A 228580-nucleotide genomic window follows, 5' to 3' on the forward strand; every position below is an offset into this window, starting at 1 on the left:
TGCTGGAGCCCGGCGAGGTCTCGCTGACGGCCAGTGAAAATGCGGAATTTCTGCTGTTCGACCTGGCAGCCTAGACCATGTTGGGGCGGGATCTTTCCCGCCCTTCCCGCTCCTGACAGTTCCGAGCCCTGCAATGACGGGGACCAATGAAGAGCCCGTCCGCTTGATGTCGTGCCAGACGGGACGATATGAGCCCGGCTGGCAATGAAATGCCTAGGCCTTTGCTTCTTCGGAGGTGTCTGATCCGGTGTCATCGTTCAGTTTGCGGCGTGCGCGCAGGAACTGGCCTACAAGGCCATAGACCAACGACGCGGCACTGAAGAGCAGCAACGTTCCGGCAATGGGGCGGGTCACAAAGGCGGTGACATCGTAATCGCTCAGCATCAGTCCCTGCCGCAGGCTGAGTTCGGCGATCGGGCCAAGCACAAGACCGATGATGAAACTGGCAACGGGAAAGCCGAACCGGCGCATGGCGAAACCGACGACCCCGAACACCAGCATGACCGCGAGATCGACCACGTTATTCTGGAGCGCATAGACGCCTGTCATGCACAGGACCACGATGGCGGGGCCAACAAGGGCATAAGGCGCCTTCAGGACGAGGGCGAAATAACGTGCCATGCGCACGCCGACAAGCAGCATCAGAAGGTTCGCCAGCATCATGCCGATGAACACCGAATAGACCAGATCGGAATTGGTCTGCATAAGCTGCGGTCCGGGAATGATGCCGTGGATCGTCAGACCGCCGATCATCACTGCCGTGGTGGCGCTACCGGGGATACCGAGAGCCAGCAGCGGGATCATCGATCCGCCGACGGCCGCATTGTTGGCGGACTCCGGCGCCGCGATGCCTTCCGGAACGCCGGTGCCGAATTTTTCCGGATGCCTGGACCAACGCGAGGCTTCCGAATAGGCGATGAAGGCTGCCGTTGTTGCCCCCACACCAGGCAACGCGCCAATGACCGTGCCGATGACGGAAGACCGGAGCAAGGTGATCCGGGTCTGGATGAATTCGCCAATGGTCGGCAGTTCCGTCGAAACATCATCGATCACATAGCCTTTCTGCGGGCCTTCACCGAAACGCTGCAGAACCTCGGCGAGTGCGAAGATGCCAATGATTGCCGGCACGAAGCCGACGCCGGTCAGAAGCATCATGCTGCCAAAGGTGAACCGGGGCATCCCCGTCAGGGGATCGAGACCGATGGTGGCAACCCCCAGCCCGAGCAGTCCGGCCATGAGCGCTTTCAGCACCGAACCGTTGCCTATGGATGCGATGGCCGTGATGCCGAGGACAGCGAGCGCGAAATATTCCGGCGGGCCGAATTCGAGGGCCAGTCTGGCCAGTGGCGGCGCTGCGACCATCAGCACCACAGTGCCGAAGATCCCGCCGATGGCCGATGCTGCCAGCGCGATGCCCAGCGCCTTGCCCGCCTGCCCCTTGCGGGCCATCGGATACCCATCCAGCGCGGTACAGGCCGCTTCGGGTGACCCTGGCGTATTGAACAAGATGGCGGAAATGGATCCACCGAACGTCGAGCCGACATAGACCCCGCCCAGCAACAGCAGACCTTCGATCGGATCGAAGGCGAACGTGAAGGGGATGAGCAGCGCGACGCCGACGATCCCCGTCAGGCCGGGGATGGAACCGAATGCGATGCCCCACACAACACTGAAGATGATGAGCAGGAACGTGAAAGGGTTGCTGGCCATGTAGCCGAGCGCGGACAGGTAAGAGTCCAGCATTTTCGGAAAGCTCCGTTTATGGGTCTGCTCGGAGCAGGCTGCATTCGGCTGAATACAGAAACGATGCTCCAACACGCTGAAATCGGGAGACTTTTCAGTCTGCGGCCGATTTCTTCCGGGGACTGCGTCCTAGTAAAGCAGCAGGCTGAGATCGTAGAAGATGCCCTGCCCGCGCGGCAGCGGCAGTGACAGCCCACGCGTGAAGAACAGGCACAGACCAAACGTAAACAAGGGCGAAAAAAGCAGTTTCGCAGTCAGGTTGCTGTAGGGAGTGGCAAAGGATGCCGCCCACAGAAAAAGCAAGGTCGCGATGACGAAACCGAGCCACTGCAAGGCGAAGAAGTAGGCCAGGATCAGGCCACCGATCAGAACAAGACGCGCCACATATGCCGGGTCCACGGATGATCGGGTACCTGCGGAGGCCGACTGCAGGCTTGCGCGCAGACCGACCGCCTGTTGCAGCAACTGCAGAAACGACACCACCGCAAGCGCACCGCACACCAGCTTCGGCCAGAAGTCTGAATCGATCCTGGCGTATTTCATCGAGTTCGGAAATTTGTCGGCAACGAACCACATCGCTACCGCCGCGACCAGAATGGCGAATACAACGACCATTTCCGTTATTTTGGAACGCATGTCAGACCCCTCCCAAGGCCAGTTGCAAACAACCGGTCCCGAACATCTCCGGAACCGGTCATCGCGTTTGGTCTAGTCGACGTAACCGAGCTGTTTGAGGATGTCGGTGTAGATCTCGACCTCGTGCTGCATGAACTCCTTGAACTGCTTCGGCCCGAGTATCTTGGAGCGGAACTGGAGACCGCTTTCCTTTTCGATGGTCTTGTAGCTTTGCGAGGTCGCCGCCTGGTCGAGAATGCTGAACATGGCGTTGGCATTGGCTTCGTCGTCGGACGCATGCATGGCAAAACCACGCCACCGGCCAAGGGTGACATCAAAGCCGAGCTCAGCTGCGGTTGGAACGTCACCGAGCACCGGCAGGCGGAATTCGGAGAAAAGCACGAGCGGCCGAAGGTCTCCGGATTCGATCAGACCGCGTGCCGGACCGTATTCCTCGTACATGAGGTCGACGTGGCCACCGAGCGTGTTGGACACCATTTCGGACGCGGAGAACGGCACCGTGGTCAGTTCCGCGCCGCTCTTGAGGTTCCAGAGACCGACCAGCGCATCATCGAAGCCCGCGGTGCCGGTGACGGCAACCTTGAGCGAACCCGGCTTTTCGCGCGCTGTCTTGATCAGGTCCTCAACGGACTTGATCGGGCTGTCCTTGGAGACAAGGAAAAGGCCCTGGTCATACTGGATCCGGGCAATTGGCTGAAGTTCATCGATGTTCATCCGGCCAAGGACATGATTGATCACCTGTTCCGGACCAACCGCCATCAGATTGTAGCCGTCGCTCGGGCGCTGCATGAAGGTGACGGCCGCCGGCACGCCGCCGCCGCCCTGTACCGAAATCGGCACCAGCGTCTGGCCGGTGATAGTCTGGAATGGGTCGCCGATGGCACGGATGAAGCGGTCTGTCCCGCCCCCCGGACCAAACTGGTGGATGGCCTCGACCGTGCGCGATGGATAGTCATCGGCCCGGGCGGGCATTGCCGCAAGCACGGATCCGACTGCGGCCACCATCAAGGCCGCACGCATGGACTGAATTGGAAACATTTCAAACCTCCCTAAGTTTCGGCCGGAAACCCCGGCCTGGCTCCTCCTGTCCGGGCAGCGTTTCCCGCCCGGACGTCATGGCTGCCCTGAAGACAGCGTCACGTCATGCGACCTGCGAGGCCTCCTGTTCCTGCCCGGCAGCGTCCAGAAACTGCATGGCCACCTCCACGCCTCCCGAGCGGTGGGGCACGCCTGCCTTGCGCAGGCCAAGTTCGACGCCGGACAAGGTGCCGATCAGCATCAGGTCGTTGAAATCGCCCAGGTGCCCGATGCGGAACACCCGATCCGCGACTTTCGACAGTCCGTTTCCGAGCGAGATATCAAAGTTGGCGAGAGCGGTGGCGCGGAAGGCATCCGCGCTATGCCCGTCCGGCATCATCACTGCCGTCAACACGCCGCTTTCCTGGCCTTGCTGCTTGCAAAGCACTTCCAGCCCCCAGGCGCGCACCGCGGCGCGGGTCGCCGCCCCATGCCGCTGATGGCGGGCAAAGACGTTGTCGAGACCTTCCTCATGCAACATGCGGATGGCTTCGTTCAGGCCGTAAAGCAGGTTGGTTGCGGGCGTGTAGGGAAAGTATCCGGTCGCGTTCAAGGCCTTCATGTCGTGCCAGTCCCAGTAGGATCTGCGCATGCCTCCGGTCTTGGCGACGTCCATCGCTTTCTCACTGGCAGCATTGAACGAAAGCCCCGGTGGCAGCATCAGTCCCTTCTGCGAGCCGGACACGGCAACATCGACACCCCAGTCATCAAAACGGAAGTCTATGGAGGCCAGGCCCGAAATGGTGTCGACCATCAGCAGTGCCGGATGTCCGGCTGCATCGATGGCATGGCGGACAGCCGCCACCGGCGAGACGGAACCGGTCGACGTTTCGTTATGAACGACGCAGACCGCCTTGATCTCGTGGGCGGTATCTGCTCGGAGCCGCTGCTCGATCCTGTCCGGATCAGCCCCGCCGCGCCAGTCGCCTTCGATGAATTCCGGCTTGAGGCCGAGACGGGTCGCCATCTTCATCCAGAGCGTTGCGAAGTGGCCGGTCTCATACATCAGAACCCGGTCGCCCTCCGACAGTGTGTTGACCAGCGCCGCCTCCCAGGCACCGGTCCCGGACGCGGGAAAAATGAAAACGTCCTGGGTTGTCTTGAAGATCGATTTCATGCCGCTGAGCGCATCCAGTCCGACCTGAGCGAAATCAGGACCCCGGTGGTCGATGGTCTGTGCGGAGATGGCCCGAAGGATCCTGTCCGGCACGGCACTTGGCCCCGGAATCTGCAGAAAATGTCGGCCGGCTTTTCGAGACATTCAGTTCTCTCCCTTGCTGATGCGCCACCAAATTTCGGTGTAAATTGAATTATGCATTTCTCATTTTTAATTTTGCATTATGAATTACATTCGAGTATCGAGGTGTCAACAGGAATTCTTTCGGGAGGAAAAAGTGCTAGAAAAAGCCCTGAAAAACGGCTTCTCGGGCGAGGTCTACTTCGACCGCTTCACCCGCGGGCGTTATGCAACGGACGCGTCGTTCTACCAGATCATGCCCACGGCGGTGGCCATCCCGCGCGGCAAGGAGGACATCGAGCTTGCGCTTGATGCAGCCAAAGAATCAGGCATCGCGATCACCGGACGCGGCGGCGGCACCTCCCAGTGCGGACAGACCGTCAACACGGGGCTGATCCTGGACAATTCCCGACACTTCAACCGTATTCTGGAACTGGATGTCGAGAATCGGCGCTGCGTCGTCGAGCCCGGCATCGTGCTGGATGAATTGAACCGCGCGCTGAAACCGCACGGTCTCTGGTTTCCAGTGGATGTGTCCACCGCCTCGCGCGCGACGATCGGGGGAATGACGGCGAACAATTCCTGCGGTGGGCGGTCTCTGCGCTATGGCACCATGCGTGACAACGTCCAGTCGATAGAAGCAGTCCTTCATGACGGATCGACGGCGCGCTTCGGGCCGGTTGCTGGTGACTTCCCCGGCAACGACACCTTTTCCCGGATCGCAAGGGACGTGATCACGCTCGGCCAGAGGCATGCCGAGCTGATAGATGAGCGCATCCCCAAGCTCACACGGCGGGTTGGCGGCTACAACATCGATGCCCTGGTGCCGAACGGCAAGCCGGCGAACCTTTCCCACCTCCTCGTCGGGTCAGAAGGCACCCTTGCCTATTTCACCAAGATAGAATTGAAGCTCTGGCCGCTTGTCGGCAAGCGGGTGCTCGGGGTCTGCCACTTCCCCACCTTCTATCAGGCAATGGATGCGACCCAGCATCTGGTGGAACTTGGACCGCTGTCGGTTGAACTGGTGGATTCGACCATGGTCGCGCTGTCGCGCGAGATTCCCATGTTCCGCAGCACCATCGAGCAATTTGTGCGAGGTGAGCCCGAAGCCCTGCTTCTTGTCGAGTTTGACGAAGGCTCGCAGGACGCCAATCTTGAAAAACTGCGCCTGCTGGAAGAACGGGTGGGCGATCTCGGTTTTGCCTGGAGCAATCAAGGCAAGGCCTGGGGTGGCGTGCTGACCGTGACCGATCAGCAGCTTCAGGGCCAGATCGCCGAGGTGCGCAAGTCCGGTCTCAACATCATGATGTCGATGAAACAGGAGGGCAAACCCGTCTCCTTCGTCGAGGATTGCGCCGTTGAACTGAAAGACCTTGCCGAATACACCCGCGAATTGACGGAAGTGTTTGAAAAGCATGGCACCCGTGGCACCTGGTATGCTCACGCCTCTGTCGGCTGCCTGCACGTGCGGCCGGTCCTGAACCTGAAACTCGACAACGATGTCCGCCGCATGCGGGCCATTGCCGAGGACGCCTTCGAGCTGGTTGCCAAATACAAGGGCTCGCACTCGGGTGAACATGGCGACGGCATTGTCCGCTCCGAGTTCCATGAACGCATGTTCGGTTCCGAGATCATGAGCGCGTTCAGGGAGGTCAAGCAGAGCTTCGACCCGGACCAGCGCTTCAACCCCGGCAAGATCGTCGACGCGCCAAAGATGGACGATCGCAGCCTGTTCCGGTTCAAGCCGGACTACAAGGTCAAGGAGCTGAAAACCCATTTCGACTGGTCGGCCTATCCGGGCGCAGGTGGCGGTTTCCAGGGCGCTGTCGAGATGTGCAACAACAATGGCGCGTGCCGCAAGCTTGCCGGCGGCACCATGTGCCCCTCGTACCGTGCAACCCGTAACGAACGCGACCTGACACGCGGCCGAGCCAACTCGCTGAGGCTTGCCCTTTCCGGCCAGCTTGGCCCGGATGCCCTGACGTCCGACGAAATGATGGAAACCCTGAAGCTTTGTGTTTCGTGCAAGGGCTGCAAGCGGGAATGCCCGACAGGCGTCGACATGGCCAAGATGAAGATAGAGGTTCTCGCGGCCAGAGCCGAGGAGAAAGGGATTTCGCTGCATGACCGTCTGGTGGGCTATCTGCCGCATTATGCCGGTCTGGCCTCTCGCCTTCCCTGGCTTGCCAACATGCGAAATTCCGTTCCCGGCCTGGCAAAGCTTCTGGAAAAGCCGACCGGTTTTTCCGCCAACCGCAAGCTGCCGCAGTGGTCGTCCCGGCCTTTCCGCGACGCGGAAGTAAAACCGGCAACGGGCGATGCCGATGTCGTGCTGTTTGCCGATACGTTCAACCGTTATTTCGAACCGGAAAATCTGCGCGCTGCCCTGAAAGTGCTGCAAGCGGGTGACCGGTCTGTCACCCTGGCGCAGCCTCATTCCGGGCGGCCACTTTGCTGCGGCCGCACGTTTTTGTCCGCCGGCCTTGTCGACCGCGCCAGAACCGAGGCACAGCGGCTGGTTTCCGCACTGCTGCCACATGTGGAGGCTGGACGCCGGATCGTCGGACTGGAGCCGAGTTGCCTTCTGACCCTGCGTGATGAGATCCCCTCTCTGCTTCCCGGCGATGACGCCGCACGCGTCGCAAAAGCGGCCCGCATGTTCGAAGAATACATCGCGGAGGAAATCGACACCGGTACCTTCACCCTGCCCCTTCGCTCGCCCGCGCCCAAGGTGCTCCTCCACGGCCATTGTCACCAGAAAGCTTTCAACGTCGTGCCCGCAATCCGGAAAACCTTGGATCTTCTGCCGGAAACGAGTATTGAAATGGTTGAAACAAGTTGCTGTGGCATGGCCGGATCATTCGGCTATGGAGTTGAGACGGAAGAGGTATCACGGCGTATGGGCGAGATCAGTCTGTTCCCGGCTGTCCGGGCGGAAAGCGCTGAGGCAATCGTCGTCGCCGACGGAACTTCCTGCCGACACCAGATTCATGACGGCACCTCGCGGGACGCCATTCATGTGGCACGCCTGCTCGAGATTGCGCTGGACGGGAGCACCCCGGCATGAACCGGCCCATTGCGACCGTGACCTCCCTGCGCAGGAAATCCCTTCACGAGGAACTGGCCGAGTCGCTGCGCGAGTTGATCGTCAGCGGCGAGCTGAAACCCGGTGAGAAGGTTCCCGAAAAGGACCTGTGTGAAATGTACAGTGTTTCCCGCACCCCCTTGCGGGAAGCGCTGAAGGTCATGGCTGCCGACGGGCTGGTTTATCTGGAGCCCAACCGGGGCGCCTGGGTGACGCCGATCACCGTGGAAGATATCGAAGAAGTGTTCCCGGTCATGGGCGCGCTGGAGGCCCTGTCCGGCGAACTTGCCTGCCAGAACATCACCGATGCGGAAATCGCCCATGTCCGCAGCCTGCACGAGAAAATGGTTCGCGAATACGAGGCCGGTCACCTGGCCGACTATTTCCACATCAACCAGGAAATTCACGAAGCCATTCTGGCAGCGGCCCGCAACAAGACGCTGAGCACGCAATACATGTCGCTGGCAACAAGGGTGCGCAGGGCGCGCTACGTCGCGAACATGACTGCCGAACGCTGGAAACAGGCAACGAAAGAGCACGAGGTCATCCTGCAGTGCCTGGAAGCCCGCGATGGCGCCCGGCTTGCTGAGATCCTCAAGGACCACCTCAAGCACAAACTGGAAACGGTCAAGGACTGGCTGATTTCACAAGAAGAAGGCCAGGTCTGAGGCGGAAACACGCCCGCCTGAGCGACCCCTCAGGCCGGATCGGTCCGTTGCTGCACTTTCATCAGCTTCACCGCGCCTCCTAAGCTCAGCTTGACGGCTCGCTGCTCTGCTCGGCCATCTCACAGCCCCTGAGCGTATAGAGCGCATCGGTCAGCATATCGCCGGCCTGTTCAAAGGCAGTTTCGGTAATTTGCGGGCCGGCGGCGCTCAGACCGGCGGCCGCCAGCTTGATGTCGGCAAGGTTCCGGTTGAGATCCTTCAATTGCTGCGCGACTTCCCAGTGATCCTTCAGATCCGGATCGGCAAGCTCTGCCCTGAGCGCGGAAACCTTGCCATCGAGGGCTTCGATCCGGGCCTTGAAGTCAGCGGGAGAGACCTGCAACCGGGCGAGCGCGGCTTCGGTCACATTGCCGGCGATGCGTTCGCCGGCGCTGTCGACCCTGTTCAGCACGACAAGCGACAGCACACAGGCCGCAATGACCAGCAGCGCGGTCGCATTCACAAGAGCCAGCAGAAGCTGACCTGGCAAACGGACCAGACGGCGGCCGAGACCGGGGGCATCGTGATAGGACATTCCACGCTCCTTTGAGATCAACAGATCTCATTCAGACAGAGTCCCGCAGAACGCACAACTTCCGCGCGTCCGGAAACCGGAGGGAAGGCCTAATAACTTGGGAGAAGTGGTGTACTGGAATCATCTTCCCACGGAAGACCTTCGAGGACATTTGTTGGGAAATCGCATTGCAACGACACGCTGCTCCGGTAGTGACCCAATTTTTACTGATTGTAACCGGATCCACTTGAAGCTTCCCCAAATGACGAACCCGTTCCGCAACAGACCTTGATCACATAGGTGTTTCCCATAGTTACAAAACTGTCGCTCGGGATCGCTCCTTCCTTTTTCAACCCCTTGGTGAAATAGAGAGCTTGTTCCTTGAGGAATGGCCTAGCAATCGTAACCGCGTACCATCCATTGGTCGCGAGATAGACCGACAAAGGAAGGTCTCTGGCCGCTACGTAGCCAACCGCTTCTTCGATGTTGTCGAAACTCTTGACCTGGATGAGCCTAAGTTCGCCAGGTGTGGCATCGAATTGATCAACTCGTATCCATGTATGGTGCATATACCCAGTGACGCCCGCAACATTCACACGATACCAGCGGTCTTCCTCACCAGTAATTTGCACAGGTACACCATTCTTGAAGCGACGCAGGCTATGAGCTTTCCCGTCAGGAGATGCCTTCATTAGCACTGAACCTTTAGGATGTCGGACACGTCCAGAACGAGCAACGGGAATGGTAGCTCTGCTCGGCTCAATTTGCTTTGGACTTGTCGTTACGGAAGGTCGTGATGCGACATACGGCTTCGTTTCGCTTGACGGCTTGGAGATTGCAGCCGAGCCCGTGGCCCCCTCAGACAAGGTAACTCCAAATTCAGCCATCTCCTGTCCGGAAAGATATCTGATGTCATTCGCTTCGGTCTTGAATGCGAGCTGCAAGAGTGCGGGGTTCACTCCCATCTCCACCATGTACCCAATGATGTCCGCAGTGACGTCCTGAACAGCAGAAACAGCCTCCTCCTTGTTTAAAGGAGTTGTTGGCGAGAACGAAGACTTGTGCACGCCGATAGAGCCGGGTTCGGCATAGCGTGATCGGCCCCCCATAAATGCCAGGGCGCAAGCGGAAGCGCATTCAAGTTGGCGGAGTTGGATCGTGGCTAAACCGTGTGATCTGATAATCCGACCAAGTTCCATCGCCTTGAAAATGTTCCCGCCGTCACTGTCAAAGCCGATCACGTTGGGATTGAAGGAACGAATGACTTTCTCGAATTCGGATATGTCATCACTGGGTGTGAATGTACCCTCGACAACAACAAACCTCAGACCATCATCGCCCTCGCCCGAACTGTATTTAAGCTCAGCTTTTGCAACCGAAGGAAAGATGGTGACCAACAACATCATGAGGAGTCGGATGATCATAGGCAATCACACTCAGGTACAATTCATTTCTACCGCAAGTCAGTGTATTCGAGCGACTTGATGTATTGCAACCAGACTTCGCACCGTATGGTTGCGCAGCTCCGCTCAAAATTCAGCGTTTGGAAGTTGCCTGTTTCCAGCTAAAGAAAACAGACGATGGTGCTGGTAGGCAGGATGGGGAGGACAATAATAGACCGCAACACTCAGACGGATCCGGCCAGATGCGTTCCGATGCCCCTTGATCTCAGGGTTCAGCTATCGCGAGGGCCGCAAGAGTGTCTTGCGTTCCAAAATTTTATTCAATCTACGAGGGGAATAGTGAGAAGTGGTACAGACGAGTGGATTCGAACCACCGACCTTCGGAGCCACAATCCGACGCTCTAACCAACTGAGCTACGTCTGCTTAAAGGCGTGAGGTGACGCGGACCATACTGGGCCGTGCCGCCATTTGCAAGGGCGTCTTCTAAACTCGTTTATTCCAACCCGCAAGCGGGAATTTTCGGAAAATTCCGACCTGTTGAAAAGCAAATGCCCGGAGCGATGCTCCGGGCATATAAACTGCTTGCCGATAATCTCGGCATGGCTTGGGCGAGCCGCAATCGCGTGACTGCGGCATGCCCGATAGCCGATTAGTTGACCTTCAGGTCCTTGAAGGACTTCTCGAACGCTTCCTTGACCGGAGCGGAAACATCGGTGCCGAGCTTGGTAGCCAGCTCCTGCATTTCCTTGGACTGGGCGCTCAGAGCGTCAAACTGGCTGCGAGCAAACGAGGACTGCAGCTCGATAGCTTCAGCCAGGCTCTTCGCAGACATGATGTCCTTGACGAAAGTGAAAGTAGCGTCGGCGTTGGCTTTGGCAGCATCAACAGCCTTGTGGTTGAATTCGACAACGCCCTGACGGGACGTTTCGAACGTGTCTTCCATCAGGTCAGTCGCGTCTTCAGCAGCGTTTTTCACTTTTGCGTATGCATCACGAGCGTTCTCGATGCCTTTTTCCGTTGCTTCACGGAACATGGAAGGAACTTCCATTTTCGGCATGGAAAATGCTTCGAAATCCGGGAAAGCTACACCAGGAGTAGCGGTTTTCGCTTTAGTGGTGCGAGCTTTGGAAGCGGTTTTTGCAGTACCATTAGTTGTTGTGTCAGTCATGATCTCATCTCCTTGAGTCCGGATGCGATCATTGGTTTAATTCTTTCCGCCGATACGTTTGCCGGCGGACCCTGTCGTCATCCGCAACCCATACATAGTACACGTCGTGCTGCATTGCAACATTTTTTTGCACTGCACAATGAAATTACCGTCGGGGATCTCTCGTGTTTTGACTGTTCCGTCGCGCAAAACGCCTGTCGGAACGCACGCTTGTTGCGCCAAGTCGTTGGCCTGACAAGAGAAGATGAAATCAGGTGAAATGACCTGATCAAAAATACAACCAAAACAGGAAAAGTTCAATAAAACACTTGTAATACCTTGCGCGGGGCATTGCTGCCCCGCGCAAGGTATAAAACCGGCAAGATTATTTTTTCTGGCTGGCCTTGGCGGCGTCCTGAACGGCCTTCGTTGCCGAGTTGGAAAACTCGCGCGCCTGTTCGCCGAAGGATTCCATCTGCTTACGAAGGTAGTCCTGCTGCAGCTTCATCATGTCTTCGACATTCTCTGCCTTGACCAGTTCCTGTGCGAACTTGAAAGCCGCATCGACATGCTCTTCGGCATAGGTCAGTGCCTTCTTGTTTACATCCGCGGCTCCCGCCTGAACTACGTTTGCGCTATCTTCCACATTGCTCACAGCCTTGTGGGTCGCGCCCATAAAGTCGTCGAAGGCCTTGCGGGCCTGGTCGACACTCTTTTCCGCGAAATCGCGCATCTGGTCGGGAATTTCAAAACCGGGTTTGTCTGTACTCATGTCGGCGCTCCTCAAGTCGACGAAAAATCTCAGGCGAGTCTCCTGAAATCCTTCGATGCCAAAAATTCGTAACACGGCGATGGCATTCCGGCAAACTTGTCCGGTTGGATTAACCACGCCTTCATGTAACCCCTTTAGCAACCTTGCTTTACGTGGACTGTGTTGGAGATTGCTTGTATTAACGGAGTGTTTACCACTTTAGGCAAACCCGGCCGCCACGCACCCGTCAACCGGTATTGCGGACCAGTTTGGAGCAGAGCCATGGACGAACAAACCCTGTCATTCCTGGAACTGACCACCATGGATGATCTGGTTCAGCTTGTCGCCGACAAAAGGGCAGCATGGCTCTGGTCGGCGGACGGCGCACGCATTCTATGGGCGAATGCTGCCGGTGCGTCTTTCTTCTCCGCACAGTCCGTGTCCGATCTGGCCAGCCTGACGTCGCTCGAGCGCTCACCGGCTCGTCCGCATATCGCGCGCATTGCCGAATCCGGCCCTACCGACAAATTCAGCATCGACAGGCTTCGCTTTTATCGGGGCCTCCGGGTCATGCTACTGACCTGCCAGTGCATGCGAATCGAGCTGGAAAATGGTGACGCTGCCGCGCTGATCGTGTGCGGCGACAAGGGACTTTCAATGACGAAAGACCCGGTACCGGCCTTTGCGCACCTCCTCCACGGCAGCGATGCCACCGTGTTTGTGACGAGTGCCGGTTCGGTGGAGAGCCGTGTCGGAGAGCTTGGTGGAACGCCGGAAGACCTCGACATACCGGACGGCCAGACGGCCCTGTTCGGACCGCTGGAGCTTGAGGGCGCCTTTCACGAGGGTGTCGTCCTGAAGGTTACAGACCAGCAGAAGCTGGTGGTTCTGGAAAACCAGCCCGTGGCCGAAGACGACACAGAGGCCGGGGACACCCCTTCCGAAAGTACGCACGCGCCGGAGACATCCATGACCGGCGCCAGCGTTCTCGCTACAGGTGCGACTGCCGCTGCTGCAACAGCGGCCACGTCAGCCGAGGACGAGAGTGAAGACGAGCATGCGGACGTGGCAACCGAAACCGCCATCGACGATGCCGGCTGGGTGCGCGCCGATGAAGACGAGCCCTTTGAGGAAGACATCGACAGCCAGACCGCTGACGAGCAATCGATTGCCGCAAGCCTTGTCACGTCTGACGATATCTCTCCAATGGCCCCGGGCGAGGTCGACCTCGACCCGTCTGTTCTGGAGACGGGTGACGAGACTGAAGAGGCCGGCGAAGAGACAGCAGACGACAGCGCCGCAGATGCCGAAGGCGAGAACGCCGGCGCTGAAGGGATCGAAACCGAAGAGCCTGCCGTTGAAGCAGCAACCGCCGAAGACACGACCGGTGATACAGAGATGGACCAAGGCGACGGTTTTGTCTTCCAGCCGCGACGCAGGCCTGTGCGGTTTGCCTGGAAAATGGATATCAACCAGCGCTTCACCTTTCTCTCCGACGAATTTGCTGAAGTTCTCGGCCCGTCGTCGACAGACATTGTCGGCCAGACCTGGCAAGAGGTGGCTGACGCATTCGACCTCGACCCCCGCGGACACATTGCCCGCGCGCTTGACCGGCGCGATACCTGGAGCGGCAAGACCATAGACTGGCCTGTCTCTGGCGCGGCCCTGCGCGTGCCCGTCGATATGGCGGCCCTGCCAGCTTTCGACCGGAACAGGAAGTTCGAAGGCTATCGAGGCTTCGGCGTTTGCCGGACGGCAGACGCGGTTCCGGAGCGCGGCGACCAGCCCGCCGGACCGATGCTCGCCGTTATCGGCACCACTGAAGCTGCCTCCCGGGAGGCGGAGGCCGACACCGACCCGCTTCCGGAAGACGACATCGCGCATAGCGCTGAAACGCATCCGGATGACGTGGCCGCTCTCGAAGCCGGCGCGCCCGCCAAAGGGACGGACACGGGCGAGGACCTTGCCGCCGACACCGATGGCAACGAGGCCGAAGTCACCCGGGACGATGAAGAAGCCGTCCCTGAAGCATCCGACGAAGCAAAAGAAATGCCCACCGGCGATGCTGAAGCGCGGGACGCGGCTGAACAGCAGGCAACGACCGAAGCCGCAGCGAAACTTGCAGAGTTGAAACCGGCAAAACCGGACTCCTTTGCGGGCAAGACATTTTTGGGTGCGAGCGCGGCTGCTCTGGTCGGGTCGCTGGCGAAGTTCACCAGCAAGACCCCGCAGACCCCTGCCGAACCAGTGGCAAAAGCTGACCAGCCCGCCAAAGCAGACACCGCCCCTGTCGAGACCGACACCCCGGCGGGTGATGCCGACAAGGATCTGGACGACCTGCCGGGCGCGGCTCTCGACAGCAAGTTCAAGGCTCTGGAATCCGGCCTGCAGACTGATCCGGAAAGCACGTCGTCTCCTGAAGAAAGCGATGGTGCCGAGACCGCCGAAGACGCTTCGCTCTCCAGTGATGATGAACAGGTCGATGAGATCGGCGAGGCATCCGACGTCGAGGCGCTCCCTGAAGACGTGGGAACCGAGAACGACGTTTCGGAAGACACGCTGGACACAGCTGCCGAAGACGAAGGGTCTGACGCAGAAGACCTTGAAGACGAGACCATCGAGGACACGACAGAGGCCTTCGCCTCTGACGAGGACGATGCAGATCTGGCAGACGAAAGCGAAGCGGATGCCGACGAGGACGGCGTAGAGGCGGATGACGAGAGCGATGCGGCAAGCGATGAACTGACCGTCGCGGAGAGCGCTGACGCCGGCACAGCCGTTTCGCCCCCCAAACCGTCAGCCGACGAGCCGACCGGCATTTCCGGACCTGCAGCGCTGAAGCCGGCCGAAATCGAAAGCGCGGTCAAGTCGCTTGCGAAGACCTACAAGCAGGCCCAAAAGAGGCCGCGCGACCTCTTCGAGGAAGATAACTTCGGCACGGCGCCGGACGACGAGGACATGCCGTCCGTTGCGGACGGCGACGCGGGTACTGACGACGGACTTGCCGGCACGGACGAGGACCTTCAAGCGGGGAAAGACGATACCTCGCCCCGGAACGAGGACCAGTTCGAGCCAGAGCCCGCCTTTGAAGACGCGCATTTCGATCTCGTTGAGACAGAAGACCGTGACATCGAAGCCGTGGCCGCATCGCTTGATACAGATGATGCCGCCGAGGAGCGCGAGTTCTTCGAAGAAACCGCAGCCTTCGAGAGCGAGGACAAGGCCGCCGAAGTGGCGGATCAACCCAAGAAGACCGGACAGGTCATCCCGCTTGCAACGGTCAAGCCGCGTGTCGTGCCGGTGGATACCTCTGGTCTTTCCAGGCCCGAGCGCCAGGCTTTCCGCAAGATCGCCGAAGCCCTCGGCGCACGGCTTGAGGGCGATCTGGAAGAATTCGATGCCCCCGATCCGGAAGAGCCCGTAGATGAACTGCCGCCGGAAGTTCCGGAAGCCGGGCCCATCGACCCGAGCCTGCTGGACCGCTTGCCCATCGGCATTGCCATCGCTCATGACCGTGAGGTTCTCTACGCCAACAAGGCGCTGTTGCGGATGCTTGGCTACAGGTCCATCGCCGCGCTGTGCGAAGCAGGCGGTCTCGAGGCCCTGTTCATCGATGACGCGGAAGAATTGCCGGATGCCGACGGCATGGACGGCGAGGTCGATGAGACCATGAAGATGCGCTTGTCCGACGGCGGTGTCCTGAATGTCGATGCGCACATGCATTCGGTTCCGTGGAACGGCAACCGGGGTCTGATGATCTCCATCACCGAACGCAAGGTCAAACCGGCCCCTGCGGCGGCCGCCCCGTCGTCGCCGAACTTCTTTGCGGAAGTGCGCGCGGAACTCGACAGCGCGCGCAACCAGATCGCCGAGATGGACACCATCCTGGAAACGGCCACCGACGGCGTTCTGGTGCTCGATCAGAACGGCTCCATCCTGAAGGTGAACGGATCGGCGGAAGCCCTGTTCAGCGCAAGCCGGTCTGACATGATTGGCGCCCCGCTGACCGAATTCCTTGCACCGGAAAGCCACCGTGCCGCCGCCGATTATCTGGATGGGCTGTCGCGCAACGGCGTTGCCTCCATCCTCAACGATGGCCGCGAAGTGCTGGGCAAGGTTCCGACCGGCGGGCTCATTCCGCTGTTCATGACCATTGGCCGGATCAGCGGCAACAAGGACGATGTCAAATACTGTGCGGTGCTGCGGGACATCACCCAGTGGAAGACGGCAGAAGAGGAACTGACCCAGGCCAAGCGCCAGGCCGAGAACGCCAGTTCGCAGAAGTCCGATTTCCTGGCCAAGATCAGCCATGAGATTCGCACGCCATTGAACGCCATCATCGGCTTTTCGGAAGTCATGATGGAAGAGCGCTTTGGCCCGATCGGCAACGACCGCTACAAGGACTACCTCAAGGACATCCGCACATCCGGCTCGCACATCATGAGCCTGATCAACGATCTTCTGGACCTGTCCAAGATCGAGGCAGGCAAGCTGGATCTGAAATTCTCCGCTGTTTCGACCAACGACGTCATCAACGAATGCGTTGCCTTGATGCAGCCGCAGGCCAACCGGGAGCGGGTGATCATCCGCGCCAGCCTGCCGGAATCCGTGCCTGACGTGGTGGCCGATCCAAGATCCCTGCGCCAGATTGTGCTGAACCTTCTGTCCAACGCCATCAAATACAACAAGTCCGGTGGCCAGGTGATCCTGTCGACCGCGCTGGAGAGCAATGGCGAGGTGGCGCTACGTGTCCGCGATACGGGCACCGGCATGACTGCAAAACAACTGGCCGCCGCCCTTGAACCGTTCCGGCAGCTACATACCTCCAGCCGTGGTGGCGGTACCGGACTTGGCCTGCCGCTGACAAAAGCGCTGGTCGAGGCCAACCGGGCCAGCTTCCATATCGATTCCACACCTGACCAGGGCACGCTTGTGGAAATCATTTTCCCGACCCAGCGGGTGCTTTCGGAATAATGCCGTGCCCATCAGGAGCGGTTCTTGATTGAAGTCGACAGCAATATCTGGATCCTGGAAGGAGACAATGTCTCCTTCTACGGATTTCCCTACCCCACACGCTGCGTGATCGTGCGCTTGCCCTCCGGCAAGCTGTGGGTCTGGTCTCCGATTGCCCTGTCACCGGACATCCGGCGCGAGGTCGAGGCTCTGGGAACCCCGGCGCACCTCGTCAGTCCCAACAAGATCCATCACCTGTTTCTGCAGGACTGGAAGGCGGCCTGGCCGGAGGCAAAAATCTGGGGCCCTCAGAGCACCATTTCCAAACGCTCCGATATTGCCTTCGAACCGGCGCTGGACGAAGCCGTGCCGGATGCCTTTGAAGGTGTCATCGACATGGTGCGCTTTTCCGGATCGCCCGTGATGGACGAAGTGGTGTTCCTACACACGCCATCCAGAACGGCGATCCTGGCCGATCTCAGCGAGCATTTCTCGCAAGGGTTCCTGAAGCGGTTCTGGAAACCCTGGCAGCGCTGGATTGCCGGCCTCTGGGGCATTGTCGAAGGCAAGGGTTATGCGCCCCTGGAATGGCGGTTGAGCTTCTTCGACCGCCGCAAGACCCGCGCCTGCCGGGACAGGGTCCTGGCCTGGTCGCCGGAAAAGGTGATCATGGCGCATGGCGTCTGGCAGCAAAGCAATGGTACAGCGTTTTTACGGAAGGCACTTGCCTGGGTGTGACCGTTTTTCACCAGGCTGGTAACGCGTTCGTGATCAGCCAGAAAGGCAGACTCCGCGGGCTCCGCAAAGCTAAAGTAGAGTCTTAAACTCCTGTATTCTCACCAGTTTTCGGCAAAATAGTGGAATGCAATCCTCCAGTTAGTTTTGAATAATTCTAAATTCTTGATTTTGCTTGATTTATTGACTTCAAGCTTCTCTAACGACATATTCCCGGCAAGCGCTGGATGAAACATCCAGCCGACAAGAACCTTCTCACCGGGAGAGTTACATGAATTCCACTTTCCGTACCCTGGCAGGCGCCGTCCTTTTGTCTTCGGCAACTCTTTCTGCCGTGCCCGCATTCGCCGACGGGGAAGTGAACATCTACTCCTACCGCCAGCCGTATCTGATCGAGCCGCTGCTGGACGCCTTCACCAAGGAAACTGGCATCAAGACCAATGTGGTCTTTGCTTCCGAAGGTCTGGGCGAGCGCATTGCGGCGGAAGGTGCCAACTCTCCGGCCGACGTTCTTCTGACGGTCGACATCGGCCGCCTGGATGGCGCCAAGCAACTCGGCATATCGCAGCCGGTCGTTTCCGACGTCGTCAACGCAAACGTACCGGCCGAATTTCGCGATCCGGAAGGCCAGTGGATCGGCCTGACCAACCGCGCCCGTGTGATCTATGCCTCCAAGGAGCGCGTTGATCAGGACAGCATCACCTACGAGGAACTTGCCGATCCGAAGTGGAAGGGCCGCTTGTGCACCCGTTCCGGACAGCACGTCTACACCGTCGGGCTGGTCGCCTCGATGGTGGCGCATCATGGTGCGGAAGAAACCGAAAAGTGGCTTGAAGGCGTTCGCGACAACCTTGCCCGCAAGCCGGCCGGCAACGACCGTGCGCAGGTCAAGGCCATCTACGCCGGTGAGTGCGACATCGCGCTTGGCAACACCTATTACATGGGTCTGATGCAGACCAACGAGAAGGAGCCGGAACAGCAGGTCTGGGCCGACAGCGTGCGCATCCTGTTCCCGAACACCAACGACCGCGGCAGCCACGTGAACATTGCAGGCGTCATCCTGGCGAAAAATGCGCCGCACAAGGACAATGCCATCAAGCTGATCGAGTTCCTGTCTTCCGGCGAAGCCCAGAAAATCTACGCGGAAACCAACCATGAATATCCGGTCAAACCGGGTGTGGCGGTTTCCGAACGCGTTGCCAGCTGGGGCGAGTTCAAGAAGGACACCCTGCCGCTTGCTGACATTGCCAAGAACCGCAAGACGGCAAGTGAGCTGATCGACAAGGTCGGCTTCGACGACGGCCCGGCGTCCTGAGCCTGAACAGACAAACGAGACAAGCGCCGCATTTCGCGGCGCTTTTCCGTTGGGGATGGGAACGCAGGCTTTGAGCCGGGTGTGCACGTTCCTGGGGCCGATCCGAAGCTCAACGCGAAGGCCTCACCGTTGCCCCCCAAACCACGGCAGCTTGCGTTACCCGGTATTGTGCGGCCTCACCCGTCTGCTACAGCCAGTCCCCCTCCCCTTGCCCGGGAATATTGGGCGAAGGCCTCGAAACATTACGAGGCCTCTCGTTTCATCGGCCAGAACTTCTCAAAAAGTGCCGACAGGACCAAAGGCTGGCTTTTGCATTTTCCTCCAATTGCCTATAGAGCTTCCTGCGAACCATTCTCAAAGAAATGACAGGCCTTGCTGCGCACGCCCTCCCTCACTGTTGCTGACCGTTTCTGGCAAATCGCATCGCTGACGATCGCCGCGCTGGTGCTTATGCCAATGGCAGCAATCGTGTGGATCGCGTTGACGCCCACTGGCGAGGTCTGGGGCCATCTTCTGACAACGGTTCTGCCGGGCTCTCTGCAGACAACGTTTCTGCTGATGCTGGGCGTCGGCCTCACCACGGGCATTACCGGCGTTGCCACGGCCTGGCTGGTAACGATGTGCAATTTTCCGGGCAGAAAGGTGCTCGACTGGGCCCTCCTCGTGCCTCTTGCCGTGCCGACCTACATCGTCGCCTTCGCCTATGTCGAAGTGCTCGATTATACGGGACCGGTGCAGAGCCTGATCCGTGCGATTTTCGGCTTCAAGACCTCCAGAGACTATTGGTTTCCCGAGATCCGCTCGCTCGGCGGCGCCATCTTCGTCATGGGCGCAGTGCTCTACCCTTATGTCTATCTCACGACCCGGGCGAGCTTCCTGATCCAGTCCGCCTCGACGCTGGATGTTTCCCGCACCCTGGGGGCTTCGCCCTACGGGCTCTTCTTCCGCGTCGCCCTGCCGCTGGCACGGCCTGCCATTGTCATCGGCATATCGCTCGCCTTGATGGAATGCCTCAACGATATCGGCGCGGTGACGTTCTTCGGCGTGAAGACGCTGACCTTTTCCGTCTATGACACCTGGCTGCACCGCTCGAGCCTCGGTGGAGCCGCCCAGCTTGCGCTGGCAATGCTCGTGATGGTGTTCTTCCTGCTGTGGCTGGAACGGTTCGGGCGGCGCAAGCAGCGCTTCGACAGCGGCGGCGGTTCCAAGCACCGGCCTCCGACACGCTTCGAGCTTGGCCGCTGGCAGGCTGCGCTTGCGTTGCTGTTGTGCCTGACGCCCGTCTTTGTCGGTTTCGTTGTGCCTGGCCTGTTGCTTGCGGACCTCGCCAGTCGGCGGCTGGAGAACTTCTGGGACAGCGGCTTTCTGGATGCCGTCTGGAACAGCCTGAGCCTTGCGGCCATTGCTGCGTTTATCACCGTGCTGATTTCCGTTGCCCTTGCCTATGCGCTGCGCCTCAACCCCAAAGGCCCGCTGAAAGTCGCCGTCCGGCTCGCCTCCATCGGCTACGCCATTCCGGGCACCGTTCTGGCCATCGGCATTCTTGTGCCGCTGGCGGGTTTCGACAATTTCCTCGACGCCCGCATGGAAGCCTGGTTCGGCATCAATACCGGGCTTTTGCTGCTGGGCAGCGGCACCGGCCTGGTGTTCGCCTATGTGGTTCGGTTCCTCGCCGTCTCCTATGGCCAGGTGGAAGGCGGGTTTGGCCGGATCACGCCGCATCTCGACATGGCCGCACGCACGCTTGGCCGCAACAGCGGCCAGACCCTGACGCAAATCCACCTGCCGATCCTGAAGCCGGTGCTTTTGTCTGCGGCCCTCCTCAGTTTCGTGGATTGCATGAAGGAGCTGCCGGCCACCGTACTGCTGCGCCCATTCAACTTCGAAACCCTGGCAACGACCGTGTTCGAGGCGGCTTCGCGCGAAGCGTTCGGTGAGGCGGCCTTGCCGTCTCTTGCGATCGTCCTGGTCGGTCTGATCCCGGTGATCTACCTTGCCCGCTCCAGCGCATCTTCGTTCCGGACGCAAACTTCCAGACGGCAGGTTGAGCCGGCCGTCTGAACCGGCCAGTCAGAACCGGCAGTCCTGCCGTCCCGCGCCCTTGACAGCATCCGGGTGAACCGCGTCAATGGCGACACAATTCACATAGACAGCAGGACGATCCCTCAATGGAAAAGAAACACCAGATAAACCTTTGGTACGCCTTCATCGCCATGATGCTGGTGCTGATGTTCCAAAGCTGGTGGACCACCTACAGGACCGTTGAGCAAATCCCCTACAGCCAGTTCGAACAGTATCTCAAGGATGGAAAGATCGAGGAGATCGCCATCAAAGAGAACTATATCGAAGGCAAGTTCAAAGCCGCGCTCAAGGACGGAAAGCAGTATTTCGTCGCCACCCGCGTCGAGGTGCCTCTCGCCGACGAACTCAGCAAATATGACGTGAAATACACCGGCGTCGTCCAGAACACCTTCATTCGCGACATCCTCTCCTGGGTGCTGCCGGTGCTGCTGCTGTTCGGTCTCTGGATGTTCTTCATCCGCCGTTTTGCCGAGAAACAGGGCATGGGCGGCATGATGACGGTGGGCAAGTCCAAGGCAAAGGTATTTGTCGAAAAGGACGTGAAGGTCCGGTTTCAGAATGTCGCCGGCGTGGATGAAGCCAAACGGGAACTGAAGGAAATTGTCGACTTTCTGAAGGAGCCGACATCCTACGGCCGTCTGGGCGCACATGTGCCCAAGGGCATCCTTCTGGTCGGCCCTCCTGGCACAGGCAAGACGCTGCTTGCCCGGGCCGTGGCAGGCGAGGCCGGGGTGCCGTTCTTCTCGATCTCCGGTTCGGAATTCGTGGAAATGTTCGTCGGTGTCGGTGCGGCACGTGTGCGTGACCTGTTCGAGCAGGCCCGCAAGGCCGCGCCCGCCATCATCTTCATCGACGAGCTGGACGCGCTCGGCCGGACGCGTGCGGCCGGTCCCATGGGCAGCAACGACGAGAAGGAACAAACTCTCAACCAGCTCCTGACCGAACTCGACGGCTTCGACCCCTCCAGCGGCATCATCCTTCTGGCGGCGACGAACCGGCCCGAAATCCTGGACGCTGCCCTCCTGCGCGCCGGGCGCTTCGACCGGCAGGTACTGGTCGACCGGCCGGACAAAATCGGCCGGCGGGCGATCCTCGACGTTCATGTGAAGAAGATCAAACTGGCCGCCGATATCGATCTCGACCAGGTGGCCCAGCTTACGGCCGGTTTCTCCGGCGCTGATCTTGCGACGCTGGTGAACGAGGCCGCCCTGCTGGCAACACGGCGGCAGGCCGACGCCGTCACCCTTCTGGACTTCAACGAAGCGGTGGAGCGTGTCGTTGCCGGGCTGGAGAAGCGCAGCCGGATCCTGTCCGACAAGGAACGCAGGACCGTCGCCTTCCACGAAATGGGCCATGCCCTGGTGGCCGCAAATCTGGACGGTTGCGACCCTGTGCACAAGATCTCGATCATCCCGCGCGGCATAGGCGCCCTCGGCTACACGATGCAGCGGCCGACCGAAGACCGTTTCCTCTTGTCTTCACAGGACCTGGAAAACCGCATGGCGGTTCTGATGGGTGGCCGGGCGGCGGAGGAGATCGTGTTCAACGAGATCTCCACCGGTGCCTCCGACGACCTGCAGAAAGTGACCGAAGTTGCCCGCGACATGGTCATGCGCTACGGCATGGATACCGATCTGGGCAATCGTGCCTATTCCACCCAGCGTCAGAACTTTCTTGGGCAGCCCTCCGGAGACGTTGCCGAGGTTTCCGAGGAGACGCAGCGGGAAATCGATATTGCCATCAAGCAACGGGTGGAAGTTGCCTTTCAGCGGGCCAAGGACCTCTTGAACAGCCATCGCAACGAGCTTGACGAAGGCGCCACGATGCTGCTCGCGAAGGAAACGCTGACCGACCAGGACTTCCCCGCAATCCGTCCCATTGGCGAACGCCGTAAGAACGAAGCGGCGGAATAAGACACTTGCAGTTTGCCGCTTGAGACTTCAGGCGGCAGACGGGCTGCCGTCTTCCGGTCCCGTCTCCGCGGCCGGATGGTCTGGACGATTGGGCGACTTTGATCGTGTTGAACGACAGACGCTGAAGATGCGCCGGGATGCCCCTCTGCGGGCATAAAAAAAACGTGCCTGCACGGTTGCAGGCACGTTTTCTTGAAACGACACTGACGACCGTAACGGTCTTAGCTCACGATTGTCGCCTGCGTCTTTTCCTTGACTTCGTCCAGCGTGACGTCCTCGGCGAGTTCAACCACCTTCAGGCCGCCGTCGACAACATCAAAGACACCGAGATTGGTGATGACGCGGTCAACACATTTCACGCCGGTGAGCGGCAGCGAGCATTCATTCAGAAGCTTGGGGTCGCCGGCTTTCGAGGTGTGATCCATGATCACGACCACGCGTTTGACACCGGCGACGAGGTCCATGGCACCACCCATGCCCTTGACCATCTTGCCCGGGATCATCCAGTTGGCGAGATCGCCGGCTTCGGACACTTCCATAGCGCCCAGGATCGACAGGTCGATATGACCGCCGCGGATCATGCCGAAGCTGTCGGCAGACGAGAAATAGCTGGTCTGCGGCAGTTCGGTGATGGTCTGCTTGCCGGCGTTGATGAGATCCGCGTCGACCTCGTCATCGGTCGGGAACGGGCCCATGCCAAGCATGCCGTTTTCCGACTGAAGGGTCACGTGAACGCCGTCCGGAATATAGTTGGATACCAGGGTCGGAATGCCGATGCCCAGGTTCACATAGAAGCCGTCTTCCAGTTCCTGCGCGGCACGCTTTGCCATGTCATCACGAGTCCAGGCCATGATGTTATCTCCCTCAGGCTGCGCGCGTGGTGCGCTTTTCGATACGTTTTTCGTGTTTGCCGACGATGATGCGGTCGACGAAGATGCCGGCGGTGTGGATGTTATCGGGATCAAGCTCACCGATCTCAACCAGCTCCTCCACTTCCACCACACAGGTCTTTCCGGCCGTCGCCATCATCGGATTGAAGTTGCGCGCGGTCTTGCGGTAGATCAGGTTGCCTTCCTTGTCGGCCTTCCAGGCCTTGACCAGCGATACATCGGCCACCAGGCCGGTTTCCATGATGTAGGTCTCGCCGTTGAAGTCCTTGTGTTCCTTGCCGTCGGCAATCAGGGTCCCGACGCCGGTCTTGGTGTAGAAGCCCGGAATGCCTGCGCCACCGGCGCGGATGCGCTCGGCCAGCGTGCCCTGCGGGTTGAACTCAAGCTCAAGCTCACCGTTGAGGTACTGCTTTTCGAAAGTCGCGTTTTCACCGACGTAGGACGAAACCATCTTCTTGATCTGGCGTGTCTGCAGCAGAAGACCGAGGCCAAAGTCATCAACACCGGCATTGTTGGAAATGGCGGTGATGTCCTTGGCTCCGGAATCCCGGAGCGCCACAATCAGATTTTCCGGAATGCCGCAGAGGCCGAACCCGCCGGCCATCACCGTCATGCCGTCAAAGGTCAGCCCCTCAAGGGCGGCCTTTGCGTCCGGATAAATTTTGTCCATGTTTCACTCCCGTTTAAGACCGCTATGTGCGTGAAGCGCACATTCGCCGCTAGGTTCGACCGGGTCAAGAGCTCTTTCCCGCGTTGCAGCGAAAAACATGACTGGCTCGTCACTTAATCGGTTTGCGCCGCGTTGCCCGCCTCCAGACCGCCGTTGCCGCACGGCTTGAGGCAGTTTTCGGCAAGTTGTTTATGGTTTGTAAATTCTTAATGGCAAGAATTGGACATCGTCCGTGGGGTGTTATCGCCACCCTGTCTACCACCGGATACCTAGAACCTACTGAAAGACTTCACGCGCCGTGTTCCCGTTTCTGTCGACATTCTTCAAGATCGCGGTCATCTCGCTACTCGTCGGCGCGGGTCTTTCCTTCGTGAACATCACCGCGCAGGACATTCTGGGCTCCGTCGGCATGAGCCCTCTGGAACTCTGGATCTATATGCTGGAGTTTCGGGACTGGGCCATTCCCAACATGATCCTGGGCGCATTCATCGTCGTGCCGATCTGGCTGGTCATCTATCTGATCCGGCCACCCCGGGCGGGATGACGGTTGCCGATCAGGCTGTCTTGCTGTTTTTCTGATGCTTCAAACGATCAAGGGTTGCCCTGAGACTTCGTTTGGCCTTCAGCGCCGTGGTCGCTGCCAAGCCTTTAACGGTGAGCGGCAAAAGCAAGCGCCGCGTTGATTGTTCCTTGGCGCCAAACCTGCTTTTGTACGCCTGCAGCCCGGTGCCGAAACCGTAGAGCCGAATGTTGTTGTCCCGCGCCCAGTAGATGGATTGAACGAGTGCCACCATGCCAGGCGAAAACCGCTGCCATTGTTCCGGGCCGATTGAAATCAAGATACCGGTTGCGCATCCATCTTCCACCAGCAGGGCCGTCACGGCGACAATGTCACCGCCCGACATCAGCGCCAGAACCTTGAGAGGATTTTCACGTCCCGCCCGGGCCGCCAGGGCGAGATAAAAATTCTCCCGATTGTCCTGCTTCAAGGAGTTCGCACGACCGAGCGCTTTGAACCGCTCCGCCCTGTAGACCATCAGGGTTTCGAGTATTTTCACTCGCTCTTCAGGGGTCGTCGCCTCGACCAGTTGCACGCCTTCACTTTGAAGCTTGCGAAAGTTGACCCTGGTCTTCTTGTAAATTCCTTTCCCGGAGCCGGCTCCGGCCGCGAGCAACGCCTCGGCATCAAGGTAAAGACTGGAACTTTCCACTGTCGCTTTTGGATGCAGGAAGAAGGGATTGCGAGCGCTGCCTATCGACGCGTGCAGTTTCTTGATGTCCACCACATCCGCGTCCGGAATGGCCTCGATCATTGCGGACATGACTGCCTGCACCGTTTCATCGCCTTCGCTTGCGATCGCAGCGCTCAAAACCGGGCCGTTGTGGTCCGCCACGCCAAGGTCGGGCGTCGAGGCGACACGGACCGGACCTTTCCGGAAGCGGATGATCGGCAGCAATGCAAGCGGGTCCGGCAAGCCCGGGCGATAGGCGGCAAGGATCCCGTATGTGTCACAGACCTCGGGTGCCATTTCCTGAAAGAAGCACTCGACGAATTGCGGGGTTTGAAAAGCCGAGCATCGCGCTCCGCCGGGAAGAGACGCCCAGAGCGAATGCAAAAGGTCCGCGTCGGGCTTCTCGTGCCAGACAACACGGATTTCGTGCCCGGCCGTCTGGCCGCGGACCGTCTCGTTTCCCGGCGAGACCGACCTATCGTTCACGTCTCCATCCCATTCCTGCGCAACGCGATCTGGAGCACGTTCTGGGCGGCACGATGCGCATCCCGGGCACCGACAAACAGGCGTCCGCGTGTGCTCAAAGGCATGAGCAGGCGGTGAGAGGGGTGTTCCTCACCACCGAACCGTTGCTTGTATTCCTGCTGACCTGTGCCAAAGCTGAACCAGCGCGCACCTGTCTCGTAAGCTCGTTGTATCGCCTTGGCAAACAGCACCATGCCCGGCGAATAGGCGTGCCATTTCTGATCGCCGATGGACACCAGGACAGCAGTCGCCTGCGCCCCCGTCATCATCAGCACCATGGCAGCCACGGTCTCTTCTCCCTGCTTCAGCGCCAGGGTCTTGAAGGGCGTCGACGATGCCTCCATCGCCGCAAGGCGGAGATAGAAGCCAGAGCGGTCTTCCCGCTCCAGGCTATCGTCCCGTCCGAGCTGGCGGAACCGTTCCCTTCGCTGAGCGGCCAGGGTCCTGAACAGGTCAACACGTTCTTCGGGTGTTACCGCCTCGACCAGCGTAACGCCTTCGCTCACAAGCCGGCGGAACTTGGAACGGGTCTTCTTGTAGATGGACTTGCCGGACCAGTTGCCAGAGGCATTCGCGCTGTGAAGATCGAGAACAAGCGAGCTGTTCTGCGAGATCGTTTCCGGCAGGCAACTTAACGGATTTTCCAGGGTATCGACCCGGTGGTGCAGCTTGTGGATGTCGACGATGTCGGCATCGTCGATACGCTCCAGAAAGGCCCGGATCATTTCCGCCCGGCACTGTGCGGAGAGACCGCAGCCAGCGCCAAAGACCGGCGCATTCTGATCAGCCAGACCAAAGTCCGGCATGCCGACGACCCGGATGGGGCCCCGCTGAAAACGCGCAAGCGGCAACAACATCAAGGGAGGTTCGCTTTCGCCCGGTTCCGCAAAAACGCCGACAGAAAATCCACTGGCTCCTGTCGTCAGCTTGCTTTCCTGAAAGGCTGCGAGAAATTCCGGCGTCTGAAACGGCGTCGATACCACGCCGCCTTTCAGGGAAGCCCAGAGACTTTTCATTTCCGAAAGCGTCGGGGCCTTGATTTCACGAACCTTGATCCGGGATACAGCGCTGCTTTCCAGAGCCAGCAGCTGCTCTGTTTCACGCAAAGCCATCACTCGCAATACCCCAATACACAACCACCAGCCCAGGCACACCAAATAGGTGCACCAACTGCCTGTTATATAGGCATGGTTTTGTTAAAAATCAGTATTGTAGGCAGCCTCTTCGAGGCGTTCGCGGGTCGCTCCGACGCGCATCTTTCAAGCCTTCAGTCTTCAACCTTCCGCGCCGAAAGCGGCTCGTTCATCCCTCTCCTTTTGGGTCTGCTGGCGTTTGGTTGCGATCGAGGCAGCGATCACGCCCATGGTGACAAGAGCAACAAGGATGGTGCAGACCGCGTTGATTTCCGGTGTCACGCCCAGCCGCACCTGGGAATAGATCTTCATCGGCAAGGTGGTGGCGCCCGGCCCCGTGGTGAAGCTGGCGATCACCAGATCGTCCAGCGACAGAGTGAAGGCCAGCATCCAGCCGGCGATGACACCGGGCAGTATGATCGGCAAGGTGATCAGGAAGAAGGTTTTGACCGGCGGGCAACCGAGATCTTCCGCAGCCTCCTCTATGGATTTGTCGAAACCGACCAGGCGTGACTGCACCACGACAGCCACATAGCAGCTTGCAAAGGTCGTATGCGCCAGCATCACGGTCCAGAACCCGCGGGAATAATCCATGGCCACGAAAAGCAGAAGCAGTGACAGGCCAAGGATCACTTCGGGCATCACCAGCGGTGCGAAGATCATGCCGGAAAACAGCGACCGGCCGACGAACCGCCCGGACCGCACCAGAACAAGCGCGGCGATTGTGCCGATGATCGTCGCGAGGGTCGCCGATACAAAGGCGACGCGCAGGGTCACCCAGGCCGCATCGAGCAGTTGATCGTTCTGCAGCAGCGAAGCGTACCATTTGGTGGAGAAACCGCCCCACACGGTCACCAGCCGGCTTTCGTTGAAGGAATAGATCACCAGCAGCACGATGGGCAGATACAGGAACGAAAAGCCCGCCACGAGCGAGGTGATGTTGAACCAGGTCGGACCGCGCGTCATCCTTCTCTCTCCGCCATTTTCTGCTGCTGGTTCTGGAAGAGCACGATGGGAATCACCAGGATCAGCAGAAGGATCACGGCGACCGCCGACGAGACAGGCCAGTCGCGGTTGTTGAAAAATTCCACCCAGAGCGTCTTGCCGATCATCAGCGTGTTGGAACCGCCGAGAAGATCCGGAATGACGAATTCACCGACCGCGGGAATGAACACCAGGAAACATCCGGCGATGACGCCGGGCAGCGACAACGGCAACGTGATCTTCCAGAAGGCCTTCCACGGAGGGCAGCCAAGATCCTCGGCGGCTTCCAGCAGGCTGCCGTCCAGCCGTTCCAGGCTGGCGTAAAGAGGCAGGACAAGGAACGGCAGGTAGGAATAGACGATGCCGATAAAGACCGCGATGTTGGTGTTCATCATCACCAGCGGCTCGTCGATGATGCCGAGCGTCAGCAGGAGCTGGTTGAGAAGGCCTTCGTTTTTCAGGATGCCGATCCAGGCGTAGACGCGGATCAGAAAGCTGGTCCAGAACGGCAGGATCACCAGCATCAGCAGCGTCGGGCGCATCGATTGCGGACTGCGCGCCATGCCGTAGGCGATCGGATAGCCGATGATGAGCGTCAGCAGCGTTGAGATGGCTGCGATGACGACCGACGACAGATAGGATTTCCAGTAGAGGTCGTCTTCGGTCAGCCAGACGTAGTTTTCGAAGGAGAACTCCGAAACACTGTCCCAGATGCCATTCCAGCCCTCCGCCAGATCGAAGGTCGGCACATAGGGCGGAATGGCAACCGCCACCTGGGACAGGGAAATCTTGAAGACGATCAGAAACGGCGCCAGAAAGAAAATCAGCAGCCAGACATAAGGCACCGCGATCAGCAGCCAGCCACCGAGTGTCCGTTTGGGTTGAGCGGGAACGTGCAGCTCTGACATCGCTTCCTCCTACCCTTTCAGAATGACGCCGGCATCCCGGTCGAAGGACATGACGACTTCGTCATCCCAGGTGATCGGGTTTTCGACCATGCGCGAGACATTGGCGAAGGTAGCCCGCAACGTGTCCTTGTCGTTGTCGCCGACCTTCGAATGGATGATGGACATGTCTCCCAGATAAGCGATATCCCAGACGACGCCGTCGATCCTGTTGGGCAAACCCTTTTCACGGCGCCCCTGTGCAATACGCACCTTCTCCGGACGAATGGCATACCAGACCCGGTCGCCCACGGCGGCGTCGGTTACCTGATCGCTATCGATGGTGAAATTATCCGCAACCGAGCGAAGCTTGGTGCCGTCTTCCGATTTCTCGGTGACGTTGGCTTCGATCAGGTTGATGTCGCCAATGAAATCGGCAACGAACTTGGAATTGGGAGCTTCGTAGATTTCGGCCGGGGTGTCGACCTGCACCAGTTCGCCCTTGTCCATGACGGCGATCCGGTCGGCAACGGTCATGGCCTCTTCCTGGTCGTGGGTGACGATCAGGAACGTCATCTTCAGTTCTTCCTGAATATTCATCAGTTCGAACTGGGTTTCCTCGCGAAGCTTGCGGTCGAGGGCGCCGAGCGGTTCATCGAGCAGGAGAACCTTCGGGCGCTTGGCAAGCGAACGGGCGAGCGCGACACGCTGGCGCTGACCGCCCGAGAGCTGGTGCGGACGGCGTTTGGCAAATTGTTCCAGCTTGGTCAGCCGCAGCATTTCAGCAACGCGTGCATCGACCTCGGATGCCGGAAGCTTGTCCTGCCTCAGACCGAAGGCGATGTTCTTTTCAACACTCATATGCGGGAACAGCGCGTAGGACTGGAACATCATGTTGGAGGGACGCTTGAAAGGCGGAATTCCGGCAAGGTCCTGACCATCCAGAAAGATCTGTCCGGTTGTCGGTGTCTCGAAACCCGCCAGCATGCGCATCAAGGTTGTCTTGCCACAACCCGAACCGCCGAGCAGTGCGAAAAACTCGCGCTCGTAAATCTTCAGAGACAGATTGTTGACCGCAGTGAAGTCGCCGAACTTCTTCGTGACATTCCGGAATTCGATAAACGGTGCTTTTTCCGGATCATCCCACGGGCTGTACGCCCGACGAACCGGTCCAATCGATTTTTTCGCCAAAACAATCTCCCACCCCTAAGAGACCCGAGGAAACAAAAACGCCGGACCCTTGGAGGGGCCCGGCGGTTCGCGTTCGCTTACTGACCGCTCTTCACCTTGGTCCAGGTGCGGGTAACAATCCGGTTCACCTTCGGCGGATATGGGGTGACGGTGTAGAGGTTCTTCACCGCTTCCTCGGGCGGGTAGATTGCCGGATCGCCGATCACGTCCTCGTTGAGGAATTCCTGCGAGGCCTTGTTGCCGTTGGCGTAGTAGACCACATTGGAGGCCTTCGCCATGACTTCAGGACGCATGATGTAGTTCAGGAACTCGTGCGCCTCTTCCTTGTGCGGCGCATCCGCCGGGATCGCCATCTGGTCGAACCACATCAGCGCCCCCTCTTTCGGGATCGAATACTCGACGGTCACGCCGTTGTCGGCTTCAGCCGCACGGTCACGGGCCTGCAGAACATCACCGGACCAGCCGACCGCCAGACAGATATCGCCGTTGGCGAGCGCATTGATGTATTCGGACGAGTGGAACTTCTGGATATAGGGGCGCACCGACATCAGCAGCTCACCCGCCTTCTCGATTTCAGCCGGATCCTTGCTGTCCGGGTCAAGGCCCAGATAGTTGAGCGCGGCCGGGATCAGCTCGGTCGGAGCATCCAGAATGAACACGCCGCAATCCTTCAGCTTCTCGATGTTCTCCTTCTTGAACAGGAGATCCCAGCTGTCCACCGGCGGATTGTCGCCGAGGGCGGCTTTCACCTTTTCGACATTATAACCGAGACCGGTCGTGCCCCACATGTAGTTGATGGAGTGCTCGTTGCCCGGATCGTATTTGTCGACACGTGCCTCGATGTCCTTCCACATGTTGGACAGGTTCGGCAGTTTGGACTTGTCGAGTTCGGAGAAGACGCCTGCCTGGATCTGGCGCGCCAGGAAGGTTCCGGTCGGGACCACGATGTCGTAGCCCGTGCCGCCTGCCAGCAGCTTGGTTTCCAGAACCTCGTTGCTGTCGAACACGTCGTAGACGACCTTGATGCCGGTTTCCTTGGTGAAGTCTTCCAGAATGGTTTCGTCGATGTAGTCGGACCAGTTGTAGACATTCACGACCTTGTCCTGGGCGAATGCAGCACCGCTCATCAGGCTGAGAATGGCTACCCCGGTCAACATGGATTTCAATGTCATTTAAGAACTCCCCTCAGAGTTTTGTCAGTGGCCTATTGGCGGCCTAGTGCCTTATTTCAAATGGACATTTGCGCTGTTGGCGTCTTGTCTGTCCTGCAGGTTGGCTATGGCGCCGGTTTTTGTCCAGCGTCGATTTTGAGCAGCCGATCACAAATAGGTCTGTCGCTCAAGCGACGAAATCTCCCGCCCAAATTCGTTCAGTTCCTCCCGTTTGATCTCGGTCAGCACCTTGTGCATTTCCTTGCCGACTGCCTGTTTCATCAGCTTTGAGGCTTCGAAAGCATCAATCGCCTCGTCCATCCAGGGCGTCAGGCGCTTCTTGCGCTTCTCATAGGCGTTACCGGTCACAGGAGCAGGCGGATCCTTTTTCAGCCGGAGGCCTTCCATCATCCCGGCAAGAACGCCGGTGAGCACGAGGTAGGGATTGGCGTCGGCGCCGGCGATCCGGTGTTCGACACGGGCCGCTTCCGGCGTCGAGGCCGGAACCCGCAAGGCCACGGATCGGTTGTCGTATCCCCAGCAGATGGAAGCCGGCGCATAGGAGCCCGGCTGCATCCGGCGGAAGCCATTGAAGGTCGAGATGAACAGCAGCAGGGATTCCGGCATCGTCTTCAACAGACCGTTGATGGCATAGCCAAGTTTGTCGGCGCCAGTATCCGGGTCTGCGAACAAATTGCCGTTTTCGTCTTCCATGGACACATGCACATGCATGCCGTTGCCGGGCCATTCCACAAAAGGCTTGGCCATGAAGGAGGACTTGAGTTCGTGCTTGCGGGCAACCCCGGCGACGAGGCGGCGCAGCATGACGACATCATCGGCAGCCAGCAGCGGGTTGCGGCGATGATGCAGGTTGAGTTCGAACTGGCCGGGTGCGGCTTCGGAAACCGCCGCATCGGCCGGAATGCCCTGAATCTCGCAGGCCCGACGCAAATCGTCGACCACCGGTAGCAGGGCTTCAAGGTCCGACAGGGCATACATGTTCTGCCTTGCGGGGCCCAGATGCGTGGAGAACAGAGGTTTGGGCTGCTCGGTCCAGTCGCCGTCGCTCTCCTCGAAAAGATAGAATTCCAGCTCGAAGGCGCAGGTCGCCGTCACGCCGAATTCGTCCTTCAGGCGGTCGACCATGTTTTCCAGAACGTGACGCGGATCGGCCAGGAAGGGATCGCCGTCCCGGTCATACATGGACAAAAGCACCTGGGCGGTCTTGCGGTCGGCCCAGGGCACCAGTTTCAGCGTTTCCGGGATCGGCCAGCAGACACCGTCCTTGTCACCCGTTTCCAGGTGCATGCCGGTGGCCTCGACCTCACGACCCCACACATCCAGCCCGTAGAGCGAATAGGGAAAGGCAACGCCGCCCTCGAACACTTTTTCCAGCGCCTTGCCCGGCAGCCACTTGCCGCGCAGCACGCCGTTGGTATCCGGCAGAATGACCTCGAGCGTATCGAGATCTGGATGAGCAGCCATGAAGGCCTCGAAATCCGTCTTCCAGCCGGGCAGCGCCGGATGCTCGAGGATCTGGTGGGGAAGCTCGTTCATTTAGAGTTATTACGCCCCTGCGTCTTGCTGGACTGGCCATCCGCACTCATGCGGCAGGCGGCAGCTTTTGTTTGCGTCCTTTTTAAAAATGTGATCACTTTCTGAAAACCCTGTCAAGCAGGATCGTGTAATTCATCGTTTGACTTTTCCGGGAGAATGTCTTTGGCCCTTCGGCGATCCGCCATGCAATCCGGCCCCGTGAAGGCGGCAAGTGCCCCCTCGACGTCTCGCGGCGCGACCCGCCAGCAGGTCGATAACGCCGTGCGGTCCGGGATGCTGACCGGCCGGTTCATACCCGGAAAAGCCGTTACGATCCGGGGCCTTGCAGCAGAACTGGGCGTCAGCCCGATGCCTGTGCGTGAAGTGCTGCAACGGCTGGCAGCGGAAAACGCCCTCGAAGTCAAACCAAACGGCCGGGTGCAGGTGCCCGACATGACCCCTGCGCGCTTCGACGAGGTGTTAAGAGCCAGGACTCTTCTGGAGCCCGAACTGGCGGAATTGGCGCTTCCGCACCTCACATCCCGGGATGCAAAGGACCTTCAATCGATCGATAACGACATCGATGAGCGTCTGACCAGTGGCGATGCCGAGGCCTATATGCGGCTCAATCACGCCTTTCATTTTCGCATTTACAGGGCGTCCGGCTCCAAGGTTCTTCTGCCGCTGACTGACAGTCTGTGGCTGCAGTTTGCGCCGTTCATGCGCACGGTCTACGGCCGGGTCGGCACCGCCAGCCTGGAGGACCGGCACAAGGAAGCCATCCGGGCGATTGAAAGGCAGGATGCCCCTGCCCTGCGGGCTGCCATTGCGGCCGATATCGCCGACGGCATGGGCCTTCTGGGCAAGGAAATCCTGTCGGATGCATCAGGCGGTTGATCCTTTCCTCAAGCCGTGCCATTTTGTGATCACAAAATGATTTCTCCGATCCGGAGCAGCCCTTCGCAGACAGGTACTTGATCACGCCCCTGTTTGCCGTCCAAATGGCGTTCCCTGCCCCGGCCAGAGTGCCAAACCATTGGAGCTTCTTGTGACTGCTGAAACGCCTGCCAGCGAAAGCGAAAACCCGGTCGACAGCCTGCGCGGCGTCCCGGACGTCGACGCCGCCCGTGACTGGCTCAACGCGCGCAACATCCAGGACATCGAGTGTATCGTGCCGGACCTTGCCGGTGTTGCCCGCGGCAAGATGATGCCGACCGGTAAATTCTTCTCCGGCCCCGTCATGACGATGCCCGCGTCGATCTTCGCGCAGACCATTTCTGGTGATTATCCGGACGACGACGACTGGTTCCAGCACAATCCCATTGACGGCGACCTCTATTTCAAACCCGACTACAGCACCCTGACCACGGTGCCCTGGGAAAGCGACCCGACCGCGCAGCTCATCCACGATGCCGTTACCCGCCAGGGCGAGCCGGTTGAAACCGCGCCGCGCAACGTGCTGAAGCGCGTTCTCAAGCTCTACGAGGACAAGGGCTGGGAGCCGGTGGTGGCTCCGGAGATCGAGTTTTACCTCGTCCGCCCGAACACCGATCCCGACTACCCGCTGGAACCGCCCCGGGGCCGATCCGGCCGGCCGGAAGTCGGGCGTCAGTCCTATTCGATTTCCGCGCTGAACGAGTTCGACGACCTGATCGACGACATCTACGACCTGTCAGAACAGCAGGGCCTCGAGATCGACACCATGATCCACGAGGAAGGCGCGGCGCAGATGGAAATCAACCTGCGCCACGGCCAGCCTCTGGCTCTGGCCGACCAGGTGTTCCTGTTCAAGCGCACGATCCGTGAAGCCGCGCTGCGGCACGAAATGTATGCCACTTTCATGTCGAAGCCGATGTCGAACCAGCCGGGTTCGGCGATGCACATCCACCAGTCGGTGATCGACAAGGAAACCGGGCTCAATATCTTTGCCGATGAAAACGGCGAGGAAACACCGGCGTTCCTGTCGTTCATCGCCGGTCACCAGCGGTTCCTGCCGCGGGTCACCTGCATCATGGCGCCCTTCGTCAATTCCTACCGCCGGTTCTCCAAGACCTCGACCGCGCCGGTAAACGTCTATTGGGGCTACGACAACCGCACGGTTGGCCTGCGCGTGCCCTATTCCAACGCCCAAGCCCGGCGACTGGAAAACCGTGTGCCGGGGTCCGACGTCAACCCGTATCTCGCCATCGCCGCAAGTCTTGCCTGCGGGTATCTGGGCATGGTCCGCGGTTTGAAGCCTGATTCTCCGAAGTCCGATGACTGTTCGGAGCGGTCCAAGTCCCTGCCGCGGGGCTTGCCCGAGTCTCTCGCCAAGTTCGAAAAATCCGAAGAAATGATCGAGGTGTTCGGCGAACAATTCGTCGCCACCTACCGAGCGATCAAATACGAGGAATTTGAAACCTTCATGTCCGTGATCAGTCCCTGGGAGCGGGAATACCTGCTGCTCAACGTCTGATCCCGTCTGTCACTATCCGGAGCGTTCGCCAATGACGGCCCATTCCAACATCTATCCGACCAAGGCCCTTCAGGAACTCGATGCCGCCCATCACTGGCATCCGTTTTCCGACATGAAGTCGCTGAACGAGGAAGGCAGCCGGGTGATTACCCATGCCGACGGCATCTGGCTGACGGATTCGGAGGGCAACCGTATCCTGGACGGCATGGCCGGTCTGTGGTGCGTTCAGGTAGGCCATGGCCGCAAGGAAATTGCGGACGCCGTCTACAAGCAGATGAACGAGCTGTCCTATTACAACACGTTCTTCAAGACGACCCATCCGCCTGCGATTGCCCTTTCGGAAAAGCTGGCGAAACTGGCGCCCGATCACATCAACCGGGTGTTCTACTGCTCGTCCGGCTCCGAGGCCAACGACACCGTGTTCCGCATGGTCCGCACCTATTGGGACAAGATGGGCAAACCGGACAAGAAGGTGATCATCGGCCGTTGGAACGGGTATCACGGCTCCACGCTTGCGGGCACCAGCCTGGGCGGCATGAAGGGCATGCATGAGCAGGGCGACCTTCCGGTTGCCGGCGTCCATCACATCGACCAGCCCTACTGGTTCGGTGAAGGCCATGAGATGAGCCCGGAGGAGTTCGGTGTCTTTGCAGCCCGCAAGCTGGAACAAGCCATCGATGAAATCGGCGAAGACAAGGTCGCGGCCTTCATTGCCGAACCGATCCAGGGGGCGGGCGGTGTCATCATTCCGCCGGAGACCTATTGGCCCGAAATCCGCCGCATCCTCGACGAGCGCGACATCCTGTTCGTTTCCGACGAGGTCATCTGCGGGTTCGGCCGTCTCGGCGAATGGTTCGGCTCGACCCACTACGGCATGAAGCCGGACCTGATGCCGATCGCCAAGGGCCTGACCTCCGGTTATCTGCCGATGGGTGGTGTCATGGTGTCCGACCGTGTGGCCGAAGGCCTGATGCTGTCGGGCGAGGAGTTCTACCACGGCTATACCTATTCCGGTCATCCGGCCTGTGCCGCGGCTGCGCTCGCCAATCTGGAGATCATCGAGCGCGAAGGCCTGGTCGAGCGCGTCAAGAGCGATATCGGCCCTTATCTCAAGGAACGCTGGCTGAAGCTGGGCGATCACCCGTTGATCGGCGAAGCGCGCATGACCGGCCTTGTCGGTGCGCTGGAACTGGTACCGGACAAGAAGAACCCGCACCGGCTGTTCAAGGACGTCGGCACCGCCGGCACCATCTGCCGCGACATTTCCTTCGGCAACGGCATGGTCATGCGCGCAGTGCGCGACAGCCTGATCATCTCGCCGCCGCTGGTCCTGACCCATGAAGAAGCGGACATTCTGGTAGAAACCGCCGAGAAGACCCTCGATGAAGGCTATCAGGCGTTGAAGCGCGACGGCTGGCTGGGATAAGCGGCACACCGAACGCCAGCAACCAAGGTCAAAGCCCGGCTGCGATATTACGGCCGGGCTTTTTCATTCAGTTTACGTCTGCAATGGCGTTCAACCGCTTCATGACCTCGCCCTCCAGCTTGACGCTGGCGGCAAGGCTCATCATCTCGACGTCGAGCGCGGCCGCCGCGATCGGGCTGGCACAGGCCGGTCATGGTTTCGTACATACGTTCCGAAACTGGCTGGAGCCGCATTTCGAATCCGGAACCCTGATGCCGGTGCTGACTGACTGGTGGGTGGAGTTCGATGGTCCACGCCTCTATGTCTCAAGCCGTTTCATGCCAAGCCCGTTGCGTGCCTTTGTCGACTTACGTTGGCAAACAGCGTGCTTCCTGCCCTGATTAGCAAGAGCAGCCCCCTGGCGGATACAACCGATGCGGGGTACATGCGTCATCATGGCGCCTGTCGGAACCTGCATTCTTGACTTTCAGGTCTTGCCATTCTCCCTCGCAGGAGCTTGAGTTGGGTTATCTCAAGCACGGCGCATTTAAGGAAAAACCTTTATGCTCAGACGGTTCTTCACGCTGCGAAAACGGGATTTCTCGTCCCTTTCGGAACAGGAAATTCTGGCGCTCGCGATTTCCTCCGAAGAAGACGACGCCCGCATCTACAAGTCTTATGCCGATGGGCTGCGCGATCAGTTTCCGCAATCGGCCAAGGTCTTCGATGACATGGCGGAAGAGGAAAACCAGCATAGGCGACGGCTGATCGAACAGCACCGGGCCCGGTTTGGCGAAACGATACCGCTCATTCGCCGGGAGCATGTGCGTGGCTATTATGATCGAAAGCCCGACTGGCTTGTGCGTCCGCTTGGGCTGGAAAAGGTCCGGGCGATGGCAGAGGACATGGAAGCGCAGGCCTACCGCTTCTACATCGAAGCAGCCAAGCGCACGTCGGACGCAGGAACCCGCAAGCTTCTGGGGGACCTTGCGGTGGCCGAAAAAGGGCATGAAAGCCTTGCCCAGCGCCTTGGCGAAAAATACACGCCCGAAGACGTACAGGAGCAAGAGCGCCAGACGGAACGCCGGCAATTCATCCTGACCTATATCCAGCCGGGCCTTGCCGGCCTGATGGACGGGTCGGTGTCGACACTGGCCCCGATCTTTGCCGCTGCCTTCGCAACGCAGGACACCTGGCAGACGTTCCTCGTCGGGCTGTCGGCCTCCGTCGGGGCGGGTATTTCCATGGGTTTTACGGAAGCAGCCCATGACGATGGCGTCTTGTCCGGACGCGGATCACCGCTCAAACGCGGTCTTGCTTCCGGCATCATGACCGCGCTTGGCGGCCTCGGGCACGCCCTGCCCTATCTCATTCCCCAGTTCTGGACAGCGACCAGCGTCGCGGCCGTCGTCGTTTTCTTCGAATTGTGGGCGATTGCCTGGATCCAGAACCGCTACATGGAAACACCGTTTCTGCGGGCGGCCTTTCAGGTTGTGCTTGGCGGTTCTCTGGTCTTTGCCGCAGGTGTGCTCATCGGCAACGCATAGGCACTGGGAGGGAGCACCCGTTTCCAAAACGAACGGGTCTCCTTCCGGACAGCAAGGGGCGGCTGGCGGACAAGTTTTCTCTTTTTTTGGTCCGGCTGTCGGCTAAGCTCGCACCTGAACGTTCCTTGGGTATCAATCCAGGGAACCGGAGGGACCGACATGCTGTTTTCCGTATTGATTTATGCCAGTGAAGATTTCATCGACGCTCTGCCACCGGAAGAGCTTGCCACCATCTATCAGAAACACGGCGCCTTTCACGAACACACCAAGACAAACAAGTCCTTCGCCGCTGCCACCAGACTGATGTCGACGGGAACATCCGTCACCATCAACAAGAACAACGACGACTTTGTTGTGACCGATGGGCCCTTTGCGGAGACGAAAGAGCAGTTCATGGGCTTTTACCTGATCGACTGCCCGACACTGGAAGAGGCAATCGAGGCGGTGAAGATCCTGCCGCTCGATCATGGCCGCATTGAAATCCGCCCGGTGCAGTTCTTCGAGGGAGCTGATTTCAAGAATGCCGAGCGCCTGGTTATCAACGCATCTTAGGGCGGCCCGCCCGCGTGTGCTGGCGGCTCTCAATCGCGTCTTCGGCGACATCGACCTTGCCGAGGACGCGTTTCAGGAGGCCTCGCTCAGAGCCCTGAAGACCTGGTCACCGGACCAGTTGCCGGGCGATCCCGTCTCCTGGCTGATCGTCGCAGGACGCAATGCCGGCGTCGATGCCCTGCGCAAACGCAAGAGGGAAATGCTCACGGCACCGGACGATCTCGCCCCGCTTTCAAAGGGCCCTCATCCGGAAGATGACCTGACGCAGTCACTGGATCATGCCGTCTACCGGGACGACATTCTGCGCCTTCTGTTTACCTGCTGTCACCCGGTGCTGCGCCGGGACCAGCAGATTGCCCTATCGCTGAAAATCGTCGCCGGTCTCACGGTCGAGGAAATTGCCCGTGCGTTCCTAGTCCAGCCCAAGACCATGGAACAGCGCATCACACGGGCCAAGAAGCGGCTGCAGGCAGCGAACCTCACCTATGAAGAGCCGGACAGGACCGCCCGTTCCGAACGGCTTTCAGCCGTTGCCAATGCCATCTATCTGATCTTCAACGAAGGCTATTGCGCATCGCAGGGAGAAGAGCTGATCCGGGAACCTCTGTGCGAGGAAGCGATCCGTCTTGCCCGCCTGATCGTCCGGCTTTTTCCCGAAGAACCGGAACTGCGCGGGCTGCTTGCCCTGTGCCTGATCCAGCATTCCCGCCGCAGCGCGCGGCTCAGCGAAAGCGGCAGTGCCATTACGCTGGAAGATCAGGACCGTTCGCTCTGGGACCGGACACTGATCGCGGAGGGCAACGTTCTTCTTGAAGCTGCCCTGCGCAAGGCGCGGCCCGGGCCCTTTCAGATCGAGGCGGCCATCGCCGCGACGCACACCCAGGCAGCCACCTATGCACGGACCGACTGGGCGGAGATCGACCGGCTCTACCGGGCACTGCAACATGTCCGGCCTTCGCCTGTTGTCGCGCTCAACCGCGCCGTGGTCCAGGCAAAGCTGCAAGGACCGCAGGAGGCGTTGTGCAGTCTGGAAAAGCTTTCGGGTTCTCTGGAGCGCTATCCGAATTTCCATGTTGTGCGCGCCACGTTTCTGCAAGACCTGGGCCGGTACGAAGAAGCTCTGGCGGGTTTTCGGACCGCGCTGGACTTTGCCGGTACCGATGTCGACCGCGCCCACATCCTCAAGAAGATGAGCGGTCTTGTCCGAAAGTGACCACGTCACCAGCTATCGCTGCCTGAGACCAAATCTGCCCAGAAGATTTTTTTGCAGCTCCTGTCGGATCGCTCCCTTCCCCGCCGTCCTCTGATCACCTGGCTCGACCAGGCGACCTGTTCAACGATGAGGACGAAAGACATGAGCACTCCGTCGCAAACCCATGGCGCATTCAGCTGGATGGAACTTCACTGCGCCGACGGCGCCAAGGCGCAGGCCTTCTATTCCGACCTGCTCGGCTGGGGAACGAAAACCGTGGATGTGGGTGTCGGCCCCTACACGATGATCCTGAACAACGAGGAGATGATAGGTGGCTTTCCTGCGATGGAAACCGACACCCCGCGCTGGCTGCCCTACGTGACAGTCGATAATGTCGATGCGCGTGTCGAAAAGGCGCGCGGACTCGGTGCAACGGTGGCAATGGAACCGATGGACGTTCCAAACGTCGGCCGCATGGCGACGATCATCGATCCGCTCGGCGGTGTTATCGCCATGATCAAATACAGTGAGCCCGCCGACGCATGAATGCGCCTGGCGGTTGACACATGACGCCGCGCCCCTCAGCCGCCCCGGCCTTGCGCCGGGGTTCCCCTGATGGCGAGCAACCCGCGTCCGTCTTTCGACAGGACTTTCCCGAAGGAATTCCCTTATGCAACCGATAACTTTTCTGCCGGTGACGGCTCTCTTTGTTGCTGTGTTTGCCTTGCTGCAGGTGCCTATGACCGTGGCCGTCGGCCTCCGGCGGGCCAAAAGCGGTATCCAGTTTCTGGATGGAGGTGATGAGACCCTGCTGAGGCGCATGCGGGCGCACGGCAATTTTACGGAAACCTCGCCGATGAGCCTGCTGGCCATGAGCGCCGCGGAACTTGCCGGAGCACCGGGGATGTTGCTCTGGTCCGTCGGCGGCGCCTTGCTGGTCGGCCGCATTCTGCATTACGGCACGCTGGTCACGTCCGGTTTCGGCATCGGTCGGGCCATCGGCATGATCCTGACGCTGGCATCGCTGGTGATCTTTCCGGTTTATGTGCTGGCACAGTTTTTCCGTCAGTAAACGGTGAGCCGTGCCCACTGGCAGTCAGAACTTGTACCAGAGGAACAGGCCGCCATGGCCGTTCAGCGCTTCGCCGCGATCTTCGACAATCGGGCTGTCGGCCATACTGCCGAGAAGCACCGAGCCGCCAACGAGACCACCCACGCCCCAGTGTTCGGTAACCGCGAACCTTGAGGACACATCAACGCTTACATCCCGGAAGCCGGCGTCGGCCTTGTATTCCTTAAGGCCACTTGCGGCCGCGCCCTTCGCGGTCACGGAATAATAGGCATCTGCATAGGCCTCGTCGGCAAAGGTCGTCGACACATCGAGGCCAAACGCTAAACGCTGCGTGGCATTGATTTCGTAGCCCAGACTGAAGGTTGCCGTGGTGCCGCTGTCGCCGATCACGTCATGGGCGATGTCGACACTGGCCCCGAGCGAGTCGCGATCCAACAGCAGACCGGCGTAGCCACCGCCAACCGTCCCCCCGACCCACAGTTCCTCGTCGACATCCGGAAGTTTGTCGACGACCTTGTCGGACACATCCTTACGGCCGCTACCGTAACCGATCAGAGGCCCGGCATAAAAGCTCTCGAACGGGAGCACGTTGGCGGTTGCCGTCAACCCGTTGAACTTGACGAAATACGGCCCTTTTTGCACCGACGCGATGATGCCGGGAACGAACCCATAATCCTTTGACCCCAGATACTCCGGGCCAAAGAAGGGGCCGGCGCCGACCAAGACGCTCCAGTCCGTTTGCTCCTCCCCTCTTGCGGGAGCTGTGGCAAGGGCGAGACTTGCAAGGAGGCTAGCGCGCAAATAACAGTTAGACGACATAAGACAACCCTTCTTACTGTGACCCCAGCAATGTTGTCACTGTCTATATATCGAAATTGATGTCGTCAACCGAAAAGTTGACAGTGTCTACTTTGGAGGAAAGAGGCTGAGCGATCCGACCTATCATCACGGAAACCTGAAAGAGGCCCTTATCCAGGCAGGGCTGGACATTCTGCGCGAAGACGGTCTGGAAGCCCTGTCACTTCGGGCCTGTGCCGCCCGTGCTGGCGTGTCCCATGGTGCGCCGAAAAACCACTTCGCCAATCTTGCCGTTCTTCAAGCTGCTATCGCGACGGCAGGCTTCCGACAGTTTGCCGAAACTATGCGTCGTCACATGGCAGATGCGCAAAAAGACGCCCGTTCGCAGATACTTGCCAGCGCACGCGGTTACAGTGCTTTCGCGGAGGAAAACTCGCATTTGTTCCGGCTGATGTTTTCCATGGAACGCCGGATCGACATCTATCCGGACCTTCTGCCGGCCAGCCAGGAAGCCTATGCGGTTCTAAGGGAAGTGTCTGAAGGACTTACTGCGGATAATTGCGAAAATCCGGTGCACCGGACATCCGTGGAGACCATGCTGTGGGCCTTTATTCACGGCTTTGCCAATCTGAAGGCCAATCGGCAGTTCTATACGGCCAATGCAGAAACCGGACGAGACCCGGCGCTGGAAGAGATTTTTCCGCAGTTGCGCTATCTGACTGGAAAGAAAGAAGACTGACGCAGCCGGGTTGGAACCGTCACGTCGCTTCAACCGCTACCACGCGGTTACGGCCGCGTTTCTTTGCCAGATAACAAAGCCGGTCGGCCTCGGCCAGCAGAGTGTCCAGACAGGCTGCGTCTTCGTGTTCAAGAGCGACGACACCAAGGCTCGCGGTGACCTGAACCTCCTTGCCGTTTCCCGCTGGAACCGGCTCGCTGCCGACGCTTTGGCGGATTTTTTCCGCTTCGGCCACGGCATCGATGATGCCGCTGTCCGGGATCAGCACGGCAAATTCCTCGCCGCCCATGCGGCCAAGAAGACTGCCCGGCGGCAATGTGTTTTTCACGCGCTGGACAAACTTGACCAACACAGTGTCTCCCGCAGCATGTCCATGGGTGTCATTGACGGACTTGAAGTGATCGAGATCGACCATCAACAATGCATAGCCGCTTGTCCCGGGAGCAAGTCTGCGGGCGGCTTCTTCCCGAAAGGCGCTTCGGTTGAGAACTCTCGTAAGCTGATCGTGGGTCGCAAGATATTGCAGACGGCGCATCAGGGCATTCCGGCTTTGCGTGACACAGGACAGCATGATCGGGGCCAGCGCGACAAGGGAAATGCCGAGGCGGATCGAGACCAGCGTCATCACGTCGAGCTGCAGTGATCTGTCGTCGAGCCCATTTGACAGGATGACCACACCCCAGACGCCAATGAAGAGTGTCAGGATGGTGGTCGGGAACACAGGATAGACGAGGCCGCACCACAAAAGCGCTGGCACCGGGAAAGCAATGGCGCCGGGACCGCCGACAAGCGCACCGGCAACACAGGACGCCAGAAGCAAAACCAGAGGCGCCCGTTTTTCCTGACTCAACCGCCCGATCTGCTCGGAAATATCCCTCTGAGTCCCCTCCAATTTCGGGGCAGAGAGAACGACAGGCAGGACCGAAATGTAATTGACCAGTTCAGTGGTCGACCAATAGATCCACCCCGGAAGGAGACTTCCGCCGAAGAGGATCGGATTCGCTATGCCGCCGACGATCCCTGCGACGGATGCGGCGACAGCCGAGGCCATCGCCAGATGGAGAAGAGAAGCCGGGTGTTGCAGCCGGCGGGAGGCCGCAGGCAAATGCTTGTAGACCTGATATCCGGCAGCCACCCCGACCATATTTGCGGCATTCAGCAGAAGCGACTTTTCCAGCGTCGACCCGGTCACCAGATCCGCAGCCAGATAGCCGATGCCAGCGGCAAACCAGCCCTGCCATCCGGCCGATTTCGGCAGACGTATCATCAGACCGAGGAGGATCGCGTTGGCTGGCCAGATCGCTGCGAGAAATCCGGCTGGACGCGTCAGAATACCAAAGAGGCATAACAGGAAAACGACAAGGCCCAGCAAGAGCGGCACCCAGGCTTCAGACCTTGAGATGCGGTCAAGGACGCCGCTTTTCCTGTATAAATTTGCCGCCACAGCAGTCTCCATCTCCGACAGCGCGAATAAAAACAGTTCAGGCATTCGCTGCCGGACGTTCCCAGTTTCTGAAAAGTTTTGTTTTGGAAGGCTTTGGTCGTCGACCCAGTTGATCCATTGACCGTGTAATGACGGTATTAATCTAAAGATCTCATAAAAACATACCGGGAATCATCGCCTGATTTTGCGTTCCGGATGTTTTACCGACCCTGACGGTCTGGCCTGGTCGTTTGGCGCGGAACAGCTCAGGGCCGTCAAAGGACCGTGTGGCGTAATCCGCCGTTCACTTGCAGGATCTCACCCGTCATGCCGCCGGACACTTCGCTGAGCAGATAGGCTGTTGCTCCGGCAACTTCCTCTGCGGTGACGCCTCGGCGCAGGAACGACTGGCGCGACAGAACCTCATGTACCTTACGGAAATCGGGCAGCACCCGCGACGAAGTCGTCGGGACCGCGCCAGCGGAAACACCGTTCACACGCACGTTCTCATGCCCCAGTTCCGACGCGAGCGCCCGGACGGAGTGTTCAAGTGCCGCCTTGGCGACACCAAGGACCTCATAGCCCGGAACCACCCGCTCGCCGCCTAGAAAGGTCAATGCGACAACAGACCGGAGATTCGGGTTACGCCGCTGAACCTCACGCACGAGGGCAATGAAGGCATAACAGCTGGTGCTGATCGTCTTCAGAAAATTCTCTTCGCTCGTGCCCAGAAGCCCGCCCTGCCCGGCCTCGGTCACGTCGGTCTTGGCAAGGCAGAAGACCATGCCCGTGAGGTCGGTCAGATCGTCGATTGCATCGATGGAGTTCGGGTAGTCCAGAAAACGGATATCGTGATGCGGCGTTTTCGCAGCCAGCTTTTCAGGCCGGCGCGACGTCAGAACGGTCTCCCAGCCGTTTTGATGCATATGTTCACCGATTGCGAGACCGAGCGAGCGCTTCGAACTGACACCGACCACAAGCACCTTGTTGGTCTTGACGGCGGGTTTCCTGAGGTCGAAGAGCGTTTCGAGCGTGCGCGTGACGGCCATAGAGCGATATTCCTGCTGAGGACCGAAACCGGCCTGCGGTAGTGAATTCCGGGAAACGACAGGCAAGGCCCCGGCATCTCGACGTCTCGTCACCATGCCATATGGAGCGACGACCGGTTCGCCGGCAAATGACTTTGCCGCCAGACCATAGGACGTATAATAAGTCAGTCTCGTGACAACGCGATTCACAGCCTGTAACCGGATGTTTCAATCCACTGACAAACGGCACTCCGGTTTCTGACACGCCCGAGCCAGGACAGTGCGTCCCGAAGGCTTGGTGCTTCGTTTTCCTTCGACAGCAAAAGAGCGTGCAAAAGCGCCCTGCGCCGGCACAGGTTCCCACCCCCTAAAAGAAAAAGGGATCCCGTTTGGCGAGATCCCTTGAGACGTTCCTTCAAGATCAGGCTCTGCCCGCGACACGGTCTGACGGCCAACATGGCAAAGCAGGCTTGTGCCGATTATTCCGCAGCGACCGCCAGATCCCGGTGGGAGCGGCGGGCCCAGGGGCGCGTGCCTTCCGGGATTTCGTCGACGGTGCCGACCGGCTGCAGGTATTTGGTGACTTCGGGCCATTCACCGGCCTTCAGGGCTTTCAGGACTTCCGGCTTGGAAATCTCGAAGGTCGACACGCCGCAGCGGCGCGCCAGCGGCACCTGGTCGAGAATGTATTTTCCGATTGCGCGGATGTCGCCCTTGTACCCCATCTGCTCGCGCAGGATGCGGGCCGCAGAAAACCCTCGGCCATCGGAAAAGCTCGGGAAGTCGACAGCAACCAGAGCAAGCCGGTCCAGATATTTTTCGACCAGCTCGACATCGTCACCGGCTTCAATGATGACAGCGGTCTTGCCGTCACGGGCCAGAAACGCATTGGGATCGACGAGAAACACGGTCATCGGCACAAGCGCATCGCCCTCGACAGCAGTTCCGGTTTCGGTGTCTGTCCGAACCCAGGTTTCCTCGACGAAATCGCCGTCCTTGAAAATCGTTGCCATTCTTTGCGTCCTCAAAATCCTTTACCGGCTGCGGTCAGATGCCACTGCCGTCAACTTCCTTGCCATGGGTCGGCCAGTGAATGCCGCATTCCGTCTTGTCCTGTCCACGCCACCGTCCGGACCGTGGGTCCTCACCGGGGGCAACCTTGCTGGTGCAGGGCAGGCAACCGATGGACGGGTAGCCCTGCGCGACCAGCGGATGTGGCGGCAAATCGTGGGTCTTGGCATAGTCCAGAATTTCCGCGGCCGTCCAGTCCGCGAGCGGATTGACCTTCACTCGGCCTTCATCGATCTCGAAGAACTCCAGGCTGGAGCGACTTGCGCTCTGGAACCGTTTGCGGCCGGAGATCCAGGCTTCGAACCCGTTCAGGGCCTGAGCCAGCGGCACGACCTTGCGAATGTTGCAGCAAGCGTCCGTATCGCTCATCCAGAGCATGCCTGCTGGATCTTCCTTCGACAGTTCGTCCTTGTCCGGCTTCTGGGTCCGGACATCGGTCAGGCCCAGCTTCTCGACAAGCTCGTCGCGGTAGAGCAGCGTTGCCGGAAACAGCTTCACGGTGTCGATGAAGATCACCGGTGTCGATGGATCGACCTGGGCGACCATATGCAGAAGCACAGCGGAATCGGCCCCGAAGCTGGAGACCATGGCAATGTCACCGGCAAATTGGTGACGGATGGCCGCTCTCAGAACGTCGTCCGCAGTTGCGTCTTCGAATTGGGCATTGAGGGCGGCGACTTCCGCCTGCAAGCCCAACTCCGGGTCAACACCCAGGCTGAATGTCTCATGCAGCGCCATACAAAGCCTCCTTGAAGGGATCCTCCCCGACCCGGCGATAAGCTTCCAGGAAGGTCTCTTCTTTGCCGTTCCGCAGGCCGAGATAGGTATCGACCAGCTTCTCAATGGCATCGACCACTTCTTCCGACGAGAAGCCGCGGCCGACGATTTCACCAATGGACGCGTTTTCGTTGGCGGAGCCGCCAAGCGTCACCTGATAGAATTCCTCGCCCTTCTTCTCCAGGCCGAGGATGCCGATGTGGCCGACGTGGTGATGGCCACAGGCGTTGATGCAGCCGGAGATCTTGATCTTCAGCTCACCGATTTCCGCCTGACGTTCCGCAGCACCGAACCGTTCAGAGATCCGCTGTGCCACCGGAATGGAGCGGGCGGTCGCCAGAGCGCAGTAGTCCATGCCCGGGCAAGCAATGATGTCGGTGATCAAGCCGGAATTGCCTTCGGCGATTTCTGCTGCCACCAGCTGGTCGAACAGTGCCGGCAGGTCGTCCAGTTTCACATGCGGCAGGATCACGTTCTGCTCGTGGCTGATACGGATCTCGTCATGACCGTATTTTTCGGCGAGGTCCGCGATAACGTCCATCTGCTTGTCCGACGCATCACCTGGAATGCCGCCGATCGGCTTCATCGACAGGGTGACAGAGGTATAGCCCGGCACCCGGTGCGGGTTGAGGTTATGAGCCGCGAACTGCGCGAAGGCCGCATCCGACGCCTTGCGGGCCTCAACGGCATTTGAAGTGGCGTTGCCCACTTCCAGCGGGGGCGGTGCGAAATAGGCTTCGATACGGCGGACTTCGTCGTCCGGCAGACGCAGCACGCCGAAACGGATCTTTTCGAACTCGGCCTCGATATCTGCTTTCAGTTCTTCCAGACCGGTTTCATGAACCAGGATCTTGATGCGGGCCTTGTACTTGTTGTCGCGGCGGCCATAGCGGTTATAGACGCGCAGGATCGCTTCCGAATAGGCAAGCAAATCTTCCTCGGGCAGGAAGTCGCGCACCTTGCGGCCGATCATCGGCGTGCGGCCGAGACCACCCCCGACGAATACCACGAAACCGATCTCACCTTCTTCGTTCCGTGCGAGCTGCAAGCCGATGTCGTGCACCTGCACGGCGGCCCGGTCGTTCGGCGCGCCGGTTATGGCGATCTTGAACTTGCGCGGCAGGAACGAGAATTCCGGGTGCAGTGACGACCACTGGCGCAGGATTTCCGCATAGGGGCGCGGGTCGGCGATTTCGTCGGCGGCAGCACCGGCGAAATGGTCGGCGGTCACGTTGCGAATGCAGTTGCCGGACGTCTGGATGGCGTGCATCTCGACTTCGGCCAGTTCTTCCAGGATCTTCGGCGTGTCTTCCAGTTTGGGCCAGTTGAACTGGATGTTCTGGCGCGTGGTGAAGTGGCCGTAGCTCTGGTCGTAGGTGCGGGCGATATGCGCAAGCTTGCGCATCTGCCGGCCGTTGAGCGTGCCATAGGGAATGGCAACACGCAGCATGTAGGCATGAAGCTGCAGATAGAGACCGTTCATCAGGCGCAGCGGCTTGAACTCGTCCTCGGAAAGTTCCCCGGCCAGACGGCGGCGGACCTGATCCTTGAACTGCTCGGTACGCTGGTTCACGAAGCTCGCGTCAAATTCGTCGTAACGGTACATGTCTCAATCTCTCCTCAGCGGGCGCTGCCGTGAAAGGCGCTGCCCTGCCCTTGTTTGCTGTCTCAGGCGGAAACGGCCTGGGCCTGTTTGCCCAGTTCCGGATGGGTGGTCGGGCCGGTTGCACGGATTTTTTCGCGCAGGCGCACCGGAACGATGACGCCGTCTTCAACGGCCACGTCCATCTCGTAGACGCCGACGACTTTCTGGTTCTTTTCGGCCTCAAGGCCTTCTGCCAGAGCTTCGGCAACGGCTCCCTTGCCGTCATAAACCTTTGCCAGGGCAATGCGCTCGACCCAGGAACCGTTTTCCGCGAGCCAGACGACATCGCCGTTCAGAAGGCGGTTGGCGGTGATGACTTTCATGTGCGTCCACTCTCTTCAAATTCAGGCGGCAACGACCCGGGCGGCAAGCTGCGGCGCCAGGGGTTCGGCCTTGTCCATTGCGGCATGGCCCACGGCCTCACCGATCACGATCAGAACCGGTCCGTCGATCTCTGCGCGGTTCGACAGCACCGCGAGTTCGGACAGGGTTCCGGCAAATTGGCGTTCATCCGGGTGTGCCGCATTCTCGATCACGGCAACCGGCGTTACAGGTCTCAGGCCTGCGCCGATCATCTTTTCGGCAACGGCTGCAGCCACGGACCGGCCCATGTAAACAGCCACCGTCGCGCCCTTGAGCGCGAGCCCTGCCCAATCCGGCAGGGTTTCCGACTTGGCATTGTGGCCGGTTGCGAAAACCAGGTTGGAGGCGACCCCACGCAATGTGAGCGGGATCTGGGCCGAAGCTGCCGCAGCGAAGGCTGCAGTGACGCCGGGAACAATTTCAAAGCCGACGCCCCCTTCGCGCAGCGCATCCATTTCTTCCGCCGCCCGGCCGAAGATCATCGGATCTCCTGCCTTCAGGCGAACGACCTTCAGTCCCTTGCGGCCAAGCTCGACGAGAAGCTCGCAGATTTCGGACTGCGGCACGGAATGAGCGCCCTTGCGCTTGCCGACCGAAATGCGCTCAGCGTCGCGGCGGCCCATGGCAACGACATTTGCCGGCACCAGCGCATCATGAACGATGACGTCGGCTTCCTGCAGCAGGCGCTGCGCGCGCAGGGTCAACAGGTCTTCCGCGCCCGGACCAGCACCAACCAGCCAGACAAAACCAGGCTCGTCCGCCATCGAATTCAACAACCGCTGCGCTTCGGAGCGGGCGACATCGGTCTTGCCGGCATAAAGATTGGTTGCGACCGAACCGGAGAAAAAGCGTGCCCAGAAGCTGCGGCGCAGCCCGCCGTCACGGATCACCTTGGTGGCAGCGTCGCGAAAACTCTCGGCGAGACGCGCCAGCTCGCCGGTGGAACGCGGCAGCATGGCTTCGATGCGTGCACGGATGTGACGCGACAGAACGGGACCGACGCCTGTAGATGTAATCGCCACCGCAATCGGCGCACGGTTGACCAGCGCACCGGTGTAAAAGTCGCAAAGCTCCGGCTTGTCGACGGCATTGACCGGAACACCCGCTTCACGAGCCGCATCGACAACCGCCTTATCGAGGTCCCAGTCTTCGCGGGCGGAGAACACCAGCGCAGCATCGTTCAGATGAGCTGGCCGGAAATCTTCGGCAAGTTGCTCGGCCTCGAACCGGGTGACAGCATCCTGCAGGTCCGGCTCAATGGTTCTGGAAACAACCACGATCCGGGCATTGGTTTCGCCCAGGAGACGGACTTTCGCGGCAGCTTCGCCGCCGTGGCCCACAACAAGCACACGCCGGCCGGCCACCTTCATGAAGGCCGGGAACACATCGAGCCGGTCTTCCGGCTTTTTCAGTGTTTTCAGAGTGTCGCCGCTGCGGCTTGTCATCGTCAGGGTCTCCAGTCCCAGTTTGATGTGTTTAATGTAATCGGACGCCCGGCCCAGCGCCGGGCACCGGATTTCAAAGCTGGAAACAGAAGCGGAATAGTTTTTTGCAATCGTCTGTTTTGACCAATTTCAATTCCCGGCTGCCTGCCCGGGGCGAGGCGCCGCAATGAAAACGAAAAGGCATGAAGCCTTTTGCGAAGAGCACCCTTCTTGCTGCCGCAGCGGAAATCACTTAGCCTTTCCAAATGGCTGGAACCGGCCGCTATGGCATCTGGGGGGGGTATGATGCGTCTTGTTCACTTATTGGTTGCCGCAGGACTTTTGCTCCTCGGCGGCCTCGGAATTGGTCATGCTGCCGTCGTCGACAGTTTCCGTCTCGGCAGCTGGAACGGCAGTGCCTTTACAGACGATCAGACCGGCGCGTTTACGACCTGTGTCGCATCGGCAAGCTATCGAAGCGGCATTACGCTTTATGTGCAGGTCGACACCACCTACAACTGGGCCATCGGCTTTTCAGCCCCGCACTGGAACATGAAGGTGGGAGCGGATATTCCGCTTCAGTATCGCATCGACCGGGGCGCGTGGCAGAGCGGCGTTGCCAAGGCGACGTCCAAGGACCTGGCCCGCATGCAGATGCCGCAAGGCGGCTACATCATCACCCGGTTCCGACGCGGCCGGACCCTGTACGTACGGGACGGTACCTACGATTACCAATTCCGCCTGACAGGAACCTCCCGCCTGATGGCCCGCCTTGCCAAATGCGTTGAACGCAACATTGCCCGCCACGGCGCCGCACCCGGCACAGGCACAACCGCCGCAGCCAGCCCGCAAGGCGGCCTGGGCAATACGGCACCGACCAATGAAAGCACACCGGCCACCAGCGCGGCTGCCGATCCACAACTTGCCATCGAAGCCACCCAGGCTCTGTTCAACCTGATGGGCAGTGCGGGCATTTCCGGGCTGAAGCTGATCCCGGACGGCCAGCGCGAGGAAGATCTCAACGGCTTGTACGCGGTTGCCGCCGACGATGCCCGAACGCTTGTGGCGCATATCTTCCCGGTGGGCAGCTATCAATCGGAAGAAGAGCTCATGGCGATTGTTGTCGCCGACAGCCAGAAGGCTTGCACAGAAGGCCGGTTTTCCTCCAGTTCGGAACGGATCAACGAGAACGGGAAAGCGATCTACACAAGCTATGCCAATTGCGAAGCAGGCGACTTCCAGTTGATCGAACGCGTCGCCATCGTTCCACGCAAGGCGGGCGGGGTCTTCATCTACGGTGTCGCGGATACCTATGTAGGCGAAGGCGGCGGTGCACCGGTCTCTCCGCCTGAACTGACGGATGAGGACCTTTATTCAGCAGTTGCAAGCGCGGCGCAGTAATCCTCATGGGTTGGCACTGCAAACGCATTTCCACTTTTGTCATCCCTGCGTAAGTGGGTAGCCAGGAGTCACATCAGTCACTGTGCTGCGCAACAACCAATTTGCGGAATCCCGGCCATTTGCTGCGCTGCGAATAGGGGTGGCAGTCCGGAAACACGAAAACCCTCGCCCCGCCTTACCCCTTCATGAAGGCAATCGCGACTAGGGGAAACCCGAAGACGCCCGCGACGGCCAGTGTCCAGATGTCGAACAGCAGCATCGGCCTGCGATCGAACAGCGGGAACAGCAGTGGTGATGCCGTGTAGACCGCGACCCAGGGCAGAGGCCCGTCAGTCGTCCGTTTCAATTTTGAGCGAATGAACCAGACGCCGCAGAGGCAACCGGCGGAGAGGGCCAGAAATACGTTTAAGCCGATAAACCAACTCAGAAAAACCGTGGCTAGAACAACTCCAGAGGCAACCAACACAAATTGCATTCCCTCTAGAAATTCATCTTTATTCGGGGAGTTAAAGACGAAAATCGAATTGGATTCTTTGTAAAAGGGCGGGTATCCCTGCAGCATTGTAAATGCACCGGCGAAATATAATACCGCCACATAAAATAAACTGTTGAATAAGTCTTTTGCCATGAGATTTTTATAGAGACTAAAACAAGAATGGACGGATCGGCTGCGGCCGATCCGTCCATCGCAAGCTAATTGCACTTCCTGTTCGTTACAAGACTACTTCATCGCCTGCATCACGGACACGAAGTTGGCCACCGCGGCCCCTCCCATGTTGAAGATGCCGCCAATTTCGGCGTTCTTGACCTGAATATCACCGGCGGTGCCGGTCAGCTGCATGGCGGTAAGCACGTGCATGGAAACACCGGTGGCGCCAATCGGATGGCCCTTGGCCTTCAGACCACCGGACGGGTTTACCGGCAGTTTGCCGCCCATTTCCGTCCAGCCTTCCAGCACGGCGCGGGCGCCCTCACCTTCCTTGGTCAGGCCCATGGCCTCATACTCGATCAGCTCGGCAACGGTGAAGCAGTCGTGCGTCTCAACGAAGGACAGATCGTCCAGCGCCAGATTGGCATCGCCGAGTGCCTGCCCCCAGGCCTTGGAACATCCTTCAAACTTCAGGATGTCGCGCTTCGACATGGGCAGGAAATCCTGAACGTGAGCAAGCCCGCGGAAGGCAACCGCCTTTTTCATGCCGAGCGCCGTTGCCGGATCGGTGAGAACCAGTGCGGCGGCGCCGTCGGATACCAGAGAACAGTCGGTGCGCTTCAGCGGACCGGCGACAAACGGGTTCTTTTCCGATTCCGCACGACAGAAGTCGAAACCGAGGTCCTTGCGCATCTGGGCATAGGGGTTGCCGACACCGTTCTTGTGGTTTTTCGCCGCGATCTTGGCCAGTGCATCAGACTGGTCGCCATACTTCTGGAAATAGGCATCTGCGATCTTGCCGAAGACACCGGCGAAGCCTGCCGGGATATCGCCTTCTTCCTTCAGGTAAGATGCTTTCAGCAGGTTCTTGCCGATTTCAGGTCCGGGCGTCGTGGTCATCTGCTCGACACCGACAACAAGTACGAAGCGGGCGTCGCCCGACGCAATGGCGCGCACGCCCTGATGGACGGCGGCAGAGCCGGTTGCGCAGGCGTTTTCGACACGGGTTGCCGGTTTGAAACGCAAGGCCGGATCGGCCTGCAGCACCAGAGAGGCGGTGAAGTCCTGCGCCGAAAAACCGGCATTGAAATGTCCGAGCAGGATCTCGTCGACATCTCCCGGCTCGATGCCGGCGTCCTTGATGGCATCGACCGCCACCTTGACGATCATGCTTTCAACTGTCTCTTCCGAATGCTTGCCGAAGGGCATGTGTGCCCAACCCACCATGGCTGCCGTCATGACACTTCCTCCAGGTTTTTTGCCCGCAAGAGGGAACAGGATTTCGGCCGGACCGCTGGCCCTAGCCTCAGCCCCTCCATCTTACGTAATTTCTGATTGCCTGGACAGTTCCAGCTTCCATGTTGCTTTGCAAGAAGAAACTGACCTAAACGTCATAACAAAATTTTTTCCTCTTTTACTTCATCAACTTAATTGCATTAGTCCAAAGAGATAAAGCGATCGCCAGCGGCGCTGCCGGCAGGGCGCTGCCTTACTGCGTTTTGCCAAGAAGGCGAGGCAGACGGTCATATGCCTGTCACTTAAGCGGTATAGGAAGAACGCGTTCCGGACAAAATCCTTTTTCGTTCCTTTTCAGTAGCTCCACCGGTCCTGCCTCGCAGGGCCGGTTTTTGCTTGTGCTTCCTGCTTCCTGACATGCAGATGCGACGCAATTCACACATCGCTTACCGAAAGCGATTGCCGCGCGACTTTTTCATGACTGCTCACTTGACCTAAGAAGGCGCTGGATATAGCCATTCAAAGCGCTTTGAAACTTATACAACCGCTTCAGAAGCGGAACGGAGACACCCGGCAATGTTCGAAGAAGCCGAAACGGGCCTGGAGGCTGATGTGACAGCAAACTTGATCAAAGACCCGGATTGGTGGCGCGGAGCGGTGATCTATCAGATCTATCCGCGCTCCTTCAACGACACCAACGGCGATGGCATCGGCGACCTGAACGGCATCAGTGAGCGGATGGACTATATCGCTTCGCTGGGTGTCGACGCCATCTGGCTGTCACCCTTCTTCACCTCGCCGATGGACGACTTCGGTTACGATGTCTCCAATTACGAAGATGTCGACCCGATGTTCGGCACACTGGCCGATTTCGACCGGATGCTGGCCGCCGCCCATGCCCGCGGCCTCAAGGTGATCATCGATCTGGTGATTTCGCACACGTCCGACCAGCACCCCTGGTTTGTCGAGAGCCGCGCTTCCCGGGACAATGCCAAGGCCGACTGGTTCGTCTGGGCCGACGCCAAGCCGGACGGCACAGTGCCGACCAACTGGCTGTCGATCTTCGGTGGTCCGGCCTGGGAATGGGACGGCCGCCGGCGCCAGTATTACATGCATAATTTCCTGACCAGCCAACCGGATCTGAACTTCCATAACCCGGACGTTCAGGACGCGGTGCTGGGCGCGGCCAGGTTCTGGCTCGACCGGGGCGTTGATGGGTTCCGCCTCGATACGGTGAACTTCTATTTCCACGACGAGCAGCTTCGGGACAATCCACCGCTGGACGCGGCTGAAATGCCGTCCACCGTCGACCCGTCCAACCCCTACGGCTATCAGGTTCACCTGTACGACAAGACCCGGCCGGAAAATCTGGTGTTTCTGGAAAAGCTGCGGGCGCTGCTGGACGAATATCCGGGCACAACATCGGTCGGCGAAATCGGTGCCGATGGACAGGCGGTGGAGCTGACGGCCTCTTACACGGAAGCCGGCAAGCGGATTCACATGGCCTACAGCTTCGATCTTCTGACGCCTCAGCATTCGGCACCCTACATCCGCAAGATCGTGGAAGAGATGAATGCCGGCATCGGCTCGGGCTGGGCCTCCTGGGCGCTGTCGAACCATGATGTGAAGCGGGTTGCCAGCCGCTGGGGGGAAGACCTGGACATCGCCCGGTTCGCGCCGCTTGAAACCGCGCTCTGCGCTTCATTGCGCGGTACGCCCTGCCTCTACCAGGGCGAGGAACTGGGGCTGCCGCAGGCCGATGTCCCGTTTGAGAAGCTGCAGGACCCTTACGGCATCCGTTTCTGGCCGGAATACAAGGGCCGCGACGGCTGCCGGACACCGATGCCCTGGGTCAAGGACAACGGGAACGCAGGTTTCTCCGAAGCCGAACCCTGGCTCCCGGTCGCGCAGGATCACCTGGCCCTTGCCGCCTTCGAACAGGACAAGGATGAAACCTCCATCCTCAATCGCAATCGGGCCTTCTACGCCTGGCGGCAGATGCAGGACGCCTTGAAGAAGGGCGACATGGTGTTTCTGGACAGCCAGGACAACACGCTGGTCTTCACTCGCAGCCATCAGGATGAAACCGTGCTTTGCGCCTTCAACCTGGGCACCGATCCAGCCACCATCACGTTGAGCGGACTTGACCTGGAAGACCTCAAGGCGCCTGGCTTCAGCGGCACGCTGAAAGGGGACACGATTGCGCTTCAGGGGCTCGATGCTCTGTTTGCCCGCGTAAAATCCTGATTTCCTGCCTTCAATTCAGGCTCCGGCACGGCTAAATAGTCGCGCCGGAGCTTTTCCGGCCAAACGCTCACAGCAAAGCCGGACCGTTCATGACCGACCGCCTGCCTCTCTCCGTTTTCATCATTGCCCGTGACGAGGCCGATCGGATCGCCCGGCCGATCGAAAGTGTCATCGGCTGGGTGGACGAGGTCATCGTCATCGACAGCGGCTCAAGCGACGAGACCGTCGCCGTGGCCGAAAAGCTCGGGGCGCGGGTCGTTTATAACGACTGGCCTGGCTACGGCCCGCAGAAGCGTTTCGGCGAAGACCTGTGCCGCAACGACTGGCTGCTCAACCTGGACGCCGACGAAGAGGTGACGCCGGACCTTGCCGCTGAAATCAAGGCCAAATTCGCAGACGGAAGCTACACGGACGCCGACGGCTGGCGCATCATGATCCGCGATCTATATGCCCATGAAACCACCCCAGCCCCCTGGGCTTACGGCTACCACCAGATCCGCCTCTACGACCGGCGTAAAGGCCGGTTCTCCGCCTCGACCGTGCATGACACGGTGCGCCCAGAGGAAGGCGCGCGCATCGCGAACCTTTCCGGCATCATGGCGCATCGGTCCATCCGCTCGCTGGATTTTCAGGTCGGCAAATACAATCGCTATTCGGGCATGCAGGTGGAAGACATGCGCGCCCGCGGCCGCAAGCTGCCCAAAAGCCGTCTTCTTACCGAATTTCCGGTGAGCTTCTTCAAGGCCTATTTCGTGCGCAAGTACCGCAAATACGGCTGGTGGGGCTTTATTCTGGCCATGAACTACGCCCACGCCCGCTTCCTGCGTGTCGCCAAGGCCTATGAGGCGGAGTTGCTGGACAAGTCCAGGACAGATTGACGTAACCACCCGGTTCGCCGGCCACGTCTCCCGTCACTTCCCGGTTTGAACAATGAGGAGAGGGCGGGCAGGAGACAACAGTGTTGCCGTGTCGTCTCCGTTCCGCTCAGGCCGTGTCGCTCAGAACCTCTTCCGGGGCCAAATGACGTTCGACGCGGATGGGCTGGCGAACACCTGCAGCCTGGTTGAAATGCTCCAGCCGCCGAATAGTCGTTGGCGTCAGCATATGCCCGCGCGACAGGACCAGTTCGTGGCCGGTTTCGGTGAGCGCGTCATCGATCAGCACATCACCTGGCCGCAGCGAGCGGATGTAGCATTCAGCAATGAGCTTCTTGCGTTCTTCCGGAACGTTGTCCAAAAACGTGTCCTTGGCCAGCTCCAGCAACATCGGATCATATTTGCGCTTGTTGATGGTCAGGGCTTCGAAGGCAGCGGCGTCCGGGCCGCTTTCCGGGCTGGCATACCAGAGATCTGTCAAAAGCTTCAGGATGCGGGCGATCATCGGAATTTCCTTGCCCGTCGGCCCATCCTTGGGGAAACCCGACCCGTCGAAGCCACGGCCTGACAGGTACAGATATTCCGATACTTTCTCCAATTGCGGTATGTTCTTCAACAGATCCCGGGTCTGAACCGGGGATTTGTCTAGAATGGTGCGTTCCTGCTCGCTGAGACTGCGGGCAGTGCGGTAGCGGGCGATGATCTGTTTCGGCAACAACGCCTCGCCGAGCGGTGACAACATCACCGACATCTCCAGCTCCCAGGTTTTTTTCATCCCCAGGCGCTTGGCCAGCCGCAATGCCTGTTTGCGGACGGTGCTCGTGCGGCGGAAGGCTTCCGGGTGGAACAGCGCCAGCATATCGATGAGCAGCTTGATCGACCCGGCCAATGTGCGTTCCAGCAGCGCCCGGTCCTTGGCGAGTTGAATATGGTGGGCAAGCGCCGTTTCCATGGCGCTGGCCAAGTCCGCCGGCCGGCACGGCTTTTCCAGATACAAGAAGGCATGGCCTTCGTTCAGGGTTTTCTTGATAGCCTCGGCCGAGGTTTCCCGGGTCAGCATAACCCGTGCGGCCTGAGGAGCAACGGTTTCGGCGGCCCGGAGAAAAGCTGTTCCGCCACGACCGGGCAGATTAAAACTGGAGAAAATGACAGCCGCGCCATTGTTTTGCTTCAGAAACTTTAAGGCAGATTCTGTCTCTGAAAAGCAAACAATTCTCATGTGGGTGCCAAACAGGCGTTCAAAGCCCGTCTGAACCTCTTTATCCGGATCGGCAACGACTGCCAGGTCCGTATTTTTTTCCATTCCCGGCTCCCATCTCAAGAAGCAGTCCTGCAAGAAAGACTTCCGCAGGTATGCCCGCCCGAAGATAGTCTCATGAGACTGATAACAAATACTTGCAGTAATCCGAGACTATGGCCCCCATCCTGTCGAAAATCCGGTGTGGTCTTCGCGCCCTGCCTTGAACTATAAGGCCGCATGTTTGACGTCCTGATTGCCGGCGCCGGTCCGGCCGGCCTCTTTGCCGCGGAGCGCCTTTCCGAAAAAGGGTATAGCGTTGTGGTGATCGACCGCATGGCCTCACCCGCGCGCAAATTTCTGATGGCTGGACGCGGCGGCCTGAACCTGACCCATAGCGAAGATCTGACGGCCTTTCTGGCACGCTACCGGCAGGCCGAAGCCTTTCTGACGCCCCTCATCCAGGACTTCCCGCCAGAGGCGTTGAGAAACTGGTGCGAAGGGCTGGGCGAAGAAACCTTTGTCGGCAGCAGTGGGCGGGTGTTCCCCAAATCCATGAAGGCCTCTCCCCTGCTGCGTGCCTGGCTGCGCCGGCTGGACGGGAACGGCGTCCGCCTGCTGGCACGGCGCGCATTGGGCGGCATCGAAGGAAATGGACCGCTTCAGGTCTTCACCTTCAATGGAAATCCCGAGGAAAAGGCCAACGGGACCGGCGACACGCCGCCTCTTTCCGCACGCGCCTGCCTGCTGGCACTGGGTGGCGCGAGCTGGCCGAAACTCGGCTCCGATGCCGCATGGGTGCCGCTGCTGCAAGAGCACGGCATCCGCATCAACCGGTTTCAGCCGGCAAATTGCGGCTTTCAGACCGGCTGGAGCGATTTTCTGAAAGAGCGCTTCGCCGGCACGCCGCTGAAGCGTATTGCCCTTTGCCATGACGGCAAGAGGGTGCCGGGAGAGGCGGTCGTGTCTGCCCAGGGTCTTGAGGGAGGCGCCATCTACGCCCTCTCCGCCGAACTGCGCGAAGCCATCAACCGGACCGGCTCGGCGTCGCTGGAGATCGACCTGCGGCCGCAGTCCAGCGTGGACGAACTGGCGGCAAAACTATCAAGACCTCGCGGCAAGCAGTCCGCAGCCACCTTCCTGAAGAAGACCCTGCGGTTGAGCCCGTTGGAACTGGCGTTGCTGCACGAAACCGGGGACATCCCTTCGGATGCCGAAAGCCTTGCGCAGCGCATCAAGTCTGTTCCCGTTACCCTGAACGCCCCCTACTCCATCGACCGGGCGATATCGTCTGCGGGCGGCATTGCGCTGGACGAACTGGATGACGGGCTGATGCTCAAGAAACTGCCCGGCGTCTTCGCAGCCGGTGAAATGCTGGACTGGGAAGCCCCGACGGGCGGTTATCTGCTGCAGGCCTGTTTTGCGACGGGTGCCCGTGCGGCTGACGGCATTGCAGCCTATCTTCAAAGCTCAAAAAAGGAGCAAACAACATGACCGTGCTCTACATTGATGCAGACGCCTGCCCGGTCAAGGACGAAGCCGTGCGAGTGGGCGAGCGCCACAATGTGCAGATCAAATTCGTCTCGAACAGCTGGATGCGGCTTCCCGAAGGCGATCTGATCGAGCGAGTGGTTGTGCCCGAAGGGCCGGATGAAGCCGACAACTGGATCGCGGAACGGGCCGTGGCAGGCGATGTGGTGGTGACCGCCGATGTGCCGCTCGCGGCGCGCTGCGTGAAAACCGGCGCTCTTGTTATCGGCCCGACGGGCAAGCCGTTCCGCGAGGATGCCATGGGCATCCGCCTTGCCATGCGCGATCTCAACACGCATCTGCGGGAAATCGGCGAGATCCGCGAAAGCGGCCCAGGCTTCACCAAGGCCGACCGCTCGCGCTTTCTCAATCAGCTTGAAACCACGATGCGCGCAGCGAAACGCATATCCGCCTAGGCTGCGGACCTTCGCCTGACGGCCATGAGAGCCCTAATGGCACCCAAACAAAAAACTCCCTGCAAGGTGGGAGGAGAACCTTGCAGGGAGTGGCCGGTGGCCTTTTCGGGCCGGTTGCATCCGGCGAAGCGGGAACTGCCTTACTGGCAGAAGCGGTACTGCCCGGAGTAGGACAGGAAGTAACCGGTGTTCGGGTTGAACGAGCGGTACTTGCGGCTGCAGTAGTTGTACCAGGCCGGGCTCCAGGGAGCCGGACGGTAGACGACCGGGGCCGGGGCCGGAGCCGGATAGTAGGCCGGCGGGGCCGGGTAATAGGCCGGCGGCGGAGCAACATAGCGCGGCTGGGAAAGAGCCGACCCGAGAATTGCACCGGCGGCGAGACCGCTGGCGACGCCGACGCCGACCTGCCAACCCTTGGCGGCATGGGCAGGTGTTGCCTGAGAGGTCAAAGTGATGCCAGCAACGAGAGCCAGCGCGGAGGCGGTAACTGCGAACTTCTTGAACATGACGGTATCCCTTCCTGTCTCTTGAGGCCCTGCTGTCCGCCTCAACTCATGAAACGAAGATAACCCGCCCCCCGGCCGGGCTCTGTGACTGGTGTCACAAGCTGTCACTTTGTCATCTGAACACGATTTACCGGCTTTATGGCCTCGGTTTGGCAACTGCAAAAATCTTTCGCTTGCCGTAGGGCCCGGCTGGACCTACATTATTGTCCATCGGTACGCGTTGTGCCGTACGGGACTGACGAAAGACCCGGTGAGACTGACTTCGGCAGGGCTCCATCAAGCGCTGCTCTGAATTTCCAAGCTTTCCGTTTCTTGTTGACTTCTCGTTTATCCGCGCCTGCCGGAAACGGGATGGCGCATCCAACCTGCGGAAAGGTTTCTCCATGCGCGAGAACGGCACCATTAAATTCTTCAACCATGACCGTGGCTTCGGCTTCATCACTCCGGAAAACGGCTCCAAGGACGTCTTCGTTCACATCACCGCTTTCGAGCAGGCCGGTATCGGAACGCCCGTCGAAGGTGCGAAGATCTCCTTCGTCGCAGAAGACGATCGTCGCGGCCGCGGCAAGCAGGCTGCTCAGCTCGAGCTGCTCTAAGGTATCAGACTGCAGCCACCGTCTGCGGACGGCTGGCGCGGATTGACCAATGAAAAACGGGGCCTTGCGGCCCCGTTTTTTGTTCTGTTTTGCGGCTTGGCAGCCAATTCTCTAATACGCTTGCCCGCAGTCTAATATCCGTCCTCATCCTGAGGAGGACCTTCAGGTCCGTCTCGAAGGATGGGCCGCACGCACCGAACAAGCCGCCCACCCTTCGAGACAGCGCTTACGCGCTTCCTCAGGATGAGGGCCACCGGGTTGAACCGCCTTCGTTTTGCCCCGCATGCCTTACGCCATGCAGTCCAGCAGCTCCTTCTCGCCGATGACGCCGACAATGGAGCCTTTTGCCTTCACGACAACGGGATCCTTGCTGGATCTTTTCAGCTTTGCGACTTCGCGGACCGAGGCTTCGGTTTCGCAGGTCAGGCCGCTGGCGAGCGAGCCCGGCAAGCTGCCGGGGGGCACCATGATGTCGCGTGCGCGCAGCACGTTCAGCGGGTTCATGTGGCTGACGAATTCGGCGACATAGTCTGTTGCCGGTGACTTGACGATCTCCTGCGATGTGCCGAGCTGGATGACGCGCCCGCCTTCCATGATCGCGATGCGCGAACCGATCTTGGCCGCTTCATCGAGGTCGTGGCTGACGAAGATGATCGTCCGGTTGAGTTCCTTCTGCAGATCAAGCAGCTCGTCCTGAAGCTTGTCGCGGATGAGCGGATCGAGAGCCGAGAACGGTTCATCCATCAGCAGAAGCGGTGCATCGGTCGCAAACGCACGGGCCAGGCCGACACGCTGCTGCATGCCGCCGGAAAGTTCGTGGACGTGCTTTTCGCCCCAGCCGTTCAGGCCGACCAGCTTGAGCTGGGCCTCGACCTTGGCCGCCCTCTCCTTGGCCGGCATGCCGGCCAGCTCCAGGCCGAAGCCGACATTCTCCGCCACCGTGCGCCACGGCAGAAGACCGAATTGCTGGAACACCATGCCTATCCGGTGCCGGCGGAGTTCGCGCAGGTCGTTTTCCGGGCAGGTTTCGGGATTGACGTAGCGTGCGCCGTCATGAACCTGCACTTCGCCCCGGATGACCGGGTTAAGGCCGTTCACGGCACGAAGCAGCGTCGACTTGCCCGAGCCCGACAGGCCCATCAGCACGATCACTTCACCTTCGTAGATGTCGAAGGTGGCACCGGCAACACCCAGAATCTGACCGGTCTCTGCCTGGATTTCCTGTCGGGTCTTGCCGGCGTCAATCAAAGGCAAGGCCGAACGGGGCTTTTCGCCGAAGACGATGTCGACTTCCTTGAAGGAGACGACAGGCATCATGGTTGTATCGCTCATTTCTTGTTGCCTCCTGACGGTGTGCGGAAGAAACGGTCGAGAACGATGGCGATCAGGACAATGCAGACGCCCGCCTCAAAGCCGAGCGCGACGTTTGCCGTATTCAGCGCACGCAGCACCGGAACCCCGAGACCGTCGGCAGCAACAAGCGCGGCGATCACGACCATCGACAGGGACAGCATGATTGTCTGCGTCAGCCCCGCCATGATCTGCGGCATGGCGTAGGGCAATTCGATTTTCCAGAGCATCTGGGAATTCGTCGCTCCGAACGCCTTGCCGGCTTCCAGGAGCGAGGTTGGCGTTGACGACACGCCGAGCTGCGTGAGCCGGATTGGCGCGGGAATGGAAAAGATCACCGTTGCGATCAGGCCCGGCACCATGCCGAGCCCAAACAGAATGAGCGCAGGGATCAGGTAAACAAAGGTGGGCAGCGTCTGCATCAGATCGAGTATGGGACGCAGAACCGCGTAAAAGCGCGGATGATGTGCTGCAAGAACGCCGGTCGGCACACCGATAGCCATGCAGACAAGCGTGGAGGCGATGACCAGGGCCAGGGTTTCCGTGGTCTCTTCCCAGTACCCCTGATTGATGATGAGCAACAGGGCGACCGCCACAAGGGCTGCAAACGATATTGTGCGGTGAACGAAATAGGCCAGCGCGACGAAAATGGCGACCATCACCAGAGGATGCGGTGCCTGGAGCACCCACAGGATCCCGTCGATGATCGTCAAGAGGAAGGCGGAAATTCCGTCGAACAACCAGTAAGCGTTGTCGGTAAGCCAATCGACCCCGGCTTTCGCCCAACTGCCGATCGGGATCTTTTCTTCAGTCAGCCACTCCAACGTGAGCCCCCTTGTGAAACCTGTTGCCACCAAAAAGAACGCCGTCGCGAGCGACGGCGTTCACTTCACAAGAGACGTTAAAGTCCAAGAGCGCTCTTGACGGCTGCGAAGCTGTCGCCGCCATCAAAGGTCTTCACGCCGACGAGCCAGTTTTCGAAGGTAGCCGGATGCTCCTTCAGCCAGGCGGCTGCCGCCTTGTTGGGATCCTCGCCATCGGTCAGGATCGCGCCCATGATCTCGTTTTCCATCGGCAACGAGAATTCCAGGTTCTCCAGCAGCTTGCCGACATTCGGGCATTCCTGAACGTAACCGGCACGCACATTGGTGTAGACGGTTGCGCCGCCGTAGTTCGGGCCGAAAATGTCATCGCCGCCTTCAAGATACTTCATGTTGAAGTTGGCGTTCATCGGGTGCGGTTCCCAGCCGAGGAAGACGATGTCCGCGTCGCGGCGGTTCGCGCGGGCGACCTGCGCCAGCATGCCCTGCTCGGAGGATTCCACCACTTCGAAGCCTTCCAGGCCGAAGAGGTTTTCATCGATCATGCCGATGATCAGGCGGTTGCCGTCGTTGCCCGGCTCGATGCCATAGATCTTGCCGTCGAGATCCTCCTTGAACTTGGCGATGTCCTGGAAGCTCTTCAGGCCTTTTTCATAGGTGTAATCCGGAACGGCCAGCGTGTATTTCGCGCCTTCCAGATTGGCACGGACCGTTTCGACGGAGCCGTCCTCACGGTAATTCTTGATGTCGCCTTCCATGGTCGGCATCCAGTTGCCGAGGAAGACGTCGATGTCCTTGTTCTTGAGCGACGCATAGGTCACCGGCACGGACAGGAGCTTGACGTCCGGCGTGTAGCCGAGTGCTTCCAGCACGACTGAGGTTGCGGCAGTGGTTGCCGTGATGTCGGTCCAGCCGACGTCGGAGAAGCGAACCGTCTGGCAGCTTTCCGGATCGTTTGCCAAGGCGGTTCCCGTGAGCATCAGCCCGAGCGCCAGGCCTCCAGCGAGTTTCGCTGCAATTTTCATGTGTATGCCTCCTGTGGAAAGTCTGATTTCTTGTTCTTCTGCGGTGCGAAGGGTGTCTTTCAGGTTCTAACGCCCTCAGTTTCCCCTGCCCACAGCCTGACTAACTTAGATCCAAACATCCACCGGAAAAATTTGCAAGTTTTCATTGATTGATTGATCAATTAAAAATAAAACCTGAGTGTGAGATGAACCAGGCAAGGGTCCGGAAAAGGCTGTGGGGGAGGCTAGTCCTTCGCCTTGACGCAGTTGCACGATGACCGTGACGATCGGAACCCGGATTTGTGCTTGGCCGGATTTGCCATCGTCAGACTATCGGTCGAAAAGCTGATCTGAATTCTTCTCTCACCCTGTAATGGAGGTCGAAATGCCCAAGGTCGGAATGGAAGCAGAGCGGCGGCGCAGCCTGATTGACGCCACGGTCGATGCCATACACGAACGTGGCTACAGCGATGTAACCATGGCGCAGATCGCCAAGCGGGCGGGTGTCTCCGGCGGACTTGTGCATCACTATTTCGGTTCCAAGGACCAGTTACTGGCCGCCACGATGCGCCATCTGCTGACCGAACTCGGCCTCGCCATCCGCGAAAACCTCAGAAAGGCGGAAACTCCGCGTGCACGGATCTCCGCAATCATTTCCGGCAACTTTTCGGTCGATCAGTTTCGCCCGGCGGTGATCGCGGCCTGGCTCGCCTTCTACGTCCAGTCGCGCACCACCGACAGCAACAGCCGTCTTCTGAACATCTATGCCGCGAGGCTCGCCTCGAACCTGACCCACAACCTGCGGGCCTTCATGCCCCAGGACGACGCCCGGCGCATTGCCGAGGGTACCGCATCCATGATCGACGGGGTCTGGATCCGGCAAGCGCTGCGCGACGGCAAGACCGACCGCGCGGCCGCCATCGCCCTGGTCGAAGACTATGTGGAAACCCAGATTGCCGTCCACGAAGGGCGCAACAGCAAGAATTGAGCAACTAGGACCAACATGAGCGACCAGTTCGACTTCATCATTGTCGGGGCAGGATCCGCCGGCTGCGCCCTGGCGTATCGCCTGTCGGAAGACCCGAACAACAGGGTGCTTGTGCTGGAATTCGGCGGAACGGACGCCGGTCCGCTGATTCAGATGCCGGCTGCCCTGTCCTACCCGATGAACATGCCGCTCTACGACTGGGGCTATGTCAGCGAGCCGGAACCGCACCTCGGTGGCCGGCGTCTGGCCACACCGCGCGGCAAGGTTATTGGCGGGTCGTCTTCCATCAACGGCATGGTCTATGTGCGTGGCCACGCCTGCGACTTCGACACCTGGGAAGAGATGGGCGCGAGCGGCTGGGGCTATCGCCACGTATTGCCTTACTACAAGCGCCAGGAACACAGCCATGGTGGCCAGGAGGGCTGGCGCGGGACCGAAGGTCCGCTGCATGTCCAACGCGGCACGAAGTGGAACCCGCTGTTCGACGCCTTCAAGACCGCTGGCGAACAAGCCGGATATGGCGTGACCGCCGACTACAACGGTGAACGTCAGGAAGGCTTCGGCGACATGGAAATGACGGTCCATCGCGGCCGCCGCTGGTCCGCCGCCAACGCCTATCTGAAACCGGCCCTCAAACGTGGCAACCTGACCCTGGTGAAGGGCGCCCTGGTGCGCCGGGTCCTGATCGAGGACAATCGCGCAGTCGGCGTGGAATTCGAAACCGGCAGTGAGGTCCGCGAAGCCAGGGCCGCCCGCGAGGTGATCCTGTCGGCTTCCTCTATCAACTCGCCGAAGATCCTGATGCAGTCGGGCATCGGCCCGGCGGCACATCTGGCTGAAATGGGGATCGATGTCGTGGCCGACCGGCCCGGCGTTGGCGCCAACCTTCAGGACCATCTGGAGCTTTATCTTCAGCAGGCCTGCACCCAGCCGATCACGCTCTACAAACACTGGAACCTCATCTCCAAGGCGGTGATCGGGGCGCAGTGGCTGTTCCTGAAACAGGGTCTCGGCGCCTCGAACCAGTTCGAGAGCTGCGCCTTCATCCGCTCCAAGGCTGGCGTGAAATATCCGGACATCCAGTATCACTTCCTGCCCTTCGCCGTGCGTTACGACGGCCAGGCCGCCGCGGAAGGCCATGGCTTCCAGGCCCACGTCGGGCCGATGCGGTCCAAGTCGCGCGGCCGGATCAAGCTGACCTCCAGCGATCCCAAGGCCAAGCCGTCGATCCTGTTCAACTACATGTCTCACGAAGACGACTGGGAAGACTTCCGGACCAGCATTCGTCTGACCCGCGAGATCTTCGGCCAGGAAGCCTTTGCTCCCTATCGCGGCAAGGAGATCCAGCCGGGAGATAAAGTGCAAAGCGATGAGGAGCTCGACGGCTTCATTCGCGAACACGTGGAAAGCGCCTATCACCCCTGTGGCACCTGCCGGATGGGGGCCAAGGACGATGCCATGGCCGTGGTCGATCCGGAATGCCGGGTCATCGGTGTCGATGGCCTGCGTGTCGCCGACAGTTCCATCTTTCCGCAAATCACCAATGGCAATCTGAATGCGCCCTCGATTATGGTCGGGGAAAAGGCATCGGACCATATTCTGGGCAAAACCCCGCTTCCCGCGTCAAACCAGGAACCGTGGATCCACCCGGAGTGGGAAACAAGCCAACGCTGACCTCTGGCACAGCAGATCACTGACAAACCAGGGCAGACACAAATCAAGGAGCCAACCCATGCGCGCCCAACCGCAAGCGTCCCATTATGTCGGCGGCTCATATGCCGAGAGCCAGAGCGGCACACCTTTCGACTCGCTGTATCCTGCAACCGGTGAAGCGATTGCCCGGCTTTACGCCGCCGACGATGCGGTGATCGAAGCAGCCATCCGTTCCGCCCGCGAGGGTCAGAAGATCTGGGCGGCAACGCCTCCTGTCGAGCGCGGCCGCGTGCTGCGCCGGACGGCAGAGATCCTGCGCGAGAAAAACCGGGACCTTTCCATTCTGGAAACGCTGGACACCGGCAAACCCTTGCAGGAAACCCTCATCGCTGACGCTGCCTCCGGGGCCGACTGCCTGGAGTATTTCGGCGGCCTGGCGGCGACACTCACCGGCGAGCACATCGATCTGGGCGGCTCCTTCGCCTATACCAAGCGCGAACCGCTCGGCATCTGCTTCGGCATCGGCGCCTGGAACTATCCGATCCAGATCGCGTGCTGGAAATCCGCCCCGGCCCTTGTTTGCGGCAACGCCATGATCTTCAAGCCGTCGGAAGTCACCCCGCTGAGCGCCCTGAAGCTGGCGGAAGCCTTTACCGAAGCCGGTCTGCCGGACGGCGTCTTCAACGTGTTGCAGGGCTTTGGCGACGTCGGCGCGAAGCTGGTGGCCCACCCGGCCATCGCCAAGATTTCCCTCACCGGCTCCGTTCCCACGGGTGCAAAGGTGGCAGCGCTTGCGGGCGAACACCTGAAGAAGACAACGCTGGAACTTGGCGGCAAGTCGCCGCTGATCGTCTTTGACGACGCGGATATTGAAAACGCCGTTTCCGCCGCCATCAACGCCAACTTCTACTCAACCGGTCAGATCTGCTCCAACGGCACGCGTGTGTTCGTTCACGAAGCAATCAAGGAAGCCTTCCTGAAGCGGCTGGCGGAACGCACGGCCAAAGCGGTGCTGGGTGATCCCTTGGACGAGGAAACCAACATCGGCCCGCTGGTTTCCAAACAGCATCTCGACAAGGTGCTCCACTACATGCAGATCGGCCAGGAAGAAGGCGCGCGTCTGGTCTGTGGCGGCGGCACGGCCTCGGTCTCCAGCTTCCCGGATGGCTATTTCGTGCAGCCCACCGTCTTTGCCGACGTGAAGGACGACATGCGCATTGCCCGCGAGGAGATTTTCGGCCCGGTGCTGAGCGTTCTCGACTTCACGGATGAGGACGATGTCGTCGCACGCGCCAATGACACGGAATTTGGTCTTGCCGCAGGCGTTTTCACCAAGGACATTCAGCGGGCACACCGGGTGATCGACCAACTGCAGGCCGGCACGTGCTGGATCAACACCTACAACCTGACCCCGATCGAAATGCCTTTCGGCGGCTACAAGAAGTCGGGCATCGGCCGCGAAAACGGCCATGCGGCAATCGAATACTACAGCCAGACCAAGAGCGTTTACGTGGAAATGGGTGGTGTCGAGGCGGCGTTTTAACGCGGCACCTTGCCAACCCTTTGACTCAGCCCTCTCCTCCGGGGAGCCGCAAACGCGGCTCCTCAGGTTAAGAAGAATGTGCTGAAGGTCAGCCAGTGTGTGCCATAATCCAACCTCATCCTGAGGAAGCGCGCAGCTCTGTCTCGAAGGATACATCAATCTTGGCGTTCTCCCGTTCGCCCGTTTCTCCCGAGTCGTGCGAACGCATTTTCTACCAATCGGTATTTTGCCGATTGAATTTTGATCGTCGGCGCCCGAGATATTAGTTTAATCCGTGTCACGGAGCCCCGATGAACAAAGCTTTCCTGGATCCCGCCCCGCGCAGCTATGCGCCCCATGTCTATCTGATTGCCCGCTCCCGGCGGGGGCCTTCCTGTGCGCCGGAAACACTCAGTATCGAGCAACTGAATTCGTGGTTGCTGCACGAGGCAACACGGATCGACAATGTCATGCTGATGTTCGAGGAGTTCATGTGGCGCTGCAAGGCCGCCGGCATTGCCTTTGACCGGGCAACGCTGCACATCGGGACGCTTCATCCCCGCGTCGTCGGCTTTTCCTGGGTGTGGAACAGCCAGGACAAGTTCTGCGACGAGGTGGCCGCAGACGCAAATGCGTCAAAATCTGAAGCCTTCACCCGCAATCCGCTGTCTCACGTCATAAACGAAGGCCAGATCATCAGGGTCGATCTGGAAAGTGACGAGGGCGCGAATTCCGCACCCTTGATGCGTGAACTCGCCGATCAGGGTTACACGGCCTATATCGCCTTGCCGCTCAGTTCCTCGCACGAAAAACACAATGCCATGACCCTGGCGACCCGCAAGCCAGGAGGCTGGTTGCCGGAGGAAAAAGATCCGATCCGCAACCTGATCGATCTGCTGGCACTCCATATCGAGCGCCACATCGTCCAGCGGATTGCCCGCAATGTTGCCGAGACCTACCTCGGACCCATTGCAGGGCAGCGCGTGCTGGACGGTGAGATCAAGCGCGGCGACGGTGAGGCGATCACGGCCGTTGTCTTCATGGCCGACATGCGCGGCTTCACCCAACTGGCCGACAGGCTCAGCGGGCCGGAAGTCACCTCAATTCTCAATGCCTATTTCGACCGGGTGTCGGATGCCGTGCTCAACCACGGTGGGGATATCCTGAAGTTCATGGGCGACGGCATTCTTGCCGTGTTCGATCAGAAAACACTCGGCGAAAAGGCAGCAGCCAATGCGGCGATGAAGGCTGCCAAGGCAGCACTTAAGGCTATCGACGCGTTGAACCGCAATCCGCCCGAAGAGCTTCCGGATCCGGTTTACTGGCATCCGCTGAAGATCGGTATTGGCCTTCATAGGGGAGAAGTCTTTTTCGGCAATGTTGGCGGCGAAGAACGGCTCGACTTCACCGTGATTGGACGCGCGGTCAATGAGACCAGCCGCGTGGAATCCCTTTGCAAGCCCCTCGGTCGCGCTCTGCTTCTGACAGAACCTGTGCGGAACGCTCTGTCCGGCGACCTTCAGACCGACCTGAGCGCCATGGGCGAACACGCCCTGCGCGGTGTCGGCAAACCTGTGGCGATTTTCGGAGCCTGAGTTCGACCAATTTTACCTGGAGTGACTGGTACGCCACGCGCGTCGCCCTCCACTTTTGTGGGAGCGAGGAGCGGTGGAGGTCCTTGCTGAGAGGCATCGCGGTTCAGCCCCTTCCCCAACCCTTCCCCACAAGGGGGAAGGGACCACGGCCGGGAAAATCACTTCGTCAAAATCAGTTTGCCCTGCTTGGTGATGGACAGACGGTAGGTTTCGTTGTTGTGGCGGATCTCGATCTGGCGCTGACCGCTGAACAGGTCGCGGGTATCGAGTTCCGATTTCGTCTCGCGTGGCGGCTTTGCCGCAAAGGCGCGCGAGGCGCGGCTGCTGGAACCCAGGGAGAGGCGGTGCTTCTGGCTGTTGGCGGTCGGTGTCATAGCGCGCATTCGGTCCTTGGCCTTTTTTCGCTCCTGAAACTGGTCAAATTTCAGCTTGTTAAAGGAGCAGTGGGACATCGAAATTAAAAGATGAGTTTCCAACTCAACTTTATACTTGACACTCATACTCAAGTTTTCCTATCAAGGCAATGCCTGATCGAAACGGAACCGGAAATCGCGTCCTCTGGTTTCGGACTAGACAGGCCCTCCGGGAGACCGGAGTGACAAATGCCAGGCCAGCCAACCGCCCTCTCCTCTCCCTCAGCGGCAAGCCAGCCCGGCCTTTTCTTAAGTCCCCGCCCGCGCATGATGCGTGCCGTGACCGACCTTTCCCCGACATGCTGAAACAGATCGACCCGCAGCGAGAGCCTGCGTCAGCTTCTCCTTGCGCCAGAGGCCTCTCTTCCAGCCGGCGACCCGGGCCATCACTCGCTGAACTTCCCCTAGCCCAAACAAAAAAGGCGCCGACCGGTTGGTGGCGCCTTCGAAATCTTGACGTGCCGGGAAACCCTTACGCGTTGGCCGCGATCGGAGTCTTGGTCATATCGATCTTCAGGAGATCGCGCATGCCGAAGCGGTCTTCCGATAGGTCGGCAATCGATTTGCCGTCCAGCACTTCCATGAACGCTTCCAGCGCCTCATGCAGCAGGCCGTTGAAGCCGCAGGACATGATGAGCGGGCAATCCTTGCGGCCGCTGTCGAAACATTCCGCAAGCAGGAAGCTCTCTTCAGCGGCGCGGACGACCTCGCCTACCGAAATATTCTCTGCCGGGCGTGCCAGCATGACCCCGCCGTTCCGGCCACGAATGGTCTTGATCAGATTTGCATCGACCAGGACTTTCATGATCTTGAACAAGTGGGTTTCAGACATGTCAAAGCTGGCCGCGATATCCGCGACCTTGCTCGGTTTGTCGGGGTTCACGGCGCAGTACATCAGCGCGCGAACGGCATAGTTTGTCTGTTGTGTCAAACGCATGCATTAGATATGAGGCGCGCGCCCTGAAAGGTCAATTCAAAATTTGAATGTAGGAGGAGACTTTTTGCCAGAATCGGCCAAAAGCTGCGCTGACAACGCCTTCAGGCAGGCTGCCCGGCGGGTGCGGAAGGCTCCAGATCGCCGGGCAGATTGTCCTTCATAAACACATCAATGCCGATACGTTCTTGCCCTTCGATGATCGCAGCGCCGTCGCAGAGCGCCTTCAACACACGGATAGCGCTGCGGATTTCGTGTCCGGGGTCCTGGGCAATCACGGCATCAAGCACATCGTCCAGCAACGCTTCACGCGTGTAGGGCGTCAACTCGTGACCGACAAAGACAATGTCCTGACTACGGCCGCTTTCCTTCAGGGCCGCAATCGTGCCCCTGTTGCCCGCGCCGATATTGTAAAGCCCGGCAAGATCCGGATGTTCTGCCAGGAGCTTTCGCATCAGGTCGGCGTTGCGGGCGTTATCGTCCCTGCCCTCACGCACCTTCAACAATTCCAGATGAGGAAAGTCTTTTTCGATGACATCCCGGCAGCCCTGATAGCGCTCGGCGTGGTCGCGAAGGCCGAGTGAGCCTGCAATGATCCCTATCTTGGCCGGCACCCTGGGCAGGAAACGGCCGAGCAACCGCCCGGCGGTGCGCCCGGCGGCCACATTGTCGATACCGACGAAATGCCGGCGGGAAGAGGACGGATGATCGGAAACCAGCGTGACCACGGGCACGCCCCGGTCCTGCAGCCGGTCGATGGCGGCCTGAACTTCGGGAAACACAGGCGCGACGACCGCGACACCGTCGCACTGCGACCGATCGAGGATCGCCAGCGTGCCGGCCACCCGGTGGCCGTCGAAGGCGTCGATAGGCTCCACATGCACATGCATGCGGTCGGCGCTCATGGTTTCGGCGTGAGACAGCGCTTCGCGGGTCAGGTCTTCCATGAAGGCGTTCGGGCCATTGGGAATGAGGAAGTGCAGACGATAGACCCGTTTCTTGGCAAGACCCGCGGCAAAGACATCCGGCTTGTAATTCAGCGCATCGACCGCCTGCCGCACCTTTTCGATGGTGACCTTGCGCACCCCCGGCCGGCCGTTCAGCACACGGTCAACAGTCGCCAGGCTGACGCCAGCCGTTTCGGCCACATCGTGAATGGTTACGCGCTTCATTCATCCCCCCGAACGACAACCACAAGCCGCTCTCTTTCACCCAGGCGCAGCCCTTTGCTCGTCTCCGCGCGGACCACCAGGCCGATGCTGAAGAACGGGCCGCGTGTTCCGGCGTTTGCCGCCCATCCTTCGAGACAGCCCTGAAGCACCTTCTCAGGAAAAGGAACAACACGGTCACGGCGAAAGGACGGCCTGGAGCCAAACCTTCTTTCGGGCCACTATACCCGGCTCTGAGGGGCGGTCATCAAAAAATGCTGCGCCGCGCAAATCTCTTCCCCGAAAGGATACGCTGTCAGGCCACCTGACCGGCGGCATGGCCCGACGACCAGGCCCACTGAAAATTGAAGCCGCCCAGATGGCCAGTGACGTCGACCACCTCGCCAATGAAATAGAGCCCGGGCACCTTCGTGCTCTCCATGGTCTTGGAGGAGAGTTCCTTCGTGTCGACCCCGCCCAGGGTAACCTCCGCCGTGCGATACCCCTCGGTGCCGACCGGTGTGAGCTGCCAGTGGTTCAACTGTTCGGCCGCCCGGCGCAGAACTTTGTCCGACTGGTCAGCAAGGCGGCCTTTCAGGGTAAAAGCCTGCGACAGTTCATCGGCCAGCCGGTTGGGCAGCAGTCCGCCGAGCGCCGTCTTCAGGTCCTGTTTCGGGTTGTCCTTGCGGGCGCCTCGCAAGGCTTCGAAAACATCGGCCTCCGGAGACAGGTTCACCGAGATCGGCTTGCCCTCCTGCCAGTAGGACGAGATCTGCAGCACCGACGGACCGGACAGACCCCGGTGGGTGAAGAGCAGGCCTTCGCGAAACGATGTCTTTTGAAAGGAAACGACCGCATCCACCGAAATCCCGGCAAGCCGGCCGCACAGCTCCTTGTTGGCATCGGAAAAGGTCAGAGGCACCAGCGCCGCGCGCGGGGCAATGACATTGTGGCCGAAGCGCCTGGCCAGATCGTACCCGAAGCCGGTCGCGCCCATCTTCGGGATCGACGGCCCGCCGGTCGCCACCACAAGCGATGCTGCTCGCAACGGCCCCTTGGAGGTTGAGACGGAGAACCGGTCGTCCGGTTTTTCAATCGCCTTGATTTCCGTCTCCAGCTGCAAGGTGCCCCCGGCCGCTTCCAACTCGGCGAGCAGCATGCGGATGATGTCCCTGGCGCTGTCGTCGCAAAAGAGCTGGCCGAGTGTTTTTTCGTGCCAGGAAATCCGGTGCTTTTCGACCAGTTTCAGGAAGTCCTGCTGGGTGTAGCGCTTCAGCGCCGAGACACAGAACCTGGGGTTCTGCGACAGAAAATTAGCCGGCGAACAATGGATGTTGGTAAAGTTGCAGCGCCCCCCGCCGGAAATGCGGATCTTCTCCGCCGGTTTCCCGGCATGGTCGACCACGAGCACCTTGCGCCCACGCTTCGCCGCCTCAATCGCACACATCAACCCGGCGGCACCACCACCAAGCACAAGAACATCCAGATCACGCATGGCGAGGTGTATAGCGGGAAAATCGGGACGGGGTAAGGGAGACCTCAGTTTGTTTTCTCTGCTCCTCCGTCATTCCGGACAAGTGCAGCCAAAGCTGCGCACCGATCCGGAACCCAGCACATAAGCGTGAGCGTGAGCGAACACTTCTTGAAAAGAAAGAGAACCAGCCACGCTTACGCGCGAAATATGTCTGGATTCCGGATCTGCTTTCGGCTCTGCTTCACTTGTCCGGAATGACCGCGATGGAGGATTGCATGGCTTCTCAAACCAAAAAACCGGCGGCCCTTTAGAGCCGCCGGTTTCATTCAAACACTTCTTGTGAAGTCGTTTATTTCATTTCGGTCAGGACTTCGAAGCCGTTGGTGCCGACTTCCCACAGGGCGTAGGTGCCCGGAACGTCGCCATTGGCGTCGAAGTTCTGGTCGCCGGCTGCGCCCTTGTAGTCGATGGCCTTGCCGGCTGCGATCAGTTCCTTGGCCTTCTTCCACTCGCCCGGACGGATCGGTTCGCCTTCGCCGTTGGAGACTTCGGCCATGGCCGCTGCAACATCTTCCTTCTTGCCGCCGGCCTTTTCGACCGCCAGTGCCAGCAGGAACGCCGCGTCATAAGACGTGGTGGCAAAGATCGCATCCGGATCGCCGCCGATGTTCTTGAAATCTTCGTTGAAGATATCGAGCGAAGCGGACTGTTCGCCAACCGGAGAAGACGCCACGAAGGTGCCGAGGTTTTCGACGCCCAGTTCGTTGATCACCGCTTCGGACTTCATGCCGTCGCCGCCGACGAACTTGTCAAAGAACCCGTTTTCCAGAGCCTGACGCAGAATGGTGAGGCCGGTGCCATCGCCGTAGTCGAAGATCACCAGCGTGTCAGCGTCGCCCTTGGCAAGTTCGGCCAGGTTGGAACGATAGGAGGCCTTGCCTTCTTCGTGCGCTGCGAACTGGGTGACTTCGCCGCCGAGTTCATCGACGAATTCCGCCTTGAACGCGTTGGCAAGACCGGTGCCATAGTCGTTGTTGAGGTAAGCAACAGCGACCTTCTCGTAGCCTTGATCCTTCAGGGTACGTGCCAGCGCACGGCCCTGATAGTCATCGGACGGCACGGTGCGGAAGACGGTGCCCTTGTCATCGAGCGTGGTGATTTCCGGCGACGTGCCGGACGGCGTGATCATGGTGATACCGGCCGGGATGGTGACCGAACCGGCAGCGGCCAGCACCGCACCCGAGCAGTGCGGGCCGACAACGCCGATGACACCTTCGATGTTGACGGCCTTGGTTGCGGCGTCGGTGCCGTTCTGCGGGTTACAGGCACTGTCGCCGACAACACCGACCAGCTGTTCGCCATCGCCGATACCGCCTTGCTCGTTGACCTGCTGGAAAGCGAGCTGTGCTGCATCGATCATGGCCGGAGCCATGGCTGCGATCGGGCCGGAAATGCCGCCGAGCAAGCCGATCTTGACGTCGGCCTTTGCCGGTACGGACGCCAGCGCGGTTGCGGTCATCAGACCGGCAGCGAGTGCGAGAATCTTGGTTTTCATCAAAGTACCTCCTCAATAGTCCGGTCTTCGCCGGGGCTTTGGTTTTTCGAGGCTCGGCCTCCCGAAACGGAAAGCTAGCCTGAGGAACGGATCTAGGTGTGATCCGCACCGGATCTCTTTGCGCGCCGGTCGCCTCTCAGAGGCTCCGGCAGCAGGCCTTCGGGACGGAAGCGTAGCACAAGCTGCAGCATCAGACCGATCAGGAACAGACGGATGTATTTCGCCTGGATCGCGTATTCCGTGGGCAGCCGGTCGGTGGCAATTTCCGACATGGACCAGATGATCCAGACCACCGCCGCCCCCAGAATGGCCCCACGGTTGTTGCCGCTGCCGCCCAGGATCAGCATGATCCAGACCAGAAAGGTTGCCACCATCGGGTCGATGGCTTCCGGGGTGATGGAGCGGTTGAAATGCGCAAACAGCGCTCCGCCCAGGCCCATCAGCGCCGAGCCGAAGATGAAGGCCTGCAGGCGGCGGAACTCGACATCCTTGCCCATGGCCTTGGCCGCGCCTTCATTGTCGCGAATGGCGCGCATCATACGGCCCCAGGGGGCGTTGAACTGACGTTCCACCAGCACATAGGCAGCCACCAGCACAACGACCACGATGGCAAGATAAGCTGCCTGCGATGCCAGATAGGCGGTTTCCTGCGCCAGGGACGGAAACTCTGTCGCCGGACGCGGAATGCCGGAGATGCCACGCGCGCCATTGGTCAGCACCGCTTCGGACTTGACCACCAGACGAATGATTTCCGCAATGCCGATGGAGGCAATCGCCAGATAGTCGGAGCGGAACCGCAGACAGATCTTGCCGATGGGCCATGCCACCAGCGCAGCGGCAAGCATCGCACCGATCCAGCCGACGAAGAACGGCATCTCGAAGCCGCCGATGCGCCCGTCGGCATATTCCGTCGTCAGCACGGCGGACGTATAGGCGCCAACCGCGAAAAATCCGGCGATGCCTGCATTGAAAAGGCCCGCAAAGCCCCACTGAATGTTCAGCCCAAGCGCCAGCAAGGCATAAATGCCGATGAAGATCGCCATGAAGATGGCGTAGTTGAGAAGACCGAGATATTCCATTTTCTCTACCTCCCCTTACAGCACTTTACCCTTGAGCAGCCCGGTGGGCCGCACAAGCAGCATGAACAACAGGATGGCGAAGGCCATCGCGGCCTTGTACTCGCTCGGGATCACCAGCACCGACAGCTCTTCGGCAATGCCGACGATGAGCCCGCCAAGCACGGCGCCCTCGATCCGGCCGACCCCGCCCAGAATGGCCGCGGCGAACATCGGCAGCAACATCTGCCAGCCCATCATCGACTTCAGCTCCGTATTGAGCCCGAGAAAGACGCCGGAGGCCGCACAAAGACCACCGGCAATTATCCAGGTGAGCATCACGACCTTCTTGTTGTCGATGCCCGAAAGCAAAGCGAGATTTGGGTTGTCCGACATGGCACGCATCGCCTTGCCCCATTTGGAGCGCGTCAGGAACAGCTGCAGCCCGCCGACGAGCACGATCATGGCAATGAACGTCAGGATTTCGCGGTCGCGGATGCGCAGGCCGAAATAGTTTTCCGGACGGACAATACCACGCGAATAGGTTTCGGTATCGACACCCCAGACCACCTGCACCACGGCACGGATCATCAGGGCGATACCCAGAGAGGCCATCACGGTGACGATTTTCGGCCGTTCGCGCAGATGTTCGTAGAACACCTTGTCGATGCCGACAGCAACGGCGGCGGTTGCGATAATGGCAATCGGCAGGGCCAGCAGCGGCGAAACGCCAAGGCCGGTGACAACTGCCAGCGCAATGAAGGCGCCAAGCGTCGCCAGGTCGCCATGCGCCAGATGGGCATAGCGCAAAATGGCGAAGATCAGCGTGATGCCAACGGCGCCGAGCGCATAGATCGAGCCGAGCACGATGCCCGGAATGACGTAGAAATTGATGAGTTCCAGAAATTCCATACCGCTCAGCCCCCCAGGAACATTTCGGCGACTTCACGGTCGGCCAGAAGATCGGCTCCGCTGCCTTCGTGGCGGTTCTTGCCGGCGGCCAGAACGTAGCCCCGGTCCGCAAAGGCAAGTGCCTGCTTGGCATGCTGCTCCACCAGAAGAATGGCGACACCCGTGTCACGCACATCCCGGCAGATCTGGAAGATCTGTTCCATGTATTTGGGCGAAAGCCCGGCGGTCGGCTCATCAAGAAGAAGAAGCTTCGGGTCGAGCATCAAGGCCCGGCCCATGGCCACCATCTGGCGCTGCCCGCCCGACAGGGAGCCGGCAAGCGTCTTGCGGCGCTCCTTCAGGTCCGGAAACAGGGTGTAGACCCGGTCATAGGCTGCGCTGAGGTCACCCTTTTTCAGGAACCCGCCCATTTCCAGATTCTCGTGGATCGACATCTCACGGAAGATGTTGTCGACCTGCGGCACGTAGCAGATCCCGCGCTGGACAATGCGGTTGGGCGCCCACACGGTAATGTCGTCACCGTCGAACAGCATGCGGCCGGCGCGAATGGTCAGCAGGCCGAAAACGGATTTCATGGCCGTGGACTTGCCCGCACCATTCGGGCCGACAATGACGACGATCTCGTCCGGGTCCACATGCAGGGAAACGTCCTCAAGAATGTCGGCGTCACCGTAGCCCCCGGTGATACCCTCCATGGAAAGAAGCGCTGTCATGCGGCATCTCCCGTGGTCTCGCCCAGATAGGCTTCCAGCACCTGCGGATTGGACCGCACGGTCTGGAAGTCGCCCTGGATCAGCACCCGGCCCTCGGCCATGCACACGACGGGATCGCAGAGTTTCTCGATCATTTCCATATCGTGTTCGATCAGGATGAACGTGTAGCCACGCTCCTTGTTCAGGATCTCGATCTTGGTTTCGAGCTTGCGCAAAAGCGTGCGGTTGACGCCGGCCGCCGGTTCATCCAGCAGCACAAGCTTGGCATCCGTCATCATGGTGCGACCCAGTTCCAGAAGCTTCTTCTGGCCGCCGGACAGATTGCCGGCCAGCTCGTGCGCCACGTGGCTCAGTTCCAGAAACGCCAGGGTTTCGTATGCCTTTTTCTCGACCTCGGCTTCGGCCGCTTTCACCCGCCCCCAGGCGAACCAATTGGAAAACAGGCTTTCACCCGGCTGCGCCGGCGGCACCATCATCAGGTTCTCCAGGGTCGTCAGCTTGTGAAATTCATGGGGGATCTGAAAGGTCCGCACCAGTCCCTTATGGAACAGCTCATGGCTGGCCAGGTTGGTGACATCCTCCCCCAGAAACCGGATCCGGCCGCTTGTCGGCTGCAGCGCCCCTGCGATCATGTTGAAAAGCGTTGTCTTGCCGGCCCCGTTCGGGCCAATCAAGCCGGTAATACTGCCTTCATCGACACGGAACGAGCAGCCATTCACCGCCCTGAATCCGCTAAAATCCATCACGAGCTGATCAAGCTCCAGCATTCACGCTCCTTGCCGCTCCCCACGGTCAGCCTTTTTCTTAATTCTCCGCCGCGCACTCCCGTTTCCCGGGATTAGCGGAGCGGGCGCAAAATGGCCCGAACCGGCGAGGCGTCCAGACCTTCTAACTTCATTGGCAGCGCAATCAACTCATAATCACCGGGTTCCACCGCAGAAAGAGCAAGATTTTCCAGAATGAGCATGTCACGGGAACATGCAATCCTGTGACTGGGCAAGTTTTCGGAAGTATCCGGATCGACTGAGGGCACATCTACACCAATCAGCTTCACCCCCTTGTCCGCCAGCAGGGTCATTGTTTCCGGCGCCAGAGCCCTGAACCCCTCAGGCCAAACCGTCACGTCCCGCTCATCGGCGAGCCGCACAAGCACGCGCGGCGGACAGTCCTCCAGTGAAGCCTCCAGGTCTGCGGGCTGGCAGAGCGGACCGGGTCCGCGCGACTCAAGAAGTCGCGCCGGACCGATGAACTCGTGCAGGTCGATCTGGTCGATCGAGCGTCCGTTTGCATCGTAGTGCAGCGGTGCATCGGCATGGGCACCGCAATGGCTTGACATGGAGAACTCGCCAACGTTCACCGGACTGTCTGCCGAGATCCTCGCTGTCCATGATCTGCGGTAGGGCGCATCGCCTGGATAAACCGCAATTCCCGGCCGTACCGGCGGCGTGATGTCAAAGAGATCCGTCACATTACCTATCCTGCTGGAATCATTTGCAACGTTTCGAACGTTGGGAAACAATCATGGCGTTCAAGTGTTTTACTACGGAATGAATACATTTGCGAGAAATCGGCAACCGCCACAACCCTTTCGGGAAATACCTTTTCCCGACATCGAAAACACCAGTAACCGTATGTAAATTCTCGCAAAAAGCAGTTCGTGAACTTGCTATGTCTGTTTTCAACCGGCAGGCAACTACAATCAGGAACAGAAAGCGTCAGCATATCGCGTTAAGTTTGTCAGCGATTTTTTCGATTTTAAATTGAATGATTTATTCGCGTTCCATACACTTAAGCAGAGTCACGAAGTCACGTTGCCGGACACGAACCGATGGCCTGAGCCGTCAAAAGATCTGATGTTGATTGCGTTCACCCTGGAGAACGACCCTGTCACATATGTCCGACCTTTCCCAGACGCAGCGGGTAACCGAGCAAAAGAAAGCGTCCCCTACCTTTATTCCTGCAGACGGCAAGGTGGATCAGGATCTGATCTTTTCTATTTACGACCGTCTCGACACCGGCATCTGGGTTTTCGATTTCGATGAAAAATGTATTCTCTGGGCCAATCGCAAGGCGCTAGAATTTACCGGTGCCGATTCACTGGAAGAATTGCGGTCACGCGACATGGGCTCGGACATGTCGCATTCCGTGGCACAACGTCTGCGCCAGTACCAGCAGGACTTCACCAAACACGATGTGAGCTTTTCGGAGATCTGGACCCTCTACCCAAAGGGCAAGGCGGAGGTTCTGCAAGTCGTCATGAGCGGCATCCGGCTGAATGACGGGCGCATGGCGCTTTTGTGCGAAGGCCGCCCGCATCACGAGCAACAGCCGGAAACGCTGCGCAGCGCCGAAGCGCTGATGCATACCACGGTGATGATTTCGCTTTTCTCCGAAGATGGACACCCGCTGTATCGCAACACGGCTGCCAGGGCCGCCTGCACCGATCTTGAGTGCACCTTGTGGGATCATTTCATCGACAAGGCTCTCGCCCGGAAGGTGATGAGTGTGCTGAGCGACAAGGCCAACACCAAATTCGTGGCGGAAGTGCTCACATGCGACGGTTTGCGCTGGCACGAAATCACTATCCGCCGCTGCCACGACGCCGTGTCAGGCAAGCCCGCCTTTCTGTTGAGCGAGATCGACGTCACCGAGCTTCATCAGACCAAGGAACGCGCACAATATCTTGCCAGCCACGACGCTCTGACAGGTCTGTCGAACAGGACCTACTTGAAAGAGCGTCTGATGCAGGTGAAGCAGAGAGCGCAGGAAAACGATCTGATCGCGACGCTCTATCTTGTGGATCTGGACGACTTCAAGATGGTCAACGATACGCTTGGCCATGCGGCAGGCGACCATCTCTTGCAACTTGTCGCCACCAGGCTGAAGGAGTTGGCGGGTCAAAACGATATCGTTGCGCGCCTTGGCGGCGACGAGTTTCTGATTTGCCATCTGTCTTCGCCCGAAAGCCCGCGCCCGGACTGGTTCGGCCAGGCCCTTCTGCAGGCCTTTGCCACGCCGCAAATGATTGAAGGCAAACCCCGACATGTCGGGCTGAGCATCGGCTACGTCCATTATCCCATGGACGGCAGCGATATCGATGAGCTCATGCGTCATGCGGACCTTGCGCTTTACCAGGCCAAGTCGGATCGCAAGCACAAATGCGTCCGCTACAAGGAATTCATGCGCAAGCTTCGGGACAAGCACCTGTCCCTGAAGAAGGATCTTGAACGCGCGATCCGCGCGAATGAGTTCCTCCTTTATTATCAGCCGATCGCCTGTACCCGTAGCCAGCGGATTGTCGGCGCCGAGGCGCTGCTGCGCTGGCAGCACCCCGAAAAGGGGTTGGTCGGCCCTGACGACTTTATATCGGTTGCCGAGGAAACAGGTCTCATCAACGAGATCGGCACCTGGGTCAGCCGCAACGTCGCGGATATGCAGTCCCGGCTCAAGCTGCTCGATGTTTCCGTTCCACTGTCGATGAATGTTTCCCCCAAGCAGTTGTCTGACCCGAAATTCCTTACCTGCATGGAGAACCTGCCGAAGGAAAAGGCCTGCAACGCGAGCGAAATCTCTCTGGAAATCACCGAAAGCGTTCTGCTTGGCGATATTCCGCATGCCTATGAGACCCTGATGAAGCTCAAGGCGGCCGGCTACCGGATCGTCATTGACGATTTCGGCACCGGCTATTCGAACCTGGCCTATCTGCACAACTATCCGATCGACGGCATCAAGATCGACCGGATGTTCATGAACGACATCGCCACGGGTGGAGCCATCGTCCGGCTGATCCTGTCGCTGGCCTCCGCACTTGATGCCAGCGTCGTTGCCGAAGGGGTGGAAACCATCGAGCAACGAAGCTGGCTGTCGGAAAATGGCTGCAACCTCTTCCAGGGCTTCCTTTATTCCAGGCCGGTCCCGGAAGAGCAATTCATCGACATGCTTCAGGCCCAGGTCCGCGCCGCGGCTATGTAACCTTCGCGCGGGTCTTGAACTCCGGCCGGTTCCAGCTTTCCGTCTCCAGAATGTCTTTCAGAATGCCGACCGCATCGACAATGTCCTGATGCGACAGGTAAAGCGGTGTGAAGCCGAAGCGCATGACGTCCGGTGCCCGGAAGTCGCCGATCACGCCCCGGCTGATCAGCGCCTGCATGACGGCGTAACCTTCCGCGAAACGGAACGACACCTGACTGCCGCGGGCCTCCGGGTCGCGCGGGCTTGCAAGCTTCAATTGCGGACATTTGTCCTCGACTTCGGCGATGAACAATTCGCTGAGCGACACGGACTTGCGGCGGATGTTCGCCATGTCGACATCTTCGAACACATCGAGAGCCGCATGAAGACTTGAAAGCGCGAGGATGGCCGGGGTGCCGACCGTCATCCGGTTGATGCCGGATACGGGACGATAGTCGAGATCAAACGCGAACGGCGCCTCATGCCCCATCCAGCCGGTCATCGGCGACGTCACCTTGTCCTGAAGCTCGGGGGCGACGTAGAGAAACGCCGGCGCTCCCGGGCCGCCGTTGAGGTATTTGTAGCCGCATCCGATGGCGAAATCCGCGCCGGCACCGCTCAGATCAACCGGGATCGCACCTGCCGAGTGGGCAAGATCCCATATGGCAAGGGCACCGGCATCATGCGCCTTGCGGGTGATGTCCTTCATGTCATGAAGCCGGCCGGTGCGATAATCCACCTGGGTGAGCATCACCACCGCGACGTCCTCACCTATGGCCTCCTTGACCGCTTCCGGATCGACGACCTTCAGTTCGTACCCCTTGTCGAGCAACTCGGTCAGCCCGGACGCAACATAAAGATCCGTCGGGAAATTGCCGTTGTCGGACAGGATCACCTTCCGGTCCGGCCGCAAGGACAAGGCCGCGGAGAGCACCTTGAACACATTGATGGAGGTGCTGTCGCAGGCCACGACCGTTCCGGCCGGCGCGCCAATCAACTTGCCGATGCGGTCCCCCGTGCGGGTGGGCAGATCGATCCAGCTATGGGTGTTCCAGGCCCGGATCAGGCTGTTGCCCCATTCTTCCTTGATCACCTGTGCGATGCGATCGGGCACGTGTTTCGGCAGCACACCCAGCGAATTGCCATCCAGATAGATCACCCCGTCCGGGATCTGAAACGCCTGTTTTTTGGAAGCCAGATCATCTGCGATGTCGGCCGGGTGCTGCGAGGTCATGAGAAGCTCTTTTTTCAGATAGTTGCATTTGAAAGGAAGCCGAACGCTATCAAAGCGTCATTTCGCAAACAACTGTTTCCGCGAACCATTTGCTCCGGTTGGAAGCTGCACGGGAAAACGTCTGTTTCGGCGGTATGTCGCAAATAACACAAAATTGCCCGTTTGAATGGCGGCTTGGCGGGCGTTATCTGTTAGCGTGACCTGAAAGCACCGGTAGCCGGTGCATCTAATAACCGCGGTTCAAGAGATGTTCATCAGCGTCTTCGACATTTTCAAAATCGGCATCGGGCCGTCCAGTTCTCACACGGTTGGGCCGATGGTTGCCGTTCAGCGCTACCTTGACCGGGTGCGTGGCCTTTCTGGTGCGGAAAGCCGTGCGACACGCCTGACCGTCACCTTGCATGGGTCGCTGGCCTTCACAGGCAAGGGGCACGCCACGGACAAGGCCGTATGCCTCGGACTGCTCGGGGCGCGGCCGGATTCCATCGACCCGGATGAGGTCGACCCGATGCTGGAAGAGCTGGAGCAGACCAAAAGGCTGAAGATAGACGGTCTGCCCGAGCTGGCTTTCGAACCGTCGCGAGACGTCATTTTCGACTATGGCCCGCCGCTGGACCTTCATGCCAACGGCATGACGTTTCACCTGCTGGATGCAGCGGGCTCGGTCGTCGACACATTCGTCTATTACTCCATTGGCGGCGGTTTCGTGGTGAGCGAATCCGAGCTGCGCAAGACCAGCAATGAACCGGTCAACGAACTGGCCAAACAGGATGTGCCGTTCCCCTTTGCCAGCGCGAAGCAGATGCTGGAGATGGGCCGGGAAGCCGAGCTGTCCATTGCCGAGATGAAGCTGCAGAACGAATGCAGCGACAAACCTCAGGCAGAAGTGGAAGAAGGTATCGACCGGCTGTGGTCTGCCATGGATTCCTGCATCAACCGGGGCATCTCCCAGACCGGTATCCTGCCAGGTGGCCTGAAGGTGAAACGCCGGGCCGCCGACATCTATCAGAAGCTCATCCGCGAAGGCCGCACCAATCCGCGTTTCGAGCACAACGTGGTCGACTGGCTCGGCGTTTACGCGATGGCCGTCAATGAGGAGAACGCAGCAGGGGGACGTGTGGTGACAGCGCCGACCAATGGCGCTGCCGGGGTTATTCCCGCCGTGACCCGCTATTATCTCGATCACTGCTCCGGCGCCGATCAGGCCGGCATCCGTACCTTCCTGCTGACGGCAGCGGCCGTTGGCGGGATTATCAAGGCAAATGCCTCCATCTCAGGTGCCGAAGTCGGATGCCAGGGAGAAGTCGGTTCGGCCTCCGCCATGGCCGCCGCCGGTCTTTGCGCGGCCCTTGGCGGCACGAACGAGCAGATCGAGAATGCAGCGGAAATCGCTCTGGAACACCACCTCGGCATGACCTGCGATCCGATTGCGGGCCTCGTGCAGGTTCCCTGCATCGAGCGCAACGCCCTCGGCGCGGTCAAGGCGGTGACGGCGGCCTCTCTGGCGCTTCGCGGCGATGGGTCTCATTTCGTGCCTCTGGACGGCTGCATCGAGACAATGCGCCAGACCGGCATGGACATGATGGAGCAGTACAAGGAAACGTCAAAAGGCGGACTGGCCGTCAATATCGTCGAATGCTGATCCGCCGTTTTTCACTCGTCGTAAGCTGAACATACCCGGCGGCAACACCCTGCGCCGCCGGCTCTTCTTTCAAGGGAGCGATATGGCGCTTTACATCACTCCGCTTTTTGCGGGTCTTCTAACGCTGCTTTACATCTACCTGAGCATTCGGGTCATCGCTGTGCGCAAGAGCGAACGCGTCGGCCTGGGGGATGGTGGCCATAGCGGGCTGCAAAGACGCATGCGTGCCCACGGCAACTTTGCCGAATATGCCCCGCTCGCTCTGGTATTGATGTTGATACTGGAGCTGACAGGAACTGCCCACTGGCTGCTCTGGGCTCTAGGTCTGGCCCTGCTTGCCGGCAGAGCCCTGCACGCCTACAGCGTCAGTCAGGAGCCGGAGCCGCTGAAATTCCGGGTCGCGGGCATGGGTCTGACCTTCACTGTCCTTGCAGTTGCGGCGCTCACTCTGTTGCTGCAATCGGCAGGGTCGATTGTGAACGCCTGATCAGATCTGCTTCAGCCGTGTCTTGTGCGCATGGGCAATGTGAAGACGGGCGGCAGCTTCCGCGGCCGCACAGTTTCCTTCGGAAATCGCATCAACAATGGCGGCATGTTCTTCAACCGCCGTCTCGCGCCGCTCGGGCGTGTCCAGCGTGGTGCCCGCCATCAGGATGAGCGACAGGCGCAAGTGGTCGATCTGGTCGACCAGATAGCGGTTGTGCGACGCCAGGCACAGACGGCGGTGAAATTCGCGGTTGGAGCGTACGAGGCTGTCCTTGTCCGCAATGCGCTTACGGTCTGCCGTGACAAGGTCCTGCAGTATCTCCACCTCCGGCTTGGAGGCATGTTTGGCAGCAAGCCCGGCTGCGGTTCCTTCCAGAATTTCCCGCATGAAATAGACTTCGTTGATCTGGCCATGATCCAGTGTCGGCACAACCATGCCACGGTTGGGTTCATGCACGGCGAGACCCTGCGCCTCCAGCCGTTTCAACCCTTCGCGGATCGGCGTTCTGGACACACCGAATTCTTCCGCAAGATCGGCCTCGCGCAAGCGGTCGCCGGGTTTCAAGACCCGCTCTTCGATGAGGCCGATCAGCCGCCGGTAGATTTCAGATCCGTTCATGATGTCTGGTTAGCGGCAAGCACGGGCCGGTGCAAGCAAATGCAGGTACCGTTCGTGCGCCCCAACCTCACCCCTTTGCGAGTGTTCATGTGCCAGGCATAAAGAGTTTGCCGCCAACAACAGGCTGGCTGACACCAGTTGTTCCGGGAAAGGTGGTTGGCAGAGAGGCCTTCAGGCGCGCGCCCAAAAACGCCATTGCCTGGGCCTCCAGGGCGTCTCCGTCGATGCGGTATTCGTCCGCTGAAACGACCTGCCCTGCAAGACGTTCCGAGAGTGCCTTCATCAGAACCGGATTGTGCCGGCCGCCACCGCAGACCAGCCAGAGCTTCGGCACCTGCGGCAACAGCTTTTCCGATGCGGCAATCGCTTCGGCAGTGAAGGCAAGCAGCGTTGCGGCGCCGTCCTCAAGGCTGAGACCTTCGGCGAACTCGCCGGAAAAGCTGTAACGGTCGAGAGACTTCGGGCCGGGAGCAGACAGAAACGGATGGGTCAATGCCGTGCGCAGACGGTCTTCATCGACCTTTCCCCTGGCGGAAATCTCACCGCCTGCATCATAGTCACCCGCGCCATGCTTGTGGATCCAGTCATCCAGAAACGCATTGCCCGGGCCAATATCGAAGGCAAGCAGCCGGTCGCCCTCGATATAGGTGAGGTTGGAAACCCCACCGATATTCAGGAAACAAAGCGGCTCAAGGCTTTCACCGACCAGGGTCTTGGCGAGCGCCTGATGATAGACGGGAACCAGGGGTGCCCCCTGCCCTCCAGCAGCCATATCGGCCAGACGCACGTCGCCGATCACCGGCACGTTGAGATCCGTTGCCAGCGCCTGCGGATCTCCCAGTTGCACCGTTTCGCCCCTGGCCGGGTCATGCCACACGGTCTGACCGTGAAACACCACGGCGTCGGGCGACAGGTCGTGCTGTGCCAGAAAGGCCAGGATCGCCTCGGCGTGATCCCGGGTGACGGCTGCGGCAATCTCCGGCCAGGCTTCCCGCCCGGATCCCTTGCGCGCAGCAGCGTCCAGCACCCGGCGCCTGGTCTCAGGCCGGTAGCTTGCGGTTTCCGCCGGGCCGAAACGGGCCACCGTCCGGCCGTCGGTCTCGATCCACGCAAGATCGATCCCGTCGGCGGACGTACCGGAGATAGTGCCGAGTATGGAGTAGTTGCCGCTCACAGACTGCCCTGAACTGCCTCAAGACCGGCTTCAGCAATGTCGAACATTTCGTTCACCTGGGCTTCGGTGATGATCAGCGGCGGACAGAAAGCCATGGCATCCAGCATGTTGCGCGAAATCAGGCCCTTGTCGTGGAACGTTGCATTGGTCTTTGCGCCGAGCGCTCCAGGCGTTGCCGCCAGTGCCTCGTGCTTCAGTTCCGCTGCACCGATCAACCCGACCCCGCGGGTCTCGATGACCAACGGGCTTTCCGCAAGGCCGGCAAGACGCTTCTGGAAGGTTGGCGCGATAGCTTTGACGTGGCCGACCAGATCCCGCTCCTCGATGATCTTCAGGTTTTCCAGTGCAACGGCAGCGGCGACCGGGTGCCCGGCGGCAGTGTAGCCGTGACCGAGCACGCCGATGTTGTGGCTTTGGTCCGCAACCGGCTGATAGACCGTGTCATTGATCAACAGCGCGGAAATCGGCTGGTAGGACGACGACAAGCCCTTGGAGAGCGTCATCATATCCGGCTGCAGATTGTAGGTTTCCGTGCCGAACATGTTGCCGGTCCGGCCAAAGCCGCAGATCACTTCATCGGCCACGAAAAGAATGCCGTATTTCTTCAGGACCGGCTGAACCGCTTCCCAATATCCGTCCGGCGGCACAACGACGCCGCCAGCGCCCATCACCGGCTCGGCAAAGAAGGCTGCGATCGTTTCCGGACCTTCCGCCAGGATCAGGTCTTCCAGATCCTGTGCGCAGCGCTTTGCGAAATCCGCCTCGCTCTCGCCGTCCTTTTTCATGGTGCGATAATGCGGGCAGGTGGTGTGCAGGATCTGCGGCAGCGGCAGGTCGAACGAGCGGTGGTTGTTGGGCAGGCCCGTGAGGCTGGCGGAAGCGATGGTGACGCCATGATACCCGCGCACGCGGGAGATGATCTTCTTGCGTTCCGGCTGGCCAAGGGCGTTTGACCGGTACCAGATCAGCTTGATTGCCGTGTCGTTGGCTTCGGACCCGGAATTCGTGAAATACGCTTTCGACATCGGCACCGGTGCCATCTCAACCAGCTTTTCCGCCAGTTCAATGGATGGGCCGTGGGTCTTGTAGGTGAAGGTGTGGTAGTAGGGCAGCTTCTCCATCTGGCGGGCAGCCGCCTCCACCAGGCGCTTTTCGCCAAAGCCGACGGCCACGCTCCAGAGGCCTGCCATGCCTTCGATGTAACGCTTGCCGTTGATATCCTCGACATAAATGCCGTCGCCCTTTTCAATCACCAGGGAGCCCGTCTCTTCCTGGCGGCGGGCATCGGCGTAGGAATGGAGCTGAAAAGCTGTATCGCGGGCTTCAAGGGAATTCGGCAGCTGTGCCATGGAGGGTCTCGTCTCGAATGAGGTTGAAAAGATCCGGCCGCAGACGACTCAAAGGTTCCTGCGTGGTACCGCACACGGTAGGCCATAGCCTGACAAAATTGAAGAGATTGCTTTGAGGTATTTCCGCGCAGGCGGAACGCGAAATTGCAGCCGCCTGACCGGGTCGTCGAAGGCTTGAAACAGCGGCGGCGTGTCTTTTTTCGTGTGATTGCCGTCACATGTCTGCAGCATCTGGCCGGCCTAGTGTCTTTCAGTCCATTGAACCGGACGCATCACCGGCCGAAGCTCCCCACAGGCGGATGGCCGGTACACAAGTCGGGCGGAAGCAGAAAGCTTCCGTCCGTACTTTTTTGTCCCGGCCAGGGATTGCACATCGCACATTCAGTGCGTTGCGGTGGTCCCGCTCGGCTCCGGCACTGCCTGGTCTGCCGTCCAGAGTGCCACTTCCAACTCCTGCACACGGCCCCTGATGGCAACGGCCTCCAGGCGTGGCGGCCTGGCTAACGCCTCCTGGAATGCCGGGGGCGCCGCGGTCTGATCTGCCATGGCCTGATCTACCATAGTCTGGGCTGCTGTGGTCAGGGTCGTGGAAAGGACCATCGATGCGCCGTGTGACTTGCCAACTTCCATAAGCCTGCTGGCTACGTTGACGCAATCGCCGGTCGCGGCGATCTGTTGCTGGTTGTCATGGCCGAGGCGCGACAGCACCACTGGTCCGTAATGCCCGCCGATGCGGACCTCCCGAATATCGGCATTGAGGCCGGACGCCTTTATCCAGTCTCGCACCGCGCCAACAAGGTCGAAAGCACAGCGGCAAGCATCCTCTGCGTCCCTGGATGTGGCGTCCGGAATGCCGAAGCCGATCATGGCGCCATCGCCCATGAAATCCAGAACCAGCCCCCTGTTACGCACCGCCTCGTTGACCACCAGCGTATGAAAAGCCTTCAAGACATCGCGCGTGCGCGCGGGCCCCAGTTTTTCCGACAGGCCTGTGTATCCCGACAGGTCGATGAACAGGATCGCGACGGATTGCTCCCGCGGGACCTGCAGAAAACCGGGATCGTCGGCAATGCGCCTGGCAAGACCGGGAGCCTGAAAACGGCTGAGGGCTTCGCGGGCAGCCATCAGCCGGCGCACCCGAAACCAGTCGAAGCCCTCGCGCAGCACAGCCAGAGCGACGACCGGTGGCAAGCTTGCAGCAATCGGCAGCGTCGCATTCAGCCAGATGCCCTGGTTGAAACTGATGACCGTGACCGCGAGCCAGCCCAGAAGAAGCAGCAGATAGACGATCGTTGCGCTGGCCAGCGGCAGAAACACGATCACGGCCATGCCAAGCAGCGTAATGGACACGGCCGCAATGGCATCGCCCAGACGAACGCGGCTGTCACGCAACAGCACCGAACCGTCCAGCAGATTGGCGATCCCTGTCGACAGCACCTCCACTCCGGGCAGGATCGGGTCGAACGGCGTGGAAAACCGGTCGCCGACTGCAGAGGCTGTCACGCCGAGCATCACCAGATGACCATCGAGAGCGGCCTTGGCGGCGGCAGACCCCTGAAGAAGCGCTTCTGCACTGACGGTCCTGATCGTGCCGCCCTTGCCGTAATAGTTCAGCGGTTGTTGCCAGTGCATATCCAGCGGCTGTACTCGTCCGGCGAGGCGGATGCCTTCGGCCGTTACCGAGGGTATCTTTCCCAGATACTTGCCGACAGCCTGCATGCCGAAAGACGGGGCAAGGCCCTGATCCGTCCTGAAAATGAGAGGGAAATGGCGTGGTGTGCCACCGGCATCGGTCGCGACGTTGACCAGCCCGACGCTGGCGGCTTCGGCGAAGATCTCATAGGGGCGCAACTCGCTTTCGGGAGCGGGCACCCGAACCACAGTGGCCTCATCAAGCGGAAACTGACCGCCGGCCGCAATGACCGAGGGCAGCGACCCCAGTGCGCTTGCCAGACCGGCGTCGGCGGCCTCATCCGATTTGCCAATCAGCAGAATGTCGACGGCCAGGGCCTTCGCACCGGCTTCCCGGATCCGTTCAACAATCGCCGCCAGAATAACCCTGCCGACCGGGTATTGCCCCGCGGCCGCGACGGTCTTGTCGTCAATGGCCACAATCACCACGTCCCGCGGCGCTTCACGCGGCCCCTTTATCAGAATACGCAGATCCAGCAGCACCGTTTCCAGACGGTCCAGGACGCTTGCCCGTCCGGCGAAATGGCTCTGGGCGAGCGCGCCCGCCCAGACAACACCTGCCAGCATCGCCAGGGCGACGAGACAGGCATAGAGCTTCAGTTTCATTGCCCGAAACGGGACAACAACCCTGCAGCCCTTTCCGCCGACCATGTGGCTGGCGCAAAGGGAAGCCCAGGGGCAACATCCGCCCCCTCACCCGCGGCCAGCAGCACCGTATCGGAGCCATCCGGTCGCGACACCGACACATGGCCGCGCACGACGAAGACAGACGTGCGTTCCGGCCCGACGTCGACCGCATAGATCGTGCCGCGTACGGCGGCGATGGCATGGGGGGTGCGCACCTGGAACGGTCCGCTGCCGGGCTCGACCTCGATCAGCACCGCGTCGGCACTCAGATCGACCTCGTCCGGGCGGCTGGCGCCGGCCGCAGTATCGATACTGAACGCAGAGGCGGCTTCGGCTTCGATCACAAGGCCGTTATCGCACTGAAAAACGACCCTTGGTGGATCCTGAACCTGCGTTCGCTCACACCCGTTTACATTTTGCGCCATGGCCGTGGTCGATGCTGCGAACATCATCCAGAGCAGGGTTATGGCCAGTTTCAGTCGTCCTGTTGACATTGCATATCCGATAGGCTTGTCAGGGTCTTGTAGGGCATCACGGTGAAATACCACCTTGGTATGGCATGGCAACCGTTGTAACAAGCGTTGCAGTGACACTCTTATCACACCCGAAAGAGAGAACATGGCTGCCGACGAGAGTTTGAATAAAGAAAAGCTTCTTGGACAGAGCTTTATTTTCGAAGCCCTGGACGAGCAGAGTCGAAAGGACCTTGCCGCTTTCGCCCATGTAAAACGCTACACTGCCGGCGATGTCATTTTCGACATGGGGACACCGGGGCAGAGCATGATGGCGATTGCGGAAGGTTCCGTGCGCATCACCATGACAACCCCCAGCGCCCGCGATGTCACGTTGTCGGAGCTGCATGCGGGAGATATCTTTGGCGAAATCGCCCTGCTTGATGGCGGCGAGCGGTCTGCAAACGCCCGGGCCCTGACCAACTGCAAGCTGGTCGTCCTCGAACGGCGGTCTCTTCTTGAGGTTCTCATTCGCGATCCGGCTCTGTCCATCCGGGTGATCGAATTGCTTTGCAAACGGGTGCGCCGGTCGGACGAGAGGATGATGGAAATCGGCTTTCTCGGCCTGCCCGAACGCCTTGCCCGCCTGTTGCTGCGCATCACGGTGACGGCTCCCGGCAGCGAAGAAAAACCGCTGACCAAACTGTCGCTTTCCCAGTCGGAAATTGCCGAAATGATCGGCAATACGCGAGAGACCGTGAACCGGTGCCTTCGCAAGTTCCAGAAAGCAGAGCTGATCGAAATCAGGGACGGCTGGCTGATTATCCGCAACCGGGAAGGCCTGGAGGATATCGCCGATTCGGTGTGAGCCTGTCGGCAACGCTTCCGCGGCTGAAGGCATGGCCCTGCCCTGTCATGGCACAGGCCATGCGAGGGCTGTGTGTCTCGTCACAGGTCCCGGCGCATGAAATTTCCTAGGTAAGGGGCACCGGCGAACACCGCTTCGCCAACACCTGGCCAAAGGAAGCCCCAAATGTTCAAGAAAACCATTTTCACCGCCGTTGCAGCTGCAGCTCTCGCAACAACAGTCTTCGCTCCGGCAGCTATCGCCGGCGGCCATAGCAATCATCATGGCCGCGACTATCAGCATCCCTGGGCTATCGGCGTTCGTGATGCAGTCGTGACCCGGCACATCGACTGGTGTTTCCGCCAACACAATTCCTATCGCACTTCCGACAACACTTACTGGACAGGCCAAGGCGCGCGCCTGCAGTGTTCCTCGCCTTTCATGAAACGCTGACGGATAACCGGCATCAGTCCTGCCGGCCCCGGCCAAACGCCGCCTCATGCACCGGATCGGTCGTGAAGCCGGATCAAATCGAACGAATATTGCCGAAATGGATGGTCGGAAAATTCTTTTTACGGAATCAGAAAATACGCCTTGTTTTGAACACGGTTTCAACCTAGAAATGAGCAATCGATATTGTTTGTCGAACTTTGTGACTGCGCGGTTTTCCGTGTTCTGAACGATCTTCCCATCAACGTCGACCTAACCGCGCTGCCCCACATAGCGTGAGGCGCGCAAACTACCATGACCGATTGAAAGGAAATCGTTATGCCAGTAGGAACCGTAAAATTCTTCAACACCACCAAAGGCTTTGGCTTTATTCAGCCGGAAGATGGCGCTTCTGACGTGTTCGTGCACATCTCCGCTGTCGAGCGTGCAGGCATGCGCGGCCTGGTCGAAGGCCAGAAGGTCAGCTTTGAAGTTGTCCAGGACCGCCGTTCCGGCAAGTCCGCTGCTGACAATCTTCAGGAAGTCTAATTCCGCATCCAACTCTGTCCGGTGACCACGGATGTACTGGCACCGGATGGCAGGATGAATAGAAAAGGCCGGGTAACTCCCGGCCTTTTTTGCATTTAAACCACCATTGACCGGTTGGAGGCGCGCAGATGACTTCGTCCAAGGAAACAGAAACTCCGCTTCGCACAAGGCGGGAGACCGCGGAAAGCAAAGCAGAAACGACCCGCCGTATTGCACGCGAAATCAATGAGGCAGAAGCATCGGCACGCGATGCCAAGACGGCTCGGCTGAAAGCCGCGAGACTGGCAAACCAGGCGCATCGGGAAAGCACGGCAACCGAGACAGCCAAAGGCAAAGCGACCAAGGCAAAGCCGCGCAAACGCACTCTCCGCAAGGCCTGACAGGCAACCTTCCTTCTTCGTTCTGGAGAGTTTTTGTCTGCACTGCCGGCAAGGGGAGCGACCGGCAAGGTGAGCGAAATGACCGTTCAGGATGGGCCGATCTCAATCTCTGCCCATTTTACCAGCCGGAGCCCGGATCGATAGCACGCAGTCAATCTGCCGCGAGGTCCGCGACCAACGCGTCCATGACCAGCGCAGGTTGCTTGCAGCTGGGCAGGAGCTCGAATTCAACCTGATCTACAACCTTAAATCCCAGGGCTGTGTAAAACCCTGTTGCGCTCTTGCTGGCACGTAGCACGGTGACCTGAAGACGCTCGGCACCTGAATTCGCGTTGAGGATTTCCCGGATCAATCTGCGTCCGATCCCCGATCTCTGGACTGCCTGGCTGACATAACAGCCCCAGACATAGGCAACAGAACCGCGAGCCGCATAAACGCAGCTTCCAACGATCTGCTTATCCTGAAAGGCAAGGAGCACACGCTCATCCGTTGCAGGCAGGATGCCGCCCAGACGGTCGCGATCAATGCGGACGCTGTATCGGCGCCCAACTGTTTCCCGTAGGTCTCACGCCAGCAACTTGCGAGAAAGGACCGGAGACGGCCCCTGGGCAATCCAGCGGAGTGACGGATGTCGGAATCGAATTCAACCAGTTCGAGCACGTTTCCGGTTCCTGCTTCATCGGGTAGATGACAGACGAGGAATACCTCTTCGCGCACTCGGGCAGAACCGAATTCTCAACCACCTTAGCGGTGGCTGGAACCGAAAGTTTTTTCGAGCAGCGCCGAGTTGGAGGAACCGGGAGCGGTGCTGCTGCTGCTGATCGCTTCCAGCTGATCCTGGGTGGTCATCCGCTCGTACGCTTCACCATCAGACTGAATGCGATATTGCGGCAAGCCATCGCGCGCCGGCAATCTGCCTGTGACGCGATACGTCAAACCTGACGTACTCTTGCCTCCGAATACATTTTTCAGACGCACGGCCTGCCCTATCCGGAAACTGTGGTCCGCGGAGCCACCTGAAGCCTTGTCTGTGCTGGTTTTTGTGACCGTCGTTTTGGTCATGATAATTGGGTATCCTTTGTTTTGAAGAATTCGTGGGCGGAGATCCGCCATGTGAAGGCATCGGTATCGAGAGATACGTCTGACCGGCAGCTCAACCGGCGGCCGCTTCCATGCTTTCGCAAACTGATTTTGGTCCGATGAAGCCTGATGCGCGACGGCAAGCAGCAGATATCAGCGCCATCAAATATGCCATGACCGCCTCTTGCGGACACACTTACTCTGGAACGTCGCAACCCAAAGCGCGCACATCAACTTTGCAAAATACAGTTATGAATTTTGTATTTTCATGAAAAAAACAAGCGAACGAATGAATTTATTTTTTCTTGATAAGCCTGTTCTTCTTTATAAGAGCATACACACTTTGCAACAACAATCAAACAGCAAAATATTTTCAAATTTTATCTCAATGAATTCTTTTTGAAGGAGCCGGATTGGCTCCTCACTTCGGGCCTCACCTATCCGCGCGGCTGAAATTCCCAGCTCAACTAACAAGCCCTCACCTGAGACACAAACGCTATCTCTTCGGAAGTTGGCGGCGATATCCTGGACGAGCGCCGTCGGAGAAGCGGGTCAATCTCCCCCCAAGAAAGAAGCCGACCGGTCTTCGGGCAGGAACATCCTTCAGCATCAGATCAAGGTTGGCGCTCTCGTAAGGAAATTCAACGCGCAACGTCCGCCGAAAGCCTGCGCCATGAAGGCGGCGGTGGTCGTCTACGCAGGCCTCGATCCAGGCAATATCAGGAACTGCCGCCCCTGGACTATCCCTTCCATGACAGCGGCGTTCCAGGCTCCGCCTGAGGTCGGATCTGCATGCATCGAAAGAAGAACAATGTCTGGATGGTTCTGGCTGGTCAGAAGCTTGTGAACAAAGAGGAAGACGATGGATTTGGATGATCGGCTTCACGAGCCATGATCTGCGACACACCGGCCAGAAGCAGAGAACACTACAGACAATCGACGCCCCGTTCGGCACGAGATCGTAGCCCATGTCACCGGTATAAACCGATGGTCATCTCTGCGGGCAGGACACTTTTGGTGTCAAATGCCATGCAGAACCGACTCTGCGCTCTGGTTTTTCTGAACCGCATTGGGAAGCTGTGCCAGGCAATCCCGGTGCAAATGCCAAGCATTTCCGACCCAAACCGGCCTCTATGCGTCGAACGCGCGAGGGTCCGCTGTGCGCGACTTTTCTGCTGTTCGGCCTTTTTTCAGGTCAGCCCCGTCATGACAGCCTTGCGATAGGCCGGGCGTTCAGAGAGGCGACCATACCATGCCTCAAGCGCAGGATGCTCTGGCCGTTCGATTGACATGCTGAACCAGGCATAGGCGATGCAGCCCAAGGGAATGTCGCCGAACCCGAACTCAGCGCCTGAAAGCCATTCGCTTTCTGAAAGGGTATCATCCGCAATGCTCATGAGAGTGGCGCACTGCGCGAGCCCCCGTTCTACGGCCACATCATCACGCTGTTCCGGCGTAGAGCGCACCAGATTCCAGAACACATCGCGGAAAGGCACTGCGAAAGAAAGCGATGCCCAGTCCATCCACTTGTCGGCCACCGCCCAGATGCGCGGGTCCGAAGGTGCAAACGGGGTCGTCCCATATTGTCTTGCAAGATATCTGACGATGGCGTTCGATTCCCAAAGCACCAGATCCCCGTCCTTGAGAGACGGTACCAAGCCGTTTGGGTTGAGCGCGCGAAACTCCTGAGAATTTACGACACCGAACGCACCTCCAGCAGGGATATGTTCGTACTTCAGTCCAAGTTCTTCGGCACACCACAGTACCTTGCGGACATTGGTGGAATTGTCGCGGCCCCAGATTTTCACACTTGGTCTCCTGTCAGATCACGCCTAGAACACCGACTGTCAAATCAGGAGAAAAAGGCTCTTTCCCGCCGTTCACTGCGCCAGGCACGAACGTCGGCTTTCCTTTACCGCATGCGATTTGGGTCAGTGATTTGACACAGAAGTCGGTTTTGCCTGGCATTTTACATTTGGGGAATGGCGCACCGGGGAGGATTCGAACCCCCGACCCCCAGATTCGTAGTCTGGTGCTCTATCCAGCTGAGCTACCGGTGCGTATTTGCGAAGATCTTGTCATCTCGGTTGGAACCTGCAGATGACCGGTCTTGGCGCTGCGAGGCGTCTTGTGTGCCCCGGACAGGGCGCTTACCTACTGCGGTCCGGGGGGGATTGCAAGAACCTTTTTGAACTTTTTTTCAACGAACTGTCACACAGTTCCGAAACCCGCAAAATTCCGCAAGATTGAGCGGTGAATAAGTTCGCCCCCTCACTTACGGCTTACGGTCGGGAACCTCGAAACAGAAACACGTGCCGGTCTGATTGTCCTCCAGACGCACCGTTCCGCCATGAGCCTTGAGCAGTTCGGCAACGATTGCCAGCCCGAGGCCGACACCGCCGTTCTTCGAGCCGCTGTGAAAGGCCCTGAACAAGGCCTTGCGGATGTTGTCCGGAATGCCTGGCCCGGTATCCGATACACGGACGCGGACACAAGCGCCCTCACGCTCGGCCTCGATGGTGATCCGGCGCACCAAGGTTTCGTCCTTTTCCGCCTCCAGCGCCTGGAAGGCATTGCGGACAAGATTGAGCATGACGCGGAAGATCTGTTCCGGATCGGCGTCAATCTCGATGTCCGCCGACACCTTGTTGTCCAAGCGCACTGTGGCGTGGTCTACGAGACCCAGAACATCCGCAACATCGTCTCCAATGCGCCGCAGCGCCAGCAGGCGGCGTTGCGGTGCCCGCTCCTGGGCCTTGCCATAGGACATCACCGCCTGGGTGTAGCCCACTGCCCGGTCGAGCGTGGCCAGGATCTTGGGGGCGAGGCGTTTGACCGTCGGGTCCGGCACATGTTCCAGCCGCTCCAGAAACAGTTGCGCGGAGGCCAGCAGGTTGCGCAGGTCGTGGTTGATCTTGGAAACGGCCAGGCCAAGGTCCGCAAGCCTCTGCTTCTGCTGAAGCGCCCTTGAAAGCGCCTCCTCCATGCCTGCCAGACGGATTTCCGCGTCGCCCAGCTCGTCGCGGCGGCCGGAGACCGGCATGATGCGCGAGGTGTCCTCCGGGCTTTCGGCAAAGCGCTCCATGGAGGACGTCAGGTGGCGCAGCGGCCGAATGAACAGGGCACGCAGGGTGATATAGACGAGACTGGCCGTTATGATCGAAATAACCAGCGACAAGCCAAGGATACGGCCGGAGAATGCGAGCATGTCCTGCTGCAGCAGGCGCACCGGCAGGACAACGTCGACATGCTCGGTGTGCCCCATCTGACCGACCCCGATGATCCGCATGGCGCCGTCACCGCGATAGGTCAGGGTCTCGAAACTGTGCATGATCGCCGACCACGGGGTGACTTCCGCCATGTCGATGACGAATTCCATCTCTGAGGGAACGTCGCTCATGGCGATCAGGCTGCGCCGCGTGCCTTCATCGAGCGAAATTGCAAGGGCGCCGGTCGTGCGCAGCAGCTCTTCCTGCAGCCGTGGCGCGATGGTGTTGGTTTCGGCCAGCACGGAAGCCGCAACACCGGCGGTGGTCAGCCGGTCCATGAGCCAGGTGTTTCTGAAATTGGCAATCGAGGGCACATAGATGAGGACTTCCGCCAGCATGACGAAAAGAACGGTCATCAACAGAAGCTTGCCCGACAGGCCGCCGAACCGATAGTGCCCGAAGCCGTCGCCGCTTGACACGGGCGTGGCGTCGATTTCCTGCGGGACAGCCGAACCTTGCGGCGCGCCCTCATGTTTCATGTCACGTCTTTCCAAATTCCAAGGCCCCGGCCCCGCAAAGGTGATGGCACCACGGCTCCTCCCAAGCCGGCCGCGCCAACGGTCACCCGAACAGACGCAGGAAACCAATCACCCGCCTTAGCCAAGCATTTTTAGGAGCTTCCGCATAGTAAGAAATTGCCGCACGGCGCACCAGCTCTCCCAGCGTCGGATAGGGAGCGATAAATCCGGCGAGGTCCTTCATGGTCATCTTCCTGGACAGGGCGAGCGACAGAAGATTGATAACCTCCCCCGCCTGGGCGCCGACGATATCCGCCCCAAGCAGCTTGCCGCGCGGCCCCGCGATCAGCTTCAGACGGCCTTTGGTAAGGCCTTCGGCCTGCGCCCTGTCATTGCCATCATAGTCTGCCGTCAGAACCTTGACCCCGCTGCCGTAGCGCGCACGGGCCTCGGCTTCGGACAGGCCGACGTGACCGAGTTCGGGTGAGGTGTAGGTCACCCAGGGCACGATGTCGCTGTTCATGGAAACAGGCAGGCGGAACAGTATGGAGCGAATCGCAAGACCCGCCTGATATCCCGCGACATGCGTGAATTGCAGGCCACCGGCAACATCGCCGATGGCATAGACGCGCCGGTTGCTTGTCCGCAATCCCTTGTCGACCGTGATGCCCTTGCGATCGTGGTCGATGCCGGCTTCATCCAGCCCCAGCCCTTCAACGTTCGGCGCACGGCCCGTCGCGACCAGAAGATGGGACGCTTCCACCGTCACCGCTTGTCCGTCCGCGTCCTTCGCGCTGATCGCAAGTCCCTCACCGGATCGGCTCACCGTCTCGACGGCCGTCTGCTCCAGAATGCGGATGCCTTCGGCCCGCAAGGTGTCCAGCACAACGGCCGCCAGCTCAGGATCGTCCTTGCCGAGGGCCTTCTGGGCTTCGAACACGGTGACGCTGGACCCGAGGCGCCTATGGGCCTGTGCCATTTCCAGGCCGATCGGGCCGCCGCCGATGATCGCCAGGTGCTCCGGACGCTTGCGCAGTTCAAACAGCGTTTCGTTGGTCAGATAAGGAACGTCTTCCAAACCGGGTATTGGCGGAACGAAGGCCGAGGAGCCGGTTGCGACGACGAAACGCCGTGCCTTGATCCGCACCGACCCTGCAAGCACCTCGTCAGGCCCTGTGAACCTTGCCCCCTCCCGCAGCACGGTGACGCCAAGCCCCTCGAAACGTTCCTGGGAATCATGTGGCTCAATGGCGGCGATGACCTTGCGGACGTGATCGTTCGCGGCGGCGAAATCGACCTCCTGCCGCCCGCCATGCACACCGAAGCGTCCTGCGGTTTCCTGCGCATGTGCGGCCTTGGCGGCAGCAAGAAACGCCTTGGAAGGCACACAGCCGTAATTGAGGCAGTCGCCACCCATCAGCCCCTTTTCGATCAGCACCACCTCAACGCCGAAGGCAGCCGCCGCAGCGGCAACGGACAAGCCCGCCGATCCGGCGCCAATCACGCAAATGTCCGGTGTCAGTAAATTGGCCATGGCAGGCTCCGAGGTTTGCAGGCTAACGGCGGCGGGTTCAACGATTGCGGAATTTCTTCAAGATCACCGGAATGAGGCTGGCGACCCCTAGCGCAAAGAATGCAGCCAGCAATTGCGGCGTCACCAGCGCGGCCACGTCGATCTGGCAGGTGCCGGCGGCCGCGCAGCCTGGGCTGGCAGCCTCCTGCGCCGCGATGACACTGTCGAGACCGGACCCGATGAAGGTGAAGGCAAAGGTGCCCGGAACGATGCCGAAAAACGTGGCGAGCGTATAAGAGGCAAACGGCATCGCGAATATGGCGGGCGCGATGTTGACCAGCCAGAATGGAAAAACCGGCGTCAGCCGCAGGAACAGAAGATAGTGAAACGCATCTTTTCGAAAGCCTTCGGCCAGACGCGCCAGAAAGGGGCCCGCGCGATTGGTCAGCACATCGCCGAGGGAGGACCGCGCGACGAGAAAGACGGCACAGGCGCCGATGGTTGCGCCCAGAACCGTTGCAAATCCGCCAAGTATCCAGCCGAAAAGAAAGCCGCCCGCAATTGTCAGCAAGGAAGCGCCGGGAAACGACAGGGCGACGGCAACCGTGTAGACGGCCATATAGATCAGAATGGCAAGCGCCAGGTTCTGGTCGACATAGCCGACAAGTTGCTGTCGCTGCATGATGAGATTGGACAAGGTCAGCTGCTTGTGCAGCCCCAGGGCGAAGCCGATCCCCATCAACACCGCGAGAACCACCAGCGGAAGCCACGTCTTGAGCCTTGCGGCACCGGTGCGCGCCGGCGTTTTTGCGCCGGTCTGCCCCGGATCCTTCGACGGCGTCATCCTGTTGGCCTCTTCACCCATCATCCACTTTTCCATCGGTTCGACTTTGTCGCAGGGGCGCCCCGCTTTTCTGACCTCATTGGCAGATGTACCTTAAAGTTCGGAAAAAGAACTGCGCCTCACCGATAAGTGACACTCACGGCTTTGTGCCTCACCTGTGCGTGATCGAAAGGAAAACGCAGAATCTTAGGCCTGCAAAGTTGACTTGAGGCGGCATGGCCCGTATAAGCGCGCTCGACCGGGACATGCATTCGGACCCAAGGCTTGGATAAGCCGCGCTCTTCATGGCGCTTCGAGTGCTTCCTCCAAAGAATTTAAAAAATGAACAAGGGCCGCGTTCTTAGTCGCGCGGGGAAGAACAATGAAGCGTACGTATCAACCGAGCCGTCTTGTCCGCAAGCGTCGCCACGGCTTCCGCGCACGTATGGCCACCAAGAATGGCCGTCAGGTGCTTGCTCGCCGCCGTGCAAAAGGTCGCAAGAGCCTCAGCGCCTAATCGGCGACCAGCCCGCAGTGCGCCGGGTTGGCGGCCACTGCCAACACCAATCCGCCGCTATGGACACTTTGAAAAAGCGCTCCGAATTCCTGGCGGTCGCCAAAGGCGGCCGGCTGGGCCGGCGCGCTTTTGTCGTTCAGGGCTTGAAGCGCGACAGCGACGACGCGTCGCGGGTGGGCTACACGGTTACAAAAAAAACCGGCAATTCGGTCGTGCGCAGCCGCATAAAGCGGCGGCTTAGAGCCGCTGTGGCCGAGCTTGTGCCTGAAGATATCCCGCAAAGAGCGGATTTTGTGCTTGTCGCCCGCGACAGCGCGCTCACTCTTCCCTTTGAAAAAATCGTTGCAGACCTTAAGTCTGGCCTCAGCCAGGTGCTGGATCCGCAAACGCCGCGCGGACGGGGAAAGCCGCGCCGGCAGGGCTCGCAAGCCCAATCGACACAGCGCAGGAAACAGGGGTAAATCCAGTTGATTTCTGAAAACCGCAATACGATTCTCGCAATCGTTCTGTCCCTGATTGTTCTGCTCGGCTGGCAATACTTCGTTGCCGCGCCTCAGCTGGAACGCCAGCAGGCCGAACTTCAGGCGCAGCAGGAAACCGTCCAGAAGACGGCGACCGACAGCGCGAACCCGAACAAGCCGCAACCAGACGCCTCGCAAGGCACTGATACGGCCGCACCGGTGGCCGGGCAGCAAACCGCCTTCGCCAACCGGGAAGCCGCCATTGCCGCTTCCAAGCGCGTGACCATCGATACGCCAAGCCTGGAAGGGTCCGTCAATCTGAAGGGCGGCCGTCTTGATGACATCCGGCTGAAGGACTATCACGAGACCGTGGACAAGAGCAGCCCGACCATCGTGTTGTTCTCGCCGTCCGGCAGCCCCGATCCCTATTACGCCGATTATGGCTGGGTCGGTGACCCGGGCGCGGACCTCGCGCTGCCCGGCGCGGATACGGTCTGGTCGATCGACGGCGAAGCGACCCTGACCCCGTCGACGCCGCTCACGCTGTCCTGGGACAATGGTGCCGGTCTTATCTTCAAGCGCACGTTTTCGGTCGATGACAACTACATGTTCACCGTCGACCAGTCGGTTGAAAACACCGGCAGCGACGCGGTAACGCTTTATCCCTACGGCTTGATCGCCCGCAAGGGCGAGCCCCAGACCAAAGGCATCTACATTCTCCATGAAGGCCTGCTCGGCGTCTTCGGCGCAGAAGGCCTCAAGGAAGTCGATTACGACGATCTGGCGGAAGAAGGCTCCATCCGACCGGCCAAAGTGGACCAGGGCTGGCTCGGCATCACCGACAAGTACTGGGCGGCGACGCTCATCCCGACCCCCGGTCAGGAATTCCAGCCAGGCTTCAGCCATTCCGCAACCACCGACGTTTACCAGGCCGACTATCTCGGCAACGGCGTGACCGTGGCGGGCGGCGCAACCGGCGAAACCAGCTCGTATCTGTTTGCCGGTGCCAAGGAAACCAAGCTTCTCGACGGCTATGAAGAATCACTCGGCATCGAGCGTTTCGAACTGCTGATCGACTGGGGCTGGTTCTACTTCCTCACCAAGCCGATGTTCTTCACCATCGACTATTTCTTCCACCTGTTCGGCAACTTCGGCGTCGCCATCCTGGTCGTCACGGTTATCGTCAAGCTGATCTTCTTCCCGCTGGCCAACAAGTCCTACGTCTCCATGAGCAAGATGAAGCTCGTGCAGCCGCAGATGACGGAAATTCGGGAGAAATATTCCGACGACCGGCAGAAGCAGCAACAGGCGTTGATGGAGCTCTACAAGAAAGAGAAGATCAATCCGCTTGCGGGCTGTCTGCCCATCGTTGTGCAGATCCCGGTGTTCTTCTCGCTCTACAAGGTGCTTTACGTCACCATTGAAATGCGCCATGCGCCCTTCTTTGGCTGGATTCAGGATCTCTCGGCACCGGACCCGACCACAGTGTTCAACCTGTTCGGCCTGATCCCCTGGGATCCGCCGCAGATGCTGATGCTGGGCGTCTGGCCGCTGATCATGGGTATCACCATGTTCGTCCAGATGAAGATGAACCCGGCGCCGCCCGATCCGACCCAGCAGATGATCTTCACCTGGATGCCCGTGATCTTCACCTTCATGCTGGCCTCTTTCCCGGCCGGTCTGGTGATCTACTGGGCATGGAACAACACCCTGTCCGTGACGCAGCAATATGTGATCATGCGCCGTCAGGGAGCCAAGGTGGAGCTCTGGGACAATCTGGGAGCGCTCTTCAAGCGCAAGAAATCAGCTCCCGACGACAAGAGCTAATAGGCTGACCAAGCCAACGCAAATAATGAGAAAGGCCCTCCACCCGGGGGCCTTTTCTATTTCCGGCAAATCACAGCGGCTAGACTCACACGAACTGTATTGGCTGGCCGCCTGTGATGGGTGGCGTGTGGACAGTGTTCTGGTCTGCTGTGAAGCCGATGGCGTGGTTGTCGCCCAAAAGATAGGTGGAGAGGGCCTGCATGATATTCGACCGCGCCCTACTATCGTGCATGCGTAAGGCGCGCAATCCATTTACATAGGCCGCGAAAGTCGGATCCGGGGCATTCGTGTTTGGCTTGAATCCGATCTGCTTGTCGCCCAACTTGACTTCGTAGCCGAACATCGAGAGCCCGAGCAATTCGCGCGTCAGGACACGGGGAATGTTTAGTTTTGTGTCCCAGAACATCTGCATGTTCCAGCTGAAAAAGCGCTGCCAGACCATAAGCCTGTACTCTTCGGTGTTTTTCAGAAAGGACTCCGGCGGATTGCCGCCAAATCTCCCGGCGTATCGGGCATGCATGCGAGCCAGGTGCGGCTTCAGCGAAGCTTCGCATTCACGCCAGATCCCCTGCTCGTATTGGTCAAGCGCAATCACGAAATCGTGCTGAGCGGTCGCCGAACCGATGATCAGTGCGTCGTTGAGAATCGGTGTCCAGCCTCTTTCGCTGAGGATACTGCCGCCCCCCTGCGCCTGGATGATGCGGTTATCCGGATTTACGGCCGCTTGCGCGCGTGGTGCCGTGACGACCCCAGTGCGGAATGCGTCTGCCTGACTCACCCCCTGCACCGTCTCATCATCCTGTATGCCGTTGGCCGCGGTCACTCCAAATTGCAGGATGTATTCGGCGTTCTTGCGTATTTCAGTCCCGCCAAGCAGAACATATTTCAGCCGGTTCTCGGCGGTTGCCCGGTAAAGCCGGAAGGCAGCGCGGATATAATGGTACATGTGGAATTCAAAATTCCAGGAAGCGCCTTTCCACTTTCCCACCCAGGCATTGTCCTGACGGTAGATCGTCACAAGCGCGTCGATCTCTCTTTTGAATTCTCGCCATTGAAGCAAAGGCATCGCCGTTTCCCCATCTTGGTATCGACAGAAGACCTGTCCGGTGCAACTAAGGTAAGGGCGCTTCTGTCGTGAGACCTGTGACGGCGGACACAGCGAAAGTCCGGGCTCAGGCCATTGCGCGCGCTTGACCGAAGCCGGAGGCCGTGGTGTTATCCCGCTCCCTAGCGCGAACCCTTCGCGCCTTTCAACCGATATCTTTTGGAGTGCCTGGTTCGATGATCCTGTAAAGCAAGACCTGTTCCGCAAGGCGAAGCCGCTCACCGGCAGGTCAACCGCGTTCGACACGCGTTTTCCTCTTCCCTTGTTTTCTTGCTTTCAAGGAGGCCCCATGCACGGCCCTTCTCCCGATACGCTCCATCCGTTCAACGGCGAACTGCACACGGTTTTTCTCAAGAATCTCGTCACCCGACCGACGATCGAGATCGGCGACTTCACCTATTACAATGATGAAAGCCACGCAGCGGAGTTCGAGAACCGCAACGTGCGCTACCATTTCGACTTTCTCGGCGACCGGCTGAAGATCGGAAAGTTCTGCGCACTCGCGCAGGGAACAACCTTCATCATGAGCGGCGCCAACCACGCCATGACCGGGTTTTCGACCTACCCGTTCAACATCTTTCAAAATGGCTGGGAACAGGGCTTCGATCCGGCGACCATTTTCGACCATCTGAAGGGAGATACCGTTGTCGGGCATGATGTGTGGTTCGGAACCAATGCAACGGTCATGCCCGGCGTCACCATCTGTTCGGGGGCTATCATAGGTGCGCATGCGGTCGTCGCGTCCGACGTGCCGCCCTATGCGGTGGTGGTCGGCAATCCTGGACGGGTCGTGAAACTCCGGTTCGATGAAGCGACCATCGAACGGCTGCTTGACATCGCCTGGTGGAACTGGCCCATCGAAACGATTTCCCGGAACCTCGATGCAATCCGCGGTGCGGATATCGATGTGCTTGAGTCTGTCGCAACAGAGTTGAGCGTTGAGCGCGATACGGCACGCCAAAACTAGTGACGGTTGCTTTCAGGCAGGGTAGAAGGCGCTTATGAGCGAAGACCAAAAATATTCCGATGAAGACCTTGAAGCCGGCCGGCTGATGTTCTGCCGGCCGTGGGACTTTCTGACCAGCGTCACCGACATGGCCAATCTGCCCGAGGCAACCGGGGCGGAGATCGCCTTTGCAGGCCGGTCGAATGTCGGCAAGTCCAGCCTGATCAATGCGCTGACCGGGCGCAAGGATCTGGCTCGCACTTCGGCAACGCCGGGCCGGACGCAGATGCTGAACTTCTTCATCGCGCCCGAGACGCCGCTGACAATCGTCGACATGCCCGGGTACGGTTATGCCCAGGCGCCCAAGGAACTGGTGGAAGCCTGGACCCAGCTGGTGTTTTCCTACCTGCGCGGACGGCCGAACCTGCGCCGGGTGATCCTTCTGATCGACAGCCGCCACGGCATCAAAAAGAACGATCTCGAAGCGATGGACCTGCTCGACAAGGCCGCCGTCGTCTATCAGGTGGTTCTGACCAAGGCCGACAAGATCAAGCCGCCGCAACTCGTTCGCCTGATCGAGGAAACCCAGGCGATCCTGCGCAAGCGTGTGGCCGCCCATCCGGAAATCCTGGCAACGTCTTCGGAAAAAAAACGCGGTGTCGATGAACTGCGGGCAGAGCTGTTTCTTCTGGCCACTCAATAATCCCTGTCTCCTGCGCCGATTGTGAAGCCACTTCAAACCGGCTATAGCAGGGGGCTTTCGCGAGACTTTTTCCAGCCACGGTGAGTATTTCAGTTCCATGACCACGCCTGACACCGCCACACGCGCCAACATCATTGCCCATGCCCTGCCCTACATGCAGCGCTACGACAACAAGACGGTTGTCGTGAAATACGGCGGCCATGCCATGGGCGATCCGGAACTCGGCCAGGCCTTTGCGCGCGACATCACGCTGCTGCGCCAGTCCGGGGTCAATCCGGTGGTGGTTCATGGTGGTGGGCCGCAGATCGGCAAGATGCTGCAGCGGCTGAACATCGTCAGCGAGTTCAAGGGCGGCCTGCGCGTTACCGACAGGGCCACCGTGGAAGTGGTCGAGATGGTCCTTGCCGGGTCGATCAACAAGGAAATCGTCCAGCTGATCAACGCAGAAGGCGGCCGTGCGGTCGGCCTGTGCGGCAAGGACGGCAACCTTGTGACGGCCCGCAAGCTGACCCGTACCGTGGTCGATCCCGACAGCAATATCGAGAGCGTTCTGGACCTCGGCTTCGTGGGCGAACCGGACAAGATCGACCCGACCGTTCTGAAGCTGGTGCTGAAGGAAGACATCATTCCGGTTGTCGCCCCCGTGGCTCCGGGCGAAGACGGCGAAACCTACAACATCAATGCCGATACTGCCGCCGGTGCAATTGCGGGTTCTCTCGACGCAAAACGGCTCTTGTTCCTGACGGACGTGCCCGGCGTTCTGGACAAGGACGGCAACCTGATCAAGCAGCTGACCGTTGCCAAGGCGCACGAGCTGATTGCCGACGGCACCATTTCCGGCGGCATGATCCCCAAGGTGGAAACCTGTATCGAGGCCCTGGAACGCGGTGTTGAAGGCGTGGTCATCCTGAACGGCAAGGTGCCTCATGCGGTGCTGCTGGAACTGTTCACCGACGGTGGCGCAGGGACGTTGATCCGCCCGTGACCGGAAAGCGCCCCCTGCCCCACGAGGGCCAGCAGGCTCATCGCCGCGATCTGAGGATCTTCAAGGGTGTTGAAGCCTGGGTCTTCGATCTGGACAACACGCTTTATCCGCACGAGAGCAACCTGTTTCCGCAGATCAACGAAAAGATCTCGCGCTATGTGCAGAAGACCCTGAACCTGCCCCCGGACGAGGCAATGGCACATCAGAAGGAACTCTATCACGAGTTCGGCACGACCTTGCGCGGCCTGATGAGCAATCACGATATCGACCCGGACGACTACCTGCATTTCGTCCACGATATCGACTATTCGACCCTAAAACCCGATCCGGAGCTTGCAGCCGCAATCGAGGCCTTGCCGGGACGGAAATTCATCTTCACCAACGGCGACCGCCCGCATGCGGAACGCACGGCGGCCGCGCTCGGTATCGCGGATCACTTCGAGGACATCTTCGACATTGTCTCGGCCGATCTTGTGCCCAAGCCCAACAAGGTCACCTACGAGCGGTTTCTGACGCATACGGGTGTCGCTCCGGCACGTGCCGCGATGTTCGAAGACCTCGCGAAGAACCTGAATGTGCCGCACGCACTCGGCATGTGCACGACCCTGATCCTACCGACAGGCACGCGTGAGGTGTTTCAGGAGACCTGGGACATGGAAGCCGATCCCTATCCGCATGTGGATTTCGTCACCGATGAGCTGACCGGCTTCCTGAAGGCGGTGCTTGGGGCCATCAGCTAGCTTCCAAGAACATTCTAGCACGATGCATGGACGCTTGTTTCCATCGCAAAGTTGAATGTCCGGGCGCTGCTGATGATCATTTCCTTCGCGCTGATGGCGCTGGTGAACGGGCCGGAACGGGAAAGTTCCGCCAAAAGGAACTGACTGATCTCGACAGGGTCTCCGGGCTTCATTATTGAAGTATGTTCAACTTTCCGGAGATCGATCATGGCGTCCCTGCGCGCGCTTCATGCCTTTTCCCTGCTGGCCCGCCATGGACGCGCATCGCTTGCCGCGGAAAAGCTCGGCGTTTCGCCGTCCGCCTTGTCCCACCTGATGCGCAAGCTGGAAAACGAGCTCGGGGCGACCCTGGTCAACCGGGACGGACGCGGTCTCACGCTGACCGAAGAGGGCCAACGGCTGGCACTGAGCATGGGCGATGCCTTCGACCGGATAGAAGAAGCGGTCGATAGCTTCCGACGGCGCGGGCGCACGGAATTGAGGATCAGCACGGTTTCGACCTTCGCGACCCGCTGGCTGATCCCGCGTCTGCCCGATTTCCAGGCGAACCAGCCGGATGTGGAGTTGCTGTTGTCCGCCTCCACACGGATGATCGATCTCGACCGGGAGAACTATGACTGCGCCATAAGACTGGGCACAGGCAACTGGCCAAGTGTCGAAAGCCACCTCTTGTGGAAGGAACATCTGGCGGTTGCTTTGGCGCCGGCTCTGTTACGCGGCAAGGATGCCGCCGACACCTCCGTCCTGAGCGGTCTCAGACTTCTGCACAGCGCCTCGCGCCGCGGCGACTGGTCGCGCTGGCTGGAGGAAAGTGGTCTCAGCCACCCCGACACGAAGTCGGGAACCGTGCTGCAAAGCCGGGATCTCGCCATACAGGCCGCCATTGCCGGCATGGGCGCGATCGTGATCGACAGGCGCTTCGTCTCCCAGGAACTGGACGCGGGCCACCTGATCATGCCGGACTGGAACCAGGTTGAACTGGAGACCGGCTACTGGTTTGTCCGCTCGCCTGCCCGCACCCTGACCCGCCCTGTCGCTGCGTTCCGTGACTGGCTGCAAACCACTGTCTGAAAACCGGAATTTGCAGCCCACGCTTGCCATTCCTTTCAAAAAGTGCCCCATTATTTGCAGAGGCTGCCAGCCATCCCTTCAAGACAAAGGGGGGCGCGGCCTTTCAAGAGCATACTTTGGGGGAAGTATTATGCGTAAGGGGCTATTGAGCGCCGTCTTGTTGGCGTTCTCTTTTGTTTATTTTGCTGCTGCCGCAGCACCGGCATCGGCGGAAACGCTGCTCTGGCGGTTTGAAAGCAAACATCCGAACATTGTCGATGTGGAGCTTTATTCCGACACCCGCCGCGGGCACGTCTGGCCGGGCAAGAAGAAGATCTACGTGCTCGACGATTTTTCGACCAAGACGATCAACATCTCCTGCCAGCGCGGCGAGAGGGTCTGCTACGGCGCCTGGGTGCGCAATCGCAGCAATCTTTACTGGGGTGTCGGCTACAAGAACCGCAACCGCTGCTCCAACTGCTGTTACACCTGCAACGGCGGCCAGACCCGCGTGATCGTGCTCAATCCGTGACGCGCGGAAGCCGAAACGGCCGGGGAAAACCCGGCCGCTTCCGCATTTGATGGCAAGGCGGTGATCAGACGCTTTCCAGAGCGATCGCGATCCCCTGACCAACACCGATGCACATGGTGGCAAGGGCGCGTTTGGCGCCGCGCTGCTGCAGTTCAAGAGCAGCCGTGCCAGCAATACGTGCACCCGACATGCCGAGCGGGTGACCAAGTGCGATGGCACCGCCGTTCGGGTTGACATGGTCCGCATCCAAGGCAATTCCGAGCTGGCGCAGCACTGCGATGCCCTGGCTTGCGAAGGCTTCATTCAGTTCGACAATGTCGAAATCGGTTGGCTTGATGCCGAGCCGCGCGCACAGCTTCTTGGTTGCCGGTGCCGGGCCGATGCCCATGACGCGCGGTTCGACGCCTGCTGTGGCACCGCCGGAAATGCGGGCGATTGGCGTCAGGCCGTATTTGCGGGCTGCGGCTTCAGAGGCAACGATCAGCGCGGCTGCACCATCGTTGACGCCAGACGCGTTGCCTGCGGTCACACTGCCGCCTTCCCGGAAGGGTGCACGCAGTTTTGCCAAGGCTTCCAGCGAGGTTGCCCGCGGATGCTCGTCCTTGTCGACGACAACCGGATCACCCTTGCGCTGGGGAATGGTCACCGGCGTGATTTCCTGCGCCAGACGGCCGTTTTCCTGGGCTGCTGCCGCCTTCTGCTGCGAGCGCAAGGCAAAGGCGTCCTGGTCTTCGCGGGAGACGCTATAATCTTCGGCAACGTTTTCGCCGGTCTCCGGCATGGAATCGATGCCGTATTGCTTTTTCATCAGAGGATTGACGAAGCGCCAGCCGATGGTGGTGTCATAGATCTCGTTCTGACGCGAGAAGGCGGTTTCCGCCTTGGGCATGACGAATGGCGCACGGGACATGGATTCCACGCCACCGGCAATCGCCAACTCCATTTCACCCGCCTTGATGGCCCGGGCCGCGCTGATAACCGCGTCCATGCCCGAACCGCACAGGCGGTTCAAGGTGGTGCCGGGCACGGTTTCCGGCAGTCCTGCCAGCAGCAGGCTCATGCGGGCAACGTTGCGGTTGTCCTCGCCCGCCTGGTTGGCGCAGCCGAAAAAGACTTCCTCAACCGCTGCCCAGTCCATGTTCTGATTCCGCTCCACCAGCGCCTTCAGCGGAATGGCGCCAAGGTCATCGGCACGGACAGAGGACAGCGCCCCGCCAAAGCGGCCGATGGGCGTACGGATATAGTCGCAAATAAAGGCTTCAGCCATTTTACACCTCGGGAACAACAAGATCGGCGACAGCGCCGGGAACAAGAAGCTCTGCGCCGGTGACCGCCTGAAGATCTTCAAGCGACAGTCCGGGCAGTTTTTCACGCAGCACGAAGCGGCTGTTCTCGATGTCGATCACCGCAAGGCTGGTGTAGACACGGGTCACGCAGCCGACACCGGTGAGCGGCAGAGAGCAGCGTTTGACCAGCTTCGGCTGTCCTTTTTTCGTGACGTGGTCGGTGATGACGGCAACCCGCTTGGCACCGTGCACAAGATCCATTGCCCCACCGACCGCCGGAACGCCCTTCGGGCCGGTCGACCAGTTGGCAAGGTCGCCGTTTTCGGCGACTTCATAAGCACCCAGGATGGCCACATCCAGATGACCGCCGCGCACCATGGCGAAACTGTCGGCATGGTGGAAGAAGGCAGCGCCCGGCTTCAACGTGACGGCTTTCTTGCCGGCGTTAATCAGGTCCCAGTCTTCCGAGCCTGCTTCAGGCGCCTGGCCGAAACCGAGAAGCCCGTTCTCGGTGTGAAAGATCGCTTCCCGGCCGTCCGGCTGAAACTGGGCGACCTTCTCGGGAAAACCGATGCCAAGGTTCACATAGGCACCGTCGGCAATATCCTGTGCCGCGCGCCAGGCGATCTGGTTGTTTGAAAGCTTTTCCATCTCAGGCCTCCAGCGGATAGGCGGCATTGGCGCGATTGAGGTCTTCTTCCTGCAGCGGATCGGCAACCTCCACGACCTTTTGAACGAAAATCCCCGGCGTGACGACGACTTCGGGATCAATCCCGCCTGCATCGACAATCCGGCTTGCCTGCACGATGGCTTCCGCCGCGGCCATGCACATCAGCGGATTGAAATTCCGGGCCGCCATGCGGTAGGTCAGATTGCCGAAAGTGTCCGCCGTATCGGCCTTCACCAGAGCCACATCGGCCTTCAGCCAGCGTTCCTGCACATACATGCGACCGTCGAACTCGGCGACCGGCTTGTCCTTTGCCAGATCCGTTCCGTAAGAGGACGGCGTGTAGAAGGCGGGAATGCCCGCACCGCCCGCGCGAATCCGTTCCGCCAGCGTGCCCTGGGGCACCAGTTCCAGCTCGATGCCGCCTGCCAGATACATCTCGGTAAAGACCACCGGGTCGGCAGAGCGCGGGAAGGAGCAGATCAGCTTGCGCACCATGCCCGCCTCGATGAGCGCGGCCAGGCCCACATGACCGTTGCCGGCATTGTTGTTGATCACCACTAGATCCTTGGGATGCCCCGTCTCGCGATAGCGGTCAATCAGCGCATGGATCAGCTCGATGGGAGATCCGGAGCCGCCGAAGCCGCCGATCATCACCGTCATGCCGTCCTCTATCCCCGCCACGGCGGTGGCAAGGTCGGAAACCGTCTTGTCCATCATTGTCTCCTTCTCGGGCATTGCCCAAAGCTGCGGCATTCGCATGAGGACAGGATGTCTCCAAACCTCAGGGCCGGTCCGCTTGCGGGCTGTGCAGTGCCAAGGAGATAGCGATGGCAGGTGTCTTTCGTCCAATTGATTTGTGCGATATGCTGCATTTGTTTACATATCGCACAAATCAACATCGCATGAGATGACACACATGATTGCTGAACGGGACATCATGGGCGGCCTGGCCAAGGGGTTGCAGGTTATCGAGACCTTTACCGCCGACCGGCCCCGTCAATCGATCACCGAGGTCGCGAACGCGTCCGGTCTCGACCGGGCAACCTCCCGCCGCTGCCTGCTGACCTTGGCGCATCTGGGATATGCCAACTGGGACGGCAAGTTCTTCACCCTGACGCCGCAGGTGTTGCGGTTGGGGACGGCCTGCCTTGCCACCATGCCCTTGCCCCGTGTTGTGCAGCCGTTGCTGGACCGCCTGTCGGAACAGATCGGCGAAAGCTCGTCGGTGTCGATCCTTGATGGAGACGAGATCGTCTATGTAGCGCGCGCAGCCCGAACGAAAGTGATGTCGATTGCGCTGATGCCGGGCTCCCGGTTGCCAGCCCATTGCTCCTCCATGGGCCGCATCCTGCTGGCCGCCTTGCCGGAAAGCGAAGCCCGCGCCCGGTTGGAGGCCATGGCCCTGACGGCCATGACACCGAGGACCCTCACAAACGTGGATGCCATTCTGGCCGAACTTGCCAGCATCCGCAGCCAGGGGTTTGCCATGATCGATCAGGAGGTGGAACCCGGACTGTGCTCCATCGCGGTACCGGTTCAAAATTCCCACGGCCACACGATTGCCGCACTCAATGTCGGGTATGCCAGCACGTCCGCCGCTCCGGAAACGGCAAAAACAAAGTTCCTGCCCGCCCTCCTCAAGATCCAGTCAGAATTGCGCCCGCTGCTGACGTGAGGTGCATTTAAGAGTGGGTCAGGTACTCGTGCCTGCGAAACCTCTCTCTCCCGGCCGCACTGCCCCTAAGGTTGGCACATCCCCTTCTCCCTCGCCCTCTCGGCATTATGTATCAAGAGCACCAAGGGTGCTCACCGTTGTGGAGTGCGGTGAAATGACTCCACAATTTAGATTAGTTGGTGCACGTTTTCGGGATGAGAATTTTAAAACGTGCATTCCGCGACACAGTAAGTCATCTCAAAACTCTGCTGACTGCTATCTTTGCTGGCATTGTGTCTCTTGTCGCCCTCTACTATTGGAAGGGTGACCGCATGGCTTATGAAGAAATAGCTTTTGTGGTCGTTGGTGTTATTGGAGCGGCTTCCGGCGTTTTGGTTATTTTCCTTTGGAACTTACTTGCAGCTCCTTATAGAATTGAAAAAGAACGAGCAGATGCGGCAGAGGCAAGGGTCGCTGAGCTTAAATCTGGCACAGAACTACCAAATACCGTGCTACAATCACTTTCTGATAAGCAGGAAGAAAACGAGCAGTTAAAACAAACACTGATCGATTTATCATCAATTTTTGAACAGTATCAGCGCTTGCTTAACGCCACATTCCTTTTTTCGGAGTTCAAGGGGACTTCACTAAGGCAAGAAGACATCGGTATTGTTGCTTCGTTTATTTCTGAAGAAGCAAAAAAGCTACTTCCACAACTGCCATTTAAACCTAATCAATCCCTTATTTTCCAAACTGGTTGGAACCAGTACAGATATATTTTCTCAACACCAAAACGCATTCCTCCGAAAATTAATTTTCTTGAGTTGCCCAACGGAGTTTCTGCCGAAATTTTGAGAGTAAGTAAGATAGATTTTGAGGTGAGTTTTTTTCACGCGCCTTCGCAAAATCGCGAACAAGTCGCCCCTCAGCTATGCACAGCAAGTGCCGAGCTTTGATCTAAATGTAATGTATGAGTGCCAATCGCCTCAAGACACGCCAACAGAAACGCCGCGCTAAACTTCCCCCGGCTTAGCTTGTTTCTGATATTCGCTTCCTTCTCCTCAACGCCGATCACTGCCAGCCGGTCCGCGAGCTGGGCATAGGTCACACCCTGACGCTTCAATTCAGCCTTCAGGAGATTAGCCGCGCGCGCCTCCCAGTCCGTCTTTTCTGCCATGACGTACCTCGTTTGATGCAAAAAGTATCGTTTTTGATACATATGCACTTGTAAGCGATACGTCAACGTACCATATACGATGCATAGGCATCGGAAACAGTACGTTATGGCACAGCATTTCCTTCTTTCAGCAAAAGCACGGACCCTCTCCCTGAAATCCATCTACCAGGGCGGAGAGGAAAAGGCTTACGACACGTTCCGCAAGATCCGTTGGAATGAGACGGAAGGCGAAGCTGTGTGCCCGCGCTGCGGCTGCTGCGACACCTACGACATTCCGACCCGGCGCAAGTTCAAGTGTGCCGCCTGCGGTCATCAGTTCTCAGTCACCAGCGGAACGATTTTTGCCAGCCGCAAAATGTCCTTCACGGACCTGCTGGCCGCGATCTGCATCTTTGTAAACTCTGCAAAGGGCATCAGCGCCTTGCAGCTCTCCCGTGATCTGGACTGCCAGTACAAGACGGCTTTCGTTCTGTCGCATAAGCTGCGTGAAGCCATGGCCGCTGAAATCAAAGGCCATACGCTGGACGATGAAGTCGAAATCGACGGTGCATATTTTGGAGGTCATATCCGCCCTGAAAACCACAAGGAAGACCGCAAGGACCGCCGTCTTGCCAAGCACCAGACCGGCAAACGTCGCGTTGTCATCGCTATGCGTGAGCGCGAAGGACGCACGTTGACCTTTGTTGCACGTCACGAAGGCGAAGGCGTTGACCATGCCAAGATGTTCGTTGACCGCGATGCGATCATGTACGCCGACGAGGCTTCACATTGGGACGCATTGCACGACGGTTGGAAGACCTACCGCATCAATCACTCAGAAGCCTATGCAATCGACCATGTGTCAACGAACCAAGCCGAAAGCTTCTTCTCTCGCCTGCGTCGCATGGTGCGTGGTCAGCATCACCATGTCAGCGCTCGCTATCTGCACCAGTATGCGAACCATGCGGCATGGCTTGAAGACCATCGCCGCGAGAGCAACGGCGAACTAGCAGGCCGTGTGCTTGGGCTGGCGATGACACATCCAGTTAGCCGGGAATGGAAAGGGTATTGGCAGCGTTCGGTTTAATTGCAAAAGTCTCGAAAATACTTCTTCACCCTAGGTTTAGTATGCAGAGACTTTAACACTCCATCTCGGATTAGAAAAAATTTTTCTTCATCAAAAAGTCCTTCATAAGTAATAACTCCTTCCTTTACTGATCGTATGAGAATATCAGTACTAACAGTATCAGCTTGAGCATAATTTATGAAAGATTTATGCCTAATAAATTTGTGACCATCTTCAAGTAAACAAGTTTCGTCACATCTTTCATAGTGAGAATTTAAAACGACGAACAAGTTTAAGTTATTTTCGCAAGGGTCATTGATAATAATATGCAAATGACCGCGTCCTCTATCGTGCGCGGGGCCTGTGTTGGGTATGTGCAGAGTAGTTCTGCTAAGTGGATAAAATAAACCGCTCAAATTGATAGCAAACTGGAGACACGTCTTTTATACGCAATTTCTTCCTCGACGCGTTCTCCATCCCCCCGTCCAGAACTGTCAGCCAAATCAGCATATGATATTGGCAGCCTTCCTTTTTCTACTTCAGTATATTCAGGGCAATTTTCGTGGGTCCATTTGCGAATTTGAGATGCGGAATAGTTTTCAAACTTTCCCCACGTGGCATCTAAAACGCCTAGTTCAGCATCGCTAATTTCGTCTAATGTGTCCCGATCAACATTGGCAGTCGGCAAAATAGTGCGATTATCTTGATTTAATTGCAGGAAACCCGACCAGTATTCCTGATCAAGATCGCCGTTTATTGCATTTAACGTATTCGAGCAAATTGGGCCGTGCTTTAAGGAGTAAAGCTCGTCATAAATCATTGGGTGACCGTGGAGCCTAATAAATTCTCGCTCAGCCAAATAGACCAGCTTAATAAGTTTCAATTTCTCCATACCAGGTTGTTTTGAAACAAAATAGGCAGCAACTTGAGCAGCCTTTTTGCTATCAAATCCTATGAGATATGAAACGTCCATGCATTCCACCCTGCACGCTAATTGAGTCAAGATGATAGCATTCCACAAATTGAAGTTGAACCGGAGATGCTTCGCGGGGCTTGAAAATTCAGTCCATGAATCATTTTGGCAACGGTTGTCCTAACGCTTCAGCCGCCACAACTGCACCCCGTTCCCATTTCCCTCAGAAACAACACGGCCTTGTTTCCGCATTCCCCCCAGAACGCGTGACACGTTGTTCGTGAGCTTCACCATGTACGCATGGTCGTTCGGGTTGTCCCCGCGCTGCTGAGCGATCTGCAACGCGATCTGACGGCTTGTTACAAGTTCTGTAGCGGTTCGAAGGATGTTGGACACCTGCCGCCCTATCTCGCCGCGCTTGTGTTGCTTCTTGCCTACGTTCTGCGGCATGAGGGCATCGTAATCAGCCTCAAAACCCAGCAGCCTTAAAGTCCGGTCGATAGCGGCTATGTCGCTACCGGCGGTAGCGTGAAGCCTGCGAAGCTCTTGAGCCTGGTGGCAGAGTTCAACCCTCTTTGCCAGCAAGCCTCGGATTGTTTGATCGTAGCTTTTGAGTTTGGCCGGTTTCATGCTGCCATTGTAGAAAACCAGCCGGATTTTGCCGCTTATGATTTGGTGCGTTTGCTACCTAATGCCGCGCCCTCTCCGTCGTCATCCCGGACGCAGCGCAGCGAAGATCCGGGATCGGAGAGCCGAGGTCTTTCCAGTAGAGGACAATGCAGCACTGTCTGTGGCTCTCCGATCCCGGCTCGCGCTTCGCTTGGCCGGGATGACGATGGAGACTTTGTCAAATTGGGGAAGCAGTGCTTTCTCAAGCCAATGACCGGGCCTTTTGTTCTGCGCCGTGCGTGCCCCCTTCCTTCGCGCCCGTGATCACCTGCAGCATTGGGGCCAGCTCCGGGTGGCGAAACCTGAAACCTGCGGCGACCAGTTTTGCCGGCACCACACGCTGGCCGGCCAGCATCGTCTCCCGGCCCATGTCGCCGAGTGCCGTCGACAGAAGCCAGGCAGGCAGGCGCACGAATACCGGTCGGTGAAGCGCTTTGGCCAGAGCCTTGGTGAAGTCTGCATTTCGGACCGGCACAGGTGCCGTGGCGTTGACGGCGCCGGTCAGGGTTTCATCGGCCACCGCACGGGCAATGATGCGGACGAGATCGTCCCGCTCGATCCACGACATCCACTGACGACCGGAACCCATCGCGCCGCCGCCGCCAAATTCGAACGGCGTCAGCAGCTTTGCCAGAATGCCGCCCTCGACACCCAGGACAAGGCCGATCCGCAACAGCACGACACGCACACCGTCCTGCTCCAGCGGGCGAGCGGCCTGCTCCCAGCGCGCGCAGACGTCATGAACGAAGGCGGGCTCGAATGAGGCCTCTTCGGTCAGGGTTGCATCATTGTGCAGACCGTACCAGCCGATGGCCGAACCGTTGATCAGGCAGGCCGGCTTGTTGTCGAGACGCCTGACCAGAGCGTTTAGCGCTTCGGTCATCTCAACGCGTGAGTTGATGATCCGGGCACGTTTTCGGCTCGTCCACAATCCGTTCGCGATCGGATCGCCGGCCAGATTGACGATGGCATCGATACGGTCGGCGTTGTGGATCTGGTCGAGACCGGTAATAACGCGGACGGGATGAGCCAGGTCCTCGGCCTTGCCGGGGTCGCGGGTCAAAACCGTGACGAAATGGCCACCCGCGACCAGGGCCTCCACCAGCCGCTGACCGATGAACCCGGTGCCGCCCGTCACGAGAATGTGCCGGCGCGGCGGCAAGGCCGCGACCAGGCCTGCCGGATCAGGCCGGGCGAGCCTGTCGCTGCGTGCGGCTGCAAGCAGATCCCGTGCGCTGAAAAGACCGACCCCGAGCGCAGACACGGTGGCAAGCACACTCCACCAGCCATAGCTGACGGGGATCAGCGCGCTTGGCAGGAACGACCATTGCCACAGCACTGGCGCGGCCAGAGCCAGGATCGCGCCATAGTTCAACGCGAGCAGCGTGTGATTGATCCGCTCGGTCCAGGGCAGCTTGCGGGTCATGTCTTCCTCGACAAAATCCCAAAGCGTGATCAGCACCTCGGCGACAAGGATCGCCGTCAACAGCATGGTGTAGACCCCATGCGGTTCCAGCCAACCGAAACAGAGGAAGATCACTGCGTAGAAGAAATTTCGCACGCCGTGCAGCCGCAACTCGGTTTTCTGCGACGGACGCCAAGCCAGGCGCTCGCTGCCTTCGTGGTGCACAAGCGTATCGAACGCGCCCATGAATATCTGGATGGAGATCAACGTCCAGAGAACGGGATTGTCCATGATCAAGTCTCCATGTCATGAAAGAGCGCGTCCTGGTGAACCAGTTCGCCGAAAACGCCGCTCTTGAGGGAAAGGGTGAACAGAAAACGGTCCTGACCGAGGTCCCGATGGGTGATCGTCAGGGCGCCCGGCCGGAGCCAGGCGGGCAGCCGCAGCCGCCACTGTCCGGCTTGCAGGAAATAGTGATCGCTCTCGAAAATGAGGCCATCGGCAAGGGCGCTCACGCGCAGAGCCATGCCGATCCCGGCACCGATGTATTCCTCGATACCCGTCGGGCCTTCGAACCGCTTGGAGCTGTAGATCACCTGCGGAAAGCCCGAGGCACGCCCGTATTGGCGGATCCAGAACTGGCCATCGCTGGCAATGTCTTCGGTGACGGAAACAACAGCCGGCTGATTGAGCGAGGATCTGTCATAGGGAAGCGGACCGCCGACGAGCCGCGCGAGCTGCGCCAGAATGGCACCGGCAAGGTTCATCCGCATGGACACGACCAGACCCTGATAGACAACACTGGCCCCGCCGCTCAGACGTTTACCGAACCGGCGGCGGACAGCAGCAGGCAGGCGGTGCCAGGCGGCTTCTCCCAGGAGGTCGCGGAAACGTCGGTCGCCAGCTTCGGGCTGCTCTACAGTGGCGCTTGCGTTTCGCATTTCCAATCCCTCCTGTTATGTCGGTTATTTCTGTATAAAGAGAAATTACTTTTCAAAATTTTTTGGACTTATACCGGGCGGCAAGCCGGCAGGCGTCTCACCCTATCCGTATGTCGCTGACCGCGGCTCCCGCCTTATCTGTCCTGACAAGGTGGAGGCTGAACGCACGAATGGCCCGGCCCTCGTTCCTCAGCCCTTCTTGCCGCCGATCTTGAGCAGCGAGAGAACCTTGTCGCCCATCTTCATCAAGCTGGCGAGTTTCGACTTCGGCACACTCAACATCTGCTCGGACCAGCGGTCAGCCGTCGTCAGAAACTGATGCATCTCCTGCATCCGCTCCAGCGCGACGGGGTGAAGTGTCTTCTCCTTTTCCGCCTGGCGCACACAGACATCAATCGCACGGATTGCCGGGTCGATCTCGCGTTCCTTGCGACCTTTCGCAATCAGCAGTGCCATTTCCCAAACGTCTGTCTCGGCCACGAAATGCTCCCGGCGATCCCCTGCGACAGGCACTCGCTGGATCAGCCGCCATCCAACCAGTTCCTTCAGGGAGTTGGAGACATTGGACCGCGCAATGCCCAGTTCCTCGGAAATCTGCTCCGCATTCATCGGCTCCGGGCTCAGGAACAGCAGCGCATGGATCTGCGCCACCGAACGGTTGACGCTCCACTGACTGCCCATGTCGCCCCAATAGAGGATGAACTTCTCTTTTGCCGATGGATCGGATTTGTCGGTAATTTCTGTCATGACAGAAATTTGTGACGAAAATCAGCTGATGTCAATGACGAAGTTCTTCAGTGGGTGAGGCGAGTTTCAAAATGGGCAAGATCGCCGGTCAGCGCCCGCTTGCATAAGGCTCAAGATCGGTATGGTGCCCACCGGACGCGCCAGGACCAAGGCCTGATAGAGAGTTATCCCCCCGAGCTTGTGCGTGGACCTTTTCCTCTGTCCGGACCAGGAAAACGTCCTCCAATACGGCCAGACGGTCGAGAATGGCTTCCCGTTTGGCTTCAAGATCGGCGGTGAGCCGGTCGATGTGCTCGAGCTTTTTCAGGAGCTGCGGAATACCGCCCTCGCAAGGGCCGGCCCCTTCGTCGGAAAGACATGCGGCCATCGCACGAACTTCGCGCGTTGAAAAACCCGTGGCAATGAAATCGCGGATCCGGGCGGCCCGGCGAAGGTCCACGGCGCTGTAGCTGCGATAGCCGTTTTCCGAACGGCGAGCTTCCATCAGGCCCGACTTTTCATAGTGGCGCAGCATCCGTTCCGTAATGCCAAGCCGTTCGGCTGCTTCCTTGATCTGCATGTCTACCCCTTTCATCGCCGGTCTAGCACCTTGACGCTAGTGTCAGGGTCAATCCCTGTTTTTTCAGGAACGCTCGGACCAGATCCTCAGGTGGCGAAGGACACCCTCCGCATCAAGAGGAGGGTGCCACTGATTTGGTGTTTGACCGGAGACCTTCAAATGCCCTGGCCGCGGAGCGACCAGCCACCATCAATCGTGATCACCTGTGCGGTCAGCCACTCGTTATCAGAACTGCCGAGCCGCAGGATCCATGGAACTAGATCGGAGGTCAGTCCGCGCCGCCCCAGAGGAACCTGTGCTGCTTCGGTTTCCTCGATGGTTTGCGCGACTTCCGGCGGCAGACCCATCATGCCCGTGAGCGCGCCGCTCTTCACAGGGCCGGGAGAGACGGCATTCACCCGTACTCCGTCCCCGGCCAGCTCAATGGCCCAGGAGCGTGTCAGATGCTCAAGCGCCGCCTTGGTGGCCGCATAATGCGCCAGGCCCGGCGCCGCATTCTGAGAGACTGCGGTTCCGATGTTGACGACCGCCCCCTTGCTGTCCCGCAAGGCCGATTGGGCTTCCTTCAACAGAAGGGACGGCGCAACGATGTTCACCGCACAGATTTGCGAAAGCGTCTCGGCATCATAGGCCTCGATAGGCAGCGGTCTGCCCGCGCCTGCATTGTTGACGACAAGGTCCAGACGACCCCATCGGCCCATTGCCGCCTCGACGGCACGTCGGCTGCCGGCCGGATCGGCGCTGTCGGCTTGCACGGCCTCGATCGGCGCACTTTTGCCTGCAACACCGGCAAGCTTTGCAGCATCACGCCCCGTGATGACCACATTCGCGCCCTGCCTGGTCAATGCCAACGCGGTGGCCTCTCCGATCCCAGAGCTTCCGCCTGTCACGATGGCGACCTTGCCCTGCCAGTTTGTTCGTTCATTCATCTTGGCTTGCTTTCCTGAAATAATGCCTGCGCAATGCGCGCCAAGCCGGTGTTAGCCGGTTGACGTTAGTGTCAGGGTCAAGCCCGATTTTTTAAAGAAGCCCTGCCTCAGGCCAGGTGCTGCTGGGCGCTGAGGCCACCGTCGACCGTCAGGAATGCGGCGTTCATGAAGAGGCATTCGTCGGAAGCGTATCAAAATGAAGATCACCAAATTCACGACCTATATCGTGCCGCCGCGCTGGCTGTTCCTGAAGATAGAGACCGATGAGGGCGTCACCGGCTGGGGCGAACCCGTCGTCGAAGGCCGCACCCTGACCACGGAAGCGGCCGTGCATGAACTTGCCGACTATCTGATCGGCAAGGATCCCTTCCTGATCGAAGACCATTGGACGGTGCTTTATCGCGGCGGTTTCTACAGGGGCGGCGCCATTCACATGAGCGCCCTTGCCGGGATCGATCAGGCCTTGTGGGACATCAAGGGAAAGGCCCTCGGGCAACCGGTTCACTCTCTCCTCGGCGGGCAGGTGCGCGACAGGATCAAGGTCTATTCCTGGATCGGAGGCGACAGGCCTTCCGAGCTTGCGGACAATGCCAGACAGGTGGTTGCGCGCGGATTCAAGGCGCTGAAAATGAACGGCTGCGCCGAGTTGCAGATCGTCGACAGCAATACGCGGCTGGACAAGGCGGTGGAGGCTATCGCGAGCGTGCGCGAGGCCGTTGGTCCGGACATCGGCATTGCGGTGGACTTCCACGGGCGGGTGCACAAGCCCATGGCCAAGGTGCTGGCCCGGGAACTCGACCCGTACAAGCTGATGTTCATCGAAGAGCCGGTGCTTTCGGAGAACCGGGAAGCTCTTCGGGACATCGTCAATCACACATCGACACCGATTGCCCTCGGCGAGAGGCTCTATTCCCGCTGGGACTTCAAGTCGGTTCTGTCCGACGGCTATGTGGACATCATCCAGCCGGATCTGTCTCACGCGGGCGGGATCACGGAATGCCGCAAGATCGCCGCCATGGCCGAGGCCTATGACGTTGCTCTGGCGCCCCATTGCCCGCTTGGGCCCATTGCCCTTGCAGCCTGTCTTCAGCTCGATGCGGTGTCCTACAATGCCTTCATTCAGGAACAGAGCCTCGGCATCCACTACAACCAGTCCAACGACCTGCTGGACTACATCACCAATGCAGAAGTCTTCGCCTATGCGGATGGTTTTGCCGCTATCCCCCAGGGGCCAGGTCTTGGTGTCGAGGTGAACGAGGCGTATGTCATCGAGCGCGCCAGGGAAGGTCATCGCTGGCGCAGCCCGATCTGGCGTCACGAAGACGGAAGCCTCGCCGAGTGGTGATCTGAGCGGCCTTCAACGAATATGGGCGGAGCGTCTCAGGACGCCTCACGCCACCGCTCTTCGCGGACAAACTCCATCAGCCTGTCGGAAGGCATTGCCGGTGCGAAGGCATAGCCCTGAAGGGTGTCGCAGCCGAGATCGCGCAGGATCCTGGCATGCTGCATGGTTTCCACCCCCTCGGCGACAACCTTGATGCCGAGCGACTGGCCGATATCGATGATCGATGCAACGAGGCGGCGCTGGCTTTCCGAATGGGTGATGGGAATGACGAGCTGGCGATCGATCTTCAGCCGTTTCGGACGCAGGTGAATGAGGCTGACGATAGAGGCATAGCCGGTGCCGAAGTCGTCGATCTCGATATCGACGCCCATCTCCCTCAAGTGGTCGAAATTGGCCTCGATGAGATCATTCTTTTCGTCCAGGAAGATGGATTCCAGAAGTTCGAAGGATAGAGACCCCGGCTCAAAGGCAAGCCCTTCGAGGCTCTGAACGAGCTGGACGTCGTTCAGCCTGCTCGCTGAAACATTGACCGACATTTTCGGAATATCGATCCCGGCCGCTTTCCAGCGTGTGGACTGCCACAGCGTCTGTTCGAGGATGAGCCGGTCGATCAGATGGACCACGTTGAGTTCGTCGGCCGTTTTCAGAAACCTGTCCGGTGTCAGGACGCCCTCGGTCGGGTGGTTCCAGCGCGCCAGCGCCTCGACGCCGGTGATGGCCAGCGTTCTGGCGTCGAACTGTGGCTGGAAGTAAGGCAGGAACTCCTGACGCTCCAGTGCAAAGAGAATGTCATCAGCAACGTTCTTGTTGTGCACGATTTCCGACTTCAGCGTGTCGGAGAAGAATTCGTACCGGTTGCGGCCGTTGCTCTTGGCCCGGTACAGGGCAATGTCCGCATCGACCAGCAAATGCCGGCCGTAGTCGCTCAACGTCGTATCGGCCATGGCGATGCCGATGGACACGCCAAAGCGGCACTGGTGATTTTCGAACGGAACCGGTCGACGCATCTGCGCGATGATCCTGTCCGCCCGGGCAGCCAGGCTTGCTTCATCTGCCGGTTCGGTGATGGCGATGACAAATTCGTCGCCGCCAATGCGAGCGACAAAGTCGCTGGCGCTGACGTTTTCCTTCAATACCGAGGCCGCGTGCGTGAGCATCGCGTCGCCGGCAGCATGACCCAGTGTATCGTTGATTTGCTTGAAACGATCCAGATCGATATGCAGGAGCGCCGTCGGTTTTTGCGGGGCTTCTTCATCCAGAAGCTCCTGGTCCAGAAACCGCCGGTTCGGAAGCCCTGTCAGACTGTCGTGGAGAGAATAGTGCTCCATCAGCGCCCGGGCATCTTCCAGTTCGCGGTTCCGGTCCTCGGCATTCTGCTTGGCTTTCAGCAAGCGGGTCTTGAGCTGAATATCCCGGGAGACGTCCCAATTGACGCCGAGAATGTATCGCTGGCCACGGGTATTCTTATGGATCGCGCCGATGGCACGGATCCAGCGAATGGACCCGTCTCGAAGAACGACCCGGAAGTCCGATTGGTAGGTCCCGCCGGTTTCGACCGCCTCCCGGTACTCCTGTTCGGCGCGTTCCAGATCCTCAGGATGCAGACGGTCGACCCAGACGTCGTATTTCGACGTGTCGTGACCTTCCGGGATATCGTAGAGTTCCCGCATGCGGCTGTCCCACGCCAGCGCACCGGTCTCCATGTTGAGTTCCCAGATACCGATCTTGGAGGTATCAAGCGCCAACTTCAGGCGTTTGGACAGGCCTTCCATCTGGACCTGTCGGCGCTTGAGTTCGCGAATATGCCCGCGTCGCTGGTCGTAGAGCTGCCCCGCAATGAAGATCGGTAGCAGAACAAGAAGCCCACCGGCCACAGTCAGCAGCCGTACCCTCCAGGTGCTGGCGGGCATCGCCGACCAGCCACCGCGCGGGACTGCGGCGATCTGCCAGCGGCCGGTCGGCAGGATGACATCCGACAATACCGGCTCCTGCTCCATGATCGTCTCGTCGCCGAAGAAAACGGTCTTGTCCGTCCTGTTGGCGTCGCGGCCCAGAATGGCGACTTCAACCGGCAGGGCCGGATCAAGCAGCCCGCTGTCCGCGTAGAGACGGTCGGCATCGACCACAGCCGCCACGAGACCCCACAGGCGCCGTGTGCCGTCTTCGGTCGTCGTGAAAACAGGAAAGCGCGCGATAAAGCCCGTACCGCCCTGCAGCAGATTGACCGGACCTGCCAGCACCATCTCACCGGAATTGACAGCCCGCAGGGCCGTATCCCGCTGCGGCACGTTTTTCCGGTAATCGAGGCCAAGTGTCTTTACGTTCCCCTCCATCGGGTGCATCAGCCTGATGACAAGATCAGGTGCGCCCGAAACATTGCGGAGCTGCGAGTGTTTGCCGATGAGGCTGCTGGCGATGCGGCCAAACTGGTTCTGGTCGATGTCCGGCTGGGTTGCGATCAGCGCAACCAGGCCACGGACGAGCTGAAGATTGCCGTTGATGTTGCCTTCCAGGCGGGCACGAACAACACCCAGTTGTTCGGCAACATTCGCACGAGCATGTTGCAAATGAACGGACCGCTTCTGGACTTCCCAGAATATTCCCGCCGAAGCGATAACCGCAATGGCTATGGCCATCGCCGAAATACTGGCCACGCTGGGTCGTGTCAGAAACTGCCTGGCTTCAATTTTGGGAAAAAATGACTTCGGCATCTCATCTCGTAAGGTCGAGAAATCTTAACATGCGACAGATGGGGACATCGCAGTCCTGGCTTTCGAGCGAGAATAACTTCAAAACCAAAACAAATACCTAAAGAGCACCTTACAGTTTGACGGAAGAAATTTGCCGTTCGGCATTGCGTCTCGACGCGCCGTGCTACCGCAGCAGGATTATCCCTAAAACCGCCGCGACGATGAGAACGCAGCCGAATATTTCGGAGCGGGCAATCGCCTCCTTGAACACCAGCCATGAAACCAGAAAGGTGAAGACCAGCTCGACCTGGGCGAGAGCGCGCACATAGGCAACATTTTGCAGTGTCATGGCGGTGAACCAGCCGACAGATCCCGCAACACCGCTAGCCCCGACCCAGACGGCAGCCCGCCAGGCGCGAACGCTTGCCCGCAGTTGGTCGGGCTCGCGCAGCACCATCCAGACCGCCATGACGATAGTCTGGAAGGAGGTGGCATAGACCAGAGCGTAGGCGGCCTGCATCGGAACACCGGTTCCTTCAAGTGACAAAGAGGCCGTGCGGTAAGCGACGGCGGACGCCCCGAAGAAGGCGGCCGACGCAAGGCCGATCAGCGCAGGTCGACCGATCAGCGAGTGACGGACGGCAGAAAGCGTCAATGGAACCCGGGCGAGAGAGATCACAACCACGCCGGCCACTCCGACCAGAATGAACAGCCCGGCCACCAGGGAAATGTGTTCGCCAAGAACCACAAAGCCGAAGAGAGCTGCCTGGATCGGTTCTGTCTTGGAATAGGCCGTCCCGACTGCAAAATTGCGGAAGGAGAACAGATGGATCAGCAGAAACGTTCCCAGGATCTGCGCCAGCCCGCCCAGAGCACCGGCCACCAGGAGCGTCGGCGTGGGCGCAGGCAGCGGAAACTTGAACACGGTGTGCAGCACGACGGCATAAGCAATCGCAAACGGCACACCGTAGCCGAACCGAACGAATGTTGCCCCGGTGGTCCCAAGTTGACCCTTCAGATGTTTTTGAAGGGCCGTGCGCAGGTTTTGGCAGAACGCCGCTGCAATGGTGATCGGGATCCATAATTCCACGGGGAGGACTCTTTCAGGGTTTGTTGAAGTGATTTCACATTAGAGATTTAGGCTCCGCTTTAAACTGCCGTAACCGCAATCAATACTTTATCTTTTCTCAACATTGGAACCGAGGCTGCGTAGATTTCGAGACTCGCGCGGCGCGCATCCCGCCCTTTCGTTTGACGGCAACAGGACATCTGTAGACCCTCCGGTGCTTGACAGCACCTTGCCGGGCGGCTTAGGTCCGCGCCAGATTTGTTAACGCCCGGAGACCATCTGTATGATGACCCACGATCTCGCTTCCCTGTCCAAGACTATCGACGCCGCCTTCGAAGACCGTGCCGCGATCGACACGACAACCACCGGCGAGATCCGGGACGCAGTCGAGGAAACACTGAACCTGCTCGACCGGGGCCAGTTGCGTGTTGCCGAAAAGAAAGACGGCGAGTGGACAGTCAATCAGTGGGCGAAGAAAGCCGTACTGCTGTCATTCCGACTGAACCCGATGGACATCATCAAGGGTGGTCCCGGCGATGCGACGTGGTGGGACAAGGTGCCGTCCAAATTCGACGGCTGGCGCGGCATGGATTTCGAAAATGCCGGCTTCCGCGCCGTTCCGAACTGCATCGTTCGCCGTTCGGCCTTTATCGGCAAGGGCGTTGTCCTGATGCCGTCGTTCGTCAACCTCGGTGCCTATGTTGACGAAGGCACGATGGTCGACACATGGGCAACGGTCGGCTCCTGTGCCCAGATCGGCAAGAACGTGCACCTGTCCGGCGGCGTTGGCATCGGCGGCGTTCTGGAACCGCTCCAGGCCGGCCCGGTGATCATCGAAGACAATTGCTTCATCGGCGCGCGTTCCGAAGTGGTGGAAGGCTGCATCGTGCGCGAGGGGTCCGTGCTCGGCATGGGCGTCTTCATCGGCCAGTCCACCAAGATCGTCAACCGTGCGACCGGCGAGATCACTTACGGCGAAGTGCCGCCTTACTCCGTGGTTGTTGCCGGCTCCATGCCGGGCAACAAGGTAATGGGCAACGGCGAAGCTGCACCGAACCTTTACTGCGCTGTTATCGTGAAAACGGTCGATGAAAAGACCCGTTCGAAGACCGGCATCAACGAACTTCTGCGCGACTGACGCAAACCGCGGATTGCCTCGAGCGCTCCGTTATCCGAAATCCGAAAAGCCCCGCCCTTACCCGGCGGGGTTTTTCATGCGCCCCACAAAAACCCGACGGCCTGAGAGATCACGAGCGTCAGCAACACATCCAGAACGACCACGCCGATGGTCAGGCTGACGGTCGTCTGAAGCACAATGCGGGCAACCTGGTAACGGTACCAGATGACGGCGACGAGGCAGGTCAGCGACAACAGCACGACAATGCCGGGCGAGATAAGGTCCAGAAGAAACAGGATGTAAGTGAAAATATAGGGCACCGAGGCCAGCAGGCTGGTCCAGTTGCGCACCACGATGAACGGCACATAGCGGTGCGAAATGCCGAGCGGTGAGGCCAGCAGTGCCAGCAGCAGCGGCAGCGCCAGCCAGTCAACGCCCATGCCCAGGAACTGGGCGAACCAGTAACTGCCATCGGGAAAGGCATCCGGATGATAGAGGTTCTCGGCGAAAAACAGCCGCTTTTCCGCAAGGCAGCTGACCACATAGACCGGCAACAGCAGGAAGATGACGGAAAACGAGCGCCAGAAGCCCTGCACGGACTGGTCGAAGAACGCCATTCCTTCAGGGCGATTGCGCAAAAGCAGCCAGGAACCGTCCAGTGCCGCGCGAATTTCGACCTTGCTGATCAATTCCCGTCTGCTCCAGAAAAATAGCTGAAGAGGAATTTCTTGTAGATTGCGGCGAGCCGGTCAAGGTCATCGACCGCGACACATTCGTCAACCTTGTGCATTGTCTGGCCGACAAGGCCGAATTCGACAACCGGGCAATAGTTCTTGATGAAGCGGGCGTCGGACGTTCCCCCACCTGTCGAAAGCTCCGGAGCGCGGCCGGTTTCCGCTTCCACCGCCTTGCTCAGGGCTTCGATCAGAACGTCGTCTCGTGTCAGGAAGGATTCGCTGGCATCGCGCTTGAATTCCAGATCGAGCGCGCGTTTCCCCAGATCCACGCCTTCCAGTGTCTCCGTAATACGGGCCTTGAGACTTTCAAGCGTCCATTCGTCGTTGTAGCGAATGTTGAAACGGGCCTCTGCGCGCGCCGGAATGACGTTGGAAGCAGGATTGCCGACATCGACGGAGACGATCTCCAGATTGGACGGCTGAAAGCGCTCGTTGCCCTTGTCCAGTTCCAGCGCGTCAAGCGCAACCAGAAGACGGAGAAGGCCCGGGATCGGATTGTCGGCCAGATGCGGATAGGCGACGTGCCCCTGAACACCGCGAACGGTGATCGTGCCGGACAGCGATCCACGCCGGCCGACCTTGATGGCATCGCCGAGCTTGTCCGGATTGGTCGGCTCACCGACAATGCAGGCATCGAATACATGCCCTTGTTCTTTGGCCCATTGCAGCAGCTTGACGGTGCCGTTGACCGCCGGACCTTCCTCGTCACCGGTAATGAGAAAGGAAATCGTCCCGCCGAAATCCGAGCCTTTTTCCGCGACATAGTCGAGCGCTGCCGCCGCAAAGGCAGCAATGCCGCCTTTCATGTCGACCGCACCGCGGCCGTACAGCACACCATCGTCGATCATCCCCTCGAAGGGGCCATGACGCCAGTCACTCTCGGTGCCGGCCGGAACCACATCCGTGTGGCCTGCAAAGACGAAATGCGGAGCACCGCTGCCGATGGAGGCAAACAGGTTCTCCACGTCAGGCGTGTCCTCATCCTGGAAGGTAACCCGCGAGACATCGAAACCCGCCTTGCCGAGCAACGCTTCCAGCGAGGCCAGGGCGCCACCTTCGGCAGGGGTCACGGACGGGCAACGGATCAGGTCCTGTGCGATGGGGACGGCGGAAGTGGGCATGAAGCAGTCTCTTTAGGTTCGTCTTATGCGGGGCTCACGCGCGCTCAGCGCTTGCGCCAGTAACTGTTGGGCATCGGGCCATGGCGGTTCGGCTGGTTCTGACTGGGCACAACCCCGAGAAAGATCAGCATGATCACGTTCAGGATCGGTACGAAGATCAACAGTCCGAGGAAACCGCTCTGGCCGATATCCTGCAAGCGCTTGATGACCAGCGCCAGTTCAACCCACTGCAGCACGAAAAACAGCACAGGGAACAGCGGGTTTGTGCCGATATAGTCGCCGGACATCAAGGAATCTGCTGTCGGCGTTTCAGCGGAGGAAAGCCACCAGATCCGAAGGGCGATGCCGAACACGACCCAGCTGATCAGGAAACATAACCAATATGGCTCCCGGCCCATACGGCCGATGGGACTCAACAGGGCCCAGATCGGCCCCGGGGCTGTGTTCGCGCTCTGTTGGGGCGTTGTCATTCCGTCCAGCTTTGGTTCGATTGATCTGGCAAGGAGGTAGACGCATACGCGGGCTGGATCAAGCTCTGTTACGCAGTCGCACCAGTCTTTGCCAGCTCGTAATCCTGCAAATGGGGCCAGCTGCAAGGATTGCAGGCCGTGACCCTGGGTAATTTTAATGGATTTTGCACGTTCGGCGTGTCAATCCTAACATCAAGGGTTGATTGCTGACGAGGGGGCTCGCTGATGACCGGTGACTGGAAGACGAAACTAACGGCCTGTACATTCTCGCTTATTCTGAGCTTCTTGACAATTTTGTCGCTGCCGGCCAACGCACAGGATGCGGGCAAGAGTCTTCCCACACAACTTCAACCTGAAGCCATGGAAAAGCTTGTTTCCGATCTCGATCCGGAACAGGTAAAGGCACTCACAGACCTGATGACCCTGCTGCAGCAAGGTGCCGCAGCCAAAGGCCAGCAAACCCCACAGCCGTCCGAAGAAGTCGAATTCATCGACAAGGTGCAGGCAACGGCCGATCAATTCGGCGGGATGATTGCCAACAACTTCAAAACAATTCCGGTGCTTTTCACCAGCCTGTTCAGCAGTATCGAGGCGCTTTTCGAAGGTTCTATCGCCGGGCCGGTGCATATCCTCCTTGGCGCAATTGCGTTGATCCTGGCAGCAGGCTTCATCGCTGAATTCCTGGTCAACCGGCTGTTCGCCTCCCGCCGCGACAAAATCCGGAGCCATGCTCCCGGCAGTCTTTTTGAAACGGTCAAGCTGGTTTCAACGCGCGCCGCGCTCGATCTTGGCGGACTGATCGTTTTCGCCATCGTGGGGTTTGCAGTCGGAAAGATTGCGATCTTCGACCCTGTCGCACGGACATTTGCCTTTCAGGCGGTTTATTGGATCGTCTTCCTGCCGCGCATTGTTGCTGCCCTGCTCCGCTTCGCCCTCGCCCCCCATCGCAGCGAGTTGCGCCTCGTCACCGCGGACGACGCCACTGCCAAATCGCTCTACCGCAGCTTCACCAGCCTCTTTGCCTTTGTCGGCATCACCTTTTTCCTGCGTAACGTGATGATAGAAGCCGGGTATGGCGAAGTTGCCGAAACCTTCCGCTTCTTTATCGGGTTTGGTGTCAATCTGTGGATCGCCATAGCCATCTGGAACACCCGGCATGGCCTGACGAGTATCATTTTGGGTGATGAACTCCAGCCGACCAGCGGGCTTGAACGCATGGCGCGCTTCTGGCCCTATTTCTCGATTGCCTTCATCGTCTTCAACTGGCTGCTGGTTCAGGTGACCACCAGCATGGGCATCGAAGCGCTGACGGCCGGCAGGTCCCTTGCCGTGATTTCCCTCGTGGTGTTCGCGCCGTTCCTGGACACGATGGTGCGCGGCATCGTCTCGCATATCATTCCCCCAATGCATGGGGAGGGCCCGGTTGCCGAGGCCGCGCACATGCAGACACGGCACAGCTATGTCCGCATCGCCCGGGTTGCCCTGCTGGCTTTTCTGGTGCTGATGGTCGGCAGGATTTACGGCCTCAATCTGCTCGCGCTCGGTGCCGAAGACGGATCTGCGGTCGCCCGGCATACGGTCATCTTCCTGCTTATTCTGGCTACCGGTTACCTTGCCTGGGAAATCACCAATCTCTGGGTTGCCCACCAGCTTGCCAAGGATTCCCCGCCACCTTCCAACGAAGATGAAGACGCAGAGATGGGCGGCGCCGGAAAGTCGCGCCTGGCGACGATCCTGCCGCTGATCCGCGCCGTGGTGCAGATCACGATCCTTGTCCTGACCGTGCTGCTCGCGCTCAGTCAGCTTGGCATCAACATCACACCGCTTCTGGCCGGTGCCGGTGTCGTCGGTCTTGCTGTCGGCTTCGGTGCGCAGACACTCGTCCGCGATGTCGTTTCAGGTGTCTTCTTCTTGATGGATGATGCCTTCCGTCTGGGCGAATTCATCGACGCAGGCGGCACCCAGGGCACCATCGAGAAAATCTCGATCAGATCGCTGCAACTGCGCGGCACGCGCGGTGCCGTTCATATCGTCCCCTATGGCGAGATCCCGAAACTCACCAACCTGTCCCGCGACTGGGTGATCATGAAACTGAAGTTCACCGTGCCTTTCGACACCGACGTCGAAAAGGTTCGCAAGCTCTTCAAGCGGATCGGCCAGGACATCATGCAGATGGAGGAGTTCAAGGACGACATTCTGGCCCCGTTCAAGGGACAGGGCGTCGCCGACGTCGACGATGTCGGCATCGTGGTGCGCGGCAAATACACCACGAAGCCCGGCAAGCAATTCGGCATCCGCAAGGAAATCTACAAGCGCGTCCAGCAGGCGTTCGACGAAAACGGCATCCAGTTCGCGCGCAAGGAAGTGCGGGTCAACATTCCAGACAACGCCAAGCTGGACGACAAGCAGAAGGAAGCCGTCACGGCAGCAGCCGCTGCCGCGGCTGCCGACATGGACAAGAAACCGGCTGCGGAGTAAGACCCTGCTTCACAAATCGGCCTGCCGCTTCTTCTGTGTGAGCGGTGGGCCCAGCGTTTGTGGCCCATCCTTCGAGACGCCGCTATTGCGGCTCCTCAGGATGAGGCGATACGGGCAAGAAAGGCTTCGTCAAACCGCAGCCTCATCCTGAGGAGGCCGCCAGGCCGTCTCGAAGGATGGGCCCAAAGCTCCTGCTCCCCATTTTCACGACCGGATAACCCGACACGCAGGACAGCCGTTGCACCAAGTCGGATTTTACCGGCTTATACGCCCTTCTCCCGATTGAGCCGGACGCCAATCCGTGCCTAAGATTGCATGTCCGCGGGAGGCGGGCAGGCAAATGCTTTTGGGAGGAAGCCGCCTGATGAGTGACAACACGTCGACCCCGCATGACGGCGGGGCAGCCGCGACCGATGGGCTGCGGCCCATGCCGAAGGTCAACAGGATTACCGTCAACGATGTGATCGACGCGTTTGCGGCGGGCCTTGCCGATTTTCGCAGGGCGCCGATCTACGGCATTGCCATCGGGTCGGTTTTCGCTGTTGGTGGCCTGTTCGTCGTTTTGAGCGCAGCCGCCCTCAACATGAGCTACCTGTCCTATCCGGCAGCGGCCGGGTTCGTGCTGATCGGGCCGTTTGCCGCGGTCGGCCTCTACGAAGTCAGCCGTCGTCTTCAGAACAGCGAGCCGCTGTCGTGGTCACGACTCTTCGGCACCATGTGGGCCCAGAAGAGCCGGGAACTCTCCTGGATGGCCTTCGTGGTTCTGTTTATCCAGATCATGTGGATGTATCAGGTGCGCCTGCTTCTGGCGCTGTTCCTCGGCTTCCGGTCCTTTGCCTCGTTCGAGGAGTTTCTGACGCAGGTCATCTCGACGCCGGAAGGCCTGATGTTCCTGGCCGTCGGTCATGTGGTCGGCGCGATCCTGTCGCTGATCCTGTTTTCGCTGACCGTGGTGTCGTTTCCGCTGCTGATGGAAGAAGACCGGGACTTCATCACCGCCATGATCACCAGCGTACGCGCCGTCTTCACTTCGCCCGTCCCGATGATCGGCTGGGCCTTTGTCGTGACCGCCGTGCTGATCGTGTCGATGGCACCAGCGTTCCTGGGTCTGATCGTCTCCCTGCCGATCCTCGGTCACACGACCTGGCATCTTTACAAGAAGTGCGTGGAGATCCCGGAAGCCTGATCATGGGAAGGCCTGCCCCCAAAAGGCGCGCAAGCGCCGGCCGGGGAAACGAAACTGGTACGACTGTGCAATGGCGCGTTCGGGCAATCGCAGCGCGAGCGTCAGGCAGATAGGATCTTGCGGAAGCGCAGCAGCACGATGACCAGAGCCGCTGCGGACATCGCGCTCATCGCCAGCATTTCCCCACCGACCAGTCCGAAACCGCTGCCCCTGTAAAGGACAGACTGGGTAAAGCGGACAAAATGCGGCGACGGGCTGACAGTTAGGATGACCGCCTGCAGCCAGCCGGGCATCGACTCCAGCGGCGTCATTCCGCCCGACAGCAGGATCATGACGATGATGACGGGGATCACGAGCAGGCCGAACTGGCCCATCGACCGGGTGAAACTGGCCAGAAGCAGACCGATGCTGGCGATGGCGGCAATATAGATCGCAGACCCCGCCACAAAGAGTCCGAGCGATCCCGCAACAGGCACGCCGATCAGAATTTCGACCACGAAGATAAGGCTCAGCACCGTTGCTGCCAGGATGACGAGGGCTGTTGCCAGGATTTTCGAGACGACGATCTCATGCGGGCGAACCGGCATCACCAGCACATGTTCGATGGTTCCGTGTTCCCGTTCGCGGATCATCGATGCACCCGAGAGGATCAGGGTCAAAATGGTGATGGAGTTCATGAGCTGCATCACCGAGGTGAACCATTCCGGTGTCAGGTTCGGGTTGTATCGGTTGCGGAAGACCACATCGACCAGCCCTGCCCCTCTGCCCGGCAGGTCGAAATACCGTGCGATTTCCTCGGACAACAGACTGGTCATGAAAGTCGCGCCGTTGCCTGCATGCGCAACCGCCGTGGCGTCGATGTCGAGTTCGAGCGTCGCTTTCCTGCCGGCGCGCAGATCGCGCTCGAAGTTAGGCGGGATCGACAGGATCAGGACATGATCGCCCCGCTTCAGGGCTGCCTCTGCTTCTTTTGGATCGAGCGGGACGGGAGCCGCGAAGAGCGGTGGCTGGACCACGTCGGCCAATCGCCTCGACAACATGCTGTGATCTTCGTTGACCACGGCCGTCGACAGGTCCTTGATGTCGGTCGAGACCGCGTAGCTCACCATGTAGGTCGCAATGGTGAAGACATAGACGATCAGAGCCAGCATCAGCTTGTCGCCGCGTATGGCGCGCAGCTCCTTTACCGTCAGCAGGAGAATGTGTCTGAAACTGGCGATCATCGAAAGAGACCCACGCATCGCTCAGCGCTCCTGCTTGCGCAAGGCGAGGACGGACAGCGCGAGATAGATGACCACGAACCCGCAAAGCATCGCCGCGCTCCAGCCGATATCAGCCCAGCCGAAGGCCTTGACGAAAGACCCCACGCTCACCTCCTGATACCAGGCGCCGGGAAACATCTTTCCCAGAAACTGACTGGATGGTGTCAGCGAGGAGACCGGCACGATGAGGCCGGAAAAATTCACTGTCGGAATGATGGTGATCACGGCTGTGGCAAACACGGCGGACACCTGTGTGCGCGTGAAACTTGAAACAAGCTGCCCCAAACCGGTCGTTGCAATCACGTAGATGACGGAGACGGTGAAGAGCGCGAAGAGATTGCCCGTGAACGGAACCCCGAACAGAAGCCGGCCCATCAGGTAGAGCGTCCAGAAATTCAGCACTGCGACGGCAATATAGGGAAGCTGCTTTCCGGTCAGGAACTCCAGCCGGGTGACTGGCGTGGAGCGGAAATTGGCGATCGTTCCGGTTTCCTTCTCCCGGGCCACGCCGATGGCGGCCATGATCGCGGGGGTCAGCATGAGGATAAGCATGACCACGGACGGCACCATGGCATAGGCGCTCTTGAAGGCCTGATTGAACCGGTATCGCGTTTCGATGCCGACCGGGGATCCCGGTGTCCTGCCGCTTTCTTTCGTCAGCAGGTTCGAAAACAGGTTCAGAACGCCAAGCGCATAGCCGTGAGCCGTTTCCGCGCGAAAGGGCATGGATCCGTCCACCCACAGCGAGACTTCCGGCACATGACCGCGATGCAAATCCCGTCCGAAGCCGCTCGGGATCTCCAGCACCACGGTGAGCGTGCCGCGGCCCATGCGAGTGTCAATCTCCGCCGGGCTTGAAATTGGCGGCCCCTCGTCGAACTGGCGGATCGAGGTGAATTGCTCACTCAGGCGCCGGCTCTCCGGGCTCTGGTCCTGATCGTAGACCGCAAAGGTGATGTGGTCGACATCGAAGGATATGCCGTAGCCGATGGTGAACAGCAGGATTGCCGGCCCCATAAAGGCAAAGAACAGGCGTACGGGGTCCCGCATGAGTTCGAGCGTTTCCCGCGCGGCATAGGCCCAGAGGCGGGTGAGCGGGCGGTTCTTGTCCTTGCGGTCCGGGCTGAGAGCCACCTCGCCCGCGGGCTCAGTGGCGCGCTCGCCGGTCTCGTCTTCCAGCCAGCCGATAAAGGCTTCTTCCAGCGTGCCGCTGCCCCTTTTCTCAGTAAGCTCGGCGGGCGTCCCGACGGCCAGAACCTTGCCGGCATGCATCAGCGAGACGCGGTCGCAGCGTTCCGCCTCGTTCATGAAATGGGTGGAGATGAAGATCGTCACACCCTTGTCGCGGGAGAGCGAGATCAGCTTGCGCCAGAAACTGTCGCGGGCCACCGGGTCGACCCCCGAAGTCGGTTCGTCGAGGATGAGAATTCGTGGCTCATGGATGGTGGCGACGGCAAGCTGCAGGCGTTGCCGGATGCCCAGCGGCAGGCTTTCCGGCTGCTGATCCGCGACCTCCGCGAGATCGAATTCCTGCAGCACGTCACCAACGCGTGTTACCGCGACCCCGTAAAGACGGGCATGGAGTGCAAGGTTCTGCCGGACGGTCAGCTCCGAATAGAGCGAGAAGCTCTGCGACATGTAGCCGATGCCGAGCCGGGCCTCCATGTCCGCATTTGCCAGTCGTTTTCCGAAGAGACGCGTCTCACCTTCCGTCGGCTCCAGCAGGCCGGTGAGCATCTTCATCGTTGTGGACTTTCCGCAGCCGTTCGAGCCGAGGAACCCGAAGATCTCGCCCTCCTCGATCTCGAAACTGACATTGTCCACCGCGGTGAAATCGCCGAAACGCTTCGTCAGCCCGGTCGCCGAAATGGCCGGGTCCGCTTCCGGACGCCGCTTGCGGGGTTGCAACTCGACCGGCCTGTGCCGGCCGCGCTCGCTCTCCGGCAGGAGATTGACGAAAGCCTCCTCCAGCGTGGCGGCGCCGGCAACCTTCTTCAACTCCTCCGGAGACCCTGACGAAATGATCCGGCCGCCGTTCATGGCCGCCAGCCAGTCGAAGCGCTCAGCCTCTTCCATATAGGCCGTTGCCACGATCACGCTCATGGAACTCATCCGCATCCGCATGCGGTCGATCAGCTCCCAGAACTGACGGCGCGACAGCGGATCGACGCCGGTCGTCGGCTCGTCCAGAATCAGAAGGGCTGGATCGTGGATGAGTGCGCAACACAGGCTGAGCTTCTGCTTCATGCCGCCCGACAGCTTGCCCGCCGGGCGGTCCGGAAACGGATCAAGGCCCGTCGCCTCAAGCAGCATGGCAATGCGCTCGGCGCGCTCGCGGGCCGGTTGGCCGAACAGACGGCCGAAGAAGTCCAGGTTCTCGCGTACCGACAGCGTGGGGTAGAGATTGCGTCCGAGCCCCTGCGGCATATAGGCGATGCGTGGCATGATCGACGCGCGAGCACGGGCGGAGGCGATATCGGTGCCGAGGGTGACGATCCGGCCGGATTGCAGCCGTCGTACTCCGGCCAGAAGCGCAAGAAGGGTGGACTTGCCGACGCCGTCCGGGCCGATCAACCCGGCCATGACACCTGCCGGGATCTGCAGATGCACGTCGTCAAGCGCTACCGCCGGGCCGTAGCGATGGCCTACCTCTTCGAGTTCGCACGCCCAGCCCATCGCACTCACTGCGGCAGCTTGACTTGCAGATCGTCCGGCCAGGCAGCCGCGGGGTCGGAGCGCACGAAGCCGACGCCGCGGATGCCCACCTTCACCCTGTCCTCGAACTGGCTCACCAGATCACGCGGCACGGTCAGCTTGACCCGGAACACAAGTTGCGAGCGCTCCTCATGTGTTTCAACGCTCTTGGGCGTGAACTGTGCCTGGGATTCGATGAAGGTAACGCGTGCCGGAATGACATATTGCGGTACGGGGTCAAGCACCATCCTGGCTTCATCGTTGATCGACAGCACGCCGACCACATCCGCAGGCAGATAGAGGTTCATATAGACATCTGTCAGATCCAGGAGCGTCACCACCGGCGTTCCGGCATCGATGACCTCTCCCGGCTCGTGGAGGCGGTATTCGACGCGCCCGCGGATCGGCGAGCGGATGGTCAGATCATCGAGCTGAACCTTGATCTCTTCAACGTTTGCCTCGGCCGCGGCAATCAGCGCATCGCCGCTGCTGACCTGGGCGCGCGCCTGAGCCAGCGATGCTTCAGCAGCCTTGAGCGTATTTGTGGCATCATCCAATTCGGCCTGGGAAACATGCCCCTCCGCCTTCAGCCCCTCGATGCGCTTGTAGGTGGAGCGCGCAAGCGACAAGGCGCTTTCGGCCTGGCTGACAGCCGCTTCCGCCTGCTGTTTCGAAGCCTTGCCCTGCAGGACCGAGGCTTTCGCGGCCAGAAGCTTTGCCTGAATATCCCTGTCGTCCAGCGTTGCCAGCACGTCGCCCGCTTCAACTGTCTGGCCTTCGCGTGCAAGCACTTGCGTCAACCGGCCGGGATATTTTCCCGCAACATCCACGTTCTGGGCCTCGATGCGGCCATTGGAACTGGCAATGTCTTTATTACCCAGGTTCCCGCGCAGCTTCTGCACGATCCGATCAAAGGCGTTTTCGGCAAGAGCTGTCGGCGCAGAAAACGCAATCGCGGAAAGGCAGGCAAACAGAATCGCAAGTTTTCTGGAACCGATCGACATTTTTACTCGCTTCAGGACTGGGGAACCTCGACTGCCGCACCCCCGTTCGCAGGGAACCGCAGGGTTGCGGCGGTTACTCACGGAGGAAGGCGTTCACTTGACCGTAACCGGCCATTCTAGAGTGTGGGCTCAGAAATGAAGACCAAGTAGCATGAGACATGACGAAACCACGTGAGAACGGGTCACGGAGCGGGCTTGTTGCCCGATCAGGCAGGCTGACGACATGCGGTGAGACCATTTCATCTTCATTTATGAGTCCACACCCTAGCCTTATCACTCTTAAAGGTTGTTTTTCATGCGCCAAATCGTCTTCGCCTCAAGATCTTCCCATGCCGTAAAGTAATCAACACGAGTGAGGTACAGACCATCGGCCGGCGCTGCCGGGACACAGGCGTTCCGGTCATAAGCCTGGAGGGCGTTCCTGGGTCTGATCGTGTCCCTGCCGATTCTCGGTCATACGACCTGGCATCTTTACAAGAAGTGTGGGGAGATCCCGGAGGAATAAGCGGCATCGTTCCGTCAACCGAGACACCGGAGCTTTTCCCCCCAGGAGAAAAACACGATACAGCTAGCTGATACGCAGCGTTCTGCACAGTGGTACCTTGCGTCCATACATGGCATTCTTGCGCCTTGATGCAATTGAACAAATGGCTGCGGGAAGACCCTGATGAACCAGACGCGTATTGCAAGAAGGCCATGGACAGGTTCCCTCGGCTTGCTTCTGGGGGCAATGGCTCTGGTGATGGCACTCTTCCATTTCTCGGCCGGTCCCCTGGACCCTCAACCGACCATTGGACAGTCAATCGGTGAGATTGCCGCCGATATCCGGAAATCCGCGATCAAGGGCCTGAAAGGTGAGCCGCTCCCCGAGCCGCAATCTGCGCCCTGGAGCCTGGATCGAACGCTCAAGGCGTCGGCCTATGTGCTTGGTGGCCTCGCCATCGTTCTGGGAACCCTCGGCTTCGTGCTCAAGGAAAACAGGCGAGTGGCCGTTTGCGCCGTCAGTCTGGGCGCTGGTGCAATTGGTTTTCAGCTCTTTACCTGGATGATCCTGTTGATCGTGGGAGTGATCCTCCTGGTCGCGATTTTTCAGAATCTGGGAGAAATTCTCGGGGGCTGAGTCCACCCCCAGGGTGTGGACCCGTTTCTCCGTGTATCGGCCGTTTGCTCAAAGCTCCGCGTCTTCTTCCGCTTCCGGAGCCGCCTTGCGGGCCTGCCAGTCCTTCTTGAGTTGGATATCCACTTCTGCCGGGCGGTAGTCGACGCGGGTCAGGTAAAGCCCATCGGCCGGCGCAACGGGGCCGCAGGCGTTCCGGTCGCGCGCTTTCAGGGCTTTTGTGACATCACCCGGGCCCCATTTGCCATCGCCGACCAGCCGCAATGAGCCCACCATGGAGCGCACCTGATTGTGCAGGAAGGAACGGGACGAACATTCGGCAATGACGAACTCACCGTCACGATAGACCCTGAATTCATCCAGCGTCTTTTCCGGGCTCTTGGCCTGGCAGCGCGTATGGCGGAAGGTGGTGAAGTCGTGATGGCCGACAAACTCCTGCGCAGCAGCATGCATGGCATCGGCATCGAGATCCGATTTCACGTGCCAGGCAAGCCCGCGCTGATGGGTCAGCGGCGGCACCCGATTCTGGATGCGATATAGGTAGGACCGACGGATCGCCGAAAAACGGGCGTCGAAGCCCTCGTGCATTTCTTCCGCGTCCAGAACAATCACCGGGTCGGGCTGGCAATGGAAGTTTATTGCGCCCATGACCGTGCGCGCCGGCCATGTCCGGGACAGATCGACGTGACAGACCTGTCCGGTGGCATGAACGCCAGTATCGGTGCGCCCTGCACCGCCGATGGTGACCTCCTCGCCAGAGAATGCCCTGACGGCGCGCTCGATCACCGCCTGCACGGACGGCGCGTTGGCCTGACGCTGCCAGCCGCTGAACGGCCTTCCATCGTATTCCACCGTCAGCTTGTAGCGTGGCATTATTCGAATTCTTGGAAAGGCGTCGCGAAGGCGACCTCGATGGGCAGGTCGCGTGAACCGGCTTCCGTCAAAGCAAGCGCCATGAAGGCGTCGCCCGCAAAAGGCCCCTGTACCTTGCGTGCCAGCACGGGATCGAAGCCGAAGCGCGGGTAATAGGTGGGCGGACCGAGCACAAGAACAAGGTCTTCTCCGAGGTCCTTCAGACTTTCCAGCGAAGCCTTGATCAACGCCGAGCCGATTCCCGTCTTCTGCAAATCCGGCCAGACCGAAACCGGTGCCAGGCAGACGACCTGCATGCCCTGTCCCGCACCAATGGCGGCCGGGGTGACGCGGCTATAGGCTATATGCCCGACGATCCGTCCGTCGATATCGACCGCGACCTGTTCCAGCACAAGGGCGCCGCAATGGCGCAGCGTGTGCACGAGCCGGGCTTCCGTATCGGACGGAAAGGCAGCGGTCACCAGCTCTCTGACGGCGGCTTCATCGGCAGGGATCACATTCCTGATGGCAAGTCCGGCAGCTTTGGCAGCTTGGGTCATGTCGGTCTCCTCAAACGCCAGCTTAGTCCAGAACCATGTCGTCAGAAAGCGATGCGCCGCGCAGAAATTCCGCGCCGCTCATTGGTTTTTTACCGGCCCGCTGAACCTGCTCCAGACGCACCGCGCCTGTTCCGCAGCATACCACCGGCACATCCGCGCCGGTCTGGATGGTCCCCGGCGCACCGGCCCCTTCGGCAAGTGTGCTGCGCAGGACCTTGACCCGCTCCACCTTGCCGCCGAGAGGTATTTCGCACCAGGCGCCCGGGAAAGGCGACAGACCGCGAATATGGTTGTGAACCTCCGCAGCCGGTTTCGACCAGTCGATCCGCGTTTCCTGCTTGGAAAGCTTGGCCGCGTAGCTGACGCCCTCTTCGGCTTGCGCCTGATCGCCAAGCGCCCCGCGCGAGAGGGCTGCCAGGGCCCGGACCATCAGGTCGCCGCCAAGCGAGGACAGTTTGTCGTGCAGATCGCCGGCGGTCATGTTCTCGCCGATGGCCACGGTTTCCGACATGCACACAGGGCCGGTATCAAGCCCTTCTTCCATGCGCATTACCTGAACCGCGGTTTCCGTATCTCCGGCCATGATCGCACGGTTGATCGGCGCTGCACCCCGCCAGCGCGGCAACATGGACGCATGAAGATTGAGACAGCCGTATTGCGGTGCGTCCAGAACGGGCTTCGGCAGAAGTAGGCCGTAGGCGACCACAACCGCGACATCCGCCTCCAGCGCCGCAAAGGCTTCCTGTTCCTCCGCCCCTTTCAGGCTCTGCGGCGTGAACACCGGAATGCCGAAGGATTCTGCGGCCTCATGAACCGGCGATTTCTTCAGATCCATGCCCCGACCCGCAGGACGCGGAGGCTGTGAATAGCAGGCGACAACATCGTGGCCCTGGCCGACGATTTCCATGAGGGTCGGCACCGAGAAATCCGGGGTGCCCATGAAGATGACGCGTAAGGACATGAGGCTCCTGAGGGGTTTTGAAGGTCTGCGCCCTTATTGCGTTTCACGCCGGGTGTTGCAAGGGGCGTGGGCGCTGTTTGCCGCGCGTCCAATTGGCGCCACCTCCTCTGCATGCAGATGTTGCGCGCCAAATACCTACCGCAGGCCAATCAGGACCGTTGGGGCAACACAGCTCCCGAAGGCGAACTTTTTCCTGGCTGTTTGCTATCGGCTTCCTGAAAACAGAAAGAGCGGCACAGCGTTTCAGGACCGAACCTGTTTCCTGTATGCCGCCGCCGGTTTACCCAGGCAGGCAGCGCAGGGTCAGAGTTTTCCGGCCATTTTGGCCTGTTTGGTGAATTTCTTGACCACGCGGTCGCGCTTCAGTTTCGACAAGTAATCGATGAACAGCTTGCCGTTCAGATGGTCCAGCTCGTGTTGAATGCAGGTTGCCAGAAGACCGTCGGCCTTGATCTCCTGTTCGGCGCCTTCCCTGTTGAGAAACTGAACCGTTACTTCGGCAGGCCGCTCGACCTCCTCGTAGTAATCGGGGATCGACAGGCAGCCTTCCTGATAGACGGACAGGTCTTCGCTCGACCAGACGATCTTCGGATTGATGAACACCATCGGCTCCTTCGGAGCTTCATCCTTGGCGACATCAAGCACGAAGATGCGTTGCAAAAGCCCGATCTGGCTGGCGGCAAGACCGATGCCGGGCGCATCGTACATGGTTTCCAGCATATCGTCGGCCAGCTTGCGGACGTCTTCATCGACGGTCGCGACAGGTGCACAGACCTCGCGCAGGACCGGATCGGGAATGGTGATGATCGGGCGTATTGTCATGCGCCTGACATAAGAAATCAAAGCGCGCCGGTCAACGCGGAAATAGCGCGGAGCGCTCCCGTTTTCAACGCTTTCCACCTGACCGGTTGCCTTGCGGAAGACCACAGCCCTGTCGAGCCACGCGGATGGGCCTTCGCCCCGAATCGTTCTATGTTTGTTTCATGAACGAGATCCTGTTTGAGTTGAGTGGCCGTCCGGTCACGGTTCTGGAGGCCGCCATTGCCGGCGGCCTGTTTCTTCTGGCGCTGATTGTCTGGCTGGTCCTGAAGACCATGCGGGAGATCCGCCTGCGCGCCGAATCCGACACGGTGGCGGGCGAACGCATCCACGAGCTGGAAAGCCACCTCTCCCAGCTTCTGAAATCGCAGGGGGAAATGACCGGCCGTATGCAGACGATGGCGGAAGTGTTCGGCTCGCGGCAGTCGGACATGATGCGTGCGGTCAACGAACGGCTGGACGGCATGGGCCACAAGCTGAACACCTCCATGGCCGATACCAGCAAACGTACCCAGGACGGTCTCAGGCATCTGCACGAGCGGCTGGCGGTGATCGACCGGGCTCAGCGCACGATTACCGATCTTTCCGGCCAGGTCGGCCAGTTGCAGGCGATCCTGTCGAACAAGCAGACCCGGGGCGCTTTCGGGCAAGGCCGGATGGAAGCAATCGTCCAGGATCAGATGGCGCCCAGCACCTATTCGTTCCAGGCAACGCTGTCCAACAACAGCCGTCCGGATTGCCTGATCCACATGCCGAACGGCGCCCCTTCCCTTGCCATCGACGCCAAGTTCCCGCTGGAAGCCTTCAACCTGTTGCGCGAAGCGGAAACGGATGATCAGCTCAAATATGCGCAGGCGCAGTTCCGCCGCGACTTCACGAAACACATTCAGGACGTCAGCGAGAAATATCTGCTGCCTGGTGAAACCCAGGACACCGCTTTCCTGTTCGTGCCGTCTGAAAGCGTCTTTGCAGAGCTCAACGAGAGCTTCGAGGATCTCATCCAGAAGTCACACCGGGCACGGGTGGTGATTGTCTCGCCGTCGCTGCTGATGCTGTCGATCCAGGTGATCCAGTCGGTGCTGCGCGATGCCAAGATGCGCGAGCAGGCCCATCTGATCCAGGCCGAGGTCGGGCACCTGATTGCCGATGTCAGCCGGTTGAACGACCGGGTTGGCAAGCTTCAGGCCCACTTCGCGCAGGCGAACAAGGATATCGACCAGATCCTGATCTCCTCCGACAAGATCTCCAAACGCAGCCGGCGGATCGAGGACCTTGAACTGGGCGAACTCGAAAGCGAGGCAAAGGAAGAGTCCAGCGCGGAGCCCAAGCTGGCTCTGACACCGAAAGGGTGATGCAGCAATTCTGTTGCCGCTGTTCCAGCCCAGGTCTATTGTCCCGTCGGCTCGATCCGAGTCGATTTGGAGGCAGGCATGTCGTTCCGGAATTCTCTTTTTTCCAAGACACTTAACATCGCTCTTACCAGCCTGGCGCTTGGGGCACTCACCCTCCCCTTGAGCCAGAAAGCGGCAGCGGAAGAGTGCACTCTATCCGTCGAAACCGTCTGGCTGGATACCTATGCGGTCGAAGCCGACGCGCACGGTGAATGCGGGGCAGCGGAAGTTTCGCTTGCGGTCTTCAACCAGTCCGGCGGCATCGAATTTCAGGCCACCTTCGACCAGAACGACCTGTTCGGTTTTTACGGCATCGATACCGTGAGCGACATGCAGATGGCCTTGCTGGACTGGGTCAGCGGCTATACCGATGTCGCCACCTCCGCCAAGCTTCCGGTCTGGCCGGAAGGCGCTGACGGTCCAGAAGCAGGCGAATTTCCGTTCTATGTCGAAGAAGGTGTGACACGGGAGATCTATGAGCGCGCACGCCAGGAAGAACGCCCCATGGTCTGCTTCATCCAGGGCACCGAAAGCCAGCTTTGCCTGGTGAAAAACCCGAACTCCGGCGCGCTTGAATCGATTGGCGTGCAGACCTTCCCGGGCTGACAGAACAGCTCATGAAGCCAAGGGACATACGTCCCCTACTGGAAATAGCTCCGGCTGGCGTTTGCGGCGTCCGGAGCAACGCCTCGTTCAGTCGTCCGGGATCAGGACCCATTCATTTTCTGCAGGCAATGTCCGGTTCGAGCACCCAAAGCGGACCTCACTAGCCTTTGGCCTTTAGTTCCAACGCTTTTTCGGTTGTCCAAACGCCGTCTGCTCCACCCCAATGCCCGCTTCTTACCTCGTGGACACGTACAGAAGTGTTGTCTTGCATCGTCTTGCCTGCAACTGTTCCGAACGCTTTAGCCGTCTCACAGATGAGTTGTGCTTTTTCGTCTTCTGAGAACACACCTTCCAAGACGTGAATGTCGATCAGCGGCATAGATTTCCCTCCCGGATTGGCAACATGATCATTTTGACATTTAGCCGGCTGCCTGTCTCGACATTCGGCCATTTGCCAATTTCAGAGACTCAAACTCTTCTGACCCTGTTTCAAGTGAGTGGGAGGAAACACTCATGTCCGATCATGACTGATGCTGCGCATCTGGAGTCTCTCCAGACGGCATTCAGCCTGTCAAAAATCGGGCCAAACCCTAAAGTGCAGGCAAACGCCTTGCCCTGGTGATCGCGCCCCATTCCGTCGCCGCAATACGGTCAATGGCCTTGTCCAGCGGCTCGTAGGCGACGGTCATCGTATAACCGTTGGCGTGCAGCAGGCAGTTGTCGCCGGTGATGATGCCGACGTGGCCTTTCCAGAACAGCAGATCACCGCGTTCCAACACCGCCGGATCGTCATGTGGAATGGCCTCGCCGGCTTCCGCTTCCTGCATGTCGCTGTCGCGCGGCAGGTCGTGCCCGCCTGCCTGGGCGGCAAGCTGTACCAGCGCTGAACAGTCAAGACCGAGGCTGGAGCGACCGCCCCAGCGGTAGGGCGTGCCGACCAACTCTTCGGCGACAGTCACCCAGTCGTCTTCGACAGTTTCCAGCGGCACCAGATGTTTTGCAACAACGGCCGAACCGTCGCTGAGAAGCGCATAAGTGAGCCCACGCGTTTCCGTTTCACCGGTAACGGTGACCAGAGAACCGATGGACAGGAGCCCAAGCGGCGGAAACTTGAGATCGGCGGCCGGGTAGCGGTACGTGCGCAGCGCCCGCACGCGATGAGTTGCCGGCTTTACCGGCCCGACATCATCGGACGAGAACCAGCCGACATAACCGTCCGTGGCGAGCTGCCCCCAGGCCCAACCTTCCGGTGTTTGTTCATAGACCGTCACCCACTCGCCGCTGAGGGCTTCGGTGTCGATCGGTCTGTCCGGACGCGGTTCGGGCCGGATCGGCAACTGATCGGCAATAACTTGAAACACCTCGCCTTCAACGAAGCGGGCGGCCGTCACCCTGCCCTCGTAATCGATGGCGGCAAGGTCAGCACGAACCGGGTGGCGGCGGCGGTCGAAAGTCTCGGTCATGGTCGATCCCGAAATGGGTTGGCCTGTCAGCGCGGCAGTTCCCTGGCCTTTTCAACCACCAGATCGCCGAGCTGCTCCAGATAAAGCGCGCCTTCCACCGTGCGGGTGATGATCACATTGCGTTTGTCGGCTTCATCGCGCTTGCGCGACAGAAGCCGCATACCGCCCAGAGTGTCAAGCGCCCGGGTGATAGCAGGTTTTGTGACGTTCAACTTGGCAGCCAAACCGCGCACGGTATGAGGCGGCGGCTCCAGATAAACCGTCATCAGGATGGTCAATTGGCGCGCTGAGAGATCCTGTTCACTATCGCGAACAAGCGCCAGATTGACCTCGTGCATCAGTTTCAGCGCCTGTGAGGCGCGCAATTCGACGGCCATGAGTTACAGGGTCCCATCCTTTTCCCCCATCCATCTCCATGACCATCGAAGCACGAAAACGTTTCGGAGCCGTTATTTTACGCCTTAAAACGCTCGGAGATCACATCGAACAGACCGCGAATGCCCTGGGCTTCGCCGCCCATCGGTTTTCCGGGCTTTTCCATCGGGGTCCAGCCATAGATGTCGAAGTGAACCCAGCTACCGGTGTTCTCGACGAAGCGGGACAGGAACAGGGCTGCCGTGATGGAGCCGGCAAAACCCGCGCCTGACGTGTTGATGTGATTGATGTCCGCAACCTTGCTGTCGAGATATTTCAGATACGGCTGCCAGAGCGGCATGCGCCACAACGGGTCTGCGGTTGCCTCGGCCATCACCGCGATATCCTCGGCAAGGTCTTCGTCATGCGTGTAGTAAGGCGGCAGATCCGGTCCAAGCGCGACACGGGCTGCGCCGGTGAGCGTTGCCATGTCGACCAGCATATCCGGGCTTTCCTCGTCGGCAAGGGCCAGCGCATCTGCCAATATCAAGCGGCCTTCGGCATCGGTGTTGCCGATTTCGACGGTCAGACCCTTGCGGCTCGGCAGGATATCACCAGGACGGAAGGCATTGCCTGCAACGGCGTTTTCGACGCATGGGACGATGACGCGCAGGCGCACCGGAAGCTTTGCGGCCATGATCATGGAGGCAAGGCCAAGCACGTTCGCGGCGCCACCCATGTCCTTCTTCATCAGAGACATGGAGGACCCTGGCTTCAGATTGAGGCCGCCGGTATCGAAGATGACGCCCTTGCCCACCAGAGTGACCTTTGGTGCAGATTCGTCGCCCCAGGTGAAATCCGCCAGACGCGGTGCCCGGCTGCTGGCCCTGCCGACCGCATGAACCATCGGAAAATTCTCTTCCAGCAGATCGTTTCCGATGACCAGCCGTCCGGTGCCGCCATGCTGCTCGAACAGCGCGACAACAGCCTGGGACAATTCCTCCGGCCCGAGATCGTTCGCCGGCGTATTGATGAGATCACGCGCCAGTTTGACGCCGTCGAGAATCGTTCCGAGACGGTCGAGGTCGACACCGTCCTCAACGGCCAGACGGCGGGTTTTGCCTTCGCTTTTGAGGTAGCGGGTAAAGGAATAGGTGGAAAGCGCAAAGCCGAGCGCTGCCTGCTCGGGATCGGGAAACCCCTCGGCAAGATGGTAATCGCCTTCCGGCAATCCGGCGACAAGGCCGCCAAGTGCCAGCGGATGTGGCAGCCCCTCTTCCGTAACGCCGAACAGCACCGCGGCGCCGCCCTCCCCCGGAACGAGCAGGACAGTTGCGGGCTTGCCTGCAAAATCGTTGGCCTTGCACCAGCTGGATGCTGCGGCGCCAAGCCCGTCCAGAACGTGAGGCAGACTTGCCTCGGTGACGGCGTGGATGGGCGTGGAGCTGGAAACATCGCTCTTGCGGACTAGGCTTTCGCGCACGGGGACCTCCGTTGGAGATTGGATTCGATCTTCAAGACCTAGGACGCCCGGCGGCTGGACGCAATATGGCGCAGGCCGATCCGCACCGGTTCTCGCAATTCGCAACGATGCTTAACCAAGCATTAGGGTTAATTATCTATTTCTAACAGGGAAACATGAAAGCCGCTGACAACAAGGATGTTGGAAATGCAATCGCCCAGAACCGGTTCCGTTCGCCGTCGCACCCGTATCGCTACGACGCTGCTGGCCATGTCGGCGCTTGTCGTTGTCACTGGCTGTGCGTCCAATCGAGCCAACACGGGCACGCATTCCCCCGCCTCCGGCTATACGTCGCCGGGTTCGTCGCAGGCACTGGCGCAGGTTTCCAAATGGTCCAAGGCCTATGAGCGCAACCGCAAGGACCGCAATGCCATCCTGGGATATGCAAACGCCCTCAGCCAGAACGGTCAGATGCCCCAGGCTATGGCCGTGTTGCGCTCCGGCGTGATCGCCCATCCCAAGGACCGGGAAATCGCCTCTGCCTATGGCAAGGTGCTGGCAATGAACGGCCGGTTTAACGAAGCGCTCAACGTGATTCACGGTGCGCAACGGCCGGATACACCGGACTGGAAGCTGATGTCCGCAGAGGCGGCAATCTATGACCAGACCGGCAACAACGAGAAAGCGCGCAGCCTTTACAAGCAGGCCTTGATGATTGCTCCGAACGACCCGAGCCTTCTGAACAATCTGGGCCTGTCCTATCTGTTGTCGAACGATCTGCCTGACGCCGAATATACGCTGCGCAAGGCAGCCGCCCTGCCCGGCGCGGACAGCCGTGTTCGCCAGAATCTGGCCCTTGTTCTGGGTATCCAGGGCAAATTCGACGAAGCCATTCAGGTGGCCCAGGCGGAGATTGATCCGCAGCAGGCAAAGGCCAATATCGCTTATCTGCGCACCATGATGCAGAAACGCCAGCAGGGCTGAGGCCCCGCCTTTCCTTCCTCGTCAACCATGCAGCTTCGTTCCTGACAGGTCTGGCCTGCGGCGACCAGGCCGGCCCTGATGCAAAAGTCAGGCAACGCCAAAGAACTGTGTTGCTGGCGCAGCTGTCTCACCGCGATCTCCTTCTCAAGGAAGCCACGTATTGATGCCTGCTCGGGGAAGTGGGGTCTCCGGCAGCCATTGCGCCGGAGAGACAAGACCGCTGCTTACTTGAAGGTGTCGATCACCTGAATGACCGCTGGTCCCATGATGATGAAGAACAGCACCGGCAGGAAGAACATGATCATCGGTACGGTCAGTTTCGGCGGCAGGGACGCGGCCTTCTGTTCGGCCATCTGCATACGCTGTTCGCGGGTGTCGTCCGCCATTGTGCGCAAGGCGGTGCCCACGGGCGTGCCGTAACGTTCGGCCTGGATGAGCGCCATCATGACGTTCTTGACCCCGTCCACACCCGTTCGCTTCGCCAGGTTCTCGTAGGCGATGCGTCGATCGCTGAGGTAGGACAGTTCTGCCGTCGTGAGCGACAATTCTTCTGCCAGCTCAACCGACTGGACGCCGACTTCTTCGGCAACGCGTTTGAAGCCCTCTTCGATCGACATGCCGGATTCCACACAGATCAGCATGAGATCTAGCGCATCCGGCCAGGCCCGCTGGATGATCAGTTTGCGCTTGTCGATCCTGTTCTTCAGGTAAAGGTTCGGCATGAAAGCGCCGAGACCGGCAAGCCCCAGACAGAAGCAGACCTTCGACAACGCTGGCAAGTCACTGGGCAGGACGAGAAACACATAGGCAACCGAGAAGGTGAAGATACCGACGGGGATAGCGATGCGCGCGACCAGGAAATAATAAAGCGGCGCAGCCCCGCGATAACCCGCCATCCGCAGGTTATCGACCGTCGTCTGGTCGGACAGCGCTTCCTTCAGATTAAGCCGGTCGACAAGACTTTTCATCTGCGCCTTCGGCTGATTGCGCAGGGAGGCCTTGGCGTCCGCGTGGATCGCCTGAAGCCGTGCCCGTTCCTTGGCCCGCAGCTTGTTGCGTTCAATCGCGACCGATTTCATCCGAGACTTCAAGGTGTCACGGGACATGAGCGGCATCACGAGTGAAAAAATGGTTCCCGTGACTGCGATCATTGCCAGGACCGCTGCCAGAAACTGACTGGATACGAGGGTGTCGAGGTCCATGCCGTCTCCTAGAAGTCGAAGTTGATCATGGCGCGCATCACCATGACGCCGCAAAACATCCATAACAGGCAGCCAGCGATGATGATGTTACCGGCTGTCGTTTCGAACAGAATCGAAATGTATTTGGGCGCAATGAGATACATGATCCCGCCGACGAAGAACGGCAGCGCGCCGATGATCCCGGCGGAGGATTTTGCCTCAGCGCTGAGTGCCCTGATCTTGCGTTTCATGGCCTTGCGGCCGCGCAGAACCTTCGAGAGGTTGTTCAGCGCCTCTGCAAGGCCGCCACCTGCCTTTTGCTGAATGGCGACCACGATGGCGAAAAAGTTGGCTTCGGCAAGCGGAACACGGTCGGGCAACTTGCCGACCGCATCGGCGAGCGAGACCCCCATGATCTGGGTTTCGGTGATTTTTCGGAACTCCGTTGCGACCGGCTCGCGTGCTTCGCGGGCAACCACCTTGATGCAGTCGCTGAGCGGCAGACCGGCCTTGACGCCGCGCACAATGATGTCGACGCCGTTCGGCAGTTCTTCCAGAAAGGCGTTGAAGCGGCGCTTGCGCTTGCTGGAAACGTACCAGCGGGGAAAACCCAGACTACCAGCGAAACCAAATCCGGCCGCAATGAACAGGTTGCCACTGCCTATGATCAGACCCAGCACCAGGAAGATCAGGCCGGCAACGAGACTGAAGATCACGAAATGACGAGTTTCCCAGGTCAGTCCAGCCTGCTCGATCTTGACCTTCAGCGGCACCTTTTGCTGCTTGTCCTGCTTGGCCTGTTGCCGTTCCTCGAATTCCTTGAGCTGATCCTGGATGGACCGCTTGCGGCGGTCGACATCACGAAGTGCCTTGCGCTGGTTTTCGCTCTGGGGCCGGGCTGCAACCGCGCTTACACGCTGGTCGCGCCGCTTGGAGCCGGACAGGGCGGGCTGAAAGAGGCTATAGATGATACCACCAACCGCGAGCATCACGAGGAACGCGACGGCCAGGCCGGTGACTTCAGGTGTGAGAAACTCTTCAATTCCGGACATGGGTTCCTCAATCAGCTACGTATTCAGGCATCTCGGCAGCATCCAGTGCCTGTGCCAGACGGGCTTCTTCGCCGAAGTATCTGGCGCGTTCCCAGAATTTCGGCCGGCCGATACCCGTCGCACGGTGGCGTCCGATGATCTTGCCGTTGGGGTCTTCGCCGACGATGTCGTAGAGGAAGACGTCCTGGGTCGTGATCACGTCGCCTTCCATGCCCATGACTTCCGTCACATGGGTAATGCGGCGGGAGCCGTCACGAAGGCGCGCAGCCTGAACCACCACATCGATGGAAGAGACGATCATCTCGCGCAGGGTTCTGGAAGGAAGCGAGAAGCCCCCCATGGTGATCATGGATTCCAGACGGGACAGTGCCTCTCGGGGGGAGTTGGCGTGCAACGTTCCCATCGACCCGTCGTGACCGGTGTTCATGGCCTGGAGAAGGTCAAAGGCCTCCGGGCCACGCACTTCGCCCACGATAATCCGTTCAGGACGCATACGCAGACAGTTCTTCACGAGATCGCGCATGGTGATCTCGCCTTCCCCTTCCAGGTTGGGCGGACGCGTTTCCAGGCGCACCACATGCGGCTGCTGCAACTGCAACTCGGCACTGTCTTCGCAGGTGATGATCCGTTCGGTGTTCTCGATAAAGGCGGTCAGGCAGTTCAGCAGGGTCGTCTTGCCCGAGCCGGTACCCCCGGAGATCAAGACGTTACACCGCGAGCGGCCAATGATCTGCAGGATCGTTGAACCTTCCGGCGTTATCGATCCGAACTTCACAAGCTGTTCGAGGGTCAGCTTGTCGCGTTTGAACTTACGAATGGTCAGTGCAGGACCATCGATGGCAAGCGGCGGGGCAATGACGTTGACACGAGAGCCGTCGGGGAGACGGGCGTCACAGATCGGACTGCTGTCATCGACGCGGCGGCCGACCTGGCTCACGATGCGCTGACAGATGTTCATGAGCTGCGCATTGTCGCGGAACGTGACCCCGGTCTGTTCGACCTTGCCCGAGGTTTCAATGTAGACCGTGTGTGCACCATTCACCATGATGTCGGCGATGTCGTCGCGAGCGAGCAGCGGTTCGAGAGGTCCGTACCCCAGAACGTCGTTGCAGATGTCTTCCAGCAGGTCTTCCTGTTCGGAGATCGACATCACCACGTTTTTCAACGCGATGATGTCATTCACGACATCGCGGATCTCGTCGCGGGCATCTTCGGCATCAAGACGGGCGAGCTGTGACAGGTCGATGGCCTCGACCAGTGCGTTGAAGATCTGGGCCTTGGTCTCGTAATACTCGCTGTTCTTCTTGCGAGCCGCCGGTGCGGCCGGTTGAGGCTCGGGCGGCGGCGGAGGGGCCGCAGGTGTCTCCGGCTTGGGAGGTTCGGTCTGGATATTCTGCGGCGCCGGTTGTTCCGGCTGTTTCGCCTGCTCCACCGGCGCAGGCGAATCCTGCAGCCCAGGTACGCCACCTGGCTGAAGGGTCTGGGGTCCAGACGATGAGCTGCCACGTCTACCAAACATAACGAACTATCTGCTCCGCTCTCAGGCCGGTCTAGCCGGCCTTCCGCTTCAATTTCGACAGCAATCCACCGAGGCTCGAGCGCGACGCCCTGACGGGCTGCGCCTTGCCGGAGACGGTATGTGCCAGATCGTCAAACACGCGAGAAATCGCATGTTTTCCATCAACTTCACCGATCATTTGCCCGTTGTTGGCCGCGGTTCCGAAAAGATGCGGCTCGAACGGGATTGTCGCATGCACCGACAGGCCGAGCGCGCTGGCAAATTCTTCCGGCTTGATCTCGGGTCGCTTGGGAACATTGACCTTGTTCATGATGAGATGCGGCGGGCGGTCGTTCGGCCGCAGCTGCTTCAAGATGTCGACAACGTTCTTTGCATTGCGCAGGTTGGCCAGGTCCGGTTCCGCGACAAGGACGATCTCGTCGACCCCGAGCAGCGTGTTCTTGACCCAGGCATTCCATGCGTGCGGCACGTCCAGCACGACACCCGGTACGCCGGCCCGCATTGTCTCCACCAATTGGTCGAAAGACTTCTCGCTGTGGTCGTAGGTGCGCTCGAGCGTGGCTGGTGCGGCCAGCAGGCTCAGGTTCTCGTTGCACTTGGACAGAATTCGGTCGAGATAGGTTTCGTCCAGACGCTCCGGGGAAGACACTGCTTCAAAAACACCCTGCAAAGGGTCCAGATTGTAATCCAGCCCTGCGGTGCCAAATGGCAGATCGAGGTCCGCCACGACGACTTCACTTTGAAAGACACGGGCAAGGGCCCAGGCACCGTTGTGCGCAATCGTCGAGGCTCCGCAGCCGCCCTTGACACCGAAGAATGCAACGGTGCGGCCGAGCGGTTCGGCATCGGGATCGGCATAAAGACTGGCGATGGTGCCGATCAGCTGGAACACGCTGACCGGTGTGATCAGATACTCACTGACACCGCGGGAAATCAGATCGCGATACAGCGTCACGTCATTGACATCGCCAATGACAATTACCTTGGTTCCCGGATCGCAAAATTCGGCCAGATGATCGAGGCTCGACACAAGATCTTCACGCCTGCCGGATGTCTCGACAAGAATCAGGTTCGGTGTCGGAGCTTGCTCGAAGGTTCCGATCGCCGCCGGGATACCGCCCATTTCCAGTTTCAGATGCGCCTTTGCCATGCGCCGATCTTCCATGGCTGCCTCCGCCACCTGCATGGTAGCGTCGGTCAGACAGAAGCCGTGCACAGTGATGCGCGGAACCGAGCCGATATGAAGACCGGCGTCGCTTTCTGCGTAGCTGTGATCCACAGGCTCGGAAACAGGCTGCATATAGCCGGACGTGTCTTTAAAATCTGGGTTGGCACTCATCGCTATCCCCTAGTTATCGGCAATTTCAGCGCCGACACCTTCTTTGAAGTCACCTGCCGTGACCTCGCCCTTCCGGTATTTTTCTATGACCACCGCGCGCCGGCCCTGATCGGACGGAGCGGATGCTCTCGGTGTGATCAGGTCGGACGGATTGTCGACCATCACCGCCAGGTTCGCCTGGGTGGCACAACCGAAGTTCTCGTAATTGATGTTTTCGCCGAAGCCGCCACCGATGTTTCTGGGCCAGGCCCCGCATTCTCCCGCTGTCGCCTGCATACGCGCGTAGGACAGGCGTATCGGCGCATCTGCGCCTGGGTCGCCCACGGCATAGGTCCGTGTGCTGATCCTGTTCCTGGAAACACCACCGCGCTGCAGCGCCTGACGGATCTTGGGTGTTATCGAATGAACCGCCGCTTCATTGGCCCCGCCTGAGGGGACGAGGATCTCGACGGATCCGTCACCCTTCTGCCGGGACTGCTGACCAAAGGCAGCAACGGTGCCTTCGATCGGTCCGTTCAGGTTACGGGTGTTCCGTCCGATGGGAAGATCCAGCGTTTCCGGTTCTTCGGTGATCACGATCGGGTGCATCAGCCTGTAGTCGTGGGACGCCAGCATCTGGCTCGTCGACTGCGACTGGTTCTGGCAGCCGGCTGCGATCAGACACCCAAAGACCACAAGGCCTGTTTGCGAGAGCGTCTTTGCGCGGACTGTTTTCAACATGTTCATCCGTCCGTTCTCACTTGTAGATAAAGCCGACCTGACCGTGATAGTTGCCTTCGGCAGCGGCTCCGGTCGGGTTGTAGATCTTGTTCAGCCGATTGAGGAAAATCGTTTCGGCATCTGACGGCGCCATCAGGTTCTTGTCCGGGCGCTGCAGCTTGCTGACTGCAACCGGCTGAACCACGTAAGGCGTTACGAAAACAGCCAGTTCTGTCTGTTCACGTAGAAAGTCACGGCTCTTGAAGAGCGCGCCGAGAATGGGGATCTGCATCAGGCCAGGAATGCCTTCGATGGCTTGCTGATAGGATTCCTGCAGGAGACCCGCCATCACCAACGTGCCACCGGATGGCAGTTCCATGGTCGATTCCGCGCGGCGTACCTTCAGCGCGGAAATGGTGATCCCACCGGCCGAAACCGCACCATCGTTGCTCAGTTCGCTGACCTCGGTTTTCACGCGCAGACTGATCCGGCCCGCGGACAGAACCACGGGCGTAAAGTCGAGCCCAACACCGAATTTCTTGAACTCGACGCTGAGTTCGCCGTCTTTCTGTGAAATCGGGATTGGAAATTCGCCGCCGGCAAGAAAGCTTGCATTCTCACCGGAAATCGCGGTCAGGGTCGGCTCGGCCAGAGTGCGGATGACGCCCTCACGCTGCAGGGCTTCCACCTGGGCGGTGATGCTACTTGCGCCAGAAGCGAACTGGGTCCCGCCGACGGCCTGGTTCACGATCGTCGGGTTCACGGTGAAGTTCGGCAGGCTTGACATGAAGGGCGTGAAGTTGCCAACGCCAATCGTGCCCTGAAACTGAACCCCGAGCTGCTTGATGATCGAGCGCTCGACTTCCGCAACTGTCACCTTGAGGTGAACCTGGTCCTTGCCAGCGACCGAGATAAGGTTGACAATTTCGCTTGCACTGCCGGCCCCTTGAAACTTGGCGGCAATATCTGCTGCCTGCTGGGCTTCCAGCGTGCTTTTGGCCGTCCCGCTGAGCACCACACTACCGTTGATCGATTCAGCGGAAATATTCGATCCGGGGATCAGCTTCCGGATAATCCGGGTGATATCGGACGTGTCCTTTTCAACCCGGATATCGAAACTCGCCAGCTCTCGACCACTTCGACTGAACAGAACAAGACGCGACTGACCCGCGGTATTGCCAATCACAAAGATACGGCGAGGCGTTCTGAGAACCGCATCCGCGATTTCCGGATTGGACACCAGCACATCCGCCGCGTCTTCGGCGAGGTTGATCACAACCGAGCGGCCGACACCAACGTTGAGGATACGGCCTGTTGCCCGCTCGCCTGCGGCGATATGGACCTGGCTTGGAAAATTGCCCTCGGCCTGTGCTGCCGGAGCGGACAGTCCCGTCAGCCCCCCGAGCAAAACCACGGTGGCAGCCAGCTTGTAAAGATAATGTTTCATCGCGCCCCTCTTGCCGGACGTTCTGTTTTCAACCGGGTTCATTGCGCACCTGCCTGGCTTGTCACGCCGTATTTCACGTAGCTGACACCACGGCGGCGACCGCCGTCATCTTCTGCGTCGTCAGCGGAATCCTGGGCACTTCGCAATGCGAGTGCGATCGTGCCGATCTGCTGCGACTGGGCAATCACCTCCGACTGAGGCAAAGTCAGCTCAAGCGTGGCCGTCCGTTTGGGAGACAGGTTCTTCTGGTCTTGCTCGCCAGCGGTCGTGCTGTCGATAGCCAGGACACGAATGTTTTCCAGAATGGTTTCACTGTGAGCGCTGGTGTCCGACCGGCGGGTCAGGATCACGTCTACCTTGTCGCCAGGCAGGATGAAGCCGCCAGCGGTTGTTTCGGCCTCGACACTGACTGCAATCGCGCGTTTGCCCTTCGGCAAGATTGCGGCCATGAACCCTTTGTCGGTCGTGATGAGACGCTCCGGGCGAATGGGCTCACCAGCAAAAATCGGCGCCCGGGCGATTCGGCCCTTATATTCCTCGTTAGCCAGAGGAGCGGCCTCTTTCGTCACGGCGCCGAAGGGAACCGCATCTTCGGGCCAGTTCGCCCAACTCATGTCGTCCGGCGTAAGCTTCGAACCGAGCGCAATGTCCCTTTCGGCCACCAAAACCTGCGTTTCGGCCTGCTTGACGGCAGGAGCCTGTGCGGTCTGCGGCTCCGCAGGCTTGTTACCCGACATCATGACCATGCGGAAGGCGATGATGCCAGCCGCTACAGCAATTGCCAGGACGAAAATTCGCGCGATTTTCATGACCAAAACCCAATATTTCCATGCGCACATGCGCTGTTCCTGACTAGGATGACGGGTAATTGGTCAAAACATGGTTAATCAGATGTGGATGTTTTCGGTTAATATTCGTTAACTTTACTGAACACCTTCTTAAATCGCTGCAATCTGCAACGTTTACAGTGTCACCTGACACCCCGATCAACTTCGTGGACGCTATTTTTTTTGCTTTAAGCGATTTAGGGAAGTCCCGTGGACAGGTCGAATGCGTCAATAACCGTGTTCGCTCACCATTCATTACCGGCCGCAGGCAATCGGCCCGCCTCGACGCAGAGACCGGTTTGCGCTTTCTAACTGCATGAGTGTGCGGCAATGCCAGGAGAAGTCGGGGCGAGCGGTATCGCTGGAGATACGTCGGTGCAGAAACGCTCGCTCAGGAGGAACTCAGCGGATGAGCTCAAACCAGTAGGTGGAAGAATACACCTGAAGACCGGCAATCGCGATCGCAATGCCGTAGGGAATGCCGCTTTTGTTGTCATGAAGGCGAGCGAACCATTCCTGACGATAGAGAACAGCGGGCACGACGCTTTGCTGACGTATGACCAAAAGACCTAAGGTCAGTAACATGCCATAGACAGAAACCAAAATAACGAACATCAGCAGTTGCTGGGAAAAACCGATCCACAAAGCGATGGCGCTGATGAACTTGACGTCCCCTCCCCCCATCCAGCCAAAGGCAAAAAACAGGAAACAGGGAGCGAAGATGACCGCGAACGCGAGTGCATGCATACCCCAGGCCTGCAACGGCAAGCCGGTCGCAACCGCCAGGATGGCAAACCCCACGATTAAAAGTAGGGATACCCGGTTCTGGATGGTCATTGTCAGCAAATCGGACGCGCCACCAAAAGCGACCAACATTGGAAAAATGACGAGAATTGCAGCCTGAACCATGGAAACTTCGTCTCTTCGGAAACCTTATGCCAAAAGGTTAGGGAGCAGAGGTTAATATTTCGCGGAAACCAACCCTTGAAGTACAAAAAACGGGCGGAAAATCCGCCCGTTCTTGTTCGCACTCATCAACAGCTTGAGCTGCCTAGAGCCGACAATAAGCCAACCTCAGACGCAGCAGGTTTAGTTAACCGCGGTAGCTGCGCCGGACATCTTAGTCTGGATCGTCGTGAAGATCGCGCTCAGCGACGTACCGGTTGCAGTTACTGCACCGACAATCACGATGGACAGCAGGCCAGCGATCAGGCCGTATTCGATTGCAGTTGCGCCAGATTCGTCGTTTGCGAAACGTTTGATAAGAGATTTCATTTGCTTTGCTCCAAGTACCACTGAATTGACAGCTTCAAGTCCGTCGGATCTTTTTTGTCCGATTGGACATGGGCTCACCCTAGGACAGAGAGCTTTCCAACCAGTTAAATTTACTTCCCCCACAAAAAATAATACTGACAATTATCACTATAGTTAACAATATGTATAAATAAAATTTTATTAATACAGTCAGAGAGTCTTAATAAAAATTGCTGAAATTTAAATATACCTCAAAATATCTTACAATTTTCAAAATTTTTCCTATTCACTTTCTAGTTCCTGACCAGATCTTAGCCCCGTTTATACGTGGATTTCTTATCACTATATTCCATCAGCCTCCATGGCTGATCTGTTTGCATAGAAAAAGACCCGACGCGCACTAATAACGGTAAACCATTCGAATAACCGGACGGAAAAGCAAAACAAGATACGCCCATACTTCTTTCGAAAGGCTGTTAGCAGATCATTCACCACGTTCGACGCATGATGTTCTAAGAAAATGCACAATTGGAGTATCCATAGGCATGTTTGCGCAGCTAATCAGATGGACGGGCCTGTTTGCGGTTGTCTTGAGCACGACCGTAGCGGTCGCACAGGATGGCCCCGTGCTCGTCACGGTCGATCGCGCCAAGGTCTTCCGGATCGAAGATGGCGCCGCCGCCGTAATTGTCGGCAATCCCTTTATCGCGGATGTCGCAATGTTCGATGCGAACACCGTTGTCATTACGGGCAAGAGCTACGGAACCACAAATCTTGTGATCCTGGATGGCGACAACAAGCCGATCGTGGATGAAGTCATTACGGTGAAGGCGTCCGATGACGACGTGGTCTCAGTCTACAGGAAAGTCTCACGGGAATCCCTGTCCTGCAATCCATCGTGCGAACCAGTTTTGCGCCTGGGAGACTCGACCGAGACATTCCAGGCAACTGCGGGCCAGGCAAGCGCGCGCAACGACTTGGCGACCAAAGCGGCCGGCGGGAAGCAGTAACGGAGTAGTCACCGAATGCGGTTCTTGAAGAGGCTCCTCACATCGAGACGAAAAAGAAGGCGTACAGCCTTCGGAAAGAATGACAGCGGCGCAACAGCCCTCGAATTCGCGGTTCTCGCGCTTCCCTTTTTTACGCTTGTGCTCGCGATCCTTGAAGCTGGCCTGTACCATTTCGTGAACCGGATGTTCGACAATGCTGTGATCACTGCGTCCCGTGAAATCCGCACCGGCCAGGCCCATGACAGCGGTTTTAACGCCGATACCTTCAAGACACATATTTGCGACAACCTGCCGGATTTTCTGTGTTCCATGGACCGGCTGGTGGTCGATGTCGACAAGGTCGAGAGTTTTGCCTTGGCAAAATCTGCGAGCGAGAGCCTTTACGATAAAGACGGCGATCTGAAGGAGGACTCCAATTACGAAGATGCCGGACCGGGGGAAATCGTTGTTGTGAACGCCATTTACAAGTGGCCTATGATCACATCAGTTCTGGATCTCAATCTCGCCGATCACGGCAACGAGCGCTATCTGACCTCTACCATGGTGTTTCGAAATGAACCCTGGAACTAAGACACGTCCTCGTTTCATATCCCCCCAGCACTGGCTTGCCGGACTGAAAAGCATCGGCACGGACAAGCGGGGCGTGTCCGCGATCGAGTTTGCGATGGTCCTGCCTTTCATGCTGATCCTGCTGATCTTCATGGAGGAAGCTTCCGGCACACTGGATCATAACCGTAAGGTCAGTCGCATCGCCAATTCTGTCGCCGACCTTGTCGCCCAAGGCCAGACCGTTACGCCTGCCGACCTCAAAGCGATGATGAATATCGGCGGCAAGATCCTTGATCCTTATCCTGACACAGACCTGGAAACGATCGTGGCCAGTGTTACTTTCGACAAGAAAGGCAATCCTGCCGTCGATTGGAGCTATTCCTCCAAGGCAGGGTCTTCCTGGCCGAAAGGCTCCAAGCCGCCGATCGAACTTCCGGATGCGGTGGCGAAGCCTTTGACCTCTATTGTGGTGACACAGGCCAACCTCAAGTATGCGCCGCCATTCGCCGGCATTTTCACTGATTATTTTGCCAGGGATTCCTTAATCGATCTGAGCGACACCTTTTACCTCCGGCCGCGCTTGACAGACACTGTCAAATGCCCGGACTGCTGAAGATATAAGACAAGGCTCGCCAGTCGGAAAATACAGTGCTGGCCCCCCTGGCCTGCTCTGACTTTCGCTGTTTCAATCGACAGAACGCCTGCCTACGCTAACTCCCGTATTTTTAACGTCGCACATTCCGGCTACTCTGCCGGCAATGCTGCGTCGCAATATGCGCTTTTGAGTATGGGATTTTTGAACCGATGGCGACTAACAAGACTTACGATCAGATCAAGGTCGGCGATACCGCGGAAATCGTGCGGGAATGCTCTTCCAACGACCTTCTGGTTTTCGCGCACGCATCCGGCAATCACAATCCGATACACCTGCCTGACACGGACTGGACCGGCGACGGTCATGTCGACAAACCCGTTGCGCCGGCCATGTGGGTCGGTGGGCTTGCCTCAGCGGTGCTCGGCAACATTCTTCCCGGGCCCGGGACAATCTACAAGGCTCAGTCGTTCCGTTTTATTGGCGGAGCTGCGGTCGGCGACAAACTGCATGTGAGGGTCACCGCAACCGAAAAAAGACCGAACAATATCGTCCTGTTCGATATGTCGGTGACGCGGGGAGACGGCACCCGCCTTGTTGAAGGCGTTGCCGAAGTCGCCGCGCCGACCGAGCTCATCGAGTTCGATTCCAGCGACATTCCGGCGATCCTGGTGCAGCGGCACCGGCACTTCAACCGGATGATCGAACTGGCCAAGACCCTGCCTGCCCTGCCGACCGCGGTGGCTGCACCGGACGACCCCAACTCGCTGGAAGGTGCCTTGATGGCCGCCCGCGAGGGGCTGATCACCCCCATCCTCATCGGCGCAAGAAACCGGATTGAAGCGGCGGCCAGAGAACTTGACGAAGACCTTGGCCCCTATGAGCTGATCGATATCGAAGATGAGATGGAGGCCGCCGGCCGAGCCGTTGCGCTGGTGCATGAAGGCCGGGTCAAGGCGGTGATGAAGGGCCATCTTCACACCGACCACCTTCTGCACCACGTGGTCAAACGCGATGGCGGGCTCAGAACCAAACGACGCATCAGCCACGTCTTCGTGATGGATATTCCCGGGCGCAAAACCCCGGTCCTGATTTCGGATGCGGCAATCAACATCACGCCCGACCTCAATACCAAGGTCGACATCACGCAGAACGCCATTGACGCCGCCCTGTCTCTCGGCCTGGAAATGCCGCGCGTTGGCGTTCTGTCTGCAATTGAGACTGTAAACCCGGCGATTCCGTCCAGCCTTGATGCGGCGGTCCTTTCCAAGATGGCCGAACGTGGCCAGATCACCGGTGCAATCGTCGACGGCCCCTTGGCGATGGACAATGCAATCGATGTTCAGGCAGCCCGGACCAAAGGAATTACGTCTCTGGTTGCCGGACATGCAGAGGTTCTGATCGTACCGAACCTGGAATCGGGCAACATGCTGGCGAAGGAACTGACCTTCATCGCTCATGCGGAAGCTGCCGGCCTTGTCATTGGCGCCAAGGTTCCCATCATGCTGACCAGCCGGGCCGATGACAGCCGGGCCCGCCTCGCCTCCTGCGCGCTTGCCCTGCTCTATATGCACTGGCAGGCAACCGGCGCTCCGGCGGGCATTCTCGACAGGGAAGGTGACGGATAATGGACCCGGTCATCCTTGTTCTGAACTCGGGTTCATCGTCGATCAAGTTTACGCTCTATTGGGGAGAAGCTGTTCAGTTCAAAGGGCAGATCTCCGGCCTGGGGGCCACGCCGCGTATTTCCCTTGCCTCGCGGGTTTCCGATACGAAAGTGGACCGGGCACTTACCGCGGACGAAGGCCGGAGCCACGGGGCTGCACTCGCTGCCCTTCTGCCGGTCCTTGAACAGGAACTCGGTGAGCGTGATGTCGATGCTGTCGGCCACCGGGTGGTCCATGGCGGCGTAGCTCACACCGAACCTGTTCGGCTGACGGAACAGGTCCTGGCGGATCTCAAGGCGCTCGAACCGCTTGCTCCCCTGCATCAACCGCATAATCTGGCCGGGATCGCTGCCGCCCGGGAGGCCTTTCCCGAGGCCATGCAGGTCGCCTGTTTCGACACAGCGTTCCATCGCAGCCACCCATGGGTCAACGATACGTTCGCCCTGCCCCGGCCGTTCTATGACGAAGGCGTGCGCCGCTATGGCTTTCACGGTCTGTCTTACGAGTACATCTGCTCCTATCTGAAGCGGACGCATCCGGACATCTATGCCGGCCGGCTGGTTGTGGCACATCTGGGCAACGGCGCTTCCATGTGCGCCATTCGCGAAGGCAAGAGTATCGGCTCGACCATGGGCTTTACCGCGCTCGACGGCTTGCCGATGGGCACGCGCTGCGGCCAGCTCGATCCCGGTGTGGTTCTGTATCTGTTGACGACCAAGGGCATGAGCCCCGACGCTGTGTCGGATCTGCTCTACAAGCAGTCAGGCCTCAAGGGGCTTTCCGGCATCAGTCAGGACATGCGCACCCTGACGCAAAGCGCCGATCCGAAAGCCGCTGAAGCCATCGATTATTTCGTCTTCCGCATCCGGCGGGAACTGGGAGGCATGGCCGCCGTTCTGAGCGGCCTCGACACTATTGTCTTTACCGGCGGCATTGGAGAGAACTCGGCTCTGATCCGGGAGAAGGTCTGCGAAGGACAGCAGTGGCTTGGCCTTGAAATCGATCCGGCCCGGAACCAGGCGAACGCAGAGGTTGTCTCGGCAGATACTTCCCACATCAATATTCTGGTTGTCCCGACCGACGAAGAGGCCATGATCCGGCGTCACACCGAAGAACTGCTAGGCAACAGCCGCTGACGACAGGCCATCGTTCTGCCGGTGAACAGCGAGCCGTTCACTGGCCCGGAGGGTCCAGCAGCGCGGCATAGTCGTTTTCATAGGTGCGCAGAACAGGCCGATAATCGGCATGTACCACAGGCTCGAACCCGCCCGGCAAGTCCGGTTCAATGGCCAGATAGGCGTCGGGAGCTTCCCGGCGCATATCCATCAAACCTGCCCTGAGGCGACGTTTCAGCACATCGGGCAAATCCTTGCGCACCGTGTGGGCTGAATAGGGGATCGGCGGCGAGCGCCACACGATTTCCAGATCCTTGAAGCCGCGCTCTCCCGAGACGTAAAAATCGTTGAGGGTACCGGCCGTGTAGCCGTTCTTCGCCTCACCTGCCAGCGTCGACCAGGCCAGAGCTGCATCGACCCGGCCATCCAGAACGGCACGAATGCCTTCGACCGGATCCTTCACTTCGACAAGGGTACTGAAGTGCACACGCGCATCGACACCGTCCGCCGCCAGATTGGCAAGGGGAACCCGATAACCGGTCACGTTGTGTGCGCCGCCGACGGCAAGGCGCTTCCCCTTGAGGTCAGCCAGGGTCACCTGCTCAGCACCTCGCTTGGCGACGAGAACGGCATAGAACCGGGCCGGGAAATCATCCGGAGCCGCAGTCACCAGCGGCTCCACGCAACTGCAAAGCTGATACACGGCAGCATAAGCTGAGGGCGAAAGGCGGGCGTAATCGATCTTTCCGGAAGAGAGGGCTTCGACGGCGTCGGCCATGGTGTCCATCAGAAACAGATCCACCGGCAAATCGGCAATTTCCTCCAGAGCAAGACGAAATGGCTCCACCCGGTCACGCGCGCCCTCGTCAGAGGCAACCACGACGCCGAGCCGCAACCGGTCGGGCATGGATTGCGTCTCTTCTGCGTGGGCGGCAGCGGTGAACAAGACCGCCGCCAAAAGAGGGGCTATCCATCGGAAAAGGCACTTCACAAGTGCCACATTGCCGACATAACCTTCTGATGAAACTTGCAAAATAATATCTCGCCTTTTGAACAACTTCCGCCAGAAAACCGGATCGACCACATGAGCGATGCTATCACGACCGTTGTCTTCGATATAGGGAATGTCCTGATCGAATGGAATCCCGAATATCTTTATCGTGAGCTCATTCCCGATTCTGACGCACGCGAAGAGTTCCTGGCGACGGTCTGCACGATGGAGTGGAACCTGCAGCAGGATCTCGGCCGGCCCTGGGCCGAGGCCGTGGAAGTCTTGTCCCGCCAGCATCCGGACAAGGCAGAGCTTGTTGCCGCCTACGACGAACGCTGGCACGACATGGTGCCAGGCGAAATCCCCGGCACCCCTGACTTGCTCGCACAGCTCAAGGCCCAAGGCACGCCGCTCTACGCGATCACCAATTTCTCGGAAGACAAGTTTGCACAGACGCAGGAACGATTCCCGTTTCTAAAAACCAGCTTCCGCGACATCGTCGTCTCCGGCATTGAAAAGGAAATCAAGCCAGGGCTGCGCATCTACGAAATCCTGCTGGAACGCAACGGGCTGAGGGCAGAGAACTGCCTTTTCATCGATGACAACGAGCATAATGTCGAAGCCGCCCGCAAGGCCGGCATGGCGGCGCATCACTTCAAGGGGGCTGAGGGACTGCGCGCTGATCTCAAACACTTCGGGTTGCTGAACGGATAATCGTTCCAAAGCACAAGCTGTCTATCGGCCTGTGGCAAAGGAGAGGCCTTATCCCTCGAAGCCTTCCAGCACATTGACGCAATTGGTGCCCAGTGCTTCAACGGCGTAGCCGCCTTCCATCACGAAGATGGTGGGAACGTCGACCTTGGCCAGCCTTTGTCCAAGCCGGATATAGTCTTCGCTCTTGAACTTGAAGCCGGAGATTGGATCCTTCTCGTAGCAATCCATGCCAAGCGAGACGATCAACGCGTCTGGTTTATAGACCAGCAGCCACCTGCAGGCTTCCTCAAGGGCCGGCGTATAAGCGTCCCAGTCGGTGCCGAGTGGCAAGGGCCAGTTACGAGTAAAGCCGGTGCCAGCATGTTCGCCGGTCTCATCGGCAAAGCCGAGGAAATAGGGATACTCGTTTTTCGGATCGGCGTGGATCGACAGGAACAGCACGTCCGGCCTGTCATAGAACAACGCCTGGGTACCGTTGCCGTGGTGATAGTCGACATCCAGAATCGCGACCCGGTGCAGACCGTAGTCGCGCAGATACTGGGCTGCAACGGCGGCGTTGTTGAAGAAGCAATACCCGCCGAAGAAATCATAGCCGGCGTGATGTCCCGGTGGCCGGCAAAGGGCAAAGGCCGATTTTTCCCCATCGAGCAACATTCGGGCTGCCGTCAACGCGGTGTCCGCGGACGCTCGTGCAGCTTTGTAGGTGTTTTCGCCAAGCGGCGTACCGGCATCCATCGAATAGCGCCCGAGCAGACCGTCGATATGTTCGACCTGAACATCGTGGCGCAGGCTGCGGATGGGCCAGACGAAGGGAAAGGCTTCTCGTGTCCGTCCCGCAGCCGTCCATTTCTCCCAGAAGCTTTCCAGAAACGAAACGTAGTCGGGTGAATGCACCCGGTGCAAGGGGCGGACGGGGAATTCTTCCGGCGCAACGATCTCGCCGACATTGCGCTGTTGCACAGTCTTGAGCACGATTTCGGCACGGCTCGGGATTTCGACAGCGGGCTTCAATTCGCCATCGGAAATTTCCTGCGCCGGTGCATGCGCAAGCTGGGTGTCTGAAAAAACCGTCTTCACGAGTCGCCCCCAAGTCCCCTGTTGTCTCACACCGCTGAGCTACTGTAACCCATTTCAGGAAAAACGGAATTCCGTAACGTGCGTATAAGTCTCTGAGGGCTGTAACAAAGCGCTTGTGAACCCGTCGTGATTGACACTATCCGGCCAGCGCTGCGCTTCCAGACATAGCCCGGCATGAGCCCCATAGGACCTGCCCCCCAGGCCTGGAACCGGCACTGTCATGTTCTGGGCATCGTAGAGCTGCAGCCCCGGCTCGCTGGTCCAGACTTCCATACGCCGGTCACCGGAACTGTCTTCCAGAGCGGCAGCGAATTCGACGCTCTCACGCGGGGCATCTGCCAGGCAGAAATTGTGATCATAGAGCACGTTTTCCTCACCGGCCTTGCGCCGCAACTTGCGTCCATCCCGGAAATCGTAAGGCGTCCAGGCCACATTGCGGATCTCACCTGTCGGAATCAGTTCATCATCCACGGGCAGATAGGTCTCGGCCGCGATTTCAAGGGTGTGATCGAGTATCGTGCTGCTGCCATCCAGATTGAAATAGGCATGCTGGGTCAGGTTGACCGGTGTGGTCTTGTCGGTGGTTGCCGTGATCTTGAGGCGCAGCGCACCGGCGCCGGTCAATGTGTAACGGGCGAGCACTTCCACTCTCCCCGGATACCCCATCTCGCCGTCTTCGGAGACAAGCTTCAACAGAACACTGGCCTTGTCGTGCTGTTCCACCTGCCAGACGCGGCGGGAGAAGCCGACTGAGCCGCCGTGAAGATGGTTCTTTCCAGCTTCGTTCTGGTCGAGCTGATAGTCGACGCCCTCTATCGTCATCCTGCCTCCGGCGATGCGGTTGGCGCAGCGCCCGGCGATCACGCCGAAATAGGGGGAATGATCGAGGTAGCTCTGCAAATCCTCAAAGCCGAGCACCACCGTCTCACCGTCGACCTTGAGGTCGCGGATGATGGCGCCGAGGGTGAGGATGGAGGCCGCCAGAGGTCCTTTTGCCAGCGTAATTTCCTGGACGGGTGTTCCGTCGGGCAGAACCCCAAATTCCTTGATCATGAAAGTCTCCGGCGAGAGGGCGGCAGGATGCACAAAAGGCGGCGGAACTATCCGCCGCCTTCCGTCAGTCGGTCAAGTGATTCAGAGCGTCTGGTTGTAGTCGCCCACTTCCGAATTTTCGCGCAGGACACCGTCGACCGCCTTGAACATGGCGTGGAGGCGTTCTTCGGAAACCGGGCTTTCCACCACGACCACCAGTTCCGGCTTGTTGGACGAGGCACGCACAAGGCCCCAGGTTCCGTCTTCGCTGACGACACGAACTCCGTTGACGGTGATCAGGTCGGTGATTGCCTGTCCGGCAACCGTTTCGCCCTTGGCTTTCATGTCCTGGAACCTGGCGACGACCCGGTCGACGACGTCGTATTTGATTTCGTCGTCGCATTTGGGGGCCATGGTCGGCGATCCCCAGGTCTTGGGGAGGTCCCGGCGCAGGTCGGCCATGGTCTTGTCCGGGTTGCGGTCGAGCATGTCGAGAATGGCAATGGCTGAAACGAGCCCGTCGTCATAACCGCGGCCGATGGGCTTGTTGAAGAAATAGTGGCCTGATTTTTCAAACCCGACCATGGCATTCAGCTCGGTGACCCGGCGCTTGATGTAGGAGTGGCCGGTCTTGTAATAGTCGGTCTTGGCACCGTTGGCCTTCAGCACGGGGTCTGTGTGGAAGAGCCCGGTGGATTTCACATCGACCACGAACTGGGCGCCGGGATGAAGCGCGGAGATATCTCGTGCGAGCATCACGCCGACCTTGTCGGCGAAGATCTCCTCGCCTTCATTGTCGACGACACCGCAGCGGTCGCCATCGCCATCGAAACCGAGGCCGACTTCCGCGCCGACTTCCAGTACCTTGTCACGAAGCGCATGAAGCATCTTCATGTCTTCCGGGTTCGGATTGTAGCGCGGGAAGGTGTAATCCAGCTCGGCGTCGAGCGGGATGACTTCGGCGCCAAGCGCTTCCAGGATCTTCGGTGCGAAGGCACCCGCAGTGCCGTTGCCGCAAGCCGCGACCACCTTGATCGGCCGCTTCAGCTTGGCCCTGTCGGTGAGATCCTTGAAATAGACATCCGGGAAACCGTCGACAAAGCGATAGCTTCCGCCGCCTTTCAGGTCGTAGGCAGCTTCCAGAACGATCTCCTTCAGCCGTCCCATTTCGTCCGGACCGAAGGTCAGCGGGCGGTCGATGCCCATCTTGACGCCTGTCCAGCCGTTGTCGTTGTGCGACGCCGTGATCATGGCGACCGCTGGAACATCGAGCGCGAACTGCGCGAAATAGGCCATCGGCGACAGCGCAAGACCAATGTCGTGCACGTTGATGCCGGCTGCCAGCAAACCGTTGATCACCGCCATCTTGATGGAAGAGGAATAACCACGGAAGTCATGGCCGACCACGATATCCGGGCGCACGCCGCGTTCGTGGATGAGCGTGCCGATGCCCATACCGAGCGCCTGCATGCCCATCAGGTTGATTTCCTTTTCGAAAAGCCAGCGGGCATCATATTCGCGGAAGCCCGTGGGCTTCACCATTGGAAAAGACTCATATTCAAAAGTGTTGGGTGTCAATTTCGGACGCGGTTTCGGAAACATCAATGCCTCTCGGAGCAAGGGAAATGAACAGTAGAGGGAAATCCCAACGCACGGTATGTCAATTCACTGCACCAGCACAAGCGTACCGCCGGAGATGTCAAACCGCTTGAGTTGGTTGAGAACGGACATGCCAAGCAAAGGCTTCCCAAGGCTTTGATCTTGCAACACGAGTGTGTCGACATTGCGTAACCGGATCTTTCCAATGCGCAAATTGTCAATGGTCCCTCGCGCGCCGTACACCGTACCGTTTGCTGTCTGGATCGCGTATTTGTAGTCGGATGAATCCAGGAAAATACCGATGTCTTCGGCAAGCGACTCCGGCAGAACGGTGAGGGTTGCGCCCGTGTCGACCAGCATATCCACGGCGCGGCCGTTCAAATAGGCGTCGGCCACGAAGTGCCCTTGCCTGTCGGCAGAAATCCGATGGCTCCGTTCGCCTGCCGGGCCGCCGTCTTCGTCGCCAGCCTCATAATCGGCAACATCGCCGCTGCCCAACATCACCAGAAACCTGTTCTCAAGCAGATAGGCCGCAAGCGGCGCGATTGCGATACAGGCAAGGAAGATGATGACAAACCGCGACATACCGGGTCCCGACGTTGCGTGAACCCCTCCAATATCACGGTTTCCTTAGCGGCCTGTAAAACCGGATCAGTCAATTGTGTCCGCCAGCCGGGCGATGTCCTGCAGATGCGGCGCGCTGGACTGGGCGCCTGTCACCGTGCAGGCGAGCGCGCCTGCAGCAGCGCCCTCCTTCAAGGCGCGCTCAAAAGGGGCCTTGCGATCAAGCGCAGCCGCCAGAGCGCCGCAAAAGGCATCTCCGGCGCCGGTGGAATCGACAGCCTTCACGACAGGCGAGCCAAAGCGATGGCGCGCCGTTGGCGTGCGGGCCAGCACACCGTCAGCCCCAAGGGTGACGACGACAGACCGGCCGTCCGTCGCAAGCGTTTCTGCAAAAGTTTCCGGGTCTCCGGCAATGCCGAGACGATCTCCGATCTCAGCCGCTTCGCTGAGGTTGACCACCACCGTTCCGGCAACATCCAGGCACCCCCTCAGATCCCCTTCCGGGACAGGCGCCGGGTTCCAGATGACGGAAGCTCCGGCATCGCAGGCATGGCGGGCCCCTTCGGCAACTTCTGTCAGCGGCACCTCGCCTTGAACGAGAAGCGTACCGCCAGGCTCGAAACGCCCCTCCAGCCAGGAAGCCTCGACGCGGGCGTTGGTGCCGCTGGCGACGATGATCTGGTTTTCCCCTGCCGGGTCGATGCCGATCAGGGCAAGGCCGGTCGAGCCGGCCATGGTGCGAAGCCCGGTCAGGTCGATGCCGGCCTGGCGCAGATTCAACAGCGCCGGTTCCGCGAAACTGTCCTGACCGACCGCCCCGATGAGCCGCACCTCGGCCCCTGCCCGCCTGGCAGCAAGTGCCTGGTTCGCTCCCTTTCCACCCGGAAATGTCTGATGATCGCGGCCACTCACCGTTTCACCGGCGGTTGGCAGGCGGGGAACGGCGACGACCAGATCCAGATTGATGGAACCAAAGACTGTAATCATGCCGCCTCTCCTATTGGCCTGAAAGGTTAGACACAGCAGGCCCGAGCGCAACAAAAAAGCGCGGGGGAAACGGCCCCCGCGCTTTCTTCCGTTTGTTTGTCGACCGGTTACTTTGTTCCGTACATGCGGTCACCCGCATCGCCCAGCCCCGGAACGATATAGCCTTTTTCATTCAGCTTCTCGTCGATGGAGGCGGTGTAGACCGGAACGTCCGGGTGGTTCTCGGTGAAATTCTTGACACCTTCCGGAGCTGCGAGCAGGCAGAGGAAGCGGATGTTGTTGGCACCGCGCTCCTTCAATTTCTGAACCGCGGCAATCGCCGAGTTGGCGGTGGCCAACATGGGATCGACCACGATCACCAGACGTTCGTTCAGGTCTTCCGGAGACTTGAAGTAATATTCAACCGGCTGCAGCGTCTGCGGATCACGGTAAAGGCCGACGTGCGCAACACGCGCGGAAGGAACCAGATCCAGCATGCCTTCCAGAAGACCGTTGCCGGCGCGCAGAACCGATGCAAACACCAGCTTCTTGCCTGCCAGGGTCGGCGCCTGCATTTCGGCAAGAGGCGTCTCGATGGTCTGATAGACAAGCGGCAGGTCGCGGGTGACCTCGTAGCAGAGCAGCGTCGAGATTTCGCGCAGGAGCCGCCGGAACCCCTGGGTGGACGTTCCCTTGTCGCGCATGATGCTCAGTTTGTGCTGAACCAGCGGGTGGCTGATGACAGTGGCTCCGGACATATCTGCCTCTCTTTTCAATGGGGGCCTTAACAGCGGCCCGGTCTCATAATTTTCCATGTTCTGGACCTATGCCCCGAACGGCAACCAAAATACAGACCCCGGGTTCATGAAGTGCCCGAGTTTTTTCGCTTCCTGCGGATGGCTTTGCAAACAAAGACCGCCGGCGCGGCTGGTCCCGCCTTCCAGAATACAGGTGAGCGGCAACTGATCCTGATGGACCTTGAGTTCGTGCCGCAGCAAATCGGCCAGTCTGTCTGTAAGGGCAAGCGCGACCGCCCGGATTTCAATCATCCGGTCGCGGGCCGCTTCAGGTGACAGCGCGGCGTCCGGTTCGAGAACCTTGAGCACCCCTGCATCCAGAAACAGAGCCGCGTGAGCAAGATCGGCGGGTGGCGTCAGGGCCTCCAGTCCGGAGACCTCGAATCCAGCCCAGGCCAAAGGTTCAATCAGGGAATAGACCATTTCCTGCGCAGCCTGGTGAAACGGCACAATGAACGCACCGGGCATTCCCCCTTGCACCGAATGCTCGAAACTGTCGCCATAGACCATGTCGCCGTCGCCAGCACCGCCCTCCCAGAGGGGGCAAAACGATTCCAGCAGCCGGTCGAGCAGATCTCGCGCCGAAACCGTGCCATCGCTCTCCTTCGCCATCTGCACGGCAAGAAGGCCGGGCCGGGTCACGTCGCCGTCACCGAAAAGATCCGGCCGCAGGGCGAGCGCCTCACCGAAGCGCTTCAGGTGACGCTGCATCGCTTCAAGCAGGTCTTCGTCGTCCTTTGCATCCCATTGCAGACCCTCGGCAAGTTCCATCCGGTCCATCTGCACAAGCGTTTGCGCGTCTACCCGGTATGGGTCCGTCATTTCGCCGGAAAAGGAACCGGCGGCGAACATGTGGAAGGCCGCAAGTGCGGAGGCCTCCTGCCCGGTTGCCTCGCTCCCGGTCATCTGGTCTTCGAAGACCCAGCCCTCAGGGTGACTGGTTTTCATATAGGTGGCGAGAATGGCGAGGTCGGCCGCGGCAGCCAGCATCTCCTCGGCCGTTTCAAACCCACGCGCATTTGCCAGCGCGCCCCAGCGGTCGATGCCGCCCGCTTCGAAATTCCGCCAGATGCCAAAAGGTGGGATGTGAAAATCCGGATAGTTTTCCCGTGTCGTTTCGAGCACCCTGGCAAGGGCCGTTTCAAGCTGGTCCGGAACCGCTTCGACATGTTTGAGTCTGCCATCCGAAGCGAGCTTCAGAAGCTCATAGGCTTTTTCCCGCACGTGCTGAGGCCGGAACAGGGACAAGGCTGGTTGAGTGTCATTCATCGAAGATCGCCGGAACTGGAAAGGATTGTGTGAAAAGACGCTGCCCTCGCCTATCTGCACACCATAACCTTGTCAAACCGGTTCGTCATTGGTCATGATCTTCGCGATTTGAACCCAAGCGTTTCAACCGTCCCAAACCGGAAGTTTCATGTCTGCCGTTGTTTCAATTGCCGCCCTCCTCATCGGGTCCGGACTGCTTTTGCTTGCTGGAGGCCTTCACGGCCTCCTGTTGCCGCTGGCAGGTCTCGCCAACGGGTTTTCCGATGCCTCGCTGGGTCTGCTCGGCACCGGCTGGGCCGCCGGTTATGTCAGCGGTTGTCTGGCCGTGCCGGTCATCGTCAAGCGGGTCGGACATGTGAGGACCTTTGGCGCCCTTGCCTCCCTGGCGGGGATCTCCGTTCTTCTGAACCTTCTGTTCATGGATGCGGCTGTCTGGATCGTGCTGCGGGCACTCACCGGTTTCTGCTTTTCCGGCGCGGCGATGATCGTGGAAAGCTGGCTGAACGAGCGCTCGACCAGCGAAACGCGCGGCCGGATCTTCGGCATCTACACCATGATCAACCTGGGGGCGACCACGGCCGGGCAGATGCTGCTGACGCTTGGCGACCCCAGCGGCTTTTTCTTCTTTGTGCTCGGCTCGATCATCTACTCGCTATCTCTGCTGCCCACGGCACTTTCCACTGCCGCGTCCCCGCAACCGCTGACCCAGGCGCGGCTCAACCCCAAAAAGCTCTGGCGCAACTCGCCGATAGCAGTTGTTGCGGTTTTCATGGTCGGTATTTCAAACGGATCGTTCGGTACGCTGGGAGCGGTCTACGGCCTGCGGATCGGCCTGGAAGTTCCGGAAATCGCCATCATGATGAGTTTGGCCCTTCTGGCCGGCGCAGTGTTGCAGATCCCGGTCGGCATGCTGTCCGACAGGCTTGACCGTCGCCTGGTGCTGGTCGGCCTCGCCGTAACTGCAATGACCTTTGGCTCCAGCCTGTCGTTTTTCGGCGGTGTCGATCCAACCATTACGGTGCTCCTGATCGCCGGTTTCGGCGGTGTCGTCTATTCCATGTATCCGGTGATCGTCGCCCACGCGAGCGACCATGCGGAACCAGGAGATTTCCTCAGTATCAGCGGCGGACTGCTGCTCATCTTCGGGGCCGGCACCATGGTCGGACCGCTGCTCGCCTCCGGCTTGATGACGTTCACCTATCCAGGAGCCCTCTTCCAGGTAACTGCAGCGGCGCATCTTTCGATGATGCTGTTTGCTCTCTGGCGCATAAGCCAGCGTGCTTCGCTTCCCCAGGAAGACAAGTCCGACTTCGTCATGGCCGTCTCGACCGCGCAGATCACAACGCCGGAAACCGTCAGCCTCGATCCGCGTACGGAAGTGGACGAGACCGGCGGGGACATCTGAGGGGGCCCGACGCCACCCTCACCTTCAGTATTCGTCTCTCTTCCCCCCTCATCCTGAGGAGCCGCTTCAGCGGCGTCTCGAAGGATGGGCCGCTTGTTCCGGAGGCCTTTTGTTCCGGAGTATGCCGCCCATCCTTCGAGACGCGCGCAAGCGCGCTCCTCAGGATGAGGTTTTGGGGGTGAGAGGGCGGGAGGCGGGAGGCGGGAGGCGGGAGGCGGGAGGCGGGAGGCGGGAGGCGGACTAAAGTTCTCGCTGAATCAAGCCAATGCCAAGCACCCGCGCTTAGTCGACGTCATTCCGGACAAGCACGGCAAAGCTGTGCGCCGATCCGGAAACCAGATATCAGCGTGAGCGAAGCGAACTCTCCTGAAACAAGTCTGGCGCGCGCGTCCGGCAGGGTGCAGGAAACCTGCCTCAGGCCATCGGTACCTGCTTTGCGCTTTCCAGTCGCACCAGGAGCCTGTTGCGCGTGGGTTCGTCGCAGAAGGCAGCTTCGATGGCTGTGCGGGTGACGTCCATCTGATCATCGAAACTCCAGCCGAAGGTTTCAGTGACCGATGAATATTCCTTGCCGAGCGTGGTGCCGAAAAAGGGCGGATCATCGGAGTTGAGCGTGATCTTTACGCCTTCCTTGCGCAGCATGTTGACCGGGTGGAAGCGCAGGTGGGTGTAGACACCAAGGGCGATATTCGAGCCCGGGCAAACTTCCAGAACGATCTCCTCATCGACGAGGCGCTTGAGCAACTCCTTGTCCTCGATGGCCCGCACACCGTGGCCGAGACGTTTTACGCGCAGGAACTCGAGCGCCGCGGTCACACTGTCCGGACCGCCGAACTCGCCCGCATGGGCAGTCGTTCCGAGACCTGCTTCCGCCGCCATACGAAACGCTTTCGCGAAGTTGGCCGGATGGCCGGAGCGTTCGTCGCCTGCAAGGCCGAATCCGGTCACCAGGGGATGGGGATTGCCAATCACTTCCTTGACGATGCGTTCGACGGAGGCCGAACCGAAATGGCGCACGCCGATTGCGATCATGCGGCCTTCGATGGCGGTGTCGGTCTTGGCGCGTTCCATCCCGGCGGCCAGTCCCTCGACATAGGAGCGGTAGGACAGGCCGGCAGCCTGGGCATGGTCTGGCGAGATGAAGATCTCACCATAGATCGCGCCTTCGGCCGCCAGCATGCGGAAATAGGTTTCCGCCAGAAGGGCATAATCCGCCGGTGTCTTGAACACCGAACTGGCCGTGTCATAGGCCTTCAGGAAAGTCGTAAAGTCGGACCAGATGTATTTGCCGCTGCCATTGAGGACGCTGGAAACATCCGTGCCGTGCTTTTCGGCGAGGCGCTTGACCAGGGTCGGCGGCGCAGCGCCTTCGATATGACAGTGCAATTCCGCCTTTGGCACCGTGATGGCGTCGCTCATGTCCCGCGGACCCTCGTTCGAGTGTGTTGCCGGCCGATCCTCCGTTTCCCTCAAAGAAGGTTGGAGGAGTGGCTCGCGCCTATTGTGCCCGATTCACCGGCTTGCCGGAATGCGGATGCGGTTAGAGAAAACTCGTGCCGTTTGGCCCGACCTGAATGCCCAGGTGATCAGCGATACTTTCGCCGATATCGGCATAGGTCTTGCGCCCGCCCACGCTTCTGCCTTCAAGGCCCGGTCCGGTTGCGATCACCGGAACATGTTCACGGGTATGGTCCGTGCCGCGCCAGGTCGGGTCGCAGCCGTGATCGGCAGTCAGGATCAGAAGATCGCCGTCCTTCATCCTGGCAATCATTTCCGGCAGGCGGCGGTCGAAATGCTCCAGCGCAGCGGCATAGCCGGGTACGTCCCGGCGGTGACCGTAGAGGGAGTCGAAATCGATGAAATTGGCAAAGATCATGTCGCCGTCGGCAGCCTTATCCATGGCTTCCAGCGTCTTGTCGAAGAGCTGATCGTTGCCCGCTCCCTTCAGCACCCTGGCAACGCCCTGATGCGCGAAGATGTCGGAAATCTTGCCGACGCCATAGACCGTGCGCCCGGCCTCTGTCAGCCGGTCGAGCAAGGTCGGTTCGGGCGGCAGCACAGAATAGTCGCGCCGATTGGCGGTGCGCTGGAAGGTGTCGGAGCTGTCGCCGGTGAAGGGCCGCGCAATCACCCGGCCGATGTTGTAGGGATCGGCAAATTCACGCGCGATCTCACAAAGCTCGTACAGCTTCTCCAGTCCGTAGTGCTCTTCATGGGCGGCAATCTGGATAACCGAGTCCGCCGATGTATAGAAGATCGGCTTGCCCGTGCGGATGTGCTCTTCGCCGAGTTCGGCAATGATCTCCGTTCCGGAGGCGTGCTTGTTGCCCAGAATGCCGTTGAGGCCCGCCTTTTCGCTGATGTTTGCAATCAGCTCTTCCGGAAAGGTCGGGATCGTCTCCGGGAAATAGCCCCAGTCGAAGCGCACCGGCACACCGGCAATTTCCCAATGGCCGGATGGCGTGTCCTTGCCGTTGGAAACTTCGGCGGCATAGCCCCACAGACCTTCCGGCTCGCCGTCGAACTCAAGGCCCGGCACGTCCTTGCCGGTGGACAGACGTCCTGCCGCGCCCAGGCCGAGCCGGTCCATGTTCGGAACACTCAAGGGGCCAGAGCGCAGACCGTCCTTGTCGCCTTCACCGGCGGCGCACCGTGCCGCAATATGACCTAAAGTATCGGCCCCGGCATCGCCGAAGGCTTCCGCATCCGCGGCGCCGCCGATACCAAAACTGTCCAGAACGCACAAAATTGCACGAGGCATGGACGTCTCCTCAATTTATCATTGCCGGCCGGTTCGACCGGAGAGGTTCCGGGCGACCATTCGCCCGAAACGCGTATTCCCGGTCAGGGCGCGATGCGCTCGACGACGCTCGGCCTGTCCTCGACATCGGCTGCGGAGCCGATGGTGTAGGCCTTGCGCACCGCCACGGCTGCCTCTTCGGCTTCCGCCTCGGTTCGGGCATGGACGATGGCCAGCGGGGCGTCCGCATCCACGGTGTTGCCGACACCGGCAAGGCTGGTCAGCCCGACGGACGGATCGATCACGTCGGCAGCCGCCCGGCGTCCGCCGCCAAGCGCGACCACCGCAACACCGACCGCCCGGGCATCAACCCCCGTGACCACACCATCCTGTTCGGCATAGACCGGCGCTTCCACAGGAGCCTTGGCGAGATAGAGTTCCGCCTTTTCCATGAAGTTGGCCGGGCCGCCGAGCGCGTGAACCATCTGGCCGAATTTCTCTGCCGCCTTGCCGCTCTGGAAAGCGTCGCGCATCATGTCGGAACCGGCCTGTGCATCAGCGGCAATGCCGCCGGAAGCAAGCAGTTCACCGCCCTGCGCCACGGTGACATCCCAAAGACGGTTGTCGATGGCGGTGCCTTTCAGGAAGTCGACGGCATTCTGCATTTCGACAGCGTTGCCCGCGGCAGACGCCAGCGGCTCGTTCATGTCGGTCAGGAGCGCCGTTGTCTTCAGACCCGCACCATTTGCGACCAGCACCAGGCTTTCGGCGAGCGCACGTGCGTCTTCCAGCGTTGCCATGAACGCGCCGGTGCCCCACTTCACGTCCAGCACCAGGCCTTGCAGACCGGCGGCCAGCTTCTTGGACAGGATCGATGCGGTAATCAGATCGATGCTCTCCACCGTGCCGGTCACATCGCGGATGGCGTAAAAGCGCTTGTCGGCCGGGGCCAGATTGCCGGTCTGGCCGATGACGGCGCAACCGATCTCCTTGACCACCTTCTTGAACAGCTGATTGTCCGGCTGTGTCTGATAGCCCGGGATGCTGTCGAACTTGTCCAGCGTACCGCCGGTATGACCCAGGCCGCGACCGGAAATCATGGGAACGGCGGCACCGCAGGCGGCCAGCGCCGGCGCCAGCATCAAGGAGACGTTGTCGCCGACACCGCCGGTGGAATGCTTGTCGAGGATCGGTGCGTCGATGCCCGACCAGTCCATGACATCGCCGCTGTCGCGCATGGCAAGCGTCAGCGCCACACGCTCGTCAACGGTCAGGCCCCTGAAGAAGACGGCCATGGCAAGCGCCGCCACCTGGCCTTCCGTGACAGAGCCGTCTGCCAGACCCTTGACGAAGAACTGGATCTCCGCCGCGTCCAGCGTCCCGCCGTCGCGTTTCTTTCTGATGAGTTCCTGCGGCAGCATTTGTTGTCCTTCTTGAAGCCGTCTCAATAGCCGTGGTGGGAATGATCCACGATTTCCTGACCCTCGATCGTGGAGATCAGGGCATCCAGAAGACCGCTGGCTCCAAAGCGGAACGTGTTTGCCGAGACCCAGTTCTGGCCCATGATCTTGTCGGCAAGCGCCAGATAGGCGGCTGCGTCCTCGGCGGTCTTGATGCCACCGGCCGGCTTGAAGCCAATGACGCGCTCGGCATTGTCCCGCCGGGCTTCCTCAATCGCCGTGAGCATGATTTCGGCCGCTTCCAGCGTTGCGTTGACAGCAACCTTGCCAGTCGAGGTCTTGATGAAATCGGCACCGGCTCCAATGGCGATGTTGGAGGCTGCGTGGATCAGCAACGGGTCCCTGATCTCGCCCGTTTCCAGAATGACCTTGAGCAACGCCGGTTCCGCAATGGCTGCCTTGACGCGGATAATCTGCTCTTCCGCAAAGCCCTTGCGACCGTTACAGAAAGCCTTGTAGGGCATCACCAGATCGATTTCGTCGGCACCATCGGCCAGAGCCTGCTTCGTCTCGGCAACAACGGCTTGCGTATCTTCCCCGCCTTCGGGGAAGTTGACCACGGTCGCCACCTTCACGCCCGTGCCGGTCAGCTCCTTCGCGGCCTGCGCAACAAAACGCGGCCAGACGCAGACAGCGGCGACAGCCCCGTGATCCGTCACGGTTCGCCCGGTCAGCTTCGAGATGTCGGCGGCCGTGCAGTCGTCGTTGAGGTTGGTCAGGTCGACGAGCCCGAGGGCCCGTTTGGCGTTTTCGATCATGTCGCTCATTGGCCGATCTCCTTCACGAATGCCCGCACCAGCTGTTTCATGCGTTCCATGCCCTGCAAGGCGACGGATTTGGTTTCGTCGTGAGACAGCGCATGCGTCTGCATGCCTGCACCGTAATTGGTGATGATCGACATGGCCGCGACCCGCAGCCCCAGGAACCGCGCCATGATGACTTCCGGCACCGTGGACATGCCGACCGCATCCGCGCCGAGTGTCTTGGCCATGCGGATTTCGGCTGGCGTCTCGAAAGACGGGCCGGAGAACCACATGTAAACGCCCTCGGCAAGCGGATCGCCGGTTTCCTCGGCCACCTTCTTCATGGCCGCGCGCAGGTCTGCATCATAGGCGGTGCTCATGTCCAGAAAGCGCTTTTCGCTCTCTTCGCCAATCAACGGGTTCATGCCCGACCAGTTGATGTGGTCGGAGATGAGCATGGGTGAGCCGGGAGCAACTTCCTGGCGCAACGAACCAGCCGCATTGGTCGCCAGAAGGATCTCGCAGCCGAGCTCCTTCAACGTTTCCACCGGCGTGCGCATAACCGTCGGATCGCCGCCCTCGTAATAATGGGCGCGGCCCGACAGGATCACCACCGGCACTCCGGACATCGTCCCGGCAACCAGTTCGCTGGAATGGGACGTGACGGTGGAGACCGGAAATTCGGTCAGGTGCGAATAGGGAATACGGACAGCGTCCTCGACTTCCTCGGCGAGCGCACCAAGTCCGGAGCCAAGGATCATGCCAATCTTGTAGGAGCCCTCACGGGCGGCGCGGACGATCTCCGCGCATTCACGGCCGAAACCACTCATTGTGGGTCAGTCCTTCTTATTTTGACGTGTATTCAAGTTCGAAAGCGGCAGGCAGCAGCTCATCCATCGTGAAGCTGCGCCGGATGCCGCCGAGATCCGCGACATGGACAACCAGCTCGTCCGTGCCGAATTCTTTCAGACGCTGGCGGCACATGCCGCACGGTGTGCACAAGGCCGCATCGCCAATGACGACGGCCTCCGCGATTTCGCGGTAACCGGCCGCGATCATGGCGCTGACCGCCCCGCCTTCCGCACAGACGCTGACCGGGTAGGACGCATTCTCAACGTTGCAGCCGGTGAAAACTGTGCCATCCGGCGCACGCAGGGCCGCGCCGACCAGGAAGTTTGAATAGGGTGCGTATGCGTTTTCACGAACCGCTTTTGCGGCCTCGAACAACGCGTCCAGATCGCTCATGAACGCTCCTTGAGATACGGAATGCCTGCCGCCTTGGGCGGAATTGCCTTGCCGATGAAGCCTGCAAGCAGGATCACGGTCAGAATATAGGGCAGTGCCTGGAAGAACTGCACCGGAATTTCACCGATACCGGGTATTTTCTGGCCTTGCATCCGGATGGCGACGGCGTCGAGGAAGCCGAACAACAGGCAGGCGAACATGGCGTTGGCCGGTTTCCACTTGGCGAAAATCAGCGCCGCCAGCGCAATGAAGCCCTTGCCCGCTGTCATGTCCTTGATGAAACCGGACGACTGGGCAATGGAAAGATAAGCTCCGGCAACACCGCACAGGGCGCCACAGGCAATCACCGCCCGATAGCGAAGCCAGGTGACCGAAATACCGGCCGTATCAACAGCTGCCGGGTTTTCGCCCACCGCACGCAGACGCAGGCCGAAGCGGGTGCGGAACAGCACCCACCACGTCAGCGGCACGGCCACGAATGCGGCGTAGACCAGAATGTTGTGGCCGGACAGGAGCTCGCTGTAGATGCCGCCGATGACCGGAACGTCACGCAGCTCTTCTGCGTATGGCAGGATGATGTCCCGGAAACGTCCACCCTCCGGCAGCGACGGCGTGCGGCCGCCCTGGCGGAACCAGGTCTGGCCAAGCAGCGCGGTCAGGCCTGCGGCCAGGAAGTTGATGGCGACACCGGACACGATCTGGTTGCCGCGATTGGTGATGGAGGCAAAGCCGTGGATGAGGGCCAGGCCGATGGAGACGGCCATGCCGGCCAAGAGGCCGATCCAGGCATTTCCGGTCAGGTACGCCACCGCACCCGCTCCGAAGGCCGCACCGAGCATCTTGCCTTCCAGGCCGATATCGACCACGCCGGAGCGTTCCGAATAGAGCCCCGCCAGACAGGCCAGCAGCAGCGGGGTCGACAGGCGGACGGTGGAATCAAGTGTCAGGATCACGATCTCGAACATGATCACGCCTCCTTCGCGGCAAGGGCCCGGGAGGGCGTGAACAGCTTGACGATGGCCGGGCGGAACATGTGCTCAAGCGCACCGGCGAACAGGATCACGAGACCCTGGATCACGATGATCATGTCCCGCGTGATGTTCGGCATTTCGAACGAAAGCTCCGCGCCGCCCTGATAGAGCATGCCGAACAGGATCGATGCCAGAACGATGCCGACCGGATGCGCCCGACCCATGAGGGCGACGGCAATGCCGACGAAGCCGTAGCCGGTCACGAAGTCGATCAGCAACCGGTGCTGCGAGCCCATGATTTCGTTGATCGCCATCATGCCTGCCAGACCGCCGGAGATGAGCATGGTGATGACGATGGTGCGCACCGGCGAGATACCGGCATAGACCGCCGCCGTGGCATTGGCGCCGAAGGACCGGATCTCGAAGCCCAGTTTCGTGCGCCAGATCAGGACCCAGACCAGAGCACAGGCTGCCAGCGCCACGAAGAGCGACAGGTTTACCGGTGCGTAGCCGAAGCCGAAGGACGGGAAGATGTCATTCAGGAACGGCAGGCGGCCGCCGACTTCGAAAGTCCGCGTTTCCGGCTGCATCGACCCCGGCTTCTTCAGCGCGTTGTTGAGCAGATAGACCATCAGCGACGAAGCGATGAAGTTGAACATGATGGTGGTGATCACCACGTGGCTGCCGCGTGTCGCCTGCAGCCAGGCCGGAATGAACGCCCAGGCGGCCCCCATCAGCGCGGAGCCGATGATGGCAAATGGCAGGGTGACGTACCACGGCACGATGTGGTCCAGCGCCAGACAGGCAAAGGCAACCCCGAGCCCGCCAATATAGGCCTGCCCCTCGCCGCCGATGTTGAAGAGCCCGGCATGAAAGGCAACGGCCACGGCTAGGCCGGTGAAGATGAAGTTGGTGGCATAAAACAGCGTGAAGCCGATGCCTTCGCCATAGCCTACGGAGCCCCAGACCAGGAGCTCCACCGCATCCAGCGGGTTTTCACCGATCAGGACGACGACGAGGCCCGACACCAGAAAGGCTGCGGCCAGGTTCAGGAACGGGATCAGGCCGTAATCGACCCAGCGCGGGAGCTGACCGGCACTCATAGGGCGCCTCCTTCAACAGCCATCTTGTTGTTATCTTCCACACCGGCCATCAGCAGACCAAGTTCACCTTCATCCGCATCAGCGCCGCGTTCGCCGACGATCTTGCCGTCGAACATCACCAGCACGCGGTCGGACAGTGCCCGGATTTCGTCAAGTTCCACCGACACCAGCAAAATGCCCTTGCCGGCATCGCGCATTTCCACGATCCGGCGATGGATGAATTCGATGGCGCCGATATCGACACCGCGGGTCGGCTGCCCGACCAGAAGCACTTCCGGGTCGCGCTCGATCTCGCGCGCCAGCACGATCTTCTGCTGGTTCCCGCCTGAGAAATTGGCGGTCTTCAGCATCGGGTTGGGCGGACGGATATCGTATTTCTCGATCTCGGCCACCGCGTTCTTCTTGATGGCGGCAATGTCCATCAGAACCCCCTTGGAATAGGCCGGGTCGCGGTGGTAGCCGAGAATGGAATTCTCGTATTCGGAGAAGGAATTGATGAGGCCCATCCGGTGCCGGTCTTCCGGCACGTGGCCCATGCTCTTGGCCCGCATGTCGGCAGCGTCGAGCGTGCTCGTGCCAAGATCGATGGTCTCGCCGTTGATCTTCAGTGTGCCCCTGGTCGCGCGGCGAATGCCTGCGAGCGTTTCCAGAAGTTCCGACTGGCCGTTGCCGGAGACACCGGCGATACCGACGACCTCTCCCGCACGCACGTTGAAGGAAACGTCCTTGACCACCTGAACACCACGGCTGTCGGTGACCGTCAGGTTCTCGACCTCCATCACCGGTGCCTTGGGTTGCGCCGGTTTCTTGTCGACGCGCAACAGAACGCTGCGGCCGACCATCAGTTCGGCAAGCTCTTCCATGGAGGTGCTTGCGGTTTCACGCGTCGCCACCATTTCGCCGCGGCGCATGACGGAAACGGTGTCCGTCGCCGCCATGATCTCGCGCAGCTTGTGCGTGATGAGCAGAACCGTCTTGCCCTCGTTCTTCAGGACTTCGAGGATCTTGAAAAGGTGGTCCGCTTCAGGCGGGGTCAGAACGCCTGTCGGTTCGTCGAGAATGAGAACCTCCGCGCTGCGATAGAGCGCTTTCAGGATTTCCACGCGCTGCTGCAGACCGACCGGCAGATCCTGGATGAGGGCTTCCGGATCGACACGCAGTTCGTATTCTTCTTCCAGCCGCTTGAGTTCCGACCGGGCGCGGTTGATGCCGCCGGACAGGAGCGCACTGTCCTCGGCACCCAGCACCACGTTTTCGAGCACCGAAAAATTGTCGACCAGCATGAAGTGCTGATGGACCATGCCGATGCCCATACTGATCGCGGCCTTGGAGTCCGAAATGGTGACCTTCTTGCCATCCACAATGATGTCGCCGTCATCGGCCTGATAGAAGCCGTAGAGAATGGACATGAGCGTCGATTTGCCAGCCCCGTTCTCGCCGATGATGCCGTGGATAGACCCCTTCTTGACCACAAGGTCGATGTCCTTGTTGGCGTGAACAGGGCCAAAGCGCTTGTTGATCTTGCGCAGTTCGATTGCCGGCGTATCGCTCATGCGTGCCCCCAGGCGTGACTGTTTTTCTTTGTCATTGTTGTTGCACCTCGCCGCTGCCTCGTGATGTCCCGATCAGAAAGGACACGCTCCATCCGTGACGACATCGTGAACCTTGACGGAGCCGTCCGAGATGGCCGCAACAGCGGCATTCGCAGCTGCCTTCATCTCCGGTGTGATCAGGTCCTTGTTGTTTTCGTCCAGCACCCAGTCCATACCGCCGTCCGCGACGCCAAGCACCTTGATGCCGGGCTCGAAGGTACCGTCCTTCGCTGCCTGCAAGCTGTCGTAGACGGCGTTGTCCACGCGCTTGCGGATCGACGTCAGGACCTTGCCCGGGTGCAGACCGTTCTGATTGCTGTCGGTGCCCATGCCGAGCACGCCCTTGTCGGCGGCCGCCTGAAGAACGCCGATGCCGGTTCCGCCTGCGGCCTGAATGATCACATCGGCACCCTGGTTGATCTGGCCAATGGCCAGTTCACCGCCTCGCACGGGATCAGCGAAGGCGGCCGGCGTATCGCCCGTCATGTTGGACAGCACCCTGATATCAGCCCTGGCAGCTTGCGCACCCTGCTTGTAGCCGCACAGGAACCGATGAATGATCGGAATATCCATTCCACCGACAAATCCGATGGTGCCGCTTTTGGAGGCCATGCCTGCCAGAAGACCGCCGATATAAGCCCCCTCCTGTTCCTTGAACACATAGGAGCGCACGTTCGGCTGATCGACCACCATGTCGACGATGGCAAAATCCGTCTCGGGGAACTTGGGTGCCACCTGGCCAAGAGCATTGGCCTGATTGAAGCCAATTGCGATCACGGGCGATGCGCCCCGGCTGGCAAAGTTCCGCAGGGCCTGCAGGCTCTGCGAATCGCGGTCCAACTCGAATTCCCTGACAGCGCCGCCCTGATCCCGAAACCGTTTGACGCCGGCGAAGGCGCTTTCGTTGAATGACCCGTCGAACTTGCCGCCAACGGAATAAACAATAGCCGGTTCGGCCACGCTTGCTGTTGTTGCCACGAAGACAGCACAGACGGCGGCAATGACGCCTGATGTGAAACGGAGCATCCTGGCCTCCGAAAACGGGTTGGTCACGGTAGAAATACAGGAGGACCTCCGCACGTTAACCGCGCAGAGGTCCGAAAAACTGCCTTACATCGGGCAGGACTGGTCAGACATGTAGTCGTGAACTTCGATCTCGCCGGAGATGATCTTCTGGGTCGCTTCCTCGACCTGGGCTTTCATCTCGTCGTTGATGAGTTCGGCATTGTTGTCGTCCAGCGCCCAGTCGACGCCGCCTTCCTTGAGGCCGAGGACTTCAAAGCCGGAGGACCAGTTGTCGTTGGCAGCGTCTTCGAAGGCCTGATAGACGGCGATGTCAACGCGCTTCAGCATGGAGGTCAGAACCGAGCCCGGATGCAGGCCGTTCTGGTTGCTGTCCACGCCGATGCCGAGCTTGCCCGCGTCAGCAGCTGCCTGCAGAACACCGATGCCGGTGCCGCCGGCAGCGTGATAGACAACGTCAGCGCCACGGTCGAACTGGGACTTGGCCAGTTCGCCACCCTTGACCGGGTCGTTCCAGGCCGCGCCGGTGGTGCCGGTCATGTTCTCGAACACTTCCGCGTCCGGGTTTGAAGCCATCACGCCCTGCTTGTAGCCGCAGGAGAACTTGCGGATCAGCGGAATGTCCATGCCACCGACGAAGCCGACCTTGCCGGTTTCGGACGCCATAGCGGCCAGCATGCCGACGATGTAGGAGCCTTCCTGCTCTTTAAACAGAATGGAACGCACGTTCGGCAGGTCAACGACCATGTCGACGATCGCGAACTGCGTGTCCGGGAATTCCTTAGCAACCTTTTCCACGGCGTTGGCCTGGGAGAAGCCGATGGCGACGATCGGGTTCATGCCGCGCTTGGCAAAGTTGCGCAGGGCCTGTTCCCTCTGGCTGTCGTTCTGGATTTCGAAGTCCCGGTATTCGACGCCGGTGTCTTCCTTGAACTTTTCAGCGCCGTTGTAGGCACCTTCGTTGAACGACTTGTCGAAACGGCCGCCCAGATCATAAAGCACTGCCGGCTTGATATCGGCTGCCAGTGCGCCCACGGCGGTGAAGGCCAGGCCGGCAAGCGCGGTGCCGATGGTAAGAAACTTTTTCACTTATATGTCCTCCGACATGCGGGGGCCTGCCTCGTGGCCGGCCCGTTTCCCCACGTGACCCAGCCGCGTCATGCGGACTGTGCCAACTGCAATCCGGCCCGTGCCGTCAGAGCCCTCGCAAGGGTCTCGTCTGACACAAGGTCGGTAATGACACCGGTACGCAGGGCCGCGAGCGTGGCATCCACCTTGCTCTCCCCACCTACCAGCGCAATCACACGGCGCCCGCGCACTTCATCGAAATGCAGACCCACGGCGCAATCGCCGAGTGGATCCGGGGCCAGTTTTCCCTCGATCGTCAGAAAGCGCCCCATCAAATCACAGACGGCGCCGCCCGACAGCAAATCTTCCTGTTCTTTTTTGGAAATCACACCGCGCTGGACAAGATGGCCCTCGTTCTCGACGGAGCCGATGCCGATCAGGAAGGCATCCGACTGGCGCGCGCGGTCCATCAGGTCCTGCACGCTGCGCTGGGTCAGGAACATCGCCTTTTCGTCCTGGTTCTCGGCAAAATAGGGAACCGGCAGATAATAGCCGATGCCGCCTGTGCGTTCCTGCATCTTCTGGACGATGTCATAGGGATTCGCTGCAAGCGTGCGCGTCAGGGATCCGCAGATCGACATGATTTCCAGATCATTGCGCGAAGCCTTCGGCAAAGCCTCGACAGCCGCCGTCAGCGTGCGGCCCATGCCGACACCCAGGCGGGTGACATTGGAACCACCGAGCAGCCCGGACAGGAACTGCGCCGCGGACACCGCCACGGCCCTGAGGGCGCTGTCGACATCACCGCCGCCAAGGTCGGGCGCGATGATGCAGTTGGTCAGGCCGAAATGCTCTGTCAGCTCCTTTTCGAGCTGAAGGCATTCCATCGGGCGCCCATCGACCTGGAATTTCACGAAACCAGCTTTTTGCGCATAGGCAATCAGGCGATGCACCTTGGCTGGCGACACGCCGAGCTGCGAGGCAATCTCACCCTGGGTGCGACCGCCCACAAAGGACAGCCACGCCGCCCGGATGGCCATATATGATGTCCAGTCGTCGTCGCGAGTCTGCATTCCGCGTCGAAACCTTCCCCTCCAGAGCCACTGCACCCGCCTCGCGGCGGACAGGATGCTCAACCACTCTCAAAACGCCCGACATTCCGGCATTGCATCACATTCGATGAAATACCTGCCTGTTCAGCCATGCGACGCGGTTGACCGCGACGGTCCGACTGTGCCCTGCTCTCTTTCGGAGCTTTTTGCTTTCCGGAGCCGTGAAGGCCGACCGAAAAATTCTTCACCAAGTGAGAATTTCTTCAGATCATGACCAGCCTTGCCTTTGCCGTCAACTAAAAAAACTGCCAATTTTCTGGCTGATTGATGCATTTCTGGGCAGCAAAATGCCCCGTCCACCACTTCTGGGTGGCGGCAAATTCTGCCCGAAGCTGCGGATCTTCCGGATCCTCTCGGCAAAAATTGCCTAGTCGCCCGGCAAATTTTGCCGATGAATCGGACACACCTGCCAAACGCCTGCCCCTGACTGCAGGAAAAACGGCTGCTTGACCGGCGCGGCTCCAACTTCGGTCAAGCGCCTGACCAAGCGGTTTTTTCGGCCCCAAGACACGAAACTTCGCCGCTGTTTCTCACAGGTTTGCGCAAAAATGTGACCGCGATGCCGGATTGAATTATCTCGAAGAATCACAACCTTACTTAAACGTAAGGACTCGCGCCGGGCCATGGATGAAAAATTTGCCTAGCAATTCCGGAACATATCCCGAGCCTGTGGATAGAACATGCACTGCGTGCACATTACTTTTGCCAGCCAGCGGATATTCCGTTACGTTTGGCATGTAGCTTGCTAAGTACATTTCAAAGTTGATTCAAGGCATTGAGCCATTGCCTTGTTAAGAATCACGAGAAACGGAAAGATAAGGAATTCAAAAACAAAATAAACAGGGGAGACGTGGTCATCCAGCCGAAAGGCTGTATTAAGGAGAAAAACCATGCGTCTCGACATAACAAGACTAGACTGTGCAACGACGGTTCGTATTTTACTGTCACTGATCTGTGCGGCTTTCCTTTTCGCCGCCCCTGCCACGGCCCGCGACTACCGTTCGGCCCTGATGGCTTCTTCGCAATACAGCTACAATCCGGCCAATGAAGTGGACGTCGAACTTGTCCTGGCCGTCGATATCTCTCAATCCATGGATACAGAGGAACAGGAAGTGCAGCGCGCCGGCTATGTCGCCGCCCTCACCTCCCGGGAATTCCTTGACGCCATTCAGGTGGGACCAATCGGCCGCGTTGCCGTGACCTACATGGAATGGGGCGGCGTCGACGAGCACTTCATCGTGGCCGACTGGACGGTGATCCAGGACGCAGGCTCCGCAGCTCATTTCGCGTCCAAGATCGCCGAAGCGCCACTGCGGCAGGTCCAACGCACCTCCATCGCCTCGGCGCTCGAAAAGTCCGTCTTTCTGGTCCAGAACAACCAATACCAGGGTTTGCGCCGCGTGATCGACATTTCCGGTGACGGCCCGAACAACCAGGGCGGTTCTGTCACCGAAATGCGCGACCGCATGGTGGCGGCGGGCGTGACCATCAACGGTCTGCCGCTGATGATGAAGTCGAACAAGAACACCTGGCAGGCAATGCTCAACCTCGATCATTATTACGAGGATTGCGTTATCGGCGGCCCGGGGTCCTTTGCCATTCCGGTGCGAAGCCAGGAAGCCTTTGCCGATGCGATCCGCATGAAGCTGGTGATGGAGATCGCCGGATTGCACCTGCCGGAACCCGACCCCTATTTCCAGCACGTGGCCGGACGCCAGCCAATCCGCTGCAATCTGTTCGACTGACCGCCACGTCTCCATTCTCCTTACTGGCTGCCGCGTTCCCGGCCGGAACGCGGCATTTTCTTTTTTTCCGGCCAGCCGTCTTCCCAAAGGGAACAGCCTCTGAGCCTGCTCCTTCATCTTCCTTTGCCTAAAGTGCTTTGAGCGGCTAAACACTTTCCCGCCGCTGTCGTTTTCTGCCGGGGTGCCTTCGCCTGTTTTCGTCCGTGCACGAAGAGGTCGCCCGGGACTTTGGTTTCGATCAGCTATCGGCTATTCAATCGATCCGGATTGCATAGACCCCAGGGGACCCTTGATGCCTGCAACGCCCACTCTTGCGCTTGTCGCGCATGACGCCAAAAAAGACGCCATGGTCGAATTCGCCAAACGGCATCTGGACAAGCTTTCCGTTTTCGATCTGGTGAGCACCGGCACAACCGGCGGCCGTATTCTGGAAGCCTGTCCGAACCTCAATGTCACGCGGCTGAAAAGCGGTCCGCTTGGCGGCGACCAGCAAATCGGTGCGATGATTGCCGAAGGCAAGCTGCAGGGCCTGTTGTTCTTCATCGATCCGCTGTCGCCCATGCCCCACGATGTCGACGTGAAAGCCCTCATGCGCCTTGCCGTCGTCTACGACATGCCGATGGCCCTCAATCCGTCGACTGCGGATATCCTGCTGCGCTCCGCCCGCCTGCAGGGCCTCAAGACAACGTCCGCGACACCTGAAGTTGGCTCCCTGTCCTCATGAGTTTTCCCAAGACCGCAAAATCCTTTGCCTATCCGGTTCTGGTTGCCGACATCGGCGGTACCAACGCCCGTTTCGCACTGGTTGACGACGCACAGGCGCCTACCCGCATGTGCGGCAAGACAGCGACCGCGGATCATGCCGACATTTCCTCGGCCATCCGCGACGTCGTCCTTGCCGACGCAACGCCGAAACCGCGCACCGCGATCATCGCTGTCGCCGGCCCCGTCACCGGCGACAGGATTCCGCTCACGAATGCGGCCTGGGTCATCGAACCGCTGAAGATGATTGCCGATCTCGGTCTGGAAGAAGTGATCGTTCTCAACGATTTCGAAGCGCAGGCTCTGGCCCTGCCCGGTTACAGCGGCGGCGACATAGAACAGGTCGGCTCCGGTGCCATTCGGAATGAGAGCGCCAAATTCGTGCTCGGCCCGGGCACGGGTCTCGGCGCTGCGGCCATGATCTATGCCGCACAGACCTGGATCCCCGTTCCGGGAGAAGGCGGCCATGTGGAACTCGGTCCGGTCACACCGGAAGACCTTGCCATCTGGCCGCATATCGAGCTTGTCGGCGGACGGCTGGGTGCAGAACAGATCCTGAGCGGCACCGGCCTGCCCCGCCTTGCCCGCGGCGTTGCCACGCATATGGGGACGGAACGGTGTTTCGAAACCGCAGCCAGCATCACCATGGCCGCAGAAGACAACGATCCGGTTGCGGTCAAAACACTGGAAGTCTTCGCCCGGGCGCTTGGCCGTGTGGCCGGCGATTTTGCCCTTACCGTTCTCGCACGCGGCGGCGTTTATCTGACCGGCGGCGTTACATCGCGGATCACGCGTTTCCTGACCGACGGAGGTTTCCGCGCCGCGTTCGAGGCCAAGGCGCCCCACGAAGCACTGATGGCCAAGGTCCCGACCTTCATCGTTCGCCACCCGGACCCGGCTCTGGAAGGCCTTGCCTCTTTCGCACGCGCACCGGAAGCCTTTGCGGTGGACATGCAGGGCCGGCAATGGACCGCTGGTGCCGAACCGGGCGCGAGCTGACACGGGCGCCCATGTCCTGCGTCCCAACCTTTGCGGCCTCGCTACCAATCGACGGTGTCCTGCCGGAGCTTCTGGCAACACTTGAAGCAGGGCCGAATGCGGTTCTGGTTGCAGAACCGGGCGCGGGCAAGACGACCCGCGTGCCGCTGGCCCTATTGAATGCAAGTTGGCGCGGTGACGGCAAGATCCTCGTTCTGGAACCAAGACGGTTGGCGGCCCGCGCTGCCGCACGCCGGATGGCAGCCGAACTTGGCGAAAAACCCGGAGAAACCGTTGGCTACCGGGTGCGCATGGAGACGAAGGTCAGCGCCCGTACACGGATCGAGGTCATCACTGAGGGCGTTTTCACAAGGCTCATTCTGGACGATCCGGAGCTGACGGGCGTTGCCGCCATTCTCTTCGACGAATTTCACGAACGCTCGCTGGACGGCGATCTCGGGTTGGCGCTGGCGCTAGATGTGCAGTCGGCTCTGCGCGACGACCTGCGTCTGTTGCCAATGTCCGCAACGCTCGATGCTGCCGGGATATCACGCCTGCTTGGCAATGCACCGGTGATCGAAAGCACGGGCCGGAGCTTCCCGGTCGAGACACGATATCTGGGACGGACCCCGAACGAGCGCATCGAACCACAGATTGTACGGGCTGTCCGGCAGGCACTCGCGGAAGAAACCGGATCCATTCTCGTCTTTCTGCCAGGTCAGGGCGAAATCCGCCGCACCGCCGGGATGCTGGACGGCAACCTGCCCGCCAATTGCCAGGTCGCGCCGCTTTACGGCGGGCTGGATGCCAAGGCGCAGGATGCGGCCATTCGGCCGGCTGATGCCGGCATCCGCAAGATCGTGCTGGCCAGTGCCATCGCCCAGACTTCGCTGACCATCGAAGGCGTGCGTGTCGTCATCGACAGTGGTCAGGCGCGCGTGCCGAAGTATGAGCCGCAGACCGGGCTGACACGGCTGGAAACCGTCCGTGTCTCACGCGCTTCAGCCGACCAGCGCCGCGGCCGCGCCGGACGTACCGAGCCCGGTGTCTGCTACCGGCTCTGGGATGAAGCGCAGACCGTCGCCTTGCCGCAAGCCGAGGCACCTGAAATTCTGGAAGCGGATCTGACCGGGCTGGTGTTGGACCTTGCGGCCTGGGGGACACTCGATCCGGAGGCTCTCGCCTTTGCCGATCCGCCACCAAAAGCTGCCTGGACCGAAGCCAGGACACTGCTTCAGGATCTTCATGCACTGGATGGCCACGGACGTCTGACCAGCGACGGCAAGGCCCTGGCGAAGCTTCCGCTGCATCCGCGCCTCGCACATATGGTGATCGAAGGCGTTGCCCGAGATCTCGGCTTTACCGCCGCGATGATCGCGCTGGTGCTGTCCGAACCGGGTCTTGGCGGCCGGGACCCGGACCTGCGTGCACGTTTGCAGTCCTTGCGTCACGACAAGAGCCAGCGCGTGAAAGACGGCCGCCAGTTGGCTGAACGCTGGCTGAAGCAGGCTGGCGGGTCGGGCAAGGAGATCGACCCGGAGAGCGCCGGACTTCTGCTCGCCCTTGCCTATCCCGACCGTGTTGCCCAGCAACGCGGACAGACCGGCCGCTTCCGTCTTGCGAACGGCAGGGGCGCTGAACTGGAGGCGGAACATGCCCTTTCCCGGGAAGCCTTCCTTACTGTTGCCGATATTCAGGGCAAGGCGGCAAGCGGGCGTATCCAGCTCTGCGCGCCAGTTTCCAAATCCGATATCGAGGATCTGTTTGCTGCCGACATCGTCGAGCAAGATGAAGTCCAACTGACCGGTGACGGCACGCTGAAGGCGCGGCGTGTCACCCGCTACAAGGCGGTCGAACTGAAGTCCGTCCAGATCCAGTCCGCCGATCCGGAAGCCGTTGAACGGGCCCTGATTGCCGAAATCCGCCGGCGCGGCGTCTCCCGCCTGCCCTGGAGCAAGGAACAGGAACGGCTGAAGAAACGTGTCGCCTATGCCCGGGAGAACGGGGCGCAGGATCTGCCGGACCTTTCCGATGGCACCTTGACGGAAACCCTGGAAACCTGGCTGCAGCCTTATCTCGCCGGCTGCACGAGCCTGGGGGCAATCGACACCGCGCTTCTCGGCAATGCGCTTGCAGTGCTCCTGCCCTATGATGCGGCTGCACGGCTGGACAGCCTTGCCCCCTCGCACTTCACCGCCCCGACAGGCAGCAAGGTGCCCATCGACTATGGTGCAGCCGCAGGTCCGACGCTGTCCATTCGCGTGCAGGAACTCTTCGGCCTCAAGGAGCACCCAAGCGTCTGCGACGGCAGATTGCCGCTGATCCTGGAACTTCTCTCCCCGGCACAACGGCCGATCCAGATCACGAAGGATCTCCCCGGCTTCTGGCAAGGCTCCTGGGCGGATGTGAAAGCCGACATGAAGGGCCGCTATCCGCGGCATCCGTGGCCGGACGATCCGATCGAAGCGGAGGCGACGAGAAGGGCAAAACCGCGAGGGAGCTGATTCTCCCGTAAATCACATTCGAATTCAGATAAGCTCTTGACTTGAGCCTGCCATATGCGTTTCCAAGAAGGGCTTAAACACGAAATTTAAAAGAAATCCGATGAAACTGATCTTTCTCTTTTTTGTCTTTATTTTTAGCCATGTCTGCGCCGCCAGTAGTTCTACTCCACTGAGCGACAAAGACGCCGAAAGAATCACTTCCGAAATGATGTTGCAACTTGAGCAACTTCATGAACGCTTGATGGAGATTCTCGAACTGCAAGACCCAACAGAGCGTCAACCAGAGTTGGAGAGGATCAGAGAAGAACTCGAAGAAATTCAAGTTCCGTATCAGACAGCACTGCAGAGTATCGAAACTCAACCACAGGAAAGCTCATCTTTTACGAGAAGGTCGCATCTGAAAGACCTCTGGAAGTGTCAGAAAGCCGTCGCGGTCCTAGTTACTTTCTCGGACATTGTCGTCCAACCTGAAGTTCGTTTTCGTTCCCCTACCCGGGTTCAGAAAACCTACTTCGATTTCTTGAGCAAAAGTGAAGACTGTCGCTATCAGCTCGGCAAAGAACCATCTGCAGAGCTCGACACACCTGCGAAAGTATTTCAGGCTTATCTGCGAGTTATGGAGCGTACTCTCCGCGAGATGAAAGATCTGGACGACCCTGGCTTTCTAGCGGAAACAAGAGGGGATCAGTACGAATGGTTCAGGTTCAAGGAAAAGATTTATTGGCGTCTTTACTCGGAAAATAGTTGGGAGCTTTATAGGCTATACGCCATCACATCTGGGTTAAGCTTGCGTTCGGAAGAATACCGGAACGAGGTGCGCGCGTTTGGCGCGTGCCGAACAATGCAGGGATCATTTATGCAACTTGTTGATAAATATTCCTTTTTTTTGGCACGCGATATTCCCGGCCTCCTACACGACAGGTCATTGAACCGCTTGGTCACGAAGTTCGCGGAATGCGAAGCGGCATTGTCCGATAAGTAAAACGAACTCTTGTATATCAATCTCCGGAAATGGCTCCCTTCAAACGCGAGGCGGTAAGGGAGCCATCTCTCAGACCACGAGTTGGCTAATCAATCGTCCGATGCAGCCACCAGGCTTGCGTTGCCACCGGCGGCCGCGGTGTTGATGGACACCACCTGTTCCAGGGCGAACCGGTAGAGGTAGGCCGGGCCGCCTGCCTTGGGGCCGGTGCCGGAGAGGCCGGAGCCGCCGAAGGGCTGGGTGCCGACGACCGCACCGATAGTGTTGCGGTTGACATAGACGTTGCCGACGGACAACCGGTCGACAACCTTCTTCACCGTTGCATCGATACGGCTGTGAACACCGAGCGTCAGGCCGTAGCCGGTGCCTGCGATCTGGTCCAGCACCTTGTCGAGGTCGCCAGCCTTGTAGCGGACCACGTGCAGCACCGGTCCGAAGACTTCCCGCGTCAGGGCCTCGGCCTTGTCCAACTCGATGATGTGCGGGGCCACCCAGGAGCCGTTGGCCAGCTTACCGTGCGGTGTCTTGCCGGCATAGCGCAGTTTCTGGCTCTCCTTCATGTCATCGACATGGGAGAGAACGTTGTCGCGCGCTTCCTCATCGATAACCGGGCCGATATCGGTGGATGGCAACCGGGGGTCACCCAGGCTCAGTTCCCTGGCAGCGCCTTCCAGCATCTCCAATAGATGATCGGCGACATCCGCCTGCACATAAAGCAGACGCAGTGCAGAGCAGCGTTGGCCGGCGGAGCGGAAAGCGGACATCATGACGTCGTCGCAGACCTGTTCCGGCAGGGCCGTGGCATCGACAATCATCGAGTTGATGCCACCGGTTTCCGCAATGAGCGGAACGATCGGGCCACGTTTGGCAGCAAGCGTGCCGTTGATCAGCCAAGCGGTTTCGGTCGATCCTGTAAAGGCGACACCGGCGACGGCCGGATGGGACGTCAGCGCCGCACCGACATCCCCCTCGCCCGGAAGCAGGTAGAAGACATCTTCCGGGACACCGGCCTCATACATCAGCTTGGCGGTCTCAAAAGCGATCAGCGGTGTCTGTTCCGCCGGTTTGGCAACAACGGCATTGCCCGCCATCAGGGCGGCGCTGATCTGGCCGAGGAAGATCGCCAGCGGGAAGTTCCACGGCGAAATACAGACGAAGACGCCGCGACCCCGATAGCGGTAGCGGTTTTCCTCGCCGGTCGGCCCCGGCATCAGCTTGCCTTCGCCGAAAAGATTTCTGGCTTCAGCAGCGTAGTAACGGCAGAAGTCGACCGCCTCACGGATTTCGGCGATACCGTCCGTCAGGCACTTGCCGGCTTCCAGGGAGAGGATCGTCATCAGACGATCCCGGTTTTCCTCCAGCAGGTCACCAACCTTGTCGATGGCGGCCGCACGCTCTTCAACCGGCATGCGGGACCATTTCTCGAACCCCTTCTGGGCGTTCTCGACAGCCAGGCGCGCCGTGTCGCTGTCCGCGAAACGCACCGTGCCGACCTTGGTCGTGCCGTCCATCGGGGCAAAGACCGGGTTCGCATCGCCCGACGGTTTCAGCCCCGCGCCCAGCGGAGCGGCATCCGTGAACGGGGCCGTGGTATTCGCCATGCCGGACGTCAGCAGATTGCGTTCCGCCGCACAGCCAAATTCCACACCATCGGAGTTGCGGCGGCTGTCGCCGTAAAGATCCTTCGGCAGCGGGATCGAGCGGTTGATCGTGTGGTGACCGTTGTCGAGCAGCTCTTTCGGCCGCTTGAGCATCTTTTCAACCGGGACGGAGGCATCGCCCACGATTGTGACGAAGGAGGAGTTGGCACCGTTTTCCAGCAGGCGGCGAACGAGATAGGCCAGCAGATCCTTGTGGCCGCCCACCGGGGCATAGATCCGGCACGGGAAGCCGTCGCGCTCAACCACCGACTTGTAGAGGCTTTCGCCCATGCCGTGCAGGCGCTGGAACTCATAGCCTTCAGCCTTGCTGCCGGACAGTTCGATGATCTGGGCGACGGTCAGTGCGTTGTGTGTGGCGAATTGCGGGTAAAGCACATCGCGCGCCGCCAGCATCCGCTTGGCACAGCACAGGTACGACAGATCCGTCGCCGCCTTGCGCGAGAACACCGGATAACCTTCCGCCCCGCCTTCCTGGGCGTGCTTGATTTCCGTATCCCAATAGGCGCCCTTGACGAGGCGGACCATCAGTTTGCGATTGGTCTTGCGGGCCGCGTTGACCAGCCAGTCGATGACGTGAATACTGCGCTTCTGATACGCCTGAACCGCGAGGCCAAAACCGTCCCAGCCCTCGGTGACCGGATCGGTCAGCATGGCGGCGATGATATCCAGCGAGATTTCCAGCCGGTCTGCTTCTTCCGCATCGACGGTGAAGTTGAGATTGTGATCCTTGGCCATCTGCGCCAGTTCGCGCAGCTTCGGCAGCAGTTCCTCGCGCACGCGCTCGCCGTTGACCGCCTGATAGCGCGGATGCAGCGCGGAAAGCTTTACCGAAATACCTGGACGGTCCGGCAGTTGCTTGTCGCCCGCAGCCTTGCCGATGGCGGCAATCGCGTTGGCATAGGACTGGAAGTAGCGCTCGGCGTCTTTCTGGGTGCGCGCGCCCTCGCCCAGCATGTCGTAGGAATAGCGGTAGCCCTTGGCTTCCTGTGTCCTGGCGCGTTCCAGTGCCTTCTGGATGGTTTCTCCGAGAACGAACTGGTGACCGAGCAGACGCATCGCCTTGCGGGTTGCCATGCGCACGGTCGGCATGCCCATGCGCTTGACCAGGCTGGAAAGGATCGACTGGGGCGTGTCGCCCGGGTGCAGAAGACGGGAAGTGACGCCCAGCGCCCAGGAAGAGGCGGAGACCAGCCAGGTGTCGGATTTTGGACCTGAGGGATCGTCAAAGCGGGCCGCTGCCAGCTTGTCCTCGATCAGCTTGTCGGCGGTCTTTGCGTCCGGAACGCGCAGCAACGCTTCTGCCAGCACCATCATGGCCAGGCCTTCGCGGGTGGTCAGGCCGAATTCGCGCATGAAATCTTCCACGCCGCCGAGGCCGACCTGGACGGAGCGCATGTCCTGAATATAACCGCGGGCGCGCTGGTCGATCAGTTTTTCCACCACCGGGTCGGTGTTGGCTTCCTTCAGAAGCGCTTCGACAAGCGTTTTGTCATCGGGGGCATATGCCGGGCGAAACGGCTCGAGTTCGGTCGAATTGACTGTCTTCATGGCTGCAGCGGTTGCGGTCATGAGAACCTCCCAAAGAGGCCCCGCAGGGCCAGGTCACAAGATCCCCTAAATTATCTTGAATCAAAGTCTGCTTTTCGCTGTTTTTCGAGCTATTTCCCGTGTATTTCTCTATCATCTTTCGATTTACAGGGAAATTCTCCATGCTTGACGCTACGGACCGGAGGATTCTGAAGGTTCTCCAGCAGGATGGCCGTATTACCAACACGGAGCTCGCCGATCGGGTGCATCTTTCGGCGACCGCGACAGCCGAACGCATGAAGCGGCTGGTGCGCGAAGGCTACATCGAACACTTCTCGGCCAGCCTCAATCCGAAGAAGGTTGACCGGGGTTTGCTGGTCTTCGTCGAGATCCGTCTCGAGCGCACGTCTCCGGAGATTTTCGACGCCTTCAAGCTTGCCGTCGAGCGATCAACCGACATCATGGAATGTCACATGGTGGCGGGCGGCTTCGACTATCTCATGAAAAGCCGCGTCAAGGACATGGAAGCCTATCGTGCGTTTCTGTCTGATGTGGTGCTGGCGCTGCCGGGCGTGCGCGAAACGCATACATATGCCGTCATGGAAGAGATCAAGGACACGCATATTCTGCCGGTGTGATCACCTCTACGACCACACAGACCCGAACACTCTTCGTTCACAAAGCCTTGTCTTGACCGTGCAATGCGCCTTGCGCGAGGGAACGGGGGCAGGACGAGATCCGAAACAGGGGATATTGTAATGAAACGCAAGCTTGCCGCAGCGCTTGGCCTTCTTGGAGCACTCATGACGCCGGTTGCGTCTCCGGCACAGGAACCCGTCAATGATCCGGCGTGGCAGGCCGTTCTGGACGATGCCAAGGGCGAGACCGTTTATTTCCACGCCTGGGGCGGTGAGCCGCGTATCAACGCCTATATCACCTGGGCAGCCCGGGAAGTGGCGAAGAATTTTGACATTCGCGTACTGCAGGTAAAGGTCAGTGACACGGGCTCGGTCGTCTCGCAGGTTCTTGCCGAAAAATCGGTCGGTAAAAACAGCGGCGGGGCTGTCGACCTGGTCTGGATCAACGGCGAGAACTTTGCGGCCATGAAGGAACAGGGTCTGCTGGCGGCTCCCGGATGGGCCCAGTCGTTGCCGAACTGGCGCTACGTCGACGTGGAAAACAAGCCGACTGTCGTTGAGGACTTCACCGTGCCAACGGATGGCCAGGAAAGCCCGTGGGGCATGGCCAAACTGGTGTTCATCTATGACAGCGCGCGCCTCGACACCCCGCCCGCAACGCTTGATGGGCTTCTGAGCTACGCCAAGGCGCATCCCGGCCGCTTCGCCTATCCGCAACCGCCCAACTTTTATGGCACGACCTTCCTGAAGCAGGTTCTCGTCAGCACAGCTCCGGACAAGGTTGCCCTGACGAAGCCTGTCGATGAAGCCCGTTTTGCAGAAATGACGGCACCGCTGTTTGCCTATCTGGATGACTTGCACGGCGCGCTCTGGCGTCAGGGCCGCGCCTTCCCGAAGGATGCGGCGCACATGCGCCAGCTCCTGGCGGACGGGGAACTCGACATCGCGTTTTCCTTCAATCCATCCGGTGCCTCGAGCGCTATTGCGAACGGCGAACTGCCGCCCAGCGTGCGCACCTTCGTTCTGGACGGCGGCACCATCGGTAACACCCACTTTGTTGCAATCCCGTTCAACAGTTCCAGCCAGGCGGGGGCCAAGGTCTTCGCCAATTTCCTGCTGTCGCCCACCGCACAGGCACGCAAACAGGACCCCGACATCTGGGGAGACCCCACCGTGCTGAACGTGGCAGGTCTGCCGGAAACCGAGAAGGTTCTCTTCGACACGCTCGACCTTGGACCGGCAACCCTGACACCCGATCAGCTCGGCCCGGTCTTGCCTGAACCGCACCCGAGCTGGGTCAGCGCCCTGGAAGAAGCCTGGACTGCCCGCTACGGCGCCGAGTGAGCCGCAAGACGTGTTGACGAGCCCGAAAGCAGGTCCCGCCATACCGGTCTTCCTGGTTTCGGTTCTTCTGGCCGGGCCGGTTCTTGCCGGCCTTTTGGGAACCGTTCTGCCTGCCTTCGGGTACTTGCCGGCCCTGGGCCACAGCGGGCTATCGCTTGCGCCGCTCCAGCAGCTTTTCCAACAACCGGGCCTGGTGACGTCGCTCTGGCTCAGCTTTGCCACAGGGTTGGCGGCTTCCGTCCTGTCGCTGGTGATCGTACTGCTGTTCGTCGCTGGCTGGTCCGGAACGAGGACTTTCCGGCACCTGACCAGGTTTTTGTCCCCGCTGCTTTCCGTGCCCCACGCTGCGGCAGCCATTGGCCTTGCCTTTCTGATTGCACCTTCCGGGTTTCTGGTTCGTCTGGTGTCTCCCTGGGCAACCGGCTGGACCCGGCCGCCGGATGTTCTGATTCTCAATGATCCGTTCGGCATCGCCATGACGATGGGCCTCGTTGCCAAGGAAGTGCCGTTTCTGTTCCTGATGACACTTGCGGCGCTCAACCGCCCACAGATCCAGGAGTATTTCAAGGCGGGGGCCAGCCTTGGCTATGGCCGTGTGGCAACCTTCTTCACCATCGTGCTGCCGCAGATCTATCCGCTGATCCGCCTGCCGGTTCTGGCGGTGGTCGCCTATGCCACATCCGTTGTCGATGTCGCCGCCATCCTCGGGCCGACGACACCCGCCCCGCTTGCCCCGCGCCTCGTGAGCTGGATGAACGATCCGGATCTGACTTACCGCCTGATGGCCTCCGCCGGAGCCCTGTTGCAACTTGCCGTCAGCGCCGCAGCACTGGGAACCTATCTTGCAGGCGAACGACTGGTTGCGACCGTATCAAAACGCCGTCTTGTCACCGGACATCGCCACCTGCAGGAGCGAACGGCAAGATATGGCGGGCTTCTGGTGATGGTGACCATCATTGCGGCCATGGTGCTGTCGCTCGTGCTTCTCGGACTGTGGTCCGCGGCCCGCTCTTGGTGGTTCCCTGCGGTTCTGCCACAAGCCTGGAATGTCATGCGGCTGGCCGACACACTCGGCATGAGCCTGGGTCTTCTCGGCACGACCGTCGGTCTGGCGTGCGCCTCCGCATTTATCGCGACGGCCCTGACGCTGTGGCTACTGGAAGCACGCGATCACCGCAAGTCATCCTCTTCCCGCCGTCTCAAGACACTTGTATTCCTGCCTCTGCTGCTGCCGCAGATCAGTTTTCTGTTCGGCTTGCAGCTCTTGTTCCTGTCGGCTGATTTCAGCGGCACCTTTGTCGCCGTCTTGCTGGCCCACCTGGTATTCGTCTTGCCCTACGCCTTCCTTGCCCTGAGCGATCCCTGGGATCGGCTCGATCCGCGCTATGCCAAGGCCGCTGCCGCCATTGGCGCGTCCCGTGCCCGCATCTTCTGGCAGATCCGTTTGCCGTTGCTGCTGAGGCCTGTACTGGTGGTGCTTGCCGTGTCTGCCGCAGTCTCCGTCGGTCAATATCTGCCAACCCTGATGATCGGCGCCGGCCGGATTGCCACGGTCACCACCGAAAGCGTCGCGCTTGCCAGCGGAGGCAGCCGGCAGGCCGCCGCGTTGCTGGCCTTGTTGCAGCTTGGCATTCCGCTGGCTGGTTTTGTGCTGGCCGCGCTTTTGCCGGCCCTGCTTCACCGCAACCGCGCCGCCATGCGGCTGGAAAGGTGAGGCCATCGATGCACACCAACACAGAGACAACGGGTCTTATTCTTCAGACCGTCGCACTGCATCTTGGCGGCACATTGTTGCTTGAGATCGACTGCCGGATAGACCCCGGAACGGTGCTCACCGTCATGGGGGAGAGCGGCAGTGGCAAGTCCAGTCTGCTCGACTTCATTGCCGGTTTCCTGCGGCCGGATTTTAAGGCAAGCGGCAAGGTGCTTCTGGATGGACGGGATCTCACGCCCCTGCCTGCACAGGAGCGGCACATTGGGCTGATGTTCCAGTCGCCACTGTTGTTCCCGCATATGTCCGTCTTGCAGAACCTGATGTTCGCCATCCCGGCGACCGTCCGCAAGAAATCGCTCCGGCAGGACATGGCACAACAGGCGCTTGACGATGCCGGGCTTTCCGGGTTCGGCAGCCGTGATCCCGCGACACTGTCCGGTGGTCAGCAGACCCGGGTCGCACTCATGCGAACCCTTCTCGCCGAACCGCATGCTCTGCTGCTGGATGAACCTTTCTCAAGCCTCGACAAGGCCCGGCGCGCCGACATCCGCACCCAGGTCTTCGATGCGGCGAGAGAAAAGAGATTGCCGGTGCTTCTGGTCACGCACGACGAGGAGGACGCGGTTGCGGCTGGCGGCAAGGTTCATGTTCTCGATGAAAGTGGACCGGGCAAAGGCTGCGCCTGAGGTTTGGCGCGCGATCTATCTGATACAGCCAAGTCTTCTTTCTTCACGCCCTGTGAGCGTGGGCGAGTGGAACGCTTTGGGGAAAACAAAGCTTACGTCGGGACCCCGCCCTGCGAGTGGTTGCCAGACAAGCAAGTCACATAGATGCAATTGCCTACGCTCATGGGGCAGACAGAACATCCCTGCCGTTGCCGGATTGGCTCCGACGACGGCAGAGGAAAACCGGGCTTGCGAGCCCTGCCCTTATTCGGCGGTATCCGCGGACTTCGCCTGCAGCAGGGAGTAGTTGTCGATGCCGATCCGTTCGATCAGGTCGAGCTGGGTTTCGAGGAAATCGATGTGGCTTTCCTCGTCGCTCAGGAGCTGCTCAAACAGTGCCATGGAGACATAGTCGCCAAGTTCGCGGCAGACTTCACGAGCTTCGTGATAAAGGGCCCGAGCGACATATTCGGCAGCAAGGTCGCCTTCCAGGCATTCCTTCACCGACTGACCGATCCGCAGCGGATCAAGCGTCTGAAGATTGGGCAGACCTTCCAGGAAGATGATCCGGTCCATCAGATCCTGGGCATGCTGGCGCTCTTCGTCAGCTTCCGCCAGTTCCTTGTCCGCCAGCTTGCCGAAGCCCCAGTCAGCCATGAGCCGGGCATGGACCCAATACTGGTTGACCGCTGTCAACTCGTGGCGCAGGGCCTTGTTGAGATACTCGATTACGCGCGCTTCGCCCTTCATGACCCTCTCCATGTGAGATCTACCTGGGGCTGCCCATCAAGTGAGCCGGCCCGGAGGTGATCGATATCTGTGTGCCGGCCCCTGCCATATCCGAGGCAAGTGCCAGTATGTCCTAGCGGTTTGCAGCCTGTTTCAACGGAGCAGGCGTCTCTTCCCGCTGCGGTTGCTCTTCAGAACTTTTTTCGTGAATGATGTCAATGACTGACGGAAAGCAGCTTCCGCAGCGCGGCCGGCACCCCAGATGTCGGAACACCGCTCCGGGCGTTGGCACTTTGCCATTCGGGTCTGCACGCATTTCTTTCGCGGCTTCGCGAAGTTGCTTGTCAGACAGTACGTTACAGGAGCAAATGATCATTGTAGGATCCGGCGCGCGTCCTCATATGCGAACATATTGGCATTGACGAATTCCAGCGCAATAACGAAACTCGACTGCGGAAGTCAACTTTTTCCACGACTTTCGCTTGCCAGCAGGGAAAAAACATGACCGGCCAAGGTATCTCCGACGAGCGTCCGACACTCGTGCTGACAGGCGCGAGCCGCGGCATCGGACACGCCACCGTCAAGCGGTTTTCCGCGGAAGGCTGGCGGGTGATCACTTGTTCCCGACAGGCATTTTCGGACAAGTGTCCGTGGCCGATGGGCCCGGAGGATCATATCCAGGTGGATCTGTCCGATCCGGAAAACCTGGGCTACGCCACCCAGGAAATCCGCAAACGGCTGGAGCCGAACGGTTCGCGTCTCAACGCACTGGTCAACAACGCCGGGATCAGCCCGAAAGGGACCGACGGGGAACGGCTTGATTCGCTGACGACGCCCATGCACGAGTGGCGCAACGTCTTTCAGGTCAACTTCTTCGCGCCCATCCTTCTGGGCCGCGGCCTTTTCAAGGAGCTGAAGAACGCCAAGGGCTCCGTCGTCAATGTGACATCGATCGCCGGCATGCGTGTTCATCCTTTCGCCGGCACCGCCTACTCCACTTCCAAGGCCGCACTTGCTGCGCTGACCCGGGAAATGGCGGCTGACTTCGGCCCCCACGGCATTCGCGTCAATGCCATCGCCCCGGGCGAAATCGACACGTCCATCCTTTCGCCTGGAACGGAAAAGATGATCGAGGACATTCCACTTCGCCGCCTCGGTCTGCCGGACGAAGTTGCCGAAACAATCTTCTACCTGTGCTCGGAAAAGTCTTCTTACGTGAGCGGAGCAGAAATCCACATCAACGGCGGGCAGCATGTATAGATCGACCAAGGCACGCGCTAGTCTTTAAGACTAGCGCTTTCACTTGCCGGATATAGGCTGCCCCTCAAAGGAAGACGTTTTTTTCATCTGAACATTACCTCAAGATATGACGTAAGATTTACCTAATATTCACCGGCCTCCGCGATACTGCCGCGACGACAAAGCGGTTGTTAAGACTGCGGGGGGATTTGATGAAAAGAATATTGAAATTTATGACCGACTTGAAATTCGGCTTCAAGGTCGGTGGCGGTTTTCTGGCAGTCTTGCTGTTGACCGCAGTGGTTGGCGGTGTGGGGTTCCTGGCCATTCACGGGCTGTCCTCACGGTTTGTCGTCGCCGATCATGCCGCCAAGATTGCCGGTGAGATGCAGGCAACATCCCTGACGCGTGAAGACTATCTCAACAATCCATCAGAAGAGCTCCGCAATTCGGTACTCGAAGGCGTCGAGGCGCTTCAGAGCGAGCTGGTGATCCTGACCGCTGAAGTTGCTGGCGACCCCGCAGCCGAAGCCCAGGTGGCGGAGGCCTCTGACGCGGTCTCCCGCTTCTCGACAACGTTCAAACAGGTCGCCGCGCAAACGACGCAGCAGGCAGAGCGCCTTGCAACGCTGCGGGAAAGCACTAGCAATCTTGAATTGCTGGCAGCGAACATCAGCGAAGCTGTTCTGAAAGAGGAAAAGCGCATCAGCGCCGAAGCTTTCGCCGCAAACAGCCGGCTGGACGATACCAACCAGCTTCAAAGGGCTGCGTTCGAACTGAAGGACGAAGTCGTCAAGATTCACATGCTCTACCTGACGGGCAGCGGCAATATCGACGGGGAAGAACTCACCGCAGCCATTGATATCGCGCGAGACCTCATCTCTGCCACGAAGCAGATGAAATACAAGCAGATCGACGGCATTGATCGCAAAACCGTCGGCAAGCTGGCCTCGCAAGCAAACAAGCTGAATGCCGCGCTGGAAAATCTGACCAAGGATCTCGGTTTTTCCGAGGCTTACGAAGCGCGCCTGGCCGTTGGCACCGCAATCGAAGGAATGAACAGCCTGACCGAGGACATTCTCGGGCAGGTCATCCCGGTCGTTTCTCAGGCCAAGACGGATGCGTTGACCGCTTCAACCCGTCTGGCGACGGTGCGCTCGATCGCAGAGAAAGCCACCACTTTGAACGAAATGGCTTTGGCGGCTCGCGCGGACACGCTCTACCTCTTCGGGTCTTTCGGCTTTAGCGACCCATCACTCGTGGAACAACAGATTGCTAATCTGGTGGGTCTCCAAAAGGACATGGTCAAATACGCCATGATCCTGCCGGCCGCGGGCGATGCCATCAAAGGTATTCCGGACTCTGTTGCCACGCTAGACAAGTCCTTCCGCGAAATGCTGGCAACCAAGGCGGATCTGGCAGTTAAGCGCGCTGAACTTGACGAGTTGACCCGACAGGTCGGTGTCGACATCGCTTCGATTTCCTCCGCCCAGTCGGAGGCCGCCAGTTCGGCCTCGACGGCTGCTCAGGTTCAGATTGCCGTCACGATCCTCTTCGCCATTCTGGGTGGCATCGGTCTCGCCTTCGTTCTGAACCTGGCGATCACCCGCCCGATCCGCACGATCACCGGCGTCATGGACCGCCTGGCAAATGGCGACAATGAGGTGGTGATCGCGGGTATCGACCGGGGCGACGAGATCGGCGACATGAGCCGCACAGTGCAGGTGTTCCGCGACAACGCCGTCGAGCGGGCTCAGTTGCAGGAGCAGAACGCACGTGAAGAAGCGTCCCGGCATGAACGCCAGGCGCGTATCGACAACCTGATCCAGTCTTTCCGGACCACGGCGGAAGAAGCGCTCGGCTCGGTGGAAACCACCGCGAGCGGCCTCGACTCGACCGCTCAGGCGCTTACCGAAATTGCCCGGGACAGCGCCGGCTATGCCAGCGAGACGCAGAGTTCGTCGAACGAGACCACAAACAACGTTCAGACGGTGGCAAGCGCCGCGGAAGAACTGGCGGCTTCCATTGGCGAGATTTCCCGCCAGGTTGCCCAGACAACCGAAATCGTCGACCGGGCCACCACCGGAACGCGGATCACCAACGAGAAGGTCGAAGGCCTGGCGGAAGCCGCCACCAAGATCGGCGAAGTCGTGACCCTCATCCAGGCGATTGCGGAACAGACCAACCTGCTGGCGCTCAACGCCACCATCGAGGCGGCGCGCGCCGGCGAAGCCGGCAGAGGCTTCGCGGTTGTTGCGGCTGAGGTGAAGGAACTGGCCACCCAGACGTCCAAGGCCACGGAAGAGATCTCCAGTCAGATCACCGAGATCCAGAACGCGACCAAAGAATCCGTGATCGCCATTGGCGAAATCGCGGAAACCATGACCGAAGTGAACTCCTACACCACGGCCATCGCTTCGGCTGTCGAACAGCAGGGCTCTGCCACTGCGGAAATTTCGCAGAACGTGCAGCGTGCGGCGGAAGGGACCAGTGCCGTGTCTTCGTCCATGTCGCAGCTTTCGCAGGCTGTCGACCAGACGTCGTCTTCCGCCGACATGGTGCTGTCAGCCTCCGGCGAACTGACCGAAAAGACCGACGAACTGAAGCGTGAAGTCGAACAGTTCCTGTCCGAGGTCGCCGCAGCCTGATCGAGAAATTTCGACCCAAAAGGGCGGGCGAGCTTTGGCTGCCCGCCCTTTTCTTTTGCGCTGAACCGGACCACTGCCCGCACAGACCGCGGTCTTGGCTGCGCTAGAGAGCCCGCCACGAAACGCCTTGAACGAATGTGTTCGAAAGCCGAAACGGCAATCGGATCCGACCCGCCGAAACGTCTAATCTACTTCCAAATGAAGGCAGGATGTTTTATGGCGGAACAAACTTCAAATCAGACAGAAAACGAGTGAGACCCGTGGCGGATCAGACCAGTGCCTCCACCTATGCCCCTTCCGGCAAGCCTGCACACCAGAGCTGGCCGGTGATCCTGGAAACCAAAGGCTGGAAGGATTATCGGCTTCTGGACATGGGACAGGGCGAAAAGCTGGAACGCTATGGCCGGTTCACCATCGTGCGTCCGGAACCGCAGGCCATGGGGTCGCGCCGGCTGAAGGAAAGTGTCTGGAACCGAGCCGATGCGGTCTTTTCCGGCGACACGGAAGAAGAAGGCCCGGGCCGCTGGAAGTTCTCCGGCAGCGTTCCGGAAACCTGGCCGATGTCCTTTGGCCCGGTGCGGTATAACGGCCGCTTCATGTCGTTCCGCCATGTGGGTGTCTTTCCCGAACAGGCTGCCCATTGGGAATGGGTCAACGGCAAGATCCGCGCCGAACGCGAGCGCGCGCCGGAAAAGCCGCTGAAGATCCTCAACCTCTTCGGTTATACCGGCCTTGCCTCGCTGCTGCCGGCAACGGAGGGGGCACAGGTGACCCATGTGGACGCCTCCAAGAAAGCCATCGGCTATGCCCGCGAGAACCAGGAGATGTCCGGTCTTGAAGATCTGCCGATCCGCTGGATCTGCGAGGACGCGTCAAAATTCGTTGCCCGCGAAGTCCGTCGCGGCAACACCTATGACGGCATCATTCTCGACCCGCCGAAATACGGCCGTGGTCCGAAGGGCGAAGTCTGGGACATCTACACCAGCCTGCCGGGCATGCTGGCTGATCTGAAGCAGCTTCTGGCCAAGGATGCCCTGTTCATGATCCTGACTGCCTATGCGATCCGTTCCAGCTTTGTGTCCATTCATGAACTGATGGCCGAAACCCTGGACACCGAAGGCGGCTTGCTGGAGTCCGGCGAACTGGTCATCCGTGAGGAAGACGGCAAACGTGCCTTGTCGACGTCGCTCTTTTCGCGCTGGAGCAGCAGATGATCGAAAAACGCCAGGGCGCGGTGAAACAGATCACCAGCCACTCCAACCCGATCGTCAAGGAAATCAAGGGGCTTGTCGCGCAGCGCAAGCACCGCAGCCAGACCGGCCTGTTCGTGGCCGAAGGCCTGAAGCTGGCGACCGACGCGCTGGAAGCCGGCTGGGGCGTTCGCTATCTGGCTATTGGCCCGGAAGCACGGGACAATCCCGTTGCGCAAAAAGCCGCCGCTGCCGCCAAGGCGCGCGGCGCGCTGATCCTGGAAGTGTCCACCGCCGTCATGTCCGCCATGACCCGCAAGGACAATCCGCAAATGGTTGTCGGCGTCTATGAGCAGAAGCTTCTGGGGCCCCGCGACATCGAGCCCTCCGGCACCACGCTCTGGGTCGCGCTCGACCGGGTTCGCGACCCGGGCAACCTTGGCACCATCATCCGCACCGTGGATGCTGTCGGCGGTGCCGGTGTCATGCTGGTGGGCGATTGTACCGACCCCTTTGCCGTGGAAGCGGTGCGCGCCACCATGGGCTCGCTTTTTCACGTGCCGCTGGCAAAACTCGGCAAGGACGACTTCAAGGCCCTTGCTGAAAAGTGGCCCGGCACTGTCGCAGCAACCCATCTGAAAGGGTCTGTCGACTATCGCACACCCGATTACGCAGAGCCGGTTCTGCTGGTTATGGGCAACGAGCAAAAAGGGTTGGAAGACGATATGGCAGCGGCTTGCCGCACGCTGATCCGCATTCCGCAGGTCGGCCAGGCCGACAGTCTGAATCTCGCCGTTGCCACGGGCGTCGCGCTTTATGAAATTCGCCGCAAACACCTGGAGCTCTAGAACGCATGCGTCTGTTCATCTTTGGCACCGGTTTTTCCTCAAAGGCCTTCGTGGAGGAAGTGCGCGACCAGTTCGAGTGGATCGGCGGCACAACGCGTTCTCCGGAAAAGGCGGACGCGCTGCGGGACCTTGGGGTCGAGCCGTTCATCTTCGACGGAGAAATTCAGGGCGAAGGAATTGCCGACGCTCTGAAAACCGCGACCCACGTTCTGGTGTCGATCGCCCCGAACGAGGCTGGCGATCCGGTTCTGAACCAATATGCCAGCGACATTGCAGCGGCAAAACCACACTGGATCGGCTATCTGTCCACCGTCGGCGTTTATGGCAATCATGATGGTGCGTGGGTCGATGAAGAGACACCGCTGAACCCGGTTTCCAAGCGCTCCGTCCAGCGCGTCGCCGCAGAAGAAGCGTGGCTGGCATTTGCCGCAAAGAACGATCTGCCGGTCCAGATTTTCCGCCTCTCCGGCATCTATGGCCCGGGCCGGAATGCGTTCGAGAACTTCAAGAAAGGCACCGCTCGGCGCCTTGTGAAGCCGGGACAGGTGTTCAATCGCATTCACGTTGCCGACATCGCCGGTGCCCTGAAGGCAGCCATGGCAAAACCGTCGACGCGTGTTTTCAACGTAACGGACGATGAACCGGCCCCGCCCCAGGATGTGGTTGCCTTTGCCGCGCAGCTTCTGGGCGTCGAAGCACCACCGGAAATCCCGTTCGAAACCGCGGATCTCTCGCCGATGGCCAGATCGTTCTATGGTGAGAACAAACGGGTTTCCAACCAGCGCCTCAAGGAAGAGCTTGGGTTTACGTTCCGCTATCCGGACTACCGCACGGCCCTGAAGGCCCTGCTGAAGACAGTGTGATCCCTTTCGCCGGGGTTCGCCCTGAGCGCCGGCTGCAACGCGCTCCAAGGCAGGCAAGCGGCGGCACGCTCTTAGCGCGCCACCTGCTTTTTTGGCCTTTTACTTGGGCTGCGGAACGACCCGCAGGTAAGGCTTCAGGGTCTTCCAGCCTTCGGGAAATTTTTCCTTCGCCTCCTCATCGCTCACCGCCGGAACGATGATGACATCCTCACCGGACACCCAGTTGGCCGGAGTTGCGACCTTGTGTGCGGACGTGAGCTGCAGACTGTCGATCACGCGGATGACTTCATCGAAGTTCCGGCCCGTGGAGGCCGGGTATTCAATCTTCAGCTTGATCTTCTTGTCCGGACCGATGACGAACAGCGAGCGCACGGTCAGCGTGTCATTGGCATTGGGATGGATCATGCCGTAAGCGGTTGCCACCTTGCGATCCGGATCGGCAATCAACGGAAAGTTCAGCGCGACGCCTTGCGTGTCGGCGATATCGCCAACCCAGGCGCGGTGATCCTCGATAGGGTCGACCGAAACGCCGAACACCTTGACGCCACGGGCTTCGAACTTGTCCTTGAGCTTCGCGGTCATCCCCAGTTCGGTGGTGCAGACCGGCGTGAAGTCCTTCGGGTGGGAAAACAGAACCGCCCAGGATCCCTCGATCGCCTCGTGAAAACGGATCGGACCATCCGTGCTGTCGGCTTCGAAATCCGGTGCCTCGTCTCCGAGCAATAGTGCAGACATGAATGAGCTCCTCAAAATTACGGACCGCAAGATCAGTTTCGCGGCAGATTACCCTTCAGTTTTTGCGTAGCCTTGTCGAGTCTTCCAGCGTTAACCGGCCAAGGGCAAATGAACGCAGGGGTTGACGTTGCGGTGTTCAGCCCCCAGTTTCCAGTCAAGATAAGGCGGGAAATTTCGCCACATAATTCAAAAACTTGCATGGGAGACCCTAATGACCACCTGGCGCATCTACTTGTCCGGCGAAATCCATACCGACTGGCGAGACAAGATCATGGATGGCGCTGCTGCGCTCAAGCTGCCGGTGGAATTTTCATCTCCCGTCACCGATCACGATGCCAGCGACGATTGCGGTGCTGCCATTCTGGGCGGTGAGGACAAAAAGTTCTGGTACGACCACAAGGGCGCGAAGGTGAACGCGCTCCGAACACGGACACTGCTGGAAAAGGCCGACATCGTCGTCGTCCGCTTTGGAGACAAATACAAGCAGTGGAACGCGGCGTTCGATGCAGGCTATGCGGCCGCGCTCGGAAAGTCGCTGATCGTCGTCCACGACCCGTCGCTGACGCATCCGCTCAAGGAAGTTGACGCAGCTGCATTAGCGGTTGCCGAAACGTCCGAACAAGTCGTCGATATTCTCAAATATGTTATACTGGGAAAGCTCAATCGCTGAGCAGGTCTTGAAATTAACCATTTCATTACCATATCAATAGACACTATGGAAAAGCCCGGGGTTTTTTCCGGGCATCCAGACCCCAGCCAAATGGAACGGCTTCTTGAAGCGAGGCAGTCGCAGAAAGACTGCACGCGTCGATGTCCAGTTCCGGCCAGGGTCTGAGAAGTACTTTAGTATTATCATCAACACTGTCATCAAGGCGTTGAAAAAGGCAGATATGACTGCCCATCGTATGCCAAGGATGACAAAATTTAGAAAGAAGACTCCATGCTGCATGGAAACGTGAAATGGTTCGATAATCGCCGAGGTATCGGTACGATCGAACCGCAGGACGGCAAGGACATCCTTGTCGACATTCTGGCCCTGCGCCGGTCCGGTATCGACACTCTGACGGAAGGCCAACTCGTGGCATTCGATCTGGAGTGGAGACGCGGCCAGATGGTGGCTGAAGACCTGAAAGTCCTGTAAGGTCACTTACAGGTCATTACCGGGTACAAGGGCGGTTCGACCGCCCTTTTTTATTGTGAAATTTTTGTCGGAGTTGTTCATGGACCTTGATACCAGGCTGCAGGAAGGGGTGAGCGCTCATCGGAGCGGTAATCTGGAAGCGGCGCTGGCGGCCTATAAGGACGTCCTGACCGCCGAGCCGGACCATGCCGACGGGCTGCATTTCCTCGGTCTTCTCCATTTCGATGCCGGCAAGGCGGACAATGCGATCGTCCTGATCCGCAAGTCGCTGGAAAACAACAGCCGCAATGCGGCCGCTTACAACAATCTCGGCAACATCCTGAAGCTCGAGAGCAGGTCCGACGAAGCGCTTGAGGCTTATGTCCGGGCGGTGGAGATCGAACCACGTCATCAGGAGGCCTGGAGCAACATTACCGTGATGCTGGAGGGCGCCACAAACAACGACGACCTCTTGCCCATCCTGACGGAAATCGTCCGGCTGGATCCGGACAATCCGAATGCCTGGCATAATTACGGCCTGTCGTTGATGCTGGCCGGACGCCGGCACGAAGCGGCCGATGCCCTGGAACGCTGCCTGGAATTCGGGTCGGACGTCTGGTCCGATCCGGTCTGGCACGCGCGCGTCCTGTGTTCTCTTGGCCGCAAGGACCGCGCCATCGAGCACCTGGAGGGTGTCGTCGCCGCCGATCCGGACAACAAGGTTGCCAGCTATCAGCTGGCGGCTGTGCGCGGCGACACGATGGACCACGCCCCAGAAGACTATGTCAAAGATCATTTCGACAGTTTTTCCGAAAGCTTCGACGAGGTGTTGACGAACCTCGGCTACCGCGCGCCGGAACTGGTCGCTGCGGAAGTTGCGCTGCTGGCCGCGACACGGCAGACCCCGTTTCAGGATGTGGTCGATCTTGGTTGCGGCACGGGCCTGTGCGGCCCCTTGATCCGTACGTATTGCGTCAAGCTCACCGGTATTGATCTGTCGCCAGGGATGCTGCGCAAGGCGGCTGCACTGAATGTGTTCGATTTTCTGGTGGAAGGTGAACTGGTCGAGTTTCTGACATCCGATCTGCCGACCCGGTTCGACCTTGGCGTTTGCGTCGATACCCTGTGTTACATCGGCGACCTACAGCCCTTCATGAACGCGCTCGCCGGCGCATTGCAGCCTGGCGGCGTGCTGATTGCCAGCGTTGAACACCTCGATGATCCGGCCGGCCCCGATTACAGGGTCGACCCGACGGGCCGGTATGCCCACACGCCCGCCTATCTCAAGCGAACAGCAGAGACGGCAGGGATGATTTACGAAACAGAGAAACCCGTGGTGCTGCGCCAGGAGCTTGGCAACGAAGTCCACGGTTTGATTTTCCGCCTGCGAAAGCCTGACATCGCTTCGCAGTGACGGTCAGTACAGGCGGGAAGCCACGAAAGCTGTTATATGCGGTTGTGCCGAGGCGTAAAGTTGTTACGGTGTCGCCGTTGGGAACGAGTGTCCGTTTGGAGGGACCCTTAATGTCGGAATGCAATGTTCTACTGGTGTATCCGCGCTTCAATGCCGGGTCATTCTGGAACTATGGTGCAACCTGCGAAATGGTGGGAGCCAAATATCCCGCCCCTCCTCTCGGCCTGATAACCGTCGCTGCAATGCTGCCGGACACCTGGAATGTGCGTCTGATTGACCGCAACACGGGCGACCTGACGAATGACGATCTCGACTGGGCCGATATGGTCATGACTGGCGGCATGCTGCCCCAGCAGGCCGATTGCCTCGGCGTTATCCGGCGCGCACAGGAAAACAACGTTCCCGTTGTTGTCGGCGGCCCGGATGCGACTTCCTCTCCCGAAGTCTACGAAGGGGCGGATTTCCTTGTGCTTGGAGAAGCCGAGGGCATTCTCAGCACCTTTATCGACGCCTGGAAGGAAGGCGCGCGCAACGGCCGCTTCTCAGCCGAGAAATTCAAGGCCGACGTGGCCTCCAGCCCTATTCCGCGGTTCGATCTTCTGAAGTTCGACGATTATGTGCAGATCGGCGTGCAATATTCGCGCGGCTGCCCGTTCACCTGCGAATTCTGCGACATCATCGAGCTTTATGGCCGGGTGCCGCGCACCAAGACCAATGACCAGATGCTGGCCGAACTCGACCGTCTGTACGAGCTGGGGTACCGAGGCCATGTCGATTTCGTTGACGACAACCTGATCGGCAACAAGAAGGCCGTGAAGGGCTTTCTTCCGGAGCTGGCAAAGTGGCAGAAGGAACGCAAATATCCGTTCGAAATGTCGACGGAAGCGTCCCTGAACCTTGCCGACGACGAAGCCCTTTTGACGATGATGCAGCAGGCCGGATATTTCTCCGTCTTCATCGGCATCGAAAGCCCCGATCCCGAAGTTCTGGTGGCAACGCGCAAGAAGCAGAACACCCGCCGCGACATCGCCAAGAGCGTCCACAAGATCTACGACGCCGGCATCTTCGTGCTGGCGGGATTCATCGTCGGCTTCGATGAGGAAAGCGACAAGGTGGCAGAAGAAATCTCCGCTTTGATCGAGGAGGCCGCGATCCCGGTTGCCATGACCGGGCTGCTCTATGCCCTGCCCAACACCCAGTTGACCCGCCGGCTCGCCAAGGAAGGCCGCCTGCATGCCGACTTTGCCACCGATGATCCGGACACGGAGCATGGTGACCAGTGTACCGCCGGTCTCAACTTCACCACCGTTCGCCCGCGCGCGCAGATCCTGGAAGACTTCAAGAAGGTCATCGATCAGGTCTATGGACCGGAGGCCTATTTCGGCCGCGTCCAGAAGGTTGCCTCCATGCTTGACATGAGCGGTGCCAACGGCTCGATTTTCGGCGCTGGTTTTTTCCATGATATCAAGCTGTTCGGCCGTCTTATCCTGGCGATGACCTTCAAGGAAACCACCTACCGCGGACCGTTCTGGAAAACGCTGATCAAGACCACATTCACCAACTTCCGGGCCATCAAACCGGTGATGATGATGCTGGCGCTTTATGTGCACCTGGGGCCGTTCTCGCGGTTCGTCGTTGGCCAGATCGACAAGCAGATTGCCGATATCGAAAAGGGCAACTGGGAACAGCCGTCACTGGTCGCCGCCGAATAATCGGGTAAGATCACAGCCACCTTCAGTTGACGGAATTGGCGGAAAAAGGCTTGCGGTCCGGTATCTCCAATCGCAGCGCGCTCGGGTTCATCCTGGTCACGCTGGTTCTCAACTCCATGGGCATCGGCCTGATGATGCCGGTCATGCCCTCGCTCCTGACCGAACTTACTTCGCTGCCCGTAAGCGAAGCCGCCCGTTGGGGCGGCGCACTCAGTGTCGTCTACGCCCTGATGCAATTCGCCTTCGGTCCGACGCTTGGCAATCTGGCAGACCGTTTCGGGCGCCGTCCGGTCCTTCTGGTGTCCATGTTCGCCATGGCTGTCGACTATCTGATCATGGCGCTGTCCTGGCATCTGGCCGTTCTGTTCGTCGGCAGAACGCTGGCAGGTGTTTCCGGAGCAACCTTCTCCGCGGCTTCCGCCTTTATCGCCGATGTGTCTTCCAAGCAGGACCGGGCGAAAAACTTCGGGCTTGTTGGCGCTGGTTTTGGCGTCGGTTTCGTGCTTGGGCCAATGATCGGCGGGTTCCTGGGTGAATACGGGTCTCGCGCACCGTTTTATGCGGCTGCGGGCCTCTCCTTCGTCAACTTCCTGTTCGGCTATTTCATGCTGCCCGAAACACTGAAGGACGAAAACACGAGGCAGTTCGATTGGAAACGCGCCAACCCGTTCGGCGCGTTGAAGCAGATCGCCGTGTATCCCTCGGTGCGTACGCTGCTTCTGGCCGTCTTCCTGTTCGACATCGCCCATTACGTCTATCCCTCCGTCTGGAGCTACTATGCGGAGGAAGTCTTTGCCTGGAGCCCCGGCGATATCGGCCTGTCACTGGCCGCTGTCGGCGTCGGCTTTGCCTTCGTTCAGGGATATCTGATCCGCGTTCTGGAACCCAGGCTCGGGCCTGGCCGGACGCTTTTCATCGGCCTGGCGGCCAACCTCATAGCCTTCACCGGCCTTGCCGTCGCCGATGCGGGCTGGATGGCCTATCTGCTGATCTCCTTCGCAGCGCTCGGCGCGATGGCAACGCCCGCCTTCACCGGTCTGATGTCGGTTCGCGTGCCGGATAACGCACAAGGCGAACTGCAGGGTCTGATCGCAAGTGCCGCGGGCCTTTCCATGGTTGTCAGCCCGCTGGTCATGACACAGGCCTTCGCCACGTTTTCAGGACCCAACGCGGCAGTTTTCTTTCCCGGGGCACCGTTCGCCCTTGCAAGTCTGCTGATCCTACTTGCCATGCTGATCGCCCTTCCGTTCATGCGTCTTCAGGAAAAACTGCCGTCTCCCTCCGAGACGCCCGACCGGAAGACGCCAGCTCAATAATTAGGGTTTCCTATCGTGCCAGCCACTTTCCCTCCCCGTCTCGATGGCCCCCGTCTGGCGCCGGCTTCGGGCAATGCCGCCCGCCAACTGGTGGTGATCCTGCATGGCTACGGAGCCGATGGCCCGGACCTCATCGACCTTGGGCGTGCCTGGCAGGGACAGCTTCCCGACGCCGCCTTCGTCGCGCCGAACGCTCCGGAGCACCTGCCCTTCGAAGCGCTCGGTGGGCGGCAATGGTTTGCGCTCGAGGAACGCGACATCAACGAATACCGCCTTGGCGCGCAAGCCGCCCAGCCGGTGCTCGACCGGTTTCTGGACGACGAACTGGCTCGTCATTCTCTCAACGACAGTTCACTGGCACTGGTTGGCTTCAGCCAGGGGGCCATGATGGCCTTTCAATGCGGTCTGCGCCGCCCGTCTCCCCCGGCAGCGCTGATCGGCTATTCCGGTTTGTTGCCAGGGGCCGGGCGCCTTGATCCGATCAATACGCAGAGCCCTGTGCTGATCGTGCATGGCGAGGCGGACGATGTGGTTGCCAGATATCACGCGGAGGCGGCGCAACAGGCACTTGAAGATGCCGGGGTTTCTTCCAGCCTGCATCTGCTGTCGGGCCTCGGTCATTCCATCGATGAACGCGGCATGGTGCTGGGCGGACGGTTTCTGGAAAAGGCGTTTGGGTCCGTCAGGCCGGTGTAAGGACGGCCCGGGATTGGTTAATGGCCTGTTAACGGTTTTGCGGGATGATTTCTGCAACTGTACCGGACCAGGAAGGGCCGGACGAGCCGGGATCCGAAGCCATGCAGATTTCCATCGAAACCACCACGCAAAGCACAAGCCTTTTTTCGGCTTCCTTTTCGAATGGCGGCGCAGAAGGCCAGAAGAACGATCCCAAGGGCAACGCCTATGGTCACGAGATCGGCCAACGCAACGGGCATGACAAATCCCCTGCCGTCAGCGTTCTGGAAGCTGCCAGCAAACAGGCCGAGGAAGATGCGGTCGTGATCGCGGCGCTTCAGGATGCGGTTGAAAAAGGCAAGGGCAACGTCAAGGACGACGACGAGGATAAAGACGGCGCACTTGCGACTGTCGAGGACTATCAGAAGACCGCCGGCAAACTGAAGGCGGCTCTTGGTGAAGAGGAAAGCGGCGCGTCGGCCAATGTGGCCTATGAAAGCGCGACCATTTCAACGACCACGATTGAAGCCGAGATTGGCGGTGAAACCGTTTCCGCGCAGTTCGTATCTTTCGAGCGGGTGTCCTACGACAGTGAAACCGGGCTTTCTGTCCGCTCGGCGAACGCCTCTTCTGTCGAAGGCAACTTCGACAACGGCTCCTTCAGCTATCAGAGCGCTGCCGTCAGCGAGCTATACGCAGGCACCGGCGACCAGGTGTCCAACCTTCTGGGCCTCGTGGCCTGACGCGACACACTTCCGCGCGTTTCCCGCATCTTGAGGGGCTGATTGGCCTCGACATACGGCCGTAAAGGCCTGTCCTGAGTGCCGTCTCGCCCCTGAGGCGACCAAACGGGATGACACGCCACGGAGGATCAGCCGTGGTTCCAACCCAAGGACTTCGACCTCCCGGTCAGAAACAAAAAGGGGAGCCGAAGCTCCCCTTTCTCAGTGCCTTATGCCTTTTTCAGGTAGGCGACGATGATGTCGAGCGCGGCCTGAAGGTCGCCCTTGTCGATCATTTCCGTGACCGTATGGATGTAGCGGGTCCCGACAACGATGCCGATGGCCTTGGCACCGGCAGCGGCCTGCTGGGCGGCAGCGCCATCCTGACCGCCAGCGGCCAGCATGGTGCGCTGGAACGGGATCTTTTCCTTGACCGCAATGGCTTCGATTTCCTTCACCAGGTCCCGGTCCGCAATGAAGCTGGAATCCTTCACGTGCAGACCGAAGCCTTCGCCCTGCACCGTGGTGCGATCCTGTTCGGGAACACCCGGCGTGTCGCAGGAAAGCGTGGTGTCGATGCCAAATCCGATGTCGGGAGCAATGGCGAAAGACGCTGTCCGCGCGCCGCGCAGGCCGACTTCTTCCTGGCAGGTGAAGGCGACGTGAATCTCGCAATCATGCTTGGCCTTGCCCAGGCCCTTGATCGCCTCGATGCCGAGCCAGCAGGCAATGCGGTTGTCGAGCGCCTTGGAGACGACCTTGTCGCCGATCTCGATCAGCGGCTCATCCATGGTGACCATGTCGCCAACCTTGACGATGTCCTTGGTTTTTTCGCCGAGGCCCATGTCGATGACGAATTCCTTGGGTTCCGGCACCTTCTTGCGCTCTTCCGGCGAAGAAATGTGGATCGGCTTGCCACCCGGGTTCATCACGCCCTTGAAGTCACCTTCGTCGGTAGACACCAGCACGCGGCGGGAGAACAGGTTGCGGGCATCGAAGCCGCCGACCGGCTGCACATGGACGAAGCCCTTGTCCGTGACATGGGAGACCAGAAAGCCGATCTCATCCATGTGGCACAGGAGCATGACCTTTTTCGGGGTGCCCTTCTTGGAGGACTTGCGGCTGTCCCGGCGGCAGAGCAGCGAGCCCATGGGGTCGACGGTAACCTCGTCGAACAAGCCCTTGATTTCGGCCTGAATCAGGTCCCGGACCCGGTGTTCGTGACCCGGAACTCCCGGCGTTTCGCAAAGACGGCGAAGAAGATCGATATTCATGAAACTTCCTGTAAAGGTTGGAAAATTGGCTCGATCCTAGTCCGAAAGGCCGCACGGGATAAAGAGCCAAGACGGAATAGTTCGAAAAGAGAGGCTTGTTGCGAGCCTACAGGCTGCGATAAGCCTCGGTGGAACATCGCACGTGCGCTCAAAAAGACCCCTCGGTCCGTCCCGCCGCCTGAAAAAGGCACCACGCTACACCCTTTGTGGAAAGGCAATTCACGTTGACCTCTCTCTTGTCCGGCACCGTCCACGTTGAAACACAGGCCGTCCCGGTCGGCAGCAGCACCGTTCATGTTCGCATCTGGACACCTGAAGACCATTTGCCCGGCAAGGCACCTGTGCTTCTGTTTCACGACTCCCTCGGATGTATTGCCCTCTGGCGCGATTTTCCAGAACGTCTTGCCCTTGCCAGCGGTCGCACTGTCATTGCCTATGACAGGCCCGGTTTCGGGCAATCCTCGGCACGTAGCGATACCCTGCCTGCCAGCTTTATCGCCGACGAAGGCAGGACGGTTGTGCCAGTCCTGTGCGAGCAACTGGGGCTCAGCCGCTTCGTTGCCTGCGGCCACAGCGTGGGAGGTGGTATGGCCGTGCATACGGCCGCGCAGCACCCGGACAGGGTCACGGCCCTGGTGACGATTGCAGCCCAGGCCCTGATCGAACACCGCACCCTGGAAGGGGTCCGCGAAGCCCGCACCGCCTTTGCCGATCCGGATGCATTCGACAGGTTGACCCGCTACCACGGCGCCAAAGCGCGCTGGGTTCTGAATGCCTGGACGGAATCATGGCTCTCGCCAGCCTTTGCCGATTGGTCGCTCGACGATGCGCTTGCCGGTGTCCGCTGTAACACCCTTGCCATCCATGGCGCGCTTGACGAATACGGCTCACCACGTCATCCGGAACACATCGCCAGGAGCACCGGCGGACAAAAGGTCGTGCTGCCCGACACGGGCCACATCCCGCACAGGGAGTGTCCGGAGGTGCTGGTCGATACCATCTGCGGTTTCCTGGCGAATGCTTCCTGAAGCCGGTTTCGGGCAATCCGCGCAGAGTCTTTGCAGATGCGCCGGTCCGGTTTAACTTCTTGCTCGCCAATTTCGAAAAATCGTCCACCTGTTTTTCACTTTGCCATTGCAGTGTCGCATTTGATGACAACATTCTATCGGTAAGCAAAAAGCGTCTCCCGTCTTTCCGGAGAGATGTATCGCCTTCCATTGCGACGACCCCCGGGGAACCCCATGGCCCAGAAAAAACGTTTTATTCTTTCCATTGACGGCGGCGGCATTCGCGGCCTCATTCCGCTCCGCTTGCTTGAAACCCTCGAAAGCCGATTGAGCCAGCGAGGCGTCAACACACCCCTGCACCAGATTTTCGATCTGATGGCCGGATCTTCCACTGGCGGCCTGATTGCCGCCGGTCTGTCCGCGCCGCGTCCTGGTGGCTCCGCCGGCGCGCCTGCTGCAAGCATCACCGAACTCCGCGGCTTCTTCGAGCGCGATGCGCGGGAGATCTTCAAATCCTCGATCTCGGCACGGCTGGCGCGCAGCGTTACCAGCTCGCTCGGCCTGTTCGACGAAACCTACGATCCGCGCCCGCTGGAAAAGATGCTGAAAGAACGGTTCGGCTGGACGTCCATGGCCAGCGGCCTCACCCATCTCGTGCTGACCGCCTATGATCTGGAACAGCGCAAGGCAGTGTTCCTGACCAACGGTCTCGAAGCTGGCGGCGGCCGACCGGATGACTATTACTTCTGGCAGGCGGTGCGCGCGACCACCGCAACCCCGTCCTATTTCGAGCCGGCCCGTGTTGAGAACCTCAGCCGCCGGCGCGAGGAAGCGCTGATCGATGGAACGGTCTTCATGAAGGATCCGACCATCGCAGCTTATCTGGAGGCCCGTAATCTGGGTTGGGGTGACGACGAGATCGTCATTCTGTCGCTCGGCACCGGCCGGGCGCCAAGCCGGTCCTTCCTTTACAAGGATGCCGTCGGCTGGGGTGCTCTGGGCTGGCTGCAGCCTTCCAAGGGAGCGCCGCTGATGTCGATCCTGGCCGATGCCCAAAGCCAGACAACCTCCGACGAGGCACGCCAGCTCTTCGCCGAACTGCCGAACGTGAGCTATCACCGGCTCGATGGCGAACTGCCTGCGGAAGCCGAGGACATCGACAACGCCCGGCCAGGCAACATCATCACGCTCAACGGCGCGGCGGACCGGGTGATCCGGGACAACACCGTTTTCCTGGATACCCTTGCCGACATGATCGCCGCGCATGTGCATGAGAGCGAATCGGATGCGGAGACACCCGATTTGGTGCATGCTGCCTGAGGATTGAAATGGCCGGCGGTCGACGGCGGCTGAACACTCAGACTGGCGCACGAGGTTTCAACGTGAGAGCGGGCAGAACAGGCATTAGAAGCGGCTGGACCCTTTCGGTGTCCGGCCTGATGGCATTTGCGGCAGCCTTGCAGGTCTCCTGCCTTGTCGCGTCAGCCGCACCCGTGCCAACCGCCAAGCCGAGCGAGCCTGTCTCAGAGACCTATTCGCCGACTGTCGAGCTGGTGGCCGGTGTGCCGATACCGGAAAAGAAACGCGACGTTCCGGAAGGCTATGTCGCGCAGAAACCCAAGCTGGTGCTTTATGGAAACCAGCCAGCGCGTGACTACTTCGGGGCCGCAACAGGCCCTGCCAATCTGAAAGCCCGCTCCATCGGGTCCTACGCCAAGGGGTGCCTGGCAGGCGGCGCGGAGCTGCCGACGGATGGACCGACCTGGCAGGCCATGCGCCTGTCGCGAAACCGCAATTGGGGCCACCCGGTCCTGATCGACTATCTCGAGGACCTGGCGAATGACGCCCCGAAGGTCGGCTGGAACGGATTGCTTGTCGGCGACATCGCTCAACCACGCGGCGGACCGATGACATCCGGCCATGCCAGCCACCAGATCGGCCTCGACGCCGACATCTGGTTGACGGAGATGCCGAACCGCCGCCTCACCCCACAGGAACGGGAAGAGATCTCCGCCACTTCGATGCTGATCGGCCCTATGGACGTCAAGGGTGCCGACCGACGGGTAGACCCGAGGAAATGGTCCGACACACACGCCAAGCTGATCCGGCTCGCTGCGTCAGACAAGCGTGTGGCGCGTATCTTCGTCAGTCCGGCGATCAAGAAGGCCCTCTGCGATTTCCAGAGAGGCGGTGACCGCTCGTGGCTGCGCAAGGTGCGCCCGTGGTGGGGTCACCACTATCATTTCCATGTGCGCCTGGCCTGCCCGAAAGGCAGTGCCGGCTGCAAGAACCAGAACCCGCCGCCCCCCGGCGACGGCTGTGGCGCCCAACTTACCTACTGGCTGTCGGACGAACCCTGGGTGCCGAAAAACCCGCCCAAGCCGGGCGAGCCTCCGAAGGTGGTCAAGAAACGCCCCATGGCGCTCTCCGCCTTGCCGAATGACTGCCGGAATGTGCTGACGGCAAATTGAGGTTGGCCTCGGCCCCTTAAGCGTCCGGCGGCTGCATCGGCAGCAAGACCTTGGCCACGAAGACGAGATCCAGCCAGCGGCCGAACTTGGTGCCGGCTTCCGGCAAGCGCCCGGCGACATCAAAGCCGAGTTTCTCATGCAAGGCGATGGAGGCCGTATTGCTGCCGTCGATCACGCCGACCAGCACGTGTAGGCTCTTGCCGACGGCAATCTCCATCAGGCGTTCCAGAAGCGCGCGGCCAATGCCGCGCCGTTGCATCGCCGGGTCGACATAGACGGAGTGTTCCGCCGTCAGGCGATAGCCCTCGCGCGGGCGGAAGGGCCCGAAACTGGCGAAACCAAGCACAGCATCGTGGTGATCGACCGCCACCAGAACCGGCAGCCCCTCCTTCACCCGCCCCTCGTACCAGCTCAGTCTCTGGTCCAGCGTTTCTTCCCGGTTGGTCCAGGCTGCCGTCGTCTCGCGCACGGCCTGATTATAGCGCTCCAGAATTGCCGGAACGTCCTTTGGTTCTGCATTGCGGATCAACATCGATAACTCTTGTCAGGTTGTTCAAATCGCCTTTGCCGATGCATTCTACATCAAACTTTGAGTTTGAATTTCCATGACAAATGCCTCCCATGCACTGCGTCATTTACCGGGGGCGGAAGATCCCGGTTGCCGTCGGAGAACCCGCATTCGGCGATAGGTGCAAAAAAGCACCGGAATTCAACGCCCGCAGGCTTCAATCTACTAGGCGAAATCGAATTGCAGTGGTAAAGGGGCGGCCATGACGACGAAGAAGCTTTCCAACATCCGCAACTTTTCCATCGTGGCTCATATCGATCACGGCAAGTCGACGCTGGCCGACCGCCTGATCCACATGACAGGCACGCTGACCGAACGCGAAATGACCGAGCAGGTGCTCGATTCGATGGATATCGAACGCGAGCGCGGCATCACGATCAAGGCGCAAACAGTGCGACTGATCTACAATGCCAAGGACGGCGAACAGTATACGCTGAACCTGATCGACACGCCGGGCCACGTGGACTTTGCCTACGAGGTGTCCCGCTCGCTTGCAGCCTGTGAAGGCTCGCTGCTGGTGGTCGATGCCTCCCAGGGTGTGGAAGCGCAGACGCTGGCCAACGTCTATCAGGCCATCGACAACGACCACGAGATCGTCACCGTCCTCAACAAGATCGACCTGCCCGCGGCCGAACCGGACCGGATCAAGGAACAGATCGAGGATGTGATCGGCATCGATGCGTCGGAAGCCTGCATGATCTCGGCCAAGACGGGTCTTGGCGTCGACGACGTGCTGGAAGCGATCGTCACCAAGCTGCCGCCGCCGGAAGGCGATCCGGACGCCACGCTGAAGGCGATGCTGGTCGACAGCTGGTACGACACCTACCTCGGCGTGATGGTGCTCGTCCGTGTGATCGACGGTTCCCTGAAGCGGGGTCACAAGATCAAGATGATGGGCACGGGCGCTGCCTATGATGTTGACCGTGTCGGCGTCATGACACCGAAATTCCTGCAGGTGGACGAGTTGAAGGCCGGCGAGATCGGCGTCATCACCGGGTCGATCAAGGAAGTGGCCGACACGCGCGTCGGCGATACCATCACCCTGGAAAAGAAACCCTGCACGCAAGCCCTGCCGGGCTTCAAGCCGGCTCAGCCGGTCGTGTTCTGTGGCCTCTTCCCGGTTGATGCAAACGACTTCGAAGACCTGCGCGCTGCCATGGGCAAGCTGCGCCTCAACGATGCCTCGTTCTCCTTCGAAATGGAAACCTCGGCTGCGCTCGGCTTCGGCTTCCGCTGCGGTTTCCTTGGCCTGTTGCATCTGGAAATCATCCAGGAACGGCTCTACCGCGAATTCGACCTCGACCTGATCGCCACCGCGCCGTCGGTGGTCTACCAGATGTCCCTGACGGACGAGTCGGAAGTGGAACTTCACAACCCTGCCGACATGCCGGATATCGTGAAGATTACCGAAATCCGCGAGCCTTGGATCCGGGCGACGATCATGACACCGGACGAGTATCTGGGCGGCATCCTGAAACTGTGTCAGGAACGGCGCGGACTTCAGATCGATCTGTCCTATGTCGGTAGCCGCGCGATGGTGACCTACGACCTGCCGCTCAACGAAGTCGTGTTCGACTTCTACGACCGTCTGAAGTCGATCTCCAAGGGCTATGCCTCTTTCGACTATCAGATTTCGGACTACCGGGCGGGCGATCTCGTCAGGATGTCGATCCTGGTCAACGAAGAGCCTGTCGATGCGCTGTCCGTTCTCGTGCACCGCAGCCAGGCGGAACGCCGCGGCCGCGCCATGTGTGAGAAGCTGAAAGAGCTGATCCCGCGTCACATGTTCAAGATCCCGATCCAGGCAGCCATCGGCGGCCGCGTGATCGCGCGCGAGACCATCTCGGCCCTGCGCAAGGACGTGACCGCCAAGTGTTACGGCGGCGACGCCACGCGTAAACGCAAGCTGCTGGAAAAGCAGAAGGCGGGCAAGAAGAAGATGCGCCAGTTCGGCAAGGTCGAAATCCCGCAGGAGGCCTTCATCCAGGCCCTGAAGATGGACGACTGAGACACCGCTGCCATGCCCGCCAGGGCGTGGCAACAGGTATCAACACCCGCGTTTATCAGGTCCAGGACTTGCCTTCTGCGAACCGGCGTGACAAACGTCGGAAATCATCGTCCCTCCTGATTGAAAGGCTATAGACCGACTGAACCAGCCGGCCTGCAGCGCCCCCAAGCAAGGCTTTGCCATGAGTATCGAACAGACCCTTTCCGACCGCGCCGGCAACGCCTGCGAATTCTGTGGTGCCACTGAAGCGTTGAAGCCTCTTGATGTCGGTCCGGATGCCGATGGCACAGCGGATATGGCTGTTCTCGCCTGCACCACCTGCGCGGATCAGATTTCGGGCACTGCGGATATCGACGCGAAGCATTGGCTTTGCCTGAATGAAGCCGCCTGGAGCCAGGTTCCGCCGGTTCAGGTTGTTGCCTACCGCATGCTCTCCAGAATGCCGGATGAAAGCTGGGCACGCGATCTTCTGGACATGCTGTATCTGGAAGAGGACACGCTCGCCTGGGCAAAGGCCGGTCTTGGCGCCAGCACGGACGAAGACGACGGCGTGGTCCACAAGGATACCCACGGCGCTGTTCTTGCCGCCGGCGACACGGTGACCCTGATCAAGGATCTCAAGGTCAAAGGCGCCAGCTTCACCGCCAAACGCGGCACCGCCGTGCGCAACATCTCGCTTGTTGCGGACAACGCCTCCCAGATCGAAGGTCGTGTGAACGATCAACGCATCGTCATCCTGACGGAATTCGTGAAGAAGGCCTGATCAGGCCGCGTCGCGGAAGGCCGCAAGGATAGCAGAAGCGACCAATGGACCTTCCCGGCAGAAGAGCGTCATCTTCGTCTTCGGCAAGACGGGAAGACGATAGAGGTCTCCAACTTCCCGGCATCCTTCGGGAATGTTGCGCCTGTCGAGGCAGGCGATGCCGAGGCCGGCGCTGACCGCTGCCTGGATGGCGCCAACACCGGTGCCGGTAAAGGCGTCTTCATAGGAAATCCCAGCTTCTTTCAGTGTGCCCTCCGCCAGGCGTCGCAGGGCGCATGTCTCGGAAAGAGCCACAAGGGGGAGAGCCGTCCCCGCACTCCAGCTGAACGCCCGGGAAGCCGTCCAGACAAGGTTTTCCTCGAAGGCCACACGGCCGGTGCCCTCGACATCCTCGGAACGCACCATGACCGCGCTGAACAGCCCTGCCTTGAAGTCGTTATAGAGCGTATCGGAATAACCGACCGAAACGTGCAGGCGGTGCTGCGGCAGCGCCTTGCTGAGCGAGGCGATAATGGCCGGCAGGCGCCCCCCAGCGGCATGATCGCTGATGCCGAAACGCAGTCGTTTTTGAACAGCCGGACCGGAAACGCGGGCCGTTACACTGTCATGCAGATCGATCAGGCTGCGCGCGTCGCTCAGAAACCTTGCGCCGAAGCTTGTCAGCCGGACGGAGCGCGGCGAACGGCTGAGGAGGGTGTCGCCGAGGCGGTCTTCCAGTTTCTTGATCTTGACGCTGACAGCAGACTGGCTGGCCCCCGTCATCTGACCTGCCCGCGTGAAGCTGCCCGTTTCGGCGACACGCACGAAGGCGCGCAAGAGATCCATATCGAGATCGGTCATACAATCATTCTAATTTATGATTTTTGAAATATCAAAGATTTGTTTCTGTTATCATAAGCACAGCAATAAGGTTGGCGGCATCACCGAAAGACGGAGGACATGATGCCGCTTACCAACGTTTCCCTGCTGAAGGGTTCCAAAACCGCCGCCCAGAAAGCCGTGATCCTGGACGAAATCTATCAGGCCATGCGCGAGACCTTCGGCGTTCCGCAGGACGACAAGTTCATGATGATTACAGAACATGCGCCCGAGGATTTCCTGTTCGGCCGTCATTTCATGAACATCGACCGGTCCGACGACCTGATCATCATTCAACTGACCGTCAGCGACACGCGCAGCGCCGACCAGAAGAAGGCGCTGTTTGCCCGGATCGCCAAGGGCCTTGCCCGCGAAGCCGGTATCCGGTCCGAAGACATCTTCATCAATCTGGTGGAAACCAGGCTGGAAAACTGGTCGTTCGGGCACGGCGTCGCACAATATGCCGACAGGCAGCCTGTCGCGGTTTGATCCGATCCCTATAGCAGCAGCCGTTGGCTGTCTTTGCCGCCCAAAACAGAAACGGCGCCGGGCTTGCCGCCCAGGCGCCGTTTTCTGGTTGGGAATTCTTGTCCAACCGGCCGTTCCTTGCGGAGGGTCGATCGGAACGGTCACAGACCGGCCTTTCAGCCGGCCTTCCGCCTTAGCGCCGGTTGAGCGGCAAGTCGGCCAGTTCGCGCTGGGACATACGCACGATTGCCGGATGGGACAGCGGGTCGGCACGGTCGTAAGCGGATGCCGGGCGGGCCGTCATGTAGCGGCGCATAAACAGTTTCATCATGAGGTTCAGTCTCCTTATTATTGTTTTTTGCATGGCCAAATTCCTTCTTTGAATTTAGCTATGCTCCTTCTATAGATGCTTCGACTGACTAAAAAAATCGACTTATTCTGATTTTCAGTTTAGATTTTCTAAATGAAAAATCTCAACCGCATTCATCTGTCCGGCCTGCGTGCCGTTGAAGCCGTTGCCCGGCTTGGTTCCGTCAAGGCGGCCGCTGAGGAACTGGGGGTTACTGTTGGTGCCGTCAGCCAACAACTTCAAAAGACAGAGGCGCAGCTTGGAGTGCAACTGTTCGAGCGGCAGAATCGCCTGTTGCTGCCGACCGCGCATGTGCTTGCAATGCAGCCGCATCTGACCAGCGCCATGTCCTCGCTCTCAACCGCCATCGCCACCACCCAGCGTGGACGCGAAGATGCCCTGACGATCTCAGTTGCCCCGGTTTTTGCCGGCAAATGGCTGGTGTGGCATCTCAAGAATTTCAACAAGGCGCACCCGGGCGTCAGGGTTCGGGTGGAAGCAACCGTGGATCTGGTCGATCCGGACATGAGCGATGTCGACCTTTGCATCCGTGTCGGCAAGGGGCCCTATCCGGGCGTCAGGGCAGAGCAGTTGTTGCACCAGCGGGTGTTTCCAGTCTGCAGCCCGGCATTGGCGGAACAGATCAGGGAGCCGAAAGACATCGGCAAGCTGCCGATTATTCGCGACCCCGGACAAATGTACACCTGGAAGACCTGGCTGGATCTCTTCGGCCTCGATGAAAGCATTCTGCAGGATGGCCCGACCTTCTCCGACGGTTCGCTTTGCCTTGATGCGGCAATCGCAGGGCACGGGGTGTTCCTGGCCTGGGAAACACTCGCGGTTTATGCGGTCAAATCCGGTCAGGTGATTGCTCCCTTCCCGGAGCGGCCGGCCACCGGCAGCGCCTACTGGCTGATCAGCGGCAAGAACGCCCCTCAGACCAGGGCCAAGAAAGCCTTCGGCGATTGGCTGCGCGAAGAACTGCAAGGCTCGATTGGCAGGCCAAAGGGCGCCGACGCGGTGGCGGAGTAGGCCCTCTCACCTTCCGTCATGTGTCCACACCTGCAATGGACTTGCCCAGCACATCGGCCTTCACCGCGCCGCGCTCCCCCATTGGCCGGTCCGGACCGACAGTGCTGTCCCGGCGCGTTTGCGCTTCCATCTCGCCATTCAGCTCTGCGCCGAGCAAGACAATATAGGCGGAAATCCAGAGCCACATGAGCAGGATGATGACGCCCGCAAGACTGCCGAAGGTTTTGTTGTAGCTGGCAAAGTTCGCCACGTAGACGGAAAAACCGTAGGACGCGGCAAGCCACAGCAGGCAGGCAACGACAGCCCCGGGCGTGATCCATTTCCATTTGGCGTCTT

Annotated in this window: 211 protein-coding genes and 2 tRNA genes (2 of these 213 only partly in view); 91 read left to right on the forward strand and 122 right to left on the reverse strand. The window is 59.6% G+C overall.

Translation table 11 applies throughout. From position 1 onward, the window contains the following. On the forward strand, positions 1–74 hold the 3' portion of the coding sequence (locus tag AC2A6O_RS19945; RefSeq protein WP_498929677.1) for a pirin family protein. The gene continues 631 nt to the left of window position 1, outside the view; the window shows 74 of its 705 coding nt (coding positions 632–705); the start codon falls outside the window, past its left edge; the stop codon is at positions 72–74. A 139-nt stretch (positions 75–213) separates the two neighbouring features. On the opposite strand, the gene AC2A6O_RS19950 is transcribed toward AC2A6O_RS19945, so the two are convergent. The 4 genes from AC2A6O_RS19950 to AC2A6O_RS19965 form a co-directional block, all read right to left on the reverse strand. Next, positions 214–1743 carry a tripartite tricarboxylate transporter permease gene (locus AC2A6O_RS19950; protein WP_498929679.1) on the reverse strand — a complete coding sequence of 510 codons (1530 nt, stop codon included), beginning with the start codon at positions 1741–1743 and terminating at the stop codon, positions 214–216. A 129-nt stretch (positions 1744–1872) separates the two neighbouring features. Further along, positions 1873–2379 carry a tripartite tricarboxylate transporter TctB family protein gene (locus AC2A6O_RS19955; RefSeq protein WP_148585341.1) on the reverse strand — a complete coding sequence of 169 codons (507 nt, stop codon included), beginning with the start codon at positions 2377–2379 and terminating at the stop codon, positions 1873–1875. A gap of 72 nt (positions 2380–2451) precedes the next feature. Beyond that, the gene (locus AC2A6O_RS19960) at positions 2452–3417 is read right to left on the reverse strand and encodes a Bug family tripartite tricarboxylate transporter substrate binding protein (RefSeq protein WP_498929681.1); all 966 of its coding nucleotides are present in this window, start codon (positions 3415–3417) and stop codon (positions 2452–2454) included. A gap of 103 nt (positions 3418–3520) precedes the next feature. Continuing rightward, positions 3521–4717 (reverse strand): pyridoxal-phosphate-dependent aminotransferase family protein, encoded by a 1197-nt coding sequence (locus tag AC2A6O_RS19965; protein ID WP_498929683.1) that lies wholly within the window; start codon positions 4715–4717, stop codon positions 3521–3523. Positions 4718–4796: 79 nt separating this feature from the next. On the opposite strand from AC2A6O_RS19965, the gene AC2A6O_RS19970 reads away from it, so the two are divergent. Together AC2A6O_RS19970 and AC2A6O_RS19975 are read left to right on the forward strand one after the other, a co-directional pair. Beyond that, positions 4797–7760, forward strand: a complete 2964-nt coding sequence (locus tag AC2A6O_RS19970) for an FAD-binding and (Fe-S)-binding domain-containing protein (protein ID WP_498929685.1) — start codon at positions 4797–4799, stop codon at positions 7758–7760. Continuing rightward, positions 7757–8446, forward strand: coding sequence for a GntR family transcriptional regulator (locus AC2A6O_RS19975; protein ID WP_148585344.1), 690 nt, complete (start codon positions 7757–7759; stop codon positions 8444–8446). The genes AC2A6O_RS19970 and AC2A6O_RS19975 overlap by 4 nt, the downstream gene beginning before the upstream one ends. 85 nt (positions 8447–8531) lie before the next feature. On the opposite strand, the gene AC2A6O_RS19980 is transcribed toward AC2A6O_RS19975, so the two are convergent. The 5 genes from AC2A6O_RS19980 to AC2A6O_RS20000 form a co-directional block, all read right to left on the reverse strand. Then, positions 8532–9020, reverse strand: coding sequence for a hypothetical protein (locus AC2A6O_RS19980; protein WP_498929687.1), 489 nt, complete (start codon positions 9018–9020; stop codon positions 8532–8534). A 203-nt stretch (positions 9021–9223) separates the two neighbouring features. Continuing rightward, on the reverse strand, positions 9224–10423 hold the full coding sequence (locus tag AC2A6O_RS19985) for an SH3 domain-containing protein (protein ID WP_498929689.1): 1200 nt from the start codon (positions 10421–10423) through the stop codon (positions 9224–9226). A 326-nt stretch (positions 10424–10749) separates the two neighbouring features. Beyond that, positions 10750–10826: transfer RNA gene (locus tag AC2A6O_RS19990), tRNA-His, on the reverse strand. A gap of 226 nt (positions 10827–11052) precedes the next feature. Further along, positions 11053–11571, reverse strand: a complete 519-nt coding sequence (locus AC2A6O_RS19995) for a phasin (protein WP_148585347.1) — start codon at positions 11569–11571, stop codon at positions 11053–11055. Positions 11572–11935: 364 nt separating this feature from the next. Continuing rightward, the gene (locus AC2A6O_RS20000; protein ID WP_148585348.1) at positions 11936–12322 is read right to left on the reverse strand and encodes a phasin; all 387 of its coding nucleotides are present in this window, start codon (positions 12320–12322) and stop codon (positions 11936–11938) included. A gap of 261 nt (positions 12323–12583) precedes the next feature. On the opposite strand from AC2A6O_RS20000, the gene AC2A6O_RS20005 reads away from it, so the two are divergent. From AC2A6O_RS20005 to ftsH, 5 genes are all read left to right on the forward strand, one after another. After that, entirely contained in the window at positions 12584–17275 is a 4692-nt protein-coding gene (locus AC2A6O_RS20005) for an ATP-binding protein (RefSeq protein ID WP_498929692.1), read from the forward strand. Between the two features lie 24 nt (positions 17276–17299). Beyond that, on the forward strand, positions 17300–17992 hold the full coding sequence (locus tag AC2A6O_RS20010) for a DUF4336 domain-containing protein (RefSeq protein ID WP_498929694.1): 693 nt from the start codon (positions 17300–17302) through the stop codon (positions 17990–17992). Positions 17993–18260: 268 nt separating this feature from the next. Then, positions 18261–19304, forward strand: a complete 1044-nt coding sequence (locus AC2A6O_RS20015; RefSeq protein ID WP_148585351.1) for a Fe(3+) ABC transporter substrate-binding protein — start codon at positions 18261–18263, stop codon at positions 19302–19304. Positions 19305–19676: 372 nt separating this feature from the next. Continuing rightward, on the forward strand, positions 19677–21365 hold the full coding sequence (locus tag AC2A6O_RS20020) for an ABC transporter permease (protein ID WP_498929696.1): 1689 nt from the start codon (positions 19677–19679) through the stop codon (positions 21363–21365). A gap of 107 nt (positions 21366–21472) precedes the next feature. Further along, positions 21473–23299 (forward strand): ATP-dependent zinc metalloprotease FtsH, encoded by a 1827-nt coding sequence (gene ftsH / locus AC2A6O_RS20025; protein WP_498929698.1) that lies wholly within the window; start codon positions 21473–21475, stop codon positions 23297–23299. Positions 23300–23520: 221 nt separating this feature from the next. Here the strand turns inward: ftsH and AC2A6O_RS20030 are convergent, their stop codons facing one another. Both AC2A6O_RS20030 and AC2A6O_RS20035 read right to left on the reverse strand, forming a co-directional pair. Next, positions 23521–24150 (reverse strand): CoA transferase subunit B, encoded by a 630-nt coding sequence (locus AC2A6O_RS20030; RefSeq protein ID WP_148585354.1) that lies wholly within the window; start codon positions 24148–24150, stop codon positions 23521–23523. A 13-nt stretch (positions 24151–24163) separates the two neighbouring features. Continuing rightward, a complete protein-coding gene (locus tag AC2A6O_RS20035) occupies positions 24164–24859 on the reverse strand; it encodes a CoA transferase subunit A (protein WP_498929700.1) in 696 nt (231 codons plus the stop codon). 298 nt (positions 24860–25157) lie between these two features. Here AC2A6O_RS20035 and AC2A6O_RS20040 point away from each other — a divergent pair, with 298 nt between their 5' ends. Continuing rightward, positions 25158–25403, forward strand: a complete 246-nt coding sequence (locus tag AC2A6O_RS20040) for a DUF6460 domain-containing protein (protein WP_148585356.1) — start codon at positions 25158–25160, stop codon at positions 25401–25403. Positions 25404–25413: 10 nt separating this feature from the next. Here the strand turns inward: AC2A6O_RS20040 and AC2A6O_RS20045 are convergent, their stop codons facing one another. The 7 genes from AC2A6O_RS20045 to AC2A6O_RS20075 form a co-directional block, all read right to left on the reverse strand. Next, a complete protein-coding gene (locus AC2A6O_RS20045) occupies positions 25414–26577 on the reverse strand; it encodes a GNAT family N-acetyltransferase (RefSeq protein WP_498929703.1) in 1164 nt (387 codons plus the stop codon). Then, on the reverse strand, positions 26574–27728 hold the full coding sequence (locus AC2A6O_RS20050) for a GNAT family N-acetyltransferase (protein WP_498929705.1): 1155 nt from the start codon (positions 27726–27728) through the stop codon (positions 26574–26576). Before AC2A6O_RS20050 ends, AC2A6O_RS20045 begins: the two co-directional genes overlap by 4 nt. A gap of 162 nt (positions 27729–27890) precedes the next feature. Next, a complete protein-coding gene (locus AC2A6O_RS20055) occupies positions 27891–28715 on the reverse strand; it encodes an ABC transporter permease (protein WP_148585360.1) in 825 nt (274 codons plus the stop codon). Next, positions 28712–29641, reverse strand: coding sequence for an ABC transporter permease subunit (locus AC2A6O_RS20060; RefSeq protein WP_148585361.1), 930 nt, complete (start codon positions 29639–29641; stop codon positions 28712–28714). Before AC2A6O_RS20060 ends, AC2A6O_RS20055 begins: the two co-directional genes overlap by 4 nt. A 9-nt stretch (positions 29642–29650) precedes the next feature. Beyond that, positions 29651–30808 carry an ABC transporter ATP-binding protein gene (locus tag AC2A6O_RS20065; protein WP_498929708.1) on the reverse strand — a complete coding sequence of 386 codons (1158 nt, stop codon included), beginning with the start codon at positions 30806–30808 and terminating at the stop codon, positions 29651–29653. A 77-nt stretch (positions 30809–30885) separates the two neighbouring features. Continuing rightward, complete coding sequence (locus AC2A6O_RS20070) at positions 30886–31980, reverse strand: polyamine ABC transporter substrate-binding protein (protein WP_498929710.1); 1095 nt, start codon at positions 31978–31980, stop codon at positions 30886–30888. Positions 31981–32127: 147 nt separating this feature from the next. Further along, positions 32128–33516, reverse strand: a complete 1389-nt coding sequence (locus AC2A6O_RS20075; RefSeq protein WP_148585364.1) for a glutamine synthetase family protein — start codon at positions 33514–33516, stop codon at positions 32128–32130. Positions 33517–33699: 183 nt separating this feature from the next. Here AC2A6O_RS20075 and AC2A6O_RS20080 point away from each other — a divergent pair, with 183 nt between their 5' ends. The 9 genes from AC2A6O_RS20080 (at position 33700) to AC2A6O_RS20120 (ending at position 41718) form a co-directional block, all read left to right on the forward strand. Next, positions 33700–34392: a GntR family transcriptional regulator gene (locus AC2A6O_RS20080; protein WP_498929712.1), complete on the forward strand. Its 693-nt coding sequence runs from the start codon at positions 33700–33702 to the stop codon at positions 34390–34392. Positions 34393–34543: 151 nt separating this feature from the next. Then, positions 34544–35950, forward strand: a complete 1407-nt coding sequence (locus AC2A6O_RS20085; protein WP_148585365.1) for a glutamine synthetase family protein — start codon at positions 34544–34546, stop codon at positions 35948–35950. Between the two features lie 31 nt (positions 35951–35981). Beyond that, positions 35982–37376 carry an aspartate aminotransferase family protein gene (locus tag AC2A6O_RS20090; RefSeq protein WP_498929714.1) on the forward strand — a complete coding sequence of 465 codons (1395 nt, stop codon included), beginning with the start codon at positions 35982–35984 and terminating at the stop codon, positions 37374–37376. Positions 37377–37477: 101 nt separating this feature from the next. Beyond that, positions 37478–37756 (forward strand): hypothetical protein, encoded by a 279-nt coding sequence (locus AC2A6O_RS20095; RefSeq protein ID WP_498929716.1) that lies wholly within the window; start codon positions 37478–37480, stop codon positions 37754–37756. 162 nt (positions 37757–37918) lie between these two features. Continuing rightward, positions 37919–38902, forward strand: a complete 984-nt coding sequence (gene mbfA, locus AC2A6O_RS20100; RefSeq protein ID WP_148585368.1) for an iron exporter MbfA — start codon at positions 37919–37921, stop codon at positions 38900–38902. 159 nt (positions 38903–39061) lie between these two features. Next, positions 39062–39454 carry a YciI family protein gene (locus AC2A6O_RS20105; RefSeq protein WP_148585369.1) on the forward strand — a complete coding sequence of 131 codons (393 nt, stop codon included), beginning with the start codon at positions 39062–39064 and terminating at the stop codon, positions 39452–39454. Then, the gene (locus tag AC2A6O_RS20110; protein ID WP_498929718.1) at positions 39423–40667 is read left to right on the forward strand and encodes an RNA polymerase sigma factor; all 1245 of its coding nucleotides are present in this window, start codon (positions 39423–39425) and stop codon (positions 40665–40667) included. The genes AC2A6O_RS20105 and AC2A6O_RS20110 overlap by 32 nt, the downstream gene beginning before the upstream one ends. Positions 40668–40808: 141 nt before the next feature. Then, positions 40809–41192 (forward strand): VOC family protein, encoded by a 384-nt coding sequence (locus AC2A6O_RS20115; protein WP_498929720.1) that lies wholly within the window; start codon positions 40809–40811, stop codon positions 41190–41192. A 124-nt stretch (positions 41193–41316) separates the two neighbouring features. Beyond that, positions 41317–41718 (forward strand): MAPEG family protein, encoded by a 402-nt coding sequence (locus AC2A6O_RS20120; protein ID WP_498929722.1) that lies wholly within the window; start codon positions 41317–41319, stop codon positions 41716–41718. Positions 41719–41742: 24 nt separating this feature from the next. Here the strand turns inward: AC2A6O_RS20120 and AC2A6O_RS20125 are convergent, their stop codons facing one another. Next, positions 41743–42441, reverse strand: a complete 699-nt coding sequence (locus AC2A6O_RS20125; protein ID WP_162530061.1) for a MipA/OmpV family protein — start codon at positions 42439–42441, stop codon at positions 41743–41745. A 430-nt stretch (positions 42442–42871) separates the two neighbouring features. On the opposite strand from AC2A6O_RS20125, the gene AC2A6O_RS20130 reads away from it, so the two are divergent. After that, positions 42872–43255, forward strand: coding sequence for a TetR-like C-terminal domain-containing protein (locus AC2A6O_RS20130; RefSeq protein ID WP_162530062.1), 384 nt, complete (start codon positions 42872–42874; stop codon positions 43253–43255). A 19-nt stretch (positions 43256–43274) separates the two neighbouring features. Here AC2A6O_RS20130 and AC2A6O_RS20135 read toward each other — a convergent pair whose 3' ends face one another. The 7 genes from AC2A6O_RS20135 to cysG all read right to left on the reverse strand — a co-directional run bounded on the left by AC2A6O_RS20135 (position 43275) and on the right by cysG (position 51007). Continuing rightward, a complete protein-coding gene (locus tag AC2A6O_RS20135; RefSeq protein WP_498929725.1) occupies positions 43275–44699 on the reverse strand; it encodes a GGDEF domain-containing protein in 1425 nt (474 codons plus the stop codon). A 254-nt stretch (positions 44700–44953) separates the two neighbouring features. Further along, entirely contained in the window at positions 44954–45916 is a 963-nt protein-coding gene (locus tag AC2A6O_RS20140; RefSeq protein ID WP_498929727.1) for an enoyl-ACP reductase FabI, read from the reverse strand. 269 nt (positions 45917–46185) lie between these two features. Then, positions 46186–46719 carry a DUF934 domain-containing protein gene (locus AC2A6O_RS20145; protein WP_498929729.1) on the reverse strand — a complete coding sequence of 178 codons (534 nt, stop codon included), beginning with the start codon at positions 46717–46719 and terminating at the stop codon, positions 46186–46188. Between the two features lie 34 nt (positions 46720–46753). Further along, positions 46754–47515: a phosphoadenylyl-sulfate reductase gene (locus tag AC2A6O_RS20150; protein ID WP_498929731.1), complete on the reverse strand. Its 762-nt coding sequence runs from the start codon at positions 47513–47515 to the stop codon at positions 46754–46756. After that, entirely contained in the window at positions 47502–49160 is a 1659-nt protein-coding gene (locus AC2A6O_RS20155) for a nitrite/sulfite reductase (RefSeq protein ID WP_498929733.1), read from the reverse strand. The genes AC2A6O_RS20150 and AC2A6O_RS20155 overlap by 14 nt, the downstream gene beginning before the upstream one ends. 62 nt (positions 49161–49222) lie before the next feature. Continuing rightward, a complete protein-coding gene (locus AC2A6O_RS20160; RefSeq protein ID WP_498929735.1) occupies positions 49223–49522 on the reverse strand; it encodes a DUF2849 domain-containing protein in 300 nt (99 codons plus the stop codon). 21 nt (positions 49523–49543) lie between these two features. After that, positions 49544–51007 carry a siroheme synthase CysG gene (gene cysG / locus AC2A6O_RS20165; protein ID WP_498929737.1) on the reverse strand — a complete coding sequence of 488 codons (1464 nt, stop codon included), beginning with the start codon at positions 51005–51007 and terminating at the stop codon, positions 49544–49546. A 285-nt stretch (positions 51008–51292) separates the two neighbouring features. On the opposite strand from cysG, the gene AC2A6O_RS20170 reads away from it, so the two are divergent. Next, positions 51293–52387 (forward strand): hypothetical protein, encoded by a 1095-nt coding sequence (locus AC2A6O_RS20170; protein ID WP_498929738.1) that lies wholly within the window; start codon positions 51293–51295, stop codon positions 52385–52387. Between the two features lie 175 nt (positions 52388–52562). Here the strand turns inward: AC2A6O_RS20170 and AC2A6O_RS20175 are convergent, their stop codons facing one another. Further along, entirely contained in the window at positions 52563–53015 is a 453-nt protein-coding gene (locus tag AC2A6O_RS20175; protein WP_498929740.1) for a hypothetical protein, read from the reverse strand. Positions 53016–53108: 93 nt separating this feature from the next. After that, on the reverse strand, positions 53109–54275 hold the full coding sequence (locus tag AC2A6O_RS20180) for an acetyl-CoA acetyltransferase (RefSeq protein WP_498929742.1): 1167 nt from the start codon (positions 54273–54275) through the stop codon (positions 53109–53111). Between the two features lie 573 nt (positions 54276–54848). On the opposite strand from AC2A6O_RS20180, the gene AC2A6O_RS20185 reads away from it, so the two are divergent. Both AC2A6O_RS20185 and AC2A6O_RS20190 read left to right on the forward strand, forming a co-directional pair. After that, entirely contained in the window at positions 54849–56519 is a 1671-nt protein-coding gene (locus tag AC2A6O_RS20185) for an alpha-glucosidase family protein (RefSeq protein WP_498929744.1), read from the forward strand. Positions 56520–56608: 89 nt separating this feature from the next. Next, positions 56609–57397 carry a glycosyltransferase family 2 protein gene (locus tag AC2A6O_RS20190; RefSeq protein WP_498929746.1) on the forward strand — a complete coding sequence of 263 codons (789 nt, stop codon included), beginning with the start codon at positions 56609–56611 and terminating at the stop codon, positions 57395–57397. Between the two features lie 106 nt (positions 57398–57503). Here AC2A6O_RS20190 and AC2A6O_RS20195 read toward each other — a convergent pair whose 3' ends face one another. Further along, positions 57504–58697: an HD domain-containing phosphohydrolase gene (locus AC2A6O_RS20195; protein WP_148585387.1), complete on the reverse strand. Its 1194-nt coding sequence runs from the start codon at positions 58695–58697 to the stop codon at positions 57504–57506. A gap of 174 nt (positions 58698–58871) precedes the next feature. Between AC2A6O_RS20195 and AC2A6O_RS20200 the strand changes: the two genes are divergently transcribed. Both AC2A6O_RS20200 and AC2A6O_RS20205 read left to right on the forward strand, forming a co-directional pair. After that, positions 58872–60125, forward strand: a complete 1254-nt coding sequence (locus AC2A6O_RS20200; protein WP_498929748.1) for a BaiN/RdsA family NAD(P)/FAD-dependent oxidoreductase — start codon at positions 58872–58874, stop codon at positions 60123–60125. Then, complete coding sequence (locus AC2A6O_RS20205) at positions 60122–60577, forward strand: YaiI/YqxD family protein (RefSeq protein ID WP_498929750.1); 456 nt, start codon at positions 60122–60124, stop codon at positions 60575–60577. Before AC2A6O_RS20200 ends, AC2A6O_RS20205 begins: the two co-directional genes overlap by 4 nt. 140 nt (positions 60578–60717) lie before the next feature. Here the strand turns inward: AC2A6O_RS20205 and AC2A6O_RS20210 are convergent, their stop codons facing one another. After that, entirely contained in the window at positions 60718–61083 is a 366-nt protein-coding gene (locus AC2A6O_RS20210) for a BA14K family protein (RefSeq protein ID WP_148585390.1), read from the reverse strand. A gap of 383 nt (positions 61084–61466) precedes the next feature. On the opposite strand from AC2A6O_RS20210, the gene AC2A6O_RS20215 reads away from it, so the two are divergent. Then, complete coding sequence (locus AC2A6O_RS20215; protein ID WP_006934329.1) at positions 61467–61679, forward strand: cold-shock protein; 213 nt, start codon at positions 61467–61469, stop codon at positions 61677–61679. Positions 61680–61967: 288 nt separating this feature from the next. On the opposite strand, the gene choV is transcribed toward AC2A6O_RS20215, so the two are convergent. The 3 genes from choV to AC2A6O_RS20230 form a co-directional block, all read right to left on the reverse strand. Beyond that, positions 61968–62996, reverse strand: coding sequence for a choline ABC transporter ATP-binding protein (gene choV / locus AC2A6O_RS20220; protein WP_162855062.1), 1029 nt, complete (start codon positions 62994–62996; stop codon positions 61968–61970). Between the two features lie 11 nt (positions 62997–63007). Next, a complete protein-coding gene (gene choW, locus AC2A6O_RS20225) occupies positions 63008–63853 on the reverse strand; it encodes a choline ABC transporter permease subunit (RefSeq protein WP_148585392.1) in 846 nt (281 codons plus the stop codon). Between the two features lie 77 nt (positions 63854–63930). Beyond that, entirely contained in the window at positions 63931–64875 is a 945-nt protein-coding gene (locus tag AC2A6O_RS20230) for a choline ABC transporter substrate-binding protein (protein WP_498929753.1), read from the reverse strand. Between the two features lie 364 nt (positions 64876–65239). Between AC2A6O_RS20230 and betI the strand changes: the two genes are divergently transcribed. From betI to AC2A6O_RS20250, 4 genes are all read left to right on the forward strand, one after another. Then, positions 65240–65842, forward strand: a complete 603-nt coding sequence (gene betI, locus AC2A6O_RS20235; RefSeq protein WP_498929755.1) for a transcriptional regulator BetI — start codon at positions 65240–65242, stop codon at positions 65840–65842. Between the two features lie 15 nt (positions 65843–65857). Then, positions 65858–67516 carry a choline dehydrogenase gene (gene betA, locus AC2A6O_RS20240; protein ID WP_498929757.1) on the forward strand — a complete coding sequence of 553 codons (1659 nt, stop codon included), beginning with the start codon at positions 65858–65860 and terminating at the stop codon, positions 67514–67516. Between the two features lie 58 nt (positions 67517–67574). Beyond that, the gene (gene betB, locus AC2A6O_RS20245; protein ID WP_498929759.1) at positions 67575–69038 is read left to right on the forward strand and encodes a betaine-aldehyde dehydrogenase; all 1464 of its coding nucleotides are present in this window, start codon (positions 67575–67577) and stop codon (positions 69036–69038) included. 290 nt (positions 69039–69328) lie between these two features. After that, complete coding sequence (locus AC2A6O_RS20250) at positions 69329–70612, forward strand: adenylate/guanylate cyclase domain-containing protein (RefSeq protein WP_498929761.1); 1284 nt, start codon at positions 69329–69331, stop codon at positions 70610–70612. A gap of 158 nt (positions 70613–70770) precedes the next feature. On the opposite strand, the gene hemP is transcribed toward AC2A6O_RS20250, so the two are convergent. The 10 genes from hemP to kynB form a co-directional block, all read right to left on the reverse strand. Beyond that, positions 70771–70986, reverse strand: coding sequence for a hemin uptake protein HemP (hemP, locus tag AC2A6O_RS20255; protein WP_148585635.1), 216 nt, complete (start codon positions 70984–70986; stop codon positions 70771–70773). 511 nt (positions 70987–71497) lie between these two features. Further along, complete coding sequence (gene rirA, locus AC2A6O_RS20260) at positions 71498–71962, reverse strand: iron-responsive transcriptional regulator RirA (protein ID WP_148585398.1); 465 nt, start codon at positions 71960–71962, stop codon at positions 71498–71500. A gap of 101 nt (positions 71963–72063) precedes the next feature. Next, positions 72064–73131, reverse strand: coding sequence for a LacI family DNA-binding transcriptional regulator (locus tag AC2A6O_RS20265; protein ID WP_498929764.1), 1068 nt, complete (start codon positions 73129–73131; stop codon positions 72064–72066). Positions 73132–73423: 292 nt separating this feature from the next. Beyond that, a complete protein-coding gene (locus AC2A6O_RS20270) occupies positions 73424–74602 on the reverse strand; it encodes a BaiN/RdsA family NAD(P)/FAD-dependent oxidoreductase (protein WP_498929766.1) in 1179 nt (392 codons plus the stop codon). 328 nt (positions 74603–74930) lie between these two features. Further along, on the reverse strand, positions 74931–76136 hold the full coding sequence (locus AC2A6O_RS20275) for an ABC transporter substrate-binding protein (RefSeq protein ID WP_148585401.1): 1206 nt from the start codon (positions 76134–76136) through the stop codon (positions 74931–74933). 92 nt (positions 76137–76228) lie between these two features. After that, a complete protein-coding gene (locus AC2A6O_RS20280) occupies positions 76229–77215 on the reverse strand; it encodes a branched-chain amino acid ABC transporter permease (protein WP_498929768.1) in 987 nt (328 codons plus the stop codon). Positions 77216–77230: 15 nt separating this feature from the next. Continuing rightward, positions 77231–78103, reverse strand: coding sequence for a branched-chain amino acid ABC transporter permease (locus AC2A6O_RS20285; protein WP_148585403.1), 873 nt, complete (start codon positions 78101–78103; stop codon positions 77231–77233). A 5-nt stretch (positions 78104–78108) separates the two neighbouring features. Then, entirely contained in the window at positions 78109–78816 is a 708-nt protein-coding gene (locus AC2A6O_RS20290) for an ABC transporter ATP-binding protein (protein WP_148585404.1), read from the reverse strand. After that, the gene (locus AC2A6O_RS20295) at positions 78813–79583 is read right to left on the reverse strand and encodes an ABC transporter ATP-binding protein (RefSeq protein ID WP_148585405.1); all 771 of its coding nucleotides are present in this window, start codon (positions 79581–79583) and stop codon (positions 78813–78815) included. Before AC2A6O_RS20295 ends, AC2A6O_RS20290 begins: the two co-directional genes overlap by 4 nt. Before the next feature lie 71 nt (positions 79584–79654). Further along, positions 79655–80284 (reverse strand): arylformamidase, encoded by a 630-nt coding sequence (kynB, locus tag AC2A6O_RS20300; RefSeq protein WP_162855047.1) that lies wholly within the window; start codon positions 80282–80284, stop codon positions 79655–79657. Positions 80285–80709: 425 nt separating this feature from the next. On the opposite strand from kynB, the gene AC2A6O_RS20305 reads away from it, so the two are divergent. Continuing rightward, positions 80710–82788, forward strand: a complete 2079-nt coding sequence (locus tag AC2A6O_RS20305; RefSeq protein WP_148585406.1) for a putative bifunctional diguanylate cyclase/phosphodiesterase — start codon at positions 80710–80712, stop codon at positions 82786–82788. Here AC2A6O_RS20305 and kynU read toward each other — a convergent pair. Further along, positions 82781–84001, reverse strand: coding sequence for a kynureninase (gene kynU, locus AC2A6O_RS20310; protein ID WP_498929772.1), 1221 nt, complete (start codon positions 83999–84001; stop codon positions 82781–82783). The two genes, AC2A6O_RS20305 and kynU, sit on opposite strands and share 8 nt — an antisense overlap. Positions 84002–84248: 247 nt before the next feature. On the opposite strand from kynU, the gene AC2A6O_RS20315 reads away from it, so the two are divergent. Together AC2A6O_RS20315 and AC2A6O_RS20320 are read left to right on the forward strand one after the other, a co-directional pair. Then, positions 84249–85643 carry an L-serine ammonia-lyase gene (locus AC2A6O_RS20315; RefSeq protein WP_498929774.1) on the forward strand — a complete coding sequence of 465 codons (1395 nt, stop codon included), beginning with the start codon at positions 84249–84251 and terminating at the stop codon, positions 85641–85643. A gap of 82 nt (positions 85644–85725) precedes the next feature. Beyond that, positions 85726–86130: an MAPEG family protein gene (locus AC2A6O_RS20320; RefSeq protein ID WP_148585409.1), complete on the forward strand. Its 405-nt coding sequence runs from the start codon at positions 85726–85728 to the stop codon at positions 86128–86130. Here AC2A6O_RS20320 and AC2A6O_RS20325 read toward each other — a convergent pair whose 3' ends face one another. The 5 genes from AC2A6O_RS20325 to AC2A6O_RS20345 form a co-directional block, all read right to left on the reverse strand. Then, positions 86131–86748: a GntR family transcriptional regulator gene (locus tag AC2A6O_RS20325; protein WP_148585410.1), complete on the reverse strand. Its 618-nt coding sequence runs from the start codon at positions 86746–86748 to the stop codon at positions 86131–86133. Positions 86749–86833: 85 nt separating this feature from the next. Next, entirely contained in the window at positions 86834–87922 is a 1089-nt protein-coding gene (locus AC2A6O_RS20330; RefSeq protein ID WP_498929777.1) for an anhydro-N-acetylmuramic acid kinase, read from the reverse strand. Beyond that, a complete protein-coding gene (locus tag AC2A6O_RS20335; protein WP_498929779.1) occupies positions 87919–89271 on the reverse strand; it encodes an aspartate aminotransferase family protein in 1353 nt (450 codons plus the stop codon). The genes AC2A6O_RS20330 and AC2A6O_RS20335 overlap by 4 nt, the downstream gene beginning before the upstream one ends. A 381-nt stretch (positions 89272–89652) precedes the next feature. Beyond that, positions 89653–91569 (reverse strand): CHASE2 domain-containing protein, encoded by a 1917-nt coding sequence (locus AC2A6O_RS20340; protein WP_498929780.1) that lies wholly within the window; start codon positions 91567–91569, stop codon positions 89653–89655. Beyond that, positions 91566–92084, reverse strand: coding sequence for a FecR domain-containing protein (locus tag AC2A6O_RS20345; protein ID WP_162530064.1), 519 nt, complete (start codon positions 92082–92084; stop codon positions 91566–91568). Before AC2A6O_RS20345 ends, AC2A6O_RS20340 begins: the two co-directional genes overlap by 4 nt. 124 nt (positions 92085–92208) lie before the next feature. Here AC2A6O_RS20345 and AC2A6O_RS20350 point away from each other — a divergent pair, with 124 nt between their 5' ends. From AC2A6O_RS20350 to AC2A6O_RS20365, 4 genes are all read left to right on the forward strand, one after another. Next, entirely contained in the window at positions 92209–92910 is a 702-nt protein-coding gene (locus AC2A6O_RS20350; RefSeq protein ID WP_498929782.1) for a Crp/Fnr family transcriptional regulator, read from the forward strand. A gap of 165 nt (positions 92911–93075) precedes the next feature. Continuing rightward, positions 93076–93342 carry a BA14K family protein gene (locus AC2A6O_RS20355; RefSeq protein WP_148585416.1) on the forward strand — a complete coding sequence of 89 codons (267 nt, stop codon included), beginning with the start codon at positions 93076–93078 and terminating at the stop codon, positions 93340–93342. Positions 93343–93657: 315 nt separating this feature from the next. Continuing rightward, positions 93658–93867 (forward strand): cold-shock protein, encoded by a 210-nt coding sequence (locus tag AC2A6O_RS20360; RefSeq protein ID WP_148585417.1) that lies wholly within the window; start codon positions 93658–93660, stop codon positions 93865–93867. 128 nt (positions 93868–93995) lie between these two features. Further along, positions 93996–94247, forward strand: coding sequence for a hypothetical protein (locus AC2A6O_RS20365; protein WP_498929785.1), 252 nt, complete (start codon positions 93996–93998; stop codon positions 94245–94247). A 151-nt stretch (positions 94248–94398) separates the two neighbouring features. Here the strand turns inward: AC2A6O_RS20365 and AC2A6O_RS20370 are convergent, their stop codons facing one another. From AC2A6O_RS20370 to AC2A6O_RS20400, 7 genes are all read right to left on the reverse strand, one after another. Further along, positions 94399–94773 carry a GNAT family N-acetyltransferase gene (locus AC2A6O_RS20370; protein WP_498930161.1) on the reverse strand — a complete coding sequence of 125 codons (375 nt, stop codon included), beginning with the start codon at positions 94771–94773 and terminating at the stop codon, positions 94399–94401. A 218-nt stretch (positions 94774–94991) separates the two neighbouring features. Next, entirely contained in the window at positions 94992–95309 is a 318-nt protein-coding gene (locus tag AC2A6O_RS20375) for a hypothetical protein (RefSeq protein ID WP_498929787.1), read from the reverse strand. A gap of 1208 nt (positions 95310–96517) precedes the next feature. Continuing rightward, positions 96518–97135, reverse strand: a complete 618-nt coding sequence (locus tag AC2A6O_RS20380) for a glutathione S-transferase family protein (RefSeq protein ID WP_498929789.1) — start codon at positions 97133–97135, stop codon at positions 96518–96520. A gap of 175 nt (positions 97136–97310) precedes the next feature. Then, positions 97311–97387 (reverse strand) — tRNA-Arg (locus tag AC2A6O_RS20385). Positions 97388–97602: 215 nt separating this feature from the next. After that, positions 97603–99075 (reverse strand): sensor histidine kinase, encoded by a 1473-nt coding sequence (locus AC2A6O_RS20390; RefSeq protein WP_498929791.1) that lies wholly within the window; start codon positions 99073–99075, stop codon positions 97603–97605. An 82-nt stretch (positions 99076–99157) separates the two neighbouring features. Further along, the gene (locus AC2A6O_RS20395; protein WP_498929794.1) at positions 99158–100588 is read right to left on the reverse strand and encodes a dihydrolipoyl dehydrogenase family protein; all 1431 of its coding nucleotides are present in this window, start codon (positions 100586–100588) and stop codon (positions 99158–99160) included. Between the two features lie 37 nt (positions 100589–100625). Beyond that, positions 100626–101447 (reverse strand): TVP38/TMEM64 family protein, encoded by an 822-nt coding sequence (locus AC2A6O_RS20400; RefSeq protein ID WP_148585424.1) that lies wholly within the window; start codon positions 101445–101447, stop codon positions 100626–100628. Positions 101448–101772: 325 nt separating this feature from the next. Between AC2A6O_RS20400 and rpmH the strand changes: the two genes are divergently transcribed. The 3 genes from rpmH to yidC are packed head-to-tail and all read left to right on the forward strand — an operon-like array spanning position 101773 to position 104195. Then, entirely contained in the window at positions 101773–101907 is a 135-nt protein-coding gene (gene rpmH / locus AC2A6O_RS20405; RefSeq protein WP_006934271.1) for a 50S ribosomal protein L34, read from the forward strand. A 59-nt stretch (positions 101908–101966) separates the two neighbouring features. Continuing rightward, positions 101967–102368, forward strand: a complete 402-nt coding sequence (rnpA, locus tag AC2A6O_RS20410) for a ribonuclease P protein component (protein ID WP_006934270.1) — start codon at positions 101967–101969, stop codon at positions 102366–102368. Between the two features lie 6 nt (positions 102369–102374). Then, a complete protein-coding gene (gene yidC, locus AC2A6O_RS20415; RefSeq protein ID WP_205514067.1) occupies positions 102375–104195 on the forward strand; it encodes a membrane protein insertase YidC in 1821 nt (606 codons plus the stop codon). An 85-nt stretch (positions 104196–104280) separates the two neighbouring features. Here yidC and AC2A6O_RS20420 read toward each other — a convergent pair whose 3' ends face one another. Then, positions 104281–105546, reverse strand: a complete 1266-nt coding sequence (locus AC2A6O_RS20420; protein WP_498929797.1) for a hypothetical protein — start codon at positions 105544–105546, stop codon at positions 104281–104283. Positions 105547–105589: 43 nt separating this feature from the next. Here AC2A6O_RS20420 and AC2A6O_RS20425 point away from each other — a divergent pair, with 43 nt between their 5' ends. The 6 genes from AC2A6O_RS20425 to AC2A6O_RS20450 all read left to right on the forward strand — a co-directional run bounded on the left by AC2A6O_RS20425 (position 105590) and on the right by AC2A6O_RS20450 (position 110256). Next, on the forward strand, positions 105590–106267 hold the full coding sequence (locus tag AC2A6O_RS20425; protein ID WP_498929799.1) for a CatB-related O-acetyltransferase: 678 nt from the start codon (positions 105590–105592) through the stop codon (positions 106265–106267). A gap of 34 nt (positions 106268–106301) precedes the next feature. Beyond that, on the forward strand, positions 106302–106949 hold the full coding sequence (yihA, locus tag AC2A6O_RS20430; RefSeq protein ID WP_498929801.1) for a ribosome biogenesis GTP-binding protein YihA/YsxC: 648 nt from the start codon (positions 106302–106304) through the stop codon (positions 106947–106949). Positions 106950–107046: 97 nt separating this feature from the next. Further along, a complete protein-coding gene (gene argB, locus AC2A6O_RS20435) occupies positions 107047–107934 on the forward strand; it encodes an acetylglutamate kinase (RefSeq protein WP_498929803.1) in 888 nt (295 codons plus the stop codon). Beyond that, on the forward strand, positions 107931–108674 hold the full coding sequence (locus AC2A6O_RS20440) for a pyrimidine 5'-nucleotidase (RefSeq protein WP_498929805.1): 744 nt from the start codon (positions 107931–107933) through the stop codon (positions 108672–108674). Before argB ends, AC2A6O_RS20440 begins: the two co-directional genes overlap by 4 nt. A gap of 207 nt (positions 108675–108881) precedes the next feature. Further along, complete coding sequence (locus tag AC2A6O_RS20445) at positions 108882–109745, forward strand: LysR substrate-binding domain-containing protein (protein WP_498929807.1); 864 nt, start codon at positions 108882–108884, stop codon at positions 109743–109745. Positions 109746–109875: 130 nt separating this feature from the next. Continuing rightward, positions 109876–110256 (forward strand): hypothetical protein, encoded by a 381-nt coding sequence (locus tag AC2A6O_RS20450; protein WP_209001159.1) that lies wholly within the window; start codon positions 109876–109878, stop codon positions 110254–110256. Positions 110257–110320: 64 nt separating this feature from the next. On the opposite strand, the gene pcaF is transcribed toward AC2A6O_RS20450, so the two are convergent. From pcaF to AC2A6O_RS20465, 3 genes are read right to left on the reverse strand one after another with little or no spacing between them, the layout of a single operon-like run. After that, positions 110321–111523: a 3-oxoadipyl-CoA thiolase gene (gene pcaF, locus AC2A6O_RS20455; RefSeq protein WP_498929809.1), complete on the reverse strand. Its 1203-nt coding sequence runs from the start codon at positions 111521–111523 to the stop codon at positions 110321–110323. A gap of 1 nt (position 111524) precedes the next feature. Continuing rightward, positions 111525–112193, reverse strand: a complete 669-nt coding sequence (locus tag AC2A6O_RS20460; RefSeq protein ID WP_498929811.1) for a 3-oxoacid CoA-transferase subunit B — start codon at positions 112191–112193, stop codon at positions 111525–111527. 1 nt (position 112194) lies between these two features. Continuing rightward, entirely contained in the window at positions 112195–112926 is a 732-nt protein-coding gene (locus AC2A6O_RS20465) for a 3-oxoacid CoA-transferase subunit A (RefSeq protein ID WP_498930163.1), read from the reverse strand. A gap of 202 nt (positions 112927–113128) precedes the next feature. Here AC2A6O_RS20465 and AC2A6O_RS20470 point away from each other — a divergent pair, with 202 nt between their 5' ends. Together AC2A6O_RS20470 and AC2A6O_RS20475 are read left to right on the forward strand one after the other, a co-directional pair. Then, positions 113129–113887 carry an IclR family transcriptional regulator domain-containing protein gene (locus tag AC2A6O_RS20470; protein ID WP_498929813.1) on the forward strand — a complete coding sequence of 253 codons (759 nt, stop codon included), beginning with the start codon at positions 113129–113131 and terminating at the stop codon, positions 113885–113887. Positions 113888–114081: 194 nt separating this feature from the next. Continuing rightward, positions 114082–114822 carry a hypothetical protein gene (locus tag AC2A6O_RS20475; protein WP_498929815.1) on the forward strand — a complete coding sequence of 247 codons (741 nt, stop codon included), beginning with the start codon at positions 114082–114084 and terminating at the stop codon, positions 114820–114822. Here AC2A6O_RS20475 and AC2A6O_RS20480 read toward each other — a convergent pair. Then, positions 114792–115043 carry a DUF6471 domain-containing protein gene (locus AC2A6O_RS20480; RefSeq protein WP_498929817.1) on the reverse strand — a complete coding sequence of 84 codons (252 nt, stop codon included), beginning with the start codon at positions 115041–115043 and terminating at the stop codon, positions 114792–114794. The two genes, AC2A6O_RS20475 and AC2A6O_RS20480, sit on opposite strands and share 31 nt — an antisense overlap. A gap of 106 nt (positions 115044–115149) precedes the next feature. On the opposite strand from AC2A6O_RS20480, the gene AC2A6O_RS20485 reads away from it, so the two are divergent. Next, a complete protein-coding gene (locus AC2A6O_RS20485) occupies positions 115150–116109 on the forward strand; it encodes an IS1595 family transposase (protein WP_498929819.1) in 960 nt (319 codons plus the stop codon). A gap of 391 nt (positions 116110–116500) precedes the next feature. On the opposite strand, the gene AC2A6O_RS20490 is transcribed toward AC2A6O_RS20485, so the two are convergent. The 7 genes from AC2A6O_RS20490 to AC2A6O_RS20520 all read right to left on the reverse strand — a co-directional run bounded on the left by AC2A6O_RS20490 (position 116501) and on the right by AC2A6O_RS20520 (position 122251). Beyond that, positions 116501–117061 carry a Panacea domain-containing protein gene (locus tag AC2A6O_RS20490; protein ID WP_498929821.1) on the reverse strand — a complete coding sequence of 187 codons (561 nt, stop codon included), beginning with the start codon at positions 117059–117061 and terminating at the stop codon, positions 116501–116503. 120 nt (positions 117062–117181) lie between these two features. Further along, on the reverse strand, positions 117182–117631 hold the full coding sequence (locus AC2A6O_RS20495) for a hypothetical protein (RefSeq protein WP_498929823.1): 450 nt from the start codon (positions 117629–117631) through the stop codon (positions 117182–117184). Positions 117632–117872: 241 nt separating this feature from the next. Beyond that, positions 117873–119366, reverse strand: a complete 1494-nt coding sequence (locus AC2A6O_RS20500) for a TIGR01777 family oxidoreductase (RefSeq protein ID WP_498929824.1) — start codon at positions 119364–119366, stop codon at positions 117873–117875. Positions 119367–119368: 2 nt separating this feature from the next. After that, positions 119369–120016, reverse strand: coding sequence for a DUF4166 domain-containing protein (locus AC2A6O_RS20505; protein WP_498929827.1), 648 nt, complete (start codon positions 120014–120016; stop codon positions 119369–119371). 189 nt (positions 120017–120205) lie between these two features. After that, positions 120206–120763, reverse strand: coding sequence for a GbsR/MarR family transcriptional regulator (locus tag AC2A6O_RS20510; RefSeq protein ID WP_330559272.1), 558 nt, complete (start codon positions 120761–120763; stop codon positions 120206–120208). A gap of 88 nt (positions 120764–120851) precedes the next feature. After that, positions 120852–121337, reverse strand: coding sequence for a MerR family transcriptional regulator (locus tag AC2A6O_RS20515; RefSeq protein WP_498929829.1), 486 nt, complete (start codon positions 121335–121337; stop codon positions 120852–120854). Between the two features lie 140 nt (positions 121338–121477). Continuing rightward, positions 121478–122251 (reverse strand): SDR family NAD(P)-dependent oxidoreductase, encoded by a 774-nt coding sequence (locus AC2A6O_RS20520; RefSeq protein WP_498929830.1) that lies wholly within the window; start codon positions 122249–122251, stop codon positions 121478–121480. 196 nt (positions 122252–122447) lie between these two features. Between AC2A6O_RS20520 and dgoD the strand changes: the two genes are divergently transcribed. Continuing rightward, a complete protein-coding gene (gene dgoD / locus AC2A6O_RS20525; protein WP_498929832.1) occupies positions 122448–123596 on the forward strand; it encodes a galactonate dehydratase in 1149 nt (382 codons plus the stop codon). A gap of 35 nt (positions 123597–123631) precedes the next feature. Here dgoD and AC2A6O_RS20530 read toward each other — a convergent pair whose 3' ends face one another. Continuing rightward, on the reverse strand, positions 123632–126307 hold the full coding sequence (locus AC2A6O_RS20530; RefSeq protein ID WP_498929834.1) for a bifunctional diguanylate cyclase/phosphodiesterase: 2676 nt from the start codon (positions 126305–126307) through the stop codon (positions 123632–123634). A gap of 163 nt (positions 126308–126470) precedes the next feature. After that, positions 126471–127376 (reverse strand): EamA family transporter, encoded by a 906-nt coding sequence (locus AC2A6O_RS20535; protein ID WP_148585441.1) that lies wholly within the window; start codon positions 127374–127376, stop codon positions 126471–126473. Between the two features lie 262 nt (positions 127377–127638). Between AC2A6O_RS20535 and dapD the strand changes: the two genes are divergently transcribed. Then, positions 127639–128493, forward strand: coding sequence for a 2,3,4,5-tetrahydropyridine-2,6-dicarboxylate N-succinyltransferase (gene dapD / locus AC2A6O_RS20540; protein ID WP_498929837.1), 855 nt, complete (start codon positions 127639–127641; stop codon positions 128491–128493). Positions 128494–128567: 74 nt separating this feature from the next. Here the strand turns inward: dapD and AC2A6O_RS20545 are convergent, their stop codons facing one another. From AC2A6O_RS20545 to AC2A6O_RS20555, 3 genes are read right to left on the reverse strand one after another with little or no spacing between them, the layout of a single operon-like run. Then, a complete protein-coding gene (locus AC2A6O_RS20545) occupies positions 128568–129161 on the reverse strand; it encodes a hypothetical protein (protein WP_148585443.1) in 594 nt (197 codons plus the stop codon). Further along, on the reverse strand, positions 129158–130330 hold the full coding sequence (gene dapE, locus AC2A6O_RS20550) for a succinyl-diaminopimelate desuccinylase (RefSeq protein WP_498929839.1): 1173 nt from the start codon (positions 130328–130330) through the stop codon (positions 129158–129160). The genes AC2A6O_RS20545 and dapE overlap by 4 nt, the downstream gene beginning before the upstream one ends. A gap of 44 nt (positions 130331–130374) precedes the next feature. Continuing rightward, entirely contained in the window at positions 130375–130800 is a 426-nt protein-coding gene (locus AC2A6O_RS20555) for a DUF805 domain-containing protein (protein ID WP_209001160.1), read from the reverse strand. A 225-nt stretch (positions 130801–131025) separates the two neighbouring features. Between AC2A6O_RS20555 and AC2A6O_RS20560 the strand changes: the two genes are divergently transcribed. Beyond that, positions 131026–133278: a mechanosensitive ion channel domain-containing protein gene (locus AC2A6O_RS20560; protein ID WP_498929842.1), complete on the forward strand. Its 2253-nt coding sequence runs from the start codon at positions 131026–131028 to the stop codon at positions 133276–133278. 364 nt (positions 133279–133642) lie between these two features. After that, the gene (locus tag AC2A6O_RS20565; protein ID WP_498929844.1) at positions 133643–134464 is read left to right on the forward strand and encodes a DUF2189 domain-containing protein; all 822 of its coding nucleotides are present in this window, start codon (positions 133643–133645) and stop codon (positions 134462–134464) included. Positions 134465–134565: 101 nt separating this feature from the next. Here the strand turns inward: AC2A6O_RS20565 and AC2A6O_RS20570 are convergent, their stop codons facing one another. The 3 genes from AC2A6O_RS20570 to AC2A6O_RS20580 are packed head-to-tail and all read right to left on the reverse strand — an operon-like array spanning position 134566 to position 139424. Beyond that, complete coding sequence (locus AC2A6O_RS20570; RefSeq protein WP_498929846.1) at positions 134566–135705, reverse strand: ABC transporter permease; 1140 nt, start codon at positions 135703–135705, stop codon at positions 134566–134568. Positions 135706–135708: 3 nt separating this feature from the next. Next, positions 135709–138402 (reverse strand): ribosome-associated ATPase/putative transporter RbbA, encoded by a 2694-nt coding sequence (gene rbbA / locus AC2A6O_RS20575; protein WP_498929848.1) that lies wholly within the window; start codon positions 138400–138402, stop codon positions 135709–135711. A gap of 5 nt (positions 138403–138407) precedes the next feature. Next, positions 138408–139424, reverse strand: a complete 1017-nt coding sequence (locus AC2A6O_RS20580) for an HlyD family secretion protein (protein ID WP_148585449.1) — start codon at positions 139422–139424, stop codon at positions 138408–138410. 667 nt (positions 139425–140091) lie between these two features. Here AC2A6O_RS20580 and yidI point away from each other — a divergent pair. Continuing rightward, positions 140092–140544 (forward strand): inner membrane protein YidI, encoded by a 453-nt coding sequence (gene yidI / locus AC2A6O_RS20585; protein WP_498929850.1) that lies wholly within the window; start codon positions 140092–140094, stop codon positions 140542–140544. A 48-nt stretch (positions 140545–140592) separates the two neighbouring features. Here the strand turns inward: yidI and truA are convergent, their stop codons facing one another. The 4 genes from truA to def all read right to left on the reverse strand — a co-directional run bounded on the left by truA (position 140593) and on the right by def (position 143736). Further along, the gene (gene truA, locus AC2A6O_RS20590) at positions 140593–141414 is read right to left on the reverse strand and encodes a tRNA pseudouridine(38-40) synthase TruA (protein WP_498929852.1); all 822 of its coding nucleotides are present in this window, start codon (positions 141412–141414) and stop codon (positions 140593–140595) included. Continuing rightward, a complete protein-coding gene (locus AC2A6O_RS20595) occupies positions 141414–141953 on the reverse strand; it encodes a GNAT family N-acetyltransferase (RefSeq protein WP_498929854.1) in 540 nt (179 codons plus the stop codon). Before AC2A6O_RS20595 ends, truA begins: the two co-directional genes overlap by 1 nt. Before the next feature lie 22 nt (positions 141954–141975). Then, the gene (gene fmt / locus AC2A6O_RS20600) at positions 141976–142914 is read right to left on the reverse strand and encodes a methionyl-tRNA formyltransferase (RefSeq protein ID WP_498929857.1); all 939 of its coding nucleotides are present in this window, start codon (positions 142912–142914) and stop codon (positions 141976–141978) included. Positions 142915–143217: 303 nt separating this feature from the next. Then, entirely contained in the window at positions 143218–143736 is a 519-nt protein-coding gene (def, locus tag AC2A6O_RS20605; protein ID WP_498929859.1) for a peptide deformylase, read from the reverse strand. Between the two features lie 161 nt (positions 143737–143897). Here def and AC2A6O_RS20610 point away from each other — a divergent pair, with 161 nt between their 5' ends. Together AC2A6O_RS20610 and AC2A6O_RS20615 are read left to right on the forward strand one after the other, a co-directional pair. After that, positions 143898–145085, forward strand: a complete 1188-nt coding sequence (locus tag AC2A6O_RS20610) for a DNA recombination protein RmuC (RefSeq protein WP_148585455.1) — start codon at positions 143898–143900, stop codon at positions 145083–145085. Positions 145086–145163: 78 nt separating this feature from the next. Continuing rightward, positions 145164–145730: a hypothetical protein gene (locus AC2A6O_RS20615; protein ID WP_498929861.1), complete on the forward strand. Its 567-nt coding sequence runs from the start codon at positions 145164–145166 to the stop codon at positions 145728–145730. 160 nt (positions 145731–145890) lie between these two features. On the opposite strand, the gene AC2A6O_RS20620 is transcribed toward AC2A6O_RS20615, so the two are convergent. The 4 genes from AC2A6O_RS20620 to AC2A6O_RS20635 all read right to left on the reverse strand — a co-directional run bounded on the left by AC2A6O_RS20620 (position 145891) and on the right by AC2A6O_RS20635 (position 149030). Beyond that, positions 145891–146109 carry a tautomerase family protein gene (locus AC2A6O_RS20620; protein ID WP_148585457.1) on the reverse strand — a complete coding sequence of 73 codons (219 nt, stop codon included), beginning with the start codon at positions 146107–146109 and terminating at the stop codon, positions 145891–145893. Between the two features lie 211 nt (positions 146110–146320). After that, positions 146321–147193 carry a C40 family peptidase gene (locus AC2A6O_RS20625; RefSeq protein ID WP_498929863.1) on the reverse strand — a complete coding sequence of 291 codons (873 nt, stop codon included), beginning with the start codon at positions 147191–147193 and terminating at the stop codon, positions 146321–146323. 26 nt (positions 147194–147219) lie between these two features. Continuing rightward, positions 147220–147570 carry a MarR family transcriptional regulator gene (locus AC2A6O_RS20630; RefSeq protein ID WP_006934185.1) on the reverse strand — a complete coding sequence of 117 codons (351 nt, stop codon included), beginning with the start codon at positions 147568–147570 and terminating at the stop codon, positions 147220–147222. 77 nt (positions 147571–147647) lie between these two features. Further along, entirely contained in the window at positions 147648–149030 is a 1383-nt protein-coding gene (locus tag AC2A6O_RS20635; RefSeq protein ID WP_498929865.1) for a leucyl aminopeptidase family protein, read from the reverse strand. A gap of 186 nt (positions 149031–149216) precedes the next feature. On the opposite strand from AC2A6O_RS20635, the gene AC2A6O_RS20640 reads away from it, so the two are divergent. Continuing rightward, a complete protein-coding gene (locus AC2A6O_RS20640; protein WP_498929867.1) occupies positions 149217–149993 on the forward strand; it encodes a tetratricopeptide repeat protein in 777 nt (258 codons plus the stop codon). 224 nt (positions 149994–150217) lie between these two features. Here the strand turns inward: AC2A6O_RS20640 and AC2A6O_RS20645 are convergent, their stop codons facing one another. The 9 genes from AC2A6O_RS20645 to AC2A6O_RS20685 all read right to left on the reverse strand — a co-directional run bounded on the left by AC2A6O_RS20645 (position 150218) and on the right by AC2A6O_RS20685 (position 159332). After that, positions 150218–151195, reverse strand: a complete 978-nt coding sequence (locus AC2A6O_RS20645; RefSeq protein WP_498929869.1) for a type II secretion system F family protein — start codon at positions 151193–151195, stop codon at positions 150218–150220. Between the two features lie 8 nt (positions 151196–151203). Further along, the gene (locus tag AC2A6O_RS20650; protein ID WP_498929871.1) at positions 151204–152226 is read right to left on the reverse strand and encodes a type II secretion system F family protein; all 1023 of its coding nucleotides are present in this window, start codon (positions 152224–152226) and stop codon (positions 151204–151206) included. A 7-nt stretch (positions 152227–152233) separates the two neighbouring features. Then, positions 152234–153745, reverse strand: coding sequence for a TadA family conjugal transfer-associated ATPase (locus AC2A6O_RS20655; RefSeq protein ID WP_286192680.1), 1512 nt, complete (start codon positions 153743–153745; stop codon positions 152234–152236). 31 nt (positions 153746–153776) lie between these two features. Next, entirely contained in the window at positions 153777–155084 is a 1308-nt protein-coding gene (locus AC2A6O_RS20660) for a CpaE/TadZ family protein (protein ID WP_498929873.1), read from the reverse strand. A 9-nt stretch (positions 155085–155093) separates the two neighbouring features. Continuing rightward, positions 155094–155804 (reverse strand): CpaD family pilus assembly protein, encoded by a 711-nt coding sequence (locus AC2A6O_RS20665; protein ID WP_209001161.1) that lies wholly within the window; start codon positions 155802–155804, stop codon positions 155094–155096. Between the two features lie 16 nt (positions 155805–155820). Continuing rightward, complete coding sequence (locus AC2A6O_RS20670) at positions 155821–157230, reverse strand: type II and III secretion system protein family protein (RefSeq protein ID WP_498929876.1); 1410 nt, start codon at positions 157228–157230, stop codon at positions 155821–155823. A gap of 38 nt (positions 157231–157268) precedes the next feature. Then, positions 157269–158069: a Flp pilus assembly protein CpaB gene (gene cpaB, locus AC2A6O_RS20675; protein ID WP_498929878.1), complete on the reverse strand. Its 801-nt coding sequence runs from the start codon at positions 158067–158069 to the stop codon at positions 157269–157271. A gap of 390 nt (positions 158070–158459) precedes the next feature. Next, on the reverse strand, positions 158460–158966 hold the full coding sequence (locus tag AC2A6O_RS20680) for an A24 family peptidase (RefSeq protein WP_498929880.1): 507 nt from the start codon (positions 158964–158966) through the stop codon (positions 158460–158462). 180 nt (positions 158967–159146) lie between these two features. After that, positions 159147–159332: a Flp family type IVb pilin gene (locus tag AC2A6O_RS20685; RefSeq protein WP_498929882.1), complete on the reverse strand. Its 186-nt coding sequence runs from the start codon at positions 159330–159332 to the stop codon at positions 159147–159149. Positions 159333–159856: 524 nt separating this feature from the next. On the opposite strand from AC2A6O_RS20685, the gene AC2A6O_RS20690 reads away from it, so the two are divergent. From AC2A6O_RS20690 to AC2A6O_RS20710, 5 genes are all read left to right on the forward strand, one after another. Beyond that, complete coding sequence (locus AC2A6O_RS20690) at positions 159857–160321, forward strand: pilus assembly protein N-terminal domain-containing protein (RefSeq protein ID WP_148585468.1); 465 nt, start codon at positions 159857–159859, stop codon at positions 160319–160321. Positions 160322–160336: 15 nt separating this feature from the next. Beyond that, complete coding sequence (locus tag AC2A6O_RS20695; protein ID WP_148585469.1) at positions 160337–160891, forward strand: TadE/TadG family type IV pilus assembly protein; 555 nt, start codon at positions 160337–160339, stop codon at positions 160889–160891. Between the two features lie 109 nt (positions 160892–161000). Continuing rightward, positions 161001–161483: a TadE/TadG family type IV pilus assembly protein gene (locus AC2A6O_RS20700; protein WP_498929885.1), complete on the forward strand. Its 483-nt coding sequence runs from the start codon at positions 161001–161003 to the stop codon at positions 161481–161483. A gap of 191 nt (positions 161484–161674) precedes the next feature. Beyond that, positions 161675–163090: a bifunctional enoyl-CoA hydratase/phosphate acetyltransferase gene (locus AC2A6O_RS20705; RefSeq protein WP_498929887.1), complete on the forward strand. Its 1416-nt coding sequence runs from the start codon at positions 161675–161677 to the stop codon at positions 163088–163090. Further along, positions 163090–164265 carry an acetate/propionate family kinase gene (locus tag AC2A6O_RS20710; protein WP_498929889.1) on the forward strand — a complete coding sequence of 392 codons (1176 nt, stop codon included), beginning with the start codon at positions 163090–163092 and terminating at the stop codon, positions 164263–164265. Before AC2A6O_RS20705 ends, AC2A6O_RS20710 begins: the two co-directional genes overlap by 1 nt. Before the next feature lie 37 nt (positions 164266–164302). Here the strand turns inward: AC2A6O_RS20710 and phnD are convergent, their stop codons facing one another. After that, the gene (gene phnD / locus AC2A6O_RS20715) at positions 164303–165328 is read right to left on the reverse strand and encodes a phosphate/phosphite/phosphonate ABC transporter substrate-binding protein (RefSeq protein ID WP_498929891.1); all 1026 of its coding nucleotides are present in this window, start codon (positions 165326–165328) and stop codon (positions 164303–164305) included. Here phnD and AC2A6O_RS20720 point away from each other — a divergent pair, their 5' ends adjacent. Beyond that, positions 165329–165949 carry an HAD family hydrolase gene (locus tag AC2A6O_RS20720; protein WP_498929893.1) on the forward strand — a complete coding sequence of 207 codons (621 nt, stop codon included), beginning with the start codon at positions 165329–165331 and terminating at the stop codon, positions 165947–165949. It begins immediately after the preceding gene. A gap of 48 nt (positions 165950–165997) precedes the next feature. Here the strand turns inward: AC2A6O_RS20720 and AC2A6O_RS20725 are convergent, their stop codons facing one another. The 7 genes from AC2A6O_RS20725 to AC2A6O_RS20755 form a co-directional block, all read right to left on the reverse strand. Continuing rightward, complete coding sequence (locus tag AC2A6O_RS20725; RefSeq protein WP_498929895.1) at positions 165998–167026, reverse strand: histone deacetylase family protein; 1029 nt, start codon at positions 167024–167026, stop codon at positions 165998–166000. A gap of 54 nt (positions 167027–167080) precedes the next feature. After that, positions 167081–168079, reverse strand: a complete 999-nt coding sequence (locus tag AC2A6O_RS20730; protein ID WP_498929897.1) for an aldose epimerase family protein — start codon at positions 168077–168079, stop codon at positions 167081–167083. Positions 168080–168160: 81 nt separating this feature from the next. Beyond that, the gene (locus AC2A6O_RS20735) at positions 168161–169660 is read right to left on the reverse strand and encodes a phosphomannomutase/phosphoglucomutase (protein WP_498929899.1); all 1500 of its coding nucleotides are present in this window, start codon (positions 169658–169660) and stop codon (positions 168161–168163) included. Positions 169661–169723: 63 nt separating this feature from the next. Beyond that, positions 169724–170242 carry a retropepsin-like aspartic protease family protein gene (locus AC2A6O_RS20740; RefSeq protein WP_498929901.1) on the reverse strand — a complete coding sequence of 173 codons (519 nt, stop codon included), beginning with the start codon at positions 170240–170242 and terminating at the stop codon, positions 169724–169726. Positions 170243–170308: 66 nt separating this feature from the next. After that, entirely contained in the window at positions 170309–171208 is a 900-nt protein-coding gene (locus AC2A6O_RS20745) for a ribokinase (protein WP_498929903.1), read from the reverse strand. A 107-nt stretch (positions 171209–171315) separates the two neighbouring features. Further along, a complete protein-coding gene (gene upp / locus AC2A6O_RS20750; RefSeq protein WP_148585479.1) occupies positions 171316–171945 on the reverse strand; it encodes a uracil phosphoribosyltransferase in 630 nt (209 codons plus the stop codon). A 66-nt stretch (positions 171946–172011) separates the two neighbouring features. Next, positions 172012–173253, reverse strand: coding sequence for a DUF1688 family protein (locus AC2A6O_RS20755; protein ID WP_498929905.1), 1242 nt, complete (start codon positions 173251–173253; stop codon positions 172012–172014). Positions 173254–173401: 148 nt separating this feature from the next. On the opposite strand from AC2A6O_RS20755, the gene AC2A6O_RS20760 reads away from it, so the two are divergent. Beyond that, on the forward strand, positions 173402–174658 hold the full coding sequence (locus tag AC2A6O_RS20760; protein WP_498929907.1) for an MFS transporter: 1257 nt from the start codon (positions 173402–173404) through the stop codon (positions 174656–174658). A gap of 414 nt (positions 174659–175072) precedes the next feature. Here AC2A6O_RS20760 and AC2A6O_RS20765 read toward each other — a convergent pair whose 3' ends face one another. The 12 genes from AC2A6O_RS20765 to AC2A6O_RS20820 all read right to left on the reverse strand — a co-directional run bounded on the left by AC2A6O_RS20765 (position 175073) and on the right by AC2A6O_RS20820 (position 187676). Further along, complete coding sequence (locus AC2A6O_RS20765; protein ID WP_498929909.1) at positions 175073–176077, reverse strand: adenosine deaminase; 1005 nt, start codon at positions 176075–176077, stop codon at positions 175073–175075. Between the two features lie 121 nt (positions 176078–176198). Further along, on the reverse strand, positions 176199–177419 hold the full coding sequence (locus tag AC2A6O_RS20770; protein WP_498929911.1) for a phosphopentomutase: 1221 nt from the start codon (positions 177417–177419) through the stop codon (positions 176199–176201). Between the two features lie 83 nt (positions 177420–177502). After that, on the reverse strand, positions 177503–178819 hold the full coding sequence (gene deoA, locus AC2A6O_RS20775) for a thymidine phosphorylase (protein ID WP_498929913.1): 1317 nt from the start codon (positions 178817–178819) through the stop codon (positions 177503–177505). 23 nt (positions 178820–178842) lie between these two features. Continuing rightward, entirely contained in the window at positions 178843–179625 is a 783-nt protein-coding gene (gene deoC / locus AC2A6O_RS20780; RefSeq protein ID WP_498929915.1) for a deoxyribose-phosphate aldolase, read from the reverse strand. Next, the gene (locus AC2A6O_RS20785) at positions 179622–180431 is read right to left on the reverse strand and encodes a purine-nucleoside phosphorylase (RefSeq protein ID WP_148585486.1); all 810 of its coding nucleotides are present in this window, start codon (positions 180429–180431) and stop codon (positions 179622–179624) included. The genes deoC and AC2A6O_RS20785 overlap by 4 nt, the downstream gene beginning before the upstream one ends. A gap of 16 nt (positions 180432–180447) precedes the next feature. Then, positions 180448–180846, reverse strand: a complete 399-nt coding sequence (locus AC2A6O_RS20790; protein ID WP_148585487.1) for a cytidine deaminase — start codon at positions 180844–180846, stop codon at positions 180448–180450. Next, positions 180843–181811 carry an ABC transporter permease gene (locus tag AC2A6O_RS20795; protein ID WP_148585488.1) on the reverse strand — a complete coding sequence of 323 codons (969 nt, stop codon included), beginning with the start codon at positions 181809–181811 and terminating at the stop codon, positions 180843–180845. The genes AC2A6O_RS20790 and AC2A6O_RS20795 overlap by 4 nt, the downstream gene beginning before the upstream one ends. A gap of 2 nt (positions 181812–181813) precedes the next feature. Further along, positions 181814–182920, reverse strand: a complete 1107-nt coding sequence (locus AC2A6O_RS20800; protein ID WP_498929918.1) for an ABC transporter permease — start codon at positions 182918–182920, stop codon at positions 181814–181816. Then, a complete protein-coding gene (locus AC2A6O_RS20805; protein ID WP_498929920.1) occupies positions 182917–184473 on the reverse strand; it encodes an ABC transporter ATP-binding protein in 1557 nt (518 codons plus the stop codon). Before AC2A6O_RS20805 ends, AC2A6O_RS20800 begins: the two co-directional genes overlap by 4 nt. Before the next feature lie 72 nt (positions 184474–184545). Continuing rightward, positions 184546–185538 carry a BMP family lipoprotein gene (locus AC2A6O_RS20810; RefSeq protein ID WP_148585491.1) on the reverse strand — a complete coding sequence of 331 codons (993 nt, stop codon included), beginning with the start codon at positions 185536–185538 and terminating at the stop codon, positions 184546–184548. 84 nt (positions 185539–185622) lie between these two features. Next, positions 185623–186624 carry a BMP family lipoprotein gene (locus tag AC2A6O_RS20815; RefSeq protein ID WP_498929922.1) on the reverse strand — a complete coding sequence of 334 codons (1002 nt, stop codon included), beginning with the start codon at positions 186622–186624 and terminating at the stop codon, positions 185623–185625. A gap of 68 nt (positions 186625–186692) precedes the next feature. After that, on the reverse strand, positions 186693–187676 hold the full coding sequence (locus AC2A6O_RS20820) for a sugar-binding transcriptional regulator (protein WP_498929924.1): 984 nt from the start codon (positions 187674–187676) through the stop codon (positions 186693–186695). 929 nt (positions 187677–188605) lie between these two features. Between AC2A6O_RS20820 and AC2A6O_RS20825 the strand changes: the two genes are divergently transcribed. The 5 genes from AC2A6O_RS20825 (at position 188606) to AC2A6O_RS20845 (ending at position 194686) form a co-directional block, all read left to right on the forward strand. Continuing rightward, on the forward strand, positions 188606–189460 hold the full coding sequence (locus AC2A6O_RS20825) for a DUF1194 domain-containing protein (RefSeq protein WP_209001167.1): 855 nt from the start codon (positions 188606–188608) through the stop codon (positions 189458–189460). 292 nt (positions 189461–189752) lie between these two features. Beyond that, positions 189753–190184 carry a methylglyoxal synthase gene (locus AC2A6O_RS20830; RefSeq protein WP_498929926.1) on the forward strand — a complete coding sequence of 144 codons (432 nt, stop codon included), beginning with the start codon at positions 189753–189755 and terminating at the stop codon, positions 190182–190184. After that, positions 190181–191221: an ROK family protein gene (locus AC2A6O_RS20835; protein ID WP_498929928.1), complete on the forward strand. Its 1041-nt coding sequence runs from the start codon at positions 190181–190183 to the stop codon at positions 191219–191221. The genes AC2A6O_RS20830 and AC2A6O_RS20835 overlap by 4 nt, the downstream gene beginning before the upstream one ends. Positions 191222–191232: 11 nt before the next feature. Beyond that, a complete protein-coding gene (hrpB, locus tag AC2A6O_RS20840) occupies positions 191233–193704 on the forward strand; it encodes an ATP-dependent helicase HrpB (protein ID WP_498930165.1) in 2472 nt (823 codons plus the stop codon). A gap of 100 nt (positions 193705–193804) precedes the next feature. After that, complete coding sequence (locus tag AC2A6O_RS20845; protein WP_148585495.1) at positions 193805–194686, forward strand: hypothetical protein; 882 nt, start codon at positions 193805–193807, stop codon at positions 194684–194686. 89 nt (positions 194687–194775) lie between these two features. Here AC2A6O_RS20845 and putA read toward each other — a convergent pair whose 3' ends face one another. Next, positions 194776–197916 carry a bifunctional proline dehydrogenase/L-glutamate gamma-semialdehyde dehydrogenase PutA gene (gene putA, locus AC2A6O_RS20850; protein WP_498929931.1) on the reverse strand — a complete coding sequence of 1047 codons (3141 nt, stop codon included), beginning with the start codon at positions 197914–197916 and terminating at the stop codon, positions 194776–194778. 140 nt (positions 197917–198056) lie between these two features. Between putA and AC2A6O_RS20855 the strand changes: the two genes are divergently transcribed. From AC2A6O_RS20855 to AC2A6O_RS20870, 4 genes are all read left to right on the forward strand, one after another. Continuing rightward, positions 198057–198512 (forward strand): Lrp/AsnC ligand binding domain-containing protein, encoded by a 456-nt coding sequence (locus AC2A6O_RS20855; protein WP_148585497.1) that lies wholly within the window; start codon positions 198057–198059, stop codon positions 198510–198512. Between the two features lie 120 nt (positions 198513–198632). Further along, positions 198633–199856 (forward strand): ABC transporter substrate-binding protein, encoded by a 1224-nt coding sequence (locus AC2A6O_RS20860; protein ID WP_498929933.1) that lies wholly within the window; start codon positions 198633–198635, stop codon positions 199854–199856. Between the two features lie 10 nt (positions 199857–199866). After that, entirely contained in the window at positions 199867–201570 is a 1704-nt protein-coding gene (locus tag AC2A6O_RS20865; protein ID WP_498929935.1) for an ABC transporter permease, read from the forward strand. An 8-nt stretch (positions 201571–201578) separates the two neighbouring features. Then, the gene (locus AC2A6O_RS20870) at positions 201579–202256 is read left to right on the forward strand and encodes an ATP-binding cassette domain-containing protein (RefSeq protein ID WP_498929937.1); all 678 of its coding nucleotides are present in this window, start codon (positions 201579–201581) and stop codon (positions 202254–202256) included. 243 nt (positions 202257–202499) lie between these two features. On the opposite strand, the gene bfr is transcribed toward AC2A6O_RS20870, so the two are convergent. Both bfr and AC2A6O_RS20880 read right to left on the reverse strand, forming a co-directional pair. Then, positions 202500–202985 carry a bacterioferritin gene (gene bfr, locus AC2A6O_RS20875; RefSeq protein ID WP_148585501.1) on the reverse strand — a complete coding sequence of 162 codons (486 nt, stop codon included), beginning with the start codon at positions 202983–202985 and terminating at the stop codon, positions 202500–202502. 112 nt (positions 202986–203097) lie between these two features. Then, positions 203098–203340, reverse strand: coding sequence for a (2Fe-2S)-binding protein (locus AC2A6O_RS20880; RefSeq protein ID WP_148585502.1), 243 nt, complete (start codon positions 203338–203340; stop codon positions 203098–203100). Between the two features lie 125 nt (positions 203341–203465). On the opposite strand from AC2A6O_RS20880, the gene AC2A6O_RS20885 reads away from it, so the two are divergent. The 5 genes from AC2A6O_RS20885 to AC2A6O_RS20905 all read left to right on the forward strand — a co-directional run bounded on the left by AC2A6O_RS20885 (position 203466) and on the right by AC2A6O_RS20905 (position 209752). Further along, positions 203466–204224, forward strand: coding sequence for an SDR family NAD(P)-dependent oxidoreductase (locus AC2A6O_RS20885; protein WP_148585503.1), 759 nt, complete (start codon positions 203466–203468; stop codon positions 204222–204224). A gap of 212 nt (positions 204225–204436) precedes the next feature. Beyond that, on the forward strand, positions 204437–206851 hold the full coding sequence (locus AC2A6O_RS20890) for a methyl-accepting chemotaxis protein (RefSeq protein ID WP_498929941.1): 2415 nt from the start codon (positions 204437–204439) through the stop codon (positions 206849–206851). 260 nt (positions 206852–207111) lie between these two features. After that, positions 207112–208065 (forward strand): class I SAM-dependent rRNA methyltransferase, encoded by a 954-nt coding sequence (locus AC2A6O_RS20895; protein WP_148585505.1) that lies wholly within the window; start codon positions 207112–207114, stop codon positions 208063–208065. Then, positions 208062–208889 carry a TrmH family RNA methyltransferase gene (locus AC2A6O_RS20900; protein ID WP_498929943.1) on the forward strand — a complete coding sequence of 276 codons (828 nt, stop codon included), beginning with the start codon at positions 208062–208064 and terminating at the stop codon, positions 208887–208889. The genes AC2A6O_RS20895 and AC2A6O_RS20900 overlap by 4 nt, the downstream gene beginning before the upstream one ends. Positions 208890–208894: 5 nt before the next feature. Beyond that, entirely contained in the window at positions 208895–209752 is an 858-nt protein-coding gene (locus AC2A6O_RS20905; protein WP_498929945.1) for an NAD-dependent epimerase/dehydratase family protein, read from the forward strand. A 99-nt stretch (positions 209753–209851) separates the two neighbouring features. On the opposite strand, the gene AC2A6O_RS20910 is transcribed toward AC2A6O_RS20905, so the two are convergent. After that, entirely contained in the window at positions 209852–210487 is a 636-nt protein-coding gene (locus AC2A6O_RS20910) for a peroxiredoxin (RefSeq protein ID WP_040439782.1), read from the reverse strand. Between the two features lie 211 nt (positions 210488–210698). On the opposite strand from AC2A6O_RS20910, the gene AC2A6O_RS20915 reads away from it, so the two are divergent. The 7 genes from AC2A6O_RS20915 to AC2A6O_RS20945 all read left to right on the forward strand — a co-directional run bounded on the left by AC2A6O_RS20915 (position 210699) and on the right by AC2A6O_RS20945 (position 217467). Beyond that, positions 210699–211157: a YtoQ family protein gene (locus tag AC2A6O_RS20915; protein WP_148585509.1), complete on the forward strand. Its 459-nt coding sequence runs from the start codon at positions 210699–210701 to the stop codon at positions 211155–211157. A gap of 270 nt (positions 211158–211427) precedes the next feature. Continuing rightward, complete coding sequence (locus tag AC2A6O_RS20920; RefSeq protein WP_148585510.1) at positions 211428–211628, forward strand: cold-shock protein; 201 nt, start codon at positions 211428–211430, stop codon at positions 211626–211628. Between the two features lie 79 nt (positions 211629–211707). Next, on the forward strand, positions 211708–213021 hold the full coding sequence (locus tag AC2A6O_RS20925; protein WP_498929948.1) for a tetratricopeptide repeat protein: 1314 nt from the start codon (positions 211708–211710) through the stop codon (positions 213019–213021). Between the two features lie 110 nt (positions 213022–213131). Continuing rightward, on the forward strand, positions 213132–214733 hold the full coding sequence (locus tag AC2A6O_RS20930; RefSeq protein ID WP_498929950.1) for a B12-binding domain-containing radical SAM protein: 1602 nt from the start codon (positions 213132–213134) through the stop codon (positions 214731–214733). Between the two features lie 50 nt (positions 214734–214783). Continuing rightward, a complete protein-coding gene (locus AC2A6O_RS20935) occupies positions 214784–216049 on the forward strand; it encodes a TCR/Tet family MFS transporter (RefSeq protein ID WP_498929952.1) in 1266 nt (421 codons plus the stop codon). Between the two features lie 15 nt (positions 216050–216064). Beyond that, entirely contained in the window at positions 216065–216745 is a 681-nt protein-coding gene (locus AC2A6O_RS20940; protein WP_498929954.1) for an alpha/beta hydrolase, read from the forward strand. Between the two features lie 44 nt (positions 216746–216789). Beyond that, entirely contained in the window at positions 216790–217467 is a 678-nt protein-coding gene (locus AC2A6O_RS20945) for a hypothetical protein (protein WP_148585515.1), read from the forward strand. A gap of 209 nt (positions 217468–217676) precedes the next feature. On the opposite strand, the gene AC2A6O_RS20950 is transcribed toward AC2A6O_RS20945, so the two are convergent. After that, positions 217677–218720 carry a M42 family metallopeptidase gene (locus AC2A6O_RS20950; RefSeq protein WP_148585516.1) on the reverse strand — a complete coding sequence of 348 codons (1044 nt, stop codon included), beginning with the start codon at positions 218718–218720 and terminating at the stop codon, positions 217677–217679. Between the two features lie 224 nt (positions 218721–218944). On the opposite strand from AC2A6O_RS20950, the gene AC2A6O_RS20955 reads away from it, so the two are divergent. From AC2A6O_RS20955 to mepA, 3 genes are all read left to right on the forward strand, one after another. Next, positions 218945–219748, forward strand: coding sequence for an alpha/beta fold hydrolase (locus AC2A6O_RS20955; protein ID WP_498929957.1), 804 nt, complete (start codon positions 218945–218947; stop codon positions 219746–219748). 213 nt (positions 219749–219961) lie between these two features. Beyond that, positions 219962–221047, forward strand: a complete 1086-nt coding sequence (locus tag AC2A6O_RS20960) for a patatin-like phospholipase family protein (RefSeq protein ID WP_148585518.1) — start codon at positions 219962–219964, stop codon at positions 221045–221047. A 119-nt stretch (positions 221048–221166) separates the two neighbouring features. After that, a complete protein-coding gene (gene mepA, locus AC2A6O_RS20965; RefSeq protein WP_498929959.1) occupies positions 221167–222198 on the forward strand; it encodes a penicillin-insensitive murein endopeptidase in 1032 nt (343 codons plus the stop codon). A 16-nt stretch (positions 222199–222214) separates the two neighbouring features. Here the strand turns inward: mepA and AC2A6O_RS20970 are convergent, their stop codons facing one another. Further along, positions 222215–222730, reverse strand: coding sequence for a GNAT family N-acetyltransferase (locus AC2A6O_RS20970; RefSeq protein WP_498929961.1), 516 nt, complete (start codon positions 222728–222730; stop codon positions 222215–222217). Between the two features lie 238 nt (positions 222731–222968). Here AC2A6O_RS20970 and lepA point away from each other — a divergent pair, with 238 nt between their 5' ends. Together lepA and AC2A6O_RS20980 are read left to right on the forward strand one after the other, a co-directional pair. Continuing rightward, entirely contained in the window at positions 222969–224774 is a 1806-nt protein-coding gene (lepA, locus tag AC2A6O_RS20975) for a translation elongation factor 4 (protein ID WP_148585521.1), read from the forward strand. Positions 224775–224955: 181 nt separating this feature from the next. Further along, a complete protein-coding gene (locus AC2A6O_RS20980) occupies positions 224956–225537 on the forward strand; it encodes a PhnA domain-containing protein (RefSeq protein ID WP_148585522.1) in 582 nt (193 codons plus the stop codon). Here the strand turns inward: AC2A6O_RS20980 and AC2A6O_RS20985 are convergent, their stop codons facing one another. Then, positions 225538–226377, reverse strand: coding sequence for a LysR family transcriptional regulator (locus tag AC2A6O_RS20985; protein ID WP_148585523.1), 840 nt, complete (start codon positions 226375–226377; stop codon positions 225538–225540). Between the two features lie 99 nt (positions 226378–226476). Here AC2A6O_RS20985 and AC2A6O_RS20990 point away from each other — a divergent pair, with 99 nt between their 5' ends. Next, positions 226477–226884 carry a tautomerase family protein gene (locus AC2A6O_RS20990; RefSeq protein ID WP_498929964.1) on the forward strand — a complete coding sequence of 136 codons (408 nt, stop codon included), beginning with the start codon at positions 226477–226479 and terminating at the stop codon, positions 226882–226884. A gap of 172 nt (positions 226885–227056) precedes the next feature. On the opposite strand, the gene AC2A6O_RS20995 is transcribed toward AC2A6O_RS20990, so the two are convergent. After that, positions 227057–227194 carry a hypothetical protein gene (locus AC2A6O_RS20995; protein WP_162855049.1) on the reverse strand — a complete coding sequence of 46 codons (138 nt, stop codon included), beginning with the start codon at positions 227192–227194 and terminating at the stop codon, positions 227057–227059. A gap of 132 nt (positions 227195–227326) precedes the next feature. On the opposite strand from AC2A6O_RS20995, the gene AC2A6O_RS21000 reads away from it, so the two are divergent. Continuing rightward, positions 227327–228244, forward strand: coding sequence for a LysR substrate-binding domain-containing protein (locus AC2A6O_RS21000; RefSeq protein WP_148585525.1), 918 nt, complete (start codon positions 227327–227329; stop codon positions 228242–228244). A 16-nt stretch (positions 228245–228260) separates the two neighbouring features. On the opposite strand, the gene AC2A6O_RS21005 is transcribed toward AC2A6O_RS21000, so the two are convergent. Further along, positions 228261–228580 carry the end of a YihY/virulence factor BrkB family protein gene (locus AC2A6O_RS21005; RefSeq protein ID WP_148585526.1) on the reverse strand. 637 nt of this gene lie beyond the right edge of the window, so the window shows 320 of its 957 coding nt (coding positions 638–957); its start codon lies off the right edge, out of view; it ends in the stop codon at positions 228261–228263.

The sequence above is a fragment of the Labrenzia sp. ATLA3 genome (assembly GCF_057180185.1).

Coding starts and splice junctions, on each gene's coding strand:
- AC2A6O_RS19950 (WP_498929679.1), bottom strand. CDS start 1,743: ATGCTGGACTCTTACCTGTCCGCGCTCGGCTACATGGCCAGCAACCCT.
- AC2A6O_RS19955 (WP_148585341.1), bottom strand. CDS start 2,379: ATGCGTTCCAAAATAACGGAAATGGTCGTTGTATTCGCCATTCTGGTC.
- AC2A6O_RS19960 (WP_498929681.1), bottom strand. CDS start 3,417: ATGTTTCCAATTCAGTCCATGCGTGCGGCCTTGATGGTGGCCGCAGTC.
- AC2A6O_RS19965 (WP_498929683.1), bottom strand. CDS start 4,717: ATGTCTCGAAAAGCCGGCCGACATTTTCTGCAGATTCCGGGGCCAAGT.
- AC2A6O_RS19970 (WP_498929685.1), top strand. CDS start 4,797: ATGAATTACATTCGAGTATCGAGGTGTCAACAGGAATTCTTTCGGGAG.
- AC2A6O_RS19975 (WP_148585344.1), top strand. CDS start 7,757: ATGAACCGGCCCATTGCGACCGTGACCTCCCTGCGCAGGAAATCCCTT.
- AC2A6O_RS19980 (WP_498929687.1), bottom strand. CDS start 9,020: ATGTCCTATCACGATGCCCCCGGTCTCGGCCGCCGTCTGGTCCGTTTG.
- AC2A6O_RS19985 (WP_498929689.1), bottom strand. CDS start 10,423: ATGATCATCCGACTCCTCATGATGTTGTTGGTCACCATCTTTCCTTCG.
- AC2A6O_RS19995 (WP_148585347.1), bottom strand. CDS start 11,571: ATGACTGACACAACAACTAATGGTACTGCAAAAACCGCTTCCAAAGCT.
- AC2A6O_RS20000 (WP_148585348.1), bottom strand. CDS start 12,322: ATGAGTACAGACAAACCCGGTTTTGAAATTCCCGACCAGATGCGCGAT.
- AC2A6O_RS20005 (WP_498929692.1), top strand. CDS start 12,584: ATGGACGAACAAACCCTGTCATTCCTGGAACTGACCACCATGGATGAT.
- AC2A6O_RS20015 (WP_148585351.1), top strand. CDS start 18,261: ATGAATTCCACTTTCCGTACCCTGGCAGGCGCCGTCCTTTTGTCTTCG.
- ftsH (WP_498929698.1), top strand. CDS start 21,473: ATGGAAAAGAAACACCAGATAAACCTTTGGTACGCCTTCATCGCCATG.
- AC2A6O_RS20030 (WP_148585354.1), bottom strand. CDS start 24,150: ATGGCCTGGACTCGTGATGACATGGCAAAGCGTGCCGCGCAGGAACTG.
- AC2A6O_RS20035 (WP_498929700.1), bottom strand. CDS start 24,859: ATGGACAAAATTTATCCGGACGCAAAGGCCGCCCTTGAGGGGCTGACC.
- AC2A6O_RS20050 (WP_498929705.1), bottom strand. CDS start 27,728: ATGGCTTTGCGTGAAACAGAGCAGCTGCTGGCTCTGGAAAGCAGCGCT.
- AC2A6O_RS20055 (WP_148585360.1), bottom strand. CDS start 28,715: ATGACGCGCGGTCCGACCTGGTTCAACATCACCTCGCTCGTGGCGGGC.
- AC2A6O_RS20060 (WP_148585361.1), bottom strand. CDS start 29,641: ATGTCAGAGCTGCACGTTCCCGCTCAACCCAAACGGACACTCGGTGGC.
- AC2A6O_RS20070 (WP_498929710.1), bottom strand. CDS start 31,980: ATGACATTGAAATCCATGTTGACCGGGGTAGCCATTCTCAGCCTGATG.
- AC2A6O_RS20075 (WP_148585364.1), bottom strand. CDS start 33,516: ATGAACGAGCTTCCCCACCAGATCCTCGAGCATCCGGCGCTGCCCGGC.
- AC2A6O_RS20080 (WP_498929712.1), top strand. CDS start 33,700: ATGCAATCCGGCCCCGTGAAGGCGGCAAGTGCCCCCTCGACGTCTCGC.
- AC2A6O_RS20090 (WP_498929714.1), top strand. CDS start 35,982: ATGACGGCCCATTCCAACATCTATCCGACCAAGGCCCTTCAGGAACTC.
- AC2A6O_RS20095 (WP_498929716.1), top strand. CDS start 37,478: ATGACCTCGCCCTCCAGCTTGACGCTGGCGGCAAGGCTCATCATCTCG.
- mbfA (WP_148585368.1), top strand. CDS start 37,919: ATGCTCAGACGGTTCTTCACGCTGCGAAAACGGGATTTCTCGTCCCTT.
- AC2A6O_RS20105 (WP_148585369.1), top strand. CDS start 39,062: ATGCTGTTTTCCGTATTGATTTATGCCAGTGAAGATTTCATCGACGCT.
- AC2A6O_RS20110 (WP_498929718.1), top strand. CDS start 39,423: ATGCCGAGCGCCTGGTTATCAACGCATCTTAGGGCGGCCCGCCCGCGT.
- AC2A6O_RS20115 (WP_498929720.1), top strand. CDS start 40,809: ATGAGCACTCCGTCGCAAACCCATGGCGCATTCAGCTGGATGGAACTT.
- AC2A6O_RS20120 (WP_498929722.1), top strand. CDS start 41,317: ATGCAACCGATAACTTTTCTGCCGGTGACGGCTCTCTTTGTTGCTGTG.
- AC2A6O_RS20130 (WP_162530062.1), top strand. CDS start 42,872: ATGGCAGATGCGCAAAAAGACGCCCGTTCGCAGATACTTGCCAGCGCA.
- AC2A6O_RS20145 (WP_498929729.1), bottom strand. CDS start 46,719: ATGGCAACGATTTTCAAGGACGGCGATTTCGTCGAGGAAACCTGGGTT.
- AC2A6O_RS20150 (WP_498929731.1), bottom strand. CDS start 47,515: ATGGCGCTGCATGAGACATTCAGCCTGGGTGTTGACCCGGAGTTGGGC.
- AC2A6O_RS20155 (WP_498929733.1), bottom strand. CDS start 49,160: ATGTACCGTTACGACGAATTTGACGCGAGCTTCGTGAACCAGCGTACC.
- AC2A6O_RS20160 (WP_498929735.1), bottom strand. CDS start 49,522: ATGAAAGTCATCACCGCCAACCGCCTTCTGAACGGCGATGTCGTCTGG.
- cysG (WP_498929737.1), bottom strand. CDS start 51,007: ATGACAAGCCGCAGCGGCGACACTCTGAAAACACTGAAAAAGCCGGAA.
- AC2A6O_RS20170 (WP_498929738.1), top strand. CDS start 51,293: ATGCGTCTTGTTCACTTATTGGTTGCCGCAGGACTTTTGCTCCTCGGC.
- AC2A6O_RS20175 (WP_498929740.1), bottom strand. CDS start 53,015: ATGGCAAAAGACTTATTCAACAGTTTATTTTATGTGGCGGTATTATAT.
- AC2A6O_RS20180 (WP_498929742.1), bottom strand. CDS start 54,275: ATGACGGCAGCCATGGTGGGTTGGGCACACATGCCCTTCGGCAAGCAT.
- AC2A6O_RS20185 (WP_498929744.1), top strand. CDS start 54,849: ATGTTCGAAGAAGCCGAAACGGGCCTGGAGGCTGATGTGACAGCAAAC.
- AC2A6O_RS20190 (WP_498929746.1), top strand. CDS start 56,609: ATGACCGACCGCCTGCCTCTCTCCGTTTTCATCATTGCCCGTGACGAG.
- AC2A6O_RS20195 (WP_148585387.1), bottom strand. CDS start 58,697: ATGGAAAAAAATACGGACCTGGCAGTCGTTGCCGATCCGGATAAAGAG.
- AC2A6O_RS20200 (WP_498929748.1), top strand. CDS start 58,872: ATGTTTGACGTCCTGATTGCCGGCGCCGGTCCGGCCGGCCTCTTTGCC.
- AC2A6O_RS20205 (WP_498929750.1), top strand. CDS start 60,122: ATGACCGTGCTCTACATTGATGCAGACGCCTGCCCGGTCAAGGACGAA.
- AC2A6O_RS20210 (WP_148585390.1), bottom strand. CDS start 61,083: ATGTTCAAGAAGTTCGCAGTTACCGCCTCCGCGCTGGCTCTCGTTGCT.
- AC2A6O_RS20215 (WP_006934329.1), top strand. CDS start 61,467: ATGCGCGAGAACGGCACCATTAAATTCTTCAACCATGACCGTGGCTTC.
- choV (WP_162855062.1), bottom strand. CDS start 62,996: ATGATGCCTGTCGTCTCCTTCAAGGAAGTCGACATCGTCTTCGGCGAA.
- AC2A6O_RS20230 (WP_498929753.1), bottom strand. CDS start 64,875: ATGAAAATTGCAGCGAAACTCGCTGGAGGCCTGGCGCTCGGGCTGATG.
- betI (WP_498929755.1), top strand. CDS start 65,240: ATGCCCAAGGTCGGAATGGAAGCAGAGCGGCGGCGCAGCCTGATTGAC.
- betA (WP_498929757.1), top strand. CDS start 65,858: ATGAGCGACCAGTTCGACTTCATCATTGTCGGGGCAGGATCCGCCGGC.
- betB (WP_498929759.1), top strand. CDS start 67,575: ATGCGCGCCCAACCGCAAGCGTCCCATTATGTCGGCGGCTCATATGCC.
- AC2A6O_RS20250 (WP_498929761.1), top strand. CDS start 69,329: ATGAACAAAGCTTTCCTGGATCCCGCCCCGCGCAGCTATGCGCCCCAT.
- hemP (WP_148585635.1), bottom strand. CDS start 70,986: ATGACACCGACCGCCAACAGCCAGAAGCACCGCCTCTCCCTGGGTTCC.
- rirA (WP_148585398.1), bottom strand. CDS start 71,962: ATGCGTTTGACACAACAGACAAACTATGCCGTTCGCGCGCTGATGTAC.
- AC2A6O_RS20265 (WP_498929764.1), bottom strand. CDS start 73,131: ATGAAGCGCGTAACCATTCACGATGTGGCCGAAACGGCTGGCGTCAGC.
- AC2A6O_RS20270 (WP_498929766.1), bottom strand. CDS start 74,602: ATGCGTGATCTGGATGTTCTTGTGCTTGGTGGTGGTGCCGCCGGGTTG.
- AC2A6O_RS20275 (WP_148585401.1), bottom strand. CDS start 76,136: ATGAAAACCAAGATTCTCGCACTCGCTGCCGGTCTGATGACCGCAACC.
- AC2A6O_RS20280 (WP_498929768.1), bottom strand. CDS start 77,215: ATGGAATATCTCGGTCTTCTCAACTACGCCATCTTCATGGCGATCTTC.
- AC2A6O_RS20285 (WP_148585403.1), bottom strand. CDS start 78,103: ATGGAATTTCTGGAACTCATCAATTTCTACGTCATTCCGGGCATCGTG.
- AC2A6O_RS20290 (WP_148585404.1), bottom strand. CDS start 78,816: ATGACAGCGCTTCTTTCCATGGAGGGTATCACCGGGGGCTACGGTGAC.
- AC2A6O_RS20295 (WP_148585405.1), bottom strand. CDS start 79,583: ATGCTGGAGCTTGATCAGCTCGTGATGGATTTTAGCGGATTCAGGGCG.
- AC2A6O_RS20305 (WP_148585406.1), top strand. CDS start 80,710: ATGTCCGACCTTTCCCAGACGCAGCGGGTAACCGAGCAAAAGAAAGCG.
- kynU (WP_498929772.1), bottom strand. CDS start 84,001: ATGACCTCGCAGCACCCGGCCGACATCGCAGATGATCTGGCTTCCAAA.
- AC2A6O_RS20315 (WP_498929774.1), top strand. CDS start 84,249: ATGTTCATCAGCGTCTTCGACATTTTCAAAATCGGCATCGGGCCGTCC.
- AC2A6O_RS20320 (WP_148585409.1), top strand. CDS start 85,726: ATGGCGCTTTACATCACTCCGCTTTTTGCGGGTCTTCTAACGCTGCTT.
- AC2A6O_RS20325 (WP_148585410.1), bottom strand. CDS start 86,748: ATGAACGGATCTGAAATCTACCGGCGGCTGATCGGCCTCATCGAAGAG.
- AC2A6O_RS20335 (WP_498929779.1), bottom strand. CDS start 89,271: ATGGCACAGCTGCCGAATTCCCTTGAAGCCCGCGATACAGCTTTTCAG.
- AC2A6O_RS20340 (WP_498929780.1), bottom strand. CDS start 91,569: ATGAAACTGAAGCTCTATGCCTGTCTCGTCGCCCTGGCGATGCTGGCA.
- AC2A6O_RS20345 (WP_162530064.1), bottom strand. CDS start 92,084: ATGTCAACAGGACGACTGAAACTGGCCATAACCCTGCTCTGGATGATG.
- AC2A6O_RS20350 (WP_498929782.1), top strand. CDS start 92,209: ATGGCTGCCGACGAGAGTTTGAATAAAGAAAAGCTTCTTGGACAGAGC.
- AC2A6O_RS20355 (WP_148585416.1), top strand. CDS start 93,076: ATGTTCAAGAAAACCATTTTCACCGCCGTTGCAGCTGCAGCTCTCGCA.
- AC2A6O_RS20360 (WP_148585417.1), top strand. CDS start 93,658: ATGCCAGTAGGAACCGTAAAATTCTTCAACACCACCAAAGGCTTTGGC.
- AC2A6O_RS20365 (WP_498929785.1), top strand. CDS start 93,996: ATGACTTCGTCCAAGGAAACAGAAACTCCGCTTCGCACAAGGCGGGAG.
- AC2A6O_RS20375 (WP_498929787.1), bottom strand. CDS start 95,309: ATGACCAAAACGACGGTCACAAAAACCAGCACAGACAAGGCTTCAGGT.
- AC2A6O_RS20390 (WP_498929791.1), bottom strand. CDS start 99,075: ATGAAACATGAGGGCGCGCCGCAAGGTTCGGCTGTCCCGCAGGAAATC.
- AC2A6O_RS20395 (WP_498929794.1), bottom strand. CDS start 100,588: ATGGCCAATTTACTGACACCGGACATTTGCGTGATTGGCGCCGGATCG.
- AC2A6O_RS20400 (WP_148585424.1), bottom strand. CDS start 101,447: ATGGAAAAGTGGATGATGGGTGAAGAGGCCAACAGGATGACGCCGTCG.
- rpmH (WP_006934271.1), top strand. CDS start 101,773: ATGAAGCGTACGTATCAACCGAGCCGTCTTGTCCGCAAGCGTCGCCAC.
- rnpA (WP_006934270.1), top strand. CDS start 101,967: ATGGACACTTTGAAAAAGCGCTCCGAATTCCTGGCGGTCGCCAAAGGC.
- AC2A6O_RS20425 (WP_498929799.1), top strand. CDS start 105,590: ATGCACGGCCCTTCTCCCGATACGCTCCATCCGTTCAACGGCGAACTG.
- yihA (WP_498929801.1), top strand. CDS start 106,302: ATGAGCGAAGACCAAAAATATTCCGATGAAGACCTTGAAGCCGGCCGG.
- argB (WP_498929803.1), top strand. CDS start 107,047: ATGACCACGCCTGACACCGCCACACGCGCCAACATCATTGCCCATGCC.
- AC2A6O_RS20445 (WP_498929807.1), top strand. CDS start 108,882: ATGGCGTCCCTGCGCGCGCTTCATGCCTTTTCCCTGCTGGCCCGCCAT.
- AC2A6O_RS20450 (WP_209001159.1), top strand. CDS start 109,876: ATGCGTAAGGGGCTATTGAGCGCCGTCTTGTTGGCGTTCTCTTTTGTT.
- pcaF (WP_498929809.1), bottom strand. CDS start 111,523: ATGGCTGAAGCCTTTATTTGCGACTATATCCGTACGCCCATCGGCCGC.
- AC2A6O_RS20460 (WP_498929811.1), bottom strand. CDS start 112,193: ATGGAAAAGCTTTCAAACAACCAGATCGCCTGGCGCGCGGCACAGGAT.
- AC2A6O_RS20465 (WP_498930163.1), bottom strand. CDS start 112,926: ATGGACAAGACGGTTTCCGACCTTGCCACCGCCGTGGCGGGGATAGAG.
- AC2A6O_RS20470 (WP_498929813.1), top strand. CDS start 113,129: ATGATTGCTGAACGGGACATCATGGGCGGCCTGGCCAAGGGGTTGCAG.
- AC2A6O_RS20475 (WP_498929815.1), top strand. CDS start 114,082: ATGAGAATTTTAAAACGTGCATTCCGCGACACAGTAAGTCATCTCAAA.
- AC2A6O_RS20480 (WP_498929817.1), bottom strand. CDS start 115,043: ATGGCAGAAAAGACGGACTGGGAGGCGCGCGCGGCTAATCTCCTGAAG.
- AC2A6O_RS20485 (WP_498929819.1), top strand. CDS start 115,150: ATGGCACAGCATTTCCTTCTTTCAGCAAAAGCACGGACCCTCTCCCTG.
- AC2A6O_RS20490 (WP_498929821.1), bottom strand. CDS start 117,061: ATGGACGTTTCATATCTCATAGGATTTGATAGCAAAAAGGCTGCTCAA.
- AC2A6O_RS20495 (WP_498929823.1), bottom strand. CDS start 117,631: ATGAAACCGGCCAAACTCAAAAGCTACGATCAAACAATCCGAGGCTTG.
- AC2A6O_RS20500 (WP_498929824.1), bottom strand. CDS start 119,366: ATGGACAATCCCGTTCTCTGGACGTTGATCTCCATCCAGATATTCATG.
- AC2A6O_RS20505 (WP_498929827.1), bottom strand. CDS start 120,016: ATGCGAAACGCAAGCGCCACTGTAGAGCAGCCCGAAGCTGGCGACCGA.
- AC2A6O_RS20510 (WP_330559272.1), bottom strand. CDS start 120,763: ATGACAGAAATTACCGACAAATCCGATCCATCGGCAAAAGAGAAGTTC.
- AC2A6O_RS20515 (WP_498929829.1), bottom strand. CDS start 121,337: ATGAAAGGGGTAGACATGCAGATCAAGGAAGCAGCCGAACGGCTTGGC.
- AC2A6O_RS20520 (WP_498929830.1), bottom strand. CDS start 122,251: ATGAATGAACGAACAAACTGGCAGGGCAAGGTCGCCATCGTGACAGGC.
- dgoD (WP_498929832.1), top strand. CDS start 122,448: ATGAAGATCACCAAATTCACGACCTATATCGTGCCGCCGCGCTGGCTG.
- AC2A6O_RS20530 (WP_498929834.1), bottom strand. CDS start 126,307: ATGCCGAAGTCATTTTTTCCCAAAATTGAAGCCAGGCAGTTTCTGACA.
- dapD (WP_498929837.1), top strand. CDS start 127,639: ATGATGACCCACGATCTCGCTTCCCTGTCCAAGACTATCGACGCCGCC.
- dapE (WP_498929839.1), bottom strand. CDS start 130,330: ATGCCCACTTCCGCCGTCCCCATCGCACAGGACCTGATCCGTTGCCCG.
- AC2A6O_RS20555 (WP_209001160.1), bottom strand. CDS start 130,800: ATGACAACGCCCCAACAGAGCGCGAACACAGCCCCGGGGCCGATCTGG.
- AC2A6O_RS20560 (WP_498929842.1), top strand. CDS start 131,026: ATGACCGGTGACTGGAAGACGAAACTAACGGCCTGTACATTCTCGCTT.
- AC2A6O_RS20565 (WP_498929844.1), top strand. CDS start 133,643: ATGAGTGACAACACGTCGACCCCGCATGACGGCGGGGCAGCCGCGACC.
- AC2A6O_RS20570 (WP_498929846.1), bottom strand. CDS start 135,705: ATGCGTGGGTCTCTTTCGATGATCGCCAGTTTCAGACACATTCTCCTG.
- rbbA (WP_498929848.1), bottom strand. CDS start 138,402: ATGGGCTGGGCGTGCGAACTCGAAGAGGTAGGCCATCGCTACGGCCCG.
- AC2A6O_RS20580 (WP_148585449.1), bottom strand. CDS start 139,424: ATGTCGATCGGTTCCAGAAAACTTGCGATTCTGTTTGCCTGCCTTTCC.
- yidI (WP_498929850.1), top strand. CDS start 140,092: ATGAACCAGACGCGTATTGCAAGAAGGCCATGGACAGGTTCCCTCGGC.
- truA (WP_498929852.1), bottom strand. CDS start 141,414: ATGCCACGCTACAAGCTGACGGTGGAATACGATGGAAGGCCGTTCAGC.
- AC2A6O_RS20595 (WP_498929854.1), bottom strand. CDS start 141,953: ATGACCCAAGCTGCCAAAGCTGCCGGACTTGCCATCAGGAATGTGATC.
- fmt (WP_498929857.1), bottom strand. CDS start 142,914: ATGTCCTTACGCGTCATCTTCATGGGCACCCCGGATTTCTCGGTGCCG.
- def (WP_498929859.1), bottom strand. CDS start 143,736: ATGACAATACGCCCGATCATCACCATTCCCGATCCGGTCCTGCGCGAG.
- AC2A6O_RS20610 (WP_148585455.1), top strand. CDS start 143,898: ATGAACGAGATCCTGTTTGAGTTGAGTGGCCGTCCGGTCACGGTTCTG.
- AC2A6O_RS20615 (WP_498929861.1), top strand. CDS start 145,164: ATGTCGTTCCGGAATTCTCTTTTTTCCAAGACACTTAACATCGCTCTT.
- AC2A6O_RS20620 (WP_148585457.1), bottom strand. CDS start 146,109: ATGCCGCTGATCGACATTCACGTCTTGGAAGGTGTGTTCTCAGAAGAC.
- AC2A6O_RS20625 (WP_498929863.1), bottom strand. CDS start 147,193: ATGACCGAGACTTTCGACCGCCGCCGCCACCCGGTTCGTGCTGACCTT.
- AC2A6O_RS20630 (WP_006934185.1), bottom strand. CDS start 147,570: ATGGCCGTCGAATTGCGCGCCTCACAGGCGCTGAAACTGATGCACGAG.
- AC2A6O_RS20640 (WP_498929867.1), top strand. CDS start 149,217: ATGCAATCGCCCAGAACCGGTTCCGTTCGCCGTCGCACCCGTATCGCT.
- AC2A6O_RS20645 (WP_498929869.1), bottom strand. CDS start 151,195: ATGGACCTCGACACCCTCGTATCCAGTCAGTTTCTGGCAGCGGTCCTG.
- AC2A6O_RS20650 (WP_498929871.1), bottom strand. CDS start 152,226: ATGTCCGGAATTGAAGAGTTTCTCACACCTGAAGTCACCGGCCTGGCC.
- AC2A6O_RS20655 (WP_286192680.1), bottom strand. CDS start 153,745: ATGTTTGGTAGACGTGGCAGCTCATCGTCTGGACCCCAGACCCTTCAG.
- AC2A6O_RS20660 (WP_498929873.1), bottom strand. CDS start 155,084: ATGAGTGCCAACCCAGATTTTAAAGACACGTCCGGCTATATGCAGCCT.
- AC2A6O_RS20665 (WP_209001161.1), bottom strand. CDS start 155,804: ATGTTGAAAACAGTCCGCGCAAAGACGCTCTCGCAAACAGGCCTTGTG.
- AC2A6O_RS20670 (WP_498929876.1), bottom strand. CDS start 157,230: ATGAAACATTATCTTTACAAGCTGGCTGCCACCGTGGTTTTGCTCGGG.
- cpaB (WP_498929878.1), bottom strand. CDS start 158,069: ATGTGCGCATGGAAATATTGGGTTTTGGTCATGAAAATCGCGCGAATT.
- AC2A6O_RS20680 (WP_498929880.1), bottom strand. CDS start 158,966: ATGGTTCAGGCTGCAATTCTCGTCATTTTTCCAATGTTGGTCGCTTTT.
- AC2A6O_RS20685 (WP_498929882.1), bottom strand. CDS start 159,332: ATGAAATCTCTTATCAAACGTTTCGCAAACGACGAATCTGGCGCAACT.
- AC2A6O_RS20690 (WP_148585468.1), top strand. CDS start 159,857: ATGTTTGCGCAGCTAATCAGATGGACGGGCCTGTTTGCGGTTGTCTTG.
- AC2A6O_RS20695 (WP_148585469.1), top strand. CDS start 160,337: ATGCGGTTCTTGAAGAGGCTCCTCACATCGAGACGAAAAAGAAGGCGT.
- AC2A6O_RS20700 (WP_498929885.1), top strand. CDS start 161,001: ATGCTGATCCTGCTGATCTTCATGGAGGAAGCTTCCGGCACACTGGAT.
- AC2A6O_RS20705 (WP_498929887.1), top strand. CDS start 161,675: ATGGCGACTAACAAGACTTACGATCAGATCAAGGTCGGCGATACCGCG.
- AC2A6O_RS20710 (WP_498929889.1), top strand. CDS start 163,090: ATGGACCCGGTCATCCTTGTTCTGAACTCGGGTTCATCGTCGATCAAG.
- AC2A6O_RS20720 (WP_498929893.1), top strand. CDS start 165,329: ATGAGCGATGCTATCACGACCGTTGTCTTCGATATAGGGAATGTCCTG.
- AC2A6O_RS20730 (WP_498929897.1), bottom strand. CDS start 168,079: ATGATCAAGGAATTTGGGGTTCTGCCCGACGGAACACCCGTCCAGGAA.
- AC2A6O_RS20735 (WP_498929899.1), bottom strand. CDS start 169,660: ATGTTTCCGAAACCGCGTCCGAAATTGACACCCAACACTTTTGAATAT.
- AC2A6O_RS20740 (WP_498929901.1), bottom strand. CDS start 170,242: ATGTCGCGGTTTGTCATCATCTTCCTTGCCTGTATCGCAATCGCGCCG.
- AC2A6O_RS20745 (WP_498929903.1), bottom strand. CDS start 171,208: ATGATTACAGTCTTTGGTTCCATCAATCTGGATCTGGTCGTCGCCGTT.
- upp (WP_148585479.1), bottom strand. CDS start 171,945: ATGTCCGGAGCCACTGTCATCAGCCACCCGCTGGTTCAGCACAAACTG.
- AC2A6O_RS20755 (WP_498929905.1), bottom strand. CDS start 173,253: ATGAATGACACTCAACCAGCCTTGTCCCTGTTCCGGCCTCAGCACGTG.
- AC2A6O_RS20760 (WP_498929907.1), top strand. CDS start 173,402: ATGTCTGCCGTTGTTTCAATTGCCGCCCTCCTCATCGGGTCCGGACTG.
- AC2A6O_RS20765 (WP_498929909.1), bottom strand. CDS start 176,077: ATGAGCGACGCCATCACGGTGCCAAAGGCGGAATTGCACTGTCATATC.
- AC2A6O_RS20770 (WP_498929911.1), bottom strand. CDS start 177,419: ATGCCTCGTGCAATTTTGTGCGTTCTGGACAGTTTTGGTATCGGCGGC.
- deoA (WP_498929913.1), bottom strand. CDS start 178,819: ATGCTGCCGCAGGAACTCATCAGAAAGAAACGCGACGGCGGGACGCTG.
- deoC (WP_498929915.1), bottom strand. CDS start 179,625: ATGAGCGACATGATCGAAAACGCCAAACGGGCCCTCGGGCTCGTCGAC.
- AC2A6O_RS20785 (WP_148585486.1), bottom strand. CDS start 180,431: ATGAGTGGTTTCGGCCGTGAATGCGCGGAGATCGTCCGCGCCGCCCGT.
- AC2A6O_RS20790 (WP_148585487.1), bottom strand. CDS start 180,846: ATGAGCGATCTGGACGCGTTGTTCGAGGCCGCAAAAGCGGTTCGTGAA.
- AC2A6O_RS20795 (WP_148585488.1), bottom strand. CDS start 181,811: ATGTTCGAGATCGTGATCCTGACACTTGATTCCACCGTCCGCCTGTCG.
- AC2A6O_RS20800 (WP_498929918.1), bottom strand. CDS start 182,920: ATGAGTGCCGGTCAGCTCCCGCGCTGGGTCGATTACGGCCTGATCCCG.
- AC2A6O_RS20805 (WP_498929920.1), bottom strand. CDS start 184,473: ATGAGCGATACGCCGGCAATCGAACTGCGCAAGATCAACAAGCGCTTT.
- AC2A6O_RS20810 (WP_148585491.1), bottom strand. CDS start 185,538: ATGCTCCGTTTCACATCAGGCGTCATTGCCGCCGTCTGTGCTGTCTTC.
- AC2A6O_RS20820 (WP_498929924.1), bottom strand. CDS start 187,676: ATGCAGACTCGCGACGACGACTGGACATCATATATGGCCATCCGGGCG.
- AC2A6O_RS20825 (WP_209001167.1), top strand. CDS start 188,606: ATGCGTCTCGACATAACAAGACTAGACTGTGCAACGACGGTTCGTATT.
- AC2A6O_RS20830 (WP_498929926.1), top strand. CDS start 189,753: ATGCCTGCAACGCCCACTCTTGCGCTTGTCGCGCATGACGCCAAAAAA.
- AC2A6O_RS20835 (WP_498929928.1), top strand. CDS start 190,181: ATGAGTTTTCCCAAGACCGCAAAATCCTTTGCCTATCCGGTTCTGGTT.
- hrpB (WP_498930165.1), top strand. CDS start 191,233: ATGTCCTGCGTCCCAACCTTTGCGGCCTCGCTACCAATCGACGGTGTC.
- AC2A6O_RS20845 (WP_148585495.1), top strand. CDS start 193,805: ATGAAACTGATCTTTCTCTTTTTTGTCTTTATTTTTAGCCATGTCTGC.
- putA (WP_498929931.1), bottom strand. CDS start 197,916: ATGACCGCAACCGCTGCAGCCATGAAGACAGTCAATTCGACCGAACTC.
- AC2A6O_RS20855 (WP_148585497.1), top strand. CDS start 198,057: ATGCTTGACGCTACGGACCGGAGGATTCTGAAGGTTCTCCAGCAGGAT.
- AC2A6O_RS20860 (WP_498929933.1), top strand. CDS start 198,633: ATGAAACGCAAGCTTGCCGCAGCGCTTGGCCTTCTTGGAGCACTCATG.
- AC2A6O_RS20870 (WP_498929937.1), top strand. CDS start 201,579: ATGCACACCAACACAGAGACAACGGGTCTTATTCTTCAGACCGTCGCA.
- bfr (WP_148585501.1), bottom strand. CDS start 202,985: ATGAAGGGCGAAGCGCGCGTAATCGAGTATCTCAACAAGGCCCTGCGC.
- AC2A6O_RS20880 (WP_148585502.1), bottom strand. CDS start 203,340: ATGATCATTTGCTCCTGTAACGTACTGTCTGACAAGCAACTTCGCGAA.
- AC2A6O_RS20885 (WP_148585503.1), top strand. CDS start 203,466: ATGACCGGCCAAGGTATCTCCGACGAGCGTCCGACACTCGTGCTGACA.
- AC2A6O_RS20890 (WP_498929941.1), top strand. CDS start 204,437: ATGACCGACTTGAAATTCGGCTTCAAGGTCGGTGGCGGTTTTCTGGCA.
- AC2A6O_RS20900 (WP_498929943.1), top strand. CDS start 208,062: ATGATCGAAAAACGCCAGGGCGCGGTGAAACAGATCACCAGCCACTCC.
- AC2A6O_RS20905 (WP_498929945.1), top strand. CDS start 208,895: ATGCGTCTGTTCATCTTTGGCACCGGTTTTTCCTCAAAGGCCTTCGTG.
- AC2A6O_RS20910 (WP_040439782.1), bottom strand. CDS start 210,487: ATGTCTGCACTATTGCTCGGAGACGAGGCACCGGATTTCGAAGCCGAC.
- AC2A6O_RS20915 (WP_148585509.1), top strand. CDS start 210,699: ATGACCACCTGGCGCATCTACTTGTCCGGCGAAATCCATACCGACTGG.
- AC2A6O_RS20920 (WP_148585510.1), top strand. CDS start 211,428: ATGCTGCATGGAAACGTGAAATGGTTCGATAATCGCCGAGGTATCGGT.
- AC2A6O_RS20925 (WP_498929948.1), top strand. CDS start 211,708: ATGGACCTTGATACCAGGCTGCAGGAAGGGGTGAGCGCTCATCGGAGC.
- AC2A6O_RS20930 (WP_498929950.1), top strand. CDS start 213,132: ATGTCGGAATGCAATGTTCTACTGGTGTATCCGCGCTTCAATGCCGGG.
- AC2A6O_RS20945 (WP_148585515.1), top strand. CDS start 216,790: ATGATTTCTGCAACTGTACCGGACCAGGAAGGGCCGGACGAGCCGGGA.
- AC2A6O_RS20950 (WP_148585516.1), bottom strand. CDS start 218,720: ATGAATATCGATCTTCTTCGCCGTCTTTGCGAAACGCCGGGAGTTCCG.
- AC2A6O_RS20960 (WP_148585518.1), top strand. CDS start 219,962: ATGGCCCAGAAAAAACGTTTTATTCTTTCCATTGACGGCGGCGGCATT.
- mepA (WP_498929959.1), top strand. CDS start 221,167: ATGGCATTTGCGGCAGCCTTGCAGGTCTCCTGCCTTGTCGCGTCAGCC.
- AC2A6O_RS20970 (WP_498929961.1), bottom strand. CDS start 222,730: ATGTTGATCCGCAATGCAGAACCAAAGGACGTTCCGGCAATTCTGGAG.
- lepA (WP_148585521.1), top strand. CDS start 222,969: ATGACGACGAAGAAGCTTTCCAACATCCGCAACTTTTCCATCGTGGCT.
- AC2A6O_RS20980 (WP_148585522.1), top strand. CDS start 224,956: ATGAGTATCGAACAGACCCTTTCCGACCGCGCCGGCAACGCCTGCGAA.
- AC2A6O_RS20985 (WP_148585523.1), bottom strand. CDS start 226,377: ATGACCGATCTCGATATGGATCTCTTGCGCGCCTTCGTGCGTGTCGCC.
- AC2A6O_RS20990 (WP_498929964.1), top strand. CDS start 226,477: ATGATGCCGCTTACCAACGTTTCCCTGCTGAAGGGTTCCAAAACCGCC.
- AC2A6O_RS20995 (WP_162855049.1), bottom strand. CDS start 227,194: ATGATGAAACTGTTTATGCGCCGCTACATGACGGCCCGCCCGGCATCC.
- AC2A6O_RS21000 (WP_148585525.1), top strand. CDS start 227,327: ATGAAAAATCTCAACCGCATTCATCTGTCCGGCCTGCGTGCCGTTGAA.